180 protein-coding genes and 2 tRNA genes (1 of these 182 only partly in view) are annotated in these 172,087 nt (G+C 29.7%); 129 read left to right on the top strand and 53 right to left on the bottom strand.

Annotated elements, in window-relative coordinates:
* Window positions 1-397 precede the first annotated feature (397 nt).
* From thrS to AQ1685_RS05325, 5 genes are all read left to right on the top strand, one after another.
* Window positions 398-2,389, top strand: coding sequence for a threonine--tRNA ligase (thrS, locus tag AQ1685_RS05345; RefSeq protein WP_095070113.1), 1,992 nt, complete (start codon window positions 398-400; stop codon window positions 2,387-2,389).
* 31 nt (window positions 2,390-2,420) lie between these two features.
* Window positions 2,421-2,939, top strand: coding sequence for a translation initiation factor IF-3 (infC, locus tag AQ1685_RS05340; protein WP_095070112.1), 519 nt, complete (start codon window positions 2,421-2,423; stop codon window positions 2,937-2,939).
* 55 nt (window positions 2,940-2,994) lie between these two features.
* Complete coding sequence (rpmI, locus tag AQ1685_RS05335) at window positions 2,995-3,192, top strand: 50S ribosomal protein L35 (protein ID WP_075341031.1); 198 nt, start codon at window positions 2,995-2,997, stop codon at window positions 3,190-3,192.
* 94 nt (window positions 3,193-3,286) lie between these two features.
* The gene (rplT, locus tag AQ1685_RS05330) at window positions 3,287-3,631 is read left to right on the top strand and encodes a 50S ribosomal protein L20 (protein ID WP_095070111.1); all 345 of its coding nucleotides are present in this window, start codon (window positions 3,287-3,289) and stop codon (window positions 3,629-3,631) included.
* A gap of 82 nt (window positions 3,632-3,713) precedes the next feature.
* Window positions 3,714-4,310: a hypothetical protein gene (locus AQ1685_RS05325; protein WP_095070110.1), complete on the top strand. Its 597-nt coding sequence runs from the start codon at window positions 3,714-3,716 to the stop codon at window positions 4,308-4,310.
* 13 nt (window positions 4,311-4,323) lie between these two features.
* Here the strand turns inward: AQ1685_RS05325 and AQ1685_RS05320 are convergent, their stop codons facing one another.
* Window positions 4,324-4,950: a hypothetical protein gene (locus AQ1685_RS05320; RefSeq protein WP_157730117.1), complete on the bottom strand. Its 627-nt coding sequence runs from the start codon at window positions 4,948-4,950 to the stop codon at window positions 4,324-4,326.
* 235 nt (window positions 4,951-5,185) lie between these two features.
* Between AQ1685_RS05320 and secDF the strand changes: the two genes are divergently transcribed.
* From secDF to obgE, 3 genes are all read left to right on the top strand, one after another.
* On the top strand, window positions 5,186-8,164 hold the full coding sequence (gene secDF / locus AQ1685_RS05315; protein WP_095075007.1) for a protein translocase subunit SecDF: 2,979 nt from the start codon (window positions 5,186-5,188) through the stop codon (window positions 8,162-8,164).
* A gap of 95 nt (window positions 8,165-8,259) precedes the next feature.
* Window positions 8,260-9,378 (top strand): adenylate kinase, encoded by a 1,119-nt coding sequence (locus tag AQ1685_RS05310; protein ID WP_095070107.1) that lies wholly within the window; start codon window positions 8,260-8,262, stop codon window positions 9,376-9,378.
* Between the two features lie 39 nt (window positions 9,379-9,417).
* Window positions 9,418-10,407 carry a GTPase ObgE gene (gene obgE, locus AQ1685_RS05305; protein WP_095070106.1) on the top strand — a complete coding sequence of 330 codons (990 nt, stop codon included), beginning with the start codon at window positions 9,418-9,420 and terminating at the stop codon, window positions 10,405-10,407.
* Here obgE and AQ1685_RS05300 read toward each other — a convergent pair.
* Genes AQ1685_RS05300 through surE form a run of 5 tightly spaced genes read right to left on the bottom strand, consistent with a single transcriptional unit; the run spans window position 10,400 to window position 13,609 of the window.
* Window positions 10,400-10,903, bottom strand: a complete 504-nt coding sequence (locus AQ1685_RS05300; protein WP_095070104.1) for a C40 family peptidase — start codon at window positions 10,901-10,903, stop codon at window positions 10,400-10,402. The two genes, obgE and AQ1685_RS05300, sit on opposite strands and share 8 nt — an antisense overlap.
* Complete coding sequence (locus AQ1685_RS05295; RefSeq protein ID WP_231970253.1) at window positions 10,900-11,406, bottom strand: C40 family peptidase; 507 nt, start codon at window positions 11,404-11,406, stop codon at window positions 10,900-10,902. The genes AQ1685_RS05300 and AQ1685_RS05295 overlap by 4 nt, the downstream gene beginning before the upstream one ends.
* A gap of 43 nt (window positions 11,407-11,449) precedes the next feature.
* The gene (gene lpxB / locus AQ1685_RS05290; RefSeq protein ID WP_095070102.1) at window positions 11,450-12,559 is read right to left on the bottom strand and encodes a lipid-A-disaccharide synthase; all 1,110 of its coding nucleotides are present in this window, start codon (window positions 12,557-12,559) and stop codon (window positions 11,450-11,452) included.
* A 4-nt stretch (window positions 12,560-12,563) separates the two neighbouring features.
* Entirely contained in the window at window positions 12,564-12,851 is a 288-nt protein-coding gene (locus AQ1685_RS05285) for a hypothetical protein (protein WP_095070100.1), read from the bottom strand.
* On the bottom strand, window positions 12,839-13,609 hold the full coding sequence (gene surE, locus AQ1685_RS05280) for a 5'/3'-nucleotidase SurE (RefSeq protein ID WP_095070099.1): 771 nt from the start codon (window positions 13,607-13,609) through the stop codon (window positions 12,839-12,841). The genes AQ1685_RS05285 and surE overlap by 13 nt, the downstream gene beginning before the upstream one ends.
* A 350-nt stretch (window positions 13,610-13,959) precedes the next feature.
* Between surE and AQ1685_RS05275 the strand changes: the two genes are divergently transcribed.
* Window positions 13,960-16,080 (top strand): carboxy terminal-processing peptidase, encoded by a 2,121-nt coding sequence (locus tag AQ1685_RS05275; protein ID WP_095070098.1) that lies wholly within the window; start codon window positions 13,960-13,962, stop codon window positions 16,078-16,080.
* Window positions 16,081-16,131: 51 nt separating this feature from the next.
* Here the strand turns inward: AQ1685_RS05275 and AQ1685_RS05270 are convergent, their stop codons facing one another.
* Complete coding sequence (locus tag AQ1685_RS05270; protein ID WP_095070093.1) at window positions 16,132-16,764, bottom strand: hypothetical protein; 633 nt, start codon at window positions 16,762-16,764, stop codon at window positions 16,132-16,134.
* A 157-nt stretch (window positions 16,765-16,921) separates the two neighbouring features.
* The gene (locus tag AQ1685_RS05265) at window positions 16,922-17,719 is read right to left on the bottom strand and encodes a DUF2797 domain-containing protein (RefSeq protein ID WP_095070091.1); all 798 of its coding nucleotides are present in this window, start codon (window positions 17,717-17,719) and stop codon (window positions 16,922-16,924) included.
* 55 nt (window positions 17,720-17,774) lie between these two features.
* Here AQ1685_RS05265 and AQ1685_RS05260 point away from each other — a divergent pair, with 55 nt between their 5' ends.
* The 5 genes from AQ1685_RS05260 (at window position 17,775) to AQ1685_RS05240 (ending at window position 22,216) form a co-directional block, all read left to right on the top strand.
* Window positions 17,775-19,286 carry a GH3 auxin-responsive promoter family protein gene (locus tag AQ1685_RS05260; protein WP_095070090.1) on the top strand — a complete coding sequence of 504 codons (1,512 nt, stop codon included), beginning with the start codon at window positions 17,775-17,777 and terminating at the stop codon, window positions 19,284-19,286.
* Between the two features lie 2 nt (window positions 19,287-19,288).
* Entirely contained in the window at window positions 19,289-19,846 is a 558-nt protein-coding gene (locus AQ1685_RS05255; RefSeq protein ID WP_095070089.1) for a Crp/Fnr family transcriptional regulator, read from the top strand.
* A gap of 86 nt (window positions 19,847-19,932) precedes the next feature.
* Entirely contained in the window at window positions 19,933-20,565 is a 633-nt protein-coding gene (locus AQ1685_RS05250) for a hypothetical protein (protein ID WP_095070088.1), read from the top strand.
* A gap of 4 nt (window positions 20,566-20,569) precedes the next feature.
* Window positions 20,570-21,307: a DUF6882 domain-containing protein gene (locus AQ1685_RS05245; RefSeq protein ID WP_095070086.1), complete on the top strand. Its 738-nt coding sequence runs from the start codon at window positions 20,570-20,572 to the stop codon at window positions 21,305-21,307.
* A 15-nt stretch (window positions 21,308-21,322) separates the two neighbouring features.
* Window positions 21,323-22,216 carry an ATP-grasp domain-containing protein gene (locus AQ1685_RS05240; protein WP_095070083.1) on the top strand — a complete coding sequence of 298 codons (894 nt, stop codon included), beginning with the start codon at window positions 21,323-21,325 and terminating at the stop codon, window positions 22,214-22,216.
* Window positions 22,217-22,264: 48 nt separating this feature from the next.
* Here AQ1685_RS05240 and AQ1685_RS05235 read toward each other — a convergent pair whose 3' ends face one another.
* Genes AQ1685_RS05235 through AQ1685_RS05225 form a run of 3 tightly spaced genes read right to left on the bottom strand, consistent with a single transcriptional unit; the run spans window position 22,265 to window position 23,401 of the window.
* Entirely contained in the window at window positions 22,265-22,741 is a 477-nt protein-coding gene (locus AQ1685_RS05235; RefSeq protein ID WP_095070081.1) for a hypothetical protein, read from the bottom strand.
* A 32-nt stretch (window positions 22,742-22,773) separates the two neighbouring features.
* Window positions 22,774-23,181 (bottom strand): hypothetical protein, encoded by a 408-nt coding sequence (locus tag AQ1685_RS05230; RefSeq protein ID WP_095070080.1) that lies wholly within the window; start codon window positions 23,179-23,181, stop codon window positions 22,774-22,776.
* 49 nt (window positions 23,182-23,230) lie between these two features.
* Complete coding sequence (locus AQ1685_RS05225) at window positions 23,231-23,401, bottom strand: hypothetical protein (protein ID WP_157730115.1); 171 nt, start codon at window positions 23,399-23,401, stop codon at window positions 23,231-23,233.
* Window positions 23,402-23,838: 437 nt separating this feature from the next.
* Between AQ1685_RS05225 and AQ1685_RS05220 the strand changes: the two genes are divergently transcribed.
* A complete protein-coding gene (locus tag AQ1685_RS05220) occupies window positions 23,839-25,038 on the top strand; it encodes a hypothetical protein (RefSeq protein WP_095070079.1) in 1,200 nt (399 codons plus the stop codon).
* A gap of 92 nt (window positions 25,039-25,130) precedes the next feature.
* On the opposite strand, the gene AQ1685_RS05215 is transcribed toward AQ1685_RS05220, so the two are convergent.
* The gene (locus tag AQ1685_RS05215; protein WP_095070078.1) at window positions 25,131-25,913 is read right to left on the bottom strand and encodes a hypothetical protein; all 783 of its coding nucleotides are present in this window, start codon (window positions 25,911-25,913) and stop codon (window positions 25,131-25,133) included.
* 153 nt (window positions 25,914-26,066) lie between these two features.
* Between AQ1685_RS05215 and AQ1685_RS05210 the strand changes: the two genes are divergently transcribed.
* The gene (locus tag AQ1685_RS05210; protein ID WP_095070076.1) at window positions 26,067-26,609 is read left to right on the top strand and encodes a hypothetical protein; all 543 of its coding nucleotides are present in this window, start codon (window positions 26,067-26,069) and stop codon (window positions 26,607-26,609) included.
* Window positions 26,610-26,788: 179 nt separating this feature from the next.
* On the opposite strand, the gene AQ1685_RS05205 is transcribed toward AQ1685_RS05210, so the two are convergent.
* The 8 genes from AQ1685_RS05205 to AQ1685_RS05170 all read right to left on the bottom strand — a co-directional run bounded on the left by AQ1685_RS05205 (window position 26,789) and on the right by AQ1685_RS05170 (window position 35,048).
* Window positions 26,789-28,264, bottom strand: coding sequence for an SH3 domain-containing protein (locus AQ1685_RS05205; protein WP_095070075.1), 1,476 nt, complete (start codon window positions 28,262-28,264; stop codon window positions 26,789-26,791).
* A 110-nt stretch (window positions 28,265-28,374) separates the two neighbouring features.
* Window positions 28,375-28,848, bottom strand: a complete 474-nt coding sequence (locus tag AQ1685_RS05200) for a hypothetical protein (protein ID WP_157730114.1) — start codon at window positions 28,846-28,848, stop codon at window positions 28,375-28,377.
* Between the two features lie 37 nt (window positions 28,849-28,885).
* Entirely contained in the window at window positions 28,886-30,139 is a 1,254-nt protein-coding gene (locus AQ1685_RS05195) for a tetratricopeptide repeat protein (protein WP_095070072.1), read from the bottom strand.
* A gap of 33 nt (window positions 30,140-30,172) precedes the next feature.
* Window positions 30,173-31,066: a DUF4350 domain-containing protein gene (locus AQ1685_RS05190; protein ID WP_157730113.1), complete on the bottom strand. Its 894-nt coding sequence runs from the start codon at window positions 31,064-31,066 to the stop codon at window positions 30,173-30,175.
* A 1-nt stretch (window position 31,067) separates the two neighbouring features.
* Window positions 31,068-32,576 (bottom strand): M56 family metallopeptidase, encoded by a 1,509-nt coding sequence (locus tag AQ1685_RS05185; protein ID WP_231970252.1) that lies wholly within the window; start codon window positions 32,574-32,576, stop codon window positions 31,068-31,070.
* 24 nt (window positions 32,577-32,600) lie between these two features.
* Window positions 32,601-34,229 carry a M56 family metallopeptidase gene (locus AQ1685_RS05180; protein WP_095070069.1) on the bottom strand — a complete coding sequence of 543 codons (1,629 nt, stop codon included), beginning with the start codon at window positions 34,227-34,229 and terminating at the stop codon, window positions 32,601-32,603.
* 2 nt (window positions 34,230-34,231) lie between these two features.
* Window positions 34,232-34,600 (bottom strand): BlaI/MecI/CopY family transcriptional regulator, encoded by a 369-nt coding sequence (locus AQ1685_RS05175; RefSeq protein ID WP_095070068.1) that lies wholly within the window; start codon window positions 34,598-34,600, stop codon window positions 34,232-34,234.
* Entirely contained in the window at window positions 34,593-35,048 is a 456-nt protein-coding gene (locus AQ1685_RS05170) for a hypothetical protein (protein ID WP_157730112.1), read from the bottom strand. Before AQ1685_RS05170 ends, AQ1685_RS05175 begins: the two co-directional genes overlap by 8 nt.
* 125 nt (window positions 35,049-35,173) lie before the next feature.
* On the opposite strand from AQ1685_RS05170, the gene AQ1685_RS05165 reads away from it, so the two are divergent.
* The 5 genes from AQ1685_RS05165 to AQ1685_RS05145 all read left to right on the top strand — a co-directional run bounded on the left by AQ1685_RS05165 (window position 35,174) and on the right by AQ1685_RS05145 (window position 43,188).
* Window positions 35,174-35,680, top strand: a complete 507-nt coding sequence (locus AQ1685_RS05165; RefSeq protein ID WP_095070064.1) for a DUF456 domain-containing protein — start codon at window positions 35,174-35,176, stop codon at window positions 35,678-35,680.
* A gap of 249 nt (window positions 35,681-35,929) precedes the next feature.
* Window positions 35,930-37,624, top strand: a complete 1,695-nt coding sequence (lysS, locus tag AQ1685_RS05160) for a lysine--tRNA ligase (protein WP_095070062.1) — start codon at window positions 35,930-35,932, stop codon at window positions 37,622-37,624.
* 187 nt (window positions 37,625-37,811) lie between these two features.
* Window positions 37,812-38,891 (top strand): energy transducer TonB, encoded by a 1,080-nt coding sequence (locus AQ1685_RS05155; RefSeq protein WP_157730111.1) that lies wholly within the window; start codon window positions 37,812-37,814, stop codon window positions 38,889-38,891.
* A gap of 206 nt (window positions 38,892-39,097) precedes the next feature.
* Window positions 39,098-41,146, top strand: a complete 2,049-nt coding sequence (locus tag AQ1685_RS05150) for a right-handed parallel beta-helix repeat-containing protein (protein WP_157730110.1) — start codon at window positions 39,098-39,100, stop codon at window positions 41,144-41,146.
* A 2-nt stretch (window positions 41,147-41,148) separates the two neighbouring features.
* The gene (locus AQ1685_RS05145; RefSeq protein WP_095070054.1) at window positions 41,149-43,188 is read left to right on the top strand and encodes a right-handed parallel beta-helix repeat-containing protein; all 2,040 of its coding nucleotides are present in this window, start codon (window positions 41,149-41,151) and stop codon (window positions 43,186-43,188) included.
* Between the two features lie 83 nt (window positions 43,189-43,271).
* Here the strand turns inward: AQ1685_RS05145 and AQ1685_RS05140 are convergent, their stop codons facing one another.
* The gene (locus AQ1685_RS05140) at window positions 43,272-44,990 is read right to left on the bottom strand and encodes a polysaccharide lyase family 7 protein (protein ID WP_095070053.1); all 1,719 of its coding nucleotides are present in this window, start codon (window positions 44,988-44,990) and stop codon (window positions 43,272-43,274) included.
* 324 nt (window positions 44,991-45,314) lie between these two features.
* Here AQ1685_RS05140 and AQ1685_RS05135 point away from each other — a divergent pair, with 324 nt between their 5' ends.
* Complete coding sequence (locus AQ1685_RS05135; RefSeq protein ID WP_157730109.1) at window positions 45,315-45,488, top strand: hypothetical protein; 174 nt, start codon at window positions 45,315-45,317, stop codon at window positions 45,486-45,488.
* 248 nt (window positions 45,489-45,736) lie between these two features.
* Window positions 45,737-47,764, top strand: coding sequence for a ComEC/Rec2 family competence protein (locus AQ1685_RS05130; RefSeq protein WP_095070051.1), 2,028 nt, complete (start codon window positions 45,737-45,739; stop codon window positions 47,762-47,764).
* Window positions 47,765-47,771: 7 nt separating this feature from the next.
* Here AQ1685_RS05130 and AQ1685_RS05125 read toward each other — a convergent pair whose 3' ends face one another.
* The 4 genes from AQ1685_RS05125 to AQ1685_RS05110 form a co-directional block, all read right to left on the bottom strand.
* Window positions 47,772-48,287, bottom strand: a complete 516-nt coding sequence (locus AQ1685_RS05125) for a thioredoxin family protein (RefSeq protein ID WP_095070050.1) — start codon at window positions 48,285-48,287, stop codon at window positions 47,772-47,774.
* A 95-nt stretch (window positions 48,288-48,382) separates the two neighbouring features.
* Window positions 48,383-50,158, bottom strand: a complete 1,776-nt coding sequence (locus AQ1685_RS05120; protein WP_095070049.1) for a peptide MFS transporter — start codon at window positions 50,156-50,158, stop codon at window positions 48,383-48,385.
* A 17-nt stretch (window positions 50,159-50,175) separates the two neighbouring features.
* Window positions 50,176-51,726 (bottom strand): peptide MFS transporter, encoded by a 1,551-nt coding sequence (locus AQ1685_RS05115; protein ID WP_095070047.1) that lies wholly within the window; start codon window positions 51,724-51,726, stop codon window positions 50,176-50,178.
* Window positions 51,727-51,753: 27 nt separating this feature from the next.
* Window positions 51,754-53,928: a S9 family peptidase gene (locus AQ1685_RS05110; RefSeq protein ID WP_157730108.1), complete on the bottom strand. Its 2,175-nt coding sequence runs from the start codon at window positions 53,926-53,928 to the stop codon at window positions 51,754-51,756.
* A gap of 151 nt (window positions 53,929-54,079) precedes the next feature.
* Between AQ1685_RS05110 and AQ1685_RS05105 the strand changes: the two genes are divergently transcribed.
* From AQ1685_RS05105 to AQ1685_RS05090, 4 genes are read left to right on the top strand one after another with little or no spacing between them, the layout of a single operon-like run.
* Window positions 54,080-55,813, top strand: a complete 1,734-nt coding sequence (locus tag AQ1685_RS05105) for a hydroxymethylglutaryl-CoA reductase, degradative (RefSeq protein ID WP_095070046.1) — start codon at window positions 54,080-54,082, stop codon at window positions 55,811-55,813.
* 1 nt (window position 55,814) lies between these two features.
* Window positions 55,815-56,270, top strand: coding sequence for a hypothetical protein (locus tag AQ1685_RS05100; protein WP_095070044.1), 456 nt, complete (start codon window positions 55,815-55,817; stop codon window positions 56,268-56,270).
* A 40-nt stretch (window positions 56,271-56,310) separates the two neighbouring features.
* Window positions 56,311-57,240, top strand: coding sequence for a GYDIA family GHMP kinase (locus AQ1685_RS05095; RefSeq protein WP_095070043.1), 930 nt, complete (start codon window positions 56,311-56,313; stop codon window positions 57,238-57,240).
* Window positions 57,237-58,445: a BaiN/RdsA family NAD(P)/FAD-dependent oxidoreductase gene (locus AQ1685_RS05090; RefSeq protein WP_095070042.1), complete on the top strand. Its 1,209-nt coding sequence runs from the start codon at window positions 57,237-57,239 to the stop codon at window positions 58,443-58,445. Before AQ1685_RS05095 ends, AQ1685_RS05090 begins: the two co-directional genes overlap by 4 nt.
* Before the next feature lie 71 nt (window positions 58,446-58,516).
* On the opposite strand, the gene AQ1685_RS05085 is transcribed toward AQ1685_RS05090, so the two are convergent.
* From AQ1685_RS05085 to AQ1685_RS05060, 6 genes are all read right to left on the bottom strand, one after another.
* A complete protein-coding gene (locus tag AQ1685_RS05085) occupies window positions 58,517-58,807 on the bottom strand; it encodes a hypothetical protein (RefSeq protein WP_095070040.1) in 291 nt (96 codons plus the stop codon).
* A 19-nt stretch (window positions 58,808-58,826) separates the two neighbouring features.
* The gene (locus tag AQ1685_RS05080) at window positions 58,827-59,447 is read right to left on the bottom strand and encodes a hypothetical protein (RefSeq protein ID WP_095070039.1); all 621 of its coding nucleotides are present in this window, start codon (window positions 59,445-59,447) and stop codon (window positions 58,827-58,829) included.
* Between the two features lie 145 nt (window positions 59,448-59,592).
* Entirely contained in the window at window positions 59,593-59,826 is a 234-nt protein-coding gene (locus AQ1685_RS05075) for a hypothetical protein (protein WP_095070038.1), read from the bottom strand.
* 62 nt (window positions 59,827-59,888) lie between these two features.
* Window positions 59,889-60,800, bottom strand: coding sequence for a DUF6624 domain-containing protein (locus AQ1685_RS05070; protein ID WP_095070036.1), 912 nt, complete (start codon window positions 60,798-60,800; stop codon window positions 59,889-59,891).
* Window positions 60,797-62,128, bottom strand: coding sequence for a serine hydrolase domain-containing protein (locus tag AQ1685_RS05065; RefSeq protein WP_095070035.1), 1,332 nt, complete (start codon window positions 62,126-62,128; stop codon window positions 60,797-60,799). Before AQ1685_RS05065 ends, AQ1685_RS05070 begins: the two co-directional genes overlap by 4 nt.
* Window positions 62,129-62,162: 34 nt before the next feature.
* The gene (locus tag AQ1685_RS05060) at window positions 62,163-62,543 is read right to left on the bottom strand and encodes a MotA/TolQ/ExbB proton channel family protein (RefSeq protein WP_095070034.1); all 381 of its coding nucleotides are present in this window, start codon (window positions 62,541-62,543) and stop codon (window positions 62,163-62,165) included.
* 201 nt (window positions 62,544-62,744) lie between these two features.
* On the opposite strand from AQ1685_RS05060, the gene AQ1685_RS05055 reads away from it, so the two are divergent.
* The 14 genes from AQ1685_RS05055 to rodA all read left to right on the top strand — a co-directional run bounded on the left by AQ1685_RS05055 (window position 62,745) and on the right by rodA (window position 76,975).
* On the top strand, window positions 62,745-63,803 hold the full coding sequence (locus AQ1685_RS05055; protein WP_157730107.1) for a sensor histidine kinase: 1,059 nt from the start codon (window positions 62,745-62,747) through the stop codon (window positions 63,801-63,803).
* Complete coding sequence (locus tag AQ1685_RS05050) at window positions 63,796-64,503, top strand: LytR/AlgR family response regulator transcription factor (RefSeq protein WP_095070031.1); 708 nt, start codon at window positions 63,796-63,798, stop codon at window positions 64,501-64,503. Before AQ1685_RS05055 ends, AQ1685_RS05050 begins: the two co-directional genes overlap by 8 nt.
* Window positions 64,504-64,542: 39 nt before the next feature.
* On the top strand, window positions 64,543-65,622 hold the full coding sequence (gene mvaD / locus AQ1685_RS05045) for a diphosphomevalonate decarboxylase (RefSeq protein ID WP_095075005.1): 1,080 nt from the start codon (window positions 64,543-64,545) through the stop codon (window positions 65,620-65,622).
* Between the two features lie 5 nt (window positions 65,623-65,627).
* Complete coding sequence (locus AQ1685_RS05040; RefSeq protein WP_095070029.1) at window positions 65,628-66,113, top strand: toxin-antitoxin system YwqK family antitoxin; 486 nt, start codon at window positions 65,628-65,630, stop codon at window positions 66,111-66,113.
* Between the two features lie 38 nt (window positions 66,114-66,151).
* The gene (locus tag AQ1685_RS05035) at window positions 66,152-67,078 is read left to right on the top strand and encodes a mevalonate kinase family protein (protein ID WP_095070028.1); all 927 of its coding nucleotides are present in this window, start codon (window positions 66,152-66,154) and stop codon (window positions 67,076-67,078) included.
* A gap of 6 nt (window positions 67,079-67,084) precedes the next feature.
* Window positions 67,085-68,005, top strand: a complete 921-nt coding sequence (locus tag AQ1685_RS05030; protein WP_095070027.1) for a geranylgeranylglycerol-phosphate geranylgeranyltransferase — start codon at window positions 67,085-67,087, stop codon at window positions 68,003-68,005.
* Window positions 68,006-68,228: 223 nt separating this feature from the next.
* The gene (locus AQ1685_RS05025) at window positions 68,229-69,062 is read left to right on the top strand and encodes a pseudouridine synthase (protein WP_095070025.1); all 834 of its coding nucleotides are present in this window, start codon (window positions 68,229-68,231) and stop codon (window positions 69,060-69,062) included.
* 2 nt (window positions 69,063-69,064) lie between these two features.
* Window positions 69,065-69,529 carry a GAF domain-containing protein gene (locus AQ1685_RS05020; RefSeq protein ID WP_095070024.1) on the top strand — a complete coding sequence of 155 codons (465 nt, stop codon included), beginning with the start codon at window positions 69,065-69,067 and terminating at the stop codon, window positions 69,527-69,529.
* Window positions 69,530-69,872: 343 nt separating this feature from the next.
* Window positions 69,873-71,396 carry a bifunctional phosphoribosylaminoimidazolecarboxamide formyltransferase/IMP cyclohydrolase gene (purH, locus tag AQ1685_RS05015; RefSeq protein WP_095070022.1) on the top strand — a complete coding sequence of 508 codons (1,524 nt, stop codon included), beginning with the start codon at window positions 69,873-69,875 and terminating at the stop codon, window positions 71,394-71,396.
* 80 nt (window positions 71,397-71,476) lie between these two features.
* Window positions 71,477-72,505, top strand: coding sequence for a rod shape-determining protein (locus tag AQ1685_RS05010; RefSeq protein WP_095070021.1), 1,029 nt, complete (start codon window positions 71,477-71,479; stop codon window positions 72,503-72,505).
* Window positions 72,506-72,510: 5 nt separating this feature from the next.
* Window positions 72,511-73,323 carry a rod shape-determining protein MreC gene (gene mreC, locus AQ1685_RS05005; RefSeq protein WP_095070020.1) on the top strand — a complete coding sequence of 271 codons (813 nt, stop codon included), beginning with the start codon at window positions 72,511-72,513 and terminating at the stop codon, window positions 73,321-73,323.
* Window positions 73,316-73,825: a rod shape-determining protein MreD gene (gene mreD / locus AQ1685_RS05000; protein WP_095070018.1), complete on the top strand. Its 510-nt coding sequence runs from the start codon at window positions 73,316-73,318 to the stop codon at window positions 73,823-73,825. Before mreC ends, mreD begins: the two co-directional genes overlap by 8 nt.
* Before the next feature lie 2 nt (window positions 73,826-73,827).
* The gene (gene mrdA, locus AQ1685_RS04995) at window positions 73,828-75,717 is read left to right on the top strand and encodes a penicillin-binding protein 2 (RefSeq protein ID WP_095070017.1); all 1,890 of its coding nucleotides are present in this window, start codon (window positions 73,828-73,830) and stop codon (window positions 75,715-75,717) included.
* Window positions 75,698-76,975, top strand: a complete 1,278-nt coding sequence (rodA, locus tag AQ1685_RS04990) for a rod shape-determining protein RodA (protein ID WP_095070015.1) — start codon at window positions 75,698-75,700, stop codon at window positions 76,973-76,975. Before mrdA ends, rodA begins: the two co-directional genes overlap by 20 nt.
* A gap of 309 nt (window positions 76,976-77,284) precedes the next feature.
* On the opposite strand, the gene rpsT is transcribed toward rodA, so the two are convergent.
* From rpsT to proS, 4 genes are all read right to left on the bottom strand, one after another.
* On the bottom strand, window positions 77,285-77,536 hold the full coding sequence (gene rpsT / locus AQ1685_RS04985; RefSeq protein WP_095070011.1) for a 30S ribosomal protein S20: 252 nt from the start codon (window positions 77,534-77,536) through the stop codon (window positions 77,285-77,287).
* Between the two features lie 33 nt (window positions 77,537-77,569).
* Window positions 77,570-77,641 (bottom strand) — tRNA-Glu (locus AQ1685_RS04980).
* 114 nt (window positions 77,642-77,755) lie between these two features.
* Window positions 77,756-77,827 (bottom strand) — tRNA-Glu (locus AQ1685_RS04975).
* Between the two features lie 72 nt (window positions 77,828-77,899).
* Window positions 77,900-79,378 (bottom strand): proline--tRNA ligase, encoded by a 1,479-nt coding sequence (proS, locus tag AQ1685_RS04970; RefSeq protein ID WP_095070008.1) that lies wholly within the window; start codon window positions 79,376-79,378, stop codon window positions 77,900-77,902.
* Window positions 79,379-79,523: 145 nt separating this feature from the next.
* Here proS and AQ1685_RS04965 point away from each other — a divergent pair, with 145 nt between their 5' ends.
* The 5 genes from AQ1685_RS04965 (at window position 79,524) to porT (ending at window position 84,496) form a co-directional block, all read left to right on the top strand.
* Entirely contained in the window at window positions 79,524-80,627 is a 1,104-nt protein-coding gene (locus AQ1685_RS04965) for a hypothetical protein (RefSeq protein WP_095070006.1), read from the top strand.
* Between the two features lie 48 nt (window positions 80,628-80,675).
* Window positions 80,676-82,058, top strand: a complete 1,383-nt coding sequence (locus tag AQ1685_RS04960; RefSeq protein WP_095070004.1) for an OmpP1/FadL family transporter — start codon at window positions 80,676-80,678, stop codon at window positions 82,056-82,058.
* A gap of 114 nt (window positions 82,059-82,172) precedes the next feature.
* Entirely contained in the window at window positions 82,173-83,075 is a 903-nt protein-coding gene (locus AQ1685_RS04955; RefSeq protein ID WP_095070002.1) for a NifU family protein, read from the top strand.
* Window positions 83,068-83,796 (top strand): bifunctional demethylmenaquinone methyltransferase/2-methoxy-6-polyprenyl-1,4-benzoquinol methylase UbiE, encoded by a 729-nt coding sequence (gene ubiE, locus AQ1685_RS04950; protein ID WP_095070000.1) that lies wholly within the window; start codon window positions 83,068-83,070, stop codon window positions 83,794-83,796. The genes AQ1685_RS04955 and ubiE overlap by 8 nt, the downstream gene beginning before the upstream one ends.
* A gap of 1 nt (window position 83,797) precedes the next feature.
* Complete coding sequence (gene porT, locus AQ1685_RS04945) at window positions 83,798-84,496, top strand: type IX secretion/gliding motility protein PorT/SprT (RefSeq protein ID WP_095069998.1); 699 nt, start codon at window positions 83,798-83,800, stop codon at window positions 84,494-84,496.
* A 369-nt stretch (window positions 84,497-84,865) separates the two neighbouring features.
* Here porT and AQ1685_RS04940 read toward each other — a convergent pair whose 3' ends face one another.
* The 3 genes from AQ1685_RS04940 to AQ1685_RS04930 are packed head-to-tail and all read right to left on the bottom strand — an operon-like array spanning window position 84,866 to window position 86,500.
* A complete protein-coding gene (locus AQ1685_RS04940; protein WP_095069996.1) occupies window positions 84,866-85,672 on the bottom strand; it encodes a mechanosensitive ion channel family protein in 807 nt (268 codons plus the stop codon).
* A gap of 14 nt (window positions 85,673-85,686) precedes the next feature.
* On the bottom strand, window positions 85,687-85,926 hold the full coding sequence (locus tag AQ1685_RS04935; RefSeq protein WP_095069994.1) for a hypothetical protein: 240 nt from the start codon (window positions 85,924-85,926) through the stop codon (window positions 85,687-85,689).
* Between the two features lies 1 nt (window position 85,927).
* Window positions 85,928-86,500 (bottom strand): RNA polymerase sigma factor, encoded by a 573-nt coding sequence (locus tag AQ1685_RS04930; protein WP_095069992.1) that lies wholly within the window; start codon window positions 86,498-86,500, stop codon window positions 85,928-85,930.
* A gap of 211 nt (window positions 86,501-86,711) precedes the next feature.
* Between AQ1685_RS04930 and AQ1685_RS04925 the strand changes: the two genes are divergently transcribed.
* The 3 genes from AQ1685_RS04925 to AQ1685_RS04915 all read left to right on the top strand — a co-directional run bounded on the left by AQ1685_RS04925 (window position 86,712) and on the right by AQ1685_RS04915 (window position 89,770).
* Complete coding sequence (locus AQ1685_RS04925; RefSeq protein ID WP_075341103.1) at window positions 86,712-87,575, top strand: sigma-70 family RNA polymerase sigma factor; 864 nt, start codon at window positions 86,712-86,714, stop codon at window positions 87,573-87,575.
* Window positions 87,576-87,681: 106 nt separating this feature from the next.
* Entirely contained in the window at window positions 87,682-88,338 is a 657-nt protein-coding gene (gene rpe, locus AQ1685_RS04920; RefSeq protein ID WP_095069990.1) for a ribulose-phosphate 3-epimerase, read from the top strand.
* 193 nt (window positions 88,339-88,531) lie between these two features.
* Window positions 88,532-89,770 (top strand): N-acetylmuramoyl-L-alanine amidase, encoded by a 1,239-nt coding sequence (locus AQ1685_RS04915; protein WP_095069988.1) that lies wholly within the window; start codon window positions 88,532-88,534, stop codon window positions 89,768-89,770.
* Between the two features lie 31 nt (window positions 89,771-89,801).
* Here AQ1685_RS04915 and AQ1685_RS04910 read toward each other — a convergent pair whose 3' ends face one another.
* From AQ1685_RS04910 to mraZ, 15 genes are all read right to left on the bottom strand, one after another.
* Window positions 89,802-90,608 carry a zinc-dependent peptidase gene (locus AQ1685_RS04910; RefSeq protein WP_095069986.1) on the bottom strand — a complete coding sequence of 269 codons (807 nt, stop codon included), beginning with the start codon at window positions 90,606-90,608 and terminating at the stop codon, window positions 89,802-89,804.
* A gap of 80 nt (window positions 90,609-90,688) precedes the next feature.
* A complete protein-coding gene (locus tag AQ1685_RS04905) occupies window positions 90,689-91,135 on the bottom strand; it encodes a GatB/YqeY domain-containing protein (RefSeq protein WP_095069984.1) in 447 nt (148 codons plus the stop codon).
* Window positions 91,136-91,214: 79 nt separating this feature from the next.
* Entirely contained in the window at window positions 91,215-93,068 is a 1,854-nt protein-coding gene (gene ftsZ / locus AQ1685_RS04900; protein ID WP_095069982.1) for a cell division protein FtsZ, read from the bottom strand.
* 48 nt (window positions 93,069-93,116) lie between these two features.
* Window positions 93,117-94,463, bottom strand: a complete 1,347-nt coding sequence (ftsA, locus tag AQ1685_RS04895) for a cell division protein FtsA (protein WP_095069980.1) — start codon at window positions 94,461-94,463, stop codon at window positions 93,117-93,119.
* Window positions 94,450-95,193, bottom strand: coding sequence for a cell division protein FtsQ/DivIB (locus tag AQ1685_RS04890; protein WP_231970251.1), 744 nt, complete (start codon window positions 95,191-95,193; stop codon window positions 94,450-94,452). The genes ftsA and AQ1685_RS04890 overlap by 14 nt, the downstream gene beginning before the upstream one ends.
* Window positions 95,193-96,539, bottom strand: coding sequence for a UDP-N-acetylmuramate--L-alanine ligase (gene murC / locus AQ1685_RS04885; RefSeq protein WP_095069976.1), 1,347 nt, complete (start codon window positions 96,537-96,539; stop codon window positions 95,193-95,195). The genes AQ1685_RS04890 and murC overlap by 1 nt, the downstream gene beginning before the upstream one ends.
* Window positions 96,539-97,627, bottom strand: a complete 1,089-nt coding sequence (gene murG / locus AQ1685_RS04880) for an undecaprenyldiphospho-muramoylpentapeptide beta-N-acetylglucosaminyltransferase (RefSeq protein WP_095069974.1) — start codon at window positions 97,625-97,627, stop codon at window positions 96,539-96,541. Before murG ends, murC begins: the two co-directional genes overlap by 1 nt.
* Before the next feature lie 12 nt (window positions 97,628-97,639).
* Window positions 97,640-98,830, bottom strand: coding sequence for an FtsW/RodA/SpoVE family cell cycle protein (locus tag AQ1685_RS04875; protein ID WP_095069972.1), 1,191 nt, complete (start codon window positions 98,828-98,830; stop codon window positions 97,640-97,642).
* A gap of 4 nt (window positions 98,831-98,834) precedes the next feature.
* On the bottom strand, window positions 98,835-100,169 hold the full coding sequence (gene murD, locus AQ1685_RS04870; RefSeq protein ID WP_095069970.1) for a UDP-N-acetylmuramoyl-L-alanine--D-glutamate ligase: 1,335 nt from the start codon (window positions 100,167-100,169) through the stop codon (window positions 98,835-98,837).
* Window positions 100,169-101,395 carry a phospho-N-acetylmuramoyl-pentapeptide-transferase gene (mraY, locus tag AQ1685_RS04865; RefSeq protein WP_095069968.1) on the bottom strand — a complete coding sequence of 409 codons (1,227 nt, stop codon included), beginning with the start codon at window positions 101,393-101,395 and terminating at the stop codon, window positions 100,169-100,171. The genes murD and mraY overlap by 1 nt, the downstream gene beginning before the upstream one ends.
* A gap of 3 nt (window positions 101,396-101,398) precedes the next feature.
* On the bottom strand, window positions 101,399-102,865 hold the full coding sequence (locus tag AQ1685_RS04860; RefSeq protein WP_095069966.1) for a UDP-N-acetylmuramoyl-L-alanyl-D-glutamate--2,6-diaminopimelate ligase: 1,467 nt from the start codon (window positions 102,863-102,865) through the stop codon (window positions 101,399-101,401).
* Window positions 102,866-104,827: a penicillin-binding protein gene (locus AQ1685_RS04855; RefSeq protein WP_095069964.1), complete on the bottom strand. Its 1,962-nt coding sequence runs from the start codon at window positions 104,825-104,827 to the stop codon at window positions 102,866-102,868.
* A gap of 67 nt (window positions 104,828-104,894) precedes the next feature.
* A complete protein-coding gene (locus AQ1685_RS04850) occupies window positions 104,895-105,218 on the bottom strand; it encodes an FtsL-like putative cell division protein (RefSeq protein WP_095069962.1) in 324 nt (107 codons plus the stop codon).
* Between the two features lies 1 nt (window position 105,219).
* Window positions 105,220-106,119 (bottom strand): 16S rRNA (cytosine(1402)-N(4))-methyltransferase RsmH, encoded by a 900-nt coding sequence (gene rsmH / locus AQ1685_RS04845; protein ID WP_095069960.1) that lies wholly within the window; start codon window positions 106,117-106,119, stop codon window positions 105,220-105,222.
* On the bottom strand, window positions 106,112-106,573 hold the full coding sequence (gene mraZ, locus AQ1685_RS04840; RefSeq protein ID WP_095069958.1) for a division/cell wall cluster transcriptional repressor MraZ: 462 nt from the start codon (window positions 106,571-106,573) through the stop codon (window positions 106,112-106,114). Before mraZ ends, rsmH begins: the two co-directional genes overlap by 8 nt.
* Before the next feature lie 201 nt (window positions 106,574-106,774).
* Between mraZ and AQ1685_RS04835 the strand changes: the two genes are divergently transcribed.
* From AQ1685_RS04835 to AQ1685_RS04435, 80 genes are all read left to right on the top strand, one after another.
* Entirely contained in the window at window positions 106,775-107,539 is a 765-nt protein-coding gene (locus AQ1685_RS04835; protein WP_095069956.1) for an alpha/beta fold hydrolase, read from the top strand.
* Between the two features lie 3 nt (window positions 107,540-107,542).
* A complete protein-coding gene (gene yihA, locus AQ1685_RS04830; RefSeq protein ID WP_095069954.1) occupies window positions 107,543-108,154 on the top strand; it encodes a ribosome biogenesis GTP-binding protein YihA/YsxC in 612 nt (203 codons plus the stop codon).
* A gap of 8 nt (window positions 108,155-108,162) precedes the next feature.
* Window positions 108,163-108,852, top strand: a complete 690-nt coding sequence (locus AQ1685_RS04825; protein WP_095069952.1) for an RluA family pseudouridine synthase — start codon at window positions 108,163-108,165, stop codon at window positions 108,850-108,852.
* Window positions 108,853-108,885: 33 nt separating this feature from the next.
* Window positions 108,886-109,914 (top strand): alkane 1-monooxygenase, encoded by a 1,029-nt coding sequence (locus AQ1685_RS04820; RefSeq protein WP_095069950.1) that lies wholly within the window; start codon window positions 108,886-108,888, stop codon window positions 109,912-109,914.
* Window positions 109,915-109,918: 4 nt separating this feature from the next.
* Entirely contained in the window at window positions 109,919-111,313 is a 1,395-nt protein-coding gene (locus AQ1685_RS04815; protein WP_173862344.1) for an aldehyde dehydrogenase, read from the top strand.
* A 6-nt stretch (window positions 111,314-111,319) separates the two neighbouring features.
* Complete coding sequence (locus AQ1685_RS04810; RefSeq protein ID WP_095069948.1) at window positions 111,320-112,051, top strand: nitroreductase family protein; 732 nt, start codon at window positions 111,320-111,322, stop codon at window positions 112,049-112,051.
* Window positions 112,052-112,215: 164 nt separating this feature from the next.
* Window positions 112,216-112,716 carry a hypothetical protein gene (locus AQ1685_RS04805; RefSeq protein ID WP_095069946.1) on the top strand — a complete coding sequence of 167 codons (501 nt, stop codon included), beginning with the start codon at window positions 112,216-112,218 and terminating at the stop codon, window positions 112,714-112,716.
* Between the two features lie 159 nt (window positions 112,717-112,875).
* Window positions 112,876-113,415, top strand: coding sequence for a GNAT family N-acetyltransferase (locus tag AQ1685_RS04800; protein WP_095069059.1), 540 nt, complete (start codon window positions 112,876-112,878; stop codon window positions 113,413-113,415).
* Window positions 113,416-113,464: 49 nt separating this feature from the next.
* Complete coding sequence (locus tag AQ1685_RS04795) at window positions 113,465-113,971, top strand: hypothetical protein (RefSeq protein ID WP_231970250.1); 507 nt, start codon at window positions 113,465-113,467, stop codon at window positions 113,969-113,971.
* Between the two features lie 208 nt (window positions 113,972-114,179).
* Window positions 114,180-114,683, top strand: coding sequence for a hypothetical protein (locus tag AQ1685_RS04790; protein ID WP_095069944.1), 504 nt, complete (start codon window positions 114,180-114,182; stop codon window positions 114,681-114,683).
* The gene (locus AQ1685_RS04785; protein WP_095069942.1) at window positions 114,680-115,354 is read left to right on the top strand and encodes a hypothetical protein; all 675 of its coding nucleotides are present in this window, start codon (window positions 114,680-114,682) and stop codon (window positions 115,352-115,354) included. The genes AQ1685_RS04790 and AQ1685_RS04785 overlap by 4 nt, the downstream gene beginning before the upstream one ends.
* 95 nt (window positions 115,355-115,449) lie before the next feature.
* Window positions 115,450-116,238 (top strand): abortive infection family protein, encoded by a 789-nt coding sequence (locus tag AQ1685_RS04780; protein WP_095069939.1) that lies wholly within the window; start codon window positions 115,450-115,452, stop codon window positions 116,236-116,238.
* A gap of 144 nt (window positions 116,239-116,382) precedes the next feature.
* Window positions 116,383-117,237, top strand: coding sequence for an FRG domain-containing protein (locus tag AQ1685_RS04775; RefSeq protein ID WP_095069936.1), 855 nt, complete (start codon window positions 116,383-116,385; stop codon window positions 117,235-117,237).
* Between the two features lie 166 nt (window positions 117,238-117,403).
* Complete coding sequence (locus AQ1685_RS04770) at window positions 117,404-117,868, top strand: hypothetical protein (RefSeq protein WP_157730104.1); 465 nt, start codon at window positions 117,404-117,406, stop codon at window positions 117,866-117,868.
* 295 nt (window positions 117,869-118,163) lie between these two features.
* A complete protein-coding gene (locus AQ1685_RS04765; protein ID WP_157730103.1) occupies window positions 118,164-118,772 on the top strand; it encodes an MltR family transcriptional regulator in 609 nt (202 codons plus the stop codon).
* Window positions 118,773-118,851: 79 nt separating this feature from the next.
* Entirely contained in the window at window positions 118,852-119,355 is a 504-nt protein-coding gene (locus AQ1685_RS04760) for a hypothetical protein (protein ID WP_095069928.1), read from the top strand.
* A gap of 87 nt (window positions 119,356-119,442) precedes the next feature.
* Entirely contained in the window at window positions 119,443-119,997 is a 555-nt protein-coding gene (locus AQ1685_RS04755) for a hypothetical protein (RefSeq protein ID WP_095069926.1), read from the top strand.
* Between the two features lie 156 nt (window positions 119,998-120,153).
* On the top strand, window positions 120,154-120,861 hold the full coding sequence (locus AQ1685_RS04750) for a hypothetical protein (RefSeq protein WP_095069924.1): 708 nt from the start codon (window positions 120,154-120,156) through the stop codon (window positions 120,859-120,861).
* Between the two features lie 150 nt (window positions 120,862-121,011).
* Window positions 121,012-121,689: a hypothetical protein gene (locus AQ1685_RS04745; RefSeq protein WP_095069922.1), complete on the top strand. Its 678-nt coding sequence runs from the start codon at window positions 121,012-121,014 to the stop codon at window positions 121,687-121,689.
* Window positions 121,690-121,833: 144 nt separating this feature from the next.
* Entirely contained in the window at window positions 121,834-122,622 is a 789-nt protein-coding gene (locus AQ1685_RS04740) for a hypothetical protein (protein WP_095069919.1), read from the top strand.
* 147 nt (window positions 122,623-122,769) lie between these two features.
* Window positions 122,770-123,102, top strand: coding sequence for a hypothetical protein (locus AQ1685_RS04735; protein ID WP_095069917.1), 333 nt, complete (start codon window positions 122,770-122,772; stop codon window positions 123,100-123,102).
* A 169-nt stretch (window positions 123,103-123,271) separates the two neighbouring features.
* Window positions 123,272-124,363, top strand: a complete 1,092-nt coding sequence (locus AQ1685_RS04730; RefSeq protein WP_095069915.1) for a hypothetical protein — start codon at window positions 123,272-123,274, stop codon at window positions 124,361-124,363.
* Window positions 124,364-124,514: 151 nt separating this feature from the next.
* Window positions 124,515-125,033, top strand: a complete 519-nt coding sequence (locus AQ1685_RS04725) for a hypothetical protein (RefSeq protein ID WP_095069913.1) — start codon at window positions 124,515-124,517, stop codon at window positions 125,031-125,033.
* Window positions 125,034-125,217: 184 nt separating this feature from the next.
* Entirely contained in the window at window positions 125,218-125,445 is a 228-nt protein-coding gene (locus AQ1685_RS04720) for an HTH-like domain-containing protein (RefSeq protein ID WP_173862343.1), read from the top strand.
* Between the two features lie 4 nt (window positions 125,446-125,449).
* Window positions 125,450-126,124 carry a hypothetical protein gene (locus AQ1685_RS04715; RefSeq protein ID WP_095069911.1) on the top strand — a complete coding sequence of 225 codons (675 nt, stop codon included), beginning with the start codon at window positions 125,450-125,452 and terminating at the stop codon, window positions 126,122-126,124.
* A gap of 218 nt (window positions 126,125-126,342) precedes the next feature.
* Window positions 126,343-126,744, top strand: coding sequence for a hypothetical protein (locus AQ1685_RS04710; protein ID WP_095069910.1), 402 nt, complete (start codon window positions 126,343-126,345; stop codon window positions 126,742-126,744).
* Between the two features lie 823 nt (window positions 126,745-127,567).
* A complete protein-coding gene (locus AQ1685_RS04705) occupies window positions 127,568-127,996 on the top strand; it encodes a hypothetical protein (RefSeq protein WP_157730102.1) in 429 nt (142 codons plus the stop codon).
* Between the two features lie 146 nt (window positions 127,997-128,142).
* Window positions 128,143-128,631, top strand: coding sequence for a hypothetical protein (locus AQ1685_RS20465; RefSeq protein ID WP_095069906.1), 489 nt, complete (start codon window positions 128,143-128,145; stop codon window positions 128,629-128,631).
* A 170-nt stretch (window positions 128,632-128,801) separates the two neighbouring features.
* Entirely contained in the window at window positions 128,802-129,407 is a 606-nt protein-coding gene (locus AQ1685_RS04695) for a hypothetical protein (protein WP_095069905.1), read from the top strand.
* A 166-nt stretch (window positions 129,408-129,573) separates the two neighbouring features.
* Window positions 129,574-130,089 (top strand): hypothetical protein, encoded by a 516-nt coding sequence (locus AQ1685_RS04690; protein ID WP_095069903.1) that lies wholly within the window; start codon window positions 129,574-129,576, stop codon window positions 130,087-130,089.
* Window positions 130,090-130,234: 145 nt separating this feature from the next.
* Window positions 130,235-130,921 carry a hypothetical protein gene (locus AQ1685_RS04685; RefSeq protein WP_095069902.1) on the top strand — a complete coding sequence of 229 codons (687 nt, stop codon included), beginning with the start codon at window positions 130,235-130,237 and terminating at the stop codon, window positions 130,919-130,921.
* Between the two features lie 551 nt (window positions 130,922-131,472).
* Entirely contained in the window at window positions 131,473-132,030 is a 558-nt protein-coding gene (locus tag AQ1685_RS04680; RefSeq protein ID WP_157730101.1) for a hypothetical protein, read from the top strand.
* Window positions 132,031-132,258: 228 nt separating this feature from the next.
* Window positions 132,259-132,897, top strand: coding sequence for a suppressor of fused domain protein (locus tag AQ1685_RS04675; protein WP_157730100.1), 639 nt, complete (start codon window positions 132,259-132,261; stop codon window positions 132,895-132,897).
* A 146-nt stretch (window positions 132,898-133,043) separates the two neighbouring features.
* Window positions 133,044-133,886: a toxin-antitoxin system YwqK family antitoxin gene (locus tag AQ1685_RS04670; RefSeq protein ID WP_095069898.1), complete on the top strand. Its 843-nt coding sequence runs from the start codon at window positions 133,044-133,046 to the stop codon at window positions 133,884-133,886.
* Window positions 133,887-134,115: 229 nt separating this feature from the next.
* The gene (locus AQ1685_RS04665; protein WP_095069897.1) at window positions 134,116-134,559 is read left to right on the top strand and encodes a hypothetical protein; all 444 of its coding nucleotides are present in this window, start codon (window positions 134,116-134,118) and stop codon (window positions 134,557-134,559) included.
* A gap of 638 nt (window positions 134,560-135,197) precedes the next feature.
* Window positions 135,198-135,719, top strand: a complete 522-nt coding sequence (locus AQ1685_RS20420) for a hypothetical protein (protein ID WP_175577899.1) — start codon at window positions 135,198-135,200, stop codon at window positions 135,717-135,719.
* A gap of 27 nt (window positions 135,720-135,746) precedes the next feature.
* On the top strand, window positions 135,747-136,061 hold the full coding sequence (locus tag AQ1685_RS04650) for a hypothetical protein (RefSeq protein WP_095069895.1): 315 nt from the start codon (window positions 135,747-135,749) through the stop codon (window positions 136,059-136,061).
* Window positions 136,062-136,526: a hypothetical protein gene (locus AQ1685_RS04645; RefSeq protein ID WP_095069894.1), complete on the top strand. Its 465-nt coding sequence runs from the start codon at window positions 136,062-136,064 to the stop codon at window positions 136,524-136,526.
* A gap of 46 nt (window positions 136,527-136,572) precedes the next feature.
* Window positions 136,573-136,944 carry a hypothetical protein gene (locus AQ1685_RS04640; RefSeq protein ID WP_095069893.1) on the top strand — a complete coding sequence of 124 codons (372 nt, stop codon included), beginning with the start codon at window positions 136,573-136,575 and terminating at the stop codon, window positions 136,942-136,944.
* Window positions 136,945-137,086: 142 nt separating this feature from the next.
* Entirely contained in the window at window positions 137,087-137,647 is a 561-nt protein-coding gene (locus AQ1685_RS04635; protein WP_095069892.1) for a hypothetical protein, read from the top strand.
* 392 nt (window positions 137,648-138,039) lie between these two features.
* A complete protein-coding gene (locus tag AQ1685_RS04630; RefSeq protein ID WP_095069890.1) occupies window positions 138,040-139,455 on the top strand; it encodes an alkaline phosphatase in 1,416 nt (471 codons plus the stop codon).
* Window positions 139,456-139,608: 153 nt separating this feature from the next.
* Window positions 139,609-140,187 carry a hypothetical protein gene (locus AQ1685_RS04625; protein ID WP_157730098.1) on the top strand — a complete coding sequence of 193 codons (579 nt, stop codon included), beginning with the start codon at window positions 139,609-139,611 and terminating at the stop codon, window positions 140,185-140,187.
* 170 nt (window positions 140,188-140,357) lie between these two features.
* Complete coding sequence (locus AQ1685_RS04620) at window positions 140,358-141,122, top strand: SH3 domain-containing protein (RefSeq protein ID WP_095069887.1); 765 nt, start codon at window positions 140,358-140,360, stop codon at window positions 141,120-141,122.
* 193 nt (window positions 141,123-141,315) lie between these two features.
* On the top strand, window positions 141,316-141,750 hold the full coding sequence (locus AQ1685_RS04615; RefSeq protein ID WP_095069885.1) for a hypothetical protein: 435 nt from the start codon (window positions 141,316-141,318) through the stop codon (window positions 141,748-141,750).
* A 25-nt stretch (window positions 141,751-141,775) separates the two neighbouring features.
* Window positions 141,776-142,345: an RDD family protein gene (locus tag AQ1685_RS04610; RefSeq protein ID WP_095069883.1), complete on the top strand. Its 570-nt coding sequence runs from the start codon at window positions 141,776-141,778 to the stop codon at window positions 142,343-142,345.
* Between the two features lie 59 nt (window positions 142,346-142,404).
* Window positions 142,405-143,085 (top strand): DUF6624 domain-containing protein, encoded by a 681-nt coding sequence (locus AQ1685_RS04605; protein WP_095075001.1) that lies wholly within the window; start codon window positions 142,405-142,407, stop codon window positions 143,083-143,085.
* 85 nt (window positions 143,086-143,170) lie between these two features.
* The gene (locus AQ1685_RS04600; RefSeq protein WP_095069881.1) at window positions 143,171-144,562 is read left to right on the top strand and encodes a serine hydrolase domain-containing protein; all 1,392 of its coding nucleotides are present in this window, start codon (window positions 143,171-143,173) and stop codon (window positions 144,560-144,562) included.
* Between the two features lie 299 nt (window positions 144,563-144,861).
* On the top strand, window positions 144,862-145,326 hold the full coding sequence (locus AQ1685_RS04595) for a DUF4274 domain-containing protein (protein ID WP_157730096.1): 465 nt from the start codon (window positions 144,862-144,864) through the stop codon (window positions 145,324-145,326).
* 166 nt (window positions 145,327-145,492) lie between these two features.
* Window positions 145,493-145,831 (top strand): GNAT family N-acetyltransferase, encoded by a 339-nt coding sequence (locus AQ1685_RS04590; RefSeq protein ID WP_317042162.1) that lies wholly within the window; start codon window positions 145,493-145,495, stop codon window positions 145,829-145,831.
* A 224-nt stretch (window positions 145,832-146,055) separates the two neighbouring features.
* Window positions 146,056-146,247 (top strand): hypothetical protein, encoded by a 192-nt coding sequence (locus AQ1685_RS04585; protein ID WP_095069877.1) that lies wholly within the window; start codon window positions 146,056-146,058, stop codon window positions 146,245-146,247.
* A gap of 113 nt (window positions 146,248-146,360) precedes the next feature.
* On the top strand, window positions 146,361-147,026 hold the full coding sequence (locus tag AQ1685_RS04580) for a hypothetical protein (RefSeq protein ID WP_095069873.1): 666 nt from the start codon (window positions 146,361-146,363) through the stop codon (window positions 147,024-147,026).
* 206 nt (window positions 147,027-147,232) lie between these two features.
* On the top strand, window positions 147,233-148,567 hold the full coding sequence (locus AQ1685_RS04575) for a serine hydrolase domain-containing protein (RefSeq protein ID WP_157730095.1): 1,335 nt from the start codon (window positions 147,233-147,235) through the stop codon (window positions 148,565-148,567).
* A gap of 110 nt (window positions 148,568-148,677) precedes the next feature.
* A complete protein-coding gene (locus tag AQ1685_RS04570; RefSeq protein ID WP_095069867.1) occupies window positions 148,678-149,559 on the top strand; it encodes a YitT family protein in 882 nt (293 codons plus the stop codon).
* Window positions 149,560-149,582: 23 nt separating this feature from the next.
* Window positions 149,583-150,509, top strand: coding sequence for a hypothetical protein (locus AQ1685_RS04565; protein ID WP_095069865.1), 927 nt, complete (start codon window positions 149,583-149,585; stop codon window positions 150,507-150,509).
* Between the two features lie 113 nt (window positions 150,510-150,622).
* Window positions 150,623-151,150 (top strand): hypothetical protein, encoded by a 528-nt coding sequence (locus AQ1685_RS04560; protein ID WP_157730094.1) that lies wholly within the window; start codon window positions 150,623-150,625, stop codon window positions 151,148-151,150.
* Window positions 151,147-152,004 carry a transglutaminase-like domain-containing protein gene (locus AQ1685_RS04555; protein ID WP_095069861.1) on the top strand — a complete coding sequence of 286 codons (858 nt, stop codon included), beginning with the start codon at window positions 151,147-151,149 and terminating at the stop codon, window positions 152,002-152,004. The genes AQ1685_RS04560 and AQ1685_RS04555 overlap by 4 nt, the downstream gene beginning before the upstream one ends.
* A 162-nt stretch (window positions 152,005-152,166) precedes the next feature.
* Window positions 152,167-152,328 carry a hypothetical protein gene (locus AQ1685_RS04550; RefSeq protein ID WP_157730093.1) on the top strand — a complete coding sequence of 54 codons (162 nt, stop codon included), beginning with the start codon at window positions 152,167-152,169 and terminating at the stop codon, window positions 152,326-152,328.
* 85 nt (window positions 152,329-152,413) lie between these two features.
* Entirely contained in the window at window positions 152,414-153,490 is a 1,077-nt protein-coding gene (locus AQ1685_RS04545) for an AAA family ATPase (RefSeq protein ID WP_095069860.1), read from the top strand.
* A gap of 401 nt (window positions 153,491-153,891) precedes the next feature.
* Window positions 153,892-155,292 carry a serine hydrolase domain-containing protein gene (locus tag AQ1685_RS04540; RefSeq protein ID WP_095069858.1) on the top strand — a complete coding sequence of 467 codons (1,401 nt, stop codon included), beginning with the start codon at window positions 153,892-153,894 and terminating at the stop codon, window positions 155,290-155,292.
* 169 nt (window positions 155,293-155,461) lie between these two features.
* A complete protein-coding gene (locus AQ1685_RS04535; RefSeq protein WP_095069857.1) occupies window positions 155,462-156,148 on the top strand; it encodes a VOC family protein in 687 nt (228 codons plus the stop codon).
* A gap of 55 nt (window positions 156,149-156,203) precedes the next feature.
* On the top strand, window positions 156,204-156,668 hold the full coding sequence (locus AQ1685_RS04530; protein WP_095069855.1) for a RidA family protein: 465 nt from the start codon (window positions 156,204-156,206) through the stop codon (window positions 156,666-156,668).
* Window positions 156,669-156,769: 101 nt separating this feature from the next.
* Window positions 156,770-157,162, top strand: coding sequence for a hypothetical protein (locus tag AQ1685_RS04525; protein WP_095069853.1), 393 nt, complete (start codon window positions 156,770-156,772; stop codon window positions 157,160-157,162).
* Window positions 157,163-157,361: 199 nt separating this feature from the next.
* Window positions 157,362-157,901 (top strand): LOG family protein, encoded by a 540-nt coding sequence (locus AQ1685_RS04520; protein ID WP_095075000.1) that lies wholly within the window; start codon window positions 157,362-157,364, stop codon window positions 157,899-157,901.
* Between the two features lie 286 nt (window positions 157,902-158,187).
* Window positions 158,188-158,403 carry a hypothetical protein gene (locus AQ1685_RS04515; RefSeq protein WP_095069851.1) on the top strand — a complete coding sequence of 72 codons (216 nt, stop codon included), beginning with the start codon at window positions 158,188-158,190 and terminating at the stop codon, window positions 158,401-158,403.
* A gap of 458 nt (window positions 158,404-158,861) precedes the next feature.
* Complete coding sequence (locus tag AQ1685_RS04510) at window positions 158,862-159,041, top strand: hypothetical protein (RefSeq protein ID WP_095069847.1); 180 nt, start codon at window positions 158,862-158,864, stop codon at window positions 159,039-159,041.
* A gap of 190 nt (window positions 159,042-159,231) precedes the next feature.
* A complete protein-coding gene (locus tag AQ1685_RS04505; RefSeq protein ID WP_095069845.1) occupies window positions 159,232-159,861 on the top strand; it encodes a DUF1826 domain-containing protein in 630 nt (209 codons plus the stop codon).
* Window positions 159,862-159,885: 24 nt separating this feature from the next.
* Window positions 159,886-160,299 (top strand): phosphoribosyl-AMP cyclohydrolase, encoded by a 414-nt coding sequence (locus AQ1685_RS04500; protein ID WP_173862342.1) that lies wholly within the window; start codon window positions 159,886-159,888, stop codon window positions 160,297-160,299.
* A gap of 23 nt (window positions 160,300-160,322) precedes the next feature.
* The gene (locus AQ1685_RS04495; RefSeq protein ID WP_095069843.1) at window positions 160,323-161,522 is read left to right on the top strand and encodes a GTP-binding protein; all 1,200 of its coding nucleotides are present in this window, start codon (window positions 160,323-160,325) and stop codon (window positions 161,520-161,522) included.
* 327 nt (window positions 161,523-161,849) lie between these two features.
* Entirely contained in the window at window positions 161,850-162,425 is a 576-nt protein-coding gene (locus AQ1685_RS04490; protein ID WP_157730092.1) for a DoxX family membrane protein, read from the top strand.
* A 295-nt stretch (window positions 162,426-162,720) separates the two neighbouring features.
* A complete protein-coding gene (locus AQ1685_RS04485; protein ID WP_095069839.1) occupies window positions 162,721-164,526 on the top strand; it encodes a glycosyl hydrolase family 18 protein in 1,806 nt (601 codons plus the stop codon).
* Window positions 164,523-164,864 carry a hypothetical protein gene (locus AQ1685_RS04480; RefSeq protein WP_095069837.1) on the top strand — a complete coding sequence of 114 codons (342 nt, stop codon included), beginning with the start codon at window positions 164,523-164,525 and terminating at the stop codon, window positions 164,862-164,864. Before AQ1685_RS04485 ends, AQ1685_RS04480 begins: the two co-directional genes overlap by 4 nt.
* A 5-nt stretch (window positions 164,865-164,869) precedes the next feature.
* Entirely contained in the window at window positions 164,870-165,448 is a 579-nt protein-coding gene (locus tag AQ1685_RS04475; protein WP_095069835.1) for a DUF4255 domain-containing protein, read from the top strand.
* 6 nt (window positions 165,449-165,454) lie between these two features.
* Window positions 165,455-166,483: a hypothetical protein gene (locus tag AQ1685_RS04470; protein WP_095069833.1), complete on the top strand. Its 1,029-nt coding sequence runs from the start codon at window positions 165,455-165,457 to the stop codon at window positions 166,481-166,483.
* An 18-nt stretch (window positions 166,484-166,501) separates the two neighbouring features.
* Window positions 166,502-168,169, top strand: coding sequence for a phage tail sheath family protein (locus AQ1685_RS04465; RefSeq protein WP_095069831.1), 1,668 nt, complete (start codon window positions 166,502-166,504; stop codon window positions 168,167-168,169).
* A 51-nt stretch (window positions 168,170-168,220) separates the two neighbouring features.
* Window positions 168,221-168,682 (top strand): phage tail protein, encoded by a 462-nt coding sequence (locus tag AQ1685_RS04460; RefSeq protein WP_095069829.1) that lies wholly within the window; start codon window positions 168,221-168,223, stop codon window positions 168,680-168,682.
* Between the two features lie 5 nt (window positions 168,683-168,687).
* Complete coding sequence (locus AQ1685_RS04455; protein ID WP_095069827.1) at window positions 168,688-169,134, top strand: phage tail protein; 447 nt, start codon at window positions 168,688-168,690, stop codon at window positions 169,132-169,134.
* 3 nt (window positions 169,135-169,137) lie between these two features.
* A complete protein-coding gene (locus AQ1685_RS04450) occupies window positions 169,138-169,296 on the top strand; it encodes a DUF5908 family protein (RefSeq protein ID WP_157730091.1) in 159 nt (52 codons plus the stop codon).
* Window positions 169,297-169,977, top strand: coding sequence for a CIS tube protein (locus AQ1685_RS04445; protein WP_095069825.1), 681 nt, complete (start codon window positions 169,297-169,299; stop codon window positions 169,975-169,977). It begins immediately after the preceding gene.
* A gap of 8 nt (window positions 169,978-169,985) precedes the next feature.
* Window positions 169,986-171,785, top strand: a complete 1,800-nt coding sequence (gene vgrG, locus AQ1685_RS04440; protein WP_095069823.1) for a type VI secretion system tip protein VgrG — start codon at window positions 169,986-169,988, stop codon at window positions 171,783-171,785.
* A gap of 2 nt (window positions 171,786-171,787) precedes the next feature.
* On the top strand, window positions 171,788-172,087 hold the 5' portion of the coding sequence (locus AQ1685_RS04435) for a GPW/gp25 family protein (protein ID WP_095069821.1). 216 nt of this gene lie beyond the right edge of the window; the window shows 300 of its 516 coding nt (coding positions 1-300); its start codon is at window positions 171,788-171,790; the stop codon falls past the right edge of the window.

The raw sequence follows: 172,087 nt of genomic DNA, 5'->3' as shown, positions 1-172,087 counted from the left end.
TATTCATTACTTAACCACAATTCTTAACTCAAAAGCACCTTAAATAAACAGTAATAAAGAAATAATCAGACTATAATATTAATAGCACAAAGTTTGGACAAACACTAAACTTATCATTATACAATCTATCTCTTCAGTAAAAAAAAAGACTTTATACTAGAGTAAAGCCCCAAAAAAACTAACGACAAAGTACTTTCAAACTAGTATTCCAAGTGTATTAAAGCAAACGACCTAATCATAATTGTAATTTCATATCCCATTCAATTAGAATATTCAAAATAAAAAAGGAATCAAAACAAATTCTCGTCTAATATAATTGTACAAAAAATGCATTTACAATATATTTGTGCATTAAGATTTTCACTTGTAGGAAAATCGTAACATAACAATATATAAAATGATTAAAATTACATTACCAGATGGAAGTATTAGGGAGTACGAAAAAAACACTACTCCTATTGAAGTTGCTAAAAGTATAAGTGAAGGATTAGCTAGAAATGTTATTTCAGCTAATTTTAACAATACCACAGTAGAAACTACTACTCCATTAACCACAGATGGTAATCTTACACTATATACTTTTGACTCTCCTGAAGGTAAAAAAGCATTTTGGCATTCATCAGCTCACGTTCTAGCTCAAACAATCCTAGATTTTCATCCTGATGCCAAACTTACAATAGGTCCTGCAATTGATAACGGTTTTTATTATGATGTAGATTTTGGTGATGATACGATATCAGAAAAAGATTTTGCTTCTATAGAAAAGAAGTTTTTAGAAAGAGCTCGTGAAAAAGCAGAGTTCAAAATGCGCTCAGTTACAAAAGACGAAGCTTTATCTTATTATAAGGAAAGAAACAATTCATATAAAGTGGAATTAATAGAAGGTTTAGAAGACGGTGATATTACTTTCTGTGATCACAGCGACTTTACTGATCTATGTCGTGGTGGACATATTCCAAATACTGGAATAATTAAAGCTATCAAGATTATGAATGTTGCTGGTGCTTACTGGCGTGGAGATGAAAAGAATAATCAGTTAACACGTATTTATGGTATTTCTTTCCCTAAGCAAAAAATGCTTACTGAATACTTAGAGTTATTAGAAGAAGCAAAAAAGAGAGATCATAGAAAATTAGGAAAGGAACTTGAGTTATTTACATTTTCTCAAACTGTTGGTCAAGGTTTACCGCTTTGGCTTCCTAAAGGAGCAGCACTAAGAAGTCGTTTAGAAGATTTCTTGAAAGTAGCTCAAAAAAGAGCCGGTTACGAAATGGTCATGACTCCTCATATTGGGCAAAAAGATCTTTATGTAACTTCTGGTCACTATGCTAAATATGGTGAAGACAGTTTTCAACCTATACATACACCAAAAGATGATGAAGAGTTCTTATTAAAACCAATGAACTGTCCGCATCATTGTGAGATTTATAAATTCAAACCTTATTCTTATAAAGATTTACCTAAACGTTTTGCTGAATTTGGTACAGTATATAGATATGAACAAAGTGGAGAGCTCCACGGATTAACACGTGTAAGAGGTTTTACTCAAGATGATGCTCATATTTTCTGTACACCAGAACAACTAGATAGTGAATTTAAAAACGTAATTGATTTAGTACTTTATGTATTTACTTCTTTAGGTTTCGAAAACTTTACTGCTCAAGTATCTGTTAGAGATCCAGAAAAACCAGAAAAATACATTGGTAATGTAGAAAACTGGGAAAAAGCTGAGCAAGCAATTATAAATGCTGCAAAAGATAAAGGTTTAGATTTTGTTATAGAACCAGGTGAAGCTGCTTTCTACGGACCAAAATTAGACTTTATGGTTAAAGACGCTCTAGGAAGAAGTTGGCAACTTGGTACTATACAAGTTGATTATAACTTACCTGAACGTTTTGACTTAACATATAAAGGAAGTGATAATGAACTTCACAGACCAATAATGATTCACCGTGCTCCTTTTGGTTCTATGGAAAGATTTATTGCTATTTTATTAGAGCATACAGGTGGTAATTTCCCGCTTTGGTTGACCCCAGAACAGGTTATAATACTGCCAATCAGCGAGAAATACGAAAAATATACCGAAAAAGTTTTACTTTTGTTAGAAAATTCCGAAATTCGCGCCCTCGTAGACAATAGAAATGAAAAGACTGGTCGTAAGATTAGAGATGCGGAAGTTAGTAAAATTCCTTTCATGATTATTGTTGGAGAAAAGGAAGAACAAGATGGCACGGTATCTGTAAGGAAACATGGTGAAGGAGATTTAGGTACTTTCACTATTGAAGAATTTGTCCAACTAATACAGAAGGAAGTTCAAAAAACGTTAGTTACGTTTAACACTAATAATCAAAAAGAGAATAATTTAAAAAGTATAAGCCATAGCAATTAGAAGAAAACGCGGACGTAGACCCGCAAGAATTATTAAAGAAGATCAACATAGAATTAATGACAAAATTAAATATGTTGATGAAGTTCGTCTAGTAGGCGACAACGTAGAAGTAGGTGTGTATTCACTTGCAAAAGCTAAAGCAATAGCTCAAGAGCAAGAGCTAGATTTAGTTGAAATATCTCCTAAAGCAGTCCCTCCTGTTTGTAAAGTTATTGACTATAAAAAATTCCTTTACGAGCAAAAGAAGCGTGAAAAAGCATTAAAAGCAAAAGCGACTAAGGTGGTTGTTAAGGAAATTCGTTTCGGACCTCAAACAGATGAGCATGATTACGAATTCAAAAAGAAACATGCGATTAAGTTCTTACAAGACGGAGCTAAGTTAAAAGCATATGTATTCTTTAAAGGTCGTTCTATCATATTTAAAGAACAAGGGCAAATTTTATTATTAAAATTAGCTCAAGAACTAGAAGAATATGGTAAAGTAGAACAAATGCCAAAATTGGAAGGTAAACGTATGATTATGTTTATCGCTCCTAAAAAAGTGAAGTAATTTATTCTTTTAGAATAACGACGATATATAAGCAAGATAAAAACGATAGCAGAAAATGCCTAAAATGAAAACTAAATCTAGTGCCAAGAAACGTTTTAAGTTAACTGGTTCTGGAAAGATCAAAAGAAAGCACGCGTTTAAAAGTCATATCTTAACAAAGAAGTCTAAAAAACGTAAGCTTGCATTAACACACTCTACGTTAGTACACAAATCTGACGAGAGTAACATTAAGCAACAATTATTATTAAAATAATAGTTCGCTAGGTAGTAAAATTAATTATTAACCATGGAGTTAGGCTCAATAAAGTACTATTTAATTAGTCGCCTACTACAAAAACAAGAAAATTATGCCAAGATCAGTAAATTCTGTAGCTTCAAGAAATAGAAGAAAAAAAATCTTGAAGCAAGCTAAAGGTTACTTCGGACGTAGAAAAAACGTTTATACAGTAGCTAAAAATGCGGTTGAGAAAGGATTACAATATGCTTACCGTGACCGTAAAAACAAGAAAAGAAACTTCCGTTCATTATGGATCCAACGTATTAACGCTGGAGCTCGTCAGTACGGAATGTCTTACTCACAGTTTATGGGTAAAGTAAAAGCTAATAACATCGAATTAAACCGTAAGGTTTTAGCAGATTTAGCTATGAACAACCCAGAAGCTTTTAAGGCAATCGTAGATAAAGTAAAATAAGTTTAATAACCTTGCTTATACTAAAAACCCAAACTTTTTCGTTTGGGTTTTTTTAAATCAACCCGAAATCTAAATATATCTGATGAAAACTATTAACTTTTTATTTGTATTACTTTTTTCAACTTCTTTATTCGCTCAAACAAAATTGACAAAAAAAGAGATTAGGGAATTACCAAATACAATAGAGAATGAATTTAAAAAAGCTTATGGATTATCAAATACTTGGAAAGAGTATAAAATGATTCCTAGAAATGAATTTTTAGTTTTCCAAAAAAACGTACTTGATAGCGTTACTATATTAAGAAAAGAAATTGTTGCAAGGCAAGAAATTGTAGATTCTCAAAAGAAAGAAATCGCAACTTTGAATGAAAATGTTAGTAAAGTTTCTAATGACTTAACTAGTTCTCAAGATAAAGAAAATCAAATTAGTGTTTTAGGTATTGCCACCAGTAAAAGCACATACAATATGTTTACTTGGTCTCTAATAGGAATTCTTTTACTAGCTTTAATTTTTTTTATATCTAAATTTAAGTCAAGTAATATTTTGACTAAAAAAGCTAAAAATGATTTATCTGAAATTGAACTAGAACTTGAAACTTTTAGAAAAAAGTCTTTAGAAAAGGAACAAAAATTAAGAAGACAATTACAAGATGAAATTAATAAACAAAGAGGAGTATAAAACTTCTCTTTTTTTATAACCTGTTGTATAGTTCATCCATAGCATTATTATACTTTAGTGTTTTTTGTTTTTCTTTTTGAGTCTTCATTTCAATGATATGATTATAAAAACCATAATCGTAAGTCATATAATTAATAGATAAATTTACTTCATCAAGTATAAAGATATAGTTTCCGTCTACATCTTTTATACAAGTATCTTTAACTTCAAAAAAAATCTTTTCTTCATTAAAATACTTTTTCATTAACATGTACTTCAATTCATTTTTATTTGTGTGATTCCTAAACACATATTTGAAATGTACTAGTTTTTGCTTGTAAAAATGTAGTTCAATAATAAATTTATAGCCCACTGTTTTAAGTTCTGTGAACAAAACATAAACATCATTTAATTCTTTGACTACTCTATAACTCCCTTTAAGCTTAGATTTAATACTATTAAGACTAGCTCCAAAACTTATAGTTTCTGAAAATGCGATTAAGACAGATGTTTCTAATTCTTCAGGAACAGTATGTAAAGCATGATACAATTTCAAATAAGACTCAGGATACTTGTACTTATTTATTACTCTCTTGTAATAAGATGTATAGTATTTTTTTGAAGTAAAGAAATTAATTAACGAGTTTCGGAATAATAACATAACATTATATTTTTATTTTCTTTCCCCGAATTACGTTATGAAATAAATATAATGAAAAAACATGATAAAACTGTAAACAAATCTTTCTAAAAAGTAAAGAATTCGTTATTTACATAATAAATTTTAGAGATTATCATAAGCATAATACGTAAAAGTTATGGTTTTCTTTTTACTTATACTTTTGTTATACTATATTTGCACGTTTTAAAAAAGAAGTCAGTCTAAATTATTGAAAATGCAAAACAAAGGTCTAATCAGATTATTTGCAATCCTTTTCGGATTAGTAAGCTTATACCAATTATCATTTACGTTTTTTGGGAACAAGGTTGAAAATGAAGCTAAAGCATTTGCTGAAGCTAATCTTGGTGAAAATAAAAGTGGTAAGGAATTAGCTAGACTTGAGAGAAAATATCTTGATAGTGTTGCAAATAAAGAGGTAGTATTAGGTAACACCTACAATGACATTAAAGACAAAGAAATGAATCTTGGTCTTGATTTAAAAGGTGGTATTAATGCTATTTTACAAGTATCAGTAAAGGATATCTTAATAGGATTATCTAACGAGTCAAAAAATCAAGTTTTCAGAACTGCTTTAGCAAATGCAGATGAAGCTCAGAAAAATGCTCAAGATGATTATATCGATTTATTTTACGAAGAATTTGAAAAAGCGAGTAAGGGTTCTATTAAATTAAGTGATCCTAAAATCTTTGGAAATAAATTATTACGCGAAAAAATTGACTTCAATAAAACTAACAGTGAAGTAAAAGCTGTTTTACAAGAAGAAATCAACAGCTCTATAGGAACTGCTTTTCAAGTATTGAGAAGTCGTGTAGATAAATTCGGGGTTGTACAACCAAATATTCAAAGAATAGGTACATCAGGAAGAATTCAAGTTGAATTACCTGGAGCCAAAGATGTAGAACGTGTTACTAAATTATTAGTAAGTACAGCTAAATTACAGTTTTGGGAAGTATATTCTAATACTGAGGTGATATCATTCTTATCTCAAGCTAACTTAAAATCAATTGAATTATTAAAAAAATCAGCTGAGAAAGAAGTTACTAAAGAAAAAGATACTGCTAAAAGTAATTTAGCAGATTTACTTGGAGATGATACAGACTCTACTTCTGTAGCTAACTCTGAAATGTTATTCAACTTTTTTATACCAAACCAACAACAATTTGGTTCTGTTATTGGATATTCTAAAATTCAAGATACGGCAAAAGTAAATAGCATATTAAAAAATAAGCAAATTACTGCCTTATTACCAGCCAATTTAAGAAACACAAAATTCTTATGGGATTACAAACCTGATACTCAAGATGCTGATTCTGGAGATAACTCTGATAGTTTTATTCGTTTATATGCTATCAAGTCGAACAGAGAAGGTATTGCAGATATTGAAGGTGATGTAATTGCTGATGCTTCACAACAGTTTGACCAATTAGGTAAACCAGAGGTAAGCATGACCATGAATACTAAAGGTACTAAATTGTGGAGTAGTTTAACTGAAAAGAACATTAACAAGCATGTTGCTATTGTTCTTGATGATTATGTATACTCTGCTCCTATCATTAAAGGTAAATTAGGAAGTACATCTTCAATTTCTGGTGGTTCAATGACAGTAGAAGAAGCACAAGATATTGCTACTGTTTTAAAAGCTGGTAAATTACCTGCTCCAGCAAGAATTATCGAATCTGAAGTTGTTGGTCCATCTTTAGGTAAAGAAGCTATAAACGCAAGTATGTGGTCTTTTGCTTTAGCAATTGTTCTAGTATTAATTTGGATGGTGTTATACTATGGTAAAGCAGGTTTATATGCTAATATTGCCTTATTAGTTAACATCTTATTCATCTTCGGAGTTTTAGCTTCATTTAACTCTGTATTAACGCTACCAGGTATTGCAGGTATCATATTAACTATTGGTATGTCGGTAGATGCCAATGTAATTATCTTTGAAAGAATTAAAGAAGCTTTAAATTCAGGAAAAAGTTTATTCGAATCAGTTAGTGAAGGTTTTAGTTTTAAAGGAGCATTATCTGCAATCTTAGATGCTAACATCACTACATTCTTAACTGGTGTTATCTTATATGTTTTTGGTACAGGACCTATTAAAGGATTTGCATTAACATTAATGATCGGTATTGCTACTTCTTTATTTACTGCAATTTTTATTACTCGTTTATTTGTTGACGGTGCTGTAACTAAAGGAAGTAATTTAACTTTCAACACAAACATTTCTAAAAACTGGTTTAAGAATATTAATATTGAATTCTTAAGAAAACGTAAAATCGCTTATATCATTTCTGGTGTATTTATCGTAATAGGTTTAGTTTCTATATTTTCTATTGGTTTAAAACAAGGAGTTGATTTTAAAGGAGGTAGATCTTTTGTTGTACGTTTTGATAAAGACATGAAAGCTAACGATGTAGCAGAGTCCTTAAAAGAAGTTTTTGGAACTGCTCCTGAAGTAAAAACTTATGGTGCAACTAATCAGTTAAAAATAACTACTGTTTTTAAGATTGAAGAAAAGAGTAAAGAAGTTGATGAATTAGTTCAAAATACTTTATACAAAGGATTAAAAACTTATTTATCAGACCTAAGTTACGAAAACTTTAAGCCTGGTTTTGATAAAGGTGAAAACGCACAAGGTATAATGAGTGCTAGAAAAGTAGATCCAACAATTGCTGATGATATCAAACAAGCTGCAATATTTGCTGTATTTGGTTCTTTATTGGTAGTTTTCTTATATATCTTATTACGATTCAGAAAAGTTTCTTTCTCTATCGGTGCAGTAGCCGCTGTATTCCATGATGTTTTAATTGTATTAGGAATCTTCTCTATATTATATAAAATCATGCCTTTCGATATGGAAATTGGTCAGTCATTTATAGCAGCAATACTAACTGTAGTTGGTTACTCGCTGAATGATACCGTAGTAATTTTCGATAGAATTAGAGAATATGCTGATAACAGTTCTTCTTTTACAGCTAGCCTAGTAGATAAAGCTTTAAGTAGTACTCTTGGTAGAACTATCAACACCTCTTTAACAACATTATTAGTAATGTTAGCGATCTTCTTCTTTGGAGGAGATAGTATCAAAGGATTCATGTTCGCTTTAATTATTGGTGTTATTGTGGGTACTTATTCATCTTTATTTGTAGCAACACCTATTATGTTTGACGCTACTAAAAATAAAGAAACTAAAAATTAAATTTAAGAGCACATTATAAAATCACCGTTTTGTTCCTACTGATAGATCAGTTAAACAAGACGGTTTTTTTATTTAATTAGTATATTTACCTATATATGAAAATAAAGAAACTTCACGATTTATATTTCAGAGAATTAATAAGTAAAGAAGAAATTTCTTCTATTGTAAAACAGCTTGTATATCAAGTAAAAGCTGATTTACCGAAAGATGAAGTTCCTTTATTTATAGGTATTTTAAACGGATGTTTTGTTTTTGCATCCGACTTTGTTAGAGAATTCAATCAAGATTGTGAAATCACTTTTGTAAAACTAGCTTCTTATGAAGGTACGACTTCTGGGGAAACAGTAAAAAAACTAATTGGTATTAATGAAGATATTTCTGGTAGAACAGTTATCATACTAGAAGATATTATTGATACAGGAACTACACTACAAGAGATTTACGAAATCTTCAGAAATAAAAACATTAAAGAACTTAAAATAGCTTCATTATTTTTTAAACCAGATGTGTATAGAAAAGAATTACACATCAACTACATTGGTAAAAATTTAGAAGATAAATTTATTGTAGGCTACGGTTTAGATTATAATGGTTTGGGTAGAAATTTACCTGCTATTTATCAATTAACAACACAACCTAAAATGAAAAACATAGTATTATTTGGACCTCCGGGTGCTGGTAAAGGAACACAAGCTGAATTGCTTAAAGAAAAATATAACTTAGTTCATATTTCTACTGGTGATGTTTTTAGATTCAATATTAAAAACGAAACTGATTTAGGAATATTAGCTAAAAAATATATTGATGAAGGTGAATTAGTTCCTGATGAAGTTACAATCAATATGCTAAAAGCTGAAGTAAATAAAAATGCTGAGGCAAATGGTTTTATTTTTGACGGATTCCCAAGAACAGAAGATCAAGCTAAAGCTCTAGATGAATTCTTAGCTGAAAAAAGTGAAAGAATTAATGGAATGGTTGCTTTAGAAGTTCCAGAAGATTTATTAGTAGAACGAATCTTAGAAAGAGGAAAAACTAGTGGTCGTTCTGATGATACTGATGAAGAAAAAATCAGAAACCGCTTTAACGAATACAATACCAAAACAGCCGTTTTAAAAGATTACTACAATGCACAAGGTAATTTTTACGGAGTTGATGGTGTTGGATCTATTGAAGATATAACAAAACGTTTAGCAGACGTTTTTGACACATTATAAAAACATTCCCGCTTAGGCGGGAATATTAATTTTTGAGAAATGACTGAAGGAAATTTTGTTGACTATATAAAAATATATGCTTCTTCTGGAAAAGGAGGACGTGGATCTGCACATTTGCATCGTGAAAAATACATAGCAAAAGGTGGACCAGATGGTGGTGATGGAGGTCGTGGTGGACACGTAATCTTCAAAGGAGATAAAAATATGTGGACATTATTTCACTTAAAATTCAAACGTCATTTTAGAGCTGAAGGTGGTGGTGATGGTGGATCTAGTCGAAGTACTGGTAAAGACGGAGCGGATGTTATTGTTCCTGTTCCATTAGGTACCATAATTAGAGATGCAGATACAGATCAGATTCTTTATGAAATCAATGATGACGAACAAGAAGTTGTTGTTCTTGAAGGTGGTAAAGGAGGACGAGGAAACTGGCATTTTAAATCACCAACAAATCAAACGCCAAGATATGCCCAACCGGGAATCGACGGTAAAGAAGCTTGGTTTAGAATTGAATTAAAAATTCTTGCTGATGTCGGTTTAGTAGGATTTCCTAATGCAGGAAAATCAACTCTTTTATCTGTTTTAACTGCAGCCAAACCAAAGATTGCAGATTACGCTTTTACAACCTTAAAACCTAATTTAGGTATTGTGGAATATCGTAATCACCAAAGTTTTGTAATGGCAGATATTCCTGGTATTATTGAAGGAGCTGCTGAAGGAAAAGGATTAGGGCATTACTTTTTAAGACATATTGAAAGAAACTCTTTGTTACTGTTCTTAATTCCTGCAGACAGCGACGATATTAAAAAGGAATATAGTATCCTTTTAAACGAGTTAAAACAACACAATCCTGAACTATTAGATAAAGATCGTGTGTTAGCTATTTCAAAATCTGACATGTTAGATGATGAATTGAAAGCTGAAATAAAAGAAGAACTACCAAAAGGTATTGAAACTTTATTTATTTCATCAGTAGCACAAATGGGATTAATGGAATTAAAGGATAAACTTTGGTCTAAGCTTAATTAATATCGATTCGCTTTGCAAAAGCAAAAGCCTCTTTCCAATACGATTCATCTAAAGAAGATATTACTACTCCTTTGGAAGTACTTGAATGTATAAATTTAATAGTATTAGACTTTGTTGAATTTACTAACCCAACATGGTTTACATCACCGTGCATTGTTGGAATATCAAAAAAAAGTAAGTCTCCTTTTTTAATGTTTTCTAAAGTTATTTTTTTTCCTTCGGAACTCATGGATCTTGAAGAACGAGGAAGAGTGACCCCTAATTCTTCTTTAAATACAGTATAAACTAACCCAGAACAATCCATTCCGTTAGCTGTTGTTCCTCCAAACTTATAAGGCGTTCCCAAATACGAATTCGCTGCTTTTAAAATAACACTCACCTTATTTGCTGAGCTAGTCTCTACGTTCTGTTCAATATTATTTCGCCTATTATGATTTGCAAATCGATATGCCCATATCAAGATAAACACGACTACAAAAGATCCTACTTTTTTCACCTTAGCACTCTTTTAGCTTTAGCAAAATTTCTCTTGTAATATTTTTGTGACATATTATTTACTGTTACTCCTCTTTTAGATGAAGCATGTATAAAATAAATAATTCCATTTTTAACAGAGGTAACTAAACCAACATGACTTATTCTTCTTGGTTTTCTAGGATTAGTTGTAAAAAAAAGTAAATCTCCTTTTCTAACATTTTTTAGAGGGATTTGTTTCCCTTGTGTAGACATATCGTAAGAAGTTCTTGGTAATGAAAGTCCATTCTGTTTGAAAGAAGTCATAATTAAACCAGAACAATCCATTCCTTTTCTAGTTACGCCTCCATATTTATAACGAGTTCCTTTATAAGTATTTGCTGTTGCTATTATTCTATTTGCTAACTGTGAAAGATCTTTTGTTCTTACCGATCTTTTTTTAGTTACGACTCTTCTTTTATTTTTCTTATAGCGTTTTGATGAACTTGCTGTTTTAGATGAAGAACATCCATAAGCTAAAAACAAGATCAATAAAATTTGGGGTATTTTTTTTATCACTATTGTACTTTTATGTTAAACTTTCTATAATTGAATTTGCTACTTTTTTTGATGCTCCCTTTCCTCCTAGTTTTTCTTCTAATTCGAAATAATCTAAGAAAAGAGCTTTTCTTTTATTTTCTTCTAGAAGTAATTGTAATTCTTGTTCTAAAGTAAATTCATTAAACTCATTTTGAATTAACTCCTTCACTACTTCTCTATCCATAATTAAATTCACTAAAGAAATATAATCTAAAGTTATAATTCTTTTAGCTATTTGATACGATAGCCAACTTCCTTTATAACAAACTACTTGTGGAACTTTAAATAAAGCCGTTTCTAATGTTGCTGTTCCAGATGTTACTAAAGCTGTATGTGAAATACTCAGTAAATCGTATGTTTTATTATCTACAAACTTTACATTATTGCCTTTTAAAAAGGTTTCATAAAATGATCTAGTTTGACTTGGTGCACCTGCAACTACAAATTGATATTCAGGAAATTTATCAACCATTAACAACATTGTGTTCAACATTTTGGTAATTTCCTGTTTTCTACTTCCTGGTAATAACGCAATAATTTCTTTAGTCCCTAAATTATGAGTTTTACGAAACTCATCTTCATCAACCTGTTCCCTATCAACAATTCCATCAATTAAAGGGTGACCTACAAATTCTACTTCGTAATTGTACTTTTTATAAAAATCTTTCTCAAAAGGAAGTATTACAAACATTTTGTCTACATCTCTTTTAATAGATTTTACTCTTCCTGCTCTACTCGCCCAAACTTGAGGTGATATATAATAATTAGTTCTATATCCATTTTGCTTTGCCCATTTAGCTACAGGTAAATTAAAACCTGAATTATCAATAAATATAATAACATCTGGCTGAAATTGTTCAATATCGTTTTTACAACGTTTGATAAAACCAAGAGCTTTACGTAAGTTCAAGATGACTTCAACAAACCCCATAATTGCTCTATCTTTATAATGAACCACCAATTCACCACCAACAGCCTTCATTAAATCGCCTCCCCAAAAACGTATATTAGCATCTTTGTCTTGTTTAAATAATTCTTTCATTAAATTAGAACCATGTAAATCTCCCGAGGCTTCTCCAGCAACTATATAATACTTCATTATACTATATGAACTTTAATATGAAAGTAAAAATTGCAGTACACATTGTAGCTAACAAAACTCCTTTAGCTCTTAAATCTTGTTTCTTTTTTAAATAAATAAAGAATACAAATAAATTAGGTAAAGCTGCTAATGCAATTACAGGTCCGAAAACTCCTCCTTGTTGTAACATTTCAATGGTTTCAGAAAAACCAAATCGTGATACATATTGGATGTAAATAAAGAAACCACAAAATGTAGCAAAAATCGAAACTAAAAACCCGATAAGAACATCTTTATTTATAAATCCCATGAATGTAATTTTTGAATTGCATGATGCGCAGTCATATCAAATTGAACAGGTACTACAGAAATAAATCCATTTTCTAACGCCCAAATGTCTGTATCCTGACCTTTATCGTTATTTACAAACTCACCAGACAACCAATAATATTCTTTACCCATTGGACTTTTACGTTTATCAAAATCTTCTTTCCAATAACCATTCGCTTGTCTACAAATCTTCACTCCTTTTATTTCTTCTTTCTTCAACTTTGGAATGTTAACATTTAATACAACTCCATCTGGCAAACCATTTAGTAATACATTAAGTGCTATTTTCTTGACAAACTCTTTGGAAGAACGAAAATCTGCATGCCAACTATAATCTAGCAAAGAAAAACCAATTGCTGGTATACCTTCAATACCGGCTTCAACAGCAGCACTCATTGTTCCTGAATAAATGACACTTATGGAAGAATTAGATCCATGATTAATTCCTGAAACACATAAATCTGGCTTTCGGTTAAGAATTTTATTTTTTGCCATTTTTACACAATCAGCAGGAGTTCCTGAACAACTGTATTCTATTTGCGGACCATCATCTATTGAAGTTGGATTACAATGCAACACATTATTTACGGTAATTGCATGTCCCATTCCACTTTGTGGACTATCTGGAGCTACAACAATTACTTCACCAATTTCATTCATTATATCAATTAACATTCTAAGACCAGGAGCCGTAATACCGTCGTCATTGGTCACTAAAATTAAAGGTTTCTCTTGCATTGTTTTTTAATTTACTTATAACAAATATACACTAAAAAATTAGCTGTACTTTTTAACATTTCGTAAAGATAATTATGAAAAATTAATGCCTAAACTTGTATAGATTAAAGTGATAATAATTTATTCATAAATAACTTTTATCTTTATAAAAAATACTTTTTATAAAAGGTTATTTAAAACAACCTCACAGACAATAATTGTAAATAAAGTATTTGTAAAAAAAGAGGTCTTATAAATTTATTAAAAAAATCACTTGAGAACATAAACAAACACAACTATTAAAATTGGCATTATTTTAGTAGCTTAGCAAATACCAGTAATTTTAAAATCATTTAAACGACTGAAGATTTATGAAGATGAAAGTACTTATCCCAATATTGACTGCATTACTAATAAGCAGCAATTCTTATGGAAAATCTATTTCTGAAAAGAACGATCCTGAAAAAGATAAACTTATAATTTATGTATTAAAAAATCTCCTCACTAGAGGTCATTACATTCAAAAAGATTTAAATGATGATTTTTCTGAACATGTATATAATGAATTTATTACCAGTCTAGATCCAAGTAAACGTTATTTTACGCAAAAAGATCTTAAGGAGTTTTCTCAATACAAATACAAAATTGATGACCAACTAAAAAAATCTGATATCAGTTTTTATAAACTAGTTTACGGACGTTTCTTAGAAAAAATTGAAACTGCTAAAACAACTTATAAAGGTTTATTAGCCAACCCTTTCAATTATAAGAAAAATGAAGATATTGATGTTGATTATGACAAAGCTCCGTTTGCTGAAGATGAAAAAGGATTATTGGACAATTGGCGTAAACAATTAAAACTTCAAGTAATTAGTAAAATTGATGATCTTGAAGATTTACAAAAAGACAAAGCAAAAAAAGATAAAAAATTCAAGAAGAAGTCATTCAAAACTTTAGAAAAAGAAGCTCGTAAGGAAGTTTTAAAGAATATGGATGATTTATATCTTAGAATTGAGGAATTAGAAAATTCTGATTGGTATTCAACTTTTTTAAATAGTGTAGTAGGTGGTTTTGATCCTCACACAACATATATGTCTCCTAGAATTAAATCTAGATTTGATCAAGATATGTCTGGAAAACTTGAAGGAATTGGAGCTCGTTTACAACGTGAAGGTATGTACACTAAAATTGTAGAATTGATTTCTGGTGGACCTGCCTGGAAGCAAGGAGATTTAGAACCTGGTGATATTATTTTAGAGGTTGCTCAAGGAGATGGAGAACCTTTAGATATTACAGGAATGCGCTTAGATGATGCGATTACATTTATTAAAGGAAAGAAAGGAACAGAGGTTCGATTAACTGTAAAGAAAAAGTTAGATGGTTCAACTAAAGTTATTCCTATCATTAGAGATATAGTTGAATTAGAAGAAACTTTTGTAAAATCTAGTGTAGTTGAAAAAAATGGAAAGAAATATGGTGTTATAAATCTTCCTAAATTTTACATTGATTTTAATGATACTAAGAAAAGAAATGCTGCTAGTGATATGAAACTAGAGATTGAGCGTTTAAAGAAAGAAAATGTAGCTGGATTGATAGTTGACTTAAGAAACAACGGTGGTGGTTCTTTAAAAACAGTTATTGACATAGGTGGATTATTTATAGATGAAGGTCCTATTGTTCAGGTAAAATATAGAGGTGAACCTGCTAATATTAAAAATGATACTGATAGTAGTGTACAATGGGCTGGACCATTAGTAGTTATGGTAAATGAAATGTCTGCTTCAGCTTCAGAAATTTTTGCTGCTGCTATGCAAGATTATGGACGTGGTGTAGTTATGGGTGGTAAACAAACCTACGGAAAAGGAACAGTTCAAAACTTATTACCTCTAAATTACTATGTAAAAAAATATCCTGAAGATTTAGGAGCTTTAAAAATGACAATTCAAAAATTCTATAGAATTAATGGTGGTTCTACTCAAATTGAGGGTGTATACTCAGACATTGCTATGCCAGACCGTTATAGTTATATGGAATTTGGTGAACGTGACTTAGATGGTGCTTTACCTTGGGATAGTGTAAAACCAGCTAAATATACAAAGACAGATACTTACAGTAACTTTGGTGAAGTTGTTAGTGCTAGTAAGGAGAGAATTAATAGTAATTCAAAATTTATTTCAATTAACGAATATGCTAAATGGTTAAAGAAAAACCAGGATGATAACACTATTTCTTTAAATTACAATACTTACAAAGATGAATCTGAGGAACGAGTAAAAGAAGCTAAACAATTTAAGGATATTTTCAAGTTTAATTCTAACTTGACATTTACTTCTCCTAAGTATGAAGTTCCTTTATTCAAAAAGGATACTGTTCTTAAAGACAAAAGAATGGCTTGGCATAAAAATCTAAAAAAGGATATTTATTTAGATGAAGCCTTAAACGTTTTAAGCCAATTAAAAATGAAAAATAATTACGAGTTAGTAAAAAAATAAAAAAAGAAAACGACCTAAAATTTAGGTCGTTTTTTTTGTTTTTACGTACTATTATAAGTGTACCCAGCCTACTACTCCTTCAAAAGCATAACCTGCGTTTACCCCTTCTTGGTAATTTGTAGTATACAAATGATCTGTATTACTACTACCATAAAAACGATATAATTTTACACGACCACTTCCTCCTGAATTATGAATAAAAGCAGATTGATTAAATAACAATCTTCCTGATCCAGACTCTCTATCCTGAAAATTAAACTCACTAACATTTCTCCATCTACGTCTCTGTAATGTGTTTCTTTCAGATGCGCTTGTAGTTAATACAAAATCTCTGTTTCCAGGACTTAATAGAAAAAATAATTGTTTTGTTCCTGCTGGTGGTGTAGGTGTTGATACTTTGTTAAAAATTCCTAGTTTAAAAGGAACCCCTTCTCTTCTTCCTAAGTTGGCTCCGATGTTTCCTACTCTATAAGTATGTAAACTATTAGCTCCACCAAGAAAGAAACGTCCAACTCCCATTAATGTAGTTCTGTTTTGTAATGTTGTTGTTTCAATCTCTACATCCGAAACTTCTACAACATTAGGATCTTCAATTAAAGTTTCTTGTTGCTCACAAGAAGTTAAAAGTCCCATAGTACTTAGCGTTAACGCTAAAAATCCTGTTTTAAAATTGATTGTTTTCATAAAAATAAAAGGTTAATAATTAGCCTTAAAAATATTTTTTTCAATCAAAAAATAACAGATGGTTGTGGACTTTTGAATGTTTTTTGTGGACCAACGTTTGTAAAACAAAGAATAACGTTAATACCGATGATTTAGTAAATTATAGTAACCCTCAATTTTAATCTAATACTGTTATACTCACTACTAATCCCTCATTTGCTCTTACATTAAAAACAGTATTGTCTTCAAAAATAAAATACTGTCCCTTTACGCCTACTAACTTACCTGAATAACTTCCTTCTTTTAAAATATTTAAACTTTTAGGCTTTTCAGGATATTTATCTACAGGAAAATTAATAGTAGTTTCTTTATTATTTTCAATAAAATATTCTTGTACTTCTTCTGGAATAAAAGCACGTAAGCGTTCTTGCCATTTGGTTAAATCTTCATCCTCAATATCATTCTTCAACATTTTACGCCAGTTGGTTTTATCTGCTACATGTTCTTTTAGTGCAACTTCAGTAATACCCGCTAAATAACGATTGGGTACTTCAACAATTTCAATAGCTTCGTGTGCACCTTGATCTATCCAACGTGTTGGAACTTGCGTTTTTCTAGTCACTCCAACTTTTACATTACTTGAATTAGCTAAATACACAATATGAGGTTGTAATTGTACTTTCTTTTCATATTCTAAATCTCTATCTGCTTCTCCTAAATGTGCTTTACTTAATTCAGGTCGCATAATCCAATCTCCAGCATTTGGAGTTTCAAAAAAACATGATTTACAAAATCCTTGACGATAAATTTCTTTTTCTAATCCACAAGACAAACACTCATAAGTCTCAAACTTAATGGCAATTGTTTTATGAAGTAACTGATTTACATTAATAAAATCGGTTTGCATATCTAGATAATACTGAACTGTATCAAGATTTTCAGTATTCATTTTTTTTAAAACGCCCTTGTATTGCATGTTGTAAAATTTACTATTTTTAGCCAAGAACAAACTTACAAATTCGAACTCAAAAATGCCGTTCCAGTTTATAAATTCTATTATTACTTGGTTTTTAAAAAAAAGAAAACATCAAATGGAACTCTTTTTAAAGTACCCTACTGATGTTCAGCAAGAATTGTTATTTAATTTAGTTGCTCTTGGAAAATACACTGAGTTCGGGAAAACCCATAAATTCTCTAAAATAAAAAATTACGAAGATTTTGTAAATACTGTACCTATTCAGAAATATGAAACTATAGAACCTCTTATTGAACGTTGTAGAAAGGGAGAACAAAATTTATTCTGGCCTACAAAAATTAAATGGTTTGCCAAATCGAGTGGTACAACCAACGCTAAAAGTAAGTTCATTCCAGTGAGTAATGAAGCTTTAGAAGAGTGTCATTTCAATGCTGGGAAAGACATGTTGGGTTTGTATATTAATAACAATGAAGAAACACAATTATTTACAGGAAAAGGTCTTAGATTAGGTGGAAGTTCTGCTATTTACGAAGATAATGACACTTATTTTGGTGATTTATCTGCGATAATTATAGAAAACATGCCATTTTGGGCAGATTACAGCTCTGCTCCTAAACAGGAAGTTGCTTTAATGAGTGAATGGGAAACTAAAATGGAAGCTATTATTGATGAAACAATACAAGAAAACATTACTAGTTTAGCTGGAGTTCCTTCTTGGATGTTAGTTTTGTTAAATAAAGTTTTAGAAAAAACTGGAAAAGACAATATTTTAGAAGTTTGGCCTAATCTAGAAGTTTATTTTCATGGTGGTGTAAACTTCAATCCATATCGAGAGCAATTCAAAAAATTAATTCCTAAAAAGAGTTTTAGATATTACGAAACTTACAATGCTTCTGAAGGTTTCTTTGCTATTCAAGATAGAAATAATTCTGATGAACTTTTATTAATGCTTGATTATGGAATTTTTTATGAATTTATTCCTATGAGTGAATACGATGGAGAAAATTCAAAAGCTATTCCTCTTTCAGCAGTTAAAAAAGATGTAAACTATGCAGTTGTAATTACTACAAATGGTGGTCTTTGGAGATATTTAATTGGTGATACAGTGAAATTTACCTCTACAAATCCTTACCGAATTAAAATTACTGGTAGAACTAAACACCATATTAATGTTTTTGGAGAAGAATTAATAATTGAAAATGCAGAGGAAGCATTGAAATCTGCTTGTGAAAAAACAAACTCGACAATAAAAGATTATACCGTTGCTCCTATTTTTATGAATGGTAATACAAATGGCGGACATGAATGGATTGTTGAGTTTGAGAAACAACCACAGGATTTACACTTTTTTACTGAAATTCTAGATAATGCTTTGAAAAATTGTAATTCAGATTACGAAGCAAAACGATACAATAACATGACTTTAAATATGCCTAAAGTTCACCAAGCTCGTACAGGTTTGTTTTATGATTGGCTAAAAATGAAAGGAAAGTTAGGTGGACAACATAAAGTTCCTAGATTATCAAATAAACGTGATTTTATAGAAGAATTAAATGAATTGCTATAATTATGGAAGAATTTCTAAAAAATGCTGAATTCTTATTACAACACGGAGAAATAACTGACGCTTTACAGAAAATTGCAGTTTATAAAGAGTTTAAAAAAGGAGAATTAATTCATCCTGCAAATAGTATTTGTAAGCACTTTTATATTATAATATCAGGAATTGGTCGTGTATTTTATTACAGGGACGGAAAAGACATTACTGTTCATATTGCTTCTGAACAAGAAAGTATCACTGCGATAGATAGTTTTATTCAACGTAAAAAAAGTAAATACAATATTGAAGCGATTGAAGATATTTCTTGTTTTATGGTGGCTAGAGAAGATTTAGAAAAGCTTTCTGCTAAAAGTCATAAGTTAGAACATTTAGGTCGCTTGTTTTTAGAAAAACTATATATAAATCTTGCAGAACGTTTAGATAGTTTATTACTACATACTTCTCAAGAAAGACATGACGATTTATTTGTTAAAAAACCAGAACTATTTAACAGAGTTCCTGCCAAACATTTGGCTTCTTTTTTAGGTATGACGCCAGAAACTTTTAGTAGAATTAGAGGGAAATAATTATGAAACTTAAATACTTTTTATTGTTTCTTTTATTAATTTCTAGTTATCAATCTTTTGCTTGTAGCTGCTCTCCTATAAAACTAATGAATGCATTTTCTTATGCTGATTTTATAGGTGTTGTTCAATTTGAATCTATAAAAGAACTTAATAAAAATCCTGGTTTTTATTCATCTAAGATCAAAATAGAAGAATTATTTAAAGGAAATTCAAATGATGCGATTTTCATTAATAGTCAAAAAGGAAGCTCTTGCCATTTTATTCCTTCAAATGGTGTGTCATTTTTTATTTTGGGTTTTAAAAACGAACAAAATTTAATCGAAGTTTCATTTTGCACTGCTCTCTTAAGTTCTTCAATTAATCATAAAGATATATTAAGGAATATTTCTAAAAAACATAAAAACAAACCAATAGCTTATCAATTCGTACAGAGATTAAAAGGTAATATTAACCAAACTCTTTTCTCTAAAACGAAAGAACCTTTAATTTATAAAGTCACTTTAAATTCTGATGCTTCTATAAGTAATATTATTCCTGAAAATAAAATTGCTCAGCAGAATTTTAATAGTGGAATTCGTTTTGAACTTTTAAAAAAAGTATCATTTACCAAACCTGACGCTAAATTGAAGTATAAAAAAGATCAACTAGTTTCTTATATCATTTTAAAATGGACTAAAAATCTAGATAATGAAACTATACTAACCTTTCCAAATTTATAACATCATGGGATTATTTAAAAAATTATTCGGTAAAAAAGAAGTAATTGAAACACCTAAACTAGAAACTGAAAATATAGATGAGAAAACTGGAATAGGTTTTACTGATTTACTTTATGAAAATGCTGGTTTGTCTTTCGAAAAGCAAATTATTTTTAATGAAATTACTGGGGATTCTTCTTGGAACATCAACTTAAATGAAGGTAAGTTATATTTTGGAGAACTGAGCTTTCCTATTCAAGTAATTGGTTCACTTTCTTTTAATGATTATTCTTGGATGTGGGGCTGGGCTAATGCTAAAAGTGGAATTCCAGAAAATTTATTAGTAAAAGCAAATGAATTAAAAAGCTTCGGAGAAAAGCATCAAATAGAAGAATTTATCGATGGTCATTTTTATGTTGAAGAAGGTTTTGAACACAAAATGGGAATGATTGCTGTCGGTCTTTTAAATGCTGATGCGTATTTCTGTGCGAATTACGGACAAGGAACAATGGTTATTGCCATAAACTCTGAAACAATACCTAAAATTGAATTTGATCGATTAGAAAAAATACCAACTACTTTTCCTCAACTTATTGGAGCTATAGAATTAGATCATAAAGCTAGTTTCATTAGCTATATGGAAAGTAGAAAGTTAGATATTTCAGCAGAAAACAATACAATTATAGCTTCTAGAAATGGAAAAAAAATTATTGCAAGTTTTGATGATTTATCAAGATTAAAAAATCTACAAGCAGAACTATAAATTGAATTTAAAGCTATGAGAATTATATTTTGTGATGCTGTATTCGATTCTAAAACTATAGAACCAGATTATGAAGAAGAAAAAAATATAGCTGTAGACTTAGGCTTTAATTTTTCTTTAATTAGCTATGAGGCTTTAGTAGAAAATGAATTAAATACAGCGTTAAAATTCGTTCCAAATCAAGACAAAATAGAAACAGCTTTCTACAGAGGTTGGATGATAACTCCACAGCAATATGAAAATCTGTATGAAGGACTTTTAAAGAAAAATATAAAACTTATTAATGATCCAGAATCTTATAAACATTGTCATTACCTTCCGAATTCATATGACATTATAAAAACGAAAACTCCAAAATCTAATTGGACGACGGATCTCACTGATGTATCTATTTTAAAACTAGCACAAGATTTTGGCAAATCACCAATTATTGTAAAAGACTATGTAAAATCTGAAAAACATCATTGGGAAGATGCTTGTTTTATTCCTAATGCTTCCGATTCAAACAACGTTAAAACTATTGTACATAATTTTATAAAACTGCGAGGGAATACTCTAAATGAAGGCATCGTATTTAGAGCTTTTGAAGAATTAGAGTTTTTAACTGAACATTCTAAAAGTGGAATGCCTTTAACAAAAGAGTTTCGAATTTTCTTCGGGAATAAAAAGATAATTCAAGTTTTTAATTATTGGGATGAAGGCGATTATGGAACTTCAGAAATTGATTTTAATGAATTCAAAGCATTAGCTCTAAAGATTAAAAGTAGTTTTTTTACTATGGACATAGCACAAAAGAAAACTGGTGAATGGATTATCATGGAATTGGGCGACGCGCAAGTAGCAGGTTTACCAGATAATGCAAATAAAAAAGAGTTTTATTCTGCTTTAAATATGAACTTTAAAACGTAATAAAACTCTTTTAAATATTTTAAAAATAACTTTTAGTACTAAACGTAATTATTCTTCGACAGGATAAATTAATTTAGCTTCTCTTAATGTTATTTTGTTGTCTTTAATTTCTGATTTATCTATTACAAAAATTGTGCTACTTTTTGCTAATATCTCAAACACCTTGTCTAAACCAAAAGTATTAATGTAGTCTCTGTCTACAATAAAATTATTTCTTAAAAAACTTTTATGTATTGTAAACACTTTACTTTTATTGGTATTGTTAAACATATCATCAAATGAAAAAAACGCAGGACAGTTTAAAGTAAAGTCTTTTATTTTAGTATTTCTAAATGAATAATTAAACAAAGGATTTTTAAACACTTCTTTCTTTTCATTTTTTAGCAACGAATATGATTTAGTTGTTTCCACAGATTCTTCAAAAAGTACAAATAATGTATTTTTATCTGCCTCTTTGTAATCGAAAGAGGATTTACAGCAACTTAATAAAATACAAACCAGTATTATGAAAATATTTTTACCCATTTAATTACATTTTTTAGTAAAAATATTATTTGTTATTCTATATAATACTTCCATTTCACTTTGTATTTTTTTATCAAAGAGTTTTCATTCTCTACAAGTTCAATATCAGGAAATACTTTACATGGATATAATGCATTATTAGAATCAACATTTTCTTTAAGCTCTTGAAGATTATCAAATTTAATTTTACTAAAATCCTCTTTATTTAATATACTTAAACCTTTGTCTTCTCCTTTAAAAATAAAAAGTTGCCCCTCAATATAAAAATGTATCTCATTTTTACTTTTTACTTCTTTTCTGAATTTTAGTTCACTTGCTGTTTTTCCATTACCTAATTCTTTTACAAAATACTCTTTGGAATTACCTTCAAATAAGATATGCTTAGTTTGTGCAAAACTTATATTAACTATTAATACAAAAAATAAAAAAATCTGTTTCATACTTTAATCATATCATCCTAAATAATACCTCTAGTTAACTTAAAATTTGCTAATCTTCTACCCAAGCTCCAATCCAATAAACATCGTAATAATTGACTATTTTTGTATCAGAAATTTTCTCTACAATATTTATCTTTTTAAATACATGATGCTTAAATTCTCTTGCTTTGTTATACTTGTTTTTTATGTATTCTAAACTTTTAATATTTAGTTCACTCAAGTTTTTGATATCAAATGTGTCTATTTTTGAGTTTCTATTAAAAGAGAATCTCTCATCACAGATATTAAAAAGTATTCTCTTTTTTTCTTTCTCCTTTTCAAATCTGTTTACTAAATATTTTCCTTTGGAATTTTTATAGGTGGATTCACCTTCTATTGTACACTTTTTTTAATCATTTTTATCAAAAAAAAGAAAAACAATCTCTTTTTTCTCTTGCGAAAACATCATTATCGATTTTAAAAAAATAAATAATAAAATAGCTTTCTTCATCATAGACACTTTTGAAATAAAAATATGATTATCAGCTTAAAATATAGTTCGGGTTACCCACACTTTTGGTGTGGATCGCCCGTACTTTTTTATAAAAATTTAATCTCAGTATTTGAAAAAGAGTAACAACTAAAAAAAAGCGTAGTCTTTATATCAAAGATTACCAAATGAAAAATAAATTCATCCTTACTCTACTAATTAGTGTTTTATTATATCCCAGTATTGGGCATACATGTAGTATGTATAAAATAACTAAAAACGGAAAGACATTTGTTGGTAATAACGAAGATTTTCTAAGTCCGAATAATCAATTTTGGTTTGAGAACGCTGGAGATAAAAAGTTTGGCGTCATGTACATGGGTAGAATTAATAATTTTGCTCAAGGTGCTATAAATGAAGCAGGTTTAGTATTTGATGGCTTTGCAAATTCAGAATTACCTATTACAAATACCGAAGGAAAAACTAAAGTATCAATTGTTAAAGCCATTAGAAATATCATGCAAACTATGGCCAATGTTGAAGAAGTTAAAGAATACTTAGAAACTATCGATTTAAGCTTTCTTTCTAGCAGTATGTTAGTTTTTGTAGATCAATCTGGAACATATTTAATAGTTGAAGGCGAATTATTAATTATAGGAGATGATGAAGAAAAATCATTTTCAAACTTTTACTATTCTCAAATAAAGTCTGTTGAAGAAGTTGATATTCCTAGGTTTCAGAAAGGTTTACAATTTTTAAAAACAACAGAAGGTAAAGCTAGTTTAGATTATTGTAGTCGAGTTATGAATCATATGAAAACTGAAAGTTCAGAAGTTACTGCCACACAGTTTTCGACAATTTATGATTTAACTTCACTTAAAATTAGAGTTTATTTATACACAGATTTTAGTGAATATGTAGAAATAGATTTGAAAAAGGAATTAAAAAAAGGACATCATAAAACAATGATGATTGACTTATTTAAGAAGAATAAAGAATCGATAGCTTATAAACATTATACCCAATATAATGACACTAAAAATCCTGTTTTATTCCTTCAAGAAAAAATGAATCCTGAACAATATTCTGAAGAAGAATTAAAAAACAAGGGATTAAATTGGGGAATAAATGTTATAGGATATGAATGGTTAAAAGACAAAAAAGATCCTGAAACAGCTATTAAAATTTTTAACTACGGAATTTCATTAATGCCTAATGACTTTGATCTTTATGATAGTTTAGGCGAGGCTTATTTTGATAAAAAAGATTGGAATACATCCATAAAAAATTACGCGAAATCGTTAAGCTTAAATCCGAATAATGATAATGCGATTAAAAAAATCATGGAATGTAAATCGCAAAGAGATCAGCTAAATAAGAATCGCTAAAATAACTTGAACAATATTTATTGGAATACAAAAAGACCTGTGATATTATAAAAACTTCACAGGTCTTTCAGTATTTTAGTTTTACAGTTGTATTACTTTTCGAACTCTACCTCGACATTTAAGTAATCTGGATTTTTACTTAAATCAGCAACACTTACATTAAATTCTATTCCTTTAAAACTAGATAAAATTCGAACATCTTCGTTACTTACATTCTTTATTTTGTGAGGAAAAATATACCTTACTTTAAACTTAATTAAACTTGCGAAAGGATTATTATCACCAGAATTTTTCTTGATCTCTTTTGTTGCCTCCTCAGATAATTTAGAAACGAATTTTTTACCTGAATACTCAATATTTAACATATCAGTAATCGCTGGGAATTTATCATCTTCCTTTTCTTCTGCCTCATCTTCTTTTTCTTTCTTCATTTTTCCTTTGCTCCCCATTTTGACAAACTTATCAAGGTCGGCTAGCCTCATTTTTTTTCCAACAGACTTTAAATCTTCTAAATCATCAAAATCATAATCAATTCTAACTATTGCTTTATTAATAGCTGTATCTGCCTCAATAGTGACTTTTAAATCTTCTAACTCTTTTAATTTCTTTTGCTCTTCTGCTGGAAGTTTAGCTATACTATCTTTCTTCTCTTCTAAAATTTTAGAAAAATCGATAACCGTATCTTTTAGTTCATTCTCTTTCTTTTTTTTGTTACTCGGCATTCCTGCTGTCATTTCTAACATGGCAGACATATCCATAATCATACTGTATTTTCCGCCTCCATCTTTATTGAATTTTGTTTCCCATTCAACTTCACAACTCGTTAAAAATGCTAGAGTTAAGGCAATTACTAATGAATAAGCAATTCTTTTCATAATTTAAGTTTGAGTTAATTAGTCTCAAAACTAACATATTAAATTCTTTTAACACGAAAGAATTTAAATTTCTTGATAATTGTCAAGATATTCTTCAATTACGAACTATAATTTTACTGTAGCTTATATAATTACACTTAAAGTACCGTAACTATGACAATTGCTCAAAAATTAGATCAATTTTATACTGAAAATAATTTAGCAGAAAACGGTGGTGAAAATGAAGATTTTTTCTCACTTCATTTTAAATATTTTTCTCTAAAGCTACCTAATTCTGACTTCAGAAAAAAGATTGTTTATATACACGATATTCAGCATATTTTATTTGATTGTGATACAACTTGGAAAGGTGAAGCTTATATCGCTGGTTGGGAAATTGCTACTGGAATGTGGAAACACTTTTCTATTGGAATTATGAGTATTTGGGCAATGGGATTTAGTTTTTTAATTCATCCTAAAGAAGTTATTAATGGTTATAAAAAAGGATTAAAATACTATGGCTTAATTGATCAAAATGTCTCTAAAGAAAGTATCATGAATCTATCTCTTGACCATGTAAATAAATTACTCTTGAAAGACAAACCTTCTGATTTCAGCAAAACAAAGCTAATAATTTGGTTAACTATTGCTTTATTTTTCTTTTTTGGACCTTTTATATTACTTATTGCTTTAAGTACAATCTTTTTAGTTTATTAATCTATTGTGCATTTAAAAACTTAAACAATTCTAAATTGTCAGTTCGAGTGCTTTTGAGGTACGAAAAAGTATATCGAGAACTATCTTTAAGTTAAAAATCTTTTCTCGATATAGTTTTTCTTCATTTCAATAAATCATCCGAATTGACAGAATTTTACTCCAAATACACAATAGATTTTTTAATATTCTCTTTTATGATCGGTTTCTGTACAGTACCATTTATCTTGTTTGAAAATTTTCATTTTATAAGAACCTGTTCCTTCTTGGAAACCTTGCGCTATACGTAAAAGAATAGTATTGTCTTCTACTTTGATTTCTGATATTCGTTCACTCATACCTTCATCATGAACAAATACTTTTGCAACCAACTTATCCCCTACTTTTTCAGGCTTATGATACAATACTTCGTATCTATTCCCTGTTTTTAAAAAGATATCACTATAATCATCACAACCTGTAAGTCCATCTTCGTCTGAAGCTTCCATTGTGTAATTTTCACCTAATACTAAAGCTACTTTTTTAGTCTCGGACAGTTTAACTTCTTCTGTTGAAGATATTGAGATGATATTTTTTCCAAATAAGATAAAATGTTCTCTAGCTAAAATGACCTCTACATAATTTGCCCATTCACAATACTTTTGATTCGACAGTAAAGGACGTTTATATTTTGTTTTTTTAACTACATAAACTTCACTGATACCATCTACAGTAATATCACTTGTGTGTTTTAACTTTTGATTAAAAACCTTATATGTTCCAGGTAAGATTAATCCTTTTTTTCGATTCTTCTCAAACACAACTGGTGCTACCTTTATCAATCTTTGTCGATCTAATTCGTGTATTTCTTTTAAATAACCATCAAATATAAAAGCTTTCTTTTCAGAATATTCATCTAATGCAACTTCAACCCATTCGCCTTCTACTTCTTTTCCTTGATCGTAAATTGTCTTTTTTAACCCAGTTTTTCCAACCACATGAACTTCTTTTCCGTAGGGAAACTTTCCTAATACTTTTCCATCTGGTTTATCTCTATATATAAGTCCGTTTGCTGCTGAAGTATATTTATAATAATTTTCTTGCTCTACTTTATGAGAACTATTAACATCATAATGATCTGAACTTATAACTTCGCCATAAATTAATTTATCATCGGCTAAGGAAATAATACTTTCTTGTTTTAAAGATTCATCAATTAGACCTAATTCATTAGGTTTAACTTGACTTGTATATATTTTTGGAGCTGCTTCGAATTGGATATTTTTTATTGCATCTTTTTCTGGAAACACACAGTAGTCTTTCTTTATTTTATCTTTTAAAATAAGTTGCTTACCATCATTTTTGTAGTACATGATAATCGATCTCTTAAAGGATTTATCTGTTGCACTAAAAAAACTTAAAAATGCAACACCATCTAATAGATCATCTTCATTGAAATCGAAAATTAATACTTCCTTTTTTTTAATGACTAATTCACCTCTAGACAAAAACTTTGAATCGAATTCTTTTTCTATTTCTTTATTTATTTGTGTTTTAAGTTTAGTTGTAACATCTGTATTTAAACTTAAATTCACATTAGTATTAGCTTCTTTCGTTTTACAGTTTACAGCTAAAATCATGAAAATGATCACTAATGTAGTTTTCCAAAATAATTTCATCAGTATAATTTTAATTCAAATGTAATTGAACTGACTACAAATTCTTTTAAAAAATGTATATCTGCTTTCTTTACATCAATTTTTGTAGTTATAACTCAAAAAAAAGCATTTTATTCTTTTGTTTTAATTTCTATAGGTAATTCGTACTGAGTAGTAACAGGAATCCCTCGTTTTGTTGCCGGGAGTAAATTTGGCATTTGAGTTATTATAGAATCTAATATTTGAGGTAATTCAGGTAATTTTTCTTCTATAACTTCTGAAGTATGAATATCGCTGATTTCCATCTTACCTGTATTTCCAATCACCAAAACAACAGTAACCGTTTCATTTATTTCATCGTGAGTAGATATATTAAATGATTGTAATGCTTTAGTAAACTTTTGTCTGATATTAGCTCGAAAACAATTTGTTTTATCGTTATCTAAAAGTGTTTCGCATTCTTTGAAAGCCGGAGAAACATCAACGGTAGAAAAATCGACAATAGTATCGTTTAAAACACCATTATTTTTTTTACCACCAGATATGTATTCACAAGAAATACAACACAACATGATCGCAAAAAAAATAATGGTTCTAAAAATCACTCGTTAAGAATTTTAGAGTGAAAATAGGAAAAAATAGCTATTCTATTTCTTCTCCTTTTAAGAAATACTCTTTTTTTATCTCTTTTAATCTACTTTTGATATAATTATCTGCAATCGTATCTTTTCCTGTAAATCTTTCTTGGTATCTTTTATAGAGTTTATAACCTATCTTTTTGTCTTTATAATACAAATCTGATTGTTTTGCTAAGCCAAAGAGAGCTTTATAGTTTTTATAGTTTTCATCTACAGCATCTTTATAAGCTTCTAATACTTTTTGGGGCTTTTTCATTTCTGTAAAAACATTAGCTAATCCCATGTAAGCTCGGTCTCTCTTTCTTTTTCCTCTACTAGTACCGCTTAAATAATGAAACATAGCTTTTCTTGTTTCTTTTCTAATCATAGCAATATCCCCAAGATAAATTGAACTTTTAAAATCTTCATCATCTAAATGACTTGCTAATTTGAAATGTTTTTCAGCTTCATCGTAGTTTTCAAGATTAAAATAACATCTACCTAACATAATATGAGTATAACGTTCGTTTGGTTGAACACTATCGATATGATTTAATAAAGCTATACTTTTATCATACTTTTTCTTAGCAAAGAATCGATTAATTTTAAGTCGATTTAAATCAATATGATCTGGACGTAATTTCAATCCTTTATTTACAAAAAGCATTGCAGAATCTCTATCTTTAATTGTTGTAAAACCTTTGGCTAATTTTTCAATTGATTTAAAATGCGAATTATCTAATTTATATGCTATTAAATAATTATCTATTCGCTTAAAAATTTTCTTATACTGAGGCATAGTTAATGCCAATTGGTAATAATAATTAGGATTTTCACCATCTTTTTTGATTAAATCTTTGAAAATAGTTTTGGCTTTTTCATACTTTCTTAATTGTAAGTATCTTTTTCCTAAAGTATATTTTGCTATTAAATTATCTGGATCTTTTTCACAGATTTCCTCGTAAAGAGTTACGACTTCTTTTATTCTTTTTTCTTTTAAAAGCGATTTTCCTAACTTAATTTTAGTCTTATAATCTTCTTTTATCGTTAAAGCTTTTTTGTAATGTAATATTGCTTTATTGTGATCATCTAAAACATCGAATAGTTTTGCCATTCTAGTTTCTTTCTCGAATGATGATGGTAAACTTTTTAGTTTTTGTAATGCAATTTTATATCTACCTAATTCTATTAAATTATCTATTGTTTCAAAAGCTGAAGTCTGTGCTTCAGCTTTTGTAAATAGCATAACAATTAAAACAATTAAAACTCTCTTTCCCATGTATTATTAATATTTTTCTAAATGTAAAGTACTTTATTCGTTTCCTAACCAACTAATTAAATTCAGTAGTAATTTATGATTTTCTGAAGCTTCTGATGCATTCATTCCTACTTTAAAACGATTTCTTCCAGCGAGCTGAGCTGTAAACATCGCTGCTTCTCCAAAAACAGCAATTCTACCTCTTCCTACATTCATAATAGCCCCTTGTGATAATTCTTTTGCCGGAAAACGTTTGGTATTTTTATTGAATCGCCACATGGTATCTGGTAAAAAAACAGTTTGTTTTTCGGTAGTTTTTAAAATTGAAATTGCTTTGTTTGGAATTTGAAATGCTTGACCGGTAAAAGTTCTTATGGAATTTACTTTTTTAAATCTTACTGTTCCTTTAGTTAAATCGTGATTTGCTAACATCTTATTTTCTTTATTAAAATCGAAAATACCTCTCATATCTTCATCCAATAAGAAACTGTCATAAAAATGAAATCCGAATGTTTTACCTAATTCTTCACTTGCCCCAGCAAAAGGCATATGATCTGCAATTAGAAACAAAGCTCCTCCTTTTTTAACCCAATCTTTAATTGTATTTATTTCTTCTTTGCTAAAAGCACTAGGTGTTGGAATTACAAACGGTCCTCTAGCGTTTTCATGCAATGCATTTGAAATAACTAACAATTTAATATTTGCTAATGACTTTTTAGAAAACTTCTCTGTAAAGGATTCTACTTTATATCCTGATTTTCTTAAAACATTAGCAAAAGGATAAAAACGATTATTTATTGTATGAAAATTATTATGTGCTTCATCTACATATATAATAACATTTCTCTTTTCTTTAACAATATTTGGTACATACAAACTATCGGGAACTTGTTGAGAAAACAGATAACAACTATAAAAACAAAACAGTAACGTTTTAAACAACTTCATTTTATTGTACATTGAATGTAATTGGTAAAACGTAACCTACATTTACAACTTTATTATCTTTTTCTCCAGGTTTCATTTGTGGAAGATTTTTTGCTAATTGCTCTGCATGTGATTTTAAATCTGGATGTGGTGCCCTTACTTCAATATCTTCAATATTTCCTGTCTTAGTAATTTTAAATTTTACAAAAATTCTTTGTTTTCCTTTTCTTAAATTCAAATTATCTGCTAGCGAAACATCAAAATTTTCTTTTACATAATCAGTCATACTTTTGGAAAAACAATCTTTATCTCCATCTGAACAACCTGGAAAAGTTGGAAAAACATCTAATTCAATCATTGGAACCATATCTCCTTGTTTTCTTTCATATTTTCCTAATTCAGATTTATTTATAAAAAGTGAGAATGCGACTACTTTTCTATTATTCAATCCTTCAAAAATTTTTAGTTGTACAGTGCTATTATCTTTAAACTTTTCTGTCATTGCTAAAAACTCTTCTTTTTCTTCCTCAGTCAATTCTTCTAATGAATATTCTTTCGTGTTAGGTAATTTGTCGCCCATGTAAAAATCCATATAACTTTGTCGATCTGTTTCTACAGGTTTTTTATCTAAGCTTGTGAATATTTTCTGAGTTTCTAAAACTGGTGAAATAGATATACTTTCTTTTTCTGAACAAGCAGTATAAAACAACATACTTATTAAAACAGGTATTAAAACTAAATACTTTAATTGCTTACTTTGTTTTGATCTACTTTTCGTCATCATAGCTATTCTCTTTTTTATTAATGAATTTTTATAAAATTGATTGACAAACGACATCTCTTGTACCTGAAAAACTTCAGATAATAGATTATTGATATAGTTGCCTTGATTTGCAGTTTTACTTACAATTTCATCTGACAGAAACTCATGAACTAATGTGATTCTTTTTTGATAGATTCTTACCATAGGATTAAACCACATTACGATTTTTAAAATTTCGAAAAAGAGTAAATCTAAAGAGTGCTTTTGATTGATATGCACCAACTCATGTGCTATTATTTTTTCTGTTTTTTCATCAGAAATTTTTTCTCCTAAGAATATAAAATTGAAAAATGAAAAAGCTTTTGTGGTATTTGGTATCAAAACCAAACTGTAACCTTCTTTTTTAACTACATTATTCTTATAAACTAAGTTGAAAAGTTGCGTTATTTTGATTAAAAAAACAATTAAGAACACCAGTAACCCTCCCAAAAAAATAAAATCTAAATAATTGATTGACTGGTACCATTGCTGCTTCTCTATTACCTTCTCTGGTGATAAAATTATTTCTGGTAATAAAACTAAATACTCTTCTGTTATCGTTTCTTTTACAGTTGTAATTTTAATTAACGGTAATAAAAAAGATAAGAGTATCGTGCCTATTAAATACCATCTATTTTTAGAAAAAAAAGTTTCTTTACTAAGAGCGAAATCGTAAATAACCAAAAATAAAACTTGGAATAAAATTACTTGAATGATGTATGTAAGCATGATTATTGGTCTTTTAGAAATAAATTAATCTCTTTGATTTTTTTTAAACTTTACCGGTAAAACATAAGATACTTTTACTGGTTTCCCTCTATATTCTGCCGGATTTATTGGAGGCCAGCTTTTTATAAATTTTATCAGTCCTTTTCTTATTCTTGGATCTTTAGTTCTTATTCTAATATTTTCTATTTTCCCTTCTTTATTAATATGAAAATATGCATAGGTTTGTTCATCTTCTTTTTTATACATATTTCCAAAAGGACTCCAATCCATTTTATACCTCATAAGGTATGTGATGTGATTATCAAAAGCTTCTTTGCCAAATCCTTTACCTATGAATGAAGGAAATTTATCTACTTGAGACAACGGGAATAGTTCTTTAACATCCTCTTGAATTACTTCTTCTTTTGCTGCATTCGTAACTACCTCAGTTTTTTCTGATCTATCTGCAGTTATTTGTGTTTTATTTTCTGCTAATAATTCTTCAGTTGTAACTTCTTGTTTTTGCGTTGCTACAACTTCAACTACGGGTTTTTCTTCAATAACTAGGGTATCTTTTTTTATAATATTCTCTTTAATTTCTTTAGTTTCCTTTTTAATATTGCTACGCTTATTATTTTTTTTCTTAGAAATTAATTTAGGAGTATTCTGCTTTTGAGGTGAGGTTTGATCTTTGGTTTTATTTCTTTCCTCAAATTTCTCCTTTTCTACTAATCTCTCATCTTCTTTTCCTGTTATTTCATTATTCAGGAGTAATTCTTCTTTCAATAAATCTTCTAAAACAGATAAATTCTCTTGAGCTCTTACACATACGGTGTAAAATAGCATACTAAATAATGTAGGTATTATTAGTAAATATTTAAGTTGTTTTATTTTTCTTGACTCTTTCTTTGTGATCATATGGATTCTCTTTTTTATTAATGAATGTTTCGCAAACTGATTTACAAACACAATGTTTTCTACCTGAAAAACATCTGACAGTAAACTATTGATATAACTTGATCTCTCTTTTGTTTTACTTACAATATCATCGGATATAAACTCATGAACTAATGTTATTCTTTTTTGATATAACCAAACCAAAGGATTAAACCACATGACTATCTTTAACAGTTCAAAAAACAACAAGTCTATAGAATGTTTTTGCTTAATATGTACCAACTCATGAGCTATGATATTCTCTTTGTTTTCTGTAGTAATTTGATCTCCTAAAAAAATAAAATTGAAAAAAGAAAAAGCTTTTGTAGAACTTGGTAATAACACAAGTGTAAATTGCTTTTTTTTATGTTTAGAATTTCGAATTAGTAAGCTTGCAATTTTACTTAACTTTAATAGAAAAAGAAGAGTAAACACAAAAATTCCTGAATAGAAAATAATACTTGTATAATTTAAAGATTCTGTAATAATTGAAGTTTCTTGTTGTTCAATAATTATCTCTGGTGATAATGTGAGCTCTGGTAAGAAATCTGAATACTCCTTTTCTACAGTTTGTTGAAAAGTCGGTATCTTAATTATTGGTAATACAAAAGATAATAGTGCAGAACCTATTAAATACCATCTATTTTTAGAAAAGAAAGTTTCTTTACTTAGTACGAAATCGTAAACAATTAAGAACAATGTTTGAAACATTATAACTTGTAAAATGTAAGTACTCATCGTTATTCCTTTTTATTCTTATCTACCTCTTTTAAAATACTCTCTAATTCTTTAAGATCCATTTTATTTTCTTTCATAAAAAATGAAACTAGACTCTTAAATGACCCTCCAAAATATCCATTCATTAACTTGTGTATACTCTGGTTACTGTAGTCTTCTTTTTTTACAAGCGGATAATAAACGTAACCTCTTCCTTTAGCTTTATGATCTACAAATTCTTTTGTCTCTAAAATTCTTATAATTGTAGAAACAGTATTATAAGCTGGTTTTGGCTCTGGTAACTGTTCTATAACTTCTTTAACAGAAGCAACTTCTAACTCCCACAAAACTTGCATTATTTGTTCTTCTGCTTTTGTTAATTGTTTACTCATAATTCTTATATTTTATTTTGCCACACTGTGCAAATTGATTTCCTCTTTTTAAGTTAATTGATAACTCATTAATGTGATTTTTCAGTAATGTAACATAAGCCGATTTTACTTCATTACTTACTTTTTCATTCTTTACGTTAACTAAAATATGATTTACTTTACCTTCTTTATTAAAATAAATTTTATTGAATATAGTAACCGATGGATCTTTTACTCCCCACGAAAAATTATTCTCTTGTAAAATTGAACTCACTTTTGTGTGATACTCTTTCCATGAATTTATTATAGCTTTATATTCTTCTTCAGTTGTATTATTAGGATTCAATAAATTTTTATAGGATTTATCTAATTCTTGATTTTTAAATTTTTCAAAATTTATTTTATCATGTACTCCTACTACTCTATTTAAACTGTTTTCACAAGCAATAAAAAGAGCTATTACACTCAATAAAAACACAATTCACTTCATATCAACTTTTTATTTAACCTCTACAAATATAACTAAAAAATTAGTTTAAACTAATTTTTTAGTTATAAAGTAACATTTCATCGATACTATCGTCATATGTATTGATGGATATTTTATTAACTCTTTTAGGATTGATTTTTATTTGTTTAGGAATAATTGGTTCCTTTTTACCCGTACTACCTGGTCCTGTAACTGGTTGGGTCGGATTATTACTTTTACATTTAACTAGAGCGATTCCTCAGAATTGGACATTCCTTGGTATCACATTATTTGTGGCATTAGCTATCTTTATTTTAGATTATTTTATACCTGCATTAGGCACCAAAAAATTTGGTGGGTCTAAATATGGGGCTTATGGAACAACTATAGGATTAATTGTAGGTTTACTATCTCCTATTCCATTTGGAATTTTAATCGGAGCTTTTAGTGGTGCGTTTTTAGGCGAAGTAGTTTTTGATGGAAAAGATACTAATAAAGCTTTAAAAGCATCATTCGGTGCATTTTTAGGCTTCTTAGCTTCAACAGGAATTAAATTTATAGCTGCATCAATTTTCTTTGTCTTGTTTTTTGTGAAATTATGGGAATATAGAGCTGCAATTTTTACATTTTAGTACAAATAAAAAAAGCAACCCGTTTCAGGGAAGCTTTCCATTGGTTAACAAAACCTTGGCAATTTCTTGCCGAACAACACAACTAAACGCTGCTTTTAAAACAAAACAGCCTGCAAATATATATACTTTTAAATTACCCACCAAAAAATATTTTAAAAAAACTTTTTTTATCTAAAAAAGGAAATTGTTTAATACTACAATTGATTGTATCTTTGCGCCTTTAATTTCAATTACATAAAACGAATATCAATGCAATTATCAGAACAAGAAATTGTACGTAGAGAGAAGCTAGCTAAATTACGAGAGCTAGGTATTAATCCATATCCAGCCGATTTATTCCCATTAGATTCTAATTCTAAGGAAATTAAAGAGAAATTTGAAGAAGGTAAAAAGGTGGTTATCGCTGGACGTTTAATGTCTCGTCGTATTCAAGGAAAGGCTTCTTTTGCTGAATTGCAAGATAGTAACGGAAGAATTCAAGTATATTTTAACCGTGACGAAATTTGTACTGGAGAAGACAAAACTTTATATAATGAAGTTTATAAAAAGTTACTAGATATTGGTGACTTTGTAGGAATTGAAGGAGAGTTATTTAAAACTCAAGTAGGTGAAACTACTGTAATGGTTAAAGATTTTAAATTATTAAGTAAAGCTTTAAAACCTTTACCATTACCTAAAGTTGATGCAGAAGGAAATACTTACGACGGATTTACAGATCCAGAAATGCGTTATCGTCAACGTTATGCAGATTTAGCTGTTAATCCACATGTAAAAGAAGTATTTGTAAAGAGAACTAAACTTTTTAATGCTATGCGTCAGTTTTTTAACGATGCTGGTTATTTTGAAGTAGAAACTCCAATTTTACAACCAATTCCTGGTGGTGCAGCTGCAAGACCATTTATTACACATCATAACTCTTTAGACATTCCATTATACATGAGAATTGCTAACGAGTTATATTTGAAACGATTGATTGTTGGTGGTTTCGACGGTGTTTATGAATTCTCTAAAAACTTCCGTAACGAAGGAATGGATAGAACTCACAATCCTGAATTTACAGCAATGGAAATTTATGTAGCCTACAAAGACTACAACTGGATGATGGAGTTTACTGAAAAATTATTAGAGCATTGTGCTATTGCAGTAAACGGAACTACGAAAGCTACTTTTGGAGAACATGATGTAGATTTTAAAGCTCCTTATGCACGTGTTACTATGGCAGATTCTATCAAACATTTTACTGGTTTCGATATTAATGGTAAGTCTGAAGAAGAATTATTTGAAGCTGCTAAAGGAATGGGAATTGAGGTTGATAAAACCATGGGTAAAGGAAAATTAATTGATGAAATTTTTGGTGAAAAATGTGAAGGAAATTACATTCAACCTACTTTCATTACAGATTATCCTAAAGAAATGTCTCCTTTATGTAAAGAGCATAGAGATAACCCTGAATTAACTGAGCGTTTCGAATTAATGGTTTGTGGTAAAGAAATCGCAAATGCATATTCTGAGTTAAATGACCCTATCGATCAACGTGAACGTTTTGAAGAGCAATTAAAGCTTTCTGAAAAAGGTGATGACGAAGCTATGTTTATTGATCAAGATTTTATTCGTGCTTTAGAATATGGTATGCCTCCTACTTCAGGACTTGGAATTGGAATGGATCGTTTAATTATGTATTTAACTAACAATCCATCTATTCAAGAAGTTTTATTCTTCCCACAAATGAAACCTGAGAAGAAAGCTCCAACAGTAGCTTTAAATGATGATGAAAAAGCAGTATTAGCGTTATTAGAAAAAGCGGATAAAATAGCGTTAAATGATTTAAAAGCTCAATCTGGATTAAGCAATAAAAAATGGGATAAAACTATTAAAAGTTTAACAAAAAATAATCTAGCAAAAGTTGAAAAAACTGAAGAAGGTTTATTTGTAAACTTAGTTTAAACCCACTTTAACATACATAATTTTATTAAAACAGTTCTTGTCAGAACTGTTTTTTATTTACCAGTACATATTAAATTTACGTAATCAAAATGTAAACTATTTTAAAAAAACATTAAGAAGTTTAAACTTAAAATTTCGCTCAAAAAAACTAATATATTTGCCGACCCAATCCCCAAATTAGTCTATTTTGAAAACAAAATTCTCTATTCTTCTATTGTTATTTTCTGTGTTAATATATGCTCAAAAAACTGAAACCTGTGATACGCCAGAAGATGATCCGCTTTTAGATTTAAATAGTATTACTAAATGTACTATTGAGAAAAGTGATGATAAGAAAAAAAACAAAAAAGTATCATTCCAAGTTACTTCAAGACGCAGGATCAAAAGAAAAAAAGATTTAGTTAAAGGTGTAAACAACAACTTTTCAAAGAAGATTTCAGAAGTTAAAAAAAACACGCAAATTGTAAACAGTCTAACTATAAAAAAAGTAGATAATGGTACTGCAATCTCTTTCTTTAATGTAGATGAAATTCCTTTATTTAAATCTTGTGAAGATATTGCTATAATGAAACAAAACAAGTGTTTCAAAAGTGAAATTACAGAACATATCAAAAACAATTTTCAATACCCTAACCGATCGTACAACAAAGGAATTCAGGGTAGAGTTTTAGTTAATTTCATTATCAATAAAGAAGGAAATATTGAAATTTCAAATACACTTTTCCCATACAAAGGAGAAGAACTAAGAGACGAAGCAAACAGAATTGTAAATAAATTACCAACGTTTATTCCAGGAAAGCAAAGTGGAGTTAAAGTTAATGTTCAATACACTTTAAAAATAATGTTTGATATTCCTGGAGTTAAAAAAACAAATATTAGAAATAAAACTAAAACTATAAATCTTGACGAAGTTTACACTTTTGATGAACTTCAAAGAACTCCTACATTTAAAGAATGTTTCTCTAGTTTCGATGATTCTTTTGATTGCTTTGCTAATGAATTAAAAAAACATGTGATTAAAAATTTTGCTTATCCTGTAGAAGCACTTGATAATAATATAGAAGGAGTAGTTTATGTTTCTTTTATAATTAATTCAGAAGGAGATGTAGTAAACATAAAAGCAAAAGGTCCGAATGATGGTAAAGTTCTAGAAACCGCTGCTAAAAGGTTAGTTGAAAAACTTCCAAAACTAAAGGCTGGATATAAAGACAATAAAAGAGTAAATACAAAATATCAATTCCCCATTGAATTTTATTTAAATGATTAAAACTTACTATATGATGGATATTAAAAGAGCAATCAAATTAATTTGATTGCTCTTTTTTTTCTGGAAAATTGTGTAAGAAACACTCTCAAAAAATATTTGAAGCTTTTCGATCATTATTTGTGGTCTGGCAATAAATAAATGAGAACAATGATTTTAAAATAAAAGAGTAATTTAATATCGAAATAATCCACATAATAAATTACAAAATGAAATTACGGTTTTATAATATAATTATTCTTTTAATTAGCTTGTCTTGCTCAAAAGATGAAGTTATTAATGTTGATCAAGGAGATGAAGATAACAATGTACCAGATGAAATTGTAAATACTACACCTTGTAACTTTACACTAAAAAATGTAGCCCCTAATACCAAACTTACAATTAATTGTGTCTTAGATTTAAAAGGAGAAACAGTAAACCTTCCTTCTGGTGTTGAATTAGTTTTTGATAAAGGACAAATTATTAATGGTGTTGTTAATTTCGAATCTAATGGTAGTATTGACGGAGATTTATTAAACCTATCGTTAAGCATTACAGGAGATGCAAAACTAAGTAACGAAAACTTTAACTTTTTTGGCGATCGCTGGGAAATGAAAGAAGGTACTGTTACCAACGAAGTAGCACTAGAAAATAGAAAGAATTTACAAAAAGCTATTGATCTTACCAGTGCTTTAGGGGCTACTAAATTTTCTGTAGAAAAAATAGACGTGTATTTTAAAATTACACCAATTGATGAAACTCAACCTTATGGAAATACTATAGAGCATACCATTCTTTTACCATCTAACTTTCATTTAAGTTTACATGAAGAAACTGTGTTTAGAGTACAACCTAATGCATTTCCTTGGTATAGTTTAATGACCATCGATAAAAAAGAAAATGTTAAGATTTCTGGAGGTAATTTTATAGGAGATCGATACGAACATGATTATGTTCCTTTTTTCGACAGGCATGGTCTTAAAAGAAGCACGCACGAATGGGGTGTATTACTATTAGTTCGGGGTTCAGAAAATATTAATATTGATAATATCACCTTAAAATCTTCTATTGCCGATGGATTAATTACAGGATCGGAAGGACATAGAATTTATCCTGAAACAGTTTGGAATAAAAAGGTAAGTCTTACCAACAGTATTGTTTCTGATAATAGAAGAAATAATATTAGTATTACTGATGGTGAAGATATTTTAATTGAAGGTAATGAAATTTTAGACGCTGGAATAGGAGAAACCCTTAAGGATAATGATGGAAATACTATATACTCGTCTGCAGGAGTAGCTCCTAGGTTTGGATTAGATGTTGAACCTTTTGTTGGTTATGATGATTTTTCTTTTGAATCTAGAAAGACATACGAATGGGTAGAAAATGTAATTATCAGAAATAACATTTTTAAAGGTAATGAAGCTGGTAGTATAATTGTTTATACAGGTGATAATGTTTTAATTGATGGTAATTTTTCTGATCATGTTATTGCACAAAACAATACTTCTGGTTCTAAAATCATCAATAATACCTTAGAAGCAAGAGATGATGTAAGGGGAAGAATAGGGATTTCCACTAGTGATTACAGAAAATTTATTGATTTTGACGGAGGTACTTTAAAGCAATATGCAACTGGAAATGATGTTAAAAATAATACCATAAGAAATTTTTTTGGAGGCTATAATATAAGAGGAAATAATGCTGAAGTATCTGGAAATACAGTTGAAGGCGCTACAGTTTGTTTACTGATAAATAAAGCTGAAAACATTAAAGTACATGATAACACTTATACATCTGGTGCCATAGCCTCTAAAGCAATTCGTTTAACGGATTATGCTAACAACATCGAAATTTATAACGAAAAATTCACATTATCGAATGGTTTTTATTTAGAATCTATTGATTTTAATATGCCTAATGATGATTTTCATTTGAATGTAGATAACTTCAAAGTTACCATAAGAGAAAGCGAATTCAACTCTTTTAGAGGACCAACTATAAAGAATTCAAGAGGTGTAGAAATCTTAAAAAACAAAATATATAGTACAACTCTACTGAAAAATGTAACCGATATTAAATTTAATAATAATACTTCAGAAGTTATTAACCTTACTTATCATGGTATAAGTTTAGAAAACACTTCTAACTCAGAAATTAAAAACAATCATTTTACTGTAAAAAAGAATGTTTTTGAAGGCATATTTCAAGTTGACTCTAGTGTAAATACGAATAATATCATTGTTAATAATACTGTTGAATTTAAAGAATTATAATAATGGATAAAATAAATATCAATTTTAAACTATATCTAGTACTTCTTATAACATGCTTTTCATGCTCAAAAGATGAAGTTATTAATGTTGGTCAAGAAGGAGAAGATGGAAATACACCAGACGAAGTTATTAATACTCAACCATGTGATTTTAAATTAACTAATCTTTCTTCAAACTCAAAAAAAACAATAGACTGTACTTTAGATTTACAAGGAGAAACAGTCTCTATTCCAGATGGAGTAGAATTGGTTTTTAATAAAGGTAAAATTATCAACGGAAAATTAAACTTTACATCTAATGGAATAATTGATAGTCGATTATTAACCAGTTCTGTTAGTATTTCTGGTGATGTGAGTTTAAAGAATAACTATTTTAACTTTCTACCAGATAACTGGAACATTATTCAAGGAAAAGTATCCGACGAAATTGCAAATACCAATAAAGAGAACTTACAGAAAGTAATAGATTTATCAAAAGATTTAGGCGCTACTACTTTCGTTATTGATAAACTTGACGCTTATTTTAAAATCGGTATTGAGCAAGGTGGTAGAGGATTAGACAAAGACGCTATTCACTTACCTTCAGATTTCCATCTAAAAATGACAAATGATACTTTTTTAAGAGTTCAACCTTTTAAGATTCCTTGGGGTGTATTAATTTCTGTTTTTGAAAAAAACAATGTCACAATAACTGGAGGTAATTTAATTGGTGATCGATTTGAACATGATTACAGTCCATATAAAGATGCACATGGTATATCAAGAGATACACACGAGTGGCCAACTTTAATTACCATAGCAGGTTCAGAAAATATTCAAGTGAATCGCACCAACTTGAAAGCTTCTACGGGAGACTGTATAGTTATTGGAGCTGTTGGTGATGAAGGAAGTAGAACTAACCCTAATGCGTTATGGAATAAAAAAATTAGTATTGAAAACTGTGTAATTGATGAAGGTAGAAGAAATAACATTAGTATAACAGATGGAGAAGATATTACCATTAAAAACAACCAAATCAAAAATACTGGTTTAGGTGAAGTTTTACGTGATGACAACGGAAATATTATTTACAATTCCTCAGGAACAAACCCTAAATATGGAATAGATATTGAGCCTTATATTGAATACAGTAGCTTTAATTTCGATTCCGCTATTAAATATGAATGGGTAGAAAATGTTTCCATAGATAATAATACATTCACTAACAATCAAAATGGTAGTATCATTGTTTTTACTGGTGATAAAGTTAATATTAATGGAAATGTATCTGATCATTCTATAGCTCAAAGACATACAAGAAGAAGCTCTATTACCAATAATACTATAGAAGCTAGAGACAATGTAAAAGGTACTAGAATAGGAATACAAACTAGTGATTTTAGACTTTATACCGATTTTGTTGGAGGTAATCTACAGCAGTATGCCATAGAAAATCATGTTGGTAATAATACAGTAAAAGGATTTGCTACAGGTATGAAAGTTTTTGGAGGTAGAGCTAATATTAGTCAAAACAAAGTAATTGATTGTAAGGTAGGTTTGATTATTGAAAAAGCTGAAGATGTTGAAGTTTTTGATAATACTTATACGAGCATAGAACCTAATAGTGCAGGTATTATTTTTGGTGTTTACAGTAATAACATCAAAATTCATGACGAAAAAGTTGATGTAGAAGGTCGATTTTTATTCGTTAATGGATTTAATAGACCTATACCAAACTTAACTAATGATTTTTCATCGTACACTACAGAAATTTCTAGATGTGTATTAAACGGAAAAAAAACATCTCGTATTTTTAATGCTGTCGGAATAAGTCTTATAAATAATACGATAAATACAGGTTTAGAGATCATAAAAAGTGATCGAATTAAGTTTAATCAAAATACGATTGATGCAAAAAATGTTACTGGTGTAATTGTAGATGAGTCTATCAATTCTACAATAATTAATAATAATTTTACATTGACAGATTCTTATGAATTAATCGAAATGAAGAATATACCTTCGGGTGCAAACAATACTGTTAGTGGAAATACAAGAAACTAAATCTTTATTTTTAAGATAAAATAAAAGAGCAATCAATTTATATCGATTGCTCTTTTTCTTTTGGGGATTTAGTTCAAATTTACCTAATGAAATATTTTTAATTCTTTTATTCCTACCAATCCAAAATCGTTTGGTCCTTTTGCTTTTTTCCCTTTTACAGATTGCAAATAACAACCTGCTTTAAAATAATTTTCTTTAGCAGCTGCTTTTTTAGAAGTGAAAATTGTTTTTACTCTTGATCCACTACTATTTAATTCGTAAAGTTTTACTACACTGTTTTGATAAGTAAGCTCATAGTATAATTCTTCTCCTATTCTAATTTTCCCAACAGACTTACCTCCTCCTTCTAATACCTCAGTTACATAACCATTTATTCTTAAAGTAATTTCTCCTGAAGTTTGAAAAGGGTCTCCTTGACATTGAACACGTATTACATCATCAAACTTATCTGTTTTATCGTGTATTTGACCAAAGCAAACTTTACCTGATTGTGGTAAACGGTCTACTTTTACTTTCCAGATCATTCTGTGTTCTTTACTAGTAGTTCCATCCCAATAAATATTTGCATTTCCGTTAGTTGTTAGTTCTCTTAATTCAGATCTTGGGTTACCAGAACCACTCGAAGTTGGATTTCCTGGATAAGCCTTAAAGTAAGTCCAAGTTCCATCTGTGTAAAACCATTCTGGATTACTGAATGTCTGTAAATTTGGGGTTTTATCTACATAAGTTAGCCCATTATTAGAAGCCCCTAATTGAAATGTTCCTGAATAGCCATTAAGCTTCCAATTTTTTAAACCTCCAAGTATTGAAGCAGGTGAACTTCCTGGTGTCGGATTTGGATCTGGGTTTGATTGATCTTCTTTAATTTCTAACCAGTTAATATTCCATCCACCATCTGTAGCCAATAAACGTAATGTTTGTATTCCTTTATTCAAACGGATTGTCTTTTTTGTTGTAATCCAATTTTGCCAACCGTTTGTTGTTGCCTTACTAATACCTGCTAGTCTGTTTCCGTTACTAATTACATCAAATCGAATAGTTTTATTTAGTGATGCTACTCTAAATTCAAAATTATAATCTTTCGTTTCAGGCACATCAATTTCATACTCTAAATAATCACCTGCATCTATATAACCAACATTTAAACCTCCGCCAGTATCACTTGTAGCCTCAGTTTGAGTTCCTTTTTGTGATGTAAAATCTTCAGCTTGAATTCTAGAAGGAACTTGAATAACAGCTGTTGAACCATTTGATGTCGTTGTTAAAATTTCTATCTCAGTAATACTATTCCAATCATTACTAGAATTACCAAAACCTCTAATTCTTAAAAATCTTCCTTCTGTATCTGGTAATTCGTAAAACTCAAAACCGTTAGAATTACCTGATGAACCATTTGATTTTCTATTTAAAATAGTGGTTAGCGACGATGTTGAGTTACCAACTGCAACTTGAAAAAAAGTTTTTCTTTGGTTTCCTTTAAACCAAGCTATTCTAATTGCATCTATTTTTCTTATTTTTCCTAAATCGTAGGTAATATATTTCCCAGTTCTTCCTTTTGATGACCATCTAGTATTCAGGTTACCATCTAATGTATTTGATGGAATATTTCCATCATCACCGTTTGCAGAGACTGAAATTTCATTTACATCTATTATTTTATTTTTTAAAGACTGATGCTGCTCTTCAACATTGATACCAAGATCATTTAGTTCCATTGAATTATCTGTACATGACAGAAAAATTAAAAATGCCAGCATAGTGTAATACTTATGCTTACTGTTTAAAGTAATGAGGGTTTTCATTTTTTTTGAGTTAAAGGGTTGTAAGTTTTTGAATTTTCAAATTGGTTTACCAATCTGGAAAACCAAAAATACAATTATTTTTGACAATTCCTTAAAAAACAGTAATTAAAAAATCAATTAATTAAGAATTACATGAAAAAAGACCACAAATATTAAGTATTACATCTTAGCAAGAAAAAGCACAAAATGTAATTAAAAGCTTCATTTCTTTTTTCACAATTCTTTATTATTAATTCGTTTACTTGATAAAAGCTATATAATATACAATTGACTTCTATGAAATCTTTCTGTATCTTACATATCTATTAATCAAAATCTTATATGATGTTAAAAAACATTTCAAATTTAGGCACTGTGTTAAACAAGTCTGAACAACAATTTATTAATGGAGCAAAACGTCAAGCTCCTTGTCATTTCTCAGCAACTCATGATTGTGATGAAGGTCCTGCATCTGAGTATTGTAAAAGGAATCCTAACAATCCTTTTTGTAAACAATAACTTTATTGAAAAACCACGATCTCCATCGTGGTTTGTTCCTTTTCTCTCCTACTTCTTCAATTCTTTATTTTTAGTCTTTAAGTGTTTACTTTATATAGTAGTTCTACAATAGTATCGAGATCATTATAAGTCGAGTTTACAAATTCGTATTTTGAATAATTCCAGTCATAGATTATTATTTTTTGGTATTTTTTAGTGTTTTTTAATTGTGTTTCCTGCAACTATATTTTTTATATCTTTACAGGGCTATGAAAAATTTACTTAGGTATATACCTATGCATATATTGCTATGTGTAATTTTTGGTATATACATACAACACAAGTACTCACTTATTATTACCCACAATTTAATATTATTTTTAGGGGTATGTTTATTCTTAATTTTTTTAAACTTAGTACGTATATTGAAACGTACAACGTATCAAAAGTTTAGCTTCGCTTTATGCTTTATTGTTTTAGGTATGACTACTAAATTCATAACAAACGATATGAATTCAAAAAAGTTCTATACCAATTTTCTATCTTCTGAAAATACTATTGTACTAGAGATAAGTAATCAATTAAAATCTAATAGTTACTCTCATAAATTTATTGCAAATATTATTCAAGTAAATGATAAAAGTTCTAGCGGAAAAGTGATTCTATACCTTGATAAATCGTATGATTTTGATACTATAAATTTTAGTCATTTAATAATCCCTCAAGCTAAATTGCAATACATATCCAATGCCAAAAACCCTCATGAATTTAACTATGCAGAATATTTGAAAAACCAAGGAATAATTCATCAATTACATCTAAATAAAGGCAGTTTTACAACTGTAAAAAACGACAGGATTTCATTATCTAAATTCGTTTTAACTTTAAGAAAACAAATACAAAAGAGCCTTAAAAAATATTCTTTCTCAAAAGATCAATTAGCTGTTACTAATGCATTGCTATTAGGTCAACGTCAAGACCTATCTTCAGAATTAAAAGAAAATTACACAAAAGCTGGAGCTATTCATATTTTAGCTATATCAGGCTTACACATTGGAATTGTATGCTACTTATTAAACTTTCTTTTAACATGCTTATTACCATTAAAAAAAAGTAAATACTTAAGGGTTGTTTTGACTTTAATACTTTTATGGTTTTTCGCATTTTTCACAGGGATGTCAGCATCTGTTGTAAGAGCAACAACAATGTTTACTTTTATCATGATTGGAAATCAAATTAAGAGAAATCAACCTGTTGAATTTTCTTTAGTAAGCTCTATGTTATGTATACTTTTAGTAGAGCCGATGTTTCTATTCGATATAGGATTCCAATTGAGTTATTTAGCCGTATTTGGTATCATCTGGATTCAACCTCTTCTGAAGAAACTTTGGACACCCAGAACATTCTTTTTAAATAAATTTTGGAAATTAACAACAGTTTCTATGGCTGCACAAATAAGTACATTACCTATTAGTCTTTATTATTTTCATCAGTTTCCAAGTTTATTTTTAATCGCTAACTTATTTATTATACCTTGTATTGGTTTTATTTTAAGTTTAGGTTTAATTGTTCTAATATTAGCTTACTGTGAAATACTACCTGAGTTTTTAGTGACTCTTTACAGTAGCATCATATCATGGATGAACCTAATCATTAGTAAAGTTGCTTCGTATGAAGATTTTATCTTTAGTCATATTCATCTTCCTTTTCGGAATATGATTCTATATTATATTATAATGTTAATTATAATTTCACTTCTCAAAAAATTCAAATTAAAACTGCTTTTCATTTTATTAGGATGCATACTGTGTTTACAATCGCTTTATATTTTTCAAAGACATGAAATAAAATCACAACAAGAGATTATAGTATTTCATAAAAATAAGCATTCATTAATTGGTATACGAAATAGTAACTCAATTGATTTGATCAGTAATCTTGATAGTTTAGCTATTTCTAAATTAAAGTTTTTTGATGCCTATAAAACAAAAGAAAACATCAAAAATCACACTAAGTCATCCAAAAAAGAAGTCATTGGATTTTTAAATTATAAATATCTTATTATAGATAGTTTAGCGATTTATCCAAAAAAGAAATTAGAAAATACAATTGTTATATTGAAGAACTCTCCAAAATTGAATTTAGAACGTCTTATAAAAGAAATAAATCCAAAATTAATTATTAGTGATGGATCAAATTATAAAAGTTATATAAAACGTTGGTCAGAAATTTGCGCTATACAAAAAACACCATTTCATAATACAAATGAAGATGGTGCTTATATTTTAAAAAAGTAACTTTTAGTTACAAAGAACTTTTGAAGTTTTTTTCGAAGTCTTTCCATGGAGTTGTTTTGTAAGCTTCTCCACTGAAATAAGATAATATTTTTTCAAATCTTTCTTTTTGTAAATACCCAGGAACTGTTTGAATTAACTGTTCTTCTGCATTAAAAAAAGCTGTAGAAGGATAACTCATTTTCCCGTTCATTATCGTTGCAGCTAACTGGTGATATTTACTTTTTCCTTGTTGTACAAATTTAAAGGTTTTACCCTTAAAAGTGATGTCACCTTTTCCTTCTCCATCCATTTTAACAGCGTAATAATTATCGTTAATAAATTTTACGATAACTTCATTTTTATAAGTTGTGGCGTCCATTCGTTTACACCAGCCACACCAGTCTGTATATAAATCTACTAAAATAGGTTTAGGTGTAGTTTTATTTAATTCTATTGCCTTCTCGAAAGACATCCAATTTACTTCCTGTGCTTTTGCTGTGATCGCTGTTAATACAAAAACAGCAACTAAAAAAATATTTTTCATACTTTATATGTCTCAATAAGTATTCCAAATTTACAAAAAAACCTACCAAGTTGTATTTGGTAGGTTTATTTTATTATTTGTTAAGTAAAAAATCTTTATTTAACTCCGTGCATTAGTTTTTTAATTACTGGATATAATACAGCCGAAAGAACAGCTAAGGCAAAAGATATAATAGTTAATAACCAGAAAAAGCTACTTAAGCCATTATCCTTTGCTATAGTCTCTGAAGACTCTGCAAATACACCTGCTAACTTCATTCCTATGGCTACTGCTAAATAATAAACTCCGAACATAAAAGCAATCATTCTTCCTGGTACTAATTTAGACACATATGATAATGCTACTGGAGAAATACATAATTCTCCCATAGTATGGAATAGGTACACTAAAACTAACCAAATCATACTTACAGAAGCAGTTTTAGCACCTACAGGTATAGAAGCAGAACCTATAGCTACACATGCCATACCTAATCCTAATAACCCCATTCCTATAGCCCATTTCATATTTGCATTTGGGTTATATTTACTTTCCCACCAACGAGAAAATAGTGGGGCTAAAGTGATTATAAACAGAGAATTCAAAATTCCAAACCAAGAAGCATCTACTTCAGCCACATCAGCACTAAATTTATCTACTAGTCTATATAAAGCTATAAACCAAACAATCACAAAACTTAGTGCCAATACTATATTTGAAAATGAATATTTTTTAAATGTTTTCTTAAATAATAAGGATAACACCCAAGTGATAATAACCAAAGGAACAATAGTAATTAATGCGTCTATAATTTTAAAAATAAAAGCTGAGTTGCCTTCTAAAACTCTATTTGTATAATCTTTAGCAAAAATTGTTAATGAACTAGGCGCCTGTTCAAAGACAGCCCAAAAGAATATAGTTACAAAACAAAAGAAAGTAACAGCTAACATTCTATCTCTGGTAATTTTATCATAACGAGGAATTCTCATCACTAATAAAGAAATAAATATTAAGAAAGCAGCTATTATAGCTATAGTTGCTCCAGATAAACCAGATATTTCAAATGGAAAAATATTATACTTTCCTTCAGATATTTTTGAAATAGGATCATTAAAAATCCAAAGTAATCCTAACATTGAAGAAACTGCAATAAGAGCTTTTTCTAATCCAGTAAAAGGATTTCTCTTTACTTCTTTATCAACCGTTGTATCATCAGTTGTATTTAAAACCTCATCTAAAACATCAACGTTCTTATTTTTTGCTTCTTTACCTATGTCTCCAAATATTCCTTGGATTAACCAAAACTGTAATAAACCAAACAACATAAAAATACCTGCTACTCCAAATCCCCATGACCATCCAATCTTTTCACCTAAGTATCCACATAATAAAATTCCTAAGAAAGCTCCAGCATTAACTCCCATGTAAAAAATTGTATAGGCTCCATCTTTTTTCTCAGGTTTACCATTATACATTTCTGAAATAATAGAAGTCATATTTGGTTTAAAAAAACCACTTCCAAATACTAATAAAGCTAAACCCGAATAAATAAAAAACGGAGTTTCTACTGCCATACAAGCATGACCTAAAGTCATTAATAAAGCACCTACTACAACAGCCTTTCTTATACCTATTACGTTATCAGCAAAATATCCTCCTAAAAGTGTAGATAAATATACAAGTGAAGTGTAAGTCCCAAAAATAGCATAAGCCCATTCTCTTGGCCAACCCCAACCTTCATCCATTATTGAAGCAGTGAAAAACATCACTAAAAGAGCACGCATCCCATAATAAGAAAAACGTTCCCACATTTCAGTAAAGAAAAGTACAAACAATCCTGCTGGATGCCCAATTACTTTGTCTTTAAATAAATTCTCTATATCAGTGTTCATTGTAAATTATTTGGTTATTAATTATCTGCTAGTTCAAAACCTTCAGCTTCTTCATTCTTAAGATCTCTTTCTTTTTCTTCTACTCCATGTGTAAGTCTCTTAAGAGGCTTTAACATTAAAATAAAAAGACCTCCTATTAATACTGTAAAAATTAAGATTCCTGAGAAGATCGTTAACTCTCCAAAATCAGAAGCAGACTCACCTATTATACCTGCAACCTTATTTCCTAACCCAGTAGCTGCAAAATAAACTCCCATCATTAAGGATGCATATTTAACAGGAGCTAATTTAGTTATGAATGATAATGCTACAGGAGAGATACATAATTCTCCTAGTGTATGAAATAAATAAGCCAAAACAAGCCATATCATACTAGAACTACCAGATTTTTCAAACTCCATAGCTGCAAAAACCATAAACAAAAATCCAAATCCCATAATAATAATACCTAAAGCCATTTTGAATAATGATGATGCTTCTTTAGACTTTAACTTTCGTTTTGCCCAAAAGCTAGCTACAGCAGTTGCAAATAAAATTATAAAACCTGCATTTAAACTTTGAAACATTACTGTAGGTACTTTCCACCCGAAAAGATCCCTATCAGTCTTAGTATCTGTATATAAATTCATTAGACCTCCAGCTTGTTCAAATGCTCCCCAGAAAATTATCACCATTATAAAGGATAATAATAAAACTAAAAATCTGTCTTTAAAAACTTGAGTTTCCAGTTCTTTATAAATCATCATTAACAATGCTGTAATAGCTGTAAGGGTTAAAAATAACAATCCATATCCCCAACCTAAATTAAACCATCCTATAGCAGATGCTACAATTAACAATAAAGTTATTATCAATTGTTTTGAAGACTTTAATAGCTTACCATAAAGTTGACCATAAGAAATTTCATTTTCATCTTCTTTATCGACATTTAAATTACCAACGTGAGTTAAATACTTTTGACCATAGATATAATTAATTAAACCTAGAACCATTACAATTCCAGCCAAACCAAAACCTGCATGCCAACCCCACTCTGCAACAACTAATCCCACAATCATAGTAGCAAGTAATGACCCTAAATTAATCCCAATGTAGAATACACTAAAACCTTTATCTCTCCTTATATCTCCTTCTTTATATAGGCCTCCAACCATTGAAGAAATATTTGGTTTTAACAAACCAACTCCAGCAATAACTAATCCAAGTCCTGTATAAAAAGCCCAAGTATCAGTCATAACTAACACTCCATGGCCTAAACATAAAATTATAGCTCCGAGCAAAACTGATTTTTTTTGCCCTAATAATTTATCAGCAATCATTCCTCCAGGGATAGAGGCAACATAAACTAACATTGTATACCACCCGTATAATGCTAAAGCTTCCTTTTCTGTCCAACCTAAACCTGCTCCTCTGGCATCCTCTCCTAAAGTTGATGCTGTCATATATAATACAAGTAATGCTCTCATACCATAGTATGAAAAACGTTCCCACATTTCAGTTAAGAACAGAATATAGAGTCCTATTGGTTGTCCAAAAAGCTCTTTTTGTTTAATTGCTGAATCTTTCATAAAAATTAGTCAAAGTTTTGTTTTTATTTAGTTTTTTAAACTCTTCAATACAAAGTTGGTCATCTTTGTATATAAGTTAAGTCTCGTATTTTTCCCTCTGTAAATACCATGAGTTCTATCAGGATAAATAAACAAATCAAACTGTTTGTTTGCTTCTACCAAAGCATTTACCATTCTCATTGTATTTTGAACATGAACATTATCATCACCAGATCCATGTACTAATAAATAATCTCCTTTTAGTTTATCAGCATGTGAGATAGGTGAATTTTCGTCATAACCAGATGCGTTTTCTTGTGGTGTAGTCATATAACGTTCTGTATAAACAGTATCATAAAAACGCCAAGAAGTTACTGGTGCTACAGCAATAGCCATAGAAAAAACATCATTTCCTTTTAAAAGACAGTTTGTACTCATAAAGCCACCATAAGACCATCCCCAAATTCCAATATTTTCTGCATCAATATAATTTTCATTAGCAAAAAATTTAGCTACTGCTATCTGATCTTCTACTTCATACTTCCCTAATTCTTTCTGAGTAACTTTCTTAAAATCTCTTCCTTTATATCCAGTTCCACGTCCATCTACACATGCAACTATTATACCTTTTTGCGCTAACATTTGGTGCCAATAATCATTACTAGAATTCCACCTGTTAGAAACCTGTTGAGAACCAGGTCCTGAATATTGAAATAATAATAGTGGATATTTTTTTGTAGGATCGAAATCTGCAGGTTTAATCATCCACATATTTAAATCATTACCATTAATATTATATGTGAAAAATTCTTTCTTACTCATTTTATATCCTTTCATCTTCACATAAAGGTCTATATTATCTTTAAGTGTTTTGATCTTTTTCCCATCACCATTGTATAATGTATAAGTAGGTACTTGAGTAGCAGAAGAATGTGTATTAATAAAATACTTCATGTTTTTACTAAATGAAGCACTACTTTGTCCACTTTTATCTGTAAGTAATTTTTTATCAGAACCATCTAATCCAATAGCATAAACACCTCTGTTTATAGATCCATTTTCTACAGATTGATAATATATCTTATTATTTGTTTTACTTAAACCATAGTAATTCGTTACGTCCCAATCTCCTTTAGTAATTTGGTTTTTCAATGTACCGTCTTCGTTGTAATGGTAAATATGGTTATAACCATCTCTCTCACTCGTCCAGATAAAACTATTATCTTCTAAAAAAGTTAAATTATCTTGTACATCTACATAAGCTTCATCTTTCTCATTTAATACTACTTTTAAATTTCCTGTATTTGCATTAAAGAAAAATAACTTTAAATCATTCTGATTTCTATTTAAAGTAGTGATTGATAATATTTCTGGTTTATTTGTCCATTGCATTCTTGGTATATATTCATAACTCCCAAGATCTACTCTACTTACTGTTCTTTGAGGAACATTAAATAACTCTAATGTAACAACAGCGTTTTTTTCACCAGCTTTAGGATACTTAAATGTATGCGTTGAAGGATATAATTCATTCCCTGTAACATTCATTGTAAATTGTGCTACTTCTTTTTCATCAAATCGTAAAAAAGCTAAGAACTTACTATCCTTGCTCCACTCAAAAGCTTTTACAAAAGCAAATTCTTCTTCGTAAACCCAGTCTGTAGTACCATTAATGATAGCATTTATTTTTCCATCGTTAGTTACTCTTATTTCTCTATTTCCTTCAAGATCTCTAACATACAAGTTGTTGTCTTTAGCATAAGCTACTTTTTTACTATCTGGGGAAAAAGTTGGTTCTTGTATATCTTCTCCTAAAGAAATTAAATCTTTAGTTGCTATATCGTAAATAAAGTACGTTCCTTTATAAGAATGACGGTAAACTTGTTTGAAGTTAGTTCCTAATAATAACTTTGTTTCATTATCATTAAAAGAGTAAGAACTAAAATAATCTAAGTTAGGTAAGTTTCTTCCATCAACAATTGTTTCTACTTTTTGTTGTGTTTCGTAGCTATACTTATCTACTGTAGCTGTTCTCGTTTCTCTATTAAAACCTAATACCGTGTAAAAATCTCCATTCATAGATCTTAAGGCATTCATTCTATCTGCAGAGAATGATCCATTCCAAATCTCCTCTAATGTAATTTCTTTTAAATTATTTGTAGTAGATTGACTTTTAGCTGAAAAAAAAGTCACCAAAATTACTAAAAAGCATATTTTTTTCATGAAGTATCTTATTTATTTGATGATTTAATAAAACGACTGCCAAGTTTACGAAAAAATAATAAATTTTACTGTAATTTAACAGAAAACTACGATTATAAATTTTGATTAAAAGGAAAGAATTATCTTTGTTTCGTTATTAAAAATAAGATGAATGTCGAAGATTATTTCTGGCTTTTCTAAGCTAACTAAAGAAGGGAAAATAGATTGGTTAGCTCAAAATTACTTCAATAATCAACCTGAAATTATTCAAATCATTAAACAATATTGGAATGTTGATGAAAAATTACAACAACTCCATGATGACTTTATTGAGAATACAATTTCTAATTTTTATATGCCTTACGGTGTTGCTCCTAACTTTATTATTAATGGTAAAGAATATGTAATACCAATGGTAATTGAAGAAAGTTCTGTTGTAGCAGCAGCAGCCAAAGTAGCAAAATACTGGAGTACTAGAGGAGGATTTAAAACTGAAGTAATTTCTACTACTAAAATCGGACAAGTACATTTTATTTATGCCGGAAATAAAAAAGATTTAGAGACTTATTTCAACCTTAATAAAACAGAATTATATGCCGCTACTGCTTCTATAACCAGAAATATGGAAAAGCGTGGTGGTGGTATTTTAGATATTGAATTAAAAGATAAAACGGCTGATTTAGAAAATTACTATCAACTTCATGTCACTTTTGAGACAAAAGATAGCATGGGAGCAAATTTTATCAATTCTTGTTTAGAAGCTATTGCTAAAAAATTTCAGAAAGAAGATATCGAAATTATTATGAGTATTCTTTCTAATTATGTACCTGAGTGTATCGTAAAAGCAGAAGTGAGTTGCCCTATTGAAGACTTAGGAGGAGAAAATCCTGAAAAATTTGCTTATAAATTTGAACAAGCTGTTAAAATCGCAGAAATAGAACCTTACAGAGCAGTTACTCATAATAAAGGAATTATGAACGGAATTGATGCTGTTGTTTTAGCTACTGGAAATGATTTTAGAGCTATAGAATCTGGTGCACATGCTTTTGCTGCTAGAAATGGAAAATACTCTAGTTTAACACATTGTGAAGTTAAAAATGGAATTTTTAAATTTTGGATTGAAATTCCATTAGCTCTAGGAACTGTTGGTGGTTTAACCGCTTTACATCCAATGGCAAGATTATCGTTAGACATGATGCAAAAACCTAATGCGAGAGATTTAATGCAAATTATCGCCGCTGCTGGTTTAGCCCAAAACTTTGCTGCATTAAGAGCTTTAACAACAAAAGGAATTCAGCATGGACATATGAAAATGCATTTGATGAATATTCTTAACCAACACAATGCAACTGCTCAAGAGAAAGAAAGTATCAGTTCTTTTTTTGAAAACAAAACTGTATCTCACAGTGCTGTTATAGAAAAACTAGAAGAGTTACGTAAGCCAAAAATAAATTGGGTAGATATTACCAACGAAACAGAAATCAGGGAAACTCTTGGAAAATTATCTCAAGAAAGTAAACCCGTCTTTGGAACTATGAATGCTCAACAGATGATTGAACATTTAAGCGCTGTAACTCAAATTCCGAATGGAAACTTGAAGATAGATGTTTTTGTTGAAGATGAAAAAACAGCTCGCAGGAGACCATTTTTAGATACCAATAACGAAATACAACCTGGTTTTAGAGCCTCATTTTTATCTGACACTCCAACACCAACTAAATTTAGCTCTATTGATGAAGCTATAGACGATTTAATTATTCAACTTCGATTATTTTTTGATGCATTTGAAAAAGATAGTACTAGAACTGTAGTACATCCTTTCTTTGGTGAACTTGATTTTGAATATTGGAAAAAGTTTCAAGTAAAGCATTTTACACATCATTTTAAACAGTTTGGATTGGTGTAAAATGGATAGTTTTTTGGTAAATACTGGAAGAAAACAATTTTTTATAGTATCTAGTTTTATCATTCTAGCTTCACTATACACTATTGGTATTTATATCTATTACAGTACTTTACATGGCTATTATTTAAACTATATCAAATCTGAAATAGTTTTAGAGGTTTTCTATTTAGCTGTAGTTCTGTATTCTTTAATTTCAGTATACAAAGGACGTAAATGGGGTATGTATTTTTTAATTGGTTTTTTCTCTTATAAAATATATTATGCTTTAGGTAGTATTTCATGGTTTTATTCCATTAAAAATAACTTATTAGGTAGAATTACTTACAACTATAGCTTAAACTTTGATATTGTTATTTATTGTATAGCAATATTGTATTTTTGTTTCTCTAAAAGTTTTAAAGAGTTTATAAAATATCAAAAAACAAAATTTACTCGGGTGCAGTCGAGAAATAATTAAATTATAAAAGGTTTAGGCTGCATACGACCTAATATTGATTTTGGATAAATATTATAGTAACGGAAAATTATTATTAACAGGAGAATATCTTGTTTTAGATGGAGCAACTTCTTTAGCTGTTCCTACAAAATATGGACAAGATTTAACGGTAACACCAATCGATCAACCTGAATTAATTTGGGGAAGTTTTACTAATACTGGCGAATGTTGGTTTGAAGCTTCATTTGATGTACCTAAACTTCGTTTAACCTCAGCTACTTTTAACTCAGATCAAGAAGGAAGTTCTGATCAAATAGCTGAAACTTTACAAAATATTTTACAAGAAGCTAGAAAGTTAAATCCAGATTTTCTAAATTCTAATCAAGGTTATATTGTGAAAACTCATTTAACTTTTCCGCAGAATTGGGGACTAGGAAGCTCATCAACATTAATCAATAACATCGCATCTTGGGCAAATGTAAATCCTTTCACTTTACTTTGGAATGCTTTTTCTGGCAGTGGTTATGATATTGCTTGTGCAAAACACGATTCGCCTATTTTTTATCAGTTAGAAGATAAAAAACCAACTATTACAGAAGTAAACTTCTCTCCTACTTTTTCAAACGATTTGTATTTTGTTTTTTTAAATCAAAAACAAAACAGTAGAGAAGGTATAAAAAGATACAAGGAAAAAAGACATAAACTAGAAAACGAAATTCAACTCATTTCTCAAATTTCTAAAGATTTAATTACATCGAAAAACTTATCTGATTTTGAAGATTTACTAAATACTCACGAAAATTTAGTTTCCTCTATTATCGAATTACCCAAAGTAAAAGATAGATTATTTTCAGATTATTTTGGTACTGTAAAAAGTTTAGGTGCTTGGGGTGGAGATTTTGTTTTAGCTACAGGAAACAACGAAACTCCAGAATATTTTAAGAATAAAGGTTTTGAAATTATCATTCCTTACAACGAAATGGTTTTATGAATAAAATCGTAATTATAGGCGGTGGTGCTGCTGGTTTTTTCACAGCAATTAATGCAAAAGAATTAAATCCTGACTTAGATATTACCATCCTTGAAAAAGGTAAGGAAGTATTACAAAAAGTAAAAATATCTGGTGGAGGACGTTGTAATGTTACTCATGCTTGTTTTGAGCCAAAAGAACTTATAAAATTTTACCCAAGAGGAAGTAAAGAACTTTTAGGTCCTTTTCATCAATTTATGACTGGCGATACTTTTGAATGGTTTGAAAACAGAGATGTTCCTTTAAAAATTGAAAATGATAATCGTGTTTTTCCTGAAGCTAATACTTCTCAGGCTGTTATCGATTGTTTTCAAAAAGCTGTTGAAAAACTAAATATCAAAGTGTTAACAAGTCAAAATGTAACTTCATTTTATCAACAAGAAAATAAATGGGTTATTAACACAAAAAATGATTCTTTTATTGCTGATAAATTAGTTATAGCTGCTGGTAGTAGTAAGAAGATTTGGGAACTCTCAAAAGAACTGGGGCATTCTGTCATTAACACTGTTCCTTCTCTATTCACTTTCAATATTAAAGATGAAAGAATTAAAGATTTAGGTGGAATTTCTGTACCCAATGCTAGTGTGAAAATTCTAGACAGCAAACTTGAAAACTTCGGACCACTTTTAATTACACACTGGGGATTAAGTGGACCTGCGGTTTTAAAATTATCTGCATTTGGAGCACGAATTTTAGCAGAGAAAAAATACAGTTATAAAGTTGCTGTAAATTGGTTATCTAAATCAACCAATCAAATTACAGAAGAATTAAATCGTTTAAAGAAAGTAAACGCAAAAAAACAAATTGGATTAAAATCTCCTTTTAGTGAAATTCCTAGACGTTTATGGGAACGATTTTTAAACGCATCTCATATTGAATTACAGCAAAATTGGGCTAATATTACAAAAACACAAACTTCACAATTAGCAGAACAGTTAACAAACGCTGTGTTTTTAGCGGAGGGTAAATCTACATTTAAAGATGAATTTGTAACAGCTGGTGGAATTGATTTAAAAGAGATTAACTTCAAACGTTTTGAAAGTAAGTTACATCAAAATTTATTTTTTGTTGGTGAAATTCTAAATATCGATGCGGTTACTGGTGGGTTTAATTTCCAAAATGCTTGGACAGGAGGTTTTATATGTGCTAATGCAATTAGTGGTTAGTGAAAAGTTTTCACTAACCACTAATTGTGAGTTTAAATTTTTAAGACTCAGATTCTATTTTTCCCAAAGAATTACTCTTCCACAGACTCATAACAATTAAAAACCATTGTATATCCATGTTCTTTGGCTTCGTCGTAGTGATCTTTATAATCTTTTTCTAACTCGTCTGGGTTTTCGATTTCATAAAAATCGTCTTCTACATTTTGTACTAACCAACCTTCTTCTTCAGTGTAATATTTAGCCAATTGAATAGCTCCTTCACCATCAACATAGTCTATGTATACACTAACGTAAGCTCCTACAACTTTTTCAAAATATTCTGTCCCTTTTTTAGGTACTGCATGTAAATTAATTAAATACATAAATTATTGTTTTTTTTAGTTAATAACTCATCACTGTACCATAATACAGCAATTGAAATGTTTGTACATCTAAGATAAGATAATACATCGACATCATAATACCATAATTGGTTTTATCGTAAAATAAATGATCGAAAAAAGATAGTTTTTGTTCTTCAAAATCGTAATATTCATTATCTGTTTTAAAGTGTTCTTTTGTGAAATTTTCTAACTGAGACAATTTATGCACATTTACCCTTAATGAAAAGTTATATAAGCTATCTAGTTTTACTTTAAGTTTTTTTGCTCTTTTGGTCAGCTTGCCTTGTGGCGTAAATAATAGCTTCTTGTAGTGATTTTCCTGTAATAAATCGTAAACAACTCGTTCTGTATTTACTTCTTTTTGAATTGTATCAATAAAACTTTTAACATTATTAGATAACCTATTTAGTTCTCCAATTAAAACTTTAGTTTTTTGAAACATTAATGGTTTTTCCTCTGCTTGCCTTTCAAAAAAAGCAGTTCTTCCTTCTATAATTTCATGACTAACATAAATTGCTTTCTCTAAAGATTCGTGTCCTTTATTAGTTACATATTGATGTTGACCACTTAAAATTAAAGTCAAAAAAAGAAATACTACTAAAATTATTCTCTGCCCCATGATTACAGTCTATACTACTTTAAATGTACAATATTAAGATAAACTCTTATAAATTCAGATGCCTTGTAAACGATTAAGATATAGTTTAAATTATACTAAATTCAATACAACAATAAACTTTTTGAACTTTACAATTAAATTTAGTTTAGCCTAACTCTCCTCGATGTGGCTTTAGTGCATCTCGAAATATTTTCATTATTGATTCATCTACCGTTACAAAAGCTAACGTATACATTTCATTGATTTCTTTATGATCAATTTCGTAAACATCTAAACTTTCAATTTGAGCAAATTCTTTTAAATGTATGCAATGATGTTTTGCTGTTTCTAAAGCATCTGGACCTTTAAAATCCCAAATCAATTTTATTTTTCTACTCATAATGCAAAAATACCCAATTCTAATTTGAAAAGGGTATTTAATGTTTCAATACAATTATTCAACTATTTCCTTTTTTGTTTTACATTAAAATCATAGTTAATTTTTCTTTTGAGATAATCTTTAAGTGGTGGTAAACCTATTTCTGCTCTTCTTTTATCAACATATTCAGGTTCTAAAATTGGTAAAGGCGCTAACTTATGATTTAAATCGTAAGCAAACTGCATTCCGTACAACTGATTTTTACCTGTATTTACCAATATTCTATCTTGAATTTTTGCAAATTCTACGCAGCTCCCTTGTTGCTTTACACAAGCTTCTTTTATTCTTGGCAAATACTTTATTCTAATTGCTTCTTTTTCATGATGATTGATCACTAACAAAGGACCATCTGCAGCTAGTTTTCCAACATCTTCATATGTAGGCCAACCATAATTTTTAATCAACTTTTCTAGTTTAATAAAATTTTCTTTTGCCGTTTGCTTTTTTACAAATGCTAACGGATAATACCAATGAGGCGCTTTCCCATTTTTTACAAAAAACTGTTTCGCCATATCCATATGATAATCAAACATCTGATCTCTAACAATTAGCCTAAGAAGTTTTCTTGCGTATTCTGGCTTTTTCAACTTTCCTTTTTCTTTTTGATATTTATCGAATTGATTTGCTTCAATAGTTTTCCATCGGATATCATCATGCAACGATAACAAATCATTATCTGCCAAAACCCACAATGAACTATCACCTTTTAAAGCTTTAAGTAAATAATGATACGCATTGTCTATTTGATGAGACAAGGCATAAGCACATGCTAAATTGTAGGTATTTTTTGAATTAGTTGCATCTTTATCAAACGCAGTTTTATAAGCTTGAATTGATTTTTCCAACTCTCCTTCTCTTCTATATTTGTCTCCTTCTTGTTGAGAAAACAAACTTCCAAAAAAGAAGGTAAACACAACTATACATAGACTTCTCATACTTTTTCTTTTTTCAATACATGCTCTTTTCCCTGAAACTTCACTAGTACTGTATTATCTTTCTTATTAAAATTGAAAAGAATTCCCATAGCATCGTATTTAAATACATTTTTCTTTAACGCTATTAAGTTGAAGATTGGCTGTCCTGTAGCTTGAGCCATCAAAGTATTTTTCTCTTTGGTGAATGTAATTTTGAAAGGAAAAGTTTCACCTCCATAAACTCCTAAAAAAGGTTCTAAATCTTCAGCTTTTAACTTCACTAAAGAATTACTTTGCATAGATGGGTCGTTTTTAAAATATAGATCTAAAACTTTAAAAATAAGGTTTGATAAACTTATTTTATTAACTCCGTTACAAGTTATGGTAAAACCAACTTTTTTACTCGGAATGTATCCTGCTATCGATCGAAATCCATCAATAGAACCATTATGTCCGTACAAATTCATCCCACGATATTGAAAAATAGAAAGCCCCATCCCTAAACCTTCTTTTGGTGTTGTCATTTGTTTTAAAAAATTGTCAAACAATAATTTTCCAGAAAATAAACGATCAAAGAAAATATTCACTTCCGTAGCCGTTGAAACAATTCCTCCAGCCCCAATTGGTCCATTAATATTTGTAATTAATTCAACTGGATTCCATTTATCATTTTCAAAATAATACGATTTAGCTCCATTGTCTTTTACTGCAATATCTTTTCCTAAATAAGTATGATCTAAATCTAAAGCATCAGCTATTCTTTCCTCAAAAATCTTAGCGTATGGTTTCTTTTCAATCTCCTCAGCAACATAAGACAACAGTATAAAATTCGTGTTTGAATATGACGCTTTTGAATCTGGATTAAAAACAGATGTAGTTCCTTGAATCTTTTCTAACATTTCTTCACGAGTTCTATAATCTGCAATCCAAGTTGAAAAATCTTTAATTTCTGTAACATTAAACAGTCCACTTCTATGATACAACATATCTTGTATTCTGATATTTTCAGAATTTGGCACTTTAGGAAAGAAAGCACTCAATTTTGTATTAAGAGTTAATTTCTTCTCGCTTATTAATTGCAATATGATAGTTGCGGTGTAAGTTTTAGTAATTGAAGCAATTCTATAATTCGAATAAGCATTAGCTTCTAATTTATCTTCAACAGAAATGAAACCCGTAGATTTATTGAATACTTCATTTCCATTTTTAAAAATAGATATCGTTCCTATGGCTTTATTTTCTAAAGCCAAATCAGTAAATAATTTATCGATTTCTGCTAGATTCTCACTCTGACTCCAGGTAAAAAAAACGCATAGAAATCCCACTAAAAAAAAGATACTTTTTTTCATTTTATTGAATTTTAAAAAAATTAAATAGGTTAGACTAAGCGTTTTTGCTCTTTCTTAAATGTAGTACTATAATACCAAAACGTGCAACTAGAAAAGTAAAAATACCGAAAGTTGGAGATAGCAATCCTATTTTTAAACCTCCAGCTAAAACTTGAGTAGCAACATCATATTCAATTGAAGAAATTGCATCAAAAGCAGTAATCAAACCAATCATCATTCCTAAAAACCCCCATACTAAAGCAAATAAACTAACATGGCTTATCAGCTCTTTTAATTTACCCTCCAAGTCTTGTTTTAAAAAAGAAAAAACGATTAAACCTATACAAATTAGCAGCATCAAAAAAATAGGATACATAAAAAAAGGTCCTCCTTCGTTCATTCTTTTAAATAATTCTCCTAAAATTAAAAAGTTCATAAGTATTTTGTTTTAAAGTTAATACACTCACAAATGTATTTGGAATACGAACTAGTTTTTACTCTTTTCGACGAATAACAAATCTAGTAATAAAGACTACAGAATATTAATGACTTTTAACAAATCTGTTAAAACCCTTACTTTTTTTGAATTTCATCGCTAGATATTATTTTTTCACTTAAAAAAGTTGATATTGCAATGATGGAAAACTTAAAAGTGTTTTTAGGGATATTTATTAAAGGAACTATACATTTACTTTTTTGGGTAGGAGTTTATTTTTTTTACACTTATTATCTAGGTTACGGAAGTACAAACATTAAGTATATCAATAAATTCACCTACTATCTAATGCCAATAACTATTAGCATAGGATATTTCTTTTTATATTTTCTGATACCAAAATACTTGTTAGTAAAAAAACACTTCTTTTTTATCTTATACTCAATTTATACATTTATTATTTCCTTCTTCTTTATTGCTTTTTCAATTTTTTACGGAATGATTTCTTCTAGCCATTTAAGCTCTGGAAAGACTCCTCCGTTAACCAAAACAATTCCGTACATCATTTTTGGTGTATATTTTATCATATTAATAATAATTTTTATTGGTCTTGTTATTCAAAATTATAAGTCAACCTTAAGAGATGAAGATTTAAAAAATAAATTTTTACAAACACAACTACAATTAAAAGAACAAGAATTAAAGTATTTGAAAATGCAAATTCACCCTCATTTCTTGTTTAATACACTAAACACACTGTATGGTTTTGCTCTTAAAAAAGCAGACGAAGCTCCAGATATGATTTTAAAACTTTCGAGTCTTTTAGATTATATCTTATACCAAGTTGAAAAACCTGAAGTACTTCTTGTTAATGAAATACAACATATTGAAGATTACATCTCTTTAGAGAAAATGAGGTTTCAAGATAGTTTAAATGTCAAATTCTCTAAAGAAATACACAAAGATTCTCTTTTAATTTCTCCTATGATTTTCCTCCCATTTGTAGAAAATGCTTTTAAACATGGTATGCAGATTAACGGAATTCTAACTATTGATATGAATATTAAAACTTCAGAAAACTCAATCAACTTTTCAATTTCAAATTCTCATAAGAATTTTATGAAATCAAAAAAAGGAATTGGATTAACTAATATTAAAAAAAGACTCACGATGTTATTTCAAAATAATTTTACTCTTGAAACTAAATCGTCAGATAATATTTACGAAGTACAACTAAAAATACCAGCTAGAAATGAATAATATATTTACTTGTGTTGTTGTTGATGACGAACCTGTTGCTAGAGAAATCATAGAATCTTTTATACAAAAAACACCCAGTTTGTCTTTAGCTGCTAGTTTTTCAAATGCATTAGAAACCATTCAGTTTGCTCAAGAAAACGAAGCAGATATATATTTTCTAGACATTAATATGCCTGAGATTAATGGCTTAAGCTTAGCTAAAATTGTAAATTCAGATGCACATATAATTTTCACTACAGCATATCGCGATTATGCTATTGATGGTTTTAACCTTAACGTAATCGATTATTTACTAAAACCAATTGCATTCGATCGTTTTTTACAAGCCATAAAAAAAATACCTCAAAAAAGACAAACCATTCAAAAGGTTGAAAATAAAAACAGTAATGAAAGTTTTCTATTTGTTAGGTCTGAAAGGAAAATGGTAAAAGTTAATTACAGGGATATTATTTATATTGAAAGCCTAAGTGATTACCTTAAAATTCATCTTCAAGAAAAAACAATAGTCACAAGAGAAACTATAAGTAACATAGAGAATAAATTACCAGAAAAACTGTTTATTAGAGTACATAGATCTTTTATAGTAGCTGTTCATTTTATAGATGCTTACACCAATGAATTTATAGAAATAAATAACAAAGCAATTCCTATAAGTCGAAATTATAAAGAAAGTACACTACAAAAGTTGACAGGTATTTAAGTGAAAGGCTATCTTTACACAAAAATTAAAGGTTTGAGTATTAACACAACTTCTTTTATTCCTAAAGAATTAGATTTTTCAATCAAAGAAACTACTGTAACTTGGAAAACCCCAAGTAATATAGCTTTAGTTAAATACTGGGGAAAAACCAATCCTCAACTACCAAAAAATGCTTCAATAAGTTTTACCTTAAGTAATTGCCATACAAAGACTAAAATTACTTTTACCAAAACTAAAAAAGTAAAAGAAGCAGATTTTGAATTATTTTTCGAAGGAAAAAAGAAAGATGAATTTAAACCTAAAATAGCTACCTTCTTTGAAAGAATAGTTACCTATTGTCCCTATATTTTAGAATATAAAATGGAAATTCATTCAGAGAACTCGTTTCCTCATAGTAGTGGAATTGCTTCTTCTGCAAGTGGAATGAGTGCTATAGCTGCATGTTTAATGAGTTTAGAAAAATCATTAGACAACACAATTTCAGAAGAATTTTTCAACCAAAAAGCGTCTTTCTTAGCTCGTTTGGGTTCTGGTAGTGCGAGTAGAAGTATTGAAGGTCCTTTAGTAATTTGGGGAAAACACGATGATTTTGAAACAAGCTCTGATTTGTATGGTGTAAAATTCCCTCATTACGTACACTCCATTTTTGACAACTACCAAGACACTATTTTATTAGTTGACAAAGGAGAAAAACAAGTTTCAAGTACCGTTGGTCACAACTTAATGTTCGATCATCCTTATGCAGAAAATCGTTTCAAACAAGCAAATGATAATTTGAGTAAAATTTCAAAAATTTTACAAACTGGTAATATTAAAGAGTTCATTAAACTGGTAGAAAGTGAAGCCTTGACTTTACACGCAATGATGCTTACTAGTGATCCTTACTTCATTTTAATGAAACCTAATACTTTAAAAATTATTAATGAAATTTGGGAATACAGAACTAAAACAAACAGCAATGTTTGTTTCACTTTAGATGCTGGCGCAAATGTTCATTTATTATATCCTAATAACGAGAAAGAAAAAATCCATAGTTTTATAGATCAAAAGCTTTCTCAATATTGTCAAAAAGGTCAATATATTCATGATTTCTCAGGAAACGGAGCAGCCTTAATTTAATTTTTATGAGAACTGTATTTATCTTATTATTTGTTTTTTCCTCGGTTAATATTTTAGCTCAAAAAACTACATGGTACGATAATAACTGGAAAGAAGTAAAACAAACTGAAGCTGTTTTTTATGTTCCAATGCCAAAGAAGGTTAAAAATGGATATTGGATTGTAAAGTTTTATAAAAACGGAAATCGATATTTAGAAGGTTACAGTAGTAATTCAAAAATTAATAATGAATTATTCGAAGGAATCGTTAATTACTATGATATTCATGGCGCACTTTCTAAAAAAGTAAGTTATAAGAACGGCATTATAAACGGACCAAAGAGAACTTATTTTAAAACTGGTGAACTCCAATCTTTAGGACGTTTTAAAAATGGAAAAGAAAATGGGGTTTGGAAAACTTTTTACAAAAACGGAAAAATAAAAACTAGAGGAAAATACAAAGACGGTGAAAAAGTTGGGATTTGGAAAACCTTTTACAAAAATGTTTATTAAATATTGAGTATCTTTGTGATTAGAAAGAATTCAGAAAAATGAAAGGACCTTTATTTTACGCCAAAATTTTACTTTTTGGAGAATACGGTATCATCAAAGACTCGAAAGGATTAGCAATTCCTTTTAACTCTTACAAAGGAGCTTTAAAAGTTTCTAAAAATTTATCTGGTCAAGCTCTTAAATCAAATGAGAGTTTAAAAGATTTTTATAAATATTTAGTTGAATTAGATACTGAAATAGTTTCTTTCAATTTAGCTGAATTTAAAAATGATATCGATTCTGGAATGTATTTCGATTCTTCTATCCCAATGGGTTACGGAATTGGAAGTTCTGGAGCTTTAGTAGCATCTGTTTACGACAAATATGCTAACGACAAAATAACTGTCCTAGAAAACTTAACCAGAGATAAGTTAATAAAACTTAAAGAAGTTTTCTCATTAATGGAATCTTTTTTCCATGGTAAAAGTTCAGGGTTAGATCCTTTAAACTCTTATTTAAGTTTACCTATTCTTATCAATTCTAAAGAAAATATTGAAGCCACTGGAATTCCTTCTCAAAAAGAAGGTAAAGGCGCTGTTTTCTTATTAGACTCTGAACAAGTTGGTGAAACTGAGCCAATGGTGAGCCTTTTCATGAATAAAATGAAAAATGAAGGTTTTAGAAAAATGTTAAGTAATGAGTTTGTTACTTATACAGATGCTTGTATTGAAGATTTCTTAAAAGGAAATGTAAAATCTTTATTTTCTAACGTAAAGCAACTTTCCAAAGTTGTTTTAACAAATTTTAAACCAATGATTCCTAATGCTTTCCATAAAGTTTGGGAGAAAGGAATACAAACTAACGATTACTACTTAAAATTATGTGGTTCTGGTGGTGGTGGCTACATTTTAGGTTTTACAGAAGACTACGAAAAAGCAAAAGCTAGCTTAAAAGATTACAAACTTGAGTTAGTGTATCGATTTTAAAAACTCATGAATTCTAAGTTTTACGACAGAACTTTATTGGTAAAACTATTAAGCCTGTTATCTGTTGTAAGAGGGTATAACATATTAGTATTAGTAGCCGCTCAATATCTTGCAGCTATTTTCATTTTTTCTGAAAACAAATCATTAAAGCACGTTTTATTAGATTGGCATTTATTATACCTAGTACTTGCTACCGTCTGTGTAATTGCTGGAGGATATATCATCAATAATTTTTATGATGTAAAAGCTGATAGAATAAACAAACCCATAAAAAGTACACTTGATGATAAGATTAAACAAGAAACTAAACTTTCTTTATATTTCCTTTTAAATTTTACTGGTTTCACTTTTGGGTGGTTGGTATCATGGAGAGCTGGTGTATTTTTTGCTTGTTATATCTTTGGAATATGGCTGTATTCGCACAAACTTAAAAGATATCCTTTATTAGGCTTATTCAGCGCAACTATATTGACTATATTACCATTTTTTGTAATCTTTGTACACTACAAAAATTTCTCTAAAGTAATTTTCGTCCATGCCTTTTTCTTATTCTTCGTTATTGTTGTTAGAGAACTTATAAAAGACTTAGAAAATATTAAAGGAGCAATAGTAAATAATTACAACACTTTTCCTGTAGTCTATGGAGAAAAAAAAACCAAGCAATTCATCTTTTTATTATTAGGACTAACTTTAGTTCCTATTATTATTTTATTTGACTATCCTGCTATACAGTATATGAAGTATTATTTTTATTTAGCTGGAATTACATTAACTGCAATTGGTTTTTATACTTGGAAATCTTATACTAAAAAACAATATCAATTAATTCATAACATTCTAAAAATTCTATTATTAATTGGTGTTTTTAGTTTACTTTTAATAGACAAATCTTTATTACTAGATAAAGTTATAAATCAACTAAATTAAAATATAAAAAGCATTAGCAATGATTAAGTTCAAGTAGTTAATCGATATGAGCTCAATATTAGTTTTTAAAATTATATTAGAATTTCGCTAGAACTAATACCCTTTAACCCTATCGAAATTACATCAAATATCAAACAATAAAGCAAAAGTTAATTTTATAATATTTTCCACTGAAGATCAAATATTTGAATTATATTTGCGGCCGCTTAAAAATCATTTAAAAATGAATAAAAATAACTCGTCGAGAGGACGACAAGCTGGAAAGAACAGCAATCCTCGCTCTAAAAAACAATCTAATTTTAGAAAACCAGTAAAGAAATCTTCAAATACACCTAAAAAAGAAGAAAGTACAGGAATTCGTTTAAATAAATTTATCTCTAACTCGGGAATTTGTTCTAGAAGAGAAGCTGATACATTTATTGAGCACGGAAGTGTAACTGTAAATGGAAAATTAATTACAGAAATGGGATACAAAGTTCAACCTCATGATGCTGTTCGTTTTGATGGAACTTTAATTTCCATTGAAGAAAAAAGATATGTTTTACTGAATAAACCTAAAAATTACATTACGACTATGGAAGATGACCGTGGTAGAAAAACTGTAATGGAATTAATAGGTAATGCGACTAAGGAACGTATATATCCAGTAGGTAGATTAGATAGAAATACAACAGGATTATTATTGTTTACTAACGATGGTGAATTAGCTAAAAAATTAACACATCCAAAACATAATGTACGAAAACTATATCATGCTTCGTTAGATAAAAAGTTAACACTATCAGATCTTGAAAAACTAAGAGGTGATGTGGTAATTGAAGGTCGTAAAGTATTTATTGATGCCGTTTCTTACGTTGAAGGAGAAAAGAAAACAGAAGTTGGTATAGAGATTCACTCAGGTAGAAACAGAATCGTAAGAAAAATATTTGATCACTTTGGTTATCATGTTGTAAAATTAGATCGAGTTATCTTTGCTGGATTAACAAAAAAGAATCTACCTCGTGGTAGATATAGAACTTTAACACAACAAGAAGTTAACAACCTAAAGATGTTATAAAAATGAATATTGAAAATTTAAAAGCACAATCTGAAGCCATTTTAAATAAAGAATTAACTTTAGAAGAGAAGCTACAAAACATATGTGATTACTTAAAAGAAGAAATTTCATATTACGATTGGGTAGGTTTTTATTTTAAGAATGGTGATAAAGAAGAATTAAAACTTGCGCAATTTGCTGGTGAACCTACTGAACACACAATTATTCCTTTTGGAAAAGGTATTTGCGGACAAGTTGCTGTGAGTAACAAAAACCTAGTAGTTCAAGATGTTTCAGAACAGGACAATTATATTTCTTGCGGATGGAAAGTAAAATCTGAAATCGTAATTCCAATTTTTGTTGATGGAGAGAATATTGGTCAAATAGATATTGATTCTCACACAATTAATCCATTTTCTAAAAAAGATGAAGAACTTTTAGAATTTATTTGCGAAAAAGTTTCGTTTTTTTTGCAAAAAACTAGCTAATTACTTGGTTATAAAGTTTTTTTGTATAGATTTGTAAAAAGTTATCAACAATTTTATTACTAATCTTTAAATCCCCTAATGATGAGTAGAAATATCCCTAATTATGAAGGCTTAGGTAAACCTACCGACGCTGGAAAATTGACTTTACTGGAAAAGATAGCTCTTTGGGTAAGAGATTTCCTTGAAAACGCAGAATAAAAAGTCAATAAAAAAACTTTAAACCGGAAAAACTTTTAAGTTATTAACAAGTTTTTCCGGTTTTCTTTTTAAAAACCCTCTTCAAACAATTGCAGTAAAATTCAAGTTTTAGTAAATTTGCGCGCTCATTAACAACACAACAAACATGAGCAATAAAACAATTAAATCTGCACTTATATCTGTTTTTCATAAAGATGGATTAGCACCAATAGCAAAAAAACTTAATGATTTAGGAGTAACGATATACTCTACTGGTGGTACTGAAAAATTTATTTCTGAATTAGGTATCAATGTTGTTCCTGTAGAAAGTGTTACAGATTACCCTTCAATTTTAGGTGGGAGAGTAAAAACATTACACCCTAAAATTTTTGGAGGAATTTTAAACAGACAAGAAAACGAAAGTGATGTAGCTCAACTTTCTGAATTCAATATTCCACAAATCGACTTAGTAATTGTTGATTTATATCCTTTTGAAAAAACGGTAGCTTCAGGTGCTAGCGAACAAGATATTATCGAAAAAATTGATATCGGAGGTATTTCTCTTATTAGAGCTGCTGCAAAAAACTTTAAAGACACCGTAATTGTTTCTTCAATGGAACAATACGATGAGTTTTTAAACTTAATTTCGGAAAACAACGGAGAAACTTCAATTGCTGATAGAAAAAAGTATGCTGCTAAAGCCTTCAATATTTCTTCACATTACGATACAGCTATCTTTAATTATTTTAATGAAGATGAAGTTGTATTTAAAGCTAGTGAAACTACAGCTAAAACTTTACGATATGGTGAAAACCCACATCAAAAAGGATATTTCTTTGGAGATTTAGATGCTATGTTTGACAAATTACATGGTAAAGAATTGAGCTATAACAATCTTCTTGATGTAGATGCCGCTGTAAACTTAATCAACGAATTTAAAGGAGAAGCTCCTACATTCGCTATTTTAAAACATAACAATGCTTGTGGTTTTGCTCAAAGAGAAACTGTATACCAAGCTTATGTAGATGCTTTAGCTGGTGACCCAGTTTCTGCTTTTGGAGGAATTTTAATTTCTAATGTTACGATTGACAAAGAAACTGCTGAAGAAATTCATAAATTATTCTGTGAAGTTGTCATAGCTCCAAGTTTCGATGATGATGCCTTAGAAATATTAAAAGGGAAGAAAAATAGAATTATTTTAGTTCAAAAAGAAGTGGTATTACCAAATCAAATTGTAAGAACTTCTTTGAATGGATTACTAGTTCAAGATAAAGATGCAAAAACAGATAGCGTAGAAGATTTATCATACCCTACTACTTCTAAACCTACATCTGAACAAATAGAAGATTTATTATTTGCTTCTAAAATATGTAAGCATACAAAATCAAACACTATTGTTTTAGCTAAAAACAAGCAATTATGTGCTAGTGGAACTGGACAAACAAGTCGTGTTGACGCATTAAGACAAGCAATTGACAAAGCAAAAAGTTTTGGTTTTGATTTAGAAAATGCTGTGATGGCAAGTGATGCTTTTTTCCCGTTCCCGGACTGTGTAGAAATTGCAGATAACGCTGGAATTAAATCAGTTATACAACCTGGAGGTTCTATTAAAGACGAATTAAGTGTAAACTACTGTAACGACAATGGATTGTCGATGGTGTTTACAGGAACAAGACACTTTAAACATTAATGTTTAAGGTGTTATTTCTAACGTTTTTTTTATTAGATTTGTAAGAATACATAAACGGGTTACACTTTTAAATATTTTTTATGGGATTTTTTGACTTTATGACGGAGGATATCGCAATCGATTTAGGCACTGCGAATACACTTATCATACATGATGGCAAGGTAGTTATCGATAGTCCTTCGATTGTTGCGAGAAATAGAGTTAATGGAAAAATTATCGCTACGGGTAAAGAAGCCCAACAAATGCAAGGTAAAACCCATGAAAATATTAAAACAATTCGTCCTTTAAAGGATGGTGTAATTGCCGACTTTCAAGCTTCTGAAGAAATGATTAAGGAATTTGTAAAACAAATTCCTGCTATTAGAAAAAAAATATTCCCACCTTCTCTACGAATGGTTATTTGTATTCCTTCTGGAATTACTGAGGTAGAAAAGAGAGCCGTAATTGATTCTGCTCGTCATATGAATGCCAAAGAAATTTATCTAATCTATGAACCAATGGCTGCTGCAATTGGTGTTGGAGTAGATATTATGGAACCAAAAGGTAACATGATCATTGATATAGGAGGTGGTACTACAGAAATCGCAGTTATAGCTTTAGCTGGTATTGTATGTGACCAATCTGTAAAAGTTGCTGGTGATTTATTCACTAGTGATATCATGTACTACATGAGAACCCAGCATAACTTATATGTAGGTGAAACTACTGCTGAGAAAATGAAAATTCAAATAGGTGCAGCCACTGAAGACTTAGACGAAACACCAGAAGATATGATGGTTCAAGGTCGTGATTTATTAAGTGGAAAACCAAAACAAGTGCAAGTTTCTTACAGAGAAATAGCAAAAGCACTTGATAAATCTATTTTAAGAATAGAAGATGCTGTAATGGAAACTCTTTCGAAAACTCCACCTGAATTAGCAGCTGATATCTATAATACTGGTATTTATTTAGCAGGTGGTGGATCTATGTTAAGAGGACTAGATAAAAGATTATCAAGAAAAACCGATTTACCTGTTTATGTAGCCGAAGATCCTTTAAGAGCTGTAGTAAGAGGAACAGGTATTGCTTTAAAGAATTTAAATAAATACAAGAGCGTATTAGTTAGCTAAAAGTTATGCAACAGCTTATTTATTTTATTCAGAAATACAAATACTTTCTGTTTTTTTTGCTGTTACAAATTGTTGGTTTCACTTTAACAATCAATAATCATAGCTACCATAAAAGTAAATTTATTAGTTCTGCTAATACTATTACTGGAGGTGTTTATGAGAAAAAGAGTAATCTTAAAAACTACTTAAACTTAAAAGACGAAAACCAGATTTTAATTCAAGAAAACTTAACATTAAAAAATAAGTTATCGAAGCTTGAATATTTTCTTGACAGCATTTACACTAAAACTGCGGTAGATACGAATAACTTTAATCAGCAATTTAAATATATTGATGGTAAAATCAATAAAAATGAATTTCATAAACCTTACAACTATCTAACTATAAATCGTGGATTAAAACATGGGGTAAATAAAGAAATGGCTGTAATAAATGACAAAGGTATTATTGGTATTACAGATGCTTCTTCAAATAATTACTCTAGAGTACGTTCTATATTAAATAGAAATAGTAAAGTAAATGCAAGACTAAAAAGTAGTCCTTATTTTGGTTCTTTGAGTTGGGATGGTGAAGATTATAACACTGTCCAGTTACTTGATATTCCTAGAGAAGCAAAAATAAATATTGGTGACACTATAATGACTGGAGGGAATTCAACTATTTTCCCTAAAGGAATTTTAATAGGAACTGTTACAGATAAAACCAATGGAATAAACATCAAGCTTTTTAATGACATGAGTAATCTTGAAAATATTTACATCATTAAAAACTTTCATCAAAAAGAAATCAAAGCTTTAGAAAACGTAAATAATGAGTAGGAAACCTTTCTATCTTGCTATAATTTTTGTGAGTTTAATTCTAATACAAGTATTAGTTTTAAACAATATTAGATTTTTAGGTTATGTAAACCCATATATTTACATTGCTTTTATTTTTGTTTACCCTTATAAAACGAATCGTTTCCCAATAATATCTTTAGCTTTTTTACTTGGATTATTAGTGGATATGTTTACAGATTCTGGAGGTATTCATGCAATGGCAACTACTTTAATTGCTTATCTAAGAACTGGTTTCTTTAGAACATTCTTCCAAAAGACAGAAGTAGACTACGAGTTTTTCGAAATGAATCAAGAATCATTTGGTAAAATATTCAATTTCGTAGCGTCTTTAACACTCATACATCATTTTGTCGTTTTTTTATTGGTTAACTTTAGTTTTAATAACTTATTATCGGTGTTAATTAACACAATTTTATCGGCAGTATTTTCGTTAATTTTATATTTTCTAGGGAGCTTTATTTTAACTAGAAAACAACAATAATTGTGAAGCGAAGTTTTTTATTAATTTTTTTAATTACTCTTGTAGGGTTCATCTACATAGGTAGGTTATTCCAACTACAGGTTCTTGAAGGTCAAGAATTAAGTCCAACTAGTAGTGCAACTATAAAAATCGAATACGATTACCCAGAACGCGGTTATATATATGATCGAAACAACAAATTAATGGTTGCAAATGAAGTTTCTTATGATGTGATGGCTATTCCCAAGGAATTAAAAGCTATAGATACACTAGAATTTTGCGAACTCGTTAAAATTTCTAAAGAAGATTATATTAAGAAAGTTAAAAAAATAAAAAATCCGAAAAAATTTGCTCCTTGGCTTCCTGCTGTTTTTATAAAACATCTCGCAAAAAGAGATTACGCTTTCTTACAGGAAAAACTTCATAAATTTAAAGGTTTCTACATTCAAAAAAGAACTATTAGAAATTATCCAGAACCTATTGCTGCTAATGTTTTAGGCTACTTATCTGAAGTAAATGAATTACAAGCTAAAAACAATCCTGATTATGAAAACGGAGAACTTATAGGTAAATCTGGCGTAGAGTATTATTATGAAAAAGCGTTAAGAGGTAGCAAAGGTAAAAAACATTTCAATAGAGATAATTTAATGAGAATTACCGGGAATTATAAAGGTGGAATATATGATACTTTAGCAGTTCCTGGAAGAGATTTACTATTAACACTAGATTTAGATTTACAAAAGTATGGAGAAAAATTAATGACTGGTAAAAGAGGTGGTATAGTCGTTCTTGAACCATCCTCTGGAGAAATACTGGCTTTAGTAACAGCACCATCTTATGACCCAAATGTTTTAGTAGGAAGAAAACGTTACAAGCATTCAACTATACTTTTTAATGATAGCATAAATAACCCAACTTACGATAGAGGTTTACAAGGAGTTTATCCACCTGGATCTCCTTTCAAAATTTTAAATGGTTTAGTAGGATTACAAGAAGGTGTTATTAACGATAAATCATATGTTTATTGTTATGGAGGATATCGTTATGGTAAAAGAAAAAATGAATTTATGAAATGCCACTGTGGTATTTATGGAAGACCTATCCGATTAAAAAAAGCGATCGCTAATTCTTGTAATAGTTATTTCTCAGATGTATATCGCAAAATTATAGACAAACCTAAAAACACAAAAGTCGGATTTGATAATTGGAGTAATAAAATCAAAAGTTTTGGACTAGGAAATTTCTTAGGTTATGATTTAAATGTTGGTTTACCTGGACTAATTCCAAACGCTAAATATTACGATGATCGTTATGATTTTAGATGGGGAGCCACTACAAATATTTCGAATGCTATTGGACAAGGAGAAATTCAAACCACTCCAATTCAATTAGCTAATGCAACAGCTGCAATTGCTAATAGAGGTTTTTATTACACTCCGCATATCGTTAAGCAAATTGATGGAAAAAACATAAAAAACCCAAAATTTACATCTAAAAAGCAAACACTGATAAACGAGGAACATTTTCCTGTGGTTATAGATGCTATGCACGAAGTATTCAAAACAGGAACTGGAAAATATAGCCGAGTAAAAGGCATAGATATTTGCGGTAAAACAGGAACTGTAGAAAACTTTACAAGAATTAATGGAGAAAAGGTTCAATTAAAAGATCACTCGATACTAATTGCTTTTGCTCCAAAGGAAAACCCCAAAATAGCTATGGCTATTTTTGTTGAAAATGGAGGTTTCGGTTCTACTATTGCAGCTCCAATTACCAGCTTAATGATTGAAAAATACCTGAATGGTGAAGTGTTAAGAAAAGACTTAGAGGAAAGAATGATTAATTTAAGTTTACAAGAAGAATACGACAAATTAATTGTAAAAAAAGACAGTATTGAGACAGTTAGAAAATAACATATTTAAAAACATCGATTGGTTTACTATTATTATGTTTCTTTTGTTAGTAGCATTTGGATGGGTTAATATTTATGCCGCTTCTTCTACTGGAACAGATAAAGAACTTTTCGATTTTAGTACTAGATATGGAAAACAATTAGTTTTTATAGCTTTAAGCTTTCCTTTGATTGTCTTCATTTTATTCTTAAACTCTAAATTTTATGAACAATTCTCGAGTTTAATTTATTTATTTTCTCTGGTCCTTTTAGCTGGTGTTTTAGTCTTTGGAAAAAAAATTAATGGTGCTACTTCTTGGTATAATTTTGGTGGAATTGGATTACAACCTTCAGAATTTTCAAAGGCTTTTACGGCTCTTGCTTTAGCTAAATTAATGAGTGATAGACAATACAATTTAGACTTACTTAAAAACCAGATTAAAGCTTTTGTTATTATTTTTCTGCCTGCTTTTTTCATTGCTTTACAACCAGACATGGGATCCGTTTTAATTTACTTTTCTTTCTTTTTTGTATTAAATAGAGAAGGATTAACATTGAAGTACTTTATTTTAGGGGTTATTACTGTCATTCTTTTTTTACTTACAGTTAATTATGGAACTATTAATGTTCTTATCGGAACACTTATTGTTCTAACCATTGTATTTGCATACATTATTTATAGAAATAATCAGTTTTTTAGATTTAACTGGCCAGTAATATTAGTTACTTATATTATTTCTGCATTATTTATTTCTGCTGCTGGTTACACATACACTAATGTATTAGAACAGCATCAAAAAAACAGATTTGATATTTTACTCGGAAAAATAGAAGACAAAAAAGGACTTGGATATAATACACACCAAGCAGAATTAACTATTAAATCTGGGAATTTTTTCGGAAAAGGTTTTCTACAAGGAGATCGTACTCAAGGTAATTTTGTACCTGAACAAGACACAGATTACATATTTAGTACTGTTGGAGAAGAATGGGGCTTTTTAGGTAGTTCTATCGTGATACTTTTATTTATGGGGTTATTGTATAGAATTATATTTTTAGCAGAACGTCAAACCAATAAGTTTGCTAGGATTTATGGATATGGAATAGCTTCAATTTTATTTTTCCATGTTGTAGTCAATATAGGAATGGTAATAGGTATTTTACCGACAATTGGTATACCTCTACCCTTTTTCAGTTACGGAGGTTCTTCCTTATGGGGATTTACACTACTTATCTTTATTTTTGTTCGCTTAGATGCACACAAAAAATACGATTATTAAAATACTATCGCTTGTAATCAAAAGCATATTATTAGATCAATATAAAATGAGCTTTTAATAGATTACAGAAGTGTTTTAGTAATATAAATTGTAATAAACTTTATAAGCTATTTTAAATTGCTATCATTCAATAGAATTAGAATTTCATTGACTATAACATCAACAAGATACTTTTACACGTTTTAGCTTATCTTATGTGTTACATAAACTAGGAGGACTAAATAAAGTACTGAATAGATTTTAAGCATAAAAACAAAAAAACACTTCGAATAATCGAAGTGTTTCATATTAACTAACTTTAATTTTGTACTATAAAGCAGCAACGTGCTTAGCAAGCTTAGATTTTAAATTAGCAGCTTTATTCTTATGAATAACATTGTTCTTAGCTAATTTATCTAGCATTGAAGCAACAGATGATAACATTCCTTCTGCTTCCTTCTTATCTGTAAGAGCTCTTAATTTTCTAACAGCATTACGAGTAGTTTTGTGCTGATATTTATTTCTTAAGCGCTTCGCTTCGTTACTTCTAATTCTTTTTAATGCTGACTTATGATTTGCCATTTTTTAAAATCTTATATTGTTATAAAAACGTTGTACTCCGTACGGGATTCGAACCCGTGTTACCAGGATGAAAACCTGGCGTCCTAACCCCTAGACGAACGGAGCAATAACAATCGTTTCTCGATTGCGGGTGCAAATATAAAATTAATTTTCTATACTTACAACTTTTTTATCTCTAAATCTAGATAAAAAAAGCTCCGAAATAAATTCGAAGCTTTGTACTCCGTACGGGATTCGAACCCGTGTTACCAGGATGAAAACCTGGCGTCCTAACCCCTAGACGAACGGAGCAAAACAATCTTTTAGTTTGCGGGTGCAAATATATAACTCTTTTTGAAACACACCAAACTTTTTTAGATTATTTTAATATGCTTTTGCAAAAAGTACTCTTTTTGTAGATTCTTTACCTGTAAAAACACACTTACCTACTTCATTTATTGCATTATTTGGTATACAACGAATAGTAGCTTTAGTAAGTTCTTTAATTTTATCTTCAGTTTCTTCTGTTCCATCCCAATGAGCAGATACAAAACCTCCTTTATTTTCGATTACATCTTTAAACTCTTCAAAAGTATCTACTTTGGTTAAATGTGCTTCTCTGTAACTGACAGCTTTTGTAAATAAACTATTTTGAATATTTTCTAGCAAGTCCTCAATATATGTTATTAAATCATCTTGATTCACAGTTTGCTTTTCAAAGGTATCTCTCCTTGCTACCTCGGCTGTACCATTTTCTAAATCTCTTTTTCCAATGGCAACCCTAACCGGAACCCCTTTTAATTCGTACTCCGCAAACTTAGCTCCTGGCCTCATTGTATCTCTATCATCGAATTTAACCGAAATACCTTTAGATTTCAATTCTTGTAGTATAGGTCGTATTTTATCAAAAATAGCGTTTAATTGATCTTCGCCTTTATATATAGGAACAATAACTACTTGTATAGGAGCTAATTTTGGAGGCAACACTAATCCTGCATCATCAGAATGCGTCATTATTAAACCTCCAATTAAACGAGTAGAAACTCCCCATGAAGTAGCCCATACATGCTCTAATTTACCTTCTTTAGATGTATATTTTACATCAAATGCCTTAGCAAAGTTTTGTCCTAAAAAATGAGAAGTTCCAGCTTGTAATGCTTTTCCGTCTTGCATTAAAGCTTCTATTGTATATGTTTCATCTGCACCTGCAAAACGTTCACTTTCAGACTTTGCTCCTTTAATAACTGGCATAGCCATAAAATCTTCAGCAAAAGTTGCATAAACTTCTTGCATTTGTTTTGCTTCTGCTAAAGCTTCTTCCTTAGTTGCATGAGCCGTATGACCTTCTTGCCACAAGAATTCTGCCGTTCTTAAGAAAGGCCTAGTTCTCATCTCCCAACGCATAACGTTAGCCCATTGATTTATTAATAATGGTAAATCTCTATGCGATTGTATCCAACCTTTATAAGTATTCCATATAATAGCTTCAGAAGTTGGACGAATTATTAATTCTTCCTGTAGTTTAGCTTCTGGATCTACTCTTAACTTCCCTTCATTGTCAGGATCAGTTTCTAACCTGTAGTGTGTAACCACAGCACACTCTTTAGCAAATCCTTCTGCATTTTTTTCTTCTGCTTCAAATAAACTTTTGGGAACCAGTAAGGGAAAATAAGCATTTTGATGTCCTGTTTCTTTGAACATTCTATCTAGTTCTGCTTGCATTTTTTCCCAAATTGCAAACCCATAAGGCTTAATTACCATACATCCACGTACGGCAGAATTTTCAGCTAAATCAGCTTTAACAATAAGCTCATTATACCATTTTGAATAATCTTCAGCTCGTTTTGTTAAATGTTTACTCATAATTGAAAGTTTGGCACAAAAATTGCTATTATTTTAGTGTATTTTACAGCAACAAAACTACGTTAAATTCGGTATTACCGCAATAATCTTATTTTTTTTTGCTGATAATTTCAAAAATTTTTAATTTTAATAAAAAGAAAGAAATATGAAATCACATTACATTAAAACCAAACTTCCACTATATTTCTTGTCATTACTTGTGGTAACTACTTTACTCTCTTGTGGGGCTACTCAATCGGTTGCTGGTAATGATGATGGAATTTATGCAGATGATGTTGAAAAACCTCAAAGAAAAGTGGTTCAAATGAATCAGAGGGAGTACAACGATTATAACAACAACTATTTCTCTAAAGAAGTTGAAAGATTAGATAATATAAATGGTACTGATATCATTACAGATATTGAAAGTTATACATCTGATGATTATAATTTTGAAAACGAGATTGATGAAAACACAGAAAATGAAGGTCAAATTAACTCTAATAGAGAACCTTGGGGATTTGACAACAATTCTGATGTAGTTGTAAACATTAATACCTTTGGAAATAACGGATACAGTTGGGGAGTATACGGACCTTATTGGAATTCGTTTTGGGGAGATCCATTTTGGTCTTACCCTTGGAGAGGAAGATTTGGTAATAGATGGGGATGGGACCCTTTATGGCACCCTTTTCACGGACCTTTCAATTGGAATGCAGGTTTACAATTTGGATTTGGAGGTTTTTACGACCCTTTTTGTCCTCCTGGATATTATAGATATGGTAGAGCTAGAGCTTACAGAGGTTACGGTCCTTACAGAAACTTTAGATACAGAAACAGCAGAGGTTTGTATGGTAGAAGAATTGCATACCGTTCAGGAGTATATAACAGAAGAGGAGCTTATGCTTCAAATAGCAGAAGATATGCAAGAAATACTTCAAGGGCAACATCAAGACGTTCTTCAAATGTATACAGTAGAAATAACAGATCTGTAAATAGAAGTAACAGAAGTATTTCAAGAACAAGAAACGGTTCTACTATTAGAAGAAATTCTAGTCCAAGAATATCAAGAGGTTCTTCTAGCTCTAGAAGTATAAATAGAAGTTCTCGAAGCAGATCAAGAAGTTATAATAATTCATCAAGAAGAAGTAACAGGTCTTACACTCCTAGTAGAAGTTCTTCAAGATCTAGAAGTTACAACAGAAGTAGTAGCCCTTCAAGATCAAGATCTTCAGTTGGTAGATCAAGAAGTTCACGAAGCAGAAGATAATTCACGTATTATTTCTTAGTATTTACAATTAGCTATAATTTTTAAAGCATGAAAAAATTGATATTATTTGTAGCAATAATCGCTACAACAGGAACTTCTTATGCCCAATTTACTGACTATAATGACCTAGGTATTTTATTTTCTAGGGATCAAAGAACAGGTACTGCTAGATTTAATGCAATGGCAGGTGCATTTGGTGCATTAGGTAGTGATATTTCTTCAACAGATATAAACCCTGCAGGTGCAGCAGTTGCAAGAAACAGTAAGGTTTCTGTAACTTTTGAGGGAACTAATACCAACTTTGATTTAAACTATTACGGTAGAACGAATAATATAACTGACGAAAGAATTAATTTAAGTCAGGCTGGTGCTATTTTTGTTTTTGATGGGAGTAATAATTCTAACTGGAACAGGTTTGCCATTACCTTTAATTATAAGATAAAAGCTGACTTTGATAATTTTTATAATGGGAGTGGTAATAGTGGGCTTTCGCTCTATGATGACAATTTCAATTTTACTCCTCAACCAAATAACACTTTTTATAATGTTATCGGACAAGAGTTCTCTAAAGAAACCAGTGGTTTAAACAGTGTATTTAACATGGGAATATCTGCTGTTCATGATAACAAACTGTTTATTGGAGCTTCATTAAAGTTTCATAGTATTGAATATCGTGAGCGATCGGTTTCAATTGAAGATAATGATGAACTTAATGGTTCTCCTATTGTTTTTGATGATATTAATGAACGTTTTGTAGATGGAACAGGATTTTCTTTTAATGTTGGTTTTATATATAAGTTAAACAAATACATTAGAATAGGGGCTGCATATGAATCTCCTACTTGGTATAGCGAAGTATTAGAAGAAACAATTAATGATTTTGCAGTGTTTGATACTACAGATAGTGCTAACCCTTCATTAATATTTGATGACAGAGTCGTTAGAGGTCCTTTTTCGTTACGTTTTAGAACTCCTAGTAAATTAACTGCAAGTGGTGCGCTAGTGTTTGGTAAACAAGGAGTGATAAGTTTAGATTATACATATAGAGATTTCTCTAATTTCCGTTACATAGATGATATCAGTTTTAGAGATGGTAGTGGTCAGCTTGTAAATCCGAACGATTTCTTCTCTACCGATTTTAGAGCTACACATGCTCTTAATTTAGGAACAGAATGGCGTTTCAACAGAATTAGTCTTAGAGGTGGATATTTCTATGAAAAAAATCCAAATTTAAGAGAAGGTGGAAACACAAATGAAGACAATTATAGAGGTTTCACTGCTGGTTTAGGATATAACTTTGGAAATACACAAATAGGACTATCATATTTAAGATCTTTAAATGATGAATTCTACACACTATATGACATAGGTGATATTAATATAAACAATACAACTTCAAGAATAGCTGCTAGTATTACTTTTAGCTTATAAAATTTTAATTGGGGATTTTAAAAGAACCTCTTAGTAAAGTTTATTAAAACTGAACTAGGAGGTCTTTTTATTTAATCAGTTTTTTACTGTAATTTTGTAATCTCATTTCTAAGTATGGAAAATATCAATATTAAAATAGAAAACACAACCAACAATACTATAGTAAAGTTTGTTAGTGATACACTTATAGTGAACAGAGGAAGCTATGAGTATAATAATATAGACGAAGCAAAAGATGCTCCTTTCATTCAACAGCTATTTTATCTTCCTTTTGTAAAAAAAGTATTTGTTGGAGCTAATTTCATTGCTATTCAACGTTACGACATTGTAGAATGGCCAGATGTTCAAGAAGAAGTAAGACAACAGATAGAAGCTTTTTTAAATACTGGAAAAAAAGTAATTGAAGAAAAAACTGAAAACACAAAGAAAGAAGCTGTTGAAGTGTATGCTGAAGTAACTCCAAATCCAGCTGTAATGAAATTTGGAACCAACAAAGCACTTACACAAACTGATATTGAGTTAAAAAATATTGAAGAAGCTAATCAATATTCACCTTTAGCAAAGGCTATTTTTGGTTTTCCTTTTGTAAAAGAAGTTTTTATTTCTGAAAATTATGTATCTGTTACCAAATACGATGTTGTTGAGTGGAATGAAGTATATCAGGAATTACGTACTTTCATTAGAAACTACATTCAAGAAAGTAAAGCTATTATATCTGATATCCCTAAAGCAGCACAAGAAAACTCAAACGAGATTGCTACTAACGTTAATTTAGATGAAACTTCTGTAAAAATTGTAGAAATCTTAAACGAATATATTAAACCAGCTGTAGCTTCAGATGGTGGAAATATTGCATTTAAAAATTATGACCCAGAAACAAAACAAGTAAATGTAATTTTACAAGGAGCTTGTAGCGGTTGTCCTTCTTCTACAATAACACTGAAGAATGGAATTGAAACAATGTTAAAAGAAATGTTACCTAACCAAATTAACGAAGTAATAGCTATAAATGGGTAAGCAAGTAACTCCTTACAAGAATTCTGATTTAGGAAAAAAAGAGCAAGTAGCTCAGATGTTTGATAAAATATCAAATAATTACGATGGATTAAACAGAGTAATTTCTTTTGGTATAGATGTTAGCTGGAGAAAAAAAGTAGTAAAGCTAATCGGGGAAAACAATCCTAAAACTATTTTAGATATAGCTACTGGTACAGGAGACTTGGCTATGATGATGAACAAACTTAACCCAGAAAAAATTGTTGGATTAGACATCTCTGCAGGTATGCTTGAAGTAGGAAAAGAAAAAATTAAGAAAGCCGGATTCGATAAAAAAATTGATATGGTTATCGGTGATAGTGAAAATATTCCTTTTGAAGACAATACTTTTGATGCTATAACAGTTTCTTTTGGGGTTCGAAATTTCGAAAATTTAGATAAAGGTTTAAAGGAAATTTTAAGAGTCTTAAAACCTAACGGAAAATTTGTTGTTCTAGAAACTTCTAACCCGACAAAATTTCCATTTAAACAGCTTTATAAACTTCACACCCACGTATTTTTACCTATAGTTGGAAAATTATTCTCTAAAGATAAAGTTGCTTATTCATACCTTTCTGAAAGTGCAAATTCTTTTCCTTATGGTGAAGCTTTCAACAATATTTTGAGAAAAAATGGGTTTAAGAATGTGGAGAGTTTACCTGTAACATTTGGGGTGGCTTCAATTTATACATCAACAAAGTAATATGTTAAAAAAACTTTTAGTTTCTTGTTTGCTTATAATAGTAGCTTTAAGTGCTACTGCTCAAAGAGAACGTATCGAAAATTTACCTAATTTCGATAAGCGATTTATTCATTATGGTTTCTATTTAGGATTAAATACTAACGGTTTTAAGGTTTCTTACAAACCAAGTGCATTTCCTGATGCCAGAGTTGATGTTGTTTCTGATGTGGGTTTCAACGTAGGTTTAATTGGTGATATGAAACTACATAATAACGTTAATTTACGTTTCGAACCAGGTTTAGTTTCTAACACTAAAACACTTCGATTTACGCATATAGCAAACGAAAATGAAGGAACTAGAGAAGTAGGGAATACCTATTTACATTTACCTATTATTTTTAAGTTTAGTACTAACAGATTAAATAATATTAGACCTTATGTACTAGGTGGCGCTTCATTTGATTTTAATTTTTCTAGTAATGAAAAAAATCAAGATGATAATTTTTCAGGACAATTTAGACAAAATGCTAGTGTTTTTATGTATGAAGTAGGTATAGGTGTAGATTTCTATTTACCTTATTTTAAATTCTCTCCTTCTATACGTGGTATATTTGCTATCAATAACGAAATTAAATTCGACAATCGCAGCCCAAGTCAATGGACAGATCCTATAGACTTTTTTGGTACTCGAGGGATATTTCTTCATTTATCTTTTGAATAAAAAAAGAGTTGCTTTCGCAACTCTCATTTTTACTGTTAGGAATTGGTGCCCCCCGATACCTCATCCTACATACTTATTAGACACATCTTTTCTTGATTAGTCACTAATTAAAGTAAAAAAGTCGCAAATCTTATCAAAATTAAGATTAATAAACTGAAAATCAGTATTGTTTTTTTTACAAAAAATTTAGAAAAACAAAAAGGACCAGTAAAACTAGTCCTTTTAACGATTTGCTCACTACGCAAATCTGTAGATAGAAGTCCCCCGAAATCTACCAAATAATTTATATTTATAATAAGAGACAAAACTCTTATTTTATATATTACAAAGTATATTTAGACAAATATATTTAAAATAGTTTAAAAATAATTATTTCTTAATAATTATTTTACTATCAACTACTTCTTTTATAGGAAGTATAACTGTTCCTGAGTCTGTACTTACTGTGGCACATATGTTATCTATAGCAATAACAACGCCTTCTGTATCACCTATTTTTATAGTAGAACCTATAGCTAAATTTCTTCTAGTATAGTAACCAAATAACAATCTTGTAACAGCGTCTCTTGCTCCTAAACCGAAAGCTATAGTAAAAGCCGCTAAAATAGATCCTATAATTAAAGTAAGATTACTCTTAATTAAAGATGTATCAATCTCAGCTGCATCTAAAGCTGTTATTGAAAGAAAAACTACAATTAAATAAAAAGCAATATTTGCGACAACATTACCTCCACTTATTTCAAGTGATTTAAACATACCTTGTATAGCCTTTTTAACCATAGTACCTAAATAAGCACCACCAGCAAATATGACTAAAGCTTTTATTAAACTTGGTAAATATGCAAAGAAACTTCTAAGTCCATCCGATACAGATGTCAAACCAAATATACTAGACCCAGCCATAACAAATATTAAAATTAACAACCATTTAAGAACTCCTAATATCACATTAGTAAGTACAATATTTATGGTTGTATCTCCAAAAATTTTAGTTTCACTAAGCTTTTCTGACCATTGGTCTATTTTTGTCTTTGCTAGTATTTTCTTTACAACTTTCAATAAAATTTTTGTAAATAACCATGCGAAAATTAAAAAACCTAAAAATTTAAAAACTGAAGGAATAGTATTTTTAATTTCATTTAAAATTTCTTCAAAAGGTTTAATCAATTCATTCATAACTTATAGCTAGTTTAGTTAGTATTTTTATTTTTATCGTTTTGGTTGTTTTTGTCTTTATTTTTTTTCTCTTTCTCTACTTCATCTATTCCACCTCCTGAAAGTAAGTCTCCAACTGCACTTGGATATTTAACAACGAATAAATCCGCTATATCAATAGATAGCTTAATCATAGCTACGTCGTTAAGCACTTTCTTTTTAAGTACTTCCGGTAGCTCTTGATGGCTTAATATTTTCTTAAACGGATTGTCCATTTTATAATTCGTTATACGCTTTTACTACTTTTTCTTTGGCTCTTTTTAATCGCATTTTTACTGCACTTTGACCCAAATCTAATGCTAACTGAATATCTTTAATGCTCATATCATCTTGATACTTCATTAATAATATCATCTTATCCGAAGGGTCTATAATTTCAAGAGCCTTCGCCAATTTATCAGATTTTAACTCAAATAAAGAAGCATCATCTATTTCATCAACATCTGCATCTTCATCTTTAATAACATCTGTAACTACAGTAACCTTTTCATTTTTCTTTGCTGTATTTCTCTGTACATAATTTACACAAAAGTTATATGTAAAAGAATACAACCAAGTAGAAAATTTAGATCGTCCTTTAAAACTTCTCAACTTAACAAATAAACGAACAAACACATCATGTGTTAAATCTTGAGCCTCTTCTTTACTCTTAGAGAAACCATAACATTTGTTGTACACTAATCCTGCATATCGATCATACAAGATAGCAAACAAATGCGTATCGTTCTTCTCTACGATTTTTTTTACGAGCTCTTCGTCGCTTAATTTATTAACGTTGTTAGTCTTCAATAGTTTTATTTCTTACTAAAGTTTGGGTCTATGTTGTGTGAGACACAAAAAAAGAAGTAAGGTCACATTTTAATCAATTCAATTATAAAATTAACACTTCAAATTCAATTGAAAATCTTTTTTCAAAAAAAAATATTTTTTTTTGTAACATTTATTGTAGTTCATACGTATAAGTACATGGAACGATTAGATAAAGTAAAATTAAACGTGTATGAGACAACTTAAAATTACAAAACAGGTAACCAACAGAGAAACTGCGTCATTAGACAAATACTTACAAGAAATTGGTAAGGTAGATTTAATTACTGCTGATGAGGAAGTAGAGTTAGCGCAGCGAATAAAAGCTGGTGACCAAAGAGCTTTAGAAAAGTTAACTAAAGCTAACTTACGTTTTGTGGTGTCGGTTGCTAAACAATACCAAAACCAAGGATTAACTTTACCTGATTTAATTAATGAAGGAAACTTAGGATTAATCAAGGCGGCTAAACGTTTTGATGAAACAAGAGGTTTTAAATTCATTTCTTATGCGGTATGGTGGATTCGTCAATCAATTTTACAAGCTTTAGCTGAACAATCTCGTATTGTTCGTTTACCGCTTAACAAAATTGGTTCTATCAACAAGATCAATAAAATGTATGCTTTCCTTGAGCAAGAGAACGAAAGACCTCCAAGTGCTGAAGAGATTGCAAAGAAATTAGATATGACCGTAAGTGACGTTAAAGAATCTATGAAGAATTCTGGTCGTCATGTTTCTATGGATGCTCCTTTAATTGAAGGTGAAGATTCTAACTTATACGATGTATTAAACTCTGGTGAATCACCAAATCCAGATAAAACATTATTACATGAATCTTTACGTATAGAAATCAATAGAGCTCTAGAAACATTAACTCCGCGTGAAGCTGATGTTGTTAGATTATATTTTGGTTTGGGTGAGCACCAACCGATGACTCTTGAAGAAATTGGAGAAACTTTCGATTTAACAAGAGAACGTGTTCGTCAAATTAAAGAGAAAGCTATTAGAAGATTAAAGCATACTTCTAGAAGTAAAATTCTTATGACGTACTTAGGGTAATTAGTAATAAACTGACTACATATATATCGAAAACTCTCTTCAAATAAGAGGGTTTTCTTTTTTTATTACCTACTTTTGCAGCCAATTACAAACACAACACAACAAAATGAATAAATTAATAGCTCCTTCTATTCTGGCAGCAGATTTTGGAAATCTGCAACGTGATGTAGAAATGGTAAACGAAAGTAAAGCAGACTGGTTTCATATCGATATTATGGATGGTGTATTTGTTCCAAATATTTCTTTTGGAATGCCAGTTTTAAAAGCAATTGCTTCTCATGCTAAAAAAACAATCGATGTACATTTAATGATTGTTGATCCTGATAGATATATTAAAACTTTTGCAGATTTAGGTGCTGATCTTTTAACTGTACACTATGAAGCATGTACTCATCTACATAGAACAATTCAAGCAATAAAAGCTAGTGGAATGAAAGCAGGTGTAGCTTTAAATCCTCATACTCCAATTACTGTTTTAGAAGACATCATTACAGATTTAGATTTAGTTTGTATTATGAGTGTAAATCCAGGATTTGGCGGACAATCTTTTATTGAAAATACATATAAAAAAGTAAAACAGTTAAAACAATTAATTGTTGAAACTAATGCTAACACTTTAATTGAAATTGATGGTGGAGTTACTAGTAAAAATGCGAAACAATTAACAGAAGCTGGAGCAGACGTTTTAGTTGCAGGAAGTTTTGTTTTTAAAAGTGATAATCCAACAAATACAATAGCAGATTTGAAAGGAATTTGTAACTAATTCCTTTTATAATTATATTTAAAACACATAATTAATAGTTGTACATCAATTATTAATTATGTGTTTTTCGTTTTCAAAAAATACTAATTAACAAACAGTTACAACAAAGTGACATACGAATGTCGCACAAAATACAACACAAAAACTTTGAGTTGTTTTCAAATGAATTTAATCTTGTAGAAAATTCAATGGAATGAAAAAAACGAGTTTCAGAGAAAAATTAATTGAAGTAAGAACCTCTAAAGGTTTAACGCAAACTGAAGTTGCCAACTTATGTAATATTTCATTACGCACTATTCAAAGAATAGAATCAGGAACCGTAACTCCAAGAGCATATACTATCAAACAAATTTCTGAAGCACTAGGTTTTGATTTTTTTAAAGTATATGATGATCCGGATACTTATACAGAAGAAGAAACCAAAACAAAAAACAACTTTCAAACTTCTATTGGATTTGTAAAAGATTTATTCAATTTAAAAACAAATACAATGAAAAAAGTATCTATACTTAGTAGTTTTTGCTTTCTTATTGCCACCTTTATATTTTTATTTTCTAATAAAAGTAATGCTCAAACTTCAAAAAAAATTGAACCCAAATTAAAAATTACTAGTGAGAGCGAATTAATAATACCTGTAAAAATTGCCTTTACTAATGATTTAACTCTTGACGATTTAACTCAAATAAAAAAAGATTTACTCAACAAAGGAATTATTGTTGATTATAAAAAATTAGAATTTGATAAAAACAATAAATTACAAGCTATTGGATGCTTTGTGGATTGTAACGATGGTTTTAACGGCTACTTTTTCACTAATAATTTAAATGGTAACAGGAAATATGGATTTTACCGCGATTATGATATTAACTCTCCTTCTCCTTTTGGAACTGGAACTTTAAAGAAAACTATTGTTTTAGATGTTGGTCATGGTGGTATAGATACCGGTAGCTTTTCAAAAGGTTTTCAAGAGAAAGAAATTACACTTCAAATTGCTAATAAAATAAGAACACTTTCAAAAGAAAATGATGATATCGAAATCTTTTTAACACGTTCTACAGATCAGTTTATTACACTTAATAAAAGAGTAGCATTTATCAACGCTTTAAAACCTGACTATGTTATATCATTACATATTGCTAGTAGTGGTTTAGAAGAGATGTATGGTATTAATTTTTTTACGAGTAACAAAAATGTCTTAGAAAAAGAGTCTTTATCTATCACTAAAAAAATTGCACAAAGTATTTCTAAAAAACTAAAAATAAATACTGTTCAAAACATGAACTCTCATTTATTAAAACATGTTGAATACCCTGCTACTTTATTAGAAATAGGGCATTTATCTAACCCAAATGATTATAACTTATTAACTTCAGATGAAGACCAAAATAAAATAGCAGATGCAATTTTTAGTGCTATAAGAGAAGTTCTTTAAACATATAAAGGTGATATTAAAAATATCACCTTTATATTACTGTTTTATAATTCAACATTGTCTCGACTTTAAAATAAAGTCTTGGGAATTTCTGCTTTAAATCTTCAGGAGTTTCAAAAAAATGTTCCATAATTACAGAAACAAATTCTAATGCATTTGTATTCGCATAATCTCTAAAATAACCTGACTTTATAACTCTTTCAGAATTATCTGGATTTTTCATAAACTTGATAATTTCTAAGTATGTTCTATAAAAAATTCTTGCGCTTACATCTTTAGATTGCTTACCATGAAACGTTAATGCATGTGTAAATTCATGAATTCCTAAGTTTAAATTATCATTCAAAATTACTTCTCCTAGCAGAAAGTCTTCCCATGAGAATATAATTAACTTTAATCCTGGATTAAATTCTCCTTTATGATATTGCTTAGTTACTAATGAATAATAAGAAGTAGGATATATAATAATTTTATTAAATGTTGATGTTAAATACTTTCGCATTCCAAAAGTTAACTTTATATAAGATGAAGCTATTAAAATTTTAACTTCTGGCGTTATGTTGAAACCATCTCTAGAAATAAAACTATAGTTTCTTAGAAATTTAACTAACCTATGTTCAAAATAAGGCTTTTGTTTGTCTGTTAAGTTTTGATAAAATTTAACAGATGTTTCTAAAAATTCTTTTTTATGTCTGGGTAATCTCTTTTTTACTAAATACGTATGTATGAAAATTGGTTTATTGAATAGAAAAACAAAAATACGTTCAACTATATTCAATAAAAAAGCAAGAAAGCTAACCAAATAAAAGGTTAGCTTTAAAATATAAAATGACTTCATTTATACTATCGTAATATCATTAAAATTTAGATTCAGACGATCATTTAAATTGTTTGAATAAAACCTATATGGATGTTTAACTAAGCTAATTTTTGCTTTACAATTGTAGAAATCGTTTTTCCATCAGCCTGACCTGCTAATTTTTTTGAAACAACTCCCATTACTTTACCCATATCTTTCATCCCTTCTGCTCCTACTTGTGCTATTACTTCTACAACTACTTTTGCAATTTCATCTTCACTTAAGGCTTCTGGTAAAAATTGTTCTAAAACTTTAGCTTCAGCTAATTCAGGATCTGCTAAATCTTGTCTATCTTGACTAATAAAAACTTCTGCACTATCTTTTCTTTGTTTTACTTGCTTCTGAATTATTTTCAATTCTTGATCTTCTGATAATTCTCCAGCTCCTGCTTCTGTTTTAGCTAACATAAAAGCCGATTTTAAAGCTCTTAAAGCAGTTAAAGCTACAGTATCCTTAGATTTCATAGCTTCTTTCATTTTATTCATTACTTCTTGTTGTACACTCATGAGTTTTCTTTTTTCAAATATAATGATAAAAAAAATCCTGATTTCTCAGGATTTTCTTTTAGTTGTTATTTTACAAATACTAATCTACATTATCATGTAAAAACGAATTATTAGAACGTAAAAATTCGTCATTATTTGTATTTAAAGGTGTTTTCTTTTCGCTGATCTTAGAGTTATCTAAATCTACTCCTAACCTTTTATATGCAGGTTGTTTTTCAATTTCATCGATATTCTGGTTTACTTTATCAGAGAATTTATAGTTGAATCCTTTCATTTTATCTCTTCTTTCTTGAGCTCTCTTTTGTAACTCAGAAATTGTTAAACTTAATGGAGAAGCTTCACCGTCATCTTCTATAACTTCGTTTTCTGTTTTAGTTCTAACCTCAAACTTTAAAGCTTCTTCTTCTTCAGCTTCAATAGCTGGTGTAGAGCTTTTTCCAATAGTTGGTTTTATATCAAAGTCTTCTAATACGAAACGTTTTTCGATTTTAGGTTTAACTTCTTCAAATTCAACTTCAATATTTTTAATTGATTCTGTTGTATCAATTAAATCATTTTTAGTTGTTACTGGCTTAATTTCTTCATAAGAATTTAATGGTAAATCAAATAACAAATTTTGTTGAATTGGAGCTTCTTCGATCTTCTCTTCAACATGTGTTTGCGTCATGTTTGTAATTACAAAATCATCTTCAGCAACAGTATTATAATTTACTTCTTCAAAAACTACATCGATATTTTTAATCGCTTCTGTAGTTTGAATTAAACCATTTTTAGGCTCTGATTTTTCTTCTAAATCTAAAACATGAACTACTTTTTGATTTGTTGGAGCAATAGGCTCATCTATTATTCTAGATTTTACCACTGTCTTTTTATCAAACTCGTAAGTAGCTTTTTGCTCATCTTCTAACGTATGAACAATCTTCTTTGTTTCAGTATTATTGATTGTATTCTGCTGATCTAAAGCAAATCCAGTTGCCACGATAGTTACCGAAATTCCTTCTTCTAAACTTTCGTCTTCACCAATACCCATAATGATGTTAGCATCGTAACCAGCTTCTGTTTGGATATAATCATTGATTTCTCCAATTTCATCTAGAGTTACCTCATTTGTTCCAGAAACAATTAACAATAACACATTTTTAGCACCAGTAATTTTATTGTCATTTAACAACGGAGAATCTAAAGCTTTTACAATAGCGTTTTTAGCTCTACTTTCACCAGACTCTTTTGCAGAACCCATTATTGCTGTTCCACTGTTTGCTAATACCGTTCTAGCGTCATGTAAATCGATATTTTGCTTATAGTGATGTGTAATTACTTCTGCTATTCCTTTAGCCGCTGTTGCTAATACTTCATCTGCTTTTGAGAAACCTGATTTAAATCCTAAGTTTCCATAAACTTCACGAAGTTTATTATTATTGATAACAATTAAAGAATCTACATTATTACGTAACTCATCAATTCCTTTCTGAGCTTGTTTTGAGCGCATTCTACCTTCAAATTGGAATGGCATAGTAACGATTCCCACCGTTAAAATATCCATATCCTTAGCAATTTTTGCTATAATTGGTGCAGCACCAGTTCCGGTACCACCTCCCATACCAGCAGTGATAAATACCATTTTTGTATGTGTATTTAACATCTGTTGAATTTCTTGTATACTTTCTGCTGCTGCTTGAGCTCCAATTTCTGGATTTGCACCAGCACCTAAACCAGAAGTTAAATGTGCTCCCAGTTGAATTTTGTTTGGAATTGGACTATTCTCCAACGCCTGTGCATCTGTGTTACAAATTACGAAATCTACTCCGTGAATTTGTTTGCTATACATGTGGTTTACGGCATTGCTTCCTCCTCCACCTACACCAATCACTTTAATCGTATTTGATTGTGTTTTTGGCATATCAAATGAAATGTTATCAAATTCTGCGCTCATAATAACTCTTCTTTTTGTTAATTAATCCCTATATTTCTTTATCTTCTCTTATTCAGCGTTATCTAAAAACTCTTTAAATCGTTCTGTAAATTTCTCTAAAAACGATTTTCCTTTAGGCTTTGGCCTATACACTTCTCTTTGTTCAGTTTTTTCCTCTTCTGCTACAATATTTTCTTCTTCAACTTGCGGTTCAGTTTCTACTTCATCTACAACTACTACAGGCTCTTCTTTATTGTATTTATCTAAACCTTCCATTAACAAACCTACAGCTGTAGCGTATGATGGGCTTGATAACACATCATCACTTCCACCCGCTAAATGTTCGTTTGGATAACCAATACGAGTATCCATTCCTGTGATGTATTCAACTAACTGACGTAAATGTTTTAATTGTGATCCTCCACCTGTTAAAACAATTCCTGCAATTAATTTTCCTTTTTGAGTTTCGTGTCCGTAATTTTTAATTTCTAAATACACATGTTCAATAATTTCTTGAACTCTTGCGTGAATTATTTTTGAAAGATTCTTTAAGGTAATCTCTTTAGGTTCTCTTCCTCTTAAACCTGGAATAGAAACAATTTCAGTTTCTTTATTTTCTCCTGGCCAAGCTGAACCAAACTTAATTTTTAATAATTCTGCTTGCTTTTCAATTATCGAACATCCTTCTTTAATATCTTCTGTAATTACATTTCCTCCAAAAGGAATAACAGCAGTGTGACGAATAATTCCATCTTTAAAAATGGCTAAATCCGTTGTACCACCACCTATATCAATTAAAGCAACTCCTGCTTCTTTTTCTTCTTGACTTAAAACTGCTGAAGCTGATGCTAAAGGTTCTAATGTAATGTCAGATAGATTTAAACCTGCACTTTTTACACATCTTCCAATATTTCTGATAGAAGAAACCTGCCCTACAACAACATGAAAATTAGCTTCAAGTCTTCCACCATACATTCCAATTGGTTCCTTAATGTCTGGTTGACTATCTACTTTAAATTCCTGTGGCAACACATGAATAATTTCTTCACCAGGCAACATCACTAATTTATGTACTTGGTTAACTAGATCATCTATATCTTCATCTTTAATTACTTCATCAGCATTATCTCTGGTGATGTAATCACTGTGGTGTAAACTTCTGATATGTTGACCAGCAATTCCTACGACTACATTATCAATTCGTTGGCCAGATACACTTTCTGCTTCATCTACTGCTTGTTGTATTGACTGAATTGTTTGCGTGATATTATTTACCACTCCTCTTTTCACTCCCAAGCTTTTTGCTTTACCAATGCCAAGAACTTCTATTTTATCATATTCGTTCTTACGACCAATCATGGCAACAATCTTGGTTGTACCAATATCTAAACCAACTGCGATTTTATTGTTCTCCATCTTGATTTTCTTTTGTACATACCACTTGGTTGTGATACTTAAGGTTTATTGTTTTATACTTTTTTATTGTCTTATCCTTGATCGCTTTATTATAAAAAGCTTTCAATTTTTTAAATTTCAAATTTACATCTTCATATTTACCAAACTCTACTCTGTAGTTTCCACTTCTTACAGTAAAAACATACTCATTAGTGTTCAGTATTTGAATTCCTGTCACTTCTTTTTGGAGAAATTGATCCTTGGAAATAAACAGCACCAATTGCGTTATTTCTTGTAATTTCTCAGACAGATTGTCTCCATTAATTATAGGTACACGTGCAGAAAAACTTGACGACAACGGGATTTTAGCCCCCTCTTTATCAATATAATAAACCTCGTTATCAGAAATAATCCTAGCGATAGGCTCTTTTTGTGTGATATGAGTTTTTAACACTCCCCCAAGCGTTATAAAAACTCTCGCTTTTTCTACATATGGATTTGACGCTACCCTATTTTCTAGATGATGTAAATCTAATATACTTTTTGGTTGGTTTTTAACTGTCACTTGACTTTGTATTAACAATTTATTAACCGACTCATGAGTTAAAAAAGGATTAGAACCTTCGTTAAATTCTACAGTAATTGCATCAACAACTTTTTGTTGATTTCGTTTTTTTGTAAAACTATACAAGACTAGTAAACCTGTTACTAAACCTATGAATACAAAATATTTTGTTACTTTTTTAATCACTACAAATTGTATTCCTTTATTAACTCATCTTTTACTTCATTTACCATTAAGCCAATATCACCTGCTCCTAACATTACTATCACTTTAGCATTAGCCAGTTTAATTTGCTTAACCACTTCTTCTTTAGACAACAACTGTTTTTTTTCAGCTGTAATCTTATCTAACAACCACTTTGAAGTAACCCCTTCAATTGGTAATTCTCTTGCTGGATAAATATCTAGCAACATGACTTGATCGAATTTAGATAACGATAACGCAAAATCATCTACAAAATCTCTTGTTCTAGTGAATAAATGCGGCTGAAAAACCACTAAAACTTCTTCACTTGGATACATTTCTCGAACTGCACTTTCTACCGCATTGATCTCAGTTGGATGATGCGCATAATCATCAATTAGCACTAAACTTTCTGATCTTACTTTATAAGCAAAACGACGCTGTACCCCAGAAAAACTAGCTAATTGTTCTTTAATTTTATCTAAACTCACCCCATAAACATCAGCTAAAGCTAATGCCGCAAGAGCATTCATAATATTATGTCTTCCTGGTAAAGAAAACTCAACATCATTTATATTATTTTTAGGAGTTTTAACGTCAAAAACATATACTCCATTTACTATTCTTAAATTAGAAGCAACATAATCAGCATCCTCTTCAATAGCATATGTTAAACCTTCAATAGGTAATCCTTTTGCTACAATTAGCTGATCAGAAACTTTATTAGAAAATGCTTTAAAAGAATCTAAAAGCGCCTGATGTTCTCCATATATATCTAAATGATCTGCGTCCATAGATGTAATACACGCAATATTTGGAGATAAGTGTAAAAAAGAACGATCAAACTCATCTGCCTCAACAACAGAAATTTTATCTTTTCCTAGAATTAAATTTGAACTATAATTCTCAGCAATTCCTCCTAAAAAAGCTGTAGCTTCTATAGGTTGCATAATATGTCCTAGTATCGAAGAAGTCGTTGTTTTCCCATGAGTTCCTGCTACTGCTAAACAATAAGTATCATTCGTAATTCTACCTAAAATCTCGGCTCTTTTTAACACTTCGAAGCCATTATCTTTAAAATAATTAAACTCTGTATGTGTTTTTGGAATAGCAGGCGTGTAAACCACAAGTGAATTTTCTTTAACAAAAACTTCTTTCGGGATTAGATTGATATCATCTTCAAAATGAATTTCTATTCCTAAAGTTTGTAAATTCTCAGTAATAGGAGAAGGGGTTTTATCATAGCCTGTAACTTGTTTTCCATTCGCATGAAAATAACGAGCTAGAGCACTCATTCCAATACCTCCGATTCCTATGAAATAGATAATATGTATATCTTTTAAATTCACTAATTTATTAATCTCTCGATTTCGTTTACTATATGATTTGTAGCATTTGGTAATGCTAACTCTTTAATATTTTCACTTAAACTTTCCTGTTTGCCTTTATCTCTAAGTAATGTTTCAAAAACTACAGGAAAAGTATGTAATTCACTCTCTCGTAACATTATTGCACCATGCTTATCTACAATAGACTTAGCGTTTTTAGTTTGATGATCTTCTGCAACATTTGGCGAAGGAATAAACAATACAGGCTTTCCAACAATACACAATTCAGATACTGAACTTGCTCCTGCTCTTGATATTACAAAATCAGCTGCTGCATAAGCCAAATCCATTCGGTTCAAAAACTGGTGCACCTGAACATTATCATTCCCATACTCTTTGTACTCCTCGTAATACAGTTTTCCACATTGCCAGATTACTTGTACCTCTTGCTTTTGAAAAAATTCAAGTTCCGTAGCTATTAATTGATTAATTCTTCTTGCACCTAAACTTCCTCCAATAACTAAGATTGTTTTTTTAGCCGTATTTAAACCAAAAAACTCTTGTGCTTCTTCGCTTTTTGTATGTATCAACAACAGATCTTGTCGCACAGGGTTACCCGTTTTCACGATTTTATCTAACGGAAAGAATCGCTCTAAATTATCGTAAGCAACACAAATCTTTTTTGCTTTTTTACTTAATAATTTATTGGTAATTCCTGGATAAGAATTTTGTTCTTGAATCACAGTAGGAATACCTTTTCTGTTTGCCATCATTAAAGCTGGCCCACTTGCAAAACCACCTGTTCCAATTGCAACATCTGGTTTAAATTTTCTTATAATTTTACTTGCATTCCATAAACTACTTATTAGCTTAAATGGAAACATTAAGTTTTGTAATGTTAATTTTCTTTGAATACCCGAAATCCACAACCCTTTGATTTCATAACCAGCTTTGGGTACTTTTTCCATTTCCATTTTACCCTTGGCACCAATAAATAATATATGCGCAGTTGGATAGCGTAACTTTATTTCGTTAGCTATGGCAATTGCAGGATAGATATGACCTCCTGTTCCACCTCCACTTATTATAACATTTATTGATTTTTCCATCGTCATTTATATTTATATGGTTTCATGTAAAATATCTAACGGATTATCATCTAAAATTGATTCTTCTGTATCATTCTTCGAAGCACTAACACTTAAGACCATTCCTAAAGCAAAACAAGTCATCCAAATTGAAGTTCCCCCACTACTAATTAGTGGTAAAGTTTGCCCTGTAACTGGAAATAAATTTACCGCTACAGCCATATTAATAATGGCCTGAAAAATGATCGGCAAACCTACGCCAATTACTAATAAAGTTGCAAAAATTGTTGTCGCTTTTTTTGCAGCTATTATTATCCTGAATAACAGCAAGAAATACATAAAAATAACCAATAAGGCTCCCATCATTCCATATTCTTCAACAATAATTGCGTAAATAAAATCTGAAGAAGACTGTGGTAAGAAATTTTTCTGCACACTTTTACCAGCTCCTTTTCCAAAAGGACCTCCAGTTGCAATGGCTATTTTTGCTTTTTCAACTTGATAATTTTCAGGTTGGTTTTCTGAATTAAAAAAACCATCGATTCTACTTTCCCAAGTTGCTAATCGGTTAGGCATCGCATCTGGAAAAGCTTTTATCACCAAAATAAAGAGTCCTAATGCTACAACTCCAATTCCTAAAATATTCGCTATGTATTTTAATGGATATCCTCCAATAAAAGTTAACATAATTACCATCGAAAATATAATAGCTGTAGTAGAAAAGTTTGCAGGTAAAATCAATATTAATATCAAACCTACTGGCAACCATAATTGTAACAAACTCTCTTTAAATACAATCTTCTTTTCCTTATTCTTTGCTAAATAACGTGCCACATATACCAAAACAACAAGACCAGCAAGAGTTGAAGTTTGAAAACCAACTCCCACAAAAGGAATTCGAATCCATCGACTTGCATTAGCACCACCAATTGTTGTTCCCTGAGCTATTGTAACTATTAACAAGAGTAAAACTATAGGCAACATTAACACAGAACCTCCACTGAAATATCGGTATGGTATTTTATGAACTCCATATAAAATACCAAATCCCATAAGCAGCAGTACGATGTGCTTGATTAAATGCCCTGTTGTTGATCCATTACCAACAACATACACCAAGTTTGTACTTGCGCTATATACAGGCATGAAAGAAAGAATTGCTAAAACAGCAACTATAGCCCAAATGGCTCTATCTCCTTTTATATGTTTAAATATTGTTTTCAATATTTTATAAACTTCTTACTGCACTTTTAAATTGACGACCTCTATCTTCATAATTTTCAAACAAATCGAAACTTGCACATGCTGGAGATAATAAAACTGTATCACCTTTTTGCGCTATTTTATGAGCCACTTTTACTGCTTCTTGAGCTCCTGCTGTTTCCACAACAATATCTACAACATTTTGAAATGTCTCTATAATCTTCTGATTATCTAAACCTAAACACACAATCCCTTTTACCTTTTCTCTAACTAAAGGTAATAAGTCTGTATAATCATTTCCTTTATCTACACCACCAACAATCCAAACTGTTGGAGCATCCATACATTCTAGAGCATAAAATGTTGCATTTACATTTGTAGCTTTACTATCATTCACATAAGTAACTCCTTCAATTTTCACCACTTTTTCCAAACGATGCTCAGCCCCTTCAAAACTTGACATACTTTCTGAAATCCTATTATTACGTACTTGTAATAATTTAGATGCCAACATAGATGCCATTGCGTTTTTTGTATTGTGCTTTCCTTGTATCGTTAAATAAGATTTATCCATTATAAATTCTTCTTCGTTTATTCTAATTATTATTGCATCATCCTTAACAAATGCTCCATATTTCAATTCTTTAGTTATTGAAAATGGAACTAATTTTGATTGAACAGGATGTTTATCCAACCAATTCACTATTACCTCATCATCAGAATCATAAATCAAAAAATCATCTTTCGTTTGATTCATTGCTATTCTGAACTTTGAAGCTATATATTTATTAAAATCATAATCATATCTATCGAGATGATCTGGAGTAATGTTAGTAATCATGGCAATATGACAACGGAATGAATCGATTCCATCCAATTGAAAACTACTTAACTCTAACACATAATTCTCATAATTTTGCTCTGCAACTTGTTTTGCAAAACTATCTCCAATATTTCCTCCCATTCCAACATTTAAACCACCATTTTTTAAAATATGATGCGTTAACATTGTTGTGGTTGTTTTTCCATTTGAACCTGTAATTCCAACTATAGTCGCATCTGTATACTCTACTGCAAATTCTATCTCTGAAATCACTTTAATTCCTTTTGATAATAACTCTTGAATTAGAGCTACTTTATCTGGAATACCAGGACTTTTCATTACCACATCAGCATTAAAAATTTCACTCTCTGTATGCTGATTTTCCTCAAAATCTATCTCATTATATTCAAGAACTTCTTTATATTTCTTTGCTATCGTTCCTTTATCAGAAACAAAAACATCAAAACCTTTTTTCTTCCCTAGAATAGCCGTTCCTACTCCACTTTCTCCTCCTCCTAAGACAACTAACTTTTTCATTACCTCAACTTCAATGTTACTACTGTAAACACAGCTAGTAAAATTCCAACAATCCAAAATCGAGTTACAATTTTACTTTCGTGATAGTTTAACTTTTGATAATGATGATGTAAAGGCGACATTTTAAAAATTCGTCTTCCTTCACCATATTTTTTCTTCGTGTATTTGAAATATGAAACCTGTAAAATCACTGATAAATTTTCAGCAACAAAAATCCCTGCTAAAACAGGCAACAATAATTCTTTACGGATTGCAATTGCAATTACAGCAATGATTCCTCCAATTGTTAAACTCCCTGTGTCTCCCATAAAAACCTGAGCCGGATAAGTATTATACCATAAAAAACCTATTAGCGCTCCAGCAAAAGCAGCAACAAAAACTGTCATTTCACCAGAATTTGGTATATACATTACATCTAGATAATCAGCAAAAATGATATTACCAGAAACCCAAGTAAAAATAGCCAGAGTTACTACCATAATAGCAGAAGACCCTGCAGCTAAACCGTCAATTCCATCTGTTAAATTTGCTCCGTTGGAAACCCCTGTAACAATAAAAACAACAATTGGAATAAAAATTAACCATGCGTATTTTTCATAACCTTCACCTAAGAAACTTAAAGCTTTCGCATAGTCTAATTCGTTATCTTTTAAAAATGGAACAGTTGTTTTAGTTGACTTATGTGCCTCACTAAAAACTTTCTTCTTACCATTCTCCATAACTATTTGTTGCTCTTGTGGCAATTGTTCTTTTATAGTTACATCATCATTGAAGTATAAAATCGCTCCGACAATAAGCCCTAATCCAACTTGACCAACTACTTTGAAAATTCCTTTTAAACCTGCCTTGTCTTTTTTGAATACTTTTATATAATCATCAGCAAACCCAATAAAGCCCATCCAAACAGTTGTTATCAACAAAATGATTACATATATGTTTTCTAGCTTAGCTAGTAACAACACTGGAATTAACGTCGCCATGATGATAATTACACCACCCATTGTAGGCGTTCCGCTTTTTTGCATTTGCCCATCTAATCCTAAATCTCTAATACTTTCACCGACTTGTTGTCTTCTCAAGAAATTGATAATTCTTTTACCAAAAATTGTAGAAATCAACAATGACAATATAAATGCTGCAGCCGAACGAAATGTGATAAATTGAAACACACTCGCTCCGGTTAAATTGAATTCACTTTCTAAATATTCAAATAGGTAATACAACATTCTTTATATATTTTTTAGTTGATTAAAACATTGTTTCACTTCTTCCAAATCATCAAAATGGTGACGTTCACCATTCACCTCTTGATAATTTTCATGTCCTTTTCCTGCGATCAGGATTATATCTCCTGGCTGCGCTAACTTACAAGCGGTTTTTATCGCTTGCTTTCTGTCTACAATAGCTATTGTTTTTCTATAATTTTCTGGAGTTACCCCAGCTTCCATTTCATCTATTATCACTTGAGGATCTTCTGTCCTGGGATTATCAGAGGTAAAAATCGCTTGACTACTTAATAAAGAAGCAATATTTGCCATTTTAGGACGCTTTGTTTTATCTCTATCTCCACCACAACCCACAACAGTAATTACTTGCTCGTTACCTGTTCTTATGTTATTAATAGTTTCTAGAACATTTTTTAAAGCATCTGGCGTATGCGCATAATCTACTATCGCCGTGATTTTGTCGTTAGATACGATATATTCAAATCGACCACTTACACTTTGAAGCTCACTAATCGCTCGTAAAACCTCTATTTTATCTAAACCTAACAACTCACTAACTCCATAAATTGCCAGAAGGTTATATATATTAAAATCACCTATAAGTTTTGACCAAACTTCAATTCCATTTATAGTAACAAGTGAACCTGAAAAGCTTTTTTCTAAAATCTTCGCCTTAAAATCAGCTAGTGTTTTAAGCGCATACGATTTCTTGCTTGCCTTTGTATTCTGAAGCATGATATTACCATTCTTGTCATCTATATTTGTTAGCGCAAAAGCGTTTTTAGATAAACCGTCAAAAAAAGATTTTTTCACATCTCTATATTCCGCAAACGAATTATGATAATCTAAATGATCATGTGATAAATTTGTAAACACAGCTCCCTCAAAAGTTAACCCTTCTATTCTCTGCTGATGAATACCATGAGAACTCACTTCCATAAAACAGAACTCAACACCTTGATTCACCATTTCCGATAAATATTTATTGATCGTTAATGAATCTGGAGTTGTGTGCGTAGCTTTATACGCTACTTCATCTACCATTATCTTAACCGTAGAAAGCAATCCTGCACAATACCCTAACTTTTTAAACAACTGATATAACAACGTTGTGACTGTCGTTTTTCCGTTAGTTCCTGTTACTCCTATTAATTTGATTTTATCCGAAGGATTATCATAATAATTTGCTGCTATGTTTGCCAACGCTTTATTGGCATCATTAACCTCAACATAAACAACTCCCTCTTTTTTATTTTCCGGTACAACCTCACAAACAACAACTTTTGCACCTAAATCAATTGCCTTATCTATAAATTCATGACCATCAACATTTACTCCACGCTGGGCCACAAACAAATCATTTTCAACAACCTTCCTACTATCAAAAACCACATTAGCAATCTCAATATTTGTATCTCCAAATACTGAATTCACTCCTACCTTATATAATATGTCTTTAACTATTTTCAATTATGATAGTTTTAAATATACTGTTGCTCCTTTTCGAACTTTTACTCCTTTGTTAATTGACTGCTCTTTTACTTTTCCAATTCCAGAAACATTTACTTTCAAACCCATATTTTCTAAAATTGAAATAGCATCCATAGCAGACATCCCTACCACTTTAGGCATAATTGTTTTATACCTATTTATAATATCATAATACTTATTGTAATCTTTACTAATGGAAGCCGTTACAACAGAATCCGTTACCTTTTGTACACTTGAAGGGGTTGATGTATAAATTTTATGTGCTATTTCTTTAAAAACAGGAGCTGCTACTTTTGCTCCATAATACCCTTTTGAAGGATCTGGTTCATGCACAACCACTATACAAGAATATTTTGGTTTATCTACAGGAAAGAAACCAGCGAAAGAAGCTACATATTTTTTATTCGAATAATAACCTCCTTCATATTTTCCTTCTTTATTCTTTTTTCTAGGAATCCATTTTTTTGCTGTACCTGTTTTACCAGCCATTGAAAAGTTTGGAGAATAAATTTCTTCTGCAGTTCCCTTTTTAACCACATTCTCCATAACCTTCTTTACTTTATTTATAGTAGATTGTTTCGCAATTCTCTTTTTCAAAACAATCTTATCGAATTTCTCTACAGTTTTCCCACCTACTTTCAACTCTTTCACAAATCTTGGCTTTACCAACTCACCATTATTCGCAACACCATTATAAAACATTAGTGTTTGCAAAGGCGTTAAAGAAACCCCATAACCCCAAGCCATCCATTCTAAAGCAATTGGACTCCAGCGATTAGTTTTTGGCAAAGGAATAATTGGTTTGCCCTCACCAACAATTTGAACACCAGTTTGCTGATCTAAACCAAACTGCTTCATTCTTTTTATAAATTTATTAGGATTATGATCGTAATTTTTTTGAATGGCTTTTACAATACCAACGTTTGAAGAAACCTCAAAAACTCTAGCTAAAGAAATTTTACCATATCCTTCCCAATTACTATCCTCTACTTTTCTATTATTGATAAAAATTCTTCCTTTTTCAGTATCTATAACATCTGAAGTATCTACTACATTATCTTCTAGAGCCGCCATTAAGCTCGCTAACTTAAATGTAGAACCAGGTTCGTGACTTTCCCAAACTGCATAATTTCTTTTTTCGTAATATTTTCCTTTTGAAGTTCTACCTAAATTAGATATTGCTTTAATCTCTCCAGTTGCCGTTTCCATAACTACCGCACAACCATGATCAGCCTCAAAATACTCGAGTTGCTTCAATAAAGCATAATGTGTGATATCCTGGATATTAACATCTATAGTTGTAATAACATCTTTACCATCTTCTGGTTCTTTCTCATTAATATCTCTCAAAGGTTTCCATTGTCCTTTCGCTATTTTTTGCTTTACTCTCCAGCCATTCTCTCCTTTCATGTATTCAGAAAACGCTCCTTCTATACCTGCACCTCCTCTGTGATCGTTATACCCAATTGTACGTTCTGCTATCTTACCTATGGGATGCTCTCTTACTGTTTTTTGCTCAGCAATAAAACCACCACGGTAAACACCCAATTTAAACATTGGAAAACTTTTCATGGCCGCATAATCGTTATACCCTAAACCTCTCGCTATTAATAAATATTTATTTTTTCTATTTCTAGCATCACGGATTTTCTTCTCATAATACTGAGGAGTTTTACCCAACATTTTAGAGAGCTCTTGAGTTAAAGCAGCAATGTACTTTTCAAAATCCCTTTTCCTTACCGAAACTGGATCCATTCGAACTGTATAACTAGATACTGAAGTAGCTAAAAGATTTCCATCCGAAGCATATACATTACCTCTATTCGCAGCAATAGTATCATTTTTGATATTCTTCTCAATCGCCATCTTTTTATAACGCTCCCCTTTTACATACTGAAGCTCAAAAACTTTCCCACCTATAACCAACAAAAAAAGCGACATTAACACCGCAACTACGTACAACTTGTTTAATATGCTTTTTTTAACTATTGTCAAATCTTAAATTATTTTATTTTACTATTACTTTTATTTTTTGCGGAGGTTCTTGCGCTGGCTCCAAACCAGTAGGCATTACTTTTTTTCGAATCGCACTTTCTAATTTCATCCGCATTAGTATTGTGCTTGTATCAACATATTCAGCTCTCAACTCCCTCTTTTTTTTATTTAACTCAGCAATTCGCACAACCTTTTCATCAATAGAATGCGCACTCCAAATCATCACCAACAAAAGCCCTACTACAAATAGAATTATCTTCCAATTTTTTCCCGCAGACTCGTCTGTTAAAAAACTTCCACGTAATACATCATATATTCCTCCCGAATTATCCGCCATACTATGCCTTAGTTGCTATTCTTAATTTTGCACTTCTAGCCCTATTATTATGAGCTATCTCATCACTAGTTGGAACAACTAACTTCCCTACTTTTTTTAATGGCACATTAGTATTCCCATAAAAATCCTTTTCCGGCTCACCCTCAAACAAACCTGTTCTGATAAAACGCTTCACCAAACGATCTTCTAATGAGTGATACGAAATAACACTTAACCTACCATCATCTTTTAACAAATCAGGAATTTGATTCAAAAACTCTTTCAAAACCTCTAACTCCTCATTCACTTCAATTCTTATTGCCTGATATATTTGTGCTAAAATTTTATGCTCTTTCATTTTCGGAAGAAACCTTTTCAAAACTTCTTTCAACTCAAAACTAGTCTCTATCTTCTTCTCAGTTCTTGACGCAACTAATGTTTTAGCAATTGCTCTAGCATTCCTCAACTCTCCATAATAATACAAGACATCTGCAAGCTTAGATTCCTCATAATTATTAATTACTTCTTTTGCTGAAATTTTAGCAGTTTGATTCATTCTCATATCCAACTCTCCATCATATCTAGTAGAAAAACCTCTAGAAGCTTCATCAAACTGATGCGACGAAACACCAAGATCAGCCAAAACACCATCTACCTTCTTCACTCCATGAAACCTTAAAAAACGACTCACATACCTAAAATTCTCTTCAATCAAAACAAACCTATCGTCTTCAATTAAATTCCTAGTTGCATCTACATCCTGATCAAACCCAAAAAGCTTACCACCACTCCCCAAACGTTTCAATATTTCCCTTGAATGACCTCCACCACCAAATGTAACATCCACATAAACACCATCCTCCTTAATATCAAGAGCATCTACACTCTCTCGCAACAGCACTGACTCGTGATAACTATTCATCTATATCAATATTTCCCATAACTTCTTCTGCCAGATCTCCAAAATCCATAGCAGAATCTTCTAAAACACTCTCATACTTTTCTTTATCCCAAATCTCTATGATATTTACCGCACTAGAAAGAACCACTTCTTTCTTTATACCTGCAAAAACCGACAAATCTCTAGGAATCAAAACCCTACCAGTTGCATCAACCTCAACAACCTTAACCCCCGCTGTAAACCTTCTTATGAAATCATTATTTTTTTTCACAAATCGATTCAGCTTATTAATCTTGTTCATCATCACATTCCATTCCTGCATTGGATACAGTTCCAGACAAGATTGAAAAACAGAACGTTTAATCACAAAACCTTCTTGCAACACAGGAGACAACTGCTTTTTTAAGCCAGAAGCCAGCATAAGCCGACCTTTTGCATCAGCTTTACATTCATATGTTCCAATAAGGTTTATCACGATTAACTATATAGTAATATTCAAAAGTATAAATTTTTTACCACTTTTTACCACTTTTTACCACATTGTTAATAACTTATACCACTTTCATCCAAAACATATTCGATCACCAATAATAATCAGACATATAACCACTCTGAAAAAAGAAAATTGACTTGTAACAAAAAAGGTTTATTTTTGCGGTTAGCCAAATGTTAGCTAATGACTGATTTTTTAAAGAAAGAAGATAAATTTACTTATGCAGAAGCTGGTGAAGGAAGACCTATCATTGTTTTGCATGGTTTAATGGGTGCTCTAAGTAATTTTAATCATACTTTTAATCATTTTTCCGAAAGAGGATACAAGGTTTTAATCCCTGAATTACCTCTATATACGCTACCTATTTTAAAGACAAACGTTAAGAATTTAGCTCAATTCTTACACGATTTTATTGAGTATAAAAACTTAAAAGATGTTGTTTTACTAGGAAATTCTCTTGGTGGACATATTGCTTTATACTACATAAAACATTACCCTCAAGATGTTGCTGCACTAGTCTTAACAGGAAGTTCTGGACTTTATGAAAATTCATTAGGAAGTAACTACCCTAGAAGAGGCGATAAAGGTTTTGTTAGAACGAAAACTCAGGAAGTTTTTTATGATAAATCTATAGCCACTGAAGAATTAGTAGATCAAGTTTATGATGTTATAAACGATAGAAACACACTCGTTAAAACATTGGCTATTGCAAAAAGTGCAGTTCGACATAACATGGCAAATGATTTGCCTAACATGAAACAACCAACTTGTTTAATTTGGGGAAAAAACGATACTGTAACACCTCCAGATGTTGCTGAGGATTTTCATAGACTTTTACCTGATAGTGATCTATTCTGGGTTGACAAATGTGGACATGCTGCCATGATGGAACATCCTGAAAAGTTTAATAATATCTTAGAAACTTGGCTAAAAGAACATAATATTTAAGCGATGAAAATAAAATCTGCTGAATTTGTGATGAGTAACAGTAATGTTACAAATGCACCTAAAGACAGAATACCTGAATACGCTTTTATTGGCCGTTCTAATGTTGGTAAATCTTCATTGATCAACATGTTAATGGAACGAAAAAAACTAGCCAAAACTTCTGGAACACCAGGAAAAACACAGTTAATAAACCATTTTAAAGTAAATGACGAATGGTTTTTAGTAGATTTACCAGGATATGGTTACGCAAAAGTTTCTAAAAAGAAAAGAACCATTTTTCAATACTTCATTGAAAATTACTTCAAAGAAAGAGAGCAATTAGTTTGTGCTTTTGTTTTAGTTGATAGTAGACACGATCCTCAAAAAATAGACTTGGAGTTTATGCGTTTTTTAGGAGAAAATAGTATTCCATTTGCAATCATATTTACCAAAGCTGATAAACTACCTAGTTCAAAATTGAACAAACAATTACTTTCTTACAAAAGAAAATTACTACAACATTGGGAAAGTTTACCTGTTAATTTTTTAACTTCCTCTAGTAGTAAACTTGGAAGAGATGAAGTATTGAACTTTATCGATCAAGTCAATAAAGATGTAGCAGACGATTTTAAATAAATGATCTGATGTATTCTACTAAAGATAATCTTCAAGTTCTTCATGAAGACAACCACATTATCATTATCAACAAAAGATCGGGTGACATTGTACAAGGTGATAAAACTGGAGACAAGCCTTTAAGCGATGTTGTTAAAGAATACATCAAAGAAAAATACGATAAACCTGGAAATGTATTTCTAGGAACTGTTCACAGACTCGATAGACCTACTTCTGGTATTGTAATTTTTGCTAGAACATCTAAAGCTTTAGAACGTTTAAATAAAATGCTTAGAGATAAGCAAATTAAAAAAACATATTGGGCAATTGTAAAAGGACATTTAAACAAGAGTCAAAACACGTTAACCGACTTTCTAAAGAAGAATCCTAAAAACAATAAATCTAAAGCCTTTAAAAAAGAGATTTCTGGCAGTAAAAAAGCTATTTTACATTATACTGTGTTAAGAAAACTCGATCGTTACTCTTTGGTAGAAATTGATTTAGAGACTGGTAGACATCATCAAATTAGATGTCAGCTTTCAAATATAGACCACCCAATAAAAGGAGACTTAAAATACGGATTTTCAAGAAGTAACAAAAACGGAAGCATTCATTTACATGCTAAAAAAATTCAATTTACACATCCTGTAAATAAAGAAAAAATTATAATTAATGCTCCTACTCCATCTCATGACAGTATTTGGGATGCTTGTAACTAATTTGTATATTTAGTACAAATTCCTCTTCACATTATGAAAGCGTTAAAATATTTATTAGTATTTTCTGTTCCTTTTACTGTTTATATTTCATTCACTTCTACAGGATGGATTACTTTTCTTACGTTAATTTATGTTTTTGGAATTGTTCCTCTTGCTGATTTTTTTTTGAAGGTAAATGCTGAAAATTTCAATAAAGAACAAGAAGAGATCGAAAAGAATAATAAACTCTATTCTCTCATCCTCTACTTAACTGTACCTACTCAAATTTTCTTTTTAATCTGGTTTCTATTTGTTATTAACAATACTGAAAATACTATTGATTTAATTGGTAGAATTTCTGCTATGGGAATTATGTGTGGTGTTGTAGGAATAAATGTTGGACATGAATTAGGTCATAGAAGTAATCGCTTAGAACAATTGCTGGGTGAAGTTTTATTATTAACATCTTTAGAAACTCATTTTTTACCTTATCATAATGCTGGCCATCACTTTAATGTTGCTACTCCTGAAGATGCTGCTACTGCTAGAAAAAATGAGCTTATCTACATATTTTGGATAAGATCTCAAGTTATGAGTTACTTTGAAGCTTGGAAAATTGAAAATAAAAGATTGAAAACATCTAATAGAAATTGGTTTCACCATCAAAACAGAATGATTATTTACACTTTAGCACATATTGCTCTAATCGGCAGTATTTATTTTTCTTTTGGTGTAACTGTTACTTACTACTTTTTAATAGCTGCCGTGATAGGCATTTCTCTATTAGAAACTGTAAATTATATAGAACATTACGGATTACTACGTGAAAAAAATAAATTTGGTCGATACGAACGTGTTAAACACAAACATTCTTGGAATTCGAACCATGTTATTGGTAAACTTGTTTTATTTAATTTATCAAGACACTCAGACCATCACTACAATGGAAGTAAACATTATCAGATTTTAAAATCACTTCCAGAAAGTCCTCAAATGCCGACGGGTTATCCAGGAATGATGCTTTTATCACTCATCCCTCCTGTTTGGTTTATGCTAATGAATAAAAAACTACAAGAAATATAATTTTATGATCAATACAGTAACTACTGAAGTAATTCCTGAAATTATTCAGGAGCAACGTCATTTTTTTGCGACTCAACAAACTAAAGATATTTCTTTCAGAAAAAATAGTTTACAAAAGTTACTAAAGGAAATCACAAAACGTGAAAATGATATTTTGAAAGCATTACACAATGATTTTAAAAAATCGGAATATGAAGGTGTAATGACCGAAACAGGAATTGTTATTTCTGAATTAAAAATGATGATTAAAAATGTAAAATCATGGTCGAAACCAAGACGTGTTTTTCCTGCATTGTTAAACTTTCCTTCTTCTGCAAAAATTCACCCCGAACCTTACGGAACTACTTTAATTATTGCTCCATGGAATTATCCATATCAACTTGCTTTTTCTCCTTTGGTTGGGGCTGTAGCAGCTGGAAACACCGTAGTCTTAAAACCCTCTGAATTAACACCTCATACTAGTACAATTACTAAAGAAATTATTGAATCTGTTTTTGATAAGAAACATGTGGCTGTTATTGAAGGAGGAATCCCTGAAACTCAAGAGTTACTAGCACAAAGATGGAATTATATTTTCTTTACGGGAAGTGTGCCAGTCGGAAGAATTGTCGCCAAAGCTGCTGCTGAACACATAACTCCAGTTACCTTAGAACTTGGAGGAAAAAGTCCATGTATAGTAGATGAAACAGCTAAAATTAAATTAGCTGCTAAACGAATTGTTTGGGGTAAGTTTTTAAACGGAGGACAAACCTGTATTGCACCAGATTATCTATTGATTCATAAAAAAGTAAAAGATCAATTCACAAAGGCTTTTATTTCTGAAATTGAAAAAGCTTATGGAAAAAATCCAAAAACGTCAAATGATTTCCCAAGAATTGTAAATACGAAAAACTTTGATCGTTTGAATAAAATGATTGAAAATGAGTCGTTACTCACAGGAGGACAAACTGATCGTGAAGATTGTTACATAGCGCCAACTCTTATAGATGAACCTGATTTAAGTAGTAATGTAATGCAGGAAGAAATTTTTGGTCCGATTCTGCCAGTCATTTCCTATGAAACAGAAAATGATTTAGAGAAAATTATTACCAATTATGATAAACCTCTAGCTTTTTATGTATTCTCTGGGAACAAATCTTTTGCTAAAAAAATGATTCAACGTTATTCTTTTGGTGGTGGAACTATTAATGATACAACGGTTCATTTTGCAAATCATAATATACCTTTTGGAGGAGTTGGAGAAAGTGGTACTGGAAGTTATCACGGAAAACAAACCTTTGAGACTTTTTCTCATAAAAAAGGTGTAGTTACACGTGGAAACTGGTTAGATGTACCAACACGATACGCACCATATAAAGGAAAATTAAAGCAATTAAAGACTTTATTAAAATTCGGATAGTAAATTATGAATCAAAAAACTGTTCAACAAGCTATAGAATATAGAAGATCTGTTCGTGTATACGATAGCGAACAAAAAATTAAAGCTTCAACTGTAAAAAAATGTATCGAACAAGCAACTTTAGCTCCAAATAGCAGTAACATGCAGCTATGGGAATTTTATCACATTACATCTCAATCTGTGATTGATAAAATTATTCCTTTATGTTTTAATCAGAATGCCGCTAAAACAGCTCAACAACTTGTTATTGTTACGGTACGCAAAGATTTATGGAGAAAAAGAGCAAAAGCAAATTTAGAATATTTAGATAAAGTTTATCCTCCTAAACCAAAAACGAAACAATCTAGTAGAGAAAAATTTGCGAAGAACTATTATAAAAAACTAATTCCATTTGTATACAATGATTTTTTAGGGATTTTTGGTTTTTTTAAATATTTAACAGTTTTAATAACAGGATTATTCAAACCTATTTATCGTGAAGTGAGAAGTAAAGACATGCGTTTAGTAGCACATAAAAGTGCTGGGTTAGCAGCTCAAACTTTTATGTTGAGTATGGCTGGCGAAGGGTATGATACATGTCCAATGGAAGGATCTGACACTTGGCGTGTTAAAAAAGTTTTAGGCTTACCTTTAGGTGCGGAAATCAACATGATTATTTCTTGTGGTATACGAAAGCCAGAAGGTGTTTATGGAAAACGATTTAGAATTCCGTTTGAAGAAGTTTATAAAGAAATTTAAAAACTACTTTTGCAAAAACAAAAGTGAATTTCACTTCAAAAACAGAACATTACTAACTCTGAAACAAGAACTTAATATAAAAAAAGATAAATGCAGATATACTGCATTTAAGTATATACCAACGTTGTGCTTCATTTACACCGACAGATAAAAAATTAATAACTATGGGAATATTTGACTTCTTTAAGAAAAAGTCTAATGAAAAAAATAATGAAAATCCGATTGACGAAGCTCAAAAGGAATTTATTGAGAAATCTACAAATAATGCGGAAAGATTAATTTCTAGCTTTAACGAACGACTCGACAATGGATTGGATTATAGCGAATCGAGTCTGACTGTTTTAGATGATGAAATTTTGAGTCTATTTTCAGAAAATAAGGATGATATGGATTCAGGAATGTTAGAGGACATAATTGCTCAAGCGGGTTCATACATTTTCGAAGTAGCAAGAAGAAATTACGGTGGAAAATATTATTGGTATGACCAATTAAACCAACCTATTTTGGTTACTGGACAACCCAATTTTGAAATTTCGATACTGGCATTTGAAAAGGTAAAACAAAGAATTGAAAACGGGAACGAAGACAACATTCCTTTCTTTTTTGCTGGTTATTCAGAACGAGTAAAAAAAGGAACTAGAGGTGATAAAGCACTGATAACATAAAAAACGAAAGCACAACAATGGCTATAAGTAATTGCTTGTTCATGCCTACTTCTGAAAATCCTCGCGGATTTTCAGTTTGGTGTGTACTTGCAAAGTTAAGTACTAAACCACGCAACTACTCATAGCCCAACCGTTGGCAGTAATTTGAAAAAAATAAAGATGATTACATTAAAAACATTATCAAAGAAAGACATTTTTCCATTCTATGACTGGATTAATGATGATGATGTAATTAAATATTCTTTGTCACTATTTAGAAAAATCAATACCGAAAAGGAAATTGAAAATTGGTATTCAGAATTACTTAAAAATGAAAAAGATATTACCCTGGGTATATTTTTAGAATCAACTAATGAATTAATTGGATATGCTGGTATTTGTGATATTTCAGAGACAAATAAATCTGGTGAGTATTATATTTTCATTGGTGAAAAGAAATTATGGGGAAAGGGAATCGGAACAAAAGTTACTGAACAGATTTTGAAAATAGGATTTGTAGACAAAAAATTAAACAGAATAATGCTAACAGTATCTGAACCTAATATTGGCGGATTGAAAGCATATGAAAAGTCTGGATTTAAAATTGAAGGACGATTAAGAGAAGCATCTTTCCGAGATAATGGATTTCACGATAAATTGATTATGTCTATATTGAAATCGGAATGGAAAGAAAGAAAAACTACTGCCAACAAAACCTAAACTGCATTAAAACGCAGCTTAGCCAAAACGTTGCCAGTAATTTAAAAAAATGAAAATCAAAATAAAACTCCCAGTACTTTTTTTACTTTTTTGCACTACATTATTTGGACAAAAAAATGAACTAACAGAAAAAAATATAGTTGGAAAATGGAATTTCACAAAAACTATTGATAAACATAACCAAGAAGTAAAATACGTTTATCGAACTTATCCAAACGGAGAAAAGATGAAAATAGTTGCAAGTGGACCAGATATTACCTTGAATTCAGACGGAACTTACCTAAAAAAGTTTACCAAAGAAAATACTGATAGTGGAAATTGGAAAATAATTTCGGAAAGTGAAATAGAGTATCAAATGGTTATCCCTAAAGATTCGAGACAAGGAAAACTAATAATTCAAACCGAAAAATTTATGCCTAATAAAAAATGGCGAAAAGATGAAAACGGTAATTTCCTCGATGCTTCTTCTGACAAGATTATTGAATTAACTCTAACCGAAATGAAAATCGAATATGAGAAAGACTATATCTTGATTTATAAAAAAGTAATTGAATAAAACTACTGGCAACAAGGGCTATAATTAATACGGGTTTTAGTGTTTAATCCAAAGTTTAGTGTATTTTTATAATGTCCGCCAAATCTTTTTGATTTGGCTTTGAAAATTGAAAAATTAAAACAAAATAAAAAGTTTTGGCTAAGTGCTTAATCGGTAATTAATCGCTTATTTATTCCCGTACTAATCATAGCCGAAGCCGTTAGCTTTAATGCAAAAAAACGAAATACAAAAGATGAATTATAAAATAGAAGAATCAAACTTAATAGATAAACTTAATGAATTGAATATTGAGATTCCTGACTCTTTAACTTTTATTCCTGAAAATATATCCGAAGTAAATGACAAAAATGATTTTGTTTTTACCGATTCAACAACTGACTTTAAAAAAGTATTTAAGCTAAACGAACTCTCATCAAGTGAATTAGATTCTGATTCCTCAGTATATCGGAGTAGGAAAAGCGCAGATTTTTTTGCTCCAGCACTTTTCATAAGCCTATCAATGCTGTCAGAAAATCAACATTTGGTTGCTATAGCAATAAACCTTGCCTCTGAGTATTGTAAAGATTTATTCAAAGGAACAATAGGTAAGAAAACTGTTAAACTTGATATTTATGTGGAAACGAATAAAAAGAAAACAGTAAAAAAAATATCTTATGAAGGCGATTCTGAAGGGATCAAGGATTTAACAAATGTTATTAAATCACTTAAATGACAAAAATATATTTAATCAATCCCAATGAACTAATTCATGACTTCAATGAGGTCGTAGATAAAGCTCAAAAAATAGCAATTTTTACAGTTGGAATTGAACTTCAAAAAAAAGAAATAGAAGATTTACAAGAATATATAGACAATCTATCAATTCAAAGAAAAGAATTAGCAACGAAAAATAATGGAAATGATGCGAATTTAATATACTGTTTTGAACGTTTAGCAATGATAATTCAAAGTGAATTAAAAATGCTTGTATCCCTAAAAGAAGACAAAATGGCAATTGCTTGGGATATCTTAGTCGATTGTCAAGTGCATTTAGGAACGGTAATTCGAAACTATCCATTTGAAAGTGATAATTTAGAACACTATTTACAACGCTTGCATAATTATGAAAAAACTTTATTCCCAAAAATGAGTTTTTTTAGTACTGGAGGTTTTGTAAAACAAAGCTTTTGTTCTATCTGCAAAAAGGACTATGGAAGTTGTGATCACATCAAAGGAAAACTTTATAATGGAGAACTTTGTACAAGGAATATTACTGAAATAGAATTGGAAGAAGTTTCATTAGTTGAAAACCCAGCAAATAAGCATTGTAGAGTACTCCATACTGAAGTAAACGGAATCAAAACTGACGCCCTAACTTTAAGAAAAATAAACACTAAAAGCTAACAATTTGTATATTGCATATGCCGCATTCGGCAGGCAAACGCAACATACAAGAAACGTTAGCTGCAACTCAAAAAACATCGTGCTGAAAATAATAAATGAGCGAACTTAAAGGACATATTTTCGATTGGCTAATGGAATTGGAAGAAGAAAAAGCTGTAAATCTTCTAAATGACTGCGAAATCGACCAAATATATATCGACACACTTTTCAGAATGGATAGTGACATTGAAACTTATATGTACGAGGTGATTGTTAGAGTTCCTTTAAAGATACATCGGAAAATAGACGAATATGCAAAAGAAACTTCAGCTATCGAATCGGCAATTACGGAAGCTGGACAAGCAGACGGAATTTATGTAAGAGATATTAGTTGGAGACCTTACCTAAAAAGTGAGCATAAAAAACAGAATGACAAGAAAGCGGAAAAAATAACTGAATTGCTCACTCAAGAATATGTGAATAAGCAAATAAAGCTTATGAACAAATCAATCGAAAGTAATCCTCATTTAGCCTTAGGTATTTCAAAGGAGTTAATCGAGACTTGTTGTAAACACATTTTAAATGAGGCAAGAATAGAAATTAATAAAGATTGGGATGTTGCAAAATTGGTTAAAGAAACCAATAAGCAAATTGATTTAATGCCATTTGAGGTTGAGAACATTGAATTAGCTAAATCTTCAATCGCAAAAATTTTAGGTGGATTTTCAACCATTACCCACGGAATAACCGAATTGCGAAATTCTTACGGAACTGGACACGGACATTTACCTGAATTCAAATCATTAGACGGAATTTATGTAAAACTTGCTGTTTCCGCATCAAGCGAATTGGCTGTGTTTTATTTAAGTCTAGAACAATTAAAAAAGAAAAAGAGCAGCAGCTAACAAAGTGTATAGCTCATTGCGGCTGAATTTCTTAAACGAAATTCATTACAGATTTGCTACCTTAGTGTTTCATCGGAATCTTCCTTCGGAAAATTCCGCAACAAGCCATACACAAAACGTTAGCTGTAATTTGAGAAAACCGAAATGGATTGGAAAATTAATGATACAAATATCTATGCGGAATTTAAAGTCAATACTTGGCTTGAATTTATTGAGAATATAGAAAATAACTTTATTGACCATAAAGAGTTTCTATTTAGAGGACATAGAGATTCAACTTGGAAATTAGAATCCACATTTGATAGAAAATATAAAGATTCTCTAGAAAAAATTGAACCAAGACTACGTGTCGATTTAAGTTATGATAAGATATTAGAAATTCACTTAAATAATTTTAAGAAAAATAGTATTGGAAAGAGAATAAACCCAAATAAAAACTTGAATGACACTGAATGGTGGGCTTTAGGACAGCACTATGGTTTAGATACGCCTCTTCTGGATTGGACTTTATCACCATACATCGCATTATATTTTGCTCTATTTAATCCAACTACACCAAATTCAAAAACAAGAACATTATGGATTTTTAGCCCATTTGCATTACAAGAAATTGCGATAAATCAAGAGCCAGAAGCTAAATTTATTTACGAAATTGATAGCCCAATAGATGAAAATGTTAGGTTACTATCACAGAAAGGAAAATTTACCAAAACACCTAATGGAAAATCAATTGAGGAGTTTTTGAAAGAAGACTCTAATCTAGGTGGTTTTTCACCAGTTTTATATAGAATTGATATTCCTGAAAATTTACGTGACTTATTTTTGCGCCATTTGAATTCAATGAATATAAATCATTCAACAATTTTCCCTGACTTAACTGGAGCTTCTGAATTAACAAATAGAGAATTAGAAATTCTTATAACATTTAAAAAGTGGAGAGATACCGAAGATTTTAGAAAAAGGTTATTTACTTTAGACCATTTATGTCATCACCACTAAGAATAAAAAACTACAGCTAACATTGTGTATAATTCATTGCTAGTAAAGGCTTACTTCCGAAAATTCCGCTGGAATTTTCTATCCGTGATTATTTGCTAACTTTAGTGCCTAAACACGCAACGAAATCATACACTTTACCGTTGTAGTGCATTTGAAAAAAAAAGTTTTGATTACAGAAAAAATAACACCTATTATTATTTTAATGCTTTTAATTAGTTGTAAAACCACCCTTCAAAACAAAGTATTAAAAAACAAGAATATCTTTTCTATTTCCTTAGGAAGTTGTTTTGAAAATGACTCAATATCAATTGAGTTAAATGGATCAAAAATATTTAACAATGAAATTATAACCTCTGACAAAACCATTGGGACAACAGGATATTATTTTTCTTATTTTGAGTATAAAAATGAAGGAAAAATTATAACCCAAACCAAAGACAAAAAAAAAGAAGTTAAGCAATATCTTAATAACAAAAATTATAAAGTTAAGATTACAATAAACGGATATGAAAACTATTTCTTACTTGACTTATCCAAGGGAAGGAATATAATGATTGAAAAATGCACTGAAAACCGTCACTTAGGAATAGCCAAAATAAATTATTATAAAGGAATTATATATCTTGACTAAAAACGCACCACAACAAAATGTATAGTTAATTGCTTACAGATTTATTCCTTCGGACTAAATCTCGTAAAACCAAAAGTTCATGACTTTTAATTAACTTTACATCAAAAAATCGCAAATAACAATACACAAAACGTTATAGGCAATTTCATAGATAACCCACTTCTGAATTTTTAAAGAAGAGAAGTTGAAAAATTCTACTTTGATTATTCAAGTTAATGATAGTATAAAATACAAATTCATAAATCACTGATTATTAGTTGAAGTTTTTAACATTAGTCAGAAAAATATAATAATGATGAACGTTTTAAAAAATATTTTAGAAAATAATTTAGAGGAGTTTATTAATGATTTAATACCAAATGAAATTCCAGAGACTCTAAGAGAATCAATAATCGATTATATAAAAATTAGAAAAGAATTAAGTAATGAGTCAGATAGAGGAGTTGCTTTATTATCCATCTCAATAATTGAAAAATTATTAGAAGATTTATTAAAAAAACGATTACTAAATGAAAAAAAAATAATAAAAGATTTATTTGATGGTTTTGGACCATTATCATCACTTTCAGGAAAAACTAAAATAGCATATTCAATAGGACTAATTGATAAAACCATTTATGATGAGTTAAATTTGGTAAGATCAATAAGAAATAAGTTTGCACATAGCCCAGAGATTATTAAATTTTCTGATGAGGAAATAGTTCAAAAATGTAATAATTTAAAATTAGTTATTAAATATAAAGAATTGAATTCAAGAGAAAAATTTATAAATTCAACTTCAAGATTAAATACATTAATTACAATTGAAATAGAAAAAATACAAAAAATTGAACCAAAAGAATTCGATCACGAATCATTAATTAAATCACATCTTAAAACTTTAAAGAAATTAGGAATAGATTAAATAAAATTAAAAAGCCTATAACAAAGTGTAAATTGCATTAAAAACACATTTTACACTAAACGTTGTGGTGCATTGAAAAATGGAGAAAATAATAGAAAAAACTGCTAGACAAATTAAAGATCGAATTGAATTTTGGTATTTTAATTATTTCAATAAAAACAAATCAGATCTTAACGGAAGTGAGCTCTTTACCTTATTTGATTTCCTAAAGCCAGAATTACAAATTGAACTAAAATCAAAACTGAATTTAGAATATAACGAAATTCCTGTATTAGCTTTAAAGATTACAGAATCAGAATTTATAATAAATACAACCAAAAAATTTATACTTATTGATTCTAATGAAAAAGAAACCATCGACTATTCTGAATTTGAATGGCACAATGGTTATAAATCTTTTGTTGTTGATAAAGAAAAAAAGATTATTACAAAGCATGACGGATATCTATCTGAATTCGGATTGAGAAAACGCAATGGAGAAATAATATATTGGAAAATCCCAACCGGTTATGCAGGTTACGGATTTTGGAACATCACAAAAAAATGCGAATTAATTGGGCGAAAGTTTAAACAAATAGATTAAGAAACGACACCACAACAAGGTGTATAATTAATTGCGGCTGAATTTCCTCATCGGAAATTCAATCTTATTAATTATCTTTCCGAAACAATGGAAAAAAACTCGCGTCCTTTTCCCGCAAAAAATCATACACAAAACGTTACCTACAATTTGAAAAAAATGATGCAAAATTTGAATTATTGGCTTTGTAACAAAGGAACTACTTGTGATAGTGATGATTTTGAAAATGAAAGTACCATTGAATTCATAAAAGAAGTTAGCTTAATAAAATTAAAGGATGGAAGATATCAAATATCTGAATTTGGAACTTTCAGAAATATTCTTGATGGATTTGGATACTCGATAATTGACAATAAAATAGCAGAAGTTCTGAATAAACACGTTTCTGACCATATCGAGTTGAATCCAATCATAATTTTTAGACGAGCCACAAATGAGGAATGGACAAACTATTCTGAATTGAAAATTAAGAATCAAATTGAATTTAAAGATTATTATCAAACAGAATCTGTTGGAATTAATATCTACGGAATACTAAATGGACTGATTTATATTACGGCTGAATTAAAAAATTTGATGGAAAAAGAATTATCGGATTTAACTGATATTGAATATAAACAAGGATTACCTTTAATGGCAGGATAAAAACTGTAGGTAACAATGTATAACCGCAATTACGGCGGATTCAACTACGTCCGAATCCACTCGGAATTGCTAAAGTCGGTGCTAATCCAAAATAATCGCTAATTTAACCCGTAACTGACGGTTATACGAGACCGTTATGCCCAATGCGAAAAAACTATGAATAGAATTTTAATAATTGCCTTTCTACTTCTGAATTTAACTGCTTGTAGTCAAGTAAAAGTTAATATTCCTAAAAACTTTATCGAAACTGAAATCCCCAAACCCTATTCAGGTGAATGGAGAGAACTTAATTGGGCTAGAAATGAATTTAGAGTAAAATTCATTGATAATGAACTGAATATTGAAAAATCAAACCATAGAAATAAAGCGGAATTAAAAATAGAGGGTGGAAATTTAATAGGAATTAATCGCGGAGAATGGGGTGGAAAATTATCATTTGTCCCAAGCAATAAAAACAAAGAAGAGATTAAAATAAAAGCAGGGAATATTAAGTTCATTTTTGAATTTAAAAGTAAAACTTATTTTATAGAAGGACTTGCTCATTTATCTTACAGTGGTGGAGCACTATTTGAATTAAAAAAAGATGGACAAAACTTCTCATATGAAAAACTAATGGAATTTGACGATGCTCCTGAGGCTTTTACTATTTACGGAAATAAGTTTTTAATTGCAACTCATCAGAATTTTTATGTGATTGAGGATTTTAAAAAAGAAATTATTTTTGAAAATACATTTTGGTCTAGTTTATATCCAAATTCTATCGCAGTAATTGATAATGAAAATGTGTATATAGGAATTAGGAGTGGGTTAATTAAATTAGATTTGGCTAACAAAAATATGATATTTTATAAATACACAGAATAAAGCAAAGGGCATAACAAGGTGTATAATTAATTGCTTACGGATTTATTCCTTCGGACTAAATCTCGCAAAACCAAAAGTTCAACACTTTTAATTAACTTTACAACTAAAAATCGCAAATAACAATACACAAAACGTTAGCCATAATTAAAAATGACCAGAACTTATATCATATTTTTACTTCTATTAATCGCATGTAAACCTGAAAAAAAAGATGACTACTATTCTGAAGAAAAAAATGAAATTGAACATATAGATTTTAATCTTCCAACTTTTCGAAAATGGACGGAATGTTACGCAGATGAATCAGTAAAATTATATTTTGACGAATTATTAATTTCTGATAAATTTAAAACTCTAGGAGTTTATTTGAACAATTATACATTTTCAAAAAAAGACAGTCTAGATATTCTCGATTTTGAAGATTATGCTGTTTTTATGGTTAACAAAAATGAGCAAAAATGGAAATTGACTGGGGACGATTTAGAAAGAATATTTCGAGTTCAAAAAAAGAAAACTGGAACTATTAATGTTGACAGATTGGAAGCTCTAAAAAAAGTATATTCTGACACAACTTTTTTACATTCTGAAAAGCCGATTGTTATTGAAGAATATAGACCAAATGAAAATATATTATCTGCTCTAAAATTAGTAAAGCCTTTTTATGACGACCACGAAATAATAGTGGTTTATGTGTACAATTTGATTCTTATAAATAACCACCTTGTTTATGGTGGATATTATTTAGACCTAAACGGAATTGAATCTCTTGAAAAGGCAAAAGAAATGAATGAAGTAATAATGACTAAATTTCTTGAATCGAATAAATAACTATGGCTAACACCGTGTATAATTAATTGCTGTGGCAAGTACTTATCTGGAAAATTCCTTTGGAATTTTCTAGGGTTCATATTTGTTTACTAAATTAGTTGCTTAACCACGCAACTAACCATACACAAAACGTTGCCCTCAATTATGAAAAACATCTTTGCTATAATAATTTTACTGATAATTGGACAATCATCTTTTGGACAAAACACGCCAGTTTCTTTCATAAATTATAAAAAAGATAAAACCAACTCGGAAAATTCATTAATTGATTGGGACGACAGAATATCAGAAATAACACTCAAAACGAAAAATACATTTGTTTTTTGGAGTAGACCTTCAGCAATTAGTTGTTCAACTTGGAGAGAATATAATGGAACTTGGGAAAGGCAAAATGATACGATAATATTTTCTGACCAATATGACGTTTCGGAAAGTGATGCGAGATTTGACTTTTCAAACAGACCAAATGAAAAGAACTATTTACTAAAATTTAACACCGACAGAAACTCTATTTTATCGGACAAAAAAATCGAAATCCAATTTGTTTATGACTACGATGCTGACTTAGATAATATCGAATTAAAAATGGAATTAGAAAATGATTTTAGTTTAAGAATTCCTTTCAAAACTATTCCAAATCGTAAAAATTTAGCGTCAATACGATATGAATATTTCTTACCAAACGGAGAGAAACGATTTGGGTATATAACGGAAAGTAATACTGTAAATGTGAAAGAAAAAGAGCTTTCAAATTCCGTGACAATTACTTTTGTTGAGAAACCTAAAACAGAAACTATTTACAGGACAACAAAAGCAATTTTAGAAGATGATAAAATTAGAATAATATCTAAAAATAAAACAAAATCCGACTTGCCAGATTTTGTTGGAGAAATTAAACTTAAAGAAGTTTACGATAAACAGAACGCAGAATAACTGTGGGCAACAAAATGTATTATTAATTGCTTGCGGATTTATCCTTCGGACAAATCTCGCAACACCAAAAGTTCACCACTTTTAATTAACTTTACAATCAAAAATCGCAAATAACAATACACAAAACGTTGTGTACAATAATAAAAAATGGCAATACCTAAAAAAGGAACAAGAAAAATAGATGTTGATGGATTAAAATTTAGATGGCTGATTCGAAAAAAAGCAACCTACACTCAATCGGTTTACGGAATTGGGAAATTACATGTTGCAATCGAGTTGGAGGAAAACCCAGGTACGAACTTATTTATCCGCACGGACAGAAAACATCCAAATGATATAGAAACTGAGATGGTGAATCCTATAACTCCATATGATATTTCCAATTGGATTAAGCAAGCTTTTGAATTGGGCTGGAATCCTTCTAAAAATGGAAATACATTTCGGACTAAAATTATGAACAATAAAATAGAAGTTGAATAAAAATTACTGCACACAACAAAATGTATGGTTAATTGCTTGCGGATTTAACCCTTCGGACTAAATCTCGTAAAACCAAAAGTTCACAACCTTTTAATTAACTTTACAATCAAAAAGCGCAAATAACAATACACAAAACGTTACCGCTAATGTAAAAAACATACTGCATACAATGAAACAGATTATAATTGGAATATTGATTTTTTCTTTTGCAAGTTGTAAAGGTCAGACTAATGATTTTGATACTCTTGTTGCAAAGTTAAAGGAACGACTTGAATATGATGATTACAAGGTAACCTTGCCAATGATTCATAAAGGAGAAGACTTCAATGTGATACTTTCAGAAACTTCGCTTGATTTTAAGGAAAGAGAAATAGTTTTGGATAACCCAAGTAAGGATAACTCATTTCCATTATCTTTTTCAGTAGTATTCAACGAAAACATAGTATCACTTTTTGAACCTGGAACTTTTGTGTGTTATAAATTGTCGGACTTTTCTAGAAACGAAAAACTTGAAAAAGCATTAAATACAAAACGATTTGACTACCATTGGTTAATTGATAATAAATTGTATGGATTATCAAATGGAAAATATTGGTTCTTAGACTCTGATGGCCATTGGAAGAAATCTGAACAAAAATTACCGTTTGACAAGAAGCCTAAACTTTATGAGAACAATGAATACCTTGCCTATTGTGATTGTAATGGAGAATGGGGCGGAACTGTTTATTTTTATAATAGAACTAACGAAAATATTTATTTTACCGAAGCTACTTGTGCAAATTCGATAATTGAAACAGATAAAGGTTATAAAGTGCTATCTCATCTTGGACACGGAATGGGAAGTGCTGAGTTGAAGTTAATTTCTGACCCTTCAAAACTGTCAAACCTAAAGGGTTTTGACACAAAGACGAAAAATATTAACGCTCTAGGATACTCCGATAAATCTGGTCATTCCAAATCTGTATTTGACTTTTACTGGGTTCAGATTTTTTCAAGCTTTAACTGGAATGGAAAAACAATTTACATGGTAAACTGGCAGGACAGAACATTTTTAGCTGAAATAAAGAAAAAGGATATAACAATCGTTGACCCTCTCTTCAATTCAGATTTATATACACATGACCCAATTACAACTCAATATGACAATGGTGTGATTTTAATGAATCTTGATTTTTGGGGACTTGGTAGAGAAAGAGAAGTATCAATGATTGTAATTAAGGATAAAGAAATAACCAAGCTTGATTGGAATAGTAAACACTAGCGGTAACAATGTATAAAAATAATAGCCGAGATAGTAGTAAATTCAAGGGCTGTAGCCCGTGTCAGCTTTCTTGTAACTTGACAGGAAAGTGCCACGCAATCGGCTACTATTCTTATACGAGCCGTTGTGGTGCATTAAAAAAAGCGCAAAAATGAAACGAATATTAATATTTATCCTTTTAATAAATCTGACTTTTTCAGTATTTGCGACTGGACAAGAAACTGATTTATTAATAATTGAAAACGATACGATTTTCTTGAAAATGTTTCCATTAGAAAAATTGGAATTAAAGAAACGTCCGTTTAACAATACAAGAGCCACAGCACCAAGTACAGGATGTTGGAGAGGCTATCGAGCTATATGGCGAATAATTGACAATAAGCTCTATCTTGAAAAAATAATCCGATGCTATTCTGACTCCAAAAAAGGCGAACTAAACATTACGGAATTATTTGATAACAATGGAATTGATTTTAAGGAAAATAACGGAATGATATTCGCTGAATGGGTTATGGAAGACTTTTATAAAATGGACTTTTCAATTGCAAAATTTTATAAGGACAAATTATACCTATATGACGGATGGAGTCTTAAAAAAAAGAAGAGAGAAAAATTTTTGAAATTAAAAATAGAAAACGGAATAATAAGACTAAACAAACTGAAAGAATAAAACGCACCACAACAATGTATAACCGCAATTACGGCGGATTCGACTACGTCCGAATCCACTCGGAATTGCTAACATCAGTGCTTAACCGAAAATAATCGCTAATTTAACCCGTAACTGACGGTTATACGAGACCGTTGGGCACAATTTAAACAAACCTCAATCTGAACATTAAAAATCCAAAAATATGACCTTAAACGAACTTGGAACAAAACTCAATGAAATGTATAATAATGCACCGAAAGGAGACTCTGTTACTATGATACACTTATTCGGAATTAAATACGCGACCGAAATAAAAGAAAGTGAATATTCGAAAAAGGACATAATTGAACAATCGGGAATTTCTGCATCTTATTTGACAGAATTGACCAAAGGTGTAAAATTAGCTGAATATGTAATTTCTAAAAACTAATTCATTGGAACAGGCTGACTTTTTAGAGAAAACTAGAAAAGCATATTTGGAAGCTAGAGAATGTTCTTATTTGCCAAAATCAAATCCAACTGTTTTAAGCAGAGGAACAAGTCACTCTATATCTTCAATTACAGAAGACCTATTTGGTTGTTACTGTGCTGAAAAAGTAATTGACCCAAATGGACTAAAAATATTAATTGACCCACCAATTTCTTTTAAAGGAACTGAATTAAAAAACAAAAGCGGTAAAAGGTCATTATTGCTAAGACCAGACATTGCATTTACGAAAGATAATATTGTTAATTGCTTCTTCGATATTAAAACAGATTTAGGCTATAAAAGATTTGAATTCTTAAATCAAGCAAAGGACAGAAATAATCAATTAAATATTATTAAAGAAAAATATGCGAATTACAAAGATGGAAAGACAAAAATCAATCATCAGATAAGAATTTCGTCGGACATAAAGTTTGTTTATGTAGTTATTTCTCAAGGCAATATTGTAAGAGAGAAAATGAACGAATTTATTAACGGAATAAAGCTATTGGAAAATGTAGATGTTTTTGTGATTTCCAAAGGAGAACATCTGAATTCGTACAATGATATTTCTAGAGCAGAAATCAATGTTACGGATTTTAATGGACTTGACAAGCTGATAAATGAAAAACTGAACGGATAAAACTGTGCCCAACAATGTATAAAAAACATAGGGCGGATTAAGTGTTCTTTCGAAAGGTTTGGGCTTATCGACTAGGTCGCCAAATATAAAATTTGGCGTTTACAAGAAAGAAGATAAAAGCAAAATATTTATATTTGGCTTAGTACTTAACCGAAATGTATCGCTTATCACCTGCCCTACGTTTCTTATACTCACCGTTGTGTTTAATTAGAAAAAGAATGGCAATAAGTAAAAAGAATAAGAATAAAGTATTTGTTGGTGACAAAGAATATCTCTGGTGGGTACTTGATGAAATTGATCAAACGGAATTTGATGGTATTCAAATTAAAGCTGTTTGTTCTGACCAATCTCACTTCTTTAAATATGGATTGCAACAACAAGAAACCAATCGAAAATTGGTATTAGCATTGAATAACTACACTAAATTAATCCATTTATCGAATCCACCAAAATTCGAAAATGAGGAAGGTATAATTACAAAAAGTGGAATTATAAGAATGATAAAATGGTTTAAGAATGAAGATCATACAATTCAATATGCTGTAGACAGAATGGATTATGACCTAACTATTAAAGAGAAAAAATTACTGTTGAGTGAATTGCAAAAAAAAATAAAATAAACACAACAAAATGTATGGTTAATTGCTTGCGGATTTATTCCTTCGGACTAAATCTCGCAAAACCAAAAGTTCAACACTTTTAATTAACTTTACAACTAAAAAATCGCAAATAACAATACACAAAACGTTGTAAGTAATTCTCAAATGAACTCAAAAAATATTATTCGGATTACTCTAGTCTTACTTTTTTCATTAGTTCTTCTAATGAAATTATCTGATTACTATGATTTAATTTCTGGATTTATAGTTCTTACACTACTCTCCTTTGATTTATTTGAACGGAATCATATCAATCACAAAGCAACCGAAATAATACACTATTTATCTTGGATAACAATTGGACTCGTAACAATTAATATTAGAGGATGTTATATTCGTCCTTATTCACCAATATTTTTAATATCAGGGATGAAACTAATTATTTTAGTTGGGTATTTATCAAGATACAAAAGCTTTAAAACTACAAGAACTTTACTATCAAAAATCACATTAATTACAATAGCCTTATACATAATCGAATTAGTAACTAATTCGACTCATGGACTTGCTTTAACCACCTTATTTTGGACCAAAATCTCAACTGTAGAATTAATATTATTACTAATTATAAATAAGAAGAGAATCGATTATAAAAGATCGATTCTAGAATTTCTATGGAAAAAATAACTACTTACAACAAAATGTATAGTTAATTGCTTGCGGATTTAATCCTTCGGACTAAATCTCGCAAAACCAAAAGTTCATCTCTTTTAATTAACTTTACAACAAAAAATCGCAAATAACAATACACGAAACGTTGTGGTTAATTTTGAAAACAAATCTTGTGAAGAAAATAATACTGCTATTTCTAACTATAATATTAGTTAGCTGTAAAAAAGAAAATGTTGATAAAGTAATTATTCGAGATACGTTGTTTACTCATCAATCTTTAAATGAAAATCGAAAAATGGAAAACCTGATTTCCAAAGCTCTAAAAAAAGAACAAAATGCAATCATTGAGATAACAAAATTCCCTGATGGCGGAGCGGCAGGCTATTATGACTTAGGTTATATTTTAACTCAAATAATTTATCGAATTGGAGAAAACGATTTTTACAAAATATTAAAAGAAATACCAAAATCGGAACGAAATGGATTTGAGGAATTAATAGCAGTGGGACTTGAATACGGAGACAATGACTACAATGGAGAAATGGACAATAAAAGAATAGAAACAGAATTTCCAAAACTGTTTGAAATCCTGAATAAATAAAAACTAACCACAACAAAATGTATGGTTAATTGCTTGCAGATTTATCCTTCGGACAAATCTCGCAAAACCAAAAGTTCATCTCTTTTAATTAAATTTACAAACAAAAATCGCAAATAACAATACACAAAACGTTGTATGTAATTTCTATGAAAACACTATTTGAAAATCATATAATAAAAATTGACACAAATAGATTAATAAAAGACATATTTATTAATGCTACTATCTCAGCTTTAATATTTAGTTTATTTATATCTATTTTAACCTGGACAAAACCAAATATTAATAAAGTATTGATTTTTATATTAGTCTTCGTTATAATAAGATTACTCAAATCTCTAAAACATAATTACAGAAATCACTTAGAAAGAATTTCTCTTGATAATGAGAATGGGAAAATTATTATAAATCACATAAAACCTTCGATAAAACAAACTGAAACTATAATGAGTTTTAAAGAAATAAGGGTTTCTAAAATTAAACATATGCCTTTTTCTTGGTTTTCTCTTGAGAACTATTTTTGGATATCTGACAATTATTCAAAAATTAAAATCTCTACTTGTGGACATGAGAATAGAGAAATTAATATAAATGAAATTCACTCTGAATTAAACAACATACAACAAAATGTATAGTTAATTGCTTGCGGATTTAATCCTTCGGACTAAATCTCGCAAAACCAAAAGTTCACCACTTTTAATTAATTTTACAAACAAAAACCGCAAATAACAATACACAAAACGTTGTACATAATTCCCAAAAATGATATAATAAAAAATTTAATCTAATTAATACATAGCATAAAATGGATATAAAACTAAAACCATTGAGTAGTCATTATCCTCATTATAGAAGAGTTAAGGAAATTGTTTTAGAAGAAGCTTACAGAAGAATTGATTTACCTGTTAGTGAAAGAATTGAATTGTTTTATAGGAATATGGATATTCAATTCGACAATTTTAAAAAAAAAATTAGACCTAAAGAATATTCTAAAGTAAGACTTTTTCGTTCAAAATATCATAGTTGCACAAGCGCTGTTCCTGGTAGAGTTAAGGATTGTGGTTGGAAATGTATTCCTAAACCTCCTGGACCTTTAATACCATACAATATCAAAGTTGCAGGTGATAACAAAGGAACAAAATCAAAAAATGGAACTGTTTGTTTAAAAATGACAGTTGCTGGTAAAGGAAAAAATAAAGGAACAATATCTGCCACATTCAAATATCCTCCATATGGCAAGCACATTAGGATTGGTGGTATAAGAATGATAAATCCTTATTTTAGGACTATGAAAAGCCTGTTTGAATTTGATACAACAACATTAAAGAATGAAATTATGAATAATGAAACTGTATTAAAAGAAGTTCAGAAATTAATACACACAGACAATAAATTGAATAAAAGATTTTAAAGTTTTATTTGTCTAAAAACTATGTACAACACAGTATAAACTTTATTGCTGCTATATTTTACTTCGGAAAAATACGCAGGCACAAAGTTGTTTTATTTTTTGCTTTCTTTTAGCTTAAATAAACGCAACAAAGCTTATACTAAAACGTTAGCTACAATTCTATGAAATGAAAAGACTACTATACCTTTTAATTATATTTTCTATTTATTCTTGTAAAAAAGATTGTATTCTTAATTATGAAGTTATTGGACCAAAATATCCATCTCCTTTTATTACTGTCCAAAATGAATTGTTTAAAAAATTTGATCCTGACATTGATTATGACATCTATAAGCCAATAAACGTAAATGAATACGAGATTCCTTATATAATGGAAATGATTAAAACCAAGATAACTGAGCATAAGAGAGCTACAGACAGAATCAAAAATGAGATCTGTAATTATAGTGTTCAGATTTCAGGATTCTATGATGTTAGAAGTAAAACTAAAAAGATATATCTAATTTTTGACTACGGTTATATAGATTTTGAAGGCAATAAAGAACTTGAAAAAGAGATTGATAATGAGTTGATTGAGTCAAGGTATTTAGATGTAATGGACGGAGGCGATACTTTTTTTAGAGTTATTATAAATACAAAAACTAATACAATTCATAACTTCCATATCAATGGAGAAGCGTAAACAGTAGCTAACAAAGCGTATAATTAATTGCTTGCGGATTTGTTCCTTCGGACAAATTTCGCAACACCAAAAGTTCACCACTTTTAATTAACTTTACAATCAAAAATCGCAAATAACAATACACAAAACGTTAGGCATAATTTAAATGGAACAAATAACTTCAATAGTATCTGAACTTGAAAATATAGTTTCACAATTAAGCAATGAAGATAAGAAAAGCATATTAATGGAAAATAAAGGTTTGAAATACATTCTTTATGGCTTGCCTAATTATTTCCATCCTATTTCATATGAGATTAATTTATTTGAAAAAAAATTTGACACTAAACTTTCTGAAGAGCTAAAGAAAGCATTAGAAATTGTTGGTTCAAAAGGATATTCATTCCTCGATTTATTTAACCACAATATATCTTCATATTATCCTGTTGAATCTTTTTTTTCTGAGGACTTTATAATAAAACTAATTCAAAATGGAGTTAGTAAATCTGAAATAGAAGAAGGTTATTACGATAAAGAAAGTAAAACATTTAATTCAAAGAGAATTGAAGAAATTTACACTAGTTCTAATGAAAAAGAAAATCTACTAATTGATTATATATCATTCGATGAATGTTGTGGAGGAAGGTCTCTTTTAATTTTAAACGGACCAGATGAAAATATAATAACATATGATAATCACGGATCTTATAAAGAATTTGTTTACGAGAATGACGCTTATGAATACGAAACATATCTTTACAATTCCAAAACCAAAACTATTTTTGATATGATTTATAATGAGATCAATCAAATAGTAATAAGTCTAAAAAACAGAAATACGATTAGTGCATGAGAATGATTTTGAGTTTCCTCTTATACTCTAGGAATTAAAAAACAATGCCTAACAACGTGTATAATTAATTGCTTACGGATTTAATCCTTCGGACTAAATCTCGCAAAGCCAAAAGTTCATCGCTTTTAATTAACTTTACAATCAAAAAATCGCAAATAACAATACACAAAACGTTACTTGCAATTGCTCAAAAAAGACAGAATGAATAGAAAAGCAGAACGGATTGATAAAAATTGCAGCGGATTGATTTTGAAAAGCAGTGTGAAAATGAAACGAAATGATTGCTAAACATAACTTAATTTTTATGCGAACTGTGAAAGCCAAATGACTTGACTCAGCAAAACGGTTTGATTTGGAAAATATAACGGTGCGATTCCAATCAGGACGGATCGCAACGGCAAGTAACAAAACCTAAAAAACATTGCTTATACATTTTCCCGTTGGGAAAATACTCTGGCAATTCAAATGTTTAGGTATATTTATAAAATAAAAGTAAAACTAACACAACGATTCCTTAGTCGGGCCGTTATGTGCAAGCAGAAGCTTCTGAAATGAAAGATAAAATTACATTGGAAAACGTGCATACTTTTTCAATTCCATTATCAGAACATCCTCTAAAATGGAAATTTGAAGATAGTAATAATAAGCTATCAGCTGAATTTCAAGACCAAATTATAGCTCTAACTTCAGACGCTTCACAATTTTTGTGGAATTTTGAGAATACACAAAGATATTTAAACTCAATCTCGGGAATTAAAAAGTATTTTAATAAACAAGATGAACTATCATTTAGTGAAAATGACAATCAAAAGGTTAAGAAATGGCTCTATGAAAAAGAAATTCCTTTTGACCAAAAAGTATTTTGGGTAACTCAACCCGATTGCGGATTTATTTTGACTTGGAAAATGGTGATAAAATTTTCAGATGACATTTTTTTTAGTTCTGACGAACTGATTTGGGACAAGACTTTGAATTGGTGTTTGATTTTCAACCATAACGACGTATTCTATTTCGGAAAGAATCGGAATTTTAACGCTGACAAGCACAGTGAAGAAATTAACAAAATTCAAAAGTTGATTAATAAAGGTGGTGGAAAAGCAAGCACATAACAAAGTGTATTATTAATTGCTTGCGGATTTGTTCCTTCGGACTAAATCTCGCAAAACCAAAAGTTCATCACTTTTAATTAACTTTACATCAAAAAATCGCAAATAACAATACACAAAACGTTGCCAGTAATATTGAAGAACCGAAATCGAATGAAAATAATCAAGTATAAAACGATATTACTGATTTTAATTTCAACTTTTGCGTATTCACAAAAGAACGAGAAAAAAATGAATAAAAACGTCCCAAACAGTGTTGAAATAGTTGACAATCATTTAGACCAATTTTTTAACGAAAACGCTGACATAAAAGTATTTGACGAAATAGAATCTGAAATAATTCACAGAGATATTTACTTTATAAAAGCTACTGAAGATAGACCTTATCATATTTTATTGAGTTGCGGAATGAGTGCTTTACCAATGAAAGTACCTGAAGATATTGAATCATCTGAATTTGCAGAAGTAATGATATTGTTGCCAAAAGAGTGGAGTTTGGAATATGAATCTTTCAGTGATGAGCGGAATTATTGGCCAATTAGAATTATGAAAGAATTAATGATGCTTCCACACCCAAATAAAACTTGGTTAGGATTTGGACACACTCTAGGACACGAAGATGACGAAGAACTTGCTGATGGAATTGGTTTTAATTCTGTAATGTTGGCTCATTCAATGGAGTTACCTGACGAGTTTACTCAAATCGAATCGGAGAATAATAAATCAATTGATATTTATACTATTATTCCGCTTTATAAAGAAGAATTAGAATTTAAAAAGAAAAATAGTGCAATAGACTTACTTCAGAGATTTGACAAATTTGGAATTGAGGAAATTGTAAAAGTTGGAAGAAAAAATGTATGTGAATAAAATACTACTGGCAACAATGTATAACCGCAATTACAGCGGATTCGACTACATCCAAATCCACTCGAAATAGCTAAAGCAAAATAGTAATTCAAAAACCGTAACTGATGGTTATACAAGATTGTTAGCCATAAGCTGAAACCAACTTTATGAAAAAGCAATTGTCATTATTTTTTACCATTTTAGTTTCAAATCTAATTTACTCACAGACTGAATATGTTGAGAAATATGAAAACGGACAAATAAAAATTCAGGGATTTTTAATCGACAGTGTCTTAACTGGAAGATACACTGAATATTATAAAAATGAGCAAATAAAAACAACTGGAGAATTCAAGAATTGTGAATACGAAACTAATCACACAAAAATCTATATAGCAGGTTGCGGAGTTGGAAATAATTCAACAATCAGAAAAGGAAAAAAACACGGAGAATGGAAAGTTTATTCTGAAAATGGAATATTAAAATCTAAATCAAATTATGTTTGCGGTTTAAGGCAAGGAATTTTTTTCTATTATGGAGAAAATGGAAAACTATCTTGGATTGACTTTTATCACGCAGATAAAGAAATAGAAACTCAAGAATTCTTTGAAAATGGACTTTTAGAAAAAATCACAACTTATTCTTATGAATATTCCGTACACGATAAACGGGATTTGAAAAGAACTATCGAAACGGAATATTATAAAGATGGTTCATTAAAAATTCAAAGAGTTATCCAAGAGTTAAAAGATGATATAGAAAAAGAAAGTTTTAAAGAATATTATCCTAACGGATTTTTGAAAACTGAATCTGAAATTATTGACCTCGATAAAAACGGGATTTATCGTGAGTTTTACGAAAATGGAAACACAAAATTCGAGGGAATTTTCAAAGACGACAAACCTATTGGCAAGCAATATTTCTTTAATTCTAAAGGAGAGATTATAAAAATAGAGACGTGGAAAGATGGAAAAATTATAAAAACTGAAATAAAAAAATCCAGCGGCTAACAAGGTGTATAATTTATTGATTTCAAACTAAATCTCACAAAACCAAAAGTTCATCACTTTTAATTAACTTTACAAACAAAAAATCGCAAATAACAACACTCAAAAAGTTGGCTGTCATTAAAAAAACAAGAAACTAAAATTTGTATTTACTCTACTGATTCTTTTAAGTTTAAAACTTGATAATAAACAAAATGGATTAGATACTGACCATAAATCAAAAAACATTGAAATGAATGAACAAACAAGTACTAAGTTATCAAAAGAGATAATTGAGACGTTATCTGCAAACGATATAGTTTATGCAGAATTAGCCGAAGATGGGGCTATGGGAAACGCTGGAGGAGTTACTATATATTCTTTCAAAGACAATAAACTGAATCGATTTGAAACCAGTTTATTCGATAATGAAAATTTTTATTCGGATGCGCAAAAACTTTTATTAGAACATCAAGATCAATTAGAAATTGAAAATTTTAAAGTTGATGAAGTGCTCTTTGATTATCACTATGGTGGAATGGGAAATCACGTTTTTGTGAGCAAAAGAATTAAACTAAAGAAAGAAGAAGGTTTCTTTACTTTTGAAGTAGATAATGAGAATTACAAAATATACCCTACAGTACAGGGAGTATTTAATTCAGTTGCTTATTCTATCGAAAATCAAAGTATAAGATAATTAAAGAACCAACAGCTAATAAAAATGTATTATTAATTGCTTACGGATTTATTCCTTCGGACTAAATCGCGCAAAACCAAAAGTTCAACACTTTTAATTAACTTTACAACTAAAAAATCGCAAATAACAATACACAAAACGTTGTAACACATTTTATAAGTTAATTGAAAATAAACAAACCAAGATACAAGCCTAAGTGGACTGCAATTCTAATTATTGGAATTTGTTTAAGTGGGATATTAATTGGAAATTATGTTCAAAGATTTCGAATTTCTGAATACCGCTGGATTTATCAATATGGTAGTCTTTTAAATATAGTAATGGTTTTGGGATCATCTTTTTGGTCTTTCCTACACTCTTTATTAGTTTGGTCAGACTACAAAATGGAATCGAGAAAACATTTAATTTGGATTATCACAGGAATGATCCCTTTTCTATATTTTACTATTTTGATGACTTATACATAAAGTAAGAAACGTGTTACAACAAAATGTATGGTTAATTGCTTGAGGATTTAATCCTTCAAACTAAATCTAGCAAAACCAAAAGTTCACCACTTTTAATTAACTTTACAATAAAAAATCGTAAATAACAATACACAAAACGTTGTATCACAAGTCAAAAAACACAATAAGAAAGTGAGAGATAAAAATAGAATTCCGAAAATACTGAAAGAACTCGAACGGATTTGGAAATCTAATCCTGACTTTAGATTGGGACAATTAATAGTCGTTGGAGCAAATCCAAAAGAACATTACCCTGAAATATTTTATATAGAAGATGAAGATTTGTTGGACAGACTTTTGAAATTTGACAAAAGAGCCAAATTGGATAATGAAGAATCGAAAACTGTTCTTGATTGGAAAAGATTTCCTAATGTTAGCAGATTAAACCCAAAAGAATTGACGATCGAATTATTAGAAAAACTGATAATTGAACTTAAAAATTCAGACAAAAAAATAGTCATTACGCCAATAAATCTAATGAAATTAAATGGAGCACCCGTTTCAGATCAAACTTGGTTATTAAATCAAAAACCAAGAATTAAAAAACTAAAAAAATTATTGTTTGAACTTAAAGAAAATGGATTGTTGAAAGAGAGAAAGTCGAAACAAGATTTCCTTGGAATTAAGGAAGTTGGGTATGATATTGTGGAATAAAAACATTACCTAACATTTTACTAAACATTGAACATTACACTTCGAAATATAAATTGGACTAAAAAAAGCGGAATTCTGATAATTGGAATTTGTTTAAGTGCAATGCTTTTAAAATATTTAGTGAAACCATACAGAGGAACTTGGATTTACCAATATGGAAGTATAATTTCATTACTTATTTTTTATGGTGGAATTTTATGGTCATTAATTAACACAAGACTTTTGATTTCAAAACATAAATCTGAACTAAAAAATAATCTGATTTGGTTTTTTTTAAGTGCTATATCATTTTTATACATTGGAATTATGCTGATAATTGCAATGAATCGAACTATTGATTAAATGGATATAAGTTTTGACCTTGACAGTACATTGATTCCAAACGGAATGGAGTTTGAAACTGAAAACAGAAGCAGAATTGCAAAACTGTTCGGAATTGAGGAAATACGAAAAGGAACACCTGAATTGATTTTGGATTTACAGAATGAAGGACATGAAATTCATATTTACACAACTTCATTTCGGAGCAAAAGAAAAATAAGACGGACTTTAAAATATTATGGCATAAAAGTCAGTAGAATTGTAAACGAAAAAGAAAATCAGAAAACTTTAAAGTTTCGAAATATTAACTCATCGAAATTTCCACCAGCATTTGATTTTGACTTACATATTGACGATTTAAAAGGTGTTGGAATTGAAAGCGAAAGATTTAATTTTAAAGCAATTATTATTGAACCGACAGATAAAAACTGGATTCATAAAATAAAAAGCGGAATAAAAAACATTAAGAAACACTTTATAAGTTAGCTATTTAACCATACAACTAATCTTATATAAATACGTTGTAATTAAAATGTTTAAAAAAAAGTACCTATATATTAAATTATATGTCAATAAAATTGACATATGCTTTTTAAACACAGGAAAATGTAAAAGTTCAGAAGATAATTATTCTGACTCTAGAATACTTTTTGCAGACTATGAAAAAGCTGAAAATTTAATGCGAAAAATAATAATGGAATTATTCCCGAATAAGTGGTTATTACCTTCGTTTCATGTTCTTATTCAACAATTAGAAAGAATTGATGAAGGAATATCAACTGTTGAAAAAAGAGCAATTATAGATTCCTGTAGACATGGAGCAAATGCTAAATCAGTTGAATTAATTGTATCTGAAATAGAACTGAGTACTTCAGAAGCAATGCTTAAATTAACCAGAAAATAAACGTATTACAACTAAACCTAAACTGGATTAAAACGTAGCTTGACCAGAGCGTTAGTTATAGTTAAAAAATGGTGATTCAAAAAATCACAAGGTTTTTTATCTAAAACACAACAGGTATCAAAATTTAAGTTTTTAGCAAGAAATGGCAAGAAAGAAAAAAAAGCTTATATCAATCGAAGAAAAATATGAAATAGTTTTTGAATCTCAAGGACGATATATAGGAGGATTTATTAGTTTGCTTTTTAGTATACTCTTTCTTGGGATATCGAGTATATTCTTATGGTTCGGAATTAGTGAAAAAGTAGACTTTTTAGCTCTGTGCTTTTCTTTAGTTTTATTAGCTTTTGGTGTATACTTTTTTTATGTCGCGATGTATTGCTTTTTCTCAAAAAAATCATTCCCTGCTTGTATTTTAAAAAATGATGAACTCCATATTAATGAATACGGAATTAGTTTTGGTAGAGGTTATAATAAAATAGTAAATGAACAAACTATAAGTATTCATAATATTGAAAATATACATCTCAAAAAAGTTTTCTTCGAAAAAATATTAGTACTTAAATTTGATTTAAAAAAAGATAACGATTCTTATCAACTATCAGAAATTCTGAGAGCATTAAATCAAGAACTCACTAAAAAGGATAAAATCCGATTTAAAAATGAAATCGAACATCGAAAAGAAAACTGTAAATTTAGGATTTGAGCATTCTATATGATTCCTTAAAGGAAGAAAGAATTACAGAAAGAAAAAACGTACGACTAATAATATACTAGAAGACATAAGTTTTCTTGACTTAATCAAAAACCTATAATTCTTTACTAACTAGCCAAATATAAAATTTGAAGTTCATAAGAAAAAAGATAAATATTTAGCTTAGTACCAACCCTGAACGTATCATTTATAATCTACCCTAAGTTTCCTAAACGAAAACGTTAATGTTAAAAATAAACTTCTCTAATAAAATTATAAACCAAGTTTTATTGTAATCTAAATATGCTTTAAAATATTTAACAATTTCTTTTAATCGTATTTTAAGTGAGATATAGGCATTCCTTATATTTGTTTATTGTTTCACATTAGAATTATCACTTACTATGAATAGAAGAAAATTCTTCAAAAATGGTTCTCTTTTTGCCTTAGGAGCATCGGTATTAACTCCTTTTGATGCAGCTGCTACAACTAAAGATTTTGACACATATAAAAAGAACAAAAAAGCAAAAAACATCATTATAGTTGTAAGTGATGGTATGAGTATTGGAACTCTTAATATGACAGACTTATATTTGTCTAGAAAAACAGGAACAGGCTCTAATTGGCTTCAATTGTATAGAGACAATAAAGTTACACGAGGTCTTATGGATATGGCTTCTCTAAGCTCTATTGTAACCGATTCTGCTGCTGCAAGTTCTTCATGGGGAGGAGGATTTAGAATCAACAATGGAGCACTTAATGTTAGTCCAACTGGAGAAAACCATTTGCCTATTTGGCAAAAATTTAAAAAAGCTGGTAAAATGGCTGGTTGTGTTACTACGGTACCCATTACACATGCTACTCCTGCAGGATTTTGTATAAATAGTAAAACTCGTAAAGACCAAGCAGGAATTGCAGAAAAGTATCTAAACTTAAACTTTGATATTATGATGGGAGGCGGAAATGAGTATTTTTCCCCTGATAAACGAAAAGATAAGGTTGATATGTATCAAAAGTTTGCCAATAAAGGCTATGAGGTTGTTAAGAATAGAAAGCAGATGTTAACAGCAGATACTAAAAAACCAATTTTGGGTGTGTTTTCTGATAGTGGTTTGCCTTATACTTTAGATAGAAATAACAACAAAGAGTTAGCTAAGAATGTTCCCACACTTGCAGAAATGACTCAGAAAGCTATTGATCGTATGAAAGATCATCCTGAAGGCTTTGTATTGCAAGTAGAAGCAGGAAAAGTAGATTGGGCTGCTCATGGAAATGATATTGGAGGTTTACTTTATGACCAAACTGCTCATGACGATGCTGTAAAAGTAGCGATTGATTTTGCTGATACCAATGATGAAACTTTAGTGATTATTACTACAGACCATGGAAACTCTAATCCTGGAACAATTTATGGTAGCAAAGCTAATCAGAACTTGGATAGCGTTCAAAACTACAAACATACAAACGAATGGATTTTAAATGGTATTGGAAGAGAATCCACTATCAATCAGATCAAGGAACGTATTGAATATGCTAATAATTTTGTAGTTACAGATGAAGAAGCTATAACGCTTCTAACACATTACGCCAATATAAAAACTGAAGATGGTTTGTATAATCCTCGTCATTTACCTTTTAAGTTAATGGCTGAAATTCAAAAACAACGTAACTCAATAGGTTGGATTAGTCAGCACCACTCTTCAGATTATGTAGAAATTGCTATGTATGGTCCAGGTAGTGATTTATTAAAACCTTTTATTAAAAATACAGATTTACATTATTTAATGTTAGAAGCTACTGAAGTAGAAAATAACTTTTAAAATAGAAAATTATGTAAACTCTATGAACATAAATGAAGTAAGCAATGCTTTTATAAAGGATTAACAAGTAAATCATATAGAAGAAACCATGTGCTAACCAACATATCTAATCTTACACAAACACCTCATTAATGGTAACTTATATTGAAAACTATGAGATTTACTCTACTTCTGATAATCTTTTTATTGATTCACTCAAATACCAAAGCTCAAAATACTGAAATTAAATGGTATAGTGAATCGAATAACAATGGCATAATCCTTCAGAATAGTTTTCCAAAAGGAGGTTTATATAAAGGCTCTAAAAAAGAATATTTTAATTACAGTTGTCTTGTGTTCTTTAGTCGAGTAATTAATCAAACTAAAAAAACAGTTGAATTAACAGTTGATTTCCCTACTGATAAAATCGGGATTCCTAATTCTCCCAATACATTTGTCAAGTTATTTCTATCTTCTGATAAAATGTCTCTTGAAAAACAAAGTTTATTTAACTATGGATTGACTGATTTTGACACTCTTGATGACTCAACTATAGTTCAAAAAACAATACAACCCAATGAAGATCACCTTTTTTATGTGATAGCAATATTTTTCCAAACTAAAAATGATGCTAAAAACGAAAATAGAGGAGGAAATCGGACTGAACTTGTCTTAAGAGAAGATAATCTATACTACAAAATGCTTCCACAAATTGAATTAATGCATTGCGGAAAAATAAACTTTATAGATTAAGATAATAAGCAGTTAATTGATTATTTGGCAAACAACTAACAAAATGTATTATTGATTGCTTACAGATTTATTCTTTTAAACAAATCTAGCTAAGTTCTAAGTCAAATACTTTTAACTAACTTTACATCAAAAAAATCGCAAATAACAATTCACAAAGTGTTGCAAATAATATGAAAAAAAAGATAATATTACTTTTAACTTTATTTTTGACGATAATAATTTATTCCCAAGATAAATTTATTGTAACTGCTGAAAATGGTTTGTTTTTAAGACAAGAACCTAATTCAAAAGGAAAGAAATTAGGAAAACTGTATTTTGGTGCAGAAGTTAGTATAATTAAAAAAACAGAATATAGTCAAACCATAACAGACGGCGGACAAGAAATAATAGGTAATTGGGTGAAAATAAATTTTCAAAACTTCCCTACTTTCATTTCTAATGCTGAATATGGATATGTATTTGACGGATATTTAAAACCAAAAAAAGAAAGTATAGAAGATGTTAAAAATGAAATTTCTAAATATTCAGAATTTGATGGTCTATCCTTAAATACAGATATTAATCCTTTTTATTTAAAAGGTGACTTTTTCGGAGACAAAAAAATTGATATTGTTATATTACTAAAAAACTCTAATGGAGAAACAAAAATTGGATTTATCAACAAAGCAATTAAAACTAAAACTCACATATTAGGAAATGAGAACGATCCCTTCAAGATTAATGATTATAGTTGGATTGGTATTTTTAAAAAAGTTAATGTAGGAGAAACTTTATGGTCAAATTACGAAGATGATTTTGTAAAGTTTAAAAATGTTCCTGAAAATAAAAAAGTTAGACTAAATTATAATGCTCTTTATATACACGCTTCTGAAAGTTGTGGTGGCGGATTTGTTTATTGGAAAGACGGAAAATTTAATTGGTTGCAACAAGAATGAAATACTAACTGTAACATGTTCTGTAAAACATAAGTAATGCATGAAAATTTCTACTAATACACTAAATTGTTTAATATAAAGTTTGTGATTGAAAATTGAATACAAACACAAAATATCATATTAGGCTTAGTTATAAATCTAAATTCACCCTACATATATTGTACTAATAATAAGCATTAATAGAATACACAATATGTCTTTTGAATGGCCAAATCATCCTTTGTTTGATCAACTTTGCGAAAAAGCAACTCTCCTACTTCCTAAATTAGATTTTAAAAAAATTAAATCTGATGATGGACAAGTAGTATATATATCTAAAGAAAAAGTATTAATTACAATTCAACATGGAGGGTATGATATGCCTTGCATTTACATAGGTAATAAGGAAAAAACTAAACTATTTAGTCCTAATGGTATGATGGAATATTATTTTGATAAATCAACTCCTATTTACAGTAAGTACTTAAAACTTAATTCTTTTCACAATTTTGAATTTGAATATGATTTCTTAGAAAAGTATTATGGTGAAATACTAAACATCTTGAACTCACCAAAGCCTTACTTGATTTGGAAAGAAGAAATAGATAATGAAAAAATATCCCAATTGATAAAAAAGAATAAAAACTAATGCTATTAACACATAAATCATTAGAATGAAAGAAACTGAACATAAAGGAATTTTACACAAAGAGATTAAGAAACTTGCAGATACAAATCCAGAATTTCATAGAATTTCTAGTATGCTATTAGATCATTTCTTAATGTGTATTTTAACTGTACCATTAGGAATTCTATTTTTTGTAATAGCCATTCAATTTGAACAAAATCCCACTAAATTTACTGGTATGATTTTATTTTCAATTCCAATGTTTATTTACATGAATAAAGATTTTCTAAGAGGAAAAAGTTTGGCTAAACGGATACTGGGATATCAAATTGTTGACTTTAAAACAAATCAATCAGCTAGCGAATTACAATGTTTTCTAAGAAATTTGACATTAATTTGCTGGCCATTAGAGGTAATTGTTGGATTCATAAATCCGCAAAGACGTATTGGTGATTTCATAGCGAATACAAAAGTTATTGTATCGAACAAAGAAAAATTAAACTCGGTTTGGGACGATTCAAAAAGAATAAGATTAAAAATAAATTTTATCGGAATTTTAATCGTTGGAGGATTATATTTCTACGGATTGGCCTTGCTTTTCCTTGAAATAAATTAACTTACCGCAACAACGAAAAAATTATACACCAAACTTTATCTACTAGCAAAAAAATGCAAATGAAAAAAATATTAGGAATTTTAATTATGGGGGGTTCATTATTGGGATGTAAAGAAAAACCATCTAAAAAAGAGGAAATTAAACCGAAAGTTGAGTTTAATCAAGATTTAGCTGATGAACTCAAAAAAATGGCTGAAATTGATCAAATTGCAGCGTATATACCACAAGGTGAATATAAAAAAATGTCTGATGAGGAATGGATTTTTTTTAAAGACAGTGTTTTCACAACTCACCAAAAGCGTATTAGAGAAATTTTTGATAAAAATGGATTTGTCGGATTTGATTTAGCTGGTAAAGAAGGATCTGATAATTTTTGGTTAATCGTACAACATTCTGATCATAATCCAGAGTTTCAAAAAGAAGTTCTTAAAAAAATGAAAATTGAAGTCGATAAAGGAAATGCCCAACCAAGTAGTTACGGTCTTTTAGTAGACAGAGTAAAATTAAATACTGGAGAGAAACAAATTTATGGAACTCAAGTAGCATACAACGCAAAAACTGGTCAAGCATACCCAAAAAAATTAGCGGATAGCTCTACAGTAAATAGCAGACGAAAAGCTATTGGACTTGAACCAATTGAAGTATATCTAAATAGAATGTCTGAAATGCATTTCGAAATGAATAAGGAAGGATATTTAAAAATCGGGATAACTGAACCCAAACTATATAAAACTAAATAAAGTTAACTGGTAATAAAATGTATCATTAATAACAATACAGAAAACCTCTTCCAATTAAAAAACACTTCACTTATTGAATAATCATATGAATCAAAAAACGTTTTTCCTATTAATTCTTTCTGTATTTATTGTAAATATTTGTTCAGCCCAAAGTTTTGAAAATAAAATTGACAGTTTATTAAGTGATTACAACAACAAACCAGGTTGTGCCATTGCTATATTCGAAAAAGGAAATATTATTTTCAAAAAAGGCTATGGATATGCTAATCTCGATCATAAAGTCAAAATCACACCAAATACTGTTTTTGACATAGCATCAGTAGCTAAACAATTTACAGCCTCTTGTATAATTTTACTTGAGGAGCAAAAAAAAATAAAAATCGAAGATTCAATTCGTAAATATCTGCCTGAACTACCTAAATATAAAAAAGGAGAGATAAAAATATATGATTTGCTTCACCACACAAGTGGACTTAAAGATTACTCTTATTACATAGCACCGTTAGGAAAAACAGATTACGATATTATTTCTGAAGAAGATGGCTTTAATATCTTAACTGGTTTAAGAGAATTGAATTTTGTCCCAAGATCAAAATATCAATATAGCAATTCAAACTATTTAGCTCTTGCTGTTATTATAAGGCGTATAACAGGTATGAGTATTGGCGAGTTTGCAAACAAAAATATATTTCATCCACTTGCAATGAATAATTCACTTATTTACGAAGACCGAAACCAAGTGATAGAAAACAGAGCCATAGGATATTCTAGTAGAAATAAAACCTACATACAAAACCATAGTTTCAATTTTGCAATGGGTGGAGACGGTCAACTCTACACTTCTGTCGAAGACTTTTTTAAATGGCATGAAAACTATAAAAAACAAATCATTGGCGGGAAAAACTTCACAAAAAAAATGACTGAAAAAGGAATCCTAAAAAATGGAGATATTATAGATTATGCCTTAGGATTAAAAATTAGAGAATTCAGAGGACTAAATTCGGTTTCACATCTTGGTTCATGGGCCGGTTCTTTATCTCATTATTTAAGTTTCCCAGACGAAGATTTCGCTGTAGTAATATTAAGTAATAATTCAGATTTTGAGATTGTACCTCGACCCTACCAAATTGCTGAAATATATCTTGAAGATAAAATGCAACCTGTTCCTCCAAGTCCCCAAAAATCATCAAGTCACAAAAAGCAAATGAATAAGACTGAACAGCCGAAAAATTACTCAAATAAAGAACTAGAAGTATTTGCTGGAGAATATTTCAATAAAGATTTGAATGTTACATATGAAATAATATTAAAGGATAATAAACTTAGTGTCTTCATCAATGGATTAAAATACACATCTTTAAAACCAAACATCAAAAAGAATAGTTTTTCATCAGACTTTGGAGAATTTGACTTTAATAAAATAAACGGTAATTTGGGATTTGTATATAGAGACTTAATCTTTAAAAAAGTTAGATAAAATTAGTACGATACAAATAAACAGTTACCTACAACAACTCCAATCAATATGAAATTTGTATTTATTTAAAGTCAATCACCATTTAATTTTCGTACTGATTATAGCCGAAAGTATCTTGATATATTAAAATGACAACAAATAAATATTGAGTTGATTATTGATAAGGTAATCCTCCTTTTTCTAATTTCTCATCAAGTTTAACGAGAGCCATAATACCTAGACTAGATTAAAACATAGCTTAGCAAAAACAGTATTCACAACACGCAAAGAATATGATAATCCGACCTCATAAAATATTATTGATTAAAAATAACTTTATTGAATTTTCATTCAATAAAAACGAAGATATTGATCATGAAATACTTCCTGATTTTGAAAAGTTTCAAACTCTTAATTCAGCAGAACAATATTTTCTTGCAGACAATTACAACTGGGATGATGGAATAATTGTTTTAGATTGGATTATTGATAGTCCTAAATGTGATAAAGGAACAGCTTCTTTAATATTTTGGAGAGCTGAGCCAGACTTTTATTTTAACTATACAGCGGAAACAATTGACGAATATGAAAAACCTGTTTGGAATTTGTTACAAAAGATTGTGGAAAAATTCAAACAAAATAAATTTAAAAATAACAAACTCAAATTTGATCCAATAAAAGAAGGATATAAAACTGACTGGGAAACTAAATTGGATATTTGGGAAATTCCTTTAGAATTGAAAACAGCAACAAAAGGAAAGAAACCATTCGGATTTGGATTTTAAAAATCAAACTACAGTAAAATCTAAACTGAATTAAAATAAAGATTTACACATAATTAAGAAAATGGAACTAAAAATAGACACAATAGATAAAACTGAATACCAAGAAGTAGTAGATGTTTAGGAATCTTCAGTTAGAGCAACTCACCATTTTTTAAAAGAAGAAGATATTGAATATTTTAAGCCTCTTATTTTAAATACATACTTAGATGCTGTAGTACTAAGATGCATAAGGAATAATGAAAATAAAATTATTGGTTTTATTGGAGTTGCAGAACAGAATTTAGAAATGTTATTTATCGATCCTAAATACAGAGGAAAAGGAATTGGTAAAAAATTATTAAACTATTCAATTGATAATTTAGATGTTACAAAAGTTGACGTAAATGAACAGAATGAACAAGCAGTTGGATTTTATAAAAAATTTGGTTTTAAAACAATTAAACGTTCTGAATTAGATTCTTCAGGAAAGCCTTACCCTACTTTACATATGGAACTGAAAAAATAAAATATGGTGAATATGATTTATAGGTTTTTAACGACTTAAGCTAGACGATTTATAAATAAAGGTTCATTATAAGAAGAAGTATAATGAAATATAAATTTTATTGCTAGCAAATTGCCTACTTCGCAGAATTTCTAATCAATAATAATTTATTTATTTTTAACTAAATAAAACACAACGAACTTTATACAAACCGTTACTATTTGTTGTGAATCAACATAAAAATTATGGAAAAACTACAACTACATTCTTTTGGTCAAAATGACCATTTAGAATACTTGAAAGAAAAATACAACTCTTTAAAAAAGAAAATCAAAAGTATCGTAAAAATGTCTGAATTTGAAAAGAAAAAAGAATTAGATACATTAACAAAAGAATTTAATAAAGAGAAGAAAAACTCTAACAAAAACCTTTATTAAACGTAATTACTAAATTAAGATTTGGTTCAGAACACTTCAGATTTAAATATTATTTCAATTCATTGGAATGAAAAAAATCATAAATTACAATACACAAAAACATTGCCGACAATATGAGAGAAAAACTAACATTAATATTTATTTTATTAACAATTGGTATTGTAAAAGCTAACAATATAGTTACCGCACAATATCCCGATAAAATTATCTACAATGGGAAAGAATATAACTTAAATTCAAATCCTTTAGAACCATATTTTGATGCAAATCCTAAAAATAGACCAACAATGGTTTCAACAGCTCTTTGGCGTGGATATGTTGGTTATTTTGAGATTATTGATAATCAATTGTTTTTAACAGACATGAAAACACCAACTCGTGTTGAAGGTAAAAATGGCGATTATAAAGAAAAATGGACTTCCATCTACAAAAAATATTTTCCAAAACAAGAAAAGGTGAAAATTGAGTGGTTTAGTGGAATTTTGATTTTACCGTATGGAGAGTTGGTTAAATATGTCCACCAAGGTTACTCGTCTACCTACAATAAGTATTGGTTAATTGAAATTGAAAATGGAATATTTAATGAAGCTCGAAATTATAATTATAAGGAATTTATAAAATTTAAAAAACGTCAATTTAAAGAGTTCAAAAAAACGGAAGAGTATAAAAAGTTATACGCTGAACTAAAGAAAAGTGACTATAATGGAGGTAAAAAGTTTATTCAATCTTTCATCAAAGACTTTGTTATAAATTATACAAGTAAATTTTTGATTGAATAAATGCTATTTATAACATAAAGGTATAATTAAGACGTATAAAAGCAATAATTATAATTAAAAAAACCACAATGACTAAAACAAAAACGTTTTATAAAATCTCAAAAAAATATTTTTTTTTAATCTTACTGATATCAATTTCATTTTCATCTTGTAAAAATGAAACACAGAAAAATAATACTCTTATAACCAAAGAAATAGAGAATTACATGAAACAAACTATCGAGAATCATGAAATTCCTGGATTAGCTGTAGCCATCATTCAAGATAACAAAACGCTATATAAAAATTATTTTGGAAGCTCTACTATTGAAAAAAAAGAACCAATAAAATCTAGCTCAATATTTCCATTATACTCTACTACTAAGCTTATTACAAGTGTTGCAATTTTTCAACTTATTGAACAAGAAAAATTGAACCTTAACGATACCATCTCAAAATACCTTAAAAATTTACCTGAACAATGGAATTCAATACAAATTAAACATTTATTAAGCCATTCATCAGGTATACCTGACTATGTGAAATATAGCAGTGATTTATCTAACGAAGAGATGATTAAAAGATTAGCTGAAGATGAAATGGAATTTGCAAAGGGAAATGAATATAGGTATAATCAAACCAATTTTTGGTTGCTAGCTCAAATAATAGAAAAAATTACAGACAAGACCTACGAGGATTTTGTGATTAAAAATCAATTCAACTCTAACGCTAACAGTTTAATTTTCTCCTCTAACACTAGTGAAGTTTTCCCTAATAAAGTTCCTGTATATTCTTACAACCGTAAAAAGAAAAAATTCGAAATACCAACATTTATAAATGGTAAAAGAGCTCATGCCGCGAATGGTATTAATATAACATTAGAGAACATCGTTACATGGAATCTTCAATTAGATGCTAATAAACTATTGAAGCCTAACACCAAATCTCTCATGTGGTCACCTTTCAACTTTACAAACGGAACAGATAATTTTCTATCAGGTTGGAGTATTACTCATGTAAATGATATTCCTTCTTATGGTTTTTCTGGAGGTAATGTTTCTGCTATTAGGAAATTTCCGAATCAAAATACAACTATAATTTTGCTAACTAATGGTTACAAAATTCCTGCATATGATATTATAATTAATGATTTAGCTAGAATTACAATACCAGAACTAAAAAGTAAAAATTATGCTTTAGAAGAAAATGTAGTAGAACTTATCGGCAACAAAAAGTACAAACAAGCTCTCGATACATTTAAAAAGCTAAAAACAGAAAATGCTAAACTAAATTTTTTTAATTTGAAAATGGCTGTTAATACTTCTGGAAATATTGCTTTAAACAATAATGATTTTATTAATGCAATGGAAGCTTTTAAAATTAATTCTAAAATTTATCCTGAATGGTGGGTTTCTTATGCCGGAATGGCTGAAAGTTATGAGAATCTAAATGAAAAATCAAATGCTGTACTGAATTACGAGAAAGCAATTCTATTAAACAAAAGTTATACTAATTACAACACGTTTATGAAAAGTAGAGTAACAGAAATTAAAAATAATTGATCTCTAATTATATTTAAAACGTCTATATTTGGTTACAAGTTAATTTAAAACATACTTACGCTTCTCTATGTTTTTCATCTTAAAACACTGGCAGTTATACAACGCTAAAAATGGATAAAAATATTACCAAACACGTCATTATAGATTTTATTCAAATTGGATTTGCAATTATTATTGCTAGTATAGGACTAAAAGCTTTTTTATTACCTAACGGTTTTCTAGATGGAGGAGTTACAGGAATTGCTATTTTACTGAGTGAATTATTTCATATAGATATTTCAATACTTCTCCCAATAGTATCGATACCTTTTTTCATTTTAGGATACTTTACAATTACCAAGAGAATCTTGTTAAAATCAATTATTTGTATCATTTGTTTATCATTAGCAATCCATTTTGAAAATTTCAGCACGATTACTGATGATAAATTAATCATAGCCACTTTTGGAGGTGTTTTTTTAGGTGTAGGAATTGGACTGGCAATACGAGCTGGTGCTGTGCTAGATGCATCTGAATTGTTAGGACTTTATATCAATGAAAAAATCGGACTTTCAATCGGGCAAGTTATTCTTCTATTTAATATTGTGCTTTTCGCAATTACAGCAATCTTACTCACACCAGAAATAGCAATGTATTCTGTACTTACTTATTTTATTACAAGTAAAGCTATAGATTTTACCATTCAAGGATTTGAGAACTATGTTGGATTAATGATTGTTTCTAAAAAAAGTGAGTTAATTGAACATGAATTTTTAAAAAATATTGGTTTAGGAATAACTGTTTATCAAGGTGTAAAAGGTTATGGAAAGTCAGGTGTAATAGAAAACAATCAAATTATTCACGTAGTTGTGAATAGAATTAATGCTCGTAGAATTAGCCGAATTATTGAACAAATTGATGAAGACGCATTCATAACCGAATTTGATGTAAATAATGTTAAAGGAGGAAAACTCAAAAAATTCTTAAACAAAGAAAACACTCCTTCAAACTAACTATATAACTAGCAAAAAAATTAATGAATCAAATTCAAGCAAAATTTGAAAAAAGTGAATATAATGATCAACCACACTTAACTATAAATATTGATGGCAATCCGTTAGATAAAATTTTACATGAATTATATCCTGATAAAAACTTAATTGGACTTGTACCAACTTTATTAGACTGGTTGAGTGATCATGAAGAAAGAACAATTGTTTGGGAAAGGTTTGAGAGTAATCAAAAACAAATTGTCCCAATTTTAATGTGCCCTGATGATGTTGATTTGTGGTGTGTAGTTATAAATGTAGAAATTGAAAAAACTGAACATTCTGTAAAATGGTTAAGAATGGGGCTTGATATTGGAGGACCCAATAATATGCCTAATTCAATTGGCACGAACGTTGAGTGGTTTGACAAAATTGAACCTTATGAATTTGATAAGACTTCATATGAACAATTTACTTCTATATTTAGAAATGAAATTTACAAAGATGAAATCAAAGAATTAATTAACTTTTGGATTAATAGAATAAGTCTTAAAGAACAAATTCCTAAATCAGTTAAAGCTTTTAATATTGGAATTTTAGAAACTAAAGATGATTACCAAACTTATTTAATTGGGTCCAACAGTTATGATTTAGAAAATGACGATTGGGCTTGTGAGGAAGATTTTGTTCCAAAAGAAAAATATTTAAAGTTAGGTGAAAATTCAAAGAAATGGAATTGGGAAGAAATTCAACTAATCGTTAAAGATGGAATTGAAGAATTTATACAATCTCAAATCTCTCCTTTGACATTTATTCATAAAGCAGAATATTTAACTACTGGATTTGATGATAATAAACTACTAAAAATAAAACATAAAATATCTAAAACTGTACCTATATCAAGAGTAACTAAAGATCAAAAAGATAAAATTAAATTAAGCTTTTGGTATAAACTCAAAAAATTTTGGTCATAACATTTAATCACTTGTACATAAAAAGAATTGTTTATCTCAGTTTTTTATTTGTGATCGTCTCTTGTAAAACCAAAACACAAGATAATGCAAATGATAAAAGCTTCTTAAAAACTTTGAATAAAAGTAATCGTGTAGAGATATCTAAACTTAATGCTAAAGAATTAATATCTTTTTTAAAAACTAATCCTGAAGATGACGGGTTTAACATTTTAATTACAATTGGACAAACAAAGGCTGATTGGTTGAATCAAACTGATTTAGAATATTTAATTTCAAAAATTAACTCTAAAGAGAAATCTAAATGTATTGTTAGACAAATTTCTTCTTTTATACCTGATTCAAAACACATGACTATAGGTAATCAAGTAATTTCCATACTAGAATCTTACCGCAAAAAAGAATCTTTTCCAAACTCATTATATATTTGTAAAGCTTATAAAGAAGAAAAAATTAATAAATTCTTTTCTTGGGTATTATTCACATTCATATTCTTAACTGTTTATGAGTTTGCATTATGGTTAGATGGAAGAAACTTTGATTTTTTAGACATACTTTTCTATTTTTTAGGAGCAATATTTAGCAGTTTAATTATTACAAAACTTATTCCTAATATAGAAATAAGTCAACAACAAGTATTATGAAACACATTTGGTTATTACTCTTAATTAGTGTCATTACCTTGAGTAATTGTAAAAATAAATATCCTTCAAAAAAAGTTCATGAAATCAACTTCAGTAAAAATGATACTTTAATGTCATGTGATTTCATCTTTTCAAATCCTAAACAAGATTCTTCACTTATAGCACTTAAAACGAAGTATAATCTTGACTCTCTAACTAAAAAATTAGATAACGATGTTGAGAAAGTACTGTATCTTACGAATTGGGTTCATAAAAGATGGCAACATGATGGAAATCATAATTCAGGTACCAATAACGTTTTAGAAATATTACAAAGAGCTGAAAACGGAGAAAATTTTAGATGTGTTGAGTATGGAAAAGTTTTATCTGCTTGTTTAAATTCAATCGGAATTCCTACAAGAACATTAGGTTTAAAAACTAAAGACGTTGAATATACGGAATATAATGCTGGTCATGTGGTTTCAGAAGCTTATATAAAAGAGTTAAAAAAATGGATTTTCATAGATCCGCAAATAAATTATGTGCCTTTTCATAACGACATCCCTCTCAATGCTGTAGAATACCAGAGAAATATTATTGATAAAAGTTCATCACTAAAATTAAAAGATTTCACAGGGACACTAAATGAACAAAAGGCTGCTGAATTCACAAAATGGATTGGTAAATATTTGTATTTTTTTGATTCAAAACTAGACAATTCAAAAACAGGATCAAGCTGTCAAAACAAGAGTTATTTAATGTTAGTTCCGCTAAAAAGTAATTTTCCAAAAGTATTTCAGATAAAACATAAAATGGATTATCTTTTGTATACTAACAACCTCAACGATTTTTATAAAGCCCCAATTATTCAATAAATCTCTTCATCTAATTACATGGATTTAGAACTGAACTATTATAAAAAAGACGGTTTTCTGTTTGGAGAAATTTTAAGTGGTAAAGATTATTTAATTTATAAAGATAAGCGTAAAAAAATGAACCTTATGCAATCTTGATTGATTCTAAAACTTATTTTAAAAATGATACTTTGGGTTGTACAATTTATACGTAAAGTAGACGTTCACGACACTGACGACATTGTAGAATTAAGAAAAAAATTGAATACTCTTAAATTCAAAACTGAACAATTAGATAAAGAAGACTATCTGAATGTTTTGGATCGATTTAAAGAAATCAAATAAGCAAGTTTGATTATGATTTTATAATAATTTTTGAAAAATACACTATTCTATTTCTTATCTTAGATTAGTTCTAAAATAAATCTACATGTCTGAATTATTAAAATCTTTTGACTCTTATAATGAATTTGAAAAAGGTTCATATTTCACACTAATGTTCGACTGCATAGCTTCAAATTTATCCTTTGAAATTGCTCTAGAAGAATCAAAAGAAAATATAGATAAAGTGTTAACACTTCTTGACCTGGAAAATGAAGATTATGATTTAATTTTAAAAAATTGGAATACTGAAGATTCAAATAACGCTGATTTTAGTTTAGATTTCCCCTATCAATTTTTATTTAAATCTAACACCCAAAAATGCTTAATATGGATTTCTTTACAGTATGAAAAGTTGGATGTAGATTTTCTTTACGATTGTAATCATGCTGAATTAGAACAATATGTTATCAATAAAAACCATAAACTTCGAACTGCTTTAGGAATGTCTAGAGCTCCAACTTTTAAAGTTTTAACAAAAGATAGAGCTGGTTTTGACACTGAAGATGTTAGAACAGAAGACATATCCATTGATATCGATACAAATTACAATTCTGATTTTAAGCCTGAATACTACAAAATCACAAAAGCTATTCAATCAAAAAAATCAGGTTTAATTTTACTCTACGGAAAGCCAGGTACAGGAAAAACAACTTTAATCAAAGGAATTATTTCTGAAAACAATAAAGCTAACTTTATTTTTGTTCAAAATGAATTTGTAAATAACTTACTAGATCCTGATTTTATTTCTTTTTTACTTAGACAGCGAAATTCAATTCTAATTATTGAAGATGCTGAAAAAGTAATTACATCTAGAGAAAACTTAAAAGAAGAATCTGTAGTTTCTACCATTTTACAATTAACGGATGGACTTTTTAGTGATTATTTAAACATTAAAATTATTTGTACCTTCAATACTAGTTTATCAAAAATTGATAGCGCACTCCTTAGAAAAGGTAGAATTATTTCTAAATACGAGTTTAAAGATTTAGAGATCAACAAAACTAATGAGTTACTGAGTCTATTAAATTTTGCAAAATCTGACACTCCTCTTCCTTTAGCTGAAATATACAATCGAGAGGATAACAATTACACTAATTTAGACATAAATAAAATCGGTTTTTAGATGAATGAAGTGTATTGAAGAATTCATCAAATTTATAATGATCTGTCAGGAAAAACTTTTACAAATCCAAACTAATTTAACTGTAAACAATATTAATTTTGAATGTGATCTAGACGTTAAATCCTCTATCCTACCCCACTTTAAAATAATAGTACTAACCCGTACAAAATACCGAAAACTAAACATAATTCTACTTATAAATCAGCACTCTCTTTTTATAAATTAAAAGCCACTCTTTCATTATACAATCACGTGTTTGCTTAAACTGAACAAAAAAAAATCAATACTATTTGAAAAACTACTTAGGTATTTCAAATAAAGGTAAAGAGAAATAACAATTTTTAATTGTCACAACTTCAAAAACCCTTTGTCTTTTCAGTATAAAACTATAACCAAACAACATGATTAAACACACTTTTATACTTGTACTTTTTTTATCTTTTTTAGGGTGTAACCAAGTAAAAAAACAAAAAGAACAACCTTTCCAAAAATATCATCAAACTATAGATTCTCTTATGCAGGTTAGTGCTGATAGAGGTATTTTTAACGGTAATATTTTAGTTACCAAGAACGATTCAATTGTATATCAAAAATCATTTGGATACACAGATGGTTCACAAAAAAATAAACTTACAGAGAAATCAATTTTTAGTCCGGGTTCAATTGCAAAAGAATTCGTAGCGGTATCTATCATGATGCTAGTAGAACAAGGCAACTTAAATTTAGAAGACAAAATTTCTAGATTCAACCTAGGATTACCAGAATGGTCTGAGAAAGTAACAGTAAAACATCTTCTAAGTTTTACAAGTGGTATTCCACAAATCAATTATGAAACAATTAAAAATGAATCTGATATTTTAAAGGATTTACAACAGTTAGAAAATTTACTCTTCGAACCCGGATCAGATGTCAACTATAACAATAATAGCATTTTCCTTCAGAAAAAAATTATTGAAGATATTACTAAAAAGACATTTCAGGATTTTGCAAAGGAAAACATTATCGTTCCTTTAAAAATGAAAGATATTAGCTTTGATCCTGGTTATGATTACCCCAACAGAGTTAGATGTTTTAATGTTCACAAAGAAAATACCGAAGAAAGTGTTATTACTAAAGGTTGGATATGGTTATCTATAAACGATTTAAACAAATGGATTACTGCGCTACATAATTATAAACTTATTTCGAAAGCGTCATTAGAAAAATTACTTGTCAATCAATTTTTCGAAAACAAAAAATGTATAATGGGATCGTCTAATAAAACTTTCACAATGCATCAACATGGTGGACAATTTCATCAATTTGAAGCAGCTTTTGTGAGTGAATTTAAAGATGATCTAAATGTGATTTTAATGTCGAATAATAAAAATCAAGCTTTTGAAATTATTCTATCGCTTTATAATATTATGAAAGACAAATCTTTTACTCTACCTAAAAGATCGATCTACAGACAAATCCGAAGCAAATGTCATGAAGACATTGATTTAGGAATTCAGTATTACAAAGAATTAAAGGCTACCGAACTCGCTATCTATAATTTTGAAAGCCCTAATGAGTTAAACGCTTTAGGTTATGATTTATTAAATTCAAAGAAAATAAATGAAAGTATTGGAATATTTAAACTAGCGATTTCAGAATTTCCAGACAATGCTAATTTATATGATAGTTTAGGCGAAGTGTATTTCACAGACAAGCAATATGATTTGTCTTTGTTAAACTATAAAAAATCTCTGGTATTAAATTCTAATAATGCTAACGCAGAAAAAATGATCAAAAAAATTCACTCGCTAGTCAAAAAATAGTTCCTTTACAACGAAATGACCTTATAATAAAAATCCTTGTTGAAATATAATCAGCAGGGATTTTTTAAATTTATAGCAAAATTGCTTCAATAGTAATTAATTATTGAAGAAACGTAAACAATAGCGATAATTTAAATTGCAATAAAAAGAATAAAAATCCTAAATTATAATGAAGTTTCTACAACTCAAACTCTACACAAACAAATTAGAATCTGAACTCTTATTCTATTCAGAAACCTTGGGCTTCGAAATAGTACATCAAAGTAAAAACTCGTTTTCAGTAAAAGTTGGTTGGAGTGAATTAATTTTTGAAAAATCTGAACAAAAACACCAATACCATTATTGTTTTTTAATTCCATCTAATCATTTATATCAAGCCTTAGAATGGATGGAAAAAAGAACTGAAATAATAACTATTGAAGAAAATAAAAAAACACAAAATTTTAAATCTTGGAATGCAGATTCTTTTTATTTCTTAGATGCTAGTGAAAACGTGGTAGAGTTTATTGTTCGTCATAATTTAAAAAATGAAGAAACATCAGCTTTTAACCTTTCAAAAGTGATAGGAGTTAATGAAATGGGAATGCCAACAAAATATGTCTCTAAAATTAATGATCAGTTAGAAAAAGAACTAAATACTAAGTTCTGGAAAGGCGATATCGAAAGATTTGGTACTAACGGAGATGAAGACGGAATTTTATTGCTACCCAATTATGAAATAAAAAAACATTGGTTCCCTACAAATTCTCCTATAAAAGCCCAGCCTTTTGAAACTATAGTTGAGCATAAAGAAACCATTTACAAATTAGTATATCAGAATGAAGTATTACATACAAAAAAACTAACAGCTGAATAATATTATTTGTATTTGAAGCTTCATATTCAAAATTATACAATTAAGAAAAAGTATCATGACAAAACAACTTGCACAAAATCTAAAAAAATTAAATTTAAAACTACCCGAAGTTTCTACTCCTGGTGGGAATTATAAATCTGTTAACATTAGAGAAAATATTGCTTACGTAGCTATACAATTTCCTATACACAATGAAACCTATTTACACCTAGGACGATTAGGAGATGAAATAACAACCGATGAAGGTTATAAAGCAATGCAGTTATGCGCTTTGAATGTCATAGCTCAAATTAATAAAAAAATTGGATTTGATAATGTTATTGGATTAAATCATATCGATGCTTACTTTCAATCTGCAGATCATTGGGATGACTCTCCAAAAGTAGTCAATGGAGCATCTGATCTGTTTGTAAATCTTCTTGAAGAAAAAGGAGAACACTCCAGATCTATTTTTGGAGTTTATAAATTACCTAGAAATTTTAGTGTGGGCTTAACGGCTTCTTTCACCATAAAATCTTAGCTCTATAAGTCTATAAATTTCTTTATGTTTGCACGCAGTAAATTAAAACAACGCTAAACTTTTACTTTGTAAATATTTAGCCAAATGTTAAAGAAAAAACTATGAAAAACTCTAAACTAATTTTCAAATCTATTCTCTTAATTTTCTTCGCTATTAGTTTTACCAATTGTAGCGACGACGAATTTATTATTTCTGGTACTGAAGCACTTTACGACAAATGGTGGGATGATGCAAAACCAGGAGGATTCAATAGAGACTTATACTTCTCTTCAAATGGTGTATTTCAAAACAGAAGTAACAATCCTTATAATAGTGATGTATCTGGAACTTGGAAATGGGTTGATAAACAAAACCGAATTATGCAAGTAAATGTCACTGAACTTGGTGATATCTGGTTTAAATTTACAACCATTAATGAAGAATTAATGAGGTTTGAAAGATCTGGTGACGGTAAAAGTTTTAATGGCGATTTTTTTTATAAACCAGAAGAATAAATTAAACCCATACATTATAAAAACTCATTTAAAGCTTAGAAATAAATTTCTGAGCTTTTTTCATTTTAATTTTAAAAGTTCAAAATAAAAAGTATTATTTAACTTTCAAGAAATTTAAAATTAATCACAAAAAAGATCGCATAACAAAATTATGATTTATAAATCTCTAAATTTTAATACAAAGATTAAATAAATGAAAATGAATAGAATTACAGTCTTCTGCGCTTCTAGTTTTGGAACTGATAAAGATTTTGAATCTAGTGCCAAACAACTTGGAAAAAAACTTGCTCAAGAAAATATTGAATTAGTTTATGGTGGCGCAAATGTTGGTTTAATGGGAGCTGTTGCAGATGCAGTATTAGAACACGAAGGAAAAGTAATTGGTGTTTTACCCAACTTTTTAAAGTCAAAAGAAATTGCTCATGAAGGATTAACACAACTAATTTTAGTGGATTCTATGCATGAAAGAAAAGCTAAAATGAATGATCTTTGTGATGGTATTATTGCTTTACCTGGCGGATTTGGCACTCTAGAAGAACTTTTTGAAGTACTTACATGGAGACAATTAGGACTTCATAAAAAGCCAATAGGAATATTAAACATTAACGGCTTTTATGATAGTTTAATTTCTTTTTTAGATCATATGACTGAAAAAGGTGTTTTGAAAAAAGAAAATAGAGAACTGGTTTTGATAAGCGACACTGTTGAAGAATTACTCGATAAAATGTTCAATTACTAATGTATTTAATTTAAGAAACAAACCTTAAAAAACAATTCGTTACTGCAATAACTTCTTTGGGGTATTTTAAATACGCGAAAGAAGTAAATATTGAAGAATGAGTTAAGGTTATGGAGATAAAAAAGATGAATCTAGATTAAAACAAAACATATTGGGAAATATTTCTATACATATGGAAATAAATTCAAGTAATATTTGACATTTTTATCGTAAATTTATAAGAGTGATTATTAATTTTAAAATAATCATGCGATAAAATCAAACCAGTATTTAATTAAAAGTTATTATGAAAAAAGTAATTTTAGCTACAAAAGTAATACTATTAGCCATTTTTGGTATTATAGCTGCACTTTCATTATTAATGTTTCCTACATTAATTGGTGATAACGATCCCAAAACTGCTACACTTGGTTACTCTTATTTAGGTTTGTTATTAATTTCTGCAACACTATTCTATTTTATAATTAGAAGAGAAATCAAGCCATCTAAAGTTAAAGTTTAGCATTTATTCAATTGAAAAAACACATAAGATACTTCATAAATTTTCTGCTTATTTTCAGTTTATCTGTTAATGAGTGTATTGCTTGCAATCAAACAAGTATTTCAAATTATTATGAAGTATCTTATGTTAGTAAACAAGAAGAATTAAATTATAAATACCAAAATACGTATTCTAAAAGGATTAAAAATCTTAATAAAAAGATATCCTTTATAATTATTTCTTTTTTTAATCTGCAAAAAAAGCAACATAAAAAAGTTGCTAATCTTCTTTATACTCAAACAGAAATATTTCAAAAAATACGTGTTAGGCTAGCCCAACTAACTTTCATCAAAATAAAATACTCAAAAAGTAACATAACTTCAAGTTTATACATAGCATAGTTTTCCTTTTAAACTATGCATACATGCAATAATTGCATCAATGATAAAATATCTATTTAACTATTTATCATATTTAAAATGTATACACAAAAAAGTAAATCCGATTCGGTAAAATCGAAAAGAATCACGTATTGGATAAAGCGAAAAATCCTATTCATAATAACGTCTTTTATGTTAGGCATGTCTAATGCCATCTATAATGAAGACAAAATGGTTCATGGAGAAGATTACATAAAACAAGAACAAAAGAAAGATTAAAATTTATTGTATTCAAAACATGTTGTCTCTTTGATAGTACTCTTTTGAATAATTTAGCTTACCCAATCAAACACAAACTCCAGAAAACATAACGCAACTCAGTTGCGATTTAAAATAATTACTTATTTTTGAACTGAAATTATAATGTATTTACAGTAAGAGTGAATTTTAATTAACGATAGAAATAAAGATGAACGAAGCATTAGTAAAAAACTGGTTTTATGCAGATACTATTGAGTCTCTTTATAAGATTCATCAAGAGGATATAAATATTGTATTATTCAATAGAAATATTGATGCTTTAAAAACCGATATAGATGATGTATTGACCAGACAAGTAAAAATCAATGCTTATGGCACTATCGATAATATAATGAAAGAATTGATAGATCAATGTGAATTGAGCTACTCTTCTTTACTAATAAAAGACATTAAAAATCAACTTATATCTTTTAAACAAATTTCTCAGTCAGAAACTTTAAGATTGTTTTTAGCCACTGTAGAAACAGATATGTGCAAGAAATTCCATATAGATGTAAATGATTTAAGAATGCTTTGTACCTATAGTGGATCTGGGACTTTATGGTTAACAGAAGATAATGTGAATAGAGAAGCTCTTAAAAACTTTGCTGATAATGCAACTATAGTTATTGACGAAAATAATATTCAACAAGCTGAGACTGGTACTGTTATTATTTTAAAAGGAAGTACATATCCTAAATATCAAACAAAAGCCATAGTGCATCGAAGTCCGACTATAGAAAATAAAGAAGAAAAAAGGTTATTACTAAGAATCGATACAAGTGAATTCTTAAAATAAAATATTTTATAAATCAAAACTATAATGATATCTGATATAACTCTTGAACTAGAAGAGGGATTAAAATTAAAACCTCAGTTCGAAAAACGTAACGGTTTACTTCCTGTCGCTGTTCAAGAAACAGCTACTGGGCAATTATTAATGTTAGCTTCTGTAAATAAAAAAGCTCTTGATAAGACTTTGAAAACAAAGATGGCTACTTTTTGGAGTACATCTAGAAATGCTCTTTGGACCAAAGGTGAAACTTCAGGAGATTTCTTAAGCATTGATAAAATTTTAATTGATTGTGACCAAGATGCGCTGGTTTACCAAGTAACTTTAGTTGGTAATGGAGTTTGTCATACATACGATGCTGATGGTAAACATCGTAAAGCTTGTTTTTACAGAGAAGTTAATCTTGAGGAAAACCAACTTCAGTTTATAAAAAATATGCAATAATCAACCTATCAACTAACCAACAAATGATCACAGAAAAAAAACTTCCAGTAACCGTTTTAAGCGGTTTTTTAGGTGCCGGAAAAACTACTTTATTAAATCATATACTACACAATAAAGAAGGTTTGAAAGTAGCCGTTATTGTAAACGACATGGGAGAAGTAAATGTAGATGCTGATTTAGTAAAAAACGAAAACTCATTATCACATACTGAAGAAAAATTAGTAGAAATGAGTAACGGTTGTATTTGCTGTACATTACGAGAAGATTTAATGATAGAAGTGGAACGTTTAGCAAGTGAAAATAGATTTGATTATCTATTAATTGAAAGTACAGGAATAAGCGAACCTATTCCTGTGGCACAAACGTTTTCATTTGCAGATGAAGAAAGCGGAATTGATCTTTCAAAATTTAGTTACATAGATACCATGGTAACAGTGGTAGACGCTTATAACTTTTTTAATGACTTTGGAACTCCTGAAAGGTTAATTGACAGAGCACTTACAGATATTGATGGTGATGATAGAACAATCGCCGATTTATTAACAGATCAGGTTGAATTTGCTAATGTTATTCTTCTTAATAAAACTGATTTAATCACAGAAGAACACTTAAAGAGCTTAAAAGGAGCCATTCATAATTTAAATCCTTCTGCTCGTATTATAGAAACAGAATATAGTAAAATCAATCCAAAAGCAATTTTAAACACTGGCTTATTTGATTTTGAGGAAGCACAACAAAGTGCTGGTTGGATTGAAGAATTACAAAAAGAAGAACATACACCAGAAACAGAAGAATATGGAATTTCTTCATTTGTATTTAAATCTAGAAAACCTTTTGATCCCAAACGATTTTTAAATTTTGCTCACGAATTCCCTGATTCAATTATCCGAAGTAAAGGATTATTTTGGCTAGCTTCCAGATCTAATCAAGCTTTTATTTGGGGGCAAGCTGGAGGTTCATTAAAAGCTCAAAATGGTGGCGTTTGGTGGGGAAGTATGCCTGCTAAAAAAAGAATTCAATATCCTTCATACATCAACAATCAAGATATTATTGAAGAAAATTGGGATAAAATGTTTGGCGATAGAAAAATTGAAATAGTTTTTATTGGTCAAGATATGGATAAAGAGCAAATTATTTCTGATTTAAATGCTTGTCTTTCTTCTGATGAAGAGTTAGCTACCATGAAATGGAAACTTGGATATGATGATGAATGGCCTTTATAAAAATCTATTCATGAATTTACGAACATAAAATACAATTACAATTCACTGCTATTTTTTCAGTCTTAAAAGAAATAATAGGTTTATTCCAGTAACAAAGTAAAATGTAAATCGTCTTAATTTAGTTTACATAAATACAACTAAAATCTGTTGTGTATTTGGAGTAAAATTCTGTCAATTTGAGTGATTTTTCAAAATGAAATGAAGAAAAAATATTTAGAAATAGTTCTCGATACATTTCTTCGTGCCTTGAAAGTACTCGAACTGACAATTTAAGATTATTTATGTTTCTAAATCCACTACGGGTAACTAAATAAACCTTTTATAAAATTGAAAAAACAAAAAACAATTGATTTTTCGATCTTAAGTTTACGTTGGTATCTTATATTCTATATGATTAGTTATGGCTGGAGTAAATTAACTTTTAGTCAATTTGGAGTTCATGATCCTTCAATAATTGAACAGCCAATGAAAAGCATAGATAGTTTTTATGTGGCATGGCATTTATTTGCAAGAAGCAACTTTTTTAATATCGTTTCAGGTCTTATAGAAATTCTTGGTGCTATTTTACTTTTGTTTAATAGAACTACAATTATTGGAGCTTTAATTATCTTATCTGTATTAGTACAAATATTAATCATTAACATTTCTTTTACAACTGGTGTTCATGGTTTTGGACTTCCATTTAGAATTACAGGAATGATAATTGCCGATATTTTTATTCTATATTATTACAGGGATCGAATAATATTAGCTTGGAAAAATCTAACAGGAGGAACTTCTACTAAATTTAAATACAAATGGTGGATTTTTTTACTCCTACCAATTATTGGATTTTTAATGGATTTTATATTTACCTTCTTACTGATTCCATTTAAATTATTACTCTATTATTTGACATCATAAATCTTCACTTTAAAATCCTCATCAGTATTATAACCATATGTATTGAGGTTTTAACATTAAAATATTTTAACAGGATAAGCCTTTTTTTGTTTAATTTATGTTTATTTGTAACTATTAACCAACAACTATTAGCATAAAAACACTCAATTGTATAAAAACACCTCCAAACTCTACTAACCATTAACCAATCAAAATATTTTTTTATAAGTACTACTTAACGGTGGTATAACACTGAGTTTATATAATTGTTTTTATTATAAATTGATTTTTTACAGTATGTTTTAAATCTATTTAAATGAAGTATAAAAACATTTTTTTTACTTTCTTTTTGTTATTTTTAGTTAGCAATCAAGTTGCTTATTCTCAAGATGTATCTAAAGATGCTAAAAAAGGAAAAAAAGTGTTTTCTTTTCTAACGAATCTCTTTAAACACAACGATTCAGCAAAACAAGCGAGAAAATTTATTCATCAACATCACAAAGTTTTAAAAGACAAAAAATCTTCAACTTTTGTTACTAAAATCAGTAACCTAGAGTCGAAACTTTTTAAAACTTCTAAAGATTTTAAATTAAAGTATGAAGTTTTTGGTTGGTATCCTTATTGGGAAAAAGATTATTATAAAAACATCAACTTCAAACTACTTTCTACTGTAGCATATTTTTCATATGAAGTAAATCCTAAAACGGGAAATCCTATTTCTACTCACGACTGGGAAACTACAGGATTAATAGATTCGATAAAAGCCCAAAAAGGAAAAAGAGTTTTACTTACAGTAAGCAACTTCGGAATTAGAAATAACAGAAAATTCTTAAAGAATTCAGATGCTGTTGATACACTCATTGATAATCTTATAAAACTTTTAGCAAAACGTGATTCAGATGGAGTTTGTATCGATTTTGAAGGTGTTTCTAAAAATCAAAAAAGTGAATACACTAGCTTTTTACTCAATTTATCTAATCGTTTAAAAGCAGCTAATAAAAAATACCAAATTTATGTTTCAGTACCTAATGTAAACTGGAGTGAATCTATAGATTTTAAAGCGATTGACAAAGCTATAGATTGTTTTGTTATTATGGGATACGACTATTACGGAAAAGGAAGTAAAGTTGCTGGTCCGGTTGCTCCATTGGAAAGTGCAAAAACCTGGGAGCCTTTTAACTTAACTAACTCTGTTGATTATTACACAAGTCACATTGCAAGCTCTAAAATAATTTTAGCATTACCAACTTATGGAAGTCTTTGGGAAACTAAAAATCTAGATTTAAAATCTAAAGTGAAAAATTATTTAGGTAGTAGAACTTACAGTTATATTAAATCTAACATTGAAAAGAACGAAGCAGTTTATATAGATGACGTAAGTAAAAGTGCTTACAGTGTTTATAAAATTAAAGGAAGTAAAAATACATACAGACAATGTTGGTTTGAAAACGATTCTTCTTTTACCATTAAAACTAATCTAATTAAACAAAAAAAACTCCGTGGTCTTGGTATTTGGGCTTTAGGATATGATAGAGGTTATAATGATTTTTGGGAAGTAATTCACAAAGAATTAGGAGAGCCAAGATTAAGTAATGATACAAGTATAGTTAGGCAAGGATCTTCTTCCGAAACAAATAATAGTAGTAATGGTAATAATGGAGGGACTTTACAGAACGGTAATATTTCAACTGGAACAGACACTTCAGGAAATTCATCTAGTAACAATGCTGCTTCCGCATCTCCTACAGTAGTTACTAAAATTGTAGATGGCTTAGGACTTACCGATCCTAACAGCAAAGTTAATCGTGTAGAAAAAAAATTAGTCAAAATTACAGACTACAAAACTGTATTGTTATACATCATGTGTTTTGTTTTATTTTTTGCTTGTATTGGCTTTGTCATCGCTTTACTTTCTGAAAACACAAGAAATAACTTTTTCAATAACAACAACTTAAAGAAATACTACACTGGTTTGGTGCTCCTACTAACTGTTGTAGTTTTTAGAATGATGCACTGGATTGATAACGGTAGTGTGTTATTAATCTGTGGTTTTTTACTCGGTGCTTATTCTTTTTATCTCATCAATAAATTCATAGAACGTAAAGAAAAAGAATTACCGTGAAAAATAGTTTGAGTACAAAAGAAAAAGCAGCTAAAGACGATTTTGGGAAAGCTAAAAAGATTATCAAAGTCGTAAAGAAAGCAATTTCAAAAGAGTTACTGTGGTTACTTTTTGTATTGATTATAAGTATCCCGATAGCTTTAATCATCGCTTACATAGTAAGTTCTGAAGCTGAAATTTTAAATAAACAATTATCAAGAGATTTAGAAGACATCTCCGAAATTATAACACATCAAAGACCAGCATTCACATTAATTTATACCATTTGTGTAGTTGGAATTTATTTTTCGAGAATGATTGTAAACGCTATTAAAACGTTGGTAAACGACAAAAAATAATCTGTATGTTAGATAAGGTATTAATATTTATTCGTGACTTACTAAATAAAGAACTAAAAATGTCTTTCGGACTTACGGAAGATATTGTTATGGTAAGCAGCCTTATTAATCTCGATGGAAGTATTAGTCAAAATATAGAAAATAAAATTATTCTTTCTGTTATTAATCTTGAACAAGAAAAAGCGATAAAAAATACAGAAGAGTATAGAAATACAGGAAAAGGTTCGTTTAATAAAATGAATCCTCCTGTTTATTTAAACATGTATTTATTGATCTCTGCAAATTATAATTCTGATAATTATATTGAATCATTAAAAATGCTTTCTGCTGTTATTGGGACTCTACAAGCGACAAAGGTTTTTACTTCAAATTCTCATCCTGATTTAGATGAATCTGTAGAGCGATTAATTTTCCAAATTTTTAATGTTCCTATTCAAGAATTAAGTCATGTTTGGAGCGGAATTGGAGCTAAATATGTTCCATCCATGGTATATAAAGTTCGAATGATTAGCATCCAAAAAGGTCGTATCATAGAACAAGTAAGTAGTGTTAATAATTCAGGAGCAAGTGCTTTAAAAAAATAGAAGACGATGAACAGCACACACAAACATTGGTTTTCTCTTTTAATTCATCATGATTATTTTCCTAATCAAGAATGTACTATTTTGAATTTAACTCCTGTTCAAGATTCATTAAGAACTATAAAAAACTACAGAATTCGTTTTCAAAATAACAAAAATGAATTTCAATGTTTTGCTGAAGTTCCTGACAATAAAAAAATATGGGACGAACTAAATACTGCTGAAGATTTATTTTTCTTTTTGGAAAATACCGACCCTAATTTTTACAACTATACAGATATTGATTTTTCTAAATCTGAAAGTTTTTTATATTATTTCACTAATAATACAATTACGAATAGATTTCAAAATGAAATCCAGACCTCTGCTCAAACAAAAATAAAGTTTCATTCGCTACAGTTTAATCTAAACATCGATAAAACAAAGTCGAATACAATCATTATAAAGCATAAAGGTGAGAGTATTTTCTCTTATACCTCCGAAGTAGGCAAACAATTTATTCCTATTAATCTTAACGCATTTGGTACTGGGGTTTATGAATTGTGGATAAATAACAACAAACAAGAAACATTTTTTGCAACTGCTAATCCTCCATCAATACATACAATTGGAGTTGTTCACCTGAACATGAAAAACGCTGTAGAATCATTAAAGGAAAATACACTTCCTAAACTCATTTTAAATTTTGAATCGAGAGCTACCTACAGAGAATACGTAGTTGTAATACCTGAATATAAAAAAATAGAAATTCAAAATATAAGTATTGATAGTGGCGGAAACGAAACTTACAGTACTCCAGAAAAAAAAGTAGTATTTGAAGATCACGGAGAATCTTATGTATTTGTATCAGAACAACCTTTAAAGTTCTATCAAAAAACAAAAGAACATCCCCTTCTTAAAATACAATACATGAATCAATTTTCTGATGTGCTTATTGAACATGATATGAAGATTCCTGTTCCTAAAGCAACCTCTATTAAAATCAAAAATAAAAATGAAGAGGATACTTATTATTCTCAATCAATAATTTATGTCTAACCTTTAAAAACAAGAAGAATGTCAGTAACAGAAATGAAAACACCAGGAGTTTACATCCAAGAATTGGATGCTTTTGGTAATGCTGTTGTACCTGTTCCAACCGCGATTCCTGCATTTATAGGATACACGGGAAAGACGAGTTACAATGGTAAAGATCTTGTAAACAAAGCTGTGAGAGTTACTTCACTTGCCGAGTTTAATGCAATCTTCGGAAGTCAACCTCCACAAATTCAATTTAATGTAAATTTAGTACCAGCTAACGCTCCTGCCCCTAAAGCAGCTACTCCAGATGCTTCAAAGAAGAAAGGTGATGCTGCAAAAGCTACAACACCACAAGTTGATACTACAACTACAGCAACACCAGATTTTTTTATCGATGCTGATGGTTATAGTTTAGCTACTAGTACTGTAAATTATAGATTATACAGTGCTATCAAATTTTTCTATGAAAATGGTGGTGGTACTTGTTATGTTGTATCTACAGGTGCTTACGATTACTCTTTAACAGGATTAACATCTACTGATCCTTTCACAGATGCTTTAACTGTATTAGAAAAAGAAACTGAGCCTACTATGATTGTTATTCCAGACTCAGTAGAATTAATGGATCCTACTGAAACTGAATTAGCAAAAAAGTATGCTTTATGTTATACTTTACAAGGACAGTTAATTAATCACTGTGGAGCTCTAGCAACTCGAGTTGCTTTACTTGATGTACCTGGTGGATATTCAGAGCCTTTAGTAGGAACTACAAGTGTAGAAGCTTTCAGAAATGCTGTTGAACCAACGTTACCAAAGTTTAACAGTTATGCGGCAGTGTATTACCCTTGGTTACATACCACTGTAAATCAATTAACAGATATTTCATACAACAATATTGCACAAGGAAGTTACACTACTGTAAAAGCAATGTTAAATGCTGAATTTCCTAATATTGTAGACCCTAAAACAGGAACTAGTTCTCCAAATCCTATCGTAAAATACATTAATGCTTTATTTGCTGCTAAACCAGGAGCAGACGGGATCACTAGAGATAAAGCAGATGCTGTACTTAAAAACTTAAGTTCTTCATATAAACTTTTATTAAAGCATATGTTAGAGCATTTAAACTTAATGACTCCAAGTGCTGCTATGGCTGGTATTTATACGACTGTAGATAACAATGAAGGTGTTTGGGTTGCTCCTGCAAATGTTGGTGTACAAGGTGTAATTGCTCCATCTATTAAAATTGATTTAAAAGCTCAAGAAGATTTAAACATGCCTTTGGATGGAAAATCTGTTTGTGCAATTCGTTCATTCCCTGGAAAAGGTGTTTTAGTTTGGGGTGCAAGAACTCTAGATGGAAATTCTAACGATTGGAGATATATTAATGTAAGAAGAACTTTAATTTACATTGAGCAATCTGTAAAAGAAGCTGCAAGTGCTTATGTGTTTGCTCCAAACGATGCTAAAACTTGGGTATCTGTAAAAAGTATGATTTCTAATTTCTTATTAGGATTATGGAACCAAGGCGGATTAGTAGGTCCTAAACCTGCCGACGCTTTTTCTGTAACTGTAGGATTAGGTAGTACAATGACAGCAGACGATATTTTAAACGGAAGAATGATTGTTGCTGTAAAAGTAGCTGTTTCTCATCCTGCGGAATTCATTGAAATTACTTTCCAACAAGAAATGCAAAAAGGATAAAAATTAAAGTTAGAAACAAAAAATAATTAATCAATTTAAAAATATTCAATCATGGCAGATGACGGATCAGCACAAGGGTCAATTTGGCCATTAACTAAATTTTATTTCACAGTTAGTTTAGGGTCTCAAGACAGCACAGCATCATTTCAAGAAGTTTCTGGTTTAGATACAGAAACACAAGTTGTAGAATACAGACATGGAGATAGTAAAACCTTCAGCACAATTAAAATGCCAGGCTTAGCTAAATTCGGTAATGTAACTCTTAAAAAAGGAATTTTTGTAAAAGATAATAATTTCTGGAATTGGTATAATGCCATTAAAATGAACACTATTAAGAGAGAAACTGTAGTTATCAAATTATTAGATGAATCAGGTTCTCCAACTATGACTTGGACTTTAACAAATGCTTGGCCAACAAAAATTACTGGTACAGATTTAAAGTCTGAAGCAAATGAGGTTGCTGTAGAAACTTTAGAGTTAGCTCATGAAGGCTTAACTATTGCAAATAGTTAAAATTTATGAGTGATTACCCATTACCAGGTTTTTATTTCAGACTCACATTTCCTTTAGAATTAGGCTTAGCCGATACTTCTTTTAAAGAGGTATCGGGTATGTCTATGGAAATGGGTATTGAAGAAATTACTGAAGGTGGCGAGAACCGCTTTAAACATAGAGTTCCTACAGGAGCTAAATATCAAAATTTGGTTTTAAAACGTGGTGTTACCTCAAGTATTTCTGCATTATCATTATGGTGTGAAGCTACAATTGGTGGAGGATTGTCTTCTTCAATAATAACTCAAACTGTTATTTTAAGTTTGTTAGATGAAGATAGTTTCCCTATAAAAAACTGGAGTTTTATTAATGCCTGGCCAGTAAAATGGGAGTTTTCTCCTTTAGATTCTATGAAGAATGAAATTCTTATAGAAAGCTTAGAGTTATCATACGATTATTCACTAGTAATTTAAACTATGCCTATAGAGATTAGAGAATTAATAATAAAGGTAAAAGTAGAAGAATCTATAACACCAAAATCTGATGTTTTAGATACAAGTACCATCAAAGAAACTATAGCTAGTATTTGTAAAAAAGAAGTAAAAAAACAATTACAAAAACTAAAAGAACGATAAATGTCGAAAGAATTAATGACTATAACTGCTTACTCAGACAATGAGTTTTCTAGTGAAACAGGCGACAGTTGTACTGTACAAATTAACCCTGCTTCATATACTCATGATCATACTATAGAGTATAACAAATTTCAACCTGTTGGTTCTCCCGGCACCTCAACTTGGTATAAAGGAACTCCACCAGAAAAAGTATCTTTTGATATTTATTTTGATGCAACAGGAGCAATTAGCACGAGTAGTTTAAGTAGTTTATTATCATCTTCGACTTCCGTTTCAGATCAAATAGATGAATTTAAAAGTACTTGTTTTACTTATAATGGTAGTATTCATGAACCCAATTATTTAATTCTTTCATGGGGAACATTAGTTTTTAAATGTAAACTTACCTCTTTAAATATTTCTTACACACTATTCCAAAGCGATGGTACACCATTACGTGCGAAATTAAGTGTAGCTTTTGAAAGCTCTATTTCAGCAGACGATATAGCTGCAGAAGCAGACAATCAATCTCCAGATTTAACACACTATATAGAAATCAAAGAAGGAGATACTTTGCCTCTTATTTGTTATCAAATCTACGGAGATAGTAATTACTATACTGAAGTAGCTGCATATAACAATATTTTAAATTTTAGAGATTTAAGTCCAGGTACAAAATTATATCTACCTCCTTTAAAATAATCGTAATTATGGCAAGTTCACCAATAATAAGTGGAAACAATTTAGTTTCATTTACCATTACCTCTAAAGGTGATGCAATTCCAGATTCTTATGGAGTTATGAGTGTAAGTATCACTCAAGAAATTGACACTATAGCTCAAGCACAAATTACTGTTAGAGATGGTAATCCTTCTACCCAAATGTTTGAAATTGCAGATGCTTCAACTTTTGATATCGGTAATACTATTGAAATCTCTCTAGGATATGCTAATGACACTACCACTATTTTTTCTGGAGAAGTAACCAAACAATCTATTAAAGTAGATGATTCTGGCACTACATTTCAAATCAGTTGTAAAGACACCTTAGTTTCTCTAGTAAAAAGTAAAAGTCAAGTTGTACTTTCTGATGCTTTAGACAGTGATGCTATTCAACAAATTGTAGATAATACAGGAGTTGATGCAGACATTAGTGCTACAAATGTAACTAAGGAAAAAATTATTCAATATCAAGCTTCAGATTGGGACTTCATTGTAAGTAGAGCACAACGAAATGGTATGGCAGTAGTTACTGATAGTGGCACGTTAACTATCAGCGAAATTTCTGTAGATACTGAAGCTGTTTTAGAACTCAAATATGGTAGAGATATCATTGAAATGGATATTGAACTACAAGCTACAGAACAACTAAATTCAATTACTTATAATTCATGGTCATTATCAGACCAAGAATCTGTAAGTTCAGAAGCTAGTGAACCTACAACTAATGAACAAGGAGATGCATCAGAATCTGATTTAGAAGCTGTAACAGATACAGATGGAACAATATTTACTTCTGTTCCGTTTACGCAAGAAGAAACTCAAGAAACATCCGATGCATTATTATTACGATTACGCATGTCTAAATTTCGTGGAAGTATTACATTTCCCGGATCTGCAGAAGTAAAACCAAACACGTTAATATCATTAACTGGTTTAGGAGATTCCTTTAATGGTGATGCTTATGTATCTAGTGTTCATCATAATTTAAGTGGCGGAAAATGGATTACTGAAGTTCAAATTGGAATACCTCCAGAATTTCATGACCAAAAAGTAAAATCAGCGCCATCTGAACCAGAAATAAAAGAAACATTAATCGATGTTAAAGGTTTACAAGTAGGCGTTGTACAAGATGTTTATGATGAAGATGGTGGAGAATATCGAGTACAAGTAGAAATTCCGATGTTAAACGATACGACAGAATTTGTTTGGGCTCGTTTAGCTTCATTTTATGCTAGTAATTCTTTTGGTGCCTATTTCTTTCCTGAAGTAAATGATGAAGTAATTTTAGGTTTTATCGATGGAAATCCAGCTTATCCCGTAGTTTTAGGAAGTATGTATAGTAGTGCATTACCTGCAGCGTCTACAGTTATTCCTGCCGATAGTGATAATAATTTAAAAGCTCTGATTACAAGAAGTCAACTTCAAGTACAATTTGATGATGAAAACATTGTCATGACGATGCTTACTCCTAACGGAAATACCATAGTATTAAGTGATCAAGATGAAGCCATTACTATTACAGATCAAAATAGTAATCAAATTTTAATGAATAGTGATGGAATTACAATTCAAAGTGCTTCTGCTATGACTTTAAAAGCCTCTGATGCTATAAGTATAGAAGGCGCTTCTGTTTCAATTACTTCAGATAGTGATGATATCAGTATTAGTAGTTCTGCTTCACTTTCTGGTTCTGCATCTGAATCGTTAACGCTTAGCGGTAATAGCAGTACTGATGTAAGTAGTAGTGGAACAACAAGTATTAGCGGATCAACAGTAAACCTTAATTAAGCATGAAGTTTAAAAAAGAAGATATAAAAAGACATAATTTATTCTTAGGAACTGGTTGGAGCTTTCCTCCTACTTTTCATAAAGAAAGTTCTTTAGGTGTAGAAATGGTTTCTAACGAAAAAGATATACAACAATCGTTGAAAATCTTACTAAATACCAAAATAGGAGAGCGAATTATGACACCAAGATACGGTTGTGATATTTATACATACTTATTCGAATCTATATCAAACTCTCGAATTCATCTAATTACAGAAATGATTCGTACTGCTATTTTAAGATTTGAACCTAGGATTAAATTG

Origin of the sequence: Tenacibaculum jejuense (assembly GCF_900198195.1) — a bacterium.
GTDB lineage: Bacteria > Bacteroidota > Bacteroidia > Flavobacteriales > Flavobacteriaceae > Polaribacter > Polaribacter jejuensis.
The sequence above is the reverse complement of the archived record's forward strand: the minus strand, read 5'-3'. Positions and strand labels throughout refer to the sequence as shown.

Coding starts and splice junctions, on each gene's coding strand:
- AQ1685_RS05250 (WP_095070088.1), top strand. CDS start 19,933: ATGAATGCATTTTCTTATGCTGATTTTATAGGTGTTGTTCAATTTGAA.
- AQ1685_RS04570 (WP_095069867.1), top strand. CDS start 148,678: ATGGATAAAAATATTACCAAACACGTCATTATAGATTTTATTCAAATT.
- AQ1685_RS04540 (WP_095069858.1), top strand. CDS start 153,892: ATGATTAAACACACTTTTATACTTGTACTTTTTTTATCTTTTTTAGGG.
- AQ1685_RS04855 (WP_095069964.1), bottom strand. CDS start 104,827: ATGTCGCTTTTTTTGTTGGTTATAGGTGGGAAAGTTTTTGAGCTTCAG.
- AQ1685_RS05085 (WP_095070040.1), bottom strand. CDS start 58,807: ATGTATTTAATTAATTTACATGCAGTACCTAAAAAAGGGACAGAATAT.
- AQ1685_RS05260 (WP_095070090.1), top strand. CDS start 17,775: ATGCCGTTCCAGTTTATAAATTCTATTATTACTTGGTTTTTAAAAAAA.
- AQ1685_RS04965 (WP_095070006.1), top strand. CDS start 79,524: ATGAAATCACATTACATTAAAACCAAACTTCCACTATATTTCTTGTCA.
- AQ1685_RS04605 (WP_095075001.1), top strand. CDS start 142,405: ATGAAAAAAATATTAGGAATTTTAATTATGGGGGGTTCATTATTGGGA.
- AQ1685_RS04580 (WP_095069873.1), top strand. CDS start 146,361: ATGAGAGAAAAACTAACATTAATATTTATTTTATTAACAATTGGTATT.
- AQ1685_RS05245 (WP_095070086.1), top strand. CDS start 20,570: ATGGGATTATTTAAAAAATTATTCGGTAAAAAAGAAGTAATTGAAACA.
- AQ1685_RS04545 (WP_095069860.1), top strand. CDS start 152,414: ATGTCTGAATTATTAAAATCTTTTGACTCTTATAATGAATTTGAAAAA.
- AQ1685_RS04695 (WP_095069905.1), top strand. CDS start 128,802: ATGGATATAAAACTAAAACCATTGAGTAGTCATTATCCTCATTATAGA.
- AQ1685_RS04760 (WP_095069928.1), top strand. CDS start 118,852: ATGGAGAAAATAATAGAAAAAACTGCTAGACAAATTAAAGATCGAATT.
- AQ1685_RS04800 (WP_095069059.1), top strand. CDS start 112,876: ATGATTACATTAAAAACATTATCAAAGAAAGACATTTTTCCATTCTAT.
- ftsZ (WP_095069982.1), bottom strand. CDS start 93,068: ATGAGCGCAGAATTTGATAACATTTCATTTGATATGCCAAAAACACAA.
- AQ1685_RS05205 (WP_095070075.1), bottom strand. CDS start 28,264: ATGAAATTATTTTGGAAAACTACATTAGTGATCATTTTCATGATTTTA.
- AQ1685_RS04795 (WP_231970250.1), top strand. CDS start 113,465: ATGAAAATCAAAATAAAACTCCCAGTACTTTTTTTACTTTTTTGCACT.
- AQ1685_RS05010 (WP_095070021.1), top strand. CDS start 71,477: ATGGGATTTTTTGACTTTATGACGGAGGATATCGCAATCGATTTAGGC.
- AQ1685_RS04515 (WP_095069851.1), top strand. CDS start 158,188: ATGAAAAAAGTAATTTTAGCTACAAAAGTAATACTATTAGCCATTTTT.
- AQ1685_RS04775 (WP_095069936.1), top strand. CDS start 116,383: ATGGATTGGAAAATTAATGATACAAATATCTATGCGGAATTTAAAGTC.
- lysS (WP_095070062.1), top strand. CDS start 35,930: ATGCAATTATCAGAACAAGAAATTGTACGTAGAGAGAAGCTAGCTAAA.
- AQ1685_RS04730 (WP_095069915.1), top strand. CDS start 123,272: ATGAAACAGATTATAATTGGAATATTGATTTTTTCTTTTGCAAGTTGT.
- AQ1685_RS05125 (WP_095070050.1), bottom strand. CDS start 48,287: ATGAAAAATATTTTTTTAGTTGCTGTTTTTGTATTAACAGCGATCACA.
- AQ1685_RS04680 (WP_157730101.1), top strand. CDS start 131,473: ATGAAAGATAAAATTACATTGGAAAACGTGCATACTTTTTCAATTCCA.
- AQ1685_RS04675 (WP_157730100.1), top strand. CDS start 132,259: ATGAATAAAAACGTCCCAAACAGTGTTGAAATAGTTGACAATCATTTA.
- AQ1685_RS04510 (WP_095069847.1), top strand. CDS start 158,862: ATGTATACACAAAAAAGTAAATCCGATTCGGTAAAATCGAAAAGAATC.
- vgrG (WP_095069823.1), top strand. CDS start 169,986: ATGGCAAGTTCACCAATAATAAGTGGAAACAATTTAGTTTCATTTACC.
- AQ1685_RS04465 (WP_095069831.1), top strand. CDS start 166,502: ATGTCAGTAACAGAAATGAAAACACCAGGAGTTTACATCCAAGAATTG.
- AQ1685_RS05030 (WP_095070027.1), top strand. CDS start 67,085: ATGAATTCTAAGTTTTACGACAGAACTTTATTGGTAAAACTATTAAGC.
- AQ1685_RS04690 (WP_095069903.1), top strand. CDS start 129,574: ATGAAAAGACTACTATACCTTTTAATTATATTTTCTATTTATTCTTGT.
- AQ1685_RS05210 (WP_095070076.1), top strand. CDS start 26,067: ATGACAATTGCTCAAAAATTAGATCAATTTTATACTGAAAATAATTTA.
- AQ1685_RS04670 (WP_095069898.1), top strand. CDS start 133,044: ATGAAAAAGCAATTGTCATTATTTTTTACCATTTTAGTTTCAAATCTA.
- AQ1685_RS04625 (WP_157730098.1), top strand. CDS start 139,609: ATGAGATTTACTCTACTTCTGATAATCTTTTTATTGATTCACTCAAAT.
- AQ1685_RS04740 (WP_095069919.1), top strand. CDS start 121,834: ATGAAAAACATCTTTGCTATAATAATTTTACTGATAATTGGACAATCA.
- secDF (WP_095075007.1), top strand. CDS start 5,186: ATGCAAAACAAAGGTCTAATCAGATTATTTGCAATCCTTTTCGGATTA.
- AQ1685_RS04530 (WP_095069855.1), top strand. CDS start 156,204: ATGACAAAACAACTTGCACAAAATCTAAAAAAATTAAATTTAAAACTA.
- AQ1685_RS04665 (WP_095069897.1), top strand. CDS start 134,116: ATGAATGAACAAACAAGTACTAAGTTATCAAAAGAGATAATTGAGACG.
- proS (WP_095070008.1), bottom strand. CDS start 79,378: ATGAGTAAACATTTAACAAAACGAGCTGAAGATTATTCAAAATGGTAT.
- AQ1685_RS05185 (WP_231970252.1), bottom strand. CDS start 32,576: ATGCTTACATACATCATTCAAGTAATTTTATTCCAAGTTTTATTTTTG.
- AQ1685_RS04460 (WP_095069829.1), top strand. CDS start 168,221: ATGGCAGATGACGGATCAGCACAAGGGTCAATTTGGCCATTAACTAAA.
- AQ1685_RS05190 (WP_157730113.1), bottom strand. CDS start 31,066: ATGAAGTTGTTTAAAACGTTACTGTTTTGTTTTTATAGTTGTTATCTG.
- AQ1685_RS04475 (WP_095069835.1), top strand. CDS start 164,870: ATGTTAGATAAGGTATTAATATTTATTCGTGACTTACTAAATAAAGAA.
- AQ1685_RS04455 (WP_095069827.1), top strand. CDS start 168,688: ATGAGTGATTACCCATTACCAGGTTTTTATTTCAGACTCACATTTCCT.
- AQ1685_RS04815 (WP_173862344.1), top strand. CDS start 109,919: ATGATCAATACAGTAACTACTGAAGTAATTCCTGAAATTATTCAGGAG.
- AQ1685_RS04585 (WP_095069877.1), top strand. CDS start 146,056: ATGGAAAAACTACAACTACATTCTTTTGGTCAAAATGACCATTTAGAA.
- AQ1685_RS04535 (WP_095069857.1), top strand. CDS start 155,462: ATGAAGTTTCTACAACTCAAACTCTACACAAACAAATTAGAATCTGAA.
- AQ1685_RS04600 (WP_095069881.1), top strand. CDS start 143,171: ATGAATCAAAAAACGTTTTTCCTATTAATTCTTTCTGTATTTATTGTA.
- AQ1685_RS05020 (WP_095070024.1), top strand. CDS start 69,065: ATGAATATTGAAAATTTAAAAGCACAATCTGAAGCCATTTTAAATAAA.
- AQ1685_RS05140 (WP_095070053.1), bottom strand. CDS start 44,990: ATGAAAACCCTCATTACTTTAAACAGTAAGCATAAGTATTACACTATG.
- AQ1685_RS04520 (WP_095075000.1), top strand. CDS start 157,362: ATGAATAGAATTACAGTCTTCTGCGCTTCTAGTTTTGGAACTGATAAA.
- AQ1685_RS04550 (WP_157730093.1), top strand. CDS start 152,167: ATGATACTTTGGGTTGTACAATTTATACGTAAAGTAGACGTTCACGAC.
- AQ1685_RS05240 (WP_095070083.1), top strand. CDS start 21,323: ATGAGAATTATATTTTGTGATGCTGTATTCGATTCTAAAACTATAGAA.
- murD (WP_095069970.1), bottom strand. CDS start 100,169: ATGAAAAAGTTAGTTGTCTTAGGAGGAGGAGAAAGTGGAGTAGGAACG.
- AQ1685_RS04750 (WP_095069924.1), top strand. CDS start 120,154: ATGAATAGAATTTTAATAATTGCCTTTCTACTTCTGAATTTAACTGCT.
- AQ1685_RS04485 (WP_095069839.1), top strand. CDS start 162,721: ATGAAGTATAAAAACATTTTTTTTACTTTCTTTTTGTTATTTTTAGTT.
- porT (WP_095069998.1), top strand. CDS start 83,798: ATGTTAAAAAAACTTTTAGTTTCTTGTTTGCTTATAATAGTAGCTTTA.
- AQ1685_RS05075 (WP_095070038.1), bottom strand. CDS start 59,826: ATGAGTAGAAAAATAAAATTGATTTGGGATTTTAAAGGTCCAGATGCT.
- AQ1685_RS04495 (WP_095069843.1), top strand. CDS start 160,323: ATGATCACAGAAAAAAAACTTCCAGTAACCGTTTTAAGCGGTTTTTTA.
- AQ1685_RS05090 (WP_095070042.1), top strand. CDS start 57,237: ATGAATAAAATCGTAATTATAGGCGGTGGTGCTGCTGGTTTTTTCACA.
- AQ1685_RS05310 (WP_095070107.1), top strand. CDS start 8,260: ATGAAAATAAAGAAACTTCACGATTTATATTTCAGAGAATTAATAAGT.
- AQ1685_RS05060 (WP_095070034.1), bottom strand. CDS start 62,543: ATGAACTTTTTAATTTTAGGAGAATTATTTAAAAGAATGAACGAAGGA.
- AQ1685_RS05080 (WP_095070039.1), bottom strand. CDS start 59,447: ATGGGGCAGAGAATAATTTTAGTAGTATTTCTTTTTTTGACTTTAATT.
- murG (WP_095069974.1), bottom strand. CDS start 97,627: ATGGAAAAATCAATAAATGTTATAATAAGTGGAGGTGGAACAGGAGGT.
- AQ1685_RS04850 (WP_095069962.1), bottom strand. CDS start 105,218: ATGGCGGATAATTCGGGAGGAATATATGATGTATTACGTGGAAGTTTT.
- surE (WP_095070099.1), bottom strand. CDS start 13,609: ATGCAAGAGAAACCTTTAATTTTAGTGACCAATGACGACGGTATTACG.
- AQ1685_RS05180 (WP_095070069.1), bottom strand. CDS start 34,229: ATGAGTACTTACATTTTACAAGTTATAATGTTTCAAACATTGTTCTTA.
- thrS (WP_095070113.1), top strand. CDS start 398: ATGATTAAAATTACATTACCAGATGGAAGTATTAGGGAGTACGAAAAA.
- AQ1685_RS04780 (WP_095069939.1), top strand. CDS start 115,450: ATGAGCGAACTTAAAGGACATATTTTCGATTGGCTAATGGAATTGGAA.
- AQ1685_RS05195 (WP_095070072.1), bottom strand. CDS start 30,139: ATGGGAAAGAGAGTTTTAATTGTTTTAATTGTTATGCTATTTACAAAA.
- AQ1685_RS05255 (WP_095070089.1), top strand. CDS start 19,289: ATGGAAGAATTTCTAAAAAATGCTGAATTCTTATTACAACACGGAGAA.
- AQ1685_RS05320 (WP_157730117.1), bottom strand. CDS start 4,950: ATGTTATTATTCCGAAACTCGTTAATTAATTTCTTTACTTCAAAAAAA.
- AQ1685_RS04755 (WP_095069926.1), top strand. CDS start 119,443: ATGGAAAAAAACTCGCGTCCTTTTCCCGCAAAAAATCATACACAAAAC.
- AQ1685_RS04640 (WP_095069893.1), top strand. CDS start 136,573: ATGTTTAAAAAAAAGTACCTATATATTAAATTATATGTCAATAAAATT.
- mreD (WP_095070018.1), top strand. CDS start 73,316: ATGAGTAGGAAACCTTTCTATCTTGCTATAATTTTTGTGAGTTTAATT.
- AQ1685_RS05055 (WP_157730107.1), top strand. CDS start 62,745: ATGGAAAACTTAAAAGTGTTTTTAGGGATATTTATTAAAGGAACTATA.
- AQ1685_RS20465 (WP_095069906.1), top strand. CDS start 128,143: ATGAAAACACTATTTGAAAATCATATAATAAAAATTGACACAAATAGA.
- AQ1685_RS04955 (WP_095070002.1), top strand. CDS start 82,173: ATGGAAAATATCAATATTAAAATAGAAAACACAACCAACAATACTATA.
- AQ1685_RS04575 (WP_157730095.1), top strand. CDS start 147,233: ATGAAACAAACTATCGAGAATCATGAAATTCCTGGATTAGCTGTAGCC.
- AQ1685_RS04635 (WP_095069892.1), top strand. CDS start 137,087: ATGGCAAGAAAGAAAAAAAAGCTTATATCAATCGAAGAAAAATATGAA.
- AQ1685_RS04610 (WP_095069883.1), top strand. CDS start 141,776: ATGAAAGAAACTGAACATAAAGGAATTTTACACAAAGAGATTAAGAAA.
- AQ1685_RS05040 (WP_095070029.1), top strand. CDS start 65,628: ATGAGAACTGTATTTATCTTATTATTTGTTTTTTCCTCGGTTAATATT.
- AQ1685_RS05270 (WP_095070093.1), bottom strand. CDS start 16,764: ATGAAAACAATCAATTTTAAAACAGGATTTTTAGCGTTAACGCTAAGT.
- AQ1685_RS05065 (WP_095070035.1), bottom strand. CDS start 62,128: ATGAAAAAAAGTATCTTTTTTTTAGTGGGATTTCTATGCGTTTTTTTT.
- rpe (WP_095069990.1), top strand. CDS start 87,682: ATGAATAAATTAATAGCTCCTTCTATTCTGGCAGCAGATTTTGGAAAT.
- AQ1685_RS04785 (WP_095069942.1), top strand. CDS start 114,680: ATGACAAAAATATATTTAATCAATCCCAATGAACTAATTCATGACTTC.
- AQ1685_RS04745 (WP_095069922.1), top strand. CDS start 121,012: ATGACCAGAACTTATATCATATTTTTACTTCTATTAATCGCATGTAAA.
- AQ1685_RS05105 (WP_095070046.1), top strand. CDS start 54,080: ATGTCGAAGATTATTTCTGGCTTTTCTAAGCTAACTAAAGAAGGGAAA.
- rsmH (WP_095069960.1), bottom strand. CDS start 106,119: ATGAATAGTTATCACGAGTCAGTGCTGTTGCGAGAGAGTGTAGATGCT.
- AQ1685_RS05130 (WP_095070051.1), top strand. CDS start 45,737: ATGAAAAATTTACTTAGGTATATACCTATGCATATATTGCTATGTGTA.
- AQ1685_RS05275 (WP_095070098.1), top strand. CDS start 13,960: ATGAAGATGAAAGTACTTATCCCAATATTGACTGCATTACTAATAAGC.
- purH (WP_095070022.1), top strand. CDS start 69,873: ATGAGCAATAAAACAATTAAATCTGCACTTATATCTGTTTTTCATAAA.
- mraY (WP_095069968.1), bottom strand. CDS start 101,395: ATGTTGTATTACCTATTTGAATATTTAGAAAGTGAATTCAATTTAACC.
- AQ1685_RS04765 (WP_157730103.1), top strand. CDS start 118,164: ATGAACGTTTTAAAAAATATTTTAGAAAATAATTTAGAGGAGTTTATT.
- yihA (WP_095069954.1), top strand. CDS start 107,543: ATGAAAATAAAATCTGCTGAATTTGTGATGAGTAACAGTAATGTTACA.
- AQ1685_RS04935 (WP_095069994.1), bottom strand. CDS start 85,926: ATGGACAATCCGTTTAAGAAAATATTAAGCCATCAAGAGCTACCGGAA.
- AQ1685_RS05070 (WP_095070036.1), bottom strand. CDS start 60,800: ATGAGAAGTCTATGTATAGTTGTGTTTACCTTCTTTTTTGGAAGTTTG.
- AQ1685_RS04835 (WP_095069956.1), top strand. CDS start 106,775: ATGACTGATTTTTTAAAGAAAGAAGATAAATTTACTTATGCAGAAGCT.
- AQ1685_RS04615 (WP_095069885.1), top strand. CDS start 141,316: ATGTCTTTTGAATGGCCAAATCATCCTTTGTTTGATCAACTTTGCGAA.
- AQ1685_RS05235 (WP_095070081.1), bottom strand. CDS start 22,741: ATGGGTAAAAATATTTTCATAATACTGGTTTGTATTTTATTAAGTTGC.
- AQ1685_RS05265 (WP_095070091.1), bottom strand. CDS start 17,719: ATGCAATACAAGGGCGTTTTAAAAAAAATGAATACTGAAAATCTTGAT.
- AQ1685_RS04445 (WP_095069825.1), top strand. CDS start 169,297: ATGTCGAAAGAATTAATGACTATAACTGCTTACTCAGACAATGAGTTT.
- AQ1685_RS04525 (WP_095069853.1), top strand. CDS start 156,770: ATGAAAAACTCTAAACTAATTTTCAAATCTATTCTCTTAATTTTCTTC.
- AQ1685_RS04810 (WP_095069948.1), top strand. CDS start 111,320: ATGAATCAAAAAACTGTTCAACAAGCTATAGAATATAGAAGATCTGTT.
- AQ1685_RS05220 (WP_095070079.1), top strand. CDS start 23,839: ATGAAAAATAAATTCATCCTTACTCTACTAATTAGTGTTTTATTATAT.
- AQ1685_RS04620 (WP_095069887.1), top strand. CDS start 140,358: ATGAAAAAAAAGATAATATTACTTTTAACTTTATTTTTGACGATAATA.
- AQ1685_RS04960 (WP_095070004.1), top strand. CDS start 80,676: ATGAAAAAATTGATATTATTTGTAGCAATAATCGCTACAACAGGAACT.
- AQ1685_RS05165 (WP_095070064.1), top strand. CDS start 35,174: ATGGATATTTTATTAACTCTTTTAGGATTGATTTTTATTTGTTTAGGA.
- AQ1685_RS04735 (WP_095069917.1), top strand. CDS start 122,770: ATGGCAATACCTAAAAAAGGAACAAGAAAAATAGATGTTGATGGATTA.
- AQ1685_RS05145 (WP_095070054.1), top strand. CDS start 41,149: ATGGATAAAATAAATATCAATTTTAAACTATATCTAGTACTTCTTATA.
- rplT (WP_095070111.1), top strand. CDS start 3,287: ATGCCAAGATCAGTAAATTCTGTAGCTTCAAGAAATAGAAGAAAAAAA.
- AQ1685_RS04720 (WP_173862343.1), top strand. CDS start 125,218: ATGACCTTAAACGAACTTGGAACAAAACTCAATGAAATGTATAATAAT.
- AQ1685_RS04630 (WP_095069890.1), top strand. CDS start 138,040: ATGAATAGAAGAAAATTCTTCAAAAATGGTTCTCTTTTTGCCTTAGGA.
- AQ1685_RS05050 (WP_095070031.1), top strand. CDS start 63,796: ATGAATAATATATTTACTTGTGTTGTTGTTGATGACGAACCTGTTGCT.
- AQ1685_RS05135 (WP_157730109.1), top strand. CDS start 45,315: ATGTTAAAAAACATTTCAAATTTAGGCACTGTGTTAAACAAGTCTGAA.
- AQ1685_RS05035 (WP_095070028.1), top strand. CDS start 66,152: ATGAAAGGACCTTTATTTTACGCCAAAATTTTACTTTTTGGAGAATAC.
- AQ1685_RS04910 (WP_095069986.1), bottom strand. CDS start 90,608: ATGAAGTCATTTTATATTTTAAAGCTAACCTTTTATTTGGTTAGCTTT.
- AQ1685_RS04710 (WP_095069910.1), top strand. CDS start 126,343: ATGGCAATAAGTAAAAAGAATAAGAATAAAGTATTTGTTGGTGACAAA.
- AQ1685_RS05025 (WP_095070025.1), top strand. CDS start 68,229: ATGAATAAAAATAACTCGTCGAGAGGACGACAAGCTGGAAAGAACAGC.
- AQ1685_RS05120 (WP_095070049.1), bottom strand. CDS start 50,158: ATGAACACTGATATAGAGAATTTATTTAAAGACAAAGTAATTGGGCAT.
- AQ1685_RS05150 (WP_157730110.1), top strand. CDS start 39,098: ATGAAATTACGGTTTTATAATATAATTATTCTTTTAATTAGCTTGTCT.
- AQ1685_RS05100 (WP_095070044.1), top strand. CDS start 55,815: ATGGATAGTTTTTTGGTAAATACTGGAAGAAAACAATTTTTTATAGTA.
- AQ1685_RS05175 (WP_095070068.1), bottom strand. CDS start 34,600: ATGAGTAAACAATTAACAAAAGCAGAAGAACAAATAATGCAAGTTTTG.
- AQ1685_RS04555 (WP_095069861.1), top strand. CDS start 151,147: ATGAAACACATTTGGTTATTACTCTTAATTAGTGTCATTACCTTGAGT.
- AQ1685_RS04805 (WP_095069946.1), top strand. CDS start 112,216: ATGGGAATATTTGACTTCTTTAAGAAAAAGTCTAATGAAAAAAATAAT.
- AQ1685_RS04500 (WP_173862342.1), top strand. CDS start 159,886: ATGATATCTGATATAACTCTTGAACTAGAAGAGGGATTAAAATTAAAA.
- AQ1685_RS04505 (WP_095069845.1), top strand. CDS start 159,232: ATGAACGAAGCATTAGTAAAAAACTGGTTTTATGCAGATACTATTGAG.
- AQ1685_RS05215 (WP_095070078.1), bottom strand. CDS start 25,913: ATGAAAAGAATTGCTTATTCATTAGTAATTGCCTTAACTCTAGCATTT.
- lpxB (WP_095070102.1), bottom strand. CDS start 12,559: ATGAAGTATTATATAGTTGCTGGAGAAGCCTCGGGAGATTTACATGGT.
- AQ1685_RS05115 (WP_095070047.1), bottom strand. CDS start 51,726: ATGAAAGATTCAGCAATTAAACAAAAAGAGCTTTTTGGACAACCAATA.
- mreC (WP_095070020.1), top strand. CDS start 72,511: ATGCAACAGCTTATTTATTTTATTCAGAAATACAAATACTTTCTGTTT.
- AQ1685_RS04905 (WP_095069984.1), bottom strand. CDS start 91,135: ATGAGTGTACAACAAGAAGTAATGAATAAAATGAAAGAAGCTATGAAA.
- AQ1685_RS04450 (WP_157730091.1), top strand. CDS start 169,138: ATGCCTATAGAGATTAGAGAATTAATAATAAAGGTAAAAGTAGAAGAA.
- AQ1685_RS05325 (WP_095070110.1), top strand. CDS start 3,714: ATGAAAACTATTAACTTTTTATTTGTATTACTTTTTTCAACTTCTTTA.
- AQ1685_RS04790 (WP_095069944.1), top strand. CDS start 114,180: ATGCAAAAAAACGAAATACAAAAGATGAATTATAAAATAGAAGAATCA.
- AQ1685_RS04565 (WP_095069865.1), top strand. CDS start 149,583: ATGAATCAAATTCAAGCAAAATTTGAAAAAAGTGAATATAATGATCAA.
- AQ1685_RS04645 (WP_095069894.1), top strand. CDS start 136,062: ATGGATATAAGTTTTGACCTTGACAGTACATTGATTCCAAACGGAATG.
- AQ1685_RS05110 (WP_157730108.1), bottom strand. CDS start 53,928: ATGAAAAAAATATGCTTTTTAGTAATTTTGGTGACTTTTTTTTCAGCT.
- AQ1685_RS04925 (WP_075341103.1), top strand. CDS start 86,712: ATGAGACAACTTAAAATTACAAAACAGGTAACCAACAGAGAAACTGCG.
- obgE (WP_095070106.1), top strand. CDS start 9,418: ATGACTGAAGGAAATTTTGTTGACTATATAAAAATATATGCTTCTTCT.
- rpsT (WP_095070011.1), bottom strand. CDS start 77,536: ATGGCAAATCATAAGTCAGCATTAAAAAGAATTAGAAGTAACGAAGCG.
- AQ1685_RS04940 (WP_095069996.1), bottom strand. CDS start 85,672: ATGAATGAATTGATTAAACCTTTTGAAGAAATTTTAAATGAAATTAAA.
- ubiE (WP_095070000.1), top strand. CDS start 83,068: ATGGGTAAGCAAGTAACTCCTTACAAGAATTCTGATTTAGGAAAAAAA.
- ftsA (WP_095069980.1), bottom strand. CDS start 94,463: ATGGAGAACAATAAAATCGCAGTTGGTTTAGATATTGGTACAACCAAG.
- AQ1685_RS04725 (WP_095069913.1), top strand. CDS start 124,515: ATGAAACGAATATTAATATTTATCCTTTTAATAAATCTGACTTTTTCA.
- AQ1685_RS04825 (WP_095069952.1), top strand. CDS start 108,163: ATGTATTCTACTAAAGATAATCTTCAAGTTCTTCATGAAGACAACCAC.
- AQ1685_RS04820 (WP_095069950.1), top strand. CDS start 108,886: ATGAAAGCGTTAAAATATTTATTAGTATTTTCTGTTCCTTTTACTGTT.
- AQ1685_RS05285 (WP_095070100.1), bottom strand. CDS start 12,851: ATGGGATTTATAAATAAAGATGTTCTTATCGGGTTTTTAGTTTCGATT.
- AQ1685_RS05230 (WP_095070080.1), bottom strand. CDS start 23,181: ATGAAACAGATTTTTTTATTTTTTGTATTAATAGTTAATATAAGTTTT.
- rpmI (WP_075341031.1), top strand. CDS start 2,995: ATGCCTAAAATGAAAACTAAATCTAGTGCCAAGAAACGTTTTAAGTTA.
- AQ1685_RS04915 (WP_095069988.1), top strand. CDS start 88,532: ATGAAAAAAACGAGTTTCAGAGAAAAATTAATTGAAGTAAGAACCTCT.
- AQ1685_RS04685 (WP_095069902.1), top strand. CDS start 130,235: ATGGAACAAATAACTTCAATAGTATCTGAACTTGAAAATATAGTTTCA.
- AQ1685_RS04470 (WP_095069833.1), top strand. CDS start 165,455: ATGAACAGCACACACAAACATTGGTTTTCTCTTTTAATTCATCATGAT.